The 230,686-nt window shown below is 43.2% G+C and carries 206 protein-coding genes, 1 tRNA gene and 4 pseudogenes (2 of these 211 only partly in view); 131 read left to right on the top strand and 80 right to left on the bottom strand.

The window, feature by feature from the left end; all coding sequences use genetic code 11:
- The 3 genes in view from DIU38_RS29235 to DIU38_RS29225 are tightly spaced (at most 31 nt apart) and all read left to right on the top strand, a layout consistent with a single transcriptional unit that may run on beyond the window.
- Positions 1-881 carry the end of a prolyl oligopeptidase family serine peptidase gene (locus DIU38_RS29235; protein ID WP_112652634.1) on the top strand. It extends 1,237 nt beyond the left edge of the window, so only the last 881 of its 2,118 coding nucleotides appear in the window; its start codon lies off the left edge, out of view; it ends in the stop codon at positions 879-881.
- A 31-nt stretch (positions 882-912) separates the two neighbouring features.
- Complete coding sequence (locus DIU38_RS29230) at positions 913-1,686, top strand: SGNH/GDSL hydrolase family protein (protein WP_112652633.1); 774 nt, start codon at positions 913-915, stop codon at positions 1,684-1,686.
- An 11-nt stretch (positions 1,687-1,697) separates the two neighbouring features.
- Positions 1,698-2,549, top strand: coding sequence for a hypothetical protein (locus tag DIU38_RS29225; protein WP_208057660.1), 852 nt, complete (start codon positions 1,698-1,700; stop codon positions 2,547-2,549).
- A gap of 40 nt (positions 2,550-2,589) precedes the next feature.
- On the opposite strand, the gene DIU38_RS29220 is transcribed toward DIU38_RS29225, so the two are convergent.
- The 7 genes from DIU38_RS29220 to pdhA form a co-directional block, all read right to left on the bottom strand.
- Positions 2,590-7,965: an Ig-like domain-containing protein gene (locus DIU38_RS29220; RefSeq protein ID WP_167516309.1), complete on the bottom strand. Its 5,376-nt coding sequence runs from the start codon at positions 7,963-7,965 to the stop codon at positions 2,590-2,592.
- Between the two features lie 349 nt (positions 7,966-8,314).
- A complete protein-coding gene (gene trpC, locus DIU38_RS29215; protein WP_090534816.1) occupies positions 8,315-9,097 on the bottom strand; it encodes an indole-3-glycerol phosphate synthase TrpC in 783 nt (260 codons plus the stop codon).
- Positions 9,098-9,637: 540 nt separating this feature from the next.
- The gene (locus tag DIU38_RS29210; protein WP_112652631.1) at positions 9,638-10,264 is read right to left on the bottom strand and encodes an anthranilate synthase component II; all 627 of its coding nucleotides are present in this window, start codon (positions 10,262-10,264) and stop codon (positions 9,638-9,640) included.
- Between the two features lie 80 nt (positions 10,265-10,344).
- Positions 10,345-11,754: an anthranilate synthase component I family protein gene (locus DIU38_RS29205; RefSeq protein ID WP_112652630.1), complete on the bottom strand. Its 1,410-nt coding sequence runs from the start codon at positions 11,752-11,754 to the stop codon at positions 10,345-10,347.
- 248 nt (positions 11,755-12,002) lie between these two features.
- Positions 12,003-12,428, bottom strand: a complete 426-nt coding sequence (locus tag DIU38_RS29200) for a cytochrome B (RefSeq protein ID WP_112652629.1) — start codon at positions 12,426-12,428, stop codon at positions 12,003-12,005.
- Positions 12,429-12,731: 303 nt separating this feature from the next.
- Positions 12,732-14,393, bottom strand: a complete 1,662-nt coding sequence (locus tag DIU38_RS29195) for a dihydrolipoamide acetyltransferase family protein (RefSeq protein WP_112658806.1) — start codon at positions 14,391-14,393, stop codon at positions 12,732-12,734.
- Between the two features lie 139 nt (positions 14,394-14,532).
- Positions 14,533-15,528, bottom strand: coding sequence for a pyruvate dehydrogenase (acetyl-transferring) E1 component subunit alpha (gene pdhA / locus DIU38_RS29190; protein WP_090534807.1), 996 nt, complete (start codon positions 15,526-15,528; stop codon positions 14,533-14,535).
- Positions 15,529-15,995: 467 nt separating this feature from the next.
- On the opposite strand from pdhA, the gene DIU38_RS29185 reads away from it, so the two are divergent.
- Positions 15,996-16,601, top strand: coding sequence for a C40 family peptidase (locus tag DIU38_RS29185; protein WP_112658808.1), 606 nt, complete (start codon positions 15,996-15,998; stop codon positions 16,599-16,601).
- 62 nt (positions 16,602-16,663) lie between these two features.
- Positions 16,664-17,806, top strand: a complete 1,143-nt coding sequence (locus tag DIU38_RS29180) for a CapA family protein (RefSeq protein WP_112658810.1) — start codon at positions 16,664-16,666, stop codon at positions 17,804-17,806.
- Between the two features lie 194 nt (positions 17,807-18,000).
- On the opposite strand, the gene DIU38_RS29175 is transcribed toward DIU38_RS29180, so the two are convergent.
- The gene (locus DIU38_RS29175) at positions 18,001-18,189 is read right to left on the bottom strand and encodes a hypothetical protein (RefSeq protein WP_090534854.1); all 189 of its coding nucleotides are present in this window, start codon (positions 18,187-18,189) and stop codon (positions 18,001-18,003) included.
- A gap of 94 nt (positions 18,190-18,283) precedes the next feature.
- On the opposite strand from DIU38_RS29175, the gene DIU38_RS29170 reads away from it, so the two are divergent.
- From DIU38_RS29170 to dinB, 3 genes are all read left to right on the top strand, one after another.
- Entirely contained in the window at positions 18,284-19,231 is a 948-nt protein-coding gene (locus DIU38_RS29170) for an SPFH domain-containing protein (protein WP_090534803.1), read from the top strand.
- Positions 19,232-19,256: 25 nt separating this feature from the next.
- Positions 19,257-19,814, top strand: a complete 558-nt coding sequence (locus tag DIU38_RS29165; protein WP_112658812.1) for a DUF922 domain-containing protein — start codon at positions 19,257-19,259, stop codon at positions 19,812-19,814.
- 417 nt (positions 19,815-20,231) lie between these two features.
- On the top strand, positions 20,232-21,350 hold the full coding sequence (dinB, locus tag DIU38_RS29160) for a DNA polymerase IV (RefSeq protein WP_112658860.1): 1,119 nt from the start codon (positions 20,232-20,234) through the stop codon (positions 21,348-21,350).
- Positions 21,351-21,520: 170 nt separating this feature from the next.
- On the opposite strand, the gene DIU38_RS29155 is transcribed toward dinB, so the two are convergent.
- Entirely contained in the window at positions 21,521-23,350 is a 1,830-nt protein-coding gene (locus DIU38_RS29155) for an FAD-dependent oxidoreductase (protein ID WP_112658814.1), read from the bottom strand.
- A 90-nt stretch (positions 23,351-23,440) separates the two neighbouring features.
- Here DIU38_RS29155 and DIU38_RS29150 point away from each other — a divergent pair, with 90 nt between their 5' ends.
- The 4 genes from DIU38_RS29150 to DIU38_RS34995 all read left to right on the top strand — a co-directional run bounded on the left by DIU38_RS29150 (position 23,441) and on the right by DIU38_RS34995 (position 26,093).
- Complete coding sequence (locus DIU38_RS29150; RefSeq protein ID WP_090532080.1) at positions 23,441-23,977, top strand: YfiT family bacillithiol transferase; 537 nt, start codon at positions 23,441-23,443, stop codon at positions 23,975-23,977.
- A 284-nt stretch (positions 23,978-24,261) separates the two neighbouring features.
- Positions 24,262-25,002 (top strand): hypothetical protein, encoded by a 741-nt coding sequence (locus DIU38_RS29145; protein ID WP_112658816.1) that lies wholly within the window; start codon positions 24,262-24,264, stop codon positions 25,000-25,002.
- A complete protein-coding gene (locus tag DIU38_RS29140) occupies positions 25,002-25,598 on the top strand; it encodes a hypothetical protein (RefSeq protein WP_112658818.1) in 597 nt (198 codons plus the stop codon). Before DIU38_RS29145 ends, DIU38_RS29140 begins: the two co-directional genes overlap by 1 nt.
- Before the next feature lie 192 nt (positions 25,599-25,790).
- The gene (locus tag DIU38_RS34995; protein WP_407716489.1) at positions 25,791-26,093 is read left to right on the top strand and encodes an arsenate reductase/protein-tyrosine-phosphatase family protein; all 303 of its coding nucleotides are present in this window, start codon (positions 25,791-25,793) and stop codon (positions 26,091-26,093) included.
- On the opposite strand, the gene DIU38_RS29130 is transcribed toward DIU38_RS34995, so the two are convergent.
- From DIU38_RS29130 to DIU38_RS29120, 3 genes are all read right to left on the bottom strand, one after another.
- A complete protein-coding gene (locus DIU38_RS29130; protein ID WP_112658822.1) occupies positions 26,070-27,161 on the bottom strand; it encodes an acyl-CoA dehydrogenase family protein in 1,092 nt (363 codons plus the stop codon). The two genes, DIU38_RS34995 and DIU38_RS29130, sit on opposite strands and share 24 nt — an antisense overlap.
- 323 nt (positions 27,162-27,484) lie before the next feature.
- The gene (pnuC, locus tag DIU38_RS29125; RefSeq protein ID WP_112658824.1) at positions 27,485-28,117 is read right to left on the bottom strand and encodes a nicotinamide riboside transporter PnuC; all 633 of its coding nucleotides are present in this window, start codon (positions 28,115-28,117) and stop codon (positions 27,485-27,487) included.
- A 54-nt stretch (positions 28,118-28,171) separates the two neighbouring features.
- Positions 28,172-30,625, bottom strand: a complete 2,454-nt coding sequence (locus DIU38_RS29120) for a TonB-dependent receptor (RefSeq protein WP_317131815.1) — start codon at positions 30,623-30,625, stop codon at positions 28,172-28,174.
- A 398-nt stretch (positions 30,626-31,023) separates the two neighbouring features.
- Here DIU38_RS29120 and DIU38_RS29115 point away from each other — a divergent pair, with 398 nt between their 5' ends.
- From DIU38_RS29115 to DIU38_RS29080, 8 genes are all read left to right on the top strand, one after another.
- A complete protein-coding gene (locus tag DIU38_RS29115; protein ID WP_112658826.1) occupies positions 31,024-31,473 on the top strand; it encodes a hypothetical protein in 450 nt (149 codons plus the stop codon).
- Positions 31,474-31,563: 90 nt separating this feature from the next.
- On the top strand, positions 31,564-33,309 hold the full coding sequence (aspS, locus tag DIU38_RS29110) for an aspartate--tRNA ligase (RefSeq protein WP_112658828.1): 1,746 nt from the start codon (positions 31,564-31,566) through the stop codon (positions 33,307-33,309).
- A 63-nt stretch (positions 33,310-33,372) separates the two neighbouring features.
- Positions 33,373-33,837 (top strand): FKBP-type peptidyl-prolyl cis-trans isomerase, encoded by a 465-nt coding sequence (locus tag DIU38_RS29105; protein WP_112658830.1) that lies wholly within the window; start codon positions 33,373-33,375, stop codon positions 33,835-33,837.
- Positions 33,838-33,916: 79 nt separating this feature from the next.
- A complete protein-coding gene (locus DIU38_RS29100; protein ID WP_112658832.1) occupies positions 33,917-34,372 on the top strand; it encodes an FKBP-type peptidyl-prolyl cis-trans isomerase in 456 nt (151 codons plus the stop codon).
- 207 nt (positions 34,373-34,579) lie between these two features.
- Positions 34,580-35,179: a tRNA-(ms[2]io[6]A)-hydroxylase gene (gene miaE / locus DIU38_RS29095; RefSeq protein WP_208057661.1), complete on the top strand. Its 600-nt coding sequence runs from the start codon at positions 34,580-34,582 to the stop codon at positions 35,177-35,179.
- A 376-nt stretch (positions 35,180-35,555) separates the two neighbouring features.
- Entirely contained in the window at positions 35,556-36,257 is a 702-nt protein-coding gene (locus DIU38_RS29090) for a LytR/AlgR family response regulator transcription factor (RefSeq protein WP_112658834.1), read from the top strand.
- Between the two features lie 81 nt (positions 36,258-36,338).
- Positions 36,339-37,280 carry an acyltransferase family protein gene (locus DIU38_RS29085; protein ID WP_112658836.1) on the top strand — a complete coding sequence of 314 codons (942 nt, stop codon included), beginning with the start codon at positions 36,339-36,341 and terminating at the stop codon, positions 37,278-37,280.
- A 326-nt stretch (positions 37,281-37,606) separates the two neighbouring features.
- Positions 37,607-39,433 (top strand): gliding motility-associated C-terminal domain-containing protein, encoded by a 1,827-nt coding sequence (locus tag DIU38_RS29080; protein WP_149354200.1) that lies wholly within the window; start codon positions 37,607-37,609, stop codon positions 39,431-39,433.
- Between the two features lie 69 nt (positions 39,434-39,502).
- On the opposite strand, the gene DIU38_RS29075 is transcribed toward DIU38_RS29080, so the two are convergent.
- Positions 39,503-41,113 carry an FAD-dependent oxidoreductase gene (locus DIU38_RS29075; RefSeq protein ID WP_112658840.1) on the bottom strand — a complete coding sequence of 537 codons (1,611 nt, stop codon included), beginning with the start codon at positions 41,111-41,113 and terminating at the stop codon, positions 39,503-39,505.
- Complete coding sequence (locus tag DIU38_RS29070) at positions 41,110-41,826, bottom strand: SAM-dependent methyltransferase (RefSeq protein WP_112658842.1); 717 nt, start codon at positions 41,824-41,826, stop codon at positions 41,110-41,112. The genes DIU38_RS29075 and DIU38_RS29070 overlap by 4 nt, the downstream gene beginning before the upstream one ends.
- A 54-nt stretch (positions 41,827-41,880) precedes the next feature.
- On the opposite strand from DIU38_RS29070, the gene DIU38_RS29065 reads away from it, so the two are divergent.
- The 6 genes from DIU38_RS29065 to DIU38_RS29045 all read left to right on the top strand — a co-directional run bounded on the left by DIU38_RS29065 (position 41,881) and on the right by DIU38_RS29045 (position 48,946).
- Complete coding sequence (locus DIU38_RS29065) at positions 41,881-42,597, top strand: hypothetical protein (RefSeq protein ID WP_112658844.1); 717 nt, start codon at positions 41,881-41,883, stop codon at positions 42,595-42,597.
- 440 nt (positions 42,598-43,037) lie between these two features.
- Positions 43,038-43,727 (top strand): glycoside hydrolase family 97 N-terminal domain-containing protein, encoded by a 690-nt coding sequence (locus tag DIU38_RS33645; RefSeq protein WP_208809205.1) that lies wholly within the window; start codon positions 43,038-43,040, stop codon positions 43,725-43,727.
- A gap of 115 nt (positions 43,728-43,842) precedes the next feature.
- Entirely contained in the window at positions 43,843-44,940 is a 1,098-nt protein-coding gene (locus tag DIU38_RS33640) for a glycoside hydrolase family 97 catalytic domain-containing protein (RefSeq protein ID WP_208809204.1), read from the top strand.
- An 18-nt stretch (positions 44,941-44,958) separates the two neighbouring features.
- Complete coding sequence (locus DIU38_RS29055) at positions 44,959-45,882, top strand: ROK family protein (protein WP_112658848.1); 924 nt, start codon at positions 44,959-44,961, stop codon at positions 45,880-45,882.
- Between the two features lie 13 nt (positions 45,883-45,895).
- A complete protein-coding gene (fucP, locus tag DIU38_RS29050) occupies positions 45,896-47,128 on the top strand; it encodes an L-fucose:H+ symporter permease (RefSeq protein WP_112658850.1) in 1,233 nt (410 codons plus the stop codon).
- Positions 47,129-47,293: 165 nt separating this feature from the next.
- Positions 47,294-48,946 (top strand): hypothetical protein, encoded by a 1,653-nt coding sequence (locus tag DIU38_RS29045; RefSeq protein WP_208057662.1) that lies wholly within the window; start codon positions 47,294-47,296, stop codon positions 48,944-48,946.
- A gap of 208 nt (positions 48,947-49,154) precedes the next feature.
- Here DIU38_RS29045 and DIU38_RS29040 read toward each other — a convergent pair whose 3' ends face one another.
- Positions 49,155-51,134 (bottom strand): alpha-ketoacid dehydrogenase subunit alpha/beta, encoded by a 1,980-nt coding sequence (locus tag DIU38_RS29040; protein WP_112658854.1) that lies wholly within the window; start codon positions 51,132-51,134, stop codon positions 49,155-49,157.
- Between the two features lie 59 nt (positions 51,135-51,193).
- Here DIU38_RS29040 and DIU38_RS29035 point away from each other — a divergent pair, with 59 nt between their 5' ends.
- Positions 51,194-52,081, top strand: a complete 888-nt coding sequence (locus DIU38_RS29035; protein ID WP_149354199.1) for a DUF4198 domain-containing protein — start codon at positions 51,194-51,196, stop codon at positions 52,079-52,081.
- Between the two features lie 69 nt (positions 52,082-52,150).
- Here the strand turns inward: DIU38_RS29035 and rsmA are convergent, their stop codons facing one another.
- Positions 52,151-52,930, bottom strand: a complete 780-nt coding sequence (gene rsmA, locus DIU38_RS29030) for a 16S rRNA (adenine(1518)-N(6)/adenine(1519)-N(6))-dimethyltransferase RsmA (protein WP_091167303.1) — start codon at positions 52,928-52,930, stop codon at positions 52,151-52,153.
- A 237-nt stretch (positions 52,931-53,167) separates the two neighbouring features.
- Between rsmA and pdxA the strand changes: the two genes are divergently transcribed.
- The 3 genes from pdxA (at position 53,168) to DIU38_RS29015 (ending at position 55,492) form a co-directional block, all read left to right on the top strand.
- Positions 53,168-54,223, top strand: coding sequence for a 4-hydroxythreonine-4-phosphate dehydrogenase PdxA (gene pdxA / locus DIU38_RS29025; protein ID WP_112658858.1), 1,056 nt, complete (start codon positions 53,168-53,170; stop codon positions 54,221-54,223).
- An 82-nt stretch (positions 54,224-54,305) separates the two neighbouring features.
- Positions 54,306-54,839: a DUF5009 domain-containing protein gene (locus DIU38_RS29020; protein WP_149354198.1), complete on the top strand. Its 534-nt coding sequence runs from the start codon at positions 54,306-54,308 to the stop codon at positions 54,837-54,839.
- Between the two features lie 20 nt (positions 54,840-54,859).
- Positions 54,860-55,492 carry a hypothetical protein gene (locus tag DIU38_RS29015; protein ID WP_149354197.1) on the top strand — a complete coding sequence of 211 codons (633 nt, stop codon included), beginning with the start codon at positions 54,860-54,862 and terminating at the stop codon, positions 55,490-55,492.
- A 6-nt stretch (positions 55,493-55,498) separates the two neighbouring features.
- On the opposite strand, the gene DIU38_RS29010 is transcribed toward DIU38_RS29015, so the two are convergent.
- A complete protein-coding gene (locus DIU38_RS29010; protein WP_091167295.1) occupies positions 55,499-55,843 on the bottom strand; it encodes a hypothetical protein in 345 nt (114 codons plus the stop codon).
- Positions 55,844-55,995: 152 nt separating this feature from the next.
- Between DIU38_RS29010 and DIU38_RS29005 the strand changes: the two genes are divergently transcribed.
- Positions 55,996-56,979, top strand: a complete 984-nt coding sequence (locus tag DIU38_RS29005; protein WP_090532123.1) for a pyruvate dehydrogenase complex E1 component subunit beta — start codon at positions 55,996-55,998, stop codon at positions 56,977-56,979.
- A 61-nt stretch (positions 56,980-57,040) separates the two neighbouring features.
- Here the strand turns inward: DIU38_RS29005 and DIU38_RS29000 are convergent, their stop codons facing one another.
- A complete protein-coding gene (locus DIU38_RS29000; protein ID WP_112658366.1) occupies positions 57,041-58,579 on the bottom strand; it encodes an IS1182 family transposase in 1,539 nt (512 codons plus the stop codon).
- Between the two features lie 247 nt (positions 58,580-58,826).
- Here DIU38_RS29000 and DIU38_RS28995 point away from each other — a divergent pair, with 247 nt between their 5' ends.
- Positions 58,827-59,315 (top strand): hypothetical protein, encoded by a 489-nt coding sequence (locus tag DIU38_RS28995; RefSeq protein WP_112653553.1) that lies wholly within the window; start codon positions 58,827-58,829, stop codon positions 59,313-59,315.
- A gap of 113 nt (positions 59,316-59,428) precedes the next feature.
- Here DIU38_RS28995 and DIU38_RS28990 read toward each other — a convergent pair whose 3' ends face one another.
- Complete coding sequence (locus tag DIU38_RS28990) at positions 59,429-60,085, bottom strand: metal-dependent transcriptional regulator (RefSeq protein WP_112653552.1); 657 nt, start codon at positions 60,083-60,085, stop codon at positions 59,429-59,431.
- 137 nt (positions 60,086-60,222) lie between these two features.
- Between DIU38_RS28990 and DIU38_RS28985 the strand changes: the two genes are divergently transcribed.
- Positions 60,223-60,660 (top strand): DUF5990 family protein, encoded by a 438-nt coding sequence (locus DIU38_RS28985; protein ID WP_112653551.1) that lies wholly within the window; start codon positions 60,223-60,225, stop codon positions 60,658-60,660.
- An 85-nt stretch (positions 60,661-60,745) separates the two neighbouring features.
- Here DIU38_RS28985 and DIU38_RS28980 read toward each other — a convergent pair whose 3' ends face one another.
- The 5 genes from DIU38_RS28980 to DIU38_RS28960 all read right to left on the bottom strand — a co-directional run bounded on the left by DIU38_RS28980 (position 60,746) and on the right by DIU38_RS28960 (position 65,456).
- On the bottom strand, positions 60,746-61,288 hold the full coding sequence (locus DIU38_RS28980; protein WP_208057663.1) for a hypothetical protein: 543 nt from the start codon (positions 61,286-61,288) through the stop codon (positions 60,746-60,748).
- Between the two features lie 376 nt (positions 61,289-61,664).
- On the bottom strand, positions 61,665-62,540 hold the full coding sequence (locus tag DIU38_RS28975; protein WP_112653550.1) for an OmpA/MotB family protein: 876 nt from the start codon (positions 62,538-62,540) through the stop codon (positions 61,665-61,667).
- A 251-nt stretch (positions 62,541-62,791) separates the two neighbouring features.
- Complete coding sequence (locus DIU38_RS28970; RefSeq protein WP_112653549.1) at positions 62,792-63,298, bottom strand: hypothetical protein; 507 nt, start codon at positions 63,296-63,298, stop codon at positions 62,792-62,794.
- A gap of 127 nt (positions 63,299-63,425) precedes the next feature.
- Complete coding sequence (locus tag DIU38_RS28965) at positions 63,426-65,174, bottom strand: S41 family peptidase (protein WP_112653548.1); 1,749 nt, start codon at positions 65,172-65,174, stop codon at positions 63,426-63,428.
- Between the two features lie 66 nt (positions 65,175-65,240).
- Positions 65,241-65,456 carry a hypothetical protein gene (locus DIU38_RS28960; protein WP_090532134.1) on the bottom strand — a complete coding sequence of 72 codons (216 nt, stop codon included), beginning with the start codon at positions 65,454-65,456 and terminating at the stop codon, positions 65,241-65,243.
- Between the two features lie 192 nt (positions 65,457-65,648).
- Between DIU38_RS28960 and DIU38_RS28955 the strand changes: the two genes are divergently transcribed.
- Positions 65,649-66,221: a porin family protein gene (locus DIU38_RS28955; protein WP_112653554.1), complete on the top strand. Its 573-nt coding sequence runs from the start codon at positions 65,649-65,651 to the stop codon at positions 66,219-66,221.
- Positions 66,222-66,336: 115 nt separating this feature from the next.
- Here DIU38_RS28955 and DIU38_RS28950 read toward each other — a convergent pair whose 3' ends face one another.
- The 3 genes from DIU38_RS28950 to DIU38_RS28940 all read right to left on the bottom strand — a co-directional run bounded on the left by DIU38_RS28950 (position 66,337) and on the right by DIU38_RS28940 (position 73,707).
- Complete coding sequence (locus DIU38_RS28950) at positions 66,337-69,375, bottom strand: FG-GAP-like repeat-containing protein (RefSeq protein WP_112653547.1); 3,039 nt, start codon at positions 69,373-69,375, stop codon at positions 66,337-66,339.
- 214 nt (positions 69,376-69,589) lie between these two features.
- Complete coding sequence (locus tag DIU38_RS28945) at positions 69,590-73,012, bottom strand: ThuA domain-containing protein (RefSeq protein WP_112656130.1); 3,423 nt, start codon at positions 73,010-73,012, stop codon at positions 69,590-69,592.
- A 583-nt stretch (positions 73,013-73,595) separates the two neighbouring features.
- A tRNA-Asp gene (locus DIU38_RS28940) sits at positions 73,596-73,707 on the bottom strand.
- A gap of 151 nt (positions 73,708-73,858) precedes the next feature.
- On the opposite strand from DIU38_RS28940, the gene DIU38_RS28935 reads away from it, so the two are divergent.
- On the top strand, positions 73,859-74,335 hold the full coding sequence (locus DIU38_RS28935) for an Lrp/AsnC ligand binding domain-containing protein (RefSeq protein WP_090532141.1): 477 nt from the start codon (positions 73,859-73,861) through the stop codon (positions 74,333-74,335).
- Positions 74,336-74,467: 132 nt separating this feature from the next.
- Here DIU38_RS28935 and DIU38_RS28930 read toward each other — a convergent pair whose 3' ends face one another.
- The gene (locus tag DIU38_RS28930) at positions 74,468-75,913 is read right to left on the bottom strand and encodes a glycoside hydrolase (protein ID WP_167516308.1); all 1,446 of its coding nucleotides are present in this window, start codon (positions 75,911-75,913) and stop codon (positions 74,468-74,470) included.
- A 411-nt stretch (positions 75,914-76,324) separates the two neighbouring features.
- Between DIU38_RS28930 and DIU38_RS28925 the strand changes: the two genes are divergently transcribed.
- From DIU38_RS28925 to DIU38_RS28880, 10 genes are all read left to right on the top strand, one after another.
- Positions 76,325-77,263, top strand: coding sequence for an FAD:protein FMN transferase (locus DIU38_RS28925; RefSeq protein ID WP_112656126.1), 939 nt, complete (start codon positions 76,325-76,327; stop codon positions 77,261-77,263).
- 185 nt (positions 77,264-77,448) lie between these two features.
- Entirely contained in the window at positions 77,449-77,790 is a 342-nt protein-coding gene (locus DIU38_RS28920) for a hypothetical protein (RefSeq protein WP_091167264.1), read from the top strand.
- Positions 77,780-78,688 carry a hypothetical protein gene (locus DIU38_RS28915; protein ID WP_143020747.1) on the top strand — a complete coding sequence of 303 codons (909 nt, stop codon included), beginning with the start codon at positions 77,780-77,782 and terminating at the stop codon, positions 78,686-78,688. The genes DIU38_RS28920 and DIU38_RS28915 overlap by 11 nt, the downstream gene beginning before the upstream one ends.
- A 9-nt stretch (positions 78,689-78,697) precedes the next feature.
- The gene (locus tag DIU38_RS28910; protein WP_112656124.1) at positions 78,698-79,381 is read left to right on the top strand and encodes a response regulator transcription factor; all 684 of its coding nucleotides are present in this window, start codon (positions 78,698-78,700) and stop codon (positions 79,379-79,381) included.
- 4 nt (positions 79,382-79,385) lie between these two features.
- Complete coding sequence (locus DIU38_RS28905) at positions 79,386-80,720, top strand: sensor histidine kinase (RefSeq protein WP_112656122.1); 1,335 nt, start codon at positions 79,386-79,388, stop codon at positions 80,718-80,720.
- Positions 80,721-80,976: 256 nt separating this feature from the next.
- Positions 80,977-81,657, top strand: coding sequence for an OmpA family protein (locus DIU38_RS28900; RefSeq protein WP_112656120.1), 681 nt, complete (start codon positions 80,977-80,979; stop codon positions 81,655-81,657).
- A 170-nt stretch (positions 81,658-81,827) separates the two neighbouring features.
- Positions 81,828-82,217 (top strand): HYC_CC_PP family protein, encoded by a 390-nt coding sequence (locus DIU38_RS28895; RefSeq protein ID WP_112656118.1) that lies wholly within the window; start codon positions 81,828-81,830, stop codon positions 82,215-82,217.
- A 69-nt stretch (positions 82,218-82,286) separates the two neighbouring features.
- Positions 82,287-82,787 (top strand): heavy-metal-associated domain-containing protein, encoded by a 501-nt coding sequence (locus DIU38_RS28890; RefSeq protein ID WP_112656116.1) that lies wholly within the window; start codon positions 82,287-82,289, stop codon positions 82,785-82,787.
- A 24-nt stretch (positions 82,788-82,811) separates the two neighbouring features.
- Complete coding sequence (locus DIU38_RS28885) at positions 82,812-83,612, top strand: hypothetical protein (protein ID WP_146750463.1); 801 nt, start codon at positions 82,812-82,814, stop codon at positions 83,610-83,612.
- A gap of 12 nt (positions 83,613-83,624) precedes the next feature.
- The gene (locus tag DIU38_RS28880; RefSeq protein WP_112656114.1) at positions 83,625-85,040 is read left to right on the top strand and encodes a hypothetical protein; all 1,416 of its coding nucleotides are present in this window, start codon (positions 83,625-83,627) and stop codon (positions 85,038-85,040) included.
- Between the two features lie 162 nt (positions 85,041-85,202).
- On the opposite strand, the gene DIU38_RS28875 is transcribed toward DIU38_RS28880, so the two are convergent.
- Positions 85,203-86,120 carry a hypothetical protein gene (locus tag DIU38_RS28875; RefSeq protein WP_112656112.1) on the bottom strand — a complete coding sequence of 306 codons (918 nt, stop codon included), beginning with the start codon at positions 86,118-86,120 and terminating at the stop codon, positions 85,203-85,205.
- Positions 86,121-86,457: 337 nt separating this feature from the next.
- Between DIU38_RS28875 and DIU38_RS28870 the strand changes: the two genes are divergently transcribed.
- On the top strand, positions 86,458-88,020 hold the full coding sequence (locus tag DIU38_RS28870) for a glycoside hydrolase family 10 protein (protein WP_112656110.1): 1,563 nt from the start codon (positions 86,458-86,460) through the stop codon (positions 88,018-88,020).
- A 153-nt stretch (positions 88,021-88,173) separates the two neighbouring features.
- Here the strand turns inward: DIU38_RS28870 and DIU38_RS28865 are convergent, their stop codons facing one another.
- The 3 genes from DIU38_RS28865 to DIU38_RS28855 form a co-directional block, all read right to left on the bottom strand.
- On the bottom strand, positions 88,174-88,962 hold the full coding sequence (locus DIU38_RS28865; RefSeq protein WP_112656108.1) for a hypothetical protein: 789 nt from the start codon (positions 88,960-88,962) through the stop codon (positions 88,174-88,176).
- Positions 88,963-89,071: 109 nt separating this feature from the next.
- Positions 89,072-89,578: a DUF4440 domain-containing protein gene (locus tag DIU38_RS28860; protein ID WP_112656106.1), complete on the bottom strand. Its 507-nt coding sequence runs from the start codon at positions 89,576-89,578 to the stop codon at positions 89,072-89,074.
- Between the two features lie 123 nt (positions 89,579-89,701).
- Positions 89,702-91,006, bottom strand: a complete 1,305-nt coding sequence (locus DIU38_RS28855; protein WP_112656104.1) for an amidohydrolase — start codon at positions 91,004-91,006, stop codon at positions 89,702-89,704.
- Positions 91,007-91,458: 452 nt separating this feature from the next.
- Between DIU38_RS28855 and DIU38_RS28850 the strand changes: the two genes are divergently transcribed.
- Positions 91,459-91,866 (top strand): DoxX family protein, encoded by a 408-nt coding sequence (locus DIU38_RS28850; protein ID WP_112656102.1) that lies wholly within the window; start codon positions 91,459-91,461, stop codon positions 91,864-91,866.
- 190 nt (positions 91,867-92,056) lie between these two features.
- Here DIU38_RS28850 and DIU38_RS28845 read toward each other — a convergent pair whose 3' ends face one another.
- From DIU38_RS28845 to DIU38_RS28835, 3 genes are read right to left on the bottom strand one after another with little or no spacing between them, the layout of a single operon-like run.
- Positions 92,057-92,962: a DUF1735 domain-containing protein gene (locus DIU38_RS28845; protein ID WP_112656100.1), complete on the bottom strand. Its 906-nt coding sequence runs from the start codon at positions 92,960-92,962 to the stop codon at positions 92,057-92,059.
- Between the two features lie 17 nt (positions 92,963-92,979).
- Complete coding sequence (locus tag DIU38_RS28840) at positions 92,980-94,437, bottom strand: SusD/RagB family nutrient-binding outer membrane lipoprotein (protein WP_112656098.1); 1,458 nt, start codon at positions 94,435-94,437, stop codon at positions 92,980-92,982.
- 20 nt (positions 94,438-94,457) lie between these two features.
- Positions 94,458-97,601, bottom strand: coding sequence for a SusC/RagA family TonB-linked outer membrane protein (locus DIU38_RS28835; RefSeq protein WP_167516307.1), 3,144 nt, complete (start codon positions 97,599-97,601; stop codon positions 94,458-94,460).
- Positions 97,602-97,829: 228 nt separating this feature from the next.
- Here DIU38_RS28835 and DIU38_RS28830 point away from each other — a divergent pair, with 228 nt between their 5' ends.
- From DIU38_RS28830 to DIU38_RS28820, 3 genes are all read left to right on the top strand, one after another.
- Positions 97,830-98,162 carry a PadR family transcriptional regulator gene (locus DIU38_RS28830; protein ID WP_112656094.1) on the top strand — a complete coding sequence of 111 codons (333 nt, stop codon included), beginning with the start codon at positions 97,830-97,832 and terminating at the stop codon, positions 98,160-98,162.
- Positions 98,163-98,187: 25 nt separating this feature from the next.
- Complete coding sequence (locus DIU38_RS28825; RefSeq protein ID WP_112656092.1) at positions 98,188-99,867, top strand: PspC domain-containing protein; 1,680 nt, start codon at positions 98,188-98,190, stop codon at positions 99,865-99,867.
- 536 nt (positions 99,868-100,403) lie between these two features.
- Entirely contained in the window at positions 100,404-102,851 is a 2,448-nt protein-coding gene (locus tag DIU38_RS28820; protein WP_112656088.1) for an outer membrane beta-barrel family protein, read from the top strand.
- Positions 102,852-102,987: 136 nt separating this feature from the next.
- On the opposite strand, the gene DIU38_RS28815 is transcribed toward DIU38_RS28820, so the two are convergent.
- Complete coding sequence (locus tag DIU38_RS28815; RefSeq protein WP_112658954.1) at positions 102,988-105,495, bottom strand: M14 metallopeptidase family protein; 2,508 nt, start codon at positions 105,493-105,495, stop codon at positions 102,988-102,990.
- A 236-nt stretch (positions 105,496-105,731) separates the two neighbouring features.
- Between DIU38_RS28815 and recQ the strand changes: the two genes are divergently transcribed.
- Together recQ and DIU38_RS28805 are read left to right on the top strand one after the other, a co-directional pair.
- On the top strand, positions 105,732-107,903 hold the full coding sequence (gene recQ / locus DIU38_RS28810; protein ID WP_112658952.1) for a DNA helicase RecQ: 2,172 nt from the start codon (positions 105,732-105,734) through the stop codon (positions 107,901-107,903).
- A 228-nt stretch (positions 107,904-108,131) separates the two neighbouring features.
- Positions 108,132-109,487: a UDP-N-acetylmuramoyl-tripeptide--D-alanyl-D-alanine ligase gene (locus tag DIU38_RS28805; RefSeq protein WP_208057664.1), complete on the top strand. Its 1,356-nt coding sequence runs from the start codon at positions 108,132-108,134 to the stop codon at positions 109,485-109,487.
- A gap of 5 nt (positions 109,488-109,492) precedes the next feature.
- Here the strand turns inward: DIU38_RS28805 and DIU38_RS28800 are convergent, their stop codons facing one another.
- On the bottom strand, positions 109,493-110,440 hold the full coding sequence (locus tag DIU38_RS28800; protein ID WP_112658950.1) for a hypothetical protein: 948 nt from the start codon (positions 110,438-110,440) through the stop codon (positions 109,493-109,495).
- Positions 110,441-110,633: 193 nt separating this feature from the next.
- Here DIU38_RS28800 and DIU38_RS34990 point away from each other — a divergent pair.
- Positions 110,634-110,702, top strand: a pseudogene (locus DIU38_RS34990) (hypothetical protein); the annotation flags it as partial.
- On the opposite strand, the gene DIU38_RS28790 reads toward DIU38_RS34990, so the two are convergent.
- From DIU38_RS28790 to DIU38_RS28775, 4 genes are all read right to left on the bottom strand, one after another.
- Entirely contained in the window at positions 110,681-113,041 is a 2,361-nt protein-coding gene (locus tag DIU38_RS28790; protein ID WP_146750372.1) for an ABC transporter permease, read from the bottom strand. The pseudogene DIU38_RS34990 and the gene DIU38_RS28790 sit on opposite strands and share 22 nt — an antisense overlap.
- A gap of 163 nt (positions 113,042-113,204) precedes the next feature.
- Positions 113,205-113,480: a hypothetical protein gene (locus tag DIU38_RS28785; RefSeq protein ID WP_112653340.1), complete on the bottom strand. Its 276-nt coding sequence runs from the start codon at positions 113,478-113,480 to the stop codon at positions 113,205-113,207.
- Between the two features lie 4 nt (positions 113,481-113,484).
- Positions 113,485-114,276, bottom strand: a complete 792-nt coding sequence (locus DIU38_RS28780; RefSeq protein ID WP_167516306.1) for an SDR family NAD(P)-dependent oxidoreductase — start codon at positions 114,274-114,276, stop codon at positions 113,485-113,487.
- Between the two features lie 2 nt (positions 114,277-114,278).
- On the bottom strand, positions 114,279-115,262 hold the full coding sequence (locus DIU38_RS28775) for an NAD-dependent epimerase/dehydratase family protein (RefSeq protein WP_112653342.1): 984 nt from the start codon (positions 115,260-115,262) through the stop codon (positions 114,279-114,281).
- Positions 115,263-115,395: 133 nt separating this feature from the next.
- Between DIU38_RS28775 and DIU38_RS28770 the strand changes: the two genes are divergently transcribed.
- The 4 genes from DIU38_RS28770 to DIU38_RS28755 all read left to right on the top strand — a co-directional run bounded on the left by DIU38_RS28770 (position 115,396) and on the right by DIU38_RS28755 (position 118,084).
- Entirely contained in the window at positions 115,396-115,758 is a 363-nt protein-coding gene (locus DIU38_RS28770) for a TM2 domain-containing protein (RefSeq protein WP_112653343.1), read from the top strand.
- A 32-nt stretch (positions 115,759-115,790) separates the two neighbouring features.
- Positions 115,791-116,888, top strand: a complete 1,098-nt coding sequence (locus tag DIU38_RS28765) for a Nif3-like dinuclear metal center hexameric protein (RefSeq protein ID WP_112653344.1) — start codon at positions 115,791-115,793, stop codon at positions 116,886-116,888.
- Entirely contained in the window at positions 116,888-117,631 is a 744-nt protein-coding gene (locus DIU38_RS28760) for a zinc ribbon domain-containing protein (RefSeq protein ID WP_090532210.1), read from the top strand. The genes DIU38_RS28765 and DIU38_RS28760 overlap by 1 nt, the downstream gene beginning before the upstream one ends.
- Before the next feature lie 81 nt (positions 117,632-117,712).
- Positions 117,713-118,084: a ribosomal maturation YjgA family protein gene (locus DIU38_RS28755; protein ID WP_112653390.1), complete on the top strand. Its 372-nt coding sequence runs from the start codon at positions 117,713-117,715 to the stop codon at positions 118,082-118,084.
- A 99-nt stretch (positions 118,085-118,183) separates the two neighbouring features.
- Here the strand turns inward: DIU38_RS28755 and DIU38_RS28750 are convergent, their stop codons facing one another.
- From DIU38_RS28750 to DIU38_RS28730, 5 genes are all read right to left on the bottom strand, one after another.
- A complete protein-coding gene (locus DIU38_RS28750; protein WP_112653345.1) occupies positions 118,184-119,254 on the bottom strand; it encodes a PA0069 family radical SAM protein in 1,071 nt (356 codons plus the stop codon).
- Between the two features lie 29 nt (positions 119,255-119,283).
- Entirely contained in the window at positions 119,284-119,925 is a 642-nt protein-coding gene (locus tag DIU38_RS28745; RefSeq protein WP_112653346.1) for a response regulator transcription factor, read from the bottom strand.
- A complete protein-coding gene (locus tag DIU38_RS28740; protein WP_112653347.1) occupies positions 119,891-120,721 on the bottom strand; it encodes a sensor histidine kinase in 831 nt (276 codons plus the stop codon). The genes DIU38_RS28745 and DIU38_RS28740 overlap by 35 nt, the downstream gene beginning before the upstream one ends.
- A 154-nt stretch (positions 120,722-120,875) precedes the next feature.
- Positions 120,876-121,340 (bottom strand): hypothetical protein, encoded by a 465-nt coding sequence (locus DIU38_RS28735; protein ID WP_149354196.1) that lies wholly within the window; start codon positions 121,338-121,340, stop codon positions 120,876-120,878.
- A gap of 47 nt (positions 121,341-121,387) precedes the next feature.
- A complete protein-coding gene (locus DIU38_RS28730; protein ID WP_112653349.1) occupies positions 121,388-121,759 on the bottom strand; it encodes a hypothetical protein in 372 nt (123 codons plus the stop codon).
- A gap of 150 nt (positions 121,760-121,909) precedes the next feature.
- Between DIU38_RS28730 and DIU38_RS28725 the strand changes: the two genes are divergently transcribed.
- Positions 121,910-122,995, top strand: coding sequence for a metallophosphoesterase (locus DIU38_RS28725; protein WP_112653350.1), 1,086 nt, complete (start codon positions 121,910-121,912; stop codon positions 122,993-122,995).
- Positions 122,996-123,044: 49 nt separating this feature from the next.
- Here DIU38_RS28725 and DIU38_RS28720 read toward each other — a convergent pair whose 3' ends face one another.
- The 3 genes from DIU38_RS28720 to rsfS form a co-directional block, all read right to left on the bottom strand.
- Positions 123,045-123,683 carry a LutC/YkgG family protein gene (locus DIU38_RS28720; RefSeq protein WP_091167171.1) on the bottom strand — a complete coding sequence of 213 codons (639 nt, stop codon included), beginning with the start codon at positions 123,681-123,683 and terminating at the stop codon, positions 123,045-123,047.
- Between the two features lie 56 nt (positions 123,684-123,739).
- Positions 123,740-125,851, bottom strand: a complete 2,112-nt coding sequence (ftsH, locus tag DIU38_RS28715) for an ATP-dependent zinc metalloprotease FtsH (RefSeq protein WP_112653351.1) — start codon at positions 125,849-125,851, stop codon at positions 123,740-123,742.
- Between the two features lie 90 nt (positions 125,852-125,941).
- Positions 125,942-126,316 carry a ribosome silencing factor gene (rsfS, locus tag DIU38_RS28710; RefSeq protein ID WP_091167167.1) on the bottom strand — a complete coding sequence of 125 codons (375 nt, stop codon included), beginning with the start codon at positions 126,314-126,316 and terminating at the stop codon, positions 125,942-125,944.
- 47 nt (positions 126,317-126,363) lie between these two features.
- Between rsfS and DIU38_RS28705 the strand changes: the two genes are divergently transcribed.
- The 4 genes from DIU38_RS28705 (at position 126,364) to pfkA (ending at position 130,514) form a co-directional block, all read left to right on the top strand.
- Positions 126,364-127,137 (top strand): biotin--[acetyl-CoA-carboxylase] ligase, encoded by a 774-nt coding sequence (locus DIU38_RS28705; protein WP_112653352.1) that lies wholly within the window; start codon positions 126,364-126,366, stop codon positions 127,135-127,137.
- A 16-nt stretch (positions 127,138-127,153) separates the two neighbouring features.
- On the top strand, positions 127,154-127,606 hold the full coding sequence (locus DIU38_RS28700) for a protein-disulfide reductase DsbD domain-containing protein (protein WP_091167161.1): 453 nt from the start codon (positions 127,154-127,156) through the stop codon (positions 127,604-127,606).
- Positions 127,607-127,629: 23 nt separating this feature from the next.
- Entirely contained in the window at positions 127,630-129,390 is a 1,761-nt protein-coding gene (locus DIU38_RS28695) for a protein-disulfide reductase DsbD family protein (protein ID WP_112653353.1), read from the top strand.
- Between the two features lie 146 nt (positions 129,391-129,536).
- Positions 129,537-130,514, top strand: a complete 978-nt coding sequence (gene pfkA, locus DIU38_RS28690; protein ID WP_112653354.1) for a 6-phosphofructokinase — start codon at positions 129,537-129,539, stop codon at positions 130,512-130,514.
- 55 nt (positions 130,515-130,569) lie between these two features.
- Here pfkA and DIU38_RS28685 read toward each other — a convergent pair whose 3' ends face one another.
- Together DIU38_RS28685 and DIU38_RS28680 are read right to left on the bottom strand one after the other, a co-directional pair.
- Positions 130,570-131,922, bottom strand: a complete 1,353-nt coding sequence (locus tag DIU38_RS28685) for a PAS domain S-box protein (protein WP_112683105.1) — start codon at positions 131,920-131,922, stop codon at positions 130,570-130,572.
- A 54-nt stretch (positions 131,923-131,976) separates the two neighbouring features.
- Entirely contained in the window at positions 131,977-132,513 is a 537-nt protein-coding gene (locus DIU38_RS28680) for a 5' nucleotidase, NT5C type (RefSeq protein WP_112653356.1), read from the bottom strand.
- Between the two features lie 231 nt (positions 132,514-132,744).
- Between DIU38_RS28680 and DIU38_RS28675 the strand changes: the two genes are divergently transcribed.
- The 8 genes from DIU38_RS28675 (at position 132,745) to trmD (ending at position 137,373) form a co-directional block, all read left to right on the top strand.
- Positions 132,745-133,269, top strand: coding sequence for a 30S ribosomal protein S16 (locus tag DIU38_RS28675; protein ID WP_112653357.1), 525 nt, complete (start codon positions 132,745-132,747; stop codon positions 133,267-133,269).
- 121 nt (positions 133,270-133,390) lie between these two features.
- Positions 133,391-133,918 carry a ribosome maturation factor RimM gene (gene rimM, locus DIU38_RS28670; protein ID WP_112653358.1) on the top strand — a complete coding sequence of 176 codons (528 nt, stop codon included), beginning with the start codon at positions 133,391-133,393 and terminating at the stop codon, positions 133,916-133,918.
- Between the two features lie 212 nt (positions 133,919-134,130).
- Positions 134,131-134,874, top strand: a complete 744-nt coding sequence (locus DIU38_RS28665) for a DUF3800 domain-containing protein (protein WP_112653359.1) — start codon at positions 134,131-134,133, stop codon at positions 134,872-134,874.
- Between the two features lie 247 nt (positions 134,875-135,121).
- Entirely contained in the window at positions 135,122-135,559 is a 438-nt protein-coding gene (locus tag DIU38_RS28660; RefSeq protein ID WP_112653360.1) for a hypothetical protein, read from the top strand.
- A complete protein-coding gene (locus DIU38_RS28655; RefSeq protein ID WP_090532259.1) occupies positions 135,556-135,756 on the top strand; it encodes a helix-turn-helix transcriptional regulator in 201 nt (66 codons plus the stop codon). The genes DIU38_RS28660 and DIU38_RS28655 overlap by 4 nt, the downstream gene beginning before the upstream one ends.
- Positions 135,757-135,772: 16 nt before the next feature.
- Positions 135,773-136,162, top strand: a complete 390-nt coding sequence (locus tag DIU38_RS28650; RefSeq protein ID WP_091167134.1) for a VOC family protein — start codon at positions 135,773-135,775, stop codon at positions 136,160-136,162.
- Between the two features lie 52 nt (positions 136,163-136,214).
- Complete coding sequence (locus DIU38_RS28645) at positions 136,215-136,586, top strand: VOC family protein (protein WP_112653361.1); 372 nt, start codon at positions 136,215-136,217, stop codon at positions 136,584-136,586.
- Positions 136,587-136,692: 106 nt separating this feature from the next.
- Positions 136,693-137,373, top strand: coding sequence for a tRNA (guanosine(37)-N1)-methyltransferase TrmD (gene trmD, locus DIU38_RS28640; RefSeq protein ID WP_091167128.1), 681 nt, complete (start codon positions 136,693-136,695; stop codon positions 137,371-137,373).
- Here the strand turns inward: trmD and DIU38_RS28635 are convergent.
- Positions 137,370-138,665 carry a hypothetical protein gene (locus DIU38_RS28635; RefSeq protein WP_112653362.1) on the bottom strand — a complete coding sequence of 432 codons (1,296 nt, stop codon included), beginning with the start codon at positions 138,663-138,665 and terminating at the stop codon, positions 137,370-137,372. The two genes, trmD and DIU38_RS28635, sit on opposite strands and share 4 nt — an antisense overlap.
- 152 nt (positions 138,666-138,817) lie before the next feature.
- On the opposite strand from DIU38_RS28635, the gene DIU38_RS28630 reads away from it, so the two are divergent.
- The 4 genes from DIU38_RS28630 (at position 138,818) to rplS (ending at position 141,156) form a co-directional block, all read left to right on the top strand.
- Positions 138,818-139,384 (top strand): RNA polymerase sigma factor, encoded by a 567-nt coding sequence (locus tag DIU38_RS28630; protein ID WP_112653363.1) that lies wholly within the window; start codon positions 138,818-138,820, stop codon positions 139,382-139,384.
- 44 nt (positions 139,385-139,428) lie between these two features.
- Positions 139,429-139,920 (top strand): hypothetical protein, encoded by a 492-nt coding sequence (locus DIU38_RS28625; RefSeq protein WP_112653364.1) that lies wholly within the window; start codon positions 139,429-139,431, stop codon positions 139,918-139,920.
- Positions 139,921-139,925: 5 nt separating this feature from the next.
- The gene (locus tag DIU38_RS28620) at positions 139,926-140,174 is read left to right on the top strand and encodes a hypothetical protein (protein WP_112653365.1); all 249 of its coding nucleotides are present in this window, start codon (positions 139,926-139,928) and stop codon (positions 140,172-140,174) included.
- Positions 140,175-140,808: 634 nt separating this feature from the next.
- The gene (gene rplS, locus DIU38_RS28615; RefSeq protein WP_090532282.1) at positions 140,809-141,156 is read left to right on the top strand and encodes a 50S ribosomal protein L19; all 348 of its coding nucleotides are present in this window, start codon (positions 140,809-140,811) and stop codon (positions 141,154-141,156) included.
- Positions 141,157-141,977: 821 nt separating this feature from the next.
- On the opposite strand, the pseudogene DIU38_RS28610 reads toward rplS, so the two are convergent.
- The 4 genes and pseudogenes from DIU38_RS28610 to DIU38_RS28595 all read right to left on the bottom strand — a co-directional run.
- Positions 141,978-142,631, bottom strand: a pseudogene (locus DIU38_RS28610) (phosphatidylserine decarboxylase family protein); the annotation flags it as partial.
- 26 nt (positions 142,632-142,657) lie between these two features.
- Positions 142,658-143,421, bottom strand: a pseudogene (locus DIU38_RS28605) (phosphatidate cytidylyltransferase).
- A gap of 38 nt (positions 143,422-143,459) precedes the next feature.
- Positions 143,460-143,672: a putative signal transducing protein gene (locus DIU38_RS28600; protein ID WP_091167115.1), complete on the bottom strand. Its 213-nt coding sequence runs from the start codon at positions 143,670-143,672 to the stop codon at positions 143,460-143,462.
- Positions 143,673-144,617 carry a CPBP family intramembrane glutamic endopeptidase gene (locus DIU38_RS28595; RefSeq protein ID WP_112653368.1) on the bottom strand — a complete coding sequence of 315 codons (945 nt, stop codon included), beginning with the start codon at positions 144,615-144,617 and terminating at the stop codon, positions 143,673-143,675. It abuts the gene before it with no gap.
- A 39-nt stretch (positions 144,618-144,656) separates the two neighbouring features.
- Between DIU38_RS28595 and dusB the strand changes: the two genes are divergently transcribed.
- A complete protein-coding gene (gene dusB, locus DIU38_RS28590; RefSeq protein WP_091167108.1) occupies positions 144,657-145,649 on the top strand; it encodes a tRNA dihydrouridine synthase DusB in 993 nt (330 codons plus the stop codon).
- Between the two features lie 45 nt (positions 145,650-145,694).
- Positions 145,695-146,081, top strand: a complete 387-nt coding sequence (apaG, locus tag DIU38_RS28585; protein WP_090532292.1) for a Co2+/Mg2+ efflux protein ApaG — start codon at positions 145,695-145,697, stop codon at positions 146,079-146,081.
- A 207-nt stretch (positions 146,082-146,288) separates the two neighbouring features.
- Here the strand turns inward: apaG and DIU38_RS28580 are convergent, their stop codons facing one another.
- The gene (locus DIU38_RS28580) at positions 146,289-146,996 is read right to left on the bottom strand and encodes a zinc metallopeptidase (protein WP_243770891.1); all 708 of its coding nucleotides are present in this window, start codon (positions 146,994-146,996) and stop codon (positions 146,289-146,291) included.
- 170 nt (positions 146,997-147,166) lie between these two features.
- Between DIU38_RS28580 and DIU38_RS28575 the strand changes: the two genes are divergently transcribed.
- The 7 genes from DIU38_RS28575 to bshC all read left to right on the top strand — a co-directional run bounded on the left by DIU38_RS28575 (position 147,167) and on the right by bshC (position 153,864).
- Complete coding sequence (locus tag DIU38_RS28575) at positions 147,167-148,309, top strand: NAD(P)/FAD-dependent oxidoreductase (protein ID WP_112653370.1); 1,143 nt, start codon at positions 147,167-147,169, stop codon at positions 148,307-148,309.
- A 420-nt stretch (positions 148,310-148,729) separates the two neighbouring features.
- The gene (gene rpmB / locus DIU38_RS28570; RefSeq protein ID WP_022830076.1) at positions 148,730-148,963 is read left to right on the top strand and encodes a 50S ribosomal protein L28; all 234 of its coding nucleotides are present in this window, start codon (positions 148,730-148,732) and stop codon (positions 148,961-148,963) included.
- An 82-nt stretch (positions 148,964-149,045) separates the two neighbouring features.
- Positions 149,046-149,228 (top strand): 50S ribosomal protein L33, encoded by a 183-nt coding sequence (gene rpmG / locus DIU38_RS28565; RefSeq protein ID WP_022830075.1) that lies wholly within the window; start codon positions 149,046-149,048, stop codon positions 149,226-149,228.
- An 83-nt stretch (positions 149,229-149,311) separates the two neighbouring features.
- Positions 149,312-149,476, top strand: coding sequence for a DUF4295 domain-containing protein (locus tag DIU38_RS28560; RefSeq protein ID WP_090532298.1), 165 nt, complete (start codon positions 149,312-149,314; stop codon positions 149,474-149,476).
- A 185-nt stretch (positions 149,477-149,661) separates the two neighbouring features.
- Positions 149,662-150,627: a signal recognition particle-docking protein FtsY gene (ftsY, locus tag DIU38_RS28555; RefSeq protein WP_112653371.1), complete on the top strand. Its 966-nt coding sequence runs from the start codon at positions 149,662-149,664 to the stop codon at positions 150,625-150,627.
- Positions 150,628-150,728: 101 nt separating this feature from the next.
- A complete protein-coding gene (gene rimO, locus DIU38_RS28550) occupies positions 150,729-152,066 on the top strand; it encodes a 30S ribosomal protein S12 methylthiotransferase RimO (protein WP_112653372.1) in 1,338 nt (445 codons plus the stop codon).
- Between the two features lie 181 nt (positions 152,067-152,247).
- Positions 152,248-153,864 carry a bacillithiol biosynthesis cysteine-adding enzyme BshC gene (gene bshC, locus DIU38_RS28545; protein WP_112653373.1) on the top strand — a complete coding sequence of 539 codons (1,617 nt, stop codon included), beginning with the start codon at positions 152,248-152,250 and terminating at the stop codon, positions 153,862-153,864.
- Positions 153,865-154,020: 156 nt separating this feature from the next.
- Here the strand turns inward: bshC and DIU38_RS28540 are convergent, their stop codons facing one another.
- From DIU38_RS28540 to DIU38_RS28505, 8 genes are all read right to left on the bottom strand, one after another.
- A complete protein-coding gene (locus DIU38_RS28540) occupies positions 154,021-154,728 on the bottom strand; it encodes a peptidoglycan DD-metalloendopeptidase family protein (protein WP_112653374.1) in 708 nt (235 codons plus the stop codon).
- 6 nt (positions 154,729-154,734) lie between these two features.
- A complete protein-coding gene (rbfA, locus tag DIU38_RS28535) occupies positions 154,735-155,115 on the bottom strand; it encodes a 30S ribosome-binding factor RbfA (protein WP_112653375.1) in 381 nt (126 codons plus the stop codon).
- 99 nt (positions 155,116-155,214) lie between these two features.
- Positions 155,215-155,580 carry a hypothetical protein gene (locus DIU38_RS28530; protein WP_112653391.1) on the bottom strand — a complete coding sequence of 122 codons (366 nt, stop codon included), beginning with the start codon at positions 155,578-155,580 and terminating at the stop codon, positions 155,215-155,217.
- Positions 155,581-155,595: 15 nt separating this feature from the next.
- Entirely contained in the window at positions 155,596-156,822 is a 1,227-nt protein-coding gene (locus DIU38_RS28525; protein WP_112653376.1) for an FtsX-like permease family protein, read from the bottom strand.
- A gap of 61 nt (positions 156,823-156,883) precedes the next feature.
- Complete coding sequence (locus tag DIU38_RS28520) at positions 156,884-157,522, bottom strand: MBL fold metallo-hydrolase (RefSeq protein WP_112653377.1); 639 nt, start codon at positions 157,520-157,522, stop codon at positions 156,884-156,886.
- 211 nt (positions 157,523-157,733) lie between these two features.
- Entirely contained in the window at positions 157,734-158,363 is a 630-nt protein-coding gene (locus DIU38_RS28515) for a SprT-like domain-containing protein (RefSeq protein WP_112653378.1), read from the bottom strand.
- Positions 158,364-158,545: 182 nt separating this feature from the next.
- Positions 158,546-159,763: a hypothetical protein gene (locus tag DIU38_RS28510; RefSeq protein ID WP_167516305.1), complete on the bottom strand. Its 1,218-nt coding sequence runs from the start codon at positions 159,761-159,763 to the stop codon at positions 158,546-158,548.
- Positions 159,756-162,158 carry a DUF2339 domain-containing protein gene (locus DIU38_RS28505; protein WP_112653380.1) on the bottom strand — a complete coding sequence of 801 codons (2,403 nt, stop codon included), beginning with the start codon at positions 162,156-162,158 and terminating at the stop codon, positions 159,756-159,758. Before DIU38_RS28505 ends, DIU38_RS28510 begins: the two co-directional genes overlap by 8 nt.
- 153 nt (positions 162,159-162,311) lie before the next feature.
- On the opposite strand from DIU38_RS28505, the gene DIU38_RS28500 reads away from it, so the two are divergent.
- The 16 genes from DIU38_RS28500 to DIU38_RS28425 all read left to right on the top strand — a co-directional run bounded on the left by DIU38_RS28500 (position 162,312) and on the right by DIU38_RS28425 (position 179,559).
- The gene (locus DIU38_RS28500; protein ID WP_112653381.1) at positions 162,312-164,696 is read left to right on the top strand and encodes an alpha-L-rhamnosidase-related protein; all 2,385 of its coding nucleotides are present in this window, start codon (positions 162,312-162,314) and stop codon (positions 164,694-164,696) included.
- A gap of 243 nt (positions 164,697-164,939) precedes the next feature.
- A complete protein-coding gene (locus DIU38_RS28495) occupies positions 164,940-165,695 on the top strand; it encodes an ROK family protein (protein WP_112653382.1) in 756 nt (251 codons plus the stop codon).
- Positions 165,696-165,733: 38 nt separating this feature from the next.
- A complete protein-coding gene (gene tkt / locus DIU38_RS28490; RefSeq protein ID WP_112653383.1) occupies positions 165,734-167,737 on the top strand; it encodes a transketolase in 2,004 nt (667 codons plus the stop codon).
- A gap of 104 nt (positions 167,738-167,841) precedes the next feature.
- Positions 167,842-168,549 carry a ribose 5-phosphate isomerase A gene (gene rpiA / locus DIU38_RS28485; RefSeq protein ID WP_091167076.1) on the top strand — a complete coding sequence of 236 codons (708 nt, stop codon included), beginning with the start codon at positions 167,842-167,844 and terminating at the stop codon, positions 168,547-168,549.
- Between the two features lie 269 nt (positions 168,550-168,818).
- On the top strand, positions 168,819-169,907 hold the full coding sequence (tal, locus tag DIU38_RS28480) for a transaldolase (RefSeq protein ID WP_112653384.1): 1,089 nt from the start codon (positions 168,819-168,821) through the stop codon (positions 169,905-169,907).
- Between the two features lie 101 nt (positions 169,908-170,008).
- Entirely contained in the window at positions 170,009-170,635 is a 627-nt protein-coding gene (locus DIU38_RS28475; protein WP_091167070.1) for an HAD family hydrolase, read from the top strand.
- On the top strand, positions 170,632-172,056 hold the full coding sequence (gene gndA, locus DIU38_RS28470; protein WP_112653385.1) for an NADP-dependent phosphogluconate dehydrogenase: 1,425 nt from the start codon (positions 170,632-170,634) through the stop codon (positions 172,054-172,056). The genes DIU38_RS28475 and gndA overlap by 4 nt, the downstream gene beginning before the upstream one ends.
- A 26-nt stretch (positions 172,057-172,082) precedes the next feature.
- Positions 172,083-173,597 (top strand): glucose-6-phosphate dehydrogenase, encoded by a 1,515-nt coding sequence (gene zwf / locus DIU38_RS28465; protein ID WP_090532336.1) that lies wholly within the window; start codon positions 172,083-172,085, stop codon positions 173,595-173,597.
- A 7-nt stretch (positions 173,598-173,604) separates the two neighbouring features.
- A complete protein-coding gene (pgl, locus tag DIU38_RS28460) occupies positions 173,605-174,336 on the top strand; it encodes a 6-phosphogluconolactonase (RefSeq protein WP_112653386.1) in 732 nt (243 codons plus the stop codon).
- Between the two features lie 389 nt (positions 174,337-174,725).
- Entirely contained in the window at positions 174,726-175,328 is a 603-nt protein-coding gene (locus DIU38_RS28455) for an outer membrane beta-barrel protein (RefSeq protein WP_091167061.1), read from the top strand.
- Between the two features lie 172 nt (positions 175,329-175,500).
- Entirely contained in the window at positions 175,501-176,949 is a 1,449-nt protein-coding gene (locus tag DIU38_RS28450) for a sigma-54-dependent transcriptional regulator (RefSeq protein ID WP_112653387.1), read from the top strand.
- A 1-nt stretch (position 176,950) separates the two neighbouring features.
- Positions 176,951-177,154, top strand: coding sequence for a hypothetical protein (locus DIU38_RS28445; protein ID WP_091167056.1), 204 nt, complete (start codon positions 176,951-176,953; stop codon positions 177,152-177,154).
- 78 nt (positions 177,155-177,232) lie between these two features.
- The gene (locus tag DIU38_RS28440; RefSeq protein ID WP_112653388.1) at positions 177,233-178,267 is read left to right on the top strand and encodes an AI-2E family transporter; all 1,035 of its coding nucleotides are present in this window, start codon (positions 177,233-177,235) and stop codon (positions 178,265-178,267) included.
- Positions 178,268-178,430: 163 nt separating this feature from the next.
- A complete protein-coding gene (locus DIU38_RS28435) occupies positions 178,431-178,697 on the top strand; it encodes a YtxH domain-containing protein (protein ID WP_090532345.1) in 267 nt (88 codons plus the stop codon).
- A 61-nt stretch (positions 178,698-178,758) separates the two neighbouring features.
- Positions 178,759-179,109: a phage holin family protein gene (locus DIU38_RS28430; protein WP_167516304.1), complete on the top strand. Its 351-nt coding sequence runs from the start codon at positions 178,759-178,761 to the stop codon at positions 179,107-179,109.
- A 3-nt stretch (positions 179,110-179,112) separates the two neighbouring features.
- Positions 179,113-179,559, top strand: coding sequence for a hypothetical protein (locus DIU38_RS28425; protein ID WP_091167049.1), 447 nt, complete (start codon positions 179,113-179,115; stop codon positions 179,557-179,559).
- 228 nt (positions 179,560-179,787) lie between these two features.
- On the opposite strand, the gene DIU38_RS34570 is transcribed toward DIU38_RS28425, so the two are convergent.
- Together DIU38_RS34570 and DIU38_RS34565 are read right to left on the bottom strand one after the other, a co-directional pair.
- On the bottom strand, positions 179,788-180,372 hold the full coding sequence (locus tag DIU38_RS34570; protein ID WP_149354120.1) for an ISAs1 family transposase: 585 nt from the start codon (positions 180,370-180,372) through the stop codon (positions 179,788-179,790).
- A 130-nt stretch (positions 180,373-180,502) separates the two neighbouring features.
- Positions 180,503-180,907, bottom strand: coding sequence for an ISAs1 family transposase (locus DIU38_RS34565; RefSeq protein ID WP_149354195.1), 405 nt, complete (start codon positions 180,905-180,907; stop codon positions 180,503-180,505).
- Between the two features lie 198 nt (positions 180,908-181,105).
- Between DIU38_RS34565 and trmB the strand changes: the two genes are divergently transcribed.
- Together trmB and DIU38_RS28405 are read left to right on the top strand one after the other, a co-directional pair.
- Entirely contained in the window at positions 181,106-181,765 is a 660-nt protein-coding gene (gene trmB / locus DIU38_RS28410) for a tRNA (guanosine(46)-N7)-methyltransferase TrmB (RefSeq protein ID WP_112658864.1), read from the top strand.
- Complete coding sequence (locus DIU38_RS28405; protein WP_112658866.1) at positions 181,765-182,097, top strand: MGMT family protein; 333 nt, start codon at positions 181,765-181,767, stop codon at positions 182,095-182,097. The genes trmB and DIU38_RS28405 overlap by 1 nt, the downstream gene beginning before the upstream one ends.
- A 218-nt stretch (positions 182,098-182,315) precedes the next feature.
- On the opposite strand, the gene DIU38_RS28400 is transcribed toward DIU38_RS28405, so the two are convergent.
- Both DIU38_RS28400 and DIU38_RS28395 read right to left on the bottom strand, forming a co-directional pair.
- The gene (locus DIU38_RS28400) at positions 182,316-182,675 is read right to left on the bottom strand and encodes a VOC family protein (RefSeq protein WP_112658868.1); all 360 of its coding nucleotides are present in this window, start codon (positions 182,673-182,675) and stop codon (positions 182,316-182,318) included.
- A 67-nt stretch (positions 182,676-182,742) separates the two neighbouring features.
- Entirely contained in the window at positions 182,743-183,120 is a 378-nt protein-coding gene (locus DIU38_RS28395; protein ID WP_112658870.1) for a VOC family protein, read from the bottom strand.
- A gap of 112 nt (positions 183,121-183,232) precedes the next feature.
- On the opposite strand from DIU38_RS28395, the gene DIU38_RS28390 reads away from it, so the two are divergent.
- From DIU38_RS28390 to DIU38_RS28355, 8 genes are all read left to right on the top strand, one after another.
- Complete coding sequence (locus tag DIU38_RS28390) at positions 183,233-183,580, top strand: carboxymuconolactone decarboxylase family protein (protein WP_090532360.1); 348 nt, start codon at positions 183,233-183,235, stop codon at positions 183,578-183,580.
- Positions 183,581-183,686: 106 nt separating this feature from the next.
- The gene (locus DIU38_RS28385) at positions 183,687-184,286 is read left to right on the top strand and encodes a biopolymer transporter ExbD (protein WP_112658872.1); all 600 of its coding nucleotides are present in this window, start codon (positions 183,687-183,689) and stop codon (positions 184,284-184,286) included.
- Positions 184,286-184,849: a DNA-3-methyladenine glycosylase I gene (locus DIU38_RS28380; protein WP_112658874.1), complete on the top strand. Its 564-nt coding sequence runs from the start codon at positions 184,286-184,288 to the stop codon at positions 184,847-184,849. Before DIU38_RS28385 ends, DIU38_RS28380 begins: the two co-directional genes overlap by 1 nt.
- Positions 184,850-185,007: 158 nt before the next feature.
- Entirely contained in the window at positions 185,008-187,815 is a 2,808-nt protein-coding gene (gene polA / locus DIU38_RS28375; protein WP_112658876.1) for a DNA polymerase I, read from the top strand.
- 183 nt (positions 187,816-187,998) lie between these two features.
- Positions 187,999-190,338 (top strand): TonB-dependent receptor, encoded by a 2,340-nt coding sequence (locus DIU38_RS28370; protein WP_208057666.1) that lies wholly within the window; start codon positions 187,999-188,001, stop codon positions 190,336-190,338.
- Positions 190,339-190,678: 340 nt separating this feature from the next.
- Positions 190,679-192,103, top strand: coding sequence for a glycogen synthase (locus DIU38_RS28365; RefSeq protein WP_112658878.1), 1,425 nt, complete (start codon positions 190,679-190,681; stop codon positions 192,101-192,103).
- Positions 192,100-193,362 carry a glucose-1-phosphate adenylyltransferase gene (locus DIU38_RS28360; RefSeq protein WP_090532368.1) on the top strand — a complete coding sequence of 421 codons (1,263 nt, stop codon included), beginning with the start codon at positions 192,100-192,102 and terminating at the stop codon, positions 193,360-193,362. The genes DIU38_RS28365 and DIU38_RS28360 overlap by 4 nt, the downstream gene beginning before the upstream one ends.
- A 72-nt stretch (positions 193,363-193,434) precedes the next feature.
- A complete protein-coding gene (locus DIU38_RS28355) occupies positions 193,435-193,620 on the top strand; it encodes a hypothetical protein (RefSeq protein ID WP_091167020.1) in 186 nt (61 codons plus the stop codon).
- A gap of 195 nt (positions 193,621-193,815) precedes the next feature.
- On the opposite strand, the gene DIU38_RS28350 is transcribed toward DIU38_RS28355, so the two are convergent.
- The 3 genes from DIU38_RS28350 to DIU38_RS28340 form a co-directional block, all read right to left on the bottom strand.
- On the bottom strand, positions 193,816-194,493 hold the full coding sequence (locus DIU38_RS28350) for a metal-dependent hydrolase (RefSeq protein ID WP_112658880.1): 678 nt from the start codon (positions 194,491-194,493) through the stop codon (positions 193,816-193,818).
- 259 nt (positions 194,494-194,752) lie between these two features.
- Positions 194,753-195,067 (bottom strand): YbaB/EbfC family nucleoid-associated protein, encoded by a 315-nt coding sequence (locus DIU38_RS28345; RefSeq protein ID WP_112658882.1) that lies wholly within the window; start codon positions 195,065-195,067, stop codon positions 194,753-194,755.
- Positions 195,068-195,190: 123 nt separating this feature from the next.
- Positions 195,191-196,402: a serine hydrolase domain-containing protein gene (locus DIU38_RS28340; RefSeq protein ID WP_112658884.1), complete on the bottom strand. Its 1,212-nt coding sequence runs from the start codon at positions 196,400-196,402 to the stop codon at positions 195,191-195,193.
- Between the two features lie 109 nt (positions 196,403-196,511).
- On the opposite strand from DIU38_RS28340, the gene DIU38_RS28335 reads away from it, so the two are divergent.
- The 6 genes from DIU38_RS28335 (at position 196,512) to feoB (ending at position 201,305) form a co-directional block, all read left to right on the top strand.
- Complete coding sequence (locus DIU38_RS28335; RefSeq protein WP_112658886.1) at positions 196,512-197,489, top strand: tetratricopeptide repeat protein; 978 nt, start codon at positions 196,512-196,514, stop codon at positions 197,487-197,489.
- A 123-nt stretch (positions 197,490-197,612) separates the two neighbouring features.
- Positions 197,613-197,993 (top strand): glycine cleavage system protein GcvH, encoded by a 381-nt coding sequence (gene gcvH, locus DIU38_RS28330; RefSeq protein ID WP_090532379.1) that lies wholly within the window; start codon positions 197,613-197,615, stop codon positions 197,991-197,993.
- Between the two features lies 1 nt (position 197,994).
- Positions 197,995-198,393: a VanZ family protein gene (locus DIU38_RS28325; protein ID WP_167516303.1), complete on the top strand. Its 399-nt coding sequence runs from the start codon at positions 197,995-197,997 to the stop codon at positions 198,391-198,393.
- Complete coding sequence (locus DIU38_RS33290; RefSeq protein ID WP_167516302.1) at positions 198,380-198,532, top strand: hypothetical protein; 153 nt, start codon at positions 198,380-198,382, stop codon at positions 198,530-198,532. Before DIU38_RS28325 ends, DIU38_RS33290 begins: the two co-directional genes overlap by 14 nt.
- A gap of 432 nt (positions 198,533-198,964) precedes the next feature.
- On the top strand, positions 198,965-199,180 hold the full coding sequence (locus DIU38_RS28320; protein ID WP_090532383.1) for a FeoA family protein: 216 nt from the start codon (positions 198,965-198,967) through the stop codon (positions 199,178-199,180).
- Positions 199,181-199,190: 10 nt separating this feature from the next.
- Positions 199,191-201,305, top strand: coding sequence for a ferrous iron transport protein B (gene feoB, locus DIU38_RS28315; protein WP_112658890.1), 2,115 nt, complete (start codon positions 199,191-199,193; stop codon positions 201,303-201,305).
- 142 nt (positions 201,306-201,447) lie between these two features.
- Here feoB and DIU38_RS28310 read toward each other — a convergent pair whose 3' ends face one another.
- Positions 201,448-202,365 (bottom strand): LysR substrate-binding domain-containing protein, encoded by a 918-nt coding sequence (locus DIU38_RS28310; RefSeq protein ID WP_112658892.1) that lies wholly within the window; start codon positions 202,363-202,365, stop codon positions 201,448-201,450.
- A 101-nt stretch (positions 202,366-202,466) separates the two neighbouring features.
- Between DIU38_RS28310 and DIU38_RS28305 the strand changes: the two genes are divergently transcribed.
- Both DIU38_RS28305 and DIU38_RS28300 read left to right on the top strand, forming a co-directional pair.
- Complete coding sequence (locus DIU38_RS28305; RefSeq protein ID WP_112658894.1) at positions 202,467-203,018, top strand: hypothetical protein; 552 nt, start codon at positions 202,467-202,469, stop codon at positions 203,016-203,018.
- The gene (locus tag DIU38_RS28300) at positions 203,018-204,010 is read left to right on the top strand and encodes an NADP-dependent oxidoreductase (protein WP_112658896.1); all 993 of its coding nucleotides are present in this window, start codon (positions 203,018-203,020) and stop codon (positions 204,008-204,010) included. Before DIU38_RS28305 ends, DIU38_RS28300 begins: the two co-directional genes overlap by 1 nt.
- Before the next feature lie 123 nt (positions 204,011-204,133).
- Here the strand turns inward: DIU38_RS28300 and DIU38_RS28295 are convergent, their stop codons facing one another.
- The gene (locus tag DIU38_RS28295; RefSeq protein WP_112658898.1) at positions 204,134-205,063 is read right to left on the bottom strand and encodes a TIGR01777 family oxidoreductase; all 930 of its coding nucleotides are present in this window, start codon (positions 205,061-205,063) and stop codon (positions 204,134-204,136) included.
- A 13-nt stretch (positions 205,064-205,076) separates the two neighbouring features.
- Entirely contained in the window at positions 205,077-205,883 is an 807-nt protein-coding gene (locus DIU38_RS28290) for a DCC1-like thiol-disulfide oxidoreductase family protein (RefSeq protein ID WP_112658900.1), read from the bottom strand.
- A gap of 382 nt (positions 205,884-206,265) precedes the next feature.
- On the opposite strand from DIU38_RS28290, the gene DIU38_RS28285 reads away from it, so the two are divergent.
- The 7 genes from DIU38_RS28285 to DIU38_RS34555 all read left to right on the top strand — a co-directional run bounded on the left by DIU38_RS28285 (position 206,266) and on the right by DIU38_RS34555 (position 212,725).
- On the top strand, positions 206,266-206,883 hold the full coding sequence (locus tag DIU38_RS28285) for a hypothetical protein (RefSeq protein WP_112658914.1): 618 nt from the start codon (positions 206,266-206,268) through the stop codon (positions 206,881-206,883).
- Positions 206,880-207,182, top strand: coding sequence for a winged helix-turn-helix domain-containing protein (locus DIU38_RS28280; RefSeq protein ID WP_090532394.1), 303 nt, complete (start codon positions 206,880-206,882; stop codon positions 207,180-207,182). Before DIU38_RS28285 ends, DIU38_RS28280 begins: the two co-directional genes overlap by 4 nt.
- Positions 207,183-207,233: 51 nt before the next feature.
- Entirely contained in the window at positions 207,234-209,741 is a 2,508-nt protein-coding gene (locus DIU38_RS28275) for an XrtN system VIT domain-containing protein (RefSeq protein WP_112658902.1), read from the top strand.
- The gene (xrtN, locus tag DIU38_RS28270; protein ID WP_112658904.1) at positions 209,722-211,077 is read left to right on the top strand and encodes an exosortase N; all 1,356 of its coding nucleotides are present in this window, start codon (positions 209,722-209,724) and stop codon (positions 211,075-211,077) included. Before DIU38_RS28275 ends, xrtN begins: the two co-directional genes overlap by 20 nt.
- A gap of 442 nt (positions 211,078-211,519) precedes the next feature.
- Entirely contained in the window at positions 211,520-211,939 is a 420-nt protein-coding gene (locus DIU38_RS28265) for a cobalamin B12-binding domain-containing protein (protein ID WP_091166978.1), read from the top strand.
- A gap of 5 nt (positions 211,940-211,944) precedes the next feature.
- A complete protein-coding gene (locus DIU38_RS34560) occupies positions 211,945-212,166 on the top strand; it encodes an enoyl-CoA hydratase/isomerase family protein (RefSeq protein ID WP_262714342.1) in 222 nt (73 codons plus the stop codon).
- A gap of 127 nt (positions 212,167-212,293) precedes the next feature.
- Positions 212,294-212,725, top strand: coding sequence for an enoyl-CoA hydratase-related protein (locus DIU38_RS34555; protein WP_317132413.1), 432 nt, complete (start codon positions 212,294-212,296; stop codon positions 212,723-212,725).
- Positions 212,726-212,916: 191 nt separating this feature from the next.
- Here DIU38_RS34555 and DIU38_RS34550 read toward each other — a convergent pair.
- A pseudogene (locus DIU38_RS34550) lies at positions 212,917-214,573 on the bottom strand (glutamine--tRNA ligase/YqeY domain fusion protein).
- A gap of 497 nt (positions 214,574-215,070) precedes the next feature.
- Here DIU38_RS34550 and acs point away from each other — a divergent pair.
- Complete coding sequence (gene acs, locus DIU38_RS28250) at positions 215,071-216,978, top strand: acetate--CoA ligase (RefSeq protein ID WP_149354194.1); 1,908 nt, start codon at positions 215,071-215,073, stop codon at positions 216,976-216,978.
- Positions 216,979-216,984: 6 nt separating this feature from the next.
- Here acs and DIU38_RS28245 read toward each other — a convergent pair whose 3' ends face one another.
- A complete protein-coding gene (locus DIU38_RS28245; protein ID WP_112658912.1) occupies positions 216,985-218,301 on the bottom strand; it encodes an amino acid permease in 1,317 nt (438 codons plus the stop codon).
- 402 nt (positions 218,302-218,703) lie between these two features.
- Here DIU38_RS28245 and DIU38_RS28240 point away from each other — a divergent pair, with 402 nt between their 5' ends.
- The 4 genes from DIU38_RS28240 (at position 218,704) to DIU38_RS28225 (ending at position 225,429) form a co-directional block, all read left to right on the top strand.
- Complete coding sequence (locus tag DIU38_RS28240; RefSeq protein ID WP_112653474.1) at positions 218,704-220,458, top strand: c-type cytochrome; 1,755 nt, start codon at positions 218,704-218,706, stop codon at positions 220,456-220,458.
- Positions 220,459-220,518: 60 nt separating this feature from the next.
- Positions 220,519-222,120 (top strand): tetratricopeptide repeat protein, encoded by a 1,602-nt coding sequence (locus DIU38_RS28235; protein ID WP_149354193.1) that lies wholly within the window; start codon positions 220,519-220,521, stop codon positions 222,118-222,120.
- 187 nt (positions 222,121-222,307) lie between these two features.
- The gene (locus DIU38_RS28230) at positions 222,308-223,906 is read left to right on the top strand and encodes a S8 family peptidase (protein ID WP_112653472.1); all 1,599 of its coding nucleotides are present in this window, start codon (positions 222,308-222,310) and stop codon (positions 223,904-223,906) included.
- A 14-nt stretch (positions 223,907-223,920) separates the two neighbouring features.
- Positions 223,921-225,429, top strand: a complete 1,509-nt coding sequence (locus DIU38_RS28225; protein WP_112653471.1) for a carboxylesterase/lipase family protein — start codon at positions 223,921-223,923, stop codon at positions 225,427-225,429.
- 120 nt (positions 225,430-225,549) lie between these two features.
- On the opposite strand, the gene DIU38_RS28220 is transcribed toward DIU38_RS28225, so the two are convergent.
- The 3 genes from DIU38_RS28220 to DIU38_RS28210 form a co-directional block, all read right to left on the bottom strand.
- On the bottom strand, positions 225,550-225,780 hold the full coding sequence (locus DIU38_RS28220) for a hypothetical protein (protein ID WP_208057668.1): 231 nt from the start codon (positions 225,778-225,780) through the stop codon (positions 225,550-225,552).
- 55 nt (positions 225,781-225,835) lie between these two features.
- Positions 225,836-226,771, bottom strand: a complete 936-nt coding sequence (locus tag DIU38_RS28215) for a DUF6268 family outer membrane beta-barrel protein (RefSeq protein WP_112653470.1) — start codon at positions 226,769-226,771, stop codon at positions 225,836-225,838.
- Positions 226,772-227,009: 238 nt separating this feature from the next.
- A complete protein-coding gene (locus tag DIU38_RS28210) occupies positions 227,010-228,176 on the bottom strand; it encodes a DegT/DnrJ/EryC1/StrS family aminotransferase (protein ID WP_112653017.1) in 1,167 nt (388 codons plus the stop codon).
- Positions 228,177-228,232: 56 nt separating this feature from the next.
- Here DIU38_RS28210 and DIU38_RS28205 point away from each other — a divergent pair, with 56 nt between their 5' ends.
- Positions 228,233-230,002 (top strand): FAD-binding protein, encoded by a 1,770-nt coding sequence (locus tag DIU38_RS28205; RefSeq protein ID WP_244311244.1) that lies wholly within the window; start codon positions 228,233-228,235, stop codon positions 230,000-230,002.
- On the top strand, positions 229,995-230,686 hold the 5' portion of the coding sequence (locus DIU38_RS28200) for a class I SAM-dependent methyltransferase (RefSeq protein ID WP_112653019.1). It continues 166 nt past the right edge of the window; only the first 692 of its 858 coding nucleotides appear in the window; its start codon is at positions 229,995-229,997; its stop codon lies off the right edge, out of view. Before DIU38_RS28205 ends, DIU38_RS28200 begins: the two co-directional genes overlap by 8 nt.

Below are 230,686 nucleotides of genomic sequence, written 5' to 3'. Positions count from 1 at the left end.
CGCCTACTATTTTTAAACTGGATATTGAAACCGGCGCCTCCACGGTCTATAAAAAATCGGGGGCAAAGTTTGACCCGGAGCAATATGAATCAAAACAGGTGTTTTATACCTCGAAGGATAAAACAAAGATCCCGATGATCATCACTTATAAAAAAGGGACGGTACTTAACGGGCAAAACCCAACCTTGCTGTATGCTTACGGAGGTTTTGGCGTTAGCTTAACCCCTGCTTTCAGTACATCAAACATCATATTGCTTGAGCATGGAGGTATTTACGCTGTGCCAAACCTGCGGGGTGGCGGCGAGTACGGCGAAACCTGGCACCGCAAAGGTATCAAGCTAAAAAAACAAAATGTGTTTGATGATTTTATTGCCGCGGCCGAATACCTTATCAAAAACAAATATACTTCCAAAGATTACCTTGCCGTTTCGGGCGGCTCAAACGGTGGCCTGCTTATCGGCGCTATGCTAACCCAGCGTCCCGACCTGTTTAAAGTGGCCTTCCCTGCCGTTGGTGTGCTGGATATGCTGAGGTATAATAAGTTTACCGCAGGTGCCGGCTGGAGCTATGATTATGGTACCGCCGAAGATTCGGAACAAATGTTTAAATATCTTTATAACTACTCACCATACCATGCCCTTAAACCGGGCGTTTACCCTGCTACCATGGTTACTACCGCCGATCATGACGACCGTGTAGTACCCGCCCATTCCTTTAAATTTGCGGCACGCCTGCAGGAATACCAGCAGGGTACTGCGCCAACACTTATCCGCATTGAAACCAATGCCGGCCACGGAGCAGGACAAAGTACAGCCCAGCTCATCAATGGCCAGGTTGATAAATGGGCTTTCATGTTCTGGAATATGGGGATAAAGTGGTAACGATTTTTTAATTTCAATACTCAATTTATAAATGAAAAAATACCTGTTAGCTGTTGTTCTGTTATTCGTTGCCTCGGCAATAACATTTGCGCAGCATAAAAAACCAAATTTAAACATTGTATTTATAGGCAACAGCATAACCCAGGGCGTGCAGCTGGCCAATCCGGCAACTGAAGCGCCGCCAGCCACGGCAGTGGCTTATCTGCAAAAACAAAAGAACCTGGACACAGTAAGTTTCAGTAACCAGGGCCATAGCGGCTACACTACGCTCGATTTTTTGCCAGGCACAGGTACTTTTGCGAGAGTTGAAGAAGCGGCTAACGCTTTTACAACTAAGAACGCGTTGCTGATATTTTCGATAAAACTTGGCACAAATGACAGTGCTATACACGGGCCGCATGGTGCTCCCGTATCACCCGAAGATTATCAAAAAAATTTAAAGACCATAGCTGATAAACTTTTAGCCGATTTTCCGAAAGCGGTTATCATTTTCCAGCACCCGTTATGGTATAGCCCTAACACCTATAATGGCGCAAAATATTTGCAGGAAGGGTTAAACAGGCTGCAAAGCTATGTGCCGATGATAGATGCGCTTGTAAAAGCATACGCAACTACAAATCCCAAACAGGTTTTTGTGGGCGATACCAAAGCGTTCGCCTACTTCGAAAAAAATCATTTAACTGATCTTATCCCCGAGAATGGTAAACAAGGTACTTTTTATCTTCACCCCAATAAAAAGGGGGCTGAAGCTTTAGGGCAGTTTTGGGGGATGGCTATCAATAAAATAATAAAGCGTTATTTTTAAATAAACAGGCGATGGGTTACATAGCACATATCAAGATCCGGATTTTTACGGTATCGATATGTTTATTCATTTGCTCGTGCAAACCATCTGTAAAACAGCCTGCCCAAACTGGTAGCAGCCATGCGGCAGTGCCCAAATTCAAAACCATTGCTTATACTGATACCGCTTTTAAAGTAATCCATGTTTTTGTTGCCCTTTGCGATAATAAATATCAGGGAATAGTACCTGTGCCGCCCGCAATTGGAAATGGTCAGAATCCCGAAACCAATTTATATTGGGGCAGCGATAACGGTGTGCGCACCTATTTTAAAAAAAGTAAAGACTGGCAATTGCTTAAAAAACAAAAAAGAAGCCCAATAATATTGGAAAGGCTCATCTTTCGGCATCGCACAAAAAAGGTTTATTTAGTAGCCGATGCCTGGGATGGCCAGGCTATTGAAAAAACTACCGAGGATTTTTTATTTAGTTGCGCGGGCCAATTAAAGGATACCATACATTATAACAGACGGGTTATAGGCATTAATGGCAATGCCCAATTGCTGGCTTATATTGGTCATGATGGGCTGATGGACTTCAAACTACCCAACGAATTTAAAAATGCAGATAGCAAAACCCGGGATTGCATCATTTTGGCCTGTATCAGCAAAAAATATTTTGGCGATTTTATTAGTAATGCCAAAGCTAATCCCCTGCTTTTAACAACCGGGCTCATGTGCCCCGAGGCATACACTCTTCATGATGCTATAACGGGCTATGTCAATAACGAATCGCAATCAAGCATTCGGAAGCGGGCAGTTGCGGCTTATGTAAAATATCAAAAATGCAGTATCAGGGCGGCTGAAAACTTATTGGTTAACAATTAAGCGTCGGTAACTCATTAAATTGTTTGTTAAGTTCATTCCATCACCTCAAAATCACTACATAGCCCGAAATAACAATGTTATTCATCTTTGTATTTACTATATAGTAGTAAGTACCGGATGGCAGCGGTTTGCCCTGGTAAGTGCCATCCCAGGGTTTAGGATAACCTACAGAATGAAATAAAAGTTGCCCATAGCGGTTGTAAACATCAACGGTAGAATTTTCATATGCTACAAGACCTTTAATTTCCCAAAAGTCATTTACCCCATCACCATTTGGTGTAAAGGTGTTACTAACGTTTATTACCGGCGAAACCTTAACTGCAACAGTGCTTTTGTTAACGCAGCCGTTTGACTTATCGGTGATTTTCAGTTGATAAATGATATCCTGATCACCTGTTACTACCGGGTTTTTAGCTGTAGCGTTGTCCAGACCTGTAGCCGGTGTCCATTCATAGGTTACGTTTTCGCTGCCTACTACCGGGTTTAAAGTAATGGTATGCCCTTTTAAAACATATCTTGTATCGCCGGCTGCATCTGCCTGCACTGTTGGCGGCGGAACAAAATTGATGGTGATATCATCAGTAGGCGTATGACAATTATCAGCCTGGGTTGCGGTAAGTATCAATTTAACCGAGCCTTTTGCAATATCTATTGGGTCGGGCTGAAAGCTTGGATTTAGTACGTTATCCGAAGGGATAAATCGCCCCAATCCCGATGCCGATGTCCATTTTACTGTAGTTCCGGAAAATACCTGTCCGCTCAGCGGCACCATTGGGCTCTGGATACAAACATTATCGATGCTTGGCGGTCCGGCATCGGCACCAGGATCTGGCGCAAACTTAAATGTGACTTCCTTTGATACAGGGCAAAAATCTTTCCCGGTTGACGTTAGGATTAAAGTAACTGATCCTGCAGCTCTATCCTCCTTCGATGGGAAATATTGTCCCCTGAGCTCATCCTGCTTAGAGAAACTGCCACTGGCACCGGGCCCTAAGCCCCAGATCCCGGTATTGGTTGTGCTATGTACCTCACCGGCAAGTTGAATGAATGGATCATTGATACATACGTTATGCGAAGGTCCGGCATCAACGATCGGAATCGGATTTACTTCAACTTGTACAGGGCTTGGTTCGCCCGGACATTCGTTTATGATCAAAAATAAATTATACGTGCCTGCATTGGCCGCAGTAGCTTTCGGAATGGTAGGGTTTTGTTCTTCCGACCTGTAATTATTAGGACCTGTCCATAAATATTTTGCGCCTGCAATGGTTCGAGTTAATAGTAAAATATCATTGCCCTCGCAAACAGGGCTGTTGCTGCGCCCTTCGGGCTGTAATGTCTGGGGCCTTACAGTTACCGTATATTTAACCGGAGTGCCTGGGCAGCCAAATGCTACAGGCGTTATGGTATAAGAAACCTGGATAGGGTTTGTTGTGGTATTAACCAGGGCTTCATTAATAGGGTTAGCGGTTTGATCGGTAACCGGGGCATTACTGATGCCGGTGACAGCAGGCCTGCTCCATAAAAATGTGGCCGTAGATATATTGGATGTTAAAGTAAGCCCCAGCGGGGTGTTGTTACACATAACAGACGACAGCGGCGGCGGATTGGTAATTACCGCTCCCGGGTTAACCGTCACCTTAAGCGGATACGGAACTCCCGCACAGTCGCTCGTTTTAAAATTAAACATATAGGTAACTTCAACAGGCGCATTGGTGGTATTGTAAAGCACCTCTTTTATGGTACGCGCGGCCTGCCCTGTTACAGCGGCATTACTGATGCCTGCAACAGCCTCCCTCCCCCATGTAAAGCTTGTTACCTGGGTGTTAAATTTAACTTCATAATTGGTGCTTGTACCATTGCAAACCGGATCAACGGGTCCACTTGTTACAAAAGGCGTAGCATTTACCTTCACCGTATAATTGAATACATCGCCCGGGCAACCATTTAAATAAGGTGTTATTTTATATGCCACGTCAACAGCCGCGCCGTTTGCATCGTTATTTAACAGTGTTTCGGTAATTGTGCTTGACGTTTGACCCGTTACCGGGGGGTTACTGATGCCGGCAACCGCGGGGCGGTCCCATGAAAAAGTCGTTCCTGGCTGATCTGCGGTGATCGCGTAATTTAGCGCGGTACCGCTGCATATGGGATCGCCTGTGGCGCTGCTTATTACCTGTGGGGCAGGTGTAACCGTTACCTCAACTTTAGTACGTTCACTAATACAGTCATTAACCTTAGTCTCCACATAATAAGTTCTGTTGATGGTTAACGGAGCTGTAGGAAAAGGGTTTCCCTGGTGTACAGGGGTTCCTCCGACGGGGACATTGTACCAGGTATAAGTACCCGTTGAGCCGCTTGCGGTGAGTATAGCAGATTGCCCTTCACAAACCGTCGCTGTGTTATTGGTGCCAACCGTAGGTGCTGCCGGAGGGGCTATAGCCTTAACCAAAACAGCGGTACGCGCACTGGTAATACCGCCCACTGTTGTCGCAACATAATAAGTAATATCGTTTAGTATTGGCGGGGTAGTAAATATCGGGCCAACTTTAAGAGGCGTTCCACCGGTAGCATCGCTATACCAGCGGTATGTTCCGCCCGGCGCTGTAGCTACAAGGTTAGTTGTACTGCCTGTACAAACAGATTTACCAGGGGCCGTTGGCGCGGCAGGCACCGGATTTATAGTTATGGTAACACTACTTGACTTTGAACCGCAAGGTCCCGCAGGATCATTAGATGTTAAAGTTAGTGTTGCAACTTTTTCTCCTGCGGCAGGGGTGTAAACAGCGTCCTTCTTTGTATCGTCGGAGAATGTACCCGCGCCGCCTGTCCATTTTACTGATGTAGCCCCCCCTCCAAAACTTCCGGCCAATTGTACAGGATCGCCCTGCTTCACGGTTTGATCCGGGCCTGCATCAACGATAACCCTATTATAAATGGTTATAGTGTTGGTAGCAATACTTTGCGGACAGCCGCTGCTTGCCGCTATGGTATTGGTTATGGTGTACGGCCCCCCGGCGTGGCTTCTCACCAGGTCAATCTCGCCGGTGCCGGGATTCTTAAATACGATATTACCGGTTGGTTCGCTGAAAACGCCGGCACTTGCCCCCGGCTGGAAAACCGGCAGCGGGTTTTTTACATCGTTACAGATAGGGGTATTATATGTAAAAGTAGCATCCGGTGTTGTTACTATGGAGATACTTTGGCTGGCCGTTCCCGGGCATGAGCCCCCATAGGTAAAAGTAATGGTATATTTTCCGGGAATACTTGCCGCCACATTGATCTCGCCTGTGGTGTTACTCAAAAAAACCAGCCCGGGTGTTGACGAAAAAGTACCTCCGGCCGGATTAAGAATAGCAGGCTTTACATTACTTCCCGATGTACATATCGTGCCCGAAGGATACCGGAACTGGGGGTCAATAACAGGTGTTATTGATACGGTGAAAGCGGTACGCGGACTAACACATGTGCCATTAACGGCCTCGGCATAAAAAGTTGTTTGTGCAAACAAAGGATCGGTAGTATAAGTGTTGCCGGTATGCACCGGTGTACCGCCTGTAGCACCAGTATACCATTGAATGGTTGCGCCCGAAGCCGGAACGCTTAAGCTGGCAGGGTCGCCCGGGCATACCGTTGCAGTACCGTTAACCGTTGGGGCGGCAGGCAGTGGGGTAACCTGTACGGTTACCGGGGTACGCTGGCTGCTGCAGCCATTAGCTATACTTTGTACATAATAAGTGGTATTTGCAGTTAGCTCGGGCGTAACATAGGTGTTGCCGGTTACTAACAGGTTACCGCCGGTGGCCTGGTCATACCATTCATAGTCATCGGGCGAGCCTGTTGCTGTAAGTGTGGCCGATGTACCGGCACATATTGCCGGAACCGGTTGCACGGCAGGCGCAGGGATCGGATCAAGAACAGTCACAGTAATTGCCGCCCTCTCGCTGATACATGTTCCTACCGTGGTTTGAACATAATAAGTTGTGGTGGCCGTTAAAGCGGGAGTTGTAAATGTATCGCCCGAAAATATAGAGTTACCGCCGGTGGCCGCGGTAAACCATTGAAAACTTCCGCCTTGTGCCGATGTTGCCGTTAACGAGGCTGTTGCCCCATTACAAATTACCGGCCCGTCGGGTACCACCGGTGCATCCGGGGCAGGGGTAACAGTAATTGTTATCGGGGTACGTTCGCTTGTGCAACCGCCGGTGGTATGCTCAACATAATAAGTTTTATTACTTGTTAAAGCCGGGGTTTGAAAAGTATTGCCGGTACCAACCGAACTGCCACCTGTGGCTGCTGTATACCAGTTATATGTGCCGGTAGGCGATGGATCGGCAGTTAAGGTAATACCGGTGCCATAACAGGCAGACGGTGACTGCGAAGGTGGCGCGGCCGGTATTTGCGTTACAGATACGGGCACCGCAATACGGTCGCTTGTGCAATCGCCTACCCGTGTTTGCACATAATAAGTTACCGCAGAGGTAAGCACCGGCGTTGTATAATCCGGACTTGAAATTAACGGCGTGCCTCCTGAAGGCACATCAAACCACTCAGCTACCCCCGAGGCATCAGCATGCAGCGTAATAGCCGATCCGGAACAAGTGCTGTAGCCACCGGCGGGAAGTACGGGAACTGCAGGTGGCGCATTGATCCGGGCAACTACAGGTATACCGGAGCTGGTACAACCTTTAATTACTGTAAAAAGATAATAAGTGGTATTTGCAAATAATGGGGGCGTTATATAGGTTGCATCGTTGCTCAATGGAGTTCCTGTTCCCGCGGAATTTGAATACCAGGCATAACTGTCGGCACCGGACGCTATTAACGTTGCGGGGCTACCATAACACACCGGATCTGCCTGAATGCCTGGTCGACCTGTTACATTAACAACAACCGAACTTCGTGTACTGGTACAACTTCCTATAGTGGTTTCCACATAAAAAATGGTGCCCTGGGTAATTGGGCCTGTTACATATGGGTTACCTGTAAACAGGAAATTGCCACCGGCATCATACCACTGGTAAGTTCCTCCGGGAGCCGTTGCTGTTAATGTTGCCGAAGTATTGGGGCAAACAACCTGATTGGCTACCGTAGGCGGATTTGGAGAAGCTACAGCGGTAATCGGAATACTGGCAACTTTTGGCTGGCAGCCCGGGGTTTTATCACTAACCGTTACAGTATACGTTCCGGCTTTGTTTACATCAATAGATGGCGTATTTTCACCGGTGTTCCAGATATAGGTAAATGGGCCTGTACCACCCGATAGGTTAGCAGTTAACGTTACATTCTTTCCCGAACATATTGTATTAGCTGTTGAGGATATGGTTACATTCAATGTACAAACTTGACTATACCCTGCTAATGAACAAATAACCAACAGGAATAGTACAAGCAACGGCTTATTAATGTTCTTCATAAGTCTCTTTATACTCAATAAATGTGGCTGCAAGCGGCTCATTTTAACAACTCCCCTTATTGAGCACAGTTTTAAGATTGGCAAACAATACTGTTATGTTATACCAATCCGGCAATGATGTGCGCCTTTTTACGTAAAATACTAAAAATAGGTTTGATAAAACGTCAACAAAATGAACAATGATACCCAGGTGAAATTATTTATTTTATAGGTTAAAAAAATACCCGGTTAGGAAAATAACCAGGTATAAAAGAGGCACGATAGTGTACCTCATACAATTACGGGATCTGCCGGTAAGCGTTTCACCCCCGGGCAGCGATGTAATAATACTTTAAAGATCCGGATTGGCTTATAACAAAGCCACAAAATCACGCATAGCCTGTCCCGGATCCTGCTGTTTCATGAAAGTTTCGCCAATAAGAAAACCATTGAAACCTTCCAGTTTAAGGTGCCTGATAGTTTCGGGATCGCTGATGGCGCTTTCCGAAATCTTCATAAACTCGGCGGGGATATGTTTAGCCAATTTGTAAGAGGTTTCAACCGACACGGTAAAATCGGCCAGGTTGCGGTTATTTACGCCAATGGCATCCAGGTTAGGGTTAATGCTGCGTTCCAGTTCTTCGAGGTTATGTACCTCAAGCAATACGTTAAGGCCTATACTTTTGGCAAGTTTGGCCAGGGTATCAATTTCGGCAGGTGTAAGTATAGCGGCTATGAGCAGGATAATATCGGCGCCTAATGACTTGGCCTCTATCACCTGGTACTCATCTATCATAAAATCCTTGCGCAATACAGGGATGCTGTTTACCGAACGCGCTTTCACCAGATCGGCTTTGCGGCCCATGAAGAAATTACGGTCGGTTAAAACCGAAAGTGCCGAAGCGCCGGCAGCGGCATAATCTGTTGTAACGGCGCTAACCCGCACTTTATCGTTAATAATACCTTTTGAAGGCGATTTACGCTTAAACTCGGCTATGATACCGGTACGTGAGGGATCGAGCAGAAATTCTTTGAATGAATAGGTTTCACGGTGAAAATGATCCGATTCTTCAAGTACGGTATATGATGTACGTTTTTTTGCCGAAGCAACTTCTCTTTTTTTGTTGGCAACTATTTTATCAAGTATCGTCATAGGATCGAAGCACTAATATTTATGTCATTGTGAGGCGCGAAGCAATTGGCCTTACCCAAATCCTCTGAAGGAAAGGACTTTAATGCTTTTAAAGTCTCCACTGCCAGGGAAGAATCAGAGGGGTTAATTGCTTCGTTACTTATAATGACATGATTGTGAGTTTTTGGTTATTAAGTGTATTTTTTAATTAATCTTTATAACATGTGCGTTGCCTGCGGCCCGGGCTTTTCGTTGCAAGTCCTCGCTTTTCCTGCCCCCCAATCCCAACCCGCGCTGTGGGCTTTTCACTGCAATCCCTAACGCGGCCACCGCGCACTATTCGGGGCTTCTGTGTTCCCTCGTTAGGGAATGTTATTTAAAGCGTCATTGCGAGGCACGAAGCAATCCCCTGTTGGCAGAGCCGTCCTGTATAGCTTGGGATTGCTTCGTGCCTCGCAATGACGCTTTGTACATATGATTTTCTGTCCTCGCAGGGTCCTCTGCGAGAGACCCTGCGGGGACGTTATATCAATTTTTCAAAGTTATCATTATTTCATAAAACTAAGCCTTAAGCCAGTTTTGCATCATTTCCTTACCATAATCGGTCAGGATTGATTCGGGGTGAAATTGTACGCCCCTTACATCGTATTGTTTATGCTTAAGCGCCATGATAGAATTATCGGCTTCATCAATAGCGGTAACCTGCAATGAATCGGGCAGGTCATTCCCGCTTACTACCCATGAGTGGTAACGCCCTACTTTAAAGCTATCGGGCAAACCGGCAAATAGTTCTTCATCGCCATTGGTCACTTTTATCGGCGTCGCGATACCGTGCATAGGCTGGTTAAGATTGTACAGGCTTCCGCCAAATACTTCGGCAATCGCCTGCTGACCAAGGCATACCCCAAATATGCTTTTGGTGGGTGCATACTTTGCTATAACATCCAGCAGCAAACCAGCCTCCGAAGGGATGCCCGGCCCTGGCGATAGGATGATCTTATCAAAAGCATCTACATCCTCAATAGCAAACTGATCATTTCTCCAAACCTCACATTCCAGGCCGAGCTCGTTAACCAAATGCACCAGGTTATAGGTAAAGGAATCGTAATTATCTATGATCAGAATGCTTCGCCCCCCCCGCCCCCTAAAGGGGGTGCTTGAAGAGGGTGTATTTATATTTTCGTTCATTGTTATATCTATCTTAAAAAATCTATCAAAATCTAATTTATCCGCTATAATTCCCCCTTTAGGGGGTTAGGGGGCGTTGCCTACAGCTCCTCCGCCAGTTCAAAAGCCCTTCTCAAAGCCGAGATCTTGGTATCAACCTCCCTTAGCTCACTTTCGGGGATCGACCCGGCGACTATGCCCGCGCCTGCCTGGTAATGCAACGTATTGTTCTTGCTCAAAAACGAGCGGATCATGATGGCATGGTTAAAATCTCCGTTAAAACCCAGGAAACCTATAGCACCGCTATAAAAGCTGCGTTTTATATTTTCGTTTTCATCGATGATCTCCATGGCACGGTATTTTGGAGCGCCGCTCAGCGTGCCCGCCGGGTAAGTATCAGCTACAACTTTAAAGGCCGATACACCGGGCTTCAGTTTTCCGCTTACGTGTGATACCAAATGGATCAGGTGCGAGTAATACTGAACCTCTTTAAATGCCTTCACGGTTACATTTTCACAATGACGGCTCAGGTCGTTACGGGCCAGGTCAACCAGCATTACGTGTTCTGCCGATTCTTTTGGGTCGTTCTCGAGGTTGCGGGCCAGCTCGGCATCGCGCTCATCATCACCGCTGCGTTTAAATGTTCCGGCTATCGGGAATATGTTAGCCACATTATTTTTTATGGTGATCTGCGCCTCGGGCGATGAGCCAAAGATCCTGAAATCGCCAAAATCAAAATAGAAGAGGTATGGTGACGGGTTGATAGAACGCAGGGCACGATAAACGTTAAACTCATCGCCCAGGAAAGTACGGGAGAAAGCCCTTGAAGGCACTATCTGGAAAACATCGCCCCGGTAAATGTGCTGCTTCATTTTCTCCACTATGGCAATGAACTCATCGCCGGTAAGGTTCGATTTTTCATCACCATTGCTTTTAAAGCTATACTCGGGGAAGTTTTTGTTTTTGATGAGGTATTCCAGTTTTTCGATACCGCCATTGGTTGGTGCACCTTCGGGCTGATTATGAAATATGTAAAGTTCATTTTTAAAGTGGTCGATAGCGATGATGTACCTGTAAATATGGTACTGCATCACCGGGATCTGGCGTGTAGCATCATCGCTTTGCTTTAGTTTAATGGTTTCATAATGTTCAACGGCCTCGTGGGTAAAGTAACCAAACAAGCCATTGGTGATCATTTTTAGCGGCAGCGAGTCGGTTTCAAAGCTACCGGTAAAATTGTTAAGCTGTTCAATCAAATCAAACGTACCAGCCTCATGTACTTCCTGGCTGCCATCGGGATATTGTTTTTTGAGGGTACCGTTATTGAGCACAATACCGCTGAGCGGTTCGCAGCAAATGTAGCTGGTGCTGTTTTCTCGGCTGTGATAATCGGAGCTTTCCAGCAGCAGTGAGTTAGGGAATACATCGCGCAGGCGAAGGTAAATGCTCACTGGTGTAGTGGTGTCGGCCAGCAGCTTTTTATAAGTTGTAGTAATTTTAAATGTGCTCATGTTTATTTTTCAAATATCTTAAAACAAAAAAACCCGGCGAATTGGGGTCGCCGGGTTTCCTATTTAGGTTCACAATTGATTAGGTTGTCTCTGATCAAAAAGCGCAAGCCGGCTGCCAATTTAATTGGTGCCACCAGCTGTTTTTATGTGTGTTTTTAATCATCGCGGTCACAAATTTATAAAGAAATTTGAATTGTCAAATTTTTTGTGAAATTATTTATTTGCTAAATCCTATTAGCTACGTAGAATTACTGTGGAATAAGCATAATACCTACCGAAATAAGTACAATCCCTATTAAATAGAAGATAGCGATGGCTTTATGCTTACCTTCGGGCAGTGCTGCTTTCTTTGATTTGCTGTGCCCGATAGTAATCAAAACAATGGCAATAAGCATAATTACCCAATGCTCAACCGTGAAATAGCGGGTAACAGGGTTTTTCATGGTCTCTTTGCTAAACTGCACCATCGGACTGATAAAAAACAGGATGATGCCCAGCAAAAATTGTGTATGTACCGAGATCATGGCAAACAGGTTAAGCTTACGGTTGCCCTCGCCATATGGTCTTTTACCCAACCAGCCCATAAGGGCACGTACAAGGGCCAGCAATACCAGTACAATAACAATGTACCTGAAACCGGAATGAAATTCCTTAAAAAAGCTATAAAGTGTCATACATCAAAATTTGCCGTGAATATACACATATAGGTCATTGAAGTCATTAGGTCATTGTGTCATTTTTTTGCAGACATAACTGCCGTTAATAAAAAAATGTCATTGCGAGGAGCGGCATGGGTAAAGAGCATCCGGGGCGACGTGGCAATCTCGTAGCCATACATATCGAACTGGCATTGGCTACGAGATTGCCACGCTACGCTCGCAATGACATTTTTTATAATTTATCCCATAAACAAAAAAAGCGATGAGCCTAAACCCATCGCTTTTCAAAATCCGAAATCGAAAATCCAATATCCGAAATTATATCAACAGCCTTACCGGCTCTTCTAATAATTGTTTTAATGTTTGCAGGAAGGCGGCAGCTGTAGCACCATCAACCACGCGGTGGTCGGCGCTCAGGGTAACCTTCATGATGTTGCCAGGGACTACCGCACCATTTTTAACAACCGGAACAGCCTGAATACCGCTTACAGCAAGGATACATGCGTTTGGTGTGTTAATGATGGCCGTAAACTCGTCAACGCCAAACATACCAAGGTTTGAAATGGTGAAGGTTGAACCCTCCATTTCGTTTGGCTGTAGTTTTTTAGATTTTGCTTTGCCTGCAAACTCTTTCACTTCAACCGATATGTGACTTAATGATTTACCATCGGCAAATTTGATAACCGGTACCAATAAACCTTCGTCAACAGCAACGGCAACGCCAACGTGAACGTGCTCGTTAGTGCGGATCTTATCACCCAGGAATGATGAGTTGATAGCAGGATGCTGCCTTAAGGCAACAGCGCAGGCTTTAACAACAAAATCATTAAATGAAATTTTAACCGGAGCGATCTCGTTCATACGGGTACGGGCCACAATAGCCTGATCCATATCAATGCTCATGGTCACATAGAAATGCGGAGCAGTAAACAAGCTTTCGCTTAAGCGGCGGCTGATAGCTTTACGCATTTGAGTAACCGGCCTTTCGCTGAATTTCTCTTCGCCCGTAAAGGTTGGCAATACGATAGGTGCTTTTGCAGCAGCAGCCGGAGCGGCAGCAGGTGCAGCTTCAGTAACAGGAGCCGCAGCCGGTTTGGCCGACGGTGTATATTCTTCCACATCCTTTTTGATGATGCGGCCGCCTTCAGCGCTGCCTTTTACATCATTAAGGTTGATACCTTTATCTTTAGCTATTTTACGTGCCAGCGGAGATGCTTTTACGCGGCTATCATCATCAGATGAGCTTTCAGTTGTGGCAGCAGTTGCAGAAGCAGTAGCTTCAGTTTTCGCTTCGGCGCCAGGTGCAGCTTCAGCAGCGGCGGGGGCCGAACCACCATCCTGCAATAACGGGGTGATGTCGGTACCTTCTTTACCTACTATGGCAATGATATCATTTACTTTAGCAGCTTCACCTTCTTTAACACCTATATATAACAAGGTACCGGCTTCGTAACCCACAACTTCCATGGTAGCCTTATCGGTTGCCACATCAGCCAGTGAATCATCTGCTTTTACTTTATCGCCAACTTTAAAGTTCCATTTTTCAATGGTACCTTCGGTCATGGTGTCGCTCAATAATGGCATGCGGATAACCGTAGCCGGAATGCTTGATAAATCAACCTTAGGTGCGGCTGGTGCCGGAGTAGCGGCAGGTGCTTTGTCGGCAGCGGGTGCCGCTTCCTTAACAGGCTCTGCGGCAGCGCCACTGCCAGCCTGGTCAAGTAAAGACTTATAATCTTCACCTTCTTTACCTAAAATGGCAATTACAGAATCAACCGGGGCGGCAGCACCTTCCTGTATACCTATATACAGCAATGTACCATCCTGGTACGATTCAAAATCCATGGTAGCTTTATCAGTTTCAATCTCGGCCAGTACATCGCCCGATTTAACCTTGTCGCCAACTTTTTTATGCCATTTCGCCAATACCCCTTCGGTCATGGTATCGCTCATTTTAGGCATTTTTACTACTTCGGCCATATATTAATAGTATTATAAATTCAGTATAAATATAGTTAGTTCTTATCGTGAAGTTTAAAGTCTGAAGTTTTTAGCCTGAAGTCTTTTTTTTTGACCGCAAAGACTATAGGCTTTCGACTTAGTACTTTCGACTTAAAACTTAGTCCCTTATATAAGGGTAATCTTCTTGAACGTAAACATCTGTATATAATTCAGATGCATCCGGCCATGGTGATTCTTCAGCAAACTTCACAGCTTCGTCAACAATAGCTTTGATCTTAGCGTCCATTTCGTCAAACCATGCTTCATCAGCATATTTTTCGGCAAGGATAGTTTGTTTGGTAGCCTCAAGAGGGTCTTTCGCTTTATAGCTTTCCAACTCCTCTTTAGTACGATACTTTTGCGGATCGGACATGGAGTGACCTTTATAGCGGTAAGTACGCATTTCAAGGAAGGTTGGGCCTTCGCCTGCACGCGCGCGCTGAACAGCTTCGTCCATTGCTACGTGTACCGCAGCAGGGTCCATACCATCAACCGGCGATGAAGGGATACCATAAGGCAGGCCTAATTTATAAATATCAGTCTGCGCGGTTGTACGCTCAACAGAAGTACCCATGGCATAACCATTGTTTTCGCAAACAAAAATTACAGGCAGTTTCCAAAGCGCAGCCATATTAAAGGTTTCGGTAAGCGCGCCCTGGCGTACGGCACCATCACCCATATAGGCAATGTTCACAAACTCGGTACCTTTATATTTTTCGGCAAAAGCAATCCCGGCACCCAGCGGTACCTGGCCGCCCACAATGCCGTGACCACCATAAAAATGTTTTTCTTTATCAAACATGTGCATAGAACCACCTTTACCTTTTGAGCATCCGGTAGCTTTACCATACATTTCGGCCATAATGGCGTTTGGAGTTACACCTTTAGCAAGTGCATGAGCATGATCACGATATGCGGTGATCATACTGTCTTCAGGTTTAATTACAGACATGGCTCCGGCCAAAACAGCCTCCTGCCCAATATATAAGTGGCAAAAGCCCCTGATCTTTTGTTGTCCGTATAACTGTCCTGTTTTTTCTTCGAACCTGCGCATCAATAGCATCTGTTCGTACCACATCAGGTAGGTGTCCTTGTTTATTTCGATTGAACTCATGTATTAAACAACCTTTTTGGAGTAAAGCGCAAATCTAATTATATCCTGCAAAATATCGAAACCTCAAGCAAATTGTTGCAAAATTTTATTTGGTGGCCTTAAAGTGTGTTTAAACACAACAAACCGGCTGTTTATAAGTTTGGCATGCCCCATTGGGTTAAAATAGAACTTAAAAAAACACACCAGGAGGCAATAAATTATCGTTTTGCGAAGTTTTAGAAGGGTTGTTTTTCGCAAAAGACTAAAAAAAGCCTTTAAATAATTACAACCAAATTACATTAATACACGTACAAAAGCCTGTTTATTAAAAGGATGTGTAATAAAAAGCACTTTTTTATATTTTTTGAAAAATAAGCTGCATTTATTTGCAATTTTAAAAAATATAAATAGTTTTGTAGAGCACGATAGACATAGTGTCTGATTTAATAAACAATTTGTTGTCCTAACTCAACAAACAAACTGATTAAATGAAGAAATTTGCCCTGGCTATTGCCTTACTTTTCAGCGTCGTAGCTTCACAAGCTCAAACCAAAAGTGCCCAAAGCACCAGTGATGATAACAAAGACGACCAAGAAAGTTTAGGTAAAGCATACTTTTCCCAAATTATGGGAGTTGCTTTATCTGCTACCTCAAACATGAAACTCTTTCACTTTGTTTACGATTGGATTGGTACCCCTTACCATTTTGGCGGAAGCTCAAGAAGAGGCATTGACTGCTCAGCCTTCACCAAAGAATTGTACAGCGAAGTTTTTAACCTCGATATAAAACGTAACTCACGCGATATTTTCAGCATGGTTAACCCTGTTGGTAAGGATGAGTTAAAAGAAGGCGATTTGGTTTTCTTTAAGATCCACAGCCGCAGCATTTCACATGTAGGTATTTATTTAGGTAATAATAAATTTGCTCATGCCTCGTCAAGGGGTGTAGCCATCAGTAGCCTTGACGATGCTTACTACAGCCGTTTCTTTTATAAAGGCGGCAGGTTGTTAGCTTCATTTAAGGATGAGTTTAAAGGCTCGGCATCGACGGGTAGCAACGATATGGGCGACGACGTAGACGAAAGCAAGAACTAAACGATTTTGAAATAAATAAACTAATTTGGTCCCTTCATCCTGATGAGGGGATTTTTTTTATAATGAAATTTTTATTGCTTACGGCAGCCTGCCTGGCGCTGTTTTTACAGGCGTGTAACCATCCGCCAAATAAAAAACAAATCCTGGCCCCTGCACCTAAACCCGATACTACCGCTACAACAACCGCAGCCGTTGTTCAGCCTGATTCATCTATATCCATTGCCGCTGTTGGCGATATGATGCTCGGAACATCGTACCCTAATAATTACACCCTCCCACCCGACAGTGCGAAAAACAGTTTTAATGTAATAGCCAACGAACTAAGAAACGCCGACGTAACCTTTGGCAATCTTGAAGGCAGTTTGCTTGACGGAGGGAACCCCGCCCATTATAAACTGCATCAACGAAGTAAGGCTTACCTTTTCAGGATGCCTACAGCCTATGCAGGCGTTTTTAAAGACGCCGGTTTTAACTTGCTAAGCCTGGCCAATAACCATATAGGCGATTTTGGCGATACAGGCCGGATGAGTACCACTCACGTGCTTGATAGCATAGGGATTAATTATGGCGGATTGCTTAGCCACCCCTCCACAGTGTTCGAACGTAACGGTGTTAAATATGGCTTTTGCGCTTTTGCCCCCAATGCCAATACCCTGCCTATTCTCGACCTAAAGAACGCAACCCGCATCATAAGCCAACTGAAACAGCAATGTGATATTCTCATTGTATCATTTCATGGTGGCGGCGAGGGTGTAGCTTATGAACATATTCCTTTTGCAATGGAATCATTCATCAGCGAAAAGCGTGGCGATGTAAATGCCTTTGCCCATAATGCTATTGATGCCGGTGCGGATATTGTATTGGGCAATGGCCCGCACGTGAGCCGCGCAATGGAGGTTTATAAAAACCGACTGATCGCTTACAGTCTCGGTAACTTTTGTACTTATAAATCAGTAAGCGTGGCAGGGGTTTGTGGTCTGGCGCCATTATTAAAAGTAAAGCTGAACAAAAAGGGGGAGTTTTTAAATGGGCACATCATATCCCTAAGGCAAGCGCATGATAAAGGGCTTGAGCTTGATTCTCTTAACCATGCTGCCATCCGGATCAGGGAACTTACAGAAGCTGATTTCCCAAATGCGGGATTACTTATATCCGACACCGGCGAGATCAGCCTCAATCCGGCTATTCAGAGCGAGAATTTATAAATAGATACCAGGGCAGGAATTAAACGCCGGATCTACTCACCCCGGCTTCACTACGCTCGTCACCCCTCTCTGCTGCGCAAAGAGGGGATTTTAATTTCTTCCACCCCTCTTTGCGGCACAGCCGGAGAGAGGGGTGGTCCAGCGAAGCGTAGACCGGGTGAGTAAACTATGCAATTTGCAGCTAATGTGCACATTTAAGCCGCTTCATCCTTAGTATTCCGCACCAGGCTGATACCCGTTGTAAAAAATATTAATGAGATAATACCTATAACCACCATGGTGGTTATTTGCGCGCTATGGTTTATGATAGCTACACCGGTATAAATAAGGCCAACTATACCAAGCACGCTCAATATAGCTCCAAAAGTTCGTTTTAAGTTCATGACAGGTGTGTTGTTTTTTATAAGCATTTTTTAAAAAACAAATAACACACCAATAATTAATGCTACTTTTATTTTAAACATAATAAACCAAACCATGCCCGAATCATTTGGATCATTGATAACAATCATCATTTTTGTTGTTATCCTTATTACTATTTTTACCTCGTTTGTGTCTGTAAAACAGGGCACTATAGTAGTTATCACCGTATTTGGCAAATACCGCCGCATCCTAACCCCGGGGCTTAATTTCAAGATCCCTTTTATCGAAAACATTTACTCCAAAATCTCTATCCAAAACCGCTCGGTTGAGCTGGAGTTCCAGGCGGTAACTTACGACCAGGCTAATGTGTATTTTAAGGCCATGCTGCTGTACTCGGTATTGGACCAGCAGGAAGAAACCATCAAAAACGTAGCTTTTAAATTTGTTGACGAACGTAACCTGATGCAGGCGCTTATCCGTACGGTTGAAGGCTCCATCCGTGCTTTTGTAGCCACCAAACGCCAGAGCGAGGTACTGATATTACGCCGCGATATTGTGGAACACGTAAAAGAGCAACTGGATGTGATACTGGAAGGCTGGGGCTACCACCTGCAGGACCTCCAGTTAAACGATATTACTTTTGACGATGTGATCATGAAATCAATGAGCCAGGTGGTGGCATCCAACAACCTGAAGGCCGCTGCCGAAAACGAAGGCCAGGCCCTGCTCATCACTAAAACCAAAGCCGCCGAGGCCGAGGGTAACGCCATCAAAATTTCGGCCCAGGCCGAGCGTGAGGCAGCTCAATTACGAGGCCAGGGTATTGCGCTGTTCCGCGAGGAAGTTGCCCGCGGTATGACTGTAGCCGCTAAAGAAATGGCCGAAGCCAACATGGATACCTCGGTGATTTTGTTCACCATGTGGACAGAATCCATCAAACACTTTTCCGAAAACTCAAAAGGGAATGTTATTTTCCTGGATGGCTCAACCGATCAGATGCAACATACGTTAAAAGAAATGATGGCCTTAAACCTTTTACATACCGACAACGTCAAAAAGTAAAAGTTTGAAACCGCCAGTTTTTTAAATGAAAAGAAATATAGTGAAAGTGATAGGCCCTGCGGCCATGTGTGTTTTAATGATGATCGCGCCTGCTTCGGCACAGTCATTTCACCAGCTAACTGCCAATGATTTTTGGGGAACGCCGCGGGCTAATGCCGGCGGCGTTGTAGCTTATACCAATTGCACCATCGATTACCGGTACCAGGCCCGACGCGAAGGCAGGGGTTACCGGCTTAATTTTAACATCAGGCTCATCCTTAACAACAATAAATCATGGCTTGATAAAAGCCGGGTTAATACGCCGCAGCAACTCAGCGAAATACTGAAACATGAGCAGGGCCATTACACCATTGCGTTTTTAGAGCAGCAGGAGCTGTTACGTATAGTAAGCAATACCCGTTTCAGCAATAATTACAACTACGAAGCCATGGCCATCTTTAACCGTATCGACGCCAAGTACAAACAGCTCAATGCCGATTATGATGAGGACACGGCTCACATGACCGACCGCAAGCAACAGCACAGCTGGGACGTGTATTTTCAGCAGAAGCTTAAGTTTTTGCCGGGGGATACGGAGAGTTGAACAATGTTTTTTAAGCTCCTTTCGCTGCCGCAAGCGTTCTCGCTTGTGGCCCGCGTTTAAGTCTGCAACTTGACAAACCGCCTGCATAACTCAGCATGATGCCAATCTTGCGCTTCGTTTGCAACGAGCGCTTAATATGGTTTGGCGATTGTATCGCCCGTGCGTTATAAACGCAAACCCAGTTACGCACTCGTTAAAAACGAGCGCGAGTTAATACGGAACACCGGAGTTGTGTACGTCTGGCACACTAAAAACTGTTTATTTGATTTCTACAAACCGTCTGCACCTCTGGTGCAACCTGTCAATCCCTTAACTTAATAACATCGCGCTTGCGGTAGCATTTGAGTTTAGCGACACTCAAACCTGCCACAACAATTGCAGCAAGCCAGCAACCCGCCTATATTTGCTTTCATCACCATGACGGAGCAATCACCAAATATTCACCGTAAAATTATCCATATTGATATGGATGCTTTTTACGCGTCGGTTGAGCAGCGGGATTTTCCGGAGTACCGGGGTAAACCGTTGGTAGTGGGCGGTTTGCCCGAAGGTCGGGGAGGTGTGGTGGCCACCGCCAGTTACGAGGCCAGGAAGTTTGGCATCCGGTCGGCCATGTCATCGAAAAAGGCACTACAGCTTTGTCCGCATGCATTATTTGTACGGCCAAGGTTTAATGTATACCGCGAGGTATCACAGCATATCCGGGAGATCTTTAGCCGTTATACCGACCTGATAGAACCGCTCTCTTTAGATGAAGCTTTCCTGGATGTAACCAACGACAAGCAAGACATCGGCTCGGCAATTGAAATAGCCAAACTCATTAAGCAGGCTATTAAAGACGAACTGCAACTTACCGCATCGGCAGGAGTGTCTATCAATAAATTTGTAGCCAAAATAGCATCTGATATTAATAAGCCAGATGGCCTAAAGTTTATCGGGCCATCAAGCATCGAAAACTTTATGGAGCAGCTGCCTGTCGAAAAATTCTTTGGTGTAGGTAAGGTGACCGCTCAAAAAATGAAACAGCTGGGCCTGCACACAGGGGCCGACCTGAAACGACTGGAGGAAAGTGACCTTGTAAAACACTTTGGCAAGGTTGGCAGGTTTTACTACCAGATAGTACGCGGGATTGACAACCGCGAAGTGCAACCCCATCGCGAAACTAAATCACTGGGTGCCGAAGATACTTTCGCCTATGACCTGACAACTCTTGAGGAAATGGAGGCTGAGCTTGATAAGATAGCGGTCACCGTTCATAACCGGCTGCTCAAATATGAACTCAAAGGTCGTACCATCACGCTCAAAGTAAAATACCACGATTTTAAACAGATCACCCGCAATCAATCCTTCCCCACACCGGTAAACGATCTGGAAACAATCAGCCATACGGCCAAACAATTGATGGCTGCCACGGGTGTTGATGATGTAAAAGTGCGGCTGTTGGGCATTTCGCTTTCAAACTTTGGCGAATTGCCGGTTAAGCAGCGGGATGATAAAGAGCTTGGGCCGGGAGATCAGTTGGAATTGGAGTTGTAAGTCACTCCCCAAGGCCGTTTCCTCACGGCTTATCGGCCGCTTTACTTAAATTCATGTCATTGCGAGGAGGAACGACGAAGCAATCGCATGCTGTGCATGGCCGCTCTGCTTCCGTGCGATTGCCACGCTATGCTCGCAATGACATGATTATTATCGTCAAATGATGATGCTTAATTCACCATCCTCCCCGCAACATCCACCGACCGTGCAAAAGGATTAAAAAACCTGTTGGCCAGTATAGCAAATTCAAGACGGGTTACCGGCCGTTTCATATCAAAAGCAGAACTGAATTTATATTGATCTTTCCAGGCCTTTTGCATGGCAATCTCCAAAGTATGCGGATCGGTTAGCGTAGTTTCGCTGATAAACGATAATAGGTTTCCTACCGTGAATACCGGGCCGGGCTTCTCTTTATTAAACCATAAAAAGCCCCGGGTATAAATCTCTTCCAGTGTTGGTTTGATTTCGGCTGTGGCAACTAAGGAATCAGGCTGAAATAACAAACGCGCGGTATTGCCATCTGCTTTTTGTACACCTTTTAGTAACCCTGAAGCACCTATCTGTTGCATGGCCCGGAAATACGGGTCGGCTGGTTTAATATCGGCAAAGGGCATGATCCAGGCTTTAAAATCCAGCAGTTCGCCCTGGATTATCCGTACATTTAAGTTTTGGGTGGTGGTTTTAAAAAAGGCGCAATAGGCTGCGGTTGCACCGGCACCCTGCCCAATAGCCATTTGTACCGAGGGGTACATGGTGCTGGCATTTACCAAATGCGTTACCGACATGGCTTTTTCCGTTACCAGTAAATTATCCAGATCTTTCAATACGATAGCTCCTAACGGCACTCCATAAGCAGGGAAAGGCGGGTAAATAACTTTCGGAGCATTGGCATCTGTATAATGCTGGCCCGGGGAAGCATCGCCAACGGCAATGGCTGTACGGTAAAGCTTTGATTCGCGGTCGTAAGGTTTGTACACATCATCCAGCACCATCCTCACCAAACCTTTCGCCGCGCGACCGGCTTCGCGCAAATATGGGAGATATGGCAAATGATCGGGTGTAGTAAAGCCTTCGTCCAACCCGAGGTTCTTATAGCCCAGTTCGGTTTGCAGATAGTAGATCAAACCTAAAGTATGCAAGCGTGCTTTGGCATAAAAAGCTTCCCGGTTTTCCGGCTTTAAATTATCAGGGGTAACAGGGAATTGGTTTCCGCATTCGGCCCATTTGATCATGTATTTATCGTTGGGCAGCTTGCCATCATTGAGCATTTGCTTAAGATCCTTTCCTTTTAGACAGGCGTAAGCAGAGGCATCATAGCCATCGGGCCTGGCAATCGTCTTATCTGCCGCGGCACCAAAATCTTTCAAAATAGCAATCCAGCTAAGGTCCTGCAACTGTGCCGATTCATTATCAGGCGCAAGGGCCTCGTTAGTTTGCTTTTTACCCTCAAAACCATAAACGTAGGTTTCGCCTGCTTTGGCGGCCACATCGCCGGTTTCGGTAGCATCAATAACTACTTTAGCTTTTACGGTAGCGGTTTTCCCGTCGAGGCTGATAGTTACATCCCAGCCGGTGCCATCTTTTTTAATAGCTGTAAATGGGGTATTTAGTTTTACAGTGAGGTTTTTTACCGTATCGGTTATTTTTTTGAGGATAGCGGCCCCGGTATATGGTTCAAATCTTAGCGTAGCATTGTAAGCCGTATCATAACCCGGGGTTTTGCTGTAAAAATCACGCACCCTGCGCCTGAACTCGTCCCAGATGCCTGTTGGTAAATTGCGGTTACCTTCAATTATACACATCCCGCCAGCCGTCATGCTGCCGCCAAGCCAGGGGCCTTGATCAACCAGCATGGTTTTTAGTTTGCTTCGTGCACCCTGTATGGCGGCGGATGTTCCGCTTGCACTTCCGCCTACAACTAATATATCGGTTTTAATGGTTTGCGCAAAGGATAGCGTACAGTTAAAAACTAAAAGTACCGCCAGTAACTTTTTTATCATTAGTTAAATTAACAATCTACAGAACGCTAAAATAGGTCAAAAGCTTGTGGTAGTATAAAATAATACCTAATTTAAATTTTTTTAACATTTATGATGACAGACGAACAAATGAAATACCCTATCGGGAAGTTTGCGCCCCCGGCTTCTTACACTACCGAAGATATGCGCGGCTGGATTGAAGATATTGCTACCCTGCCGGGGAAGCTGCGTCATGCAATTGCCGGCCTTAATTACCAGGAACTGGATACGCCATACCGCACCGGCGGCTGGACACTGCGCCAGGTGATTCACCATTTGGCCGATAGCCACATGAATTCCATTACCCGCTTTAAGCTTGCCCTCACTGAAAATAACCCAACTATAAAGCCATATGAAGAGGCCGACTGGGCGCTACTACCAGATTATCGCCTGCCGGTTGAGCCATCATTAAAAATGCTGGAAGGCATCCATCAGCATTTTGTAGCCCTGTTTGAAAGTTTCACCGAAAACGAATGGGCACGCACATTTGTTCACCCGGCCTCGGGCGAAACGATATCGCTGAAAAAAGGACTGGCCCTGTACGCATGGCATAGCAACCACCATTTGGCACATGTAACCGAAACGGTGAAGAAATTTGCGAAGGTTTGATTTGAGGTGAAAGGATAAAAGTAAAAGGCGAAAGGTGTGTTTTACAGGAATAAAGTTTATGTTCCCTCAGGGTCTCTCAAAGAGGACCCTGAGGCCCGCCGCCCTTTAAACATCTAACGGGATACCTGACCAGCGAATCTGCATGGCGTATACATCAGGATCCTCTGCGAGAGACCCTGATGGGACGTTAAGTAATTATAACAGGTCAATTACTTTTTATTACCAGCCTCTATGAGTAAAAAAGGCTCAAATAACATTTATTTTATAATTTCGTTCAACAAGATATGTATAGGTGTAAATTACAAATAGAGGGTAATAACAGAAAGTTATCCAATGAGGACGGGATCAACATAAAAGACCTCACCGAATTGCTGTCTAAACTTATAAGGTGTTTAGGGGATAAGGCGGCTACGTTTACACTTATAGATATTGAAAACTCATCGTACAGCCCGACCTTGGATACCGATGATGAAGTAGGTGTCGATAAGTTTAACGAGATACACGAAGCCGTTGGTGACAATAATTTCAAAAGGTTGCCCAAATACGAAAAAGATTACGCTATAGCACTGAATAAACTTCTTTTTGAAAAAGGATTGCATATCACCGTATCAAATACAAGGGACGAAAGAAAAATTAAATTAAGTAGCCTAACAAAAAAAGAAGATAAAAATTATTATTATTCTATAACAAGTATTACAGGGCAGGTACAGGCTCTATATGGCAAGGTAGAGGCAAACCCGCATGTATTTGTACGCACTTCTAACGGCTTTGAATACAGTATTTATGTAACACGAGAACAAGAATTACAACTAAGCAAGTTTTATAAGAATGCAAACATTCGATTTAGGATAAGAAGCAGAATAGAGATCGCCAATGGCGAAGCCACGCAATCTAACTTGCTTGATTTTACGCTATTAAATGATAAATTTTATAATACAGTACAAAACGTAAAAAAAGAATATGGTGATATTTTTGACCATATTGAAGATTCCGCACAATTGCTGCAAAACCTTAGAAATAATTAATGGCTACGAAGTCGATAACTAAACTTTATAACATTTTCGTCGATACAGGTGTATTTATAGATCGACTTCGAGTTGATTTGACCACAGCATCACCTGACGTTGAGAAACGTATAAATCAAACGAATATGTTTTTCGATCTTATAGACGAAATTCAACATAAGATAACTTTTCAAACTACTTCAATAAATGTCGCGGAGTTATTCCACTGCGGAAACAAACACAAAGAAACTGCATCAGCATTGGTTTCGGTATGCGGTGCTACTGACTTAGAAATAATAGCCTTTGACGCTGATGCCGCCGCTTATCATAACTCATGGTTGGAGAGGTATTTGGGCAACACTACGATAAAGGAACTAAAAGCATCTGTTAATTATCCAACTGGCGGTAATTTAGCCAATGTAGAGGACAGAATTAGAAAAGATATGTTAATCTGTTCTGTGGCAAAAATGTATAAAGCCGATATTGTGTTGACCAATGATAGCGGCTTTGCAACATTATGCAATAAAATAGAATTACCCGTTCATTGTTTTACCGGCGACCCAGCGGACTTTACCACAAGTCATGATGGTAAAAAAATATACGATTTTGCTAAATAAAAAACGGTAGGCTTTTGTACCTACCGTTTACAAAGTCAAAGGAGGCTCTATCCGTTGAGCTACAGTCCCAATTAGATATTTGCAGTTAGTGGGACTGGCAGGAATCGAACCCGCATCTCTGCCTAATTCTTAAATATTTTTACTAAAGCAAATATATGCTACAACACTCTCGTTTGTCAAGTGTGACGCAAAATTTATTTTATCTTTGTCCCAAGTTGTATATTCATTTGCAGTAAAAACCAGTGGCGCAGCCCGACAGCCGAGGCTTTATTCAGGAACCTTCCTTTGCACAAAGCTTCATCGGCAGGTACCAGTTATAAGGCGCGGGTAAGGGTGAATCAAAAAATGATTGACCGGGCTGATGTAATCTTCGTGATGGAGCAAAAGCATAAGGAAATATTGAAACAACGCTTCAGCATAACCGGCAAGCAGCTGATTGGTCTTCTAAGAAACGAGCTAAACGAATATCTTTTAATCAATCGATTCAAAGGTTAACAGCGAATGCTGACCTGCGGTATGCAGGTCCCGCCATACCTGGTTAATTTCCGTATCGGGGTTGGCGGCAGATAAACCACAGTAGGTATAAAGCCTATCCACACTTTCGCGCGAAACTTTGGCCAGCTTCCGGCTCATTAAACTTACTTCCTGCAAGCCGTTATTATCGGCCGACTCAAAGTTGTTCCATGAGTTATCAACAGCCCGGTAAAATTCGGCGCGGATCGCATTGAGTAAGATGGTTTGATCGGCCAATAATTGTTTAATGTATCCTTTTTGAGGGTTGGTTAAACGCGGATTTTTCATCCGTTCATCAAACGCCGGTCCGCAGAGGTCAAGAAAATGAACCGCCAGGCCCGAAAGGTTCGCTGCTAAAGTTGCTTCAGCTAATTGCAGAAAGGGGTAGCGGTATAAAGGTTCATTTACAACCGTATATTGCGGATCGATCTTAAAACAGCGGTTTTTATCAACATAAATGTCTTTTACTTCATAAGCATCACTCCCGGTGGCCATCATACCAACATATTTCCAGGCCGGGAAAACATGTACATCTTTTTTATCAAAAATAAAAGGTAATATCAGTGGCTCGCCCTCATCATTCAAAACGGTTTGCTCCTCATTTTTAATGATGCAATTTGCAGTGATATGGGTTGCATGATGCGCACCGCTGGCATATTTCCAGGTACCGTTGATGATATAGCCATCTCCGCTAATGGTAGCTGTACCTGTTGATGCGCCGCTACCTGCCAGGCATAATTGCGGATTGGTCATGACCTCTGCAGCTAAAGCCGGATCCAGGAATCCGCCAAACCAACCTGCACCTGCACAAAGGGTTACTACCCAGCCGAGGCTGCCATTGGCCCAGGCCAAACTTTCTTCCAGTCGTACCATTTGCGGCAACGCCAATTGCAGACCGGAATAAGCCTGCGGCACTAAAAATTTAAACCAACCCCGCTCATAAATAAGCTCCAGCTGGCCGGGCTGCAACTTGCCGGCCTGTTCGGCTGCAGGAGCATCTTTCCGGATGATATCAACCCATTCGGGTTTTAAATTTTTTGATGGATGCATTTTTTATTTAGCTTAAAGCTGAAAGCAAAAGGCTTAAAGCGTAACAGACAATACTCAATTTACCATCAGGATAACAAAAGATACTGACAGTATTTTGTCAGTGTTCAATTTTTGAAAAACGGGTGTTCAACGTTTCGGCCCCTTAAAAACACAAAGTGCTGATTACCAGAACCAAGGCGTTCAATTTGATTAAAATTGAATTTTAACCAATTCGTAAAGTATTGACTATCAATAATGTTTATTTTTCAAAAAACGCCGGGTGTTTACACTTTTTAAAATTGAACACCTGGTACAACCTGGCCATTGGACATTTTTCCTAACCTCTAATCTCCAACCACCAACCGCTCTGCCTCTACCTGTTTCTTCCACTCAAAATACCCCCATATCGCTATAATAAACAGGAAGATGGTGAGCATGGCAAACAGCGGCAATTTTTTATAAAACTGTAGCGGTACCGCGAAAAAGTTGGAAATGTTCAAAAAAATCCAATTCTCCATTTTACGGCGTGCCAGCAACCACATGCCTGCCCAGGCGGTAGAGGATACCAAAGCATCCCAGCCGGGCACGTTTGACGGTGTAAAATACTTAGCAGGTAGGTTTTTGATCATGTAATAAAATACCACCCAACCCACAATGCTGATCGCCAAACTTATTATCCATTCACTTTTGGTGGAGTAGGTAATTTTTACCGGAGGCTCGTTCCGTTTCTTTACCCAGTAGATCCAACCATAAACACTCATTACAATGTAATAACCGTAAAGTATCGATTCGGCATATAAATGAACTTCCATCAGCAGAAATATAGAGATGGCCGTACCCAATATTCCTGCCGGGTACAACAATATGTTATTTACGCGGGCCAGCAATACCTCGGTAACCCCCAGTGCAACGGCAAGCCATTGCAGCCAGGTGGTTTCCTTTATTTGTTCAATGAATAGGTCGAGCCAATGATTCATATCCTAATCCTCAATTCGTGAAATTCGATCCAATTCGTAAAAATTAGTGCTCATTTAAAATCCTAAACTTAACGAAGCCATAAAGTTTCGCGGCGCCTGCGGGAAGTAATAGTTGTAGTTAATTACATGCCCGCCTTCAATATCCGGGTAGGTAGCACCGTTATTTTCATACTTCTCGCTGAAGATATTATTAACCTGCAGACCAACAGTTATGTTTTTAACCGAGCGAACACTGAAGCTGTACCTCAACCTCACATCGCTCACAAAAAAGCTGTTCAGCAAACGGTTGGCGGCATAAGGATTAGCAGCATTATCAGGCGCAATGCCAAAACCTTCGGGATTACGGTTCATGGTATTATCCAGGTACTGCTTACCAACATATTTGCTGATAAAAGCAATTTCCCCGCCTTTAACAGGGCTGTAACTGATTACGCTTGAACCGGTGAATGACGGCGAATAGGCGATATCTGTTTTGGCAAATGTTTCCTCAACCAGCGAGCCATCATCATAATTAGAGAAAAACTGGTGATAGTTTTTAATCTTGTTAGTGCTGAGGGTTGCGGTAGCGCTCCAGTTTAACTGATCAGTGATTTTCACTTTTCCGCTGAATTCCAAACCCGCGCGGTAGCTGTCCTTTACGTTGGTACGCACCGGGCTACCTACATCATTCAATGACCCGGTTAATACCAACTGATTTTTATATAGCATGTAGAAACCATTCAACTCCCCACTAAAAACAGGTGAGCTGAAGCGGTAGCCGGCCTCAAAATCTTTCAGATTTTCGGATTTCGGCCGGTTTTGCGGAGGCGAGTCGACATAATCATCGCGGTTGGGCTCATGGTTGCCCACCGCAAAGGAGGCATACACATTACTGTGCTCATTAAACTGGTGAGTAACACCAGCTTTAGGATTAAAGAAATTTAACTGTGCTGTTTGCTGGGCATTGTTAAGGTTTTTGTCAATACCGAAGAACGAATAATTTATGTGGCGGTATTGCATGTCGGCATACAACAAAAATTTGTCTACATGCCATTCGGCGCGGCCAAAAATGTTAAAGTCCTTCTTTTTGGCATCATCCCGATAGTATTGATAGTTAGGACCAACGCCTATGCTTTCTTCGGCAGAAATAATATTACCATAATGCGCACCTTTATATTCGTTATAGGCGCCGCCAAGGTTGAAGTTCAGTTTGGTAGTAGGCTGATATTTTAAGGCATAAGTAACACCATAAAAATCATTATTAAGCCAAAGCCTGCGAACAAGATTAGTGGTTGAAATGGTATCGGTACCATAAATAACAGGTGATAAACCATAATTACTCACAGCATCACCTTTCCTGTACTCTTCGTAATAACCCTCGCCATGAGTATAATGCAGGGCCCCGCTGAACGACAGTTTATCCGAAAACTTTTTATCATATAGTAACTGGTAATGGTTTTGCAGGTAATCGTCAACCTGGTCTTTATAAAAGGCACCGTTACCCATATCTCCCAGTTCGTTATAAGTACGGTTATCCGGGCGGGTATCATCGCCTATTACATAATCGGCTACACCGTTCCAGGCCTGGTAAGTACGCTCATGGCCCGAGAACACGTTTAATCTTAAAGTACTGTTATCACCATAATAAGCACCGCTTACAAAAAAGGATTTTAACCGGGCTGATGCACGGGCGATATACCCGTCGGAACGGATACGCGATAACCTGCCGTCGATACTGAACCTGCCGCCAAGCAGACCAGTCCCTACGCTTACGGTGTTTTTTAGTGAACCGTATGAACCTGCCGAGTTATCGAGCTGAGCATAAGCGGTATCCCTGCGGGTAGCGGTTTGTACGTTGATACTACCACCAAAGGCACCTGCTCCATTGGTTGAGGTACCCACACCACGCTGGATTTGCAGGGTGTTGATAGATGATGCGAAATCGGGCAGATCGACAAAATATGCGCCCTGGCTTTCCGCGTCATTTAAAGGAATGCCGTTAACCGTTACGTTAATGCGCGATGCGTCTGACCCGCGGATGCGGATCCCCGTATAACCTATACCTGTACCTGCATCAGAGTTGATCACTACCGATGGCGTTTGGTTAAGCAGATAAGGCAAGTCCTGGCCAAAGTTGTTTTTTTCGAGATCTTTTTTACTGAGGTTAGTAAAAGCCGTCGGCGAGTTTTTGCCTGCGCGGGTAGCGGTTACAGTAACCTCATCAGCAGTAAATGTACTGCCGCCCAATAAAAAGTTGATTGATTGATTAGCAGCAAGCGTAACACTTTTGGTTAAAGGCTGATAGCCGATATAGCTTGCTTTAACGGTATAGTTGCCTTTTTTCAGATCGTTAAAACTATACTTACCTGCAGCGTCGGTAACGGTGCTTTGCTGAGGGTTTAAAATAGTAATAGTTGCGCCGGGCAATACTTCGCCGGATTGATTGGTCACTTTTCCTGAAATCGAAAGCTGGGCCGATGCCATAACAGGCAACAACAGGGCCATAACAGCCACAAATAAATTTTTCAAAATGTTGTAAAACAAAAATTGAGTTAAACCATCTGCGCGCCAGGGTAACGCGGCAGTACACTTAACTTATTTACCTTTATCCCTCCGCCGGCATTATCCGGATCAGGTGTGGGGGAAGTCGTGAGCCGGAAGTCGTTAGTCCAAAGTCGCTTTGACTTAAGGCTTAAAACTTAGTACTTATTGACTTACTCCCTGGGTATGATCTCAGCCCGTCTTTCAGTTTGGTAAAACAATCTGCAGTTTGTTTTGCAACCAAAGCAGGGCACCCCTTGAGAATTATTGAGGCAAAGATAGGTTTTGATTTCGGATTTTGGATGTGGAACTTCGGATTTATAGGATAAGATACTTATTTTCGATAAACCTTAATCACATTATAATAGTAAACAACCCCGGTAGTTATGAAATTTAGCCTGTTAAGTGATACTAATTGGGAAACGAGGGTTGATAAAGTTCTTCATACTCTTTCAGACTTTGGATATACAGAGTTTTTCGAAAAAAGAAATTATGGCACTTCTCTTAATGGGGTTGTAGTAGTTTTCATGTGCAGAGATCCGGAACTTAATTTCAAGCAACGAATCAGGCATTCAAAAAAAGAGAAATTGCTTTATATGGATATAATGCTTGATTACAATGAATTTATCAAGATAGAACACGACGAAAGAGAAAAAATAATCGCGGAACGTCTTGCTTCTGAAACAATTGCAATAATTGCCAAATACAAATTTGATGACTTTGATTTAGAGAGGTTTGCAGCAGATATCAAAAGATGGCTCAAAAGGATAAAGCTATTGAAAAAAAGAATGGGCTATCAAACACCAAAATATCCCGATCCTTTCAATAAAAATTAATGATGGCCTGTTCTTTTCTTACCTTTCTCCTTTTACCTTTCTCCTTTCGCCTCAAAAATGTACTTTTGCAGACTTTTATAAAACATTGTTATGCTTAGAACTCATACCTGCGGCGAATTAAATATCAGCCATTTAGGCCAAACCGTTACTTTATGCGGTTGGGTACAAAAATCGCGCGATTTGGGCGGTACCACTTTCATCGACGTGCGCGACCGTTATGGTTTAACCCAATTGATATTTAACACAGATACAGATGTTACCCTGCGTGAAAAAAGCCGCGGGCTCGGTCGTGAGTTTGTGATCAAAGTTACCGGTGATGTAATTGAACGGGCCAGCAAGAATACCAAAATCCCAACCGGCGAAATTGAAATTGCCGTTACTGATATTGAAGTGCTTAATGCCGCCAAGCTGCCGCCGTTCCTGATTGAGGACGAAACCGATGGCGGCGAGGAACTGCGTGCAAAATATCGCTACCTCGACCTGCGCCGTAACCCTATCCGCAACAACCTGGTGCTTCGCCACAAAATGGCGCAGGAAGTGCGTAAATATTTAGATAATCTTGATTTTATCGAGGTAGAAACCCCGGTACTGATCAAATCGACTCCAGAAGGCGCGCGTGACTTTGTGGTGCCAAGCCGCATGAACGCAGGTGAATTTTACGCCCTCCCGCAATCGCCCCAAACTTTTAAGCAATTATTGATGGTGAGCGGCTTTGACCGTTACTTCCAGATAGTAAAATGTTTCAGGGATGAGGACTTACGTGCCGACCGCCAGCCAGAGTTTACCCAGATCGACTGCGAGCTTTCGTTTGTGAGCCAGGAAGATATCCTGAATATTTTTGAAGGCCTTACACGTCACCTGTTCAAAACTGTAAAGGGTATTGATTTGGTTGAACTGCCGCGCATGTTGTATTCAGATGCTATGCGTTTATACGGATCTGACAAACCCGACCTGCGTTTTGGGATGGAGTTTGTTGAGCTGAATGATATTGTTAAAGGCAAAGGATTTAGCATTTTTGACAATGCAGAACTGGTTGTTGGCATCAACGCCAAAGGCTGCGCAGGTTATACCCGTAAACAGGTTGATGAGCTTACCGAGTGGTTAAAACGCCCGCAAATCGGTGTAACCGGCATGATATACTGCCGTTACAATGAGGATGGTACTCTGAAGTCATCAGTCGATAAATTCTATAATGAAGATGAGCTGACCAACTGGGCCGCTGCTTTCAATGCCGAAAAAGGCGATTTGATGCTGATCCTGGCCGGTGGTGCCGATAAAGTACGCAAACAACTGAATGAGCTACGTTTGGAAATGGGCAACCGTTTAGGCCTGCGCGATAAAAATACTTTTGCGCCGCTATGGGTTGTTGACTTCCCGTTGCTGGAATGGGACGAAGAAAGCGGCCGTTATCATGCCATGCACCATCCGTTCACTTCACCCAAACCAGAGGATATTGCCATGCTGGATACCGAACCGGGAGCTGTACGTGCCAATGCTTATGATTTGGTGATCAACGGTACCGAAATTGGTGGCGGCTCTATCCGGATCCACGACCGCGGCTTGCAATCATTGATGTTCAAGCACCTTGGTTTCTCGCCGGAGGAAGCACAAAAACAATTCGGCTTCCTGATGGATGCTTTTGAATATGGAGCACCTCCGCATGGTGGTATTGCTTTTGGTTTCGATCGTTTGGCATCGATATTTGCAGGTTTGGATTCAATTCGCGATGTGATCGCATTTCCTAAAAATAATTCGGGCCGCGATGTGATGATCGATTCACCATCAACCATTGCCGAAGCACAAATGACCGAGCTAAAAATAAAAACAACGGTTTAACTAACCCAAAACATACACTGAGCCTCCTTTATTGCAAAGGGGGCTTTTATTTGGACCTCCATCATGAAAAAATATGTTCTATTGCTAAGCGCGGTTATTATTACACTGATGATGTCATGTGATAATTCAGCGAAATTAAACCGGGCTAAACAAGCCAAAACAGATGATTCGCTGATACGCGTTTACCTGAAGGCCAACCCGCAGATCAAAGTGCAGAAACACCCCTCCGGTATTTATTACCAGGTTTTATCCGAAGGCAAGGGGAGAAACCCTAACGAAAATTCGTTGGTCACTGTAAATTATACCGCAGCATTGTTAAATGATATGGTAGTTGATAAAGCGAGCGGTTTTTCAAGCTCGTTAGACCGTTTGATCAAAGGCTGGCAAATAGGCATCCCATTGGTAAAAGAGGGCGGCACCATATTGCTCATTGTACCCTCGGGCCTTGCCTATGGCGCAAATGGCGTAGGCCGCATCCCCGAAAACTCGGTATTGGTGTTCACTGTAGATTTAACAGAATTTAACTAATCCTCCCAAAATAAGTTCAATTATTGTAGCGTTCTGTAGCTTTTACGCGTCAAACTAATCCAAACAGAACTATTAACTAATGAAGAAATTTCTATTATTCGTATTCGCCCCGTTAGTGATCCTAACCTCGTGCTCAAAAGACAAATTCGATGCCTCAAAACAGGCAGCCACGGATGATGCCGCAATTAAAGCTTATATCGGTACCGACACTGCTTTTCATGCTACTGCTGATGGCTCTGGTGTTTATTACAAGATAGTAACCCAGGGAACAGGTGCAAATCCAACCATTAACTCGACCGTTAAAGTAACCTATACCGGCAAACTATTGGATGGAACTACGTTTGACTCGGGCACCATTAACCAAAGCCTGCAGGGGCTTATCAAGGGTTGGCAATCGGGCCTGCCGTATGTAAAAACCGGCGGTCGGATTATTTTGGTGATTCCCTCAAGAGAAGGCTACGGCAACAGTGCGGCCGGAAGCATCCCCGCAAACTCGGTTTTGGTATTTACAATTGATCTGCTTAGTTTTAGTTGATTTAATTAATGATATAGAAAAACTTTGCTGTTATGGTTTTTACCGCCGGCATGATGTGCTAAACACGGCAACCGGTACTCATACCGAATCAAGCGCCAATAACGAAGGCTATCCCACAAAGATGGTCTTCTTTTTTTTATCTCCACGGTAAAAATACCTTTTACCTTTCGCCTTTAACCTTTCACCTCCAAAAACTATCTTTGTACTGTGAGTGAGAAAACCATCCTAAAACTGCAGTTGCCTACCGATCCGCTTTGGGTTAAAAACGTGGTAGAGAGCAATATTGAAGAAATTTTGACCGATCATGCTTTTTGTGAACAAAAGGCGGCCAGCAATGCCATTACCCTTATTGTTCAAAACCCAAACCTGAGTGAATTGGTACAGGAAATGGCCCTATTGGTGCAGGAAGAAATGGATCATTTTAAACGCGTACATGATATTATATTGGAACGCGGTTATATCCTCGGCCGCGAGCGGAAGGACAACTATGTGAACGAGCTCAGAAAATTTATTATCACCGGCGGTGGCCGCGAAGCCCAGCTAATTGACAGGCTGCTGTTTTCGGCCATGATAGAGGCCAGGAGCTGCGAACGCTTCAAAGTGCTGTCCGAAAATATTAATGATGAACAACTGGCCACTTTTTACCACGAACTAATGGTAAGCGAAGCAACCCACTACTCCATGTTTATTCGGCTGGCCAAAAAATACGCTGAAGAAATTGATGTTGAAGCCCGCTGGAAACAATTTCTGGAATATGAAGCCCAGGTAATTCAGAACTACGGTAAGGGTGAAACTATTCATGGGTAAGTTTTGAGTCAGATGTCGAAAGTCTGAAGTGTTGATCTGTATACTACCTTGCGAGTTAGAACTATAGACTTTTAACTTAAGACTGTTCATGGCCTTTCCGCTGTTTTTTTAAATACCCCCGGGCCAGTACAAATATGGCGTAAGCAAGCGCGAACCTGCTGCTATTGATATCAGAATTAATATTAATGAGCGCAATATTTCATTTTACTGCAAAAACCGGGTCTTTGGTGTACGGCAAAGAGATTACCAGCGTACCGGCATCGGCATAAGCAACACCAAACAGCGCCTGGAATATTTATATTCCGGCAAGCATTTGTTAAATATAAGCAGCCTGAATAATGAGTATATTGTTCAACTTACTTTACAAACTTAAATTATGGTGCTTAAATGTATCGCCATTGATGATGAACCGCTGGCCTTAAGGCTTGTAAACGAATATGTATCACGCTTCCCGGCATTGCAAATGGTTAATACTTTTGAAGATGCTATAACCGGCGCCGAATTTTTAAAAAACACCCCAATAGATCTTCTTTTTGTTGATATCAACATGCCCGATGTTACCGGCATTGACCTTGTGCGCTCTTTGCAGGCAAAACCCATGGTAATATTTACTACCGCCTATAAAAAGTTTGCGTATGAGGGTTTTGAACTGGAAGCGATTGATTATATTTTAAAACCGATAGATATTAAACGCTTTACCAAAGCCGTTGAAAAGGCCATTGATTACTACAAGTACAAAAACAAGCCCACCGACGACGAAGCTAAAGAAAGCCTGTATGTATACTCCGAATACCGCATGGTTAAAATAGACCTGGATACTATTGAATATATTGAAAGTATGGAGGATTATATCAAGATCCATATCACTAATGATAAAACCGTCCTTACGCTGATACCCATGAAAAAGATATTGGAGAAATTGCCCTCCGCCAAATTTCAGCGCATTCACCGCAGCTATATCGTACCTGTTAATAAGATCCGGTCTATCCAAAACCGTAAGGTGCGGCTTACAAATGTTGAGCTCCCGGTAAGCGAAAGCTATAATGATTTTGCACGCAACTGGTCAAAACAGAAGTAAAATGAGCGCAATTCTTTCAATCGGCTTATCAATAATATTAATCAATTGGCTTTAAGCTTTACGCATTTGGCTTTTATATAAATGACTTTAGCAAACAATAAAACAAGGCAACATATTCAGCAGGTTGATTATATCAGGGCAATAGCTTCATTGGCGGTAGCTTTGTTTCATCTTGGCGGCAAATCATTGCCCGGCTTACACTATGGCTGGCTGGGCGTGCAGATGTTTTTCCTGTTATCCGGTTTTATAATTTGCTGGGCTATTCCTGAAAATTATAGCTGGGCCTTATTCCCCAAATACATTTTAAAAAGAATAACACGAATTGAGCCCCCTTACATAGTCTCCATATTATTGACCATTTTGGCCGGGTATTTATTAAACGCAAATTATCGGCCTGCTATCAGTAACATATTAACCCACTTAGCTTATATCAACAATTTTATCGGTCGCCCGTATTTGAACCCCGTTTACTGGACGCTGGGGATTGAGTTTCAATATTACCTGTTCATCGGTGTTTTCTTTCCAATTATTATAAAAAAGTGGGGCGCCATCTCCCTGCCCCTGATTTGCCTCCTGCCTTTATTTATACCCGTGCCCGGATCAACACTGTTAAACGTTTTTCCGTTTTTTGCTCTTGGCATATTATATTACCTGTACCTAACAGGTAAAAGAGGGTTAACTGAAGTTTTGATATATGGTGTAGCTGTAAGCGCTTATGGTTTTTATAGTGCGGGGTGGCTTCCTATGGTTGCCGGCCTTCTGGCACTTGTCCTTTTAATACTGCCTTTAAAGCGCCACCCTGTTATTACGTTTTTTTCCAACATCTCTTTTTCGCTATACCTTACTCATGATGTTGTTGGGAGTAGTCTTGTAGCTTTTATGGGTATGCACCTGCCAAAAACATTTGGATTCAGGGCGTTTGAGTTTTTAACAGGCATTGCTGTGAGTATCAGTTTTGCTTACCTGTTTTATCGCATGGTGGAGCTGCCCTGTTTACGGCTATCCAAACGGATCAGGTACTGATTACCTGGTTATTTACAGGCGGTTTAAACTTTTTTCCAATCCTTTTTACATTCACCAATACAAAAGCGCTATTCATCGATACATTATTGATGAATGCCGGCTTTAGTCCCATATTTATATCATAAACCAATTATAACCCATAAATGGTTTATTAGTACCCCTTTTCATAATAGTTGCGATAGTAGCGTCTGCGTGTTAGTAGTTACATGCAGGCGCTTTTTTAAAAACAGTATTCCGTTGGAAGCAAAAAAGTTACTCCCCTAATCAGCTTTTTTCTCATTTTATTAGTTCGTAAAACAAACGCGCAAAGCCTCGGCGATCCTGTGGTGAGCATCACCTTTGGCTCGGGCAGTTCAACACATTCGGGTGCCTTGCCTGCCGATTCGGGCTCAACCAGTTATACATATAGCAGTGCCAATTTCCCCAGCGACGGCTCTTATACCATTGAAAACACTACCGCGGGTGCAGGCAATGTCTGGTGGTCGGCCACAGACCATACAGGCAATACAGGCGGCTATATGATGGTGGTAAATGCCAGCGTATCCAAAACCGATTATTTTTATAAGCGCGCCATTACCGGTTTATGTTCCAATACCACCTACCAGTTTTCGGCCTGGGTAGTGAATTTGTTAAGAAGCAATGATATCAGCCCGCCTAACATTACTTTCGCCATCGAAAAAACTGACGGAACAATTATTCAAAGCTTTAATACCGGCACCATTGCCCGCACAAGCAACAATTATCAATGGGTGCAGGAGTCGTTCAATTTTACACTACCGGCTGGTGTCGGCGATGTGGTGATCAAAATGATCAATAACAGCGCCGGCGGTGCCCCTGCCAATGACCTTGCCATTGATGATATTGTTTTCAGGCCTTATGGCCCTGTTATAGAGGCCAGCTTCAGCACTTCAAGCTCAGCCAATACAGCATCGGCCTGTTCAGATGTTCCGCAGACCTATACACTCAATACGACCATCCCCAGTGGCTATACCGTTTTATGGCAATACAAAAACGGCAGTGGGGCCTGGATGGACATTACCGGAGCAAACAGCACCAGTTCAAATTACCAGATAACATCGCCGTCAGTGGCTGGTACTTATTACTACCGGGCAGTAACGGCGCAGGCGGGTAATATTAATTCGGCACTTTGCCGGTCTGCATCAAATGTGCTAACACTTACGGTTGGCGCACCGCCTCAATCAACAGCAACGGCCAATACACCGGTTTGCGCAGGCACAACGTTAACGCTAAGTGCATCAACCGGGGTGAGTTATCAATGGACAGGGCCAAATGGTTTTACATCGGCCATTCAAAGCCCAACTATCGATAACGTTACTGCTGCAGCAGCGGGTACATACTCGGTTACGGTTAAATCATCCTCGGGATGCGAAGTCACAGCAACCGTGCCGGTTGTAGTGAACGCCCAACCTGTTGCTGCTGTTGATGCGGTTGAGCCAATTTGCGAGGGGAGTTCGGTTACATTAAACGCCAGCGGAGGCTTAACCTATTCATGGTTGCCGGCAACGGGCCTTTCAGATGCCAGTATCGCTAACCCGGTAGCCAGCCCAACAGATAATACACTTTATACTGTAACAGTAAGTAACGGCACTTGTACCTCGACAGCCACAGTACAAGTAGATGTTATAAAAAAGCCTATGGCCAATGCCGGGCCCAACAGGTACATTACTCAGGGCCAGTCAACAACACTTAACGGCAGCACCAAAGGAACCAACGTAAGCTATTACTGGACGCCGACCGATAACCTGAGCAGCAGCCTTGAACTTACGCCTACAGCTGCACCAATGGAAGATATCACCTACACCCTGCATGTGGTATCAAACTCAGGCTGCGGTGACGAAGCAACCGACCAGGTATTTGTACGTGTTTATAAAAAAGTAGTTATCCCCAATACTTTTACACCCAACGGTGATGGGGTTAATGATACCTGGGAGATAGAGGCGCTGAATACTTACCCAACCTCGACAACGCAGGTATTTAACCGTTATGGCGGCCTGGTGTTTAAAAGCACAGGCTATCCTGAAGCCTGGGATGGCAGATCTAACGGCCAGGGTATTCCGTCAGGAACATATTATTATGTGATAGATTTAAAGAATGGGAATGTAATGAGCGGCTGGGTGATGGTGGTTTATTAGTTCATGGTTGATGGTTCATAGTTCATGGCGAAAATACGCAGGCAGGAACAATTCGCAGGCAACCATGATCTATGAACCATGAACTATGATCGGCTTCACCCCCACTACATGCAGTAAATAATTATCCATCATATCAATATCCACCACATCATTTAAAAAACCGATATGCATATCCGGACGGGTGATGAGTGCTTTTTTTTGGTTTTCTTTAATGGCGAAAGCATCGAAAACGTGTTGATTTTTTGTCGAAGGCGGCAGGTAAAAAAAGTTGAGACTGGCCCCATAGTTTTGGGTTATCCATTTGGCGATGGTAAACAGGTCGAGCTCTTTGAGCTTGCCTAAACAGATGAGCGTAAAACCCGGTTTATTGCACCATTCATGCAGATCGGTTTCCACCTCCCGTTTTTCGTCGAACACTTTGAGATAAGGTAGCCTGTCGCCTGCTTTGATCTGGCTGGCATGACTTAAGTTAAGGTTTATGGTGCTGTCGCGATAGGAGATACCGGTTTGTGATACCCGTTTAAAAAACGCTTCGCGAAGGTTGGGTTTACTCCATACCCATTTTAAAACAACAGGCAGCAAATATTTCTTCAGTAAGTTAATGAACCAGTTACGCGACAGGATCATTTTAAAGATCCGGTCGGTAGTATTAAGGAGCTCTTTTGCTACCGGCATCCTTTCCTGCGCATAGCTATCTAACACCGATACCTTAAGCTGGTTATTAACCACACCTGCCAGTTTCCAGGCCAGGTTATAGGCGTCCTGCAAGCCGGTATTCATCCCCTGTCCGCCAACCGGCGAGTGGATATGCGCGGCGTCACCAATTAAAAAGCAGCGCTGCTGCCTGAATTTATCGGCCATGCGGTGATGCAGACGGTAGGTAGTGAACCAGTTGGTATGTTCAACAATGATCTGTTGTTGGGTTACATCCCGCAAATGAGGTAACACCTCGCCAATTTGAAGCTCATCTTTTTTATCAAATTCATCGGGCAGGTTACCTACCACACGATAGCTCCGTTCATCAGGCATAGGGAAAAAACCTGCAAAGCCTTTTTTTGAAAGGAGCAGGTTAACCTTATCGCCAAAGTCGGCCTCTATTTTTATATCGGCCAAATAAAATTGATGCTGGTAGGTATCCCCGTTAAAAGGAATATTCAGTTTTTTGCGCACAGTGCTATGGGCACCATCTGCCGCAACCAGCCAGTCGCAGGTAATGGTTTGTTCCTCGCCTTTTTGCAACCTGAGTATTACCTTATCTGAATTCTGGCTTAGTGACAGCAGCGATGTGTTCCAGTATACCGGGCAGCAGTTGAGGGTAATAAAATCCAGCAATAACCGCTCATTTTTACTCTGCGGGTACATCTGGATAAATGGAAAAGCCGTTTGCGTTTCGCCAACATTGGCAAGCGAAAGACTGGCAACCTCTTCACCGTCCTGATTAAACTGTACACCTGCTGCCCGTTTACCATCATTGAGCACTTTATCGATGACGCCCATCTGCCGGTAAATCTCCATAGACCGAGCCTGAACTGCAAGCGCCTTTGAATGTGTGGTTGGTCCCTGCTTGCTATCAACAATTACCGGCTGCACACCATAGCGCAAAAGCTGAGCGGCCATCATCAAACCCGATGGACCGGCGCCTACTATTACAACCGGGGTATGCTGCTGGCTTATGGTCATTTATTACCGTGATAGAGTAAAAAGATGGTTGGGCGCTTGTGCAGGTCAGGCACTTTCTTTTGCCATTCGGCAATGGTTTTAGTTTGCACAAACTCGGTTGCGGAGGTCAGGTCGCAGGCTATGCAAAGCTTGGTTTTGGGATTGCCTGTTTTCAGGATCTCCTCAAGCATGGGGTTATTGCGAAAAGGTGTTTCGATAAATAGCTGGGTTTGATCAAGCTTTATGGCTGTGCTTTCCAACTCTTTGATCTTTTTAGCACGAAGCACCTTATCAATAGGCAAATAGCCGTGAAATGCAAAGCTTTGTCCGCTGAAGCCTGAAGCCATCAGCGCCAGCAAAATAGAACTTGGGCCAACCAGGGGTACAACCTTAATGCCCATGCGGTGGGCTTTATCCACAATCTCGGCACCGGGATCAGCAACACCGGGACAGCCGGCTTCGCTCATCAAACCCACATCATTACCTGCTTGCAGGCCTTTAAAGAAGTCAGCCTTACCCATGTCGCGGTTATGCTTGCCATAATCATGGATCAAAAGCTCGCTTTGCGGGGTTTTCAAGCCGGCCTCTTTTAAAAAGCGACGGGCGGTTTTTTCATTCTCCACAATGTACTCCTTGATACTGTTTATGGTACCAGTAAGGTATGGTGTAAATGATTTTGCAGCCGCGTCATCGGCCAGCGGTACGGGAATTAAATAAAGGGTTCCATAGGGCATATTGCAAAGTTGGTGTTTTTTGTTTAATTTAAGCTATCAAAAGGAGGCTGAAAAATGAAGCAATTAGGCGCAAACTGGTTTATAGAAGGTCATATTGATTTTGAACACAAAAAATATATCCTGTTAAGTTACCTGCAGGAAATTAATAGTCACTTTGATAACGGCCGGTTATATCCCAATCTGGCCGACCTGATATTCCATTACAACAATCTGGTCGATTTTAAAAAGAATAAATCGTTGTTACAGCAGGCTTTTCCGCAACGCTTAACACAGGCAGATATCGACGCAGTAAAGCTTACCTATCAAAAGATCATTATGGATGATCAAAGCATGCAGGAGATAGAGCAGATCATTACCTATGCCTTAGGCAAAATGGACCCGGCTATAAAAACTGGCAGGGATATTTATGATTTTGTAGAAAGCCATGTGAATATTGATCCGGTAGGCATCACCCCTTTAATGCCTTATAACGGCTATTTTTCGTTACAGAACGGCAGGGAACGAACCAACCGGATCTACGAGTACCAGATCACTATTTTTGAAGGCAAGGATGATAAATACCGCGGCATTAACGTAGCTTTTGTTGATGCCTACGAGCAAAGTATCACCAATACCCCCGAAAGCATTAAACTGCGTCTTATAAACAGGAACAAGTTTATGCCCAATCCTGCGGTTTATTATGTACACAGCGATATTACTTTTCCGCTTGAGCAAACACTGCTGCCGGTGGCCAAAAGAAGCCTGGTGAAGTATATTTCGAATGCTGCGTAATTGCTTATCAAATTTTTTTTATTCAGGAAGCAAGTGTAGTGTTGTTGCCCATTACTTTTCCCTATCGGGCAAAGATAAAAGTCGGGCAGTTAACGCCGCTACAGCAGCTTAAGCATTTGCAACGTTGAAGAGCTTATGGCAAGCCCGGCCATTTAAAATGAGCATTTGATAAGCTGGACGAAAGGGGAAGCATGCCCTTGGCCGAAAATTCAACCGTGACAGTTGCCAATGGGCGGTTAAAAGTGGCCGGTTCAATTGGTACATGCTCGCACATGTCAGGCTCTCACTTTTTTAGCTCCTATTTATCTAGCCTTGCCAATCTGTAATATACTATCTCGCAGGAAGATCCGAATCCTCTTTGTAATTATTGCTGCTAATTGCTTTTTATATGATTATAAATCATGAAATTATTTGTCTTATCTGGATAAATACTGTCTGACATGAAAAAAAACGCAATAATATTGATTACCGGTTTGTGGTTAAGCTGCTTTATCAGTGTGGTTCGGGGACAGGGAATAAAAGATTCTGTACTTAGCCTTCGGTCGCCTGATAAAAATATAACATTCAGGTTCCGTCAAAAAGTTGAGGCCGGGAAGCGTACGATGCACTATAGCGTGGATTATAAAAACAAACCGGTAATTCTGGAGTCAGTCCTCGATCTGCAACTGGATAATGATCTTTCAGAAAAAGCAATGGCATTGAAGGTCGATCAGCATAAAAACTGGTGCGAAAACCTGTTGATCACGGGCGTTTATTCCTCCCGGCATGATACCACATGGGCACCAGTTACCGGAGAGCGGGCTATGATTAGTGATCATTACAACGCAATGAATATTACGCTGGTAAAGGATGACAATCCCATTTATGTGATGCAGGTTCAGGTAAGGGTTTATAACGAGGGGGTAGCATTCCGGTATTATTTCCCCGAAAACCCTAAAGGAACCTACTACAACATCAGGGCCGAAAATACCGAGTTTCACCTGCCTGAAGGCACCCAAGCCTGGTTTGCCAATTGGGCACAAGCGCCATATTACAAACTGCCGCTAAAAAACTGGCCCGGCGAAAGCGAAAGGCCATTAACCATCGAATTGCCTAACGGCCTTTTTGCAGCGCTGGGGAAGCACAACTAATTGATTATGCACGCACCAAATTTAAGCTGAGTGCCGATAAACCATCCACCCTGGTAACCTCTATGTTTGGCGGGCGCAGCTCATATCGCCGGTAGGCACACCATGGCGGGCAATCATGATAGCTGAAAAACCGGGCGACCTGATTGAACATAATTACATGATGTTGAATCTTAATGAGCCATCGGCAATAGCCAATACTAATTGGATTAAACCCGGTAAGATCATGCGGGTAATGGACATGACAACAAATGATGCAAAAACCAATATTGATTTCGCGGTAAAGCATAACCTGCAATATATTCTGTTTGATTGGAAATGGTACGGACCGGCATTTAGCTTCAGCTCGGATGCTACCAAGGTTGCTATACCTGATTTTGACCTCCCCGGTATAATCAAATATGGCAAGGATAAGGGTGTTGGTGTTTGGTTATATGTTAATCAGCAGGCTTTATTAGCTCAAAGTGACAGTTTATTTGCTGTTTATCATAAATGGGGTGTAAAAGGCGTAAAATTTGGTTTCGTACAGCAAGGCTCTCACCGCTGGACAACCTGGGTGGAAAAAGCAATTCAGCAGGCGGCCGCTGCCCAGATCATGGTAAACATTCATGACGACTGGCGGCCAACCGGCGAGCAACGTACCTGGCCAAACCTGATGTCGGCCGAAGGGATCCGTGGTAACGAGGAAATGCCCGATGCCACGCACAATACCGTGCTGCCTTTTACGCGGTATATTGCCGGAGCAGCCGATTATACCATCTGTTATTTTAATAAACGTATTAAAACTACCCATGCCCATCAATTGGCGCTGGCCGCAATTTATTACAGCCCGCTGCAAACGCTGTATTGGTATGATAAGCCTTCGGCGGAGCATAATGAGCCCGAACTGGAATTTTGGAACAAGATCCCAACCACATGGGACGAAACGAAAATAGTGCAGGGAACACCCGGTGAATACATTTCTACAGCCCGCAGGAGCAGAAAAGATTGGTTTGTAGGCACTATCACCAACAATGATGCACGTGAAATCAAACTTGACCTAAGTTTTTTAGAGCCCGGTAAAAAGTATAAAGCGGCTATTTACAGCGATGACCCATCGGTGAATACTGAGACGCACGTTAGGGTCAGCAGTAAAACTGTTAATAGTAAAACAGTATTAAAATTTGCCCTGCTGCCATCAGGCGGCGAGGCGGTGTACCTTACTCCGGAAAAATAATCCATATATATATCATACATGAGCCAACAGCGTAAAAATAATTATGTAATCAGTGCAGATATCGGCGGTACGCATATTACAGCAGCGGTCATTGATCTGGAAAAAAAGATGATCATTGAAGATACCCGTACCCGGTTAACTGTGGACTCCCATGGAACGGCAACTGAAATACTTAAAACTTGGGCGGAAGCATTAACACAGGCTTATGAAAAATTCGGATCTCCGGCTCAGCAGGTTGCCCTGGCCATGCCTGGCCCATTTGATTATGAAAATGGGATTTCACTGATCAAAGACTTGCATAAGTATGAGGCCATTTATGGTTTAAATATTAAGTTATACCTGTCGGAAGAGCTCGGGATAGATGCTGCAGATATCCTGTTCCGAAATGACGCCGAAGCATTTTTACAAGGGGAAGTTGTGGCAGGAGCAGGCACCGGCTCCCGTAAGGTTCTTGGGCTTACGCTGGGCACAGGGTTTGGTTCAGCTTTGTGCGTTGATGGTATTGTGAAAGATTTAAACCTGGGCGGCGAACCTTATAAAGATAGCATTGCAGATGATTACTTCTCTACAAGATGGTTCTTACGGCGATATCATGAAACAACCGGGCTGTCCACTACCGGAGTGAGCTCGCTGATATCAATGTCCAAACACAGCGCTGTGGTCCGGAACATCTTTGATGAGTTTACGGTCAACCTGTCTTTATTCCTCCGGGATATTATCCAAACTGAAGGTCCTGATGTAATTGTTATTGGTGGCAATATTGCAAAAGCATCGGGCATGTTTCTGGATGAACTTACCAGCAGGTTAACAGCATATGATGAAAGTTTAAAAATTAAATTAGCTTTATTGGGAGAAGACGCGGCGCTGATGGGTGCTGCTGCGGCTTTTGATAGCAGGCGAGGACTTAATATCTTATTTAACGCCAATCATCCGGGTAATTAATTTTAACAACAATATGACCAATAAACCAGCTTTTACCGAGAAAAAATTCATCGTAACCTTTGTGTTTGTAACCTCGCTATTTTTAATGTGGGGCTTACTGCATTCCATGACCGATGTACTGAACAAGCATTTTCAAAATGTGCTTAATCTCTCCAAATCCCAATCCGGCTTAATTCAGTTCTCCGTTTTTGGAGCGTATTTTATTATGAGTATCCCCGCAGGATATTTTCTAAAGAAGTTTGGTTATAAACCGGGCGTAATCCTGGGCCTGATTTTATTTGCCCTGGGTTTATTTCTTTTCGTCCCTGCAGCCAATGCAGCCTCATTTACTTTTTTCAGGATAGCCTTATTTATTATGGGCTGCGGTATGGCTACTTTAGAAACTGTTGCGCATCCCTTTGCAGCCGCCCTGGGCGATCAGCGCCGGAGCGACCAGCGTGTAAACTTCGCGCAAACTTTTAACGCGGTGGGTACCATGATCGGTCCGGCCATTGGTTCATATTTCCTTTTAGGTTCGGACACGGTACATTCAACCGATCTTACTTCCGTAAAAACGCTGTATGTAGCTATCGGCTGTGTGATTATATTTATAGCGGTTGCTTTTATGTTTTTAAAAATTCCGGTTTTAACAGATCCGCATGCAGAAACTTCGGCCATCGATCCTGATGCGGTTAACGTAGATGTGGAACCATCAAAAAAACTATATCAGCATTCGCATTTTGTATGGGCAGTGGTGGCACAGTTTTTTAACGTGGCGGCACAGGCCGGCACCTGGGCATATTTTATCAACTACGGTGTGGATATTATGCATTTCAGTAATGAAAAGGCCGGTTACTTTATGATTATTTTTATGGGGATGATGGCGCTGGGACGTATTGTGGGCACCTCGTTAATGACTTATATCGCGCCCAATAAATTATTGGCGGCATTTGCCTGCGGCAGCATCTTAATGTGCCTGATAGTTGTACAGAGCCTGGGCTGGACATCATACATCGCCCTGCTGATGATCAACTTCTTTTTTAGCATTATGTTCCCCACCATTTTTAGCTTGGGGATCAAAAACCTGGGCAGTCATACACAACAGGCTTCATCTTTTATAGCGATGGGGGTAGTAGGCGGCGCGGTATTTCCAATGATAATGGGGCAGATAGCCAATCACAGTGTGGCTCACGCTTATTACCTTCCGATCATCTGCTACGCGGTGATCTTTTTATTCGGCGCTAAATTTTATAAAGTTAAACACTAATGAAAAGCCCGCAGAATTATATCAACCCTCATATTACCTGCCCACCATACTATCACACTCAATAATGTAACGATAACAGCCGAGCCGGTAAATCAGGGTTTTAATAAATAATGGTGTTTTAATCTGCCGGCAAGCGCCGATGTTAAATTGTATTGAATTAGAATTATGAAAAGGTATTGTCTTTATTTTATTTTTTTAAGCTCGCTGATGTTGCCGGATCTGCCGGTAGCAAAAGCTGCTGTTTGGCAATGGTCGGTGCCGGTTAAGCCTGCTGGTACCAAGCGGGATCCGTCAAGGGCTTTTTTATGGATATCGCCGAATTGTAAGCAAGTGAAGGCCGTCATATTCGCCCAAAACAATATGGAGGAGCAATCCATATTGGAAGATCCTCAATTCAGAGGGGAGATGGGCAAGGTGGGTATTGCGGAGATCTGGGTTAGCCCGGCTTTCAATCTTAAGTTTTTATTTAACGAAGGCGCCGGAGATCAGTTTAACGCGTTGATCAATGACCTCGCTGATATTTCAGGCTATAGCGAATTGAAAACAACGCCGGTGATCCCTATCGGGCATTCGGCAGCGGCAAGCGCGCCTTATTATTTGGGTGTCTGGAACCCTTCGCGTACGCTTGCTTGCATCTCGGTAAGCGGGCAATGGCCATATGTAAGAAACGTTTTTGCTCCCGATATCTGGAGTAAAGATCAAAGCCTGGACTATGTCCCTTGTTTGGAAACAATGGGCGAATACGAAGCTGCAAACACCTGGAGCGATGAGGGATTAAAAGAAAGACAGGAACATCCGCTGCTACCGTTGAGTATGCTATGCAACCCGGCGCAGGGGCATTTCGCTGCCTCACCTGAAAAAACCGGTTACCTGGCCTTCTACATTAAAAAAGCCATGCAGTACCGCTTGCCAAAAAGTGTACCGCCGGGTACTGTTCCGAAATTGATTGATATCGATCCGACAAAAACCGGCTGGCTGGTTGATAAATGGCGCTATAATGAATTGCCCGCCGCAGGTGCAGCACCTGTAGGAAGGTATAAGGGCGATGCTTCAAAAGCCTTTTGGTATTTTGATGAAGAAACAGCTCGCGCAACAATAACCTACCAGGCAAAACATCGCAATCAAAAACCACAGTTAATAGGTTATATACAGCATGGCAGGATGGTTGAACAGCGTAATACGCACCAGCAGGTAAACCTGAAATTTGAACCTGAGGCCGATGGCATCACTTTTAAACTCCATACTGCATTTTATGATACGGTACCCGGGGGCAGTCCCCGCTTACCTGTTTGGGCTGGCATGCCGGTTGGTTCCGCTATAGGGCATGCTGCCGGGAATATTCCTATTGCCATTAACCGCATTACAGGCCCGGTTATTAAGTTAAATGATTCCACTTTCAGATTGAGCCCGCAGGCCGGTTTTTGGGAAAATCCGCATAGTTATGAGTTGTGGTTTGCTGCTACCCATCCTGGAGATGCGGATTATAAACCGACCGTACAGCAATCACAGATGCTTGTGCCGCCACACAATACAGCGGGGAAGGAGCAGCATATTACATTTTTACCGGTCCCCAACCAAAAGGCACATGCAAAGGGAATAAAATTGGATGCCAGCTCAGATGCACAGGTGCCTGTAGGGTTTTATGTATTAGAAGGCCCGGCGGAGCTATCAGGCAATACATTAAATATTACTGCTATTCCGCCGAGAAGCCGTTTCCCGGTAAAGGTTACGGTAGTGGCCTGGCAATATGGCAATAGCAGTGAGCCTAAACTGCAAACAGCAATACCCGTAGAACAATCTTTTTTTATTGAAAAATAATTGAAACACTTTAAATATTAACCGTAGTTATGCTTCTTCTAAAAACTCAATGCGGTTAACTTAAACCCAAAGGCAACGGGATAAGCAGTACAGTCTTTCATTATACCCAAAATTGATAGCTGGGAATCAGTTGAAGTCAATATTTAACCGTGCTGCTCAGCGCGACATGAAACTCTAAAGGAATAGAAGTATAGTTCGAAGGCCCTGCTTAATAAGCCAGCAGCCGTTCCATGCTTTCTTCCAATCTTGCCTTGGCTAAAAACTGATCTTCCAAGGCTTTGTTCATCGGGATAGCTGTATCGAGGCTACCGCAGCGCATTACAGGAGCATCAAGATATTTAAAGCAATGTTCGGCCAAATGGGCGGCAATTTCGGCGCCGAAACCGTTGGTGAGCGTATCTTCATGCAAAATCAGCACCCGGCCCGTTTTCTTAACACTGGTTTCCACCGCTTCGTGATCCCAGGGTTGCAGACTGCGCAGATCGATGATCTCTATGGATTGATCGGGATGTTTGTCTGCATACTCCAATGCCCAGTGTACACCAAGGCCGAATGTAATTATACTGGCCTTTTCGCCTTGCTTAATCACATTAGCCTTGCCTATCTCTATCATTACATCATTATCAGGCACATCGGCGCTGATACTGCGGTATAGGTATTTGTGTTCGAAATAAATTACCGGGTTAGGATCGTCAATAGCGGCAAGCAGCAAAGCTTTGGCATCTGCCGGAAAAGCCGGGTAAACCACTTTTAAGCCGGGAGTTTTGGTAAACCAGGCTTCATTGCTTTGCGAATGGAATGGGCCTGCCCCGGTACCTGCACCCGCGGGCATCCGTATTACCACATCAACGCCCTGCCCCCAGCGATAATGCGTTTTTGCCAGGTTGTTAATAACCTGGTTAAAGCCGCAGGTAACAAAATCGGCAAACTGCATTTCAACAACGGCCTTATACCCATTAAGCGCAAGCCCCATGCCTGCACCAACAATTGCTGATTCGCAAATGGGGGTGTTACGTACACGGGCCTTACCAAACTCCTCAACAAAGCCCTGGGTAATCTTAAATGCGCCGCCGTATTCAGCAATGTCCTGCCCCATGATCACCAGGTTGGGGTGTTTGCGCATAGCTTGTTTGAGCCCATCGCTAATGGCATCTATATATCGCTTACTGGTAACCGGCGATGATTTTGGCTGTACAGCAGGAAAGCTGTAAGGCTTGTACATATCCTGCACTTCGGTGGCCACTTCCGGTATAATATCTGTTTCGGCATAAGCCTTTTCAATTTCGGTTTCAATAAGGGCGGCGAACTCCTTACGGATAACAGAGATCATGTCTTTAAACAAAACCCCTTCGGTAATCAGGTACTTTTCAAAGTTTGTGACCGGGTCCTTTCCTGCCCACCACTCAAATAAATTAGTGGGAACATATTTGGTGCCTGATGCTTCTTCATGGCCGCGCATCCTGAAGGTCATACATTCCAGCAAAATGGGGCGCGGATTTTCGCGAATAGCTTTATTAAGTGAAGTTATGGTGTTATAAACTTCAAGCAGGTTATTGCCGTCAATACGGCGGCCTTCAATACCGTAGCCTACGGCTTTATCAACCAGTTCGCGGCAATTATATTGTTCGCTGGTTGGGGTTGAAAGGGCATAGCCATTATTTTCGATCAGAAATATTACCGGCAGTTTCCAAACAGAGGCTATGTTAAGTGCTTCGTGAAAATCCCCTTCACTGGTAGCACCCTCTCCGGTAAAAACAAGGGTTGATTTTTTTTTACCCGATAATAAATCCGCTAAGGCAATGCCATCAGCCAGTGCAAGCTGCGGACCAAGATGGGAGATCATCCCGATGATCTTATACTCCTGGGTGCCGAAGTGGAAGGAGCGGTCGCGCCCTTTGGTAAAGCCCGAGGGTTTGCCCTGCCATTGCGCCATTAACCGCGACAGGGGAATATTTCTCGATGTAAAAACACCGAGGTTGCGGTGCATAGGCAAAATATATTCGTCGGCATTCATAGCAAGGGCGCTGCCAACTGCTATGGCTTCCTGGCCAATACCCGAAAACCATTTGCCAATGCGGCCCTGCCTCAGCAGGATAAGCATCTTCTCTTCAACCATGCGCGGAAACAGCAATTTTTTATAAAATGCCAGCAAAGTATCATTATCGAGGTTTTTCCTGTCAAAAATCATAACGTAAAACTACTGAAGTTTTTAAAACTTTGTATGTTTGGTGATACTATCCAAAAACTATGAAGCGCACCTCTATTTTCATCATTATATTACTGCTCATGATAGGCTTTGCGGCCAGTTCGCAGGATTTTTTCTTATTGCCACATAATTTTTACGTTCACAAAGGCGATAAGCTTAACCTGCATTTGTTGAGCGGCAACGAGTTTAAACCCGAAAATGAATTTAAACTTGCCACAGCAAAGGCAACTAAATTTTTGCTGTATGAAGGCTCAAAGAAAACGGACCTTTCAAAAGTCAGTAACTCTGCCGATAGCAGTCTGCTTGTCTATGAGCTGCAAAACTCCGGGCTTGCACTTTTTGAACTGGTAAGGGATGATGAAACAGAATCGGAAAGGAATAAATTTATCAGGGCGCTTGAAAGTGAAGGCCTCGATAAAATGGCCGAAGAAGCCCGGGCCAGCAGCCAGCAATACTTTGTTGAAAAGTATCACCAGTCAAGCAAAACCCTTATTTCTGTTGATAAAGCTAACGGGAAGGACTTTGATAAACCCCTGGGTGAGGAATATGAAATTGTAATACAGCAAAATCCCTATAAATCAAGCTATGGCGATGATGTTACCGCCCAGGTGCTTTTTAGAGGTAAACCTATGAAGGATGCTGTGGTAATGCAATATGTACGCACTTTGAACGGCACCATCGTTCCGCAAAAATTATTGAGCGACAGCAATGGCCTGGTATTTTTTAAACTGAGCCGGGAGGGGTATATATGGTTAGCTCAACCCATGTTGAACCATCGCAGGATAAAAAAGCCGACTATGAGAATTGGAGTACTACTTTCACCTTTGCCTTTAGCAATACCGATGACGTACCAAATTCATACAGAGAGTTTGGATTTGGGAATAAGCATTGATTTTTTAGCGGCAGCTGCTGGTTTAGTAGCGGGTTAAAAATATGGAGACGTCATTGTAAGTCTTCCCTTTTTGGGGGAGATTTAGAGGGCGCAAAACGTTAATTACCTACCTGCTCGCTGAAACCGCGTTAGTAAGTTTTACAAAATCCTCTACGCTCAATCTTTCCGCACGCAGATCGAGGACAGGTTCATCAGTCAATTTTTCTTTATTAATGAGTGACGATATGGCGTTGCGCAGGGTTTTGCGGCGCTGATTAAAACCCGCTTTTACTATCTGCCAAAATAGCTTCTCGTCGCAATCAAGTGTTTGTTTATCGTTGCGTGTAAGCCTAATCACTGCCGAAAGCACCTTGGGCGGAGGATTAAATACACCGGCCTTCACCGTAAACAGGTATTCCACTTTATAGTAGGCTTGTAAAAACACGCTAAGTATACCATATTCCTTGCTGCCTGGTTTGGCGGCACAACGTTCAGCAACCTCTTTCTGGAACATGCCCACTACCTCAACCACCTGCTGGCGGTTGTCAAGCACCTTAAAAAGTATTTGCGATGAGATGTTATAGGGAAAATTACCGATAATGGCAAAGTTTTCGGGAAAAATGCTTTTAAAATCAAGCTCCAGAAAATCGGCATTGATAAGGCGGGTACCTAATTGCGGGTATTTTTTTTTCAGAAAATCGTACGATTCAGTATCAATATCAATGAGTGATGTTTCGTACTCGCTTTTTTGCAGCAGGAAATCAGACAGTACACCCATGCCCGGCCCCACCTCAAGCACATGGCCGAAACGCCCTTCGGGTTTCAGGCTGTCAACTATCTTTGCTGCTATGTTTTTATCAGTAAGAAAATGTTGCCCTAAATGTTTTTTTGCCCTTACCAATGTCATTATTAATCAAATATTTGAGCAAATTAAATCATATTTGTGCTTTTATCAGGAACTATAAGCTTAAAATCTTTTATTTGCAGGTGTAAAGATAGGTTAAAGGCGAAAGGTTAAAGGTAAAAGGTTTGCTTTAAGTACTGAGCTTTTATAAACCATTAGTAATCATCACTGTTAAAATTCTGTATAATCATTGGGCAATCGGTGAAATCACGAACTAAACGGTGAAATCAACATATAAAAATGAGCGATAAATTGAAAATTGGGATCAGCATTGGCGATGTAAACGGCATCGGTTTAGAGATAATTATTAAAACTTTGGCCGATAGTAAGATTTATGATTATTGTACGCCTATTGTTTACGGGCATACCAAAGTGGCTTCGTTCCACCGCCGTGCAACCCAGGTTAATGAGCTTAATTTTTTGGTGATCAATGATCCTTCACAAACTCATTTTCGCAAACCCAACATGATCAACTGTTGGGAGGAAGATGTAAAGATTGATATAGGGCAGGTTACGGAAGCAGGGGGCAAGTACGCTTTTAAATCATTGGAGCGCGCTGTTTATGACCTGAAGGAAGGTTATATAGATGCCCTGGTAACGGCTCCTATTAACAAGGATAATATACAGAACGATAAATTCCACTTTCCCGGCCATACCGAATATTTACAGCAATACGATGGTGCTGCCGAATCGCTGATGTTTTTAGTGAGCGATACTTTACGTGTTGGCGTGGTTACAGGTCATATCCCGGTATCAAAAATTGCCGAAAGTATTACCGCCGAAAAAATATTGGCCAAACTGAAGCTAATGAACACAAGTCTGCAAAATGATTTCTGGGTGCGCAAACCAAAAATTGCGGTATTGGGGCTTAACCCGCATGCCGGCGATAACGGCCTTATCGGCAGCGAGGAAAAAGATATCATTATGCCTGCTATTGAAGAAGCCCGCTCAAACAATATCCTGGCATTTGGCCCGTACTCGGCCGATGGCTTTTTTGCCAATGGCACTTACCTCCAGTTTGATGCTGTACTGGCCATGTACCACGACCAGGGCCTGATCCCTTTTAAACAAATTGCCTTTGAAACGGGTGTTAATTTTACAGCCGGGTTAAGCTTTGTACGCACTTCGCCCGATCACGGAACTGCGTATGATATAGCAGGAAAAAACCAGGCTTCTGAGATCTCCTTCCGCGAAGCGCTGTTTACAGCTATCCACATTGTAAAGAACCGCAAGGAAGGGCTGGAACTTAATGAAAATCCACTTTTATTCAGCAAGCTAAGCCGCGACAGAGATTAAAAAAGCCTTGTAATAGTAATGTTTCAATTTAATTACCGTTAAATTAAAACATTTACGCTGCTTGTTGCATTTACATGACTGAATGAATAATTTTCTTAGCCGCATACGTTCAATAGATGCATTCCGCGCTGTAACAATGTTCCTCATGATATTTGTGAATGACCTGGATGGCATTCCGAATACCCCAACATGGCTTAAACACGCGGGCTCAAATGTTGATGCGCTGGGTTTGGCCGATACTATTTTTCCCGCGTTTTTATTTATAGTCGGGCTTTCAATTCCCTTTGCTTTTCAAAACAGGTTAAAGCAGGGCGACAATTTCAAGCTACTATCACGAATAGTGAGCCGCTCGTTCGCGCTCATTTTTATAGGTTTTTTTCATGCTAACATGGAAACCTATAATGAAGCTACCACCCTGTTACCCAAGCCCGTTTGGGAAAGCCTGGTAACATTCAGTTTCTTCTTTATTTTTTTAGATTACGGCAAGGACACGTCACCAACTAAACGCTATATGTTGCAGGGCTTCGGTATATTGTTACTTGCAGGCATGGCAGCCCTCTATCGTACCAGCGACCCGGACATACCTGGCTTCACTTTACCTGGTGGGGTATTTTAGGCCTGATAGGATGGTCATACATGCTTTGTGCGCTTATCTACTACTATTCCGACGGGCATTTGTGGGTGCAGCTGGCGGCCTGGATGTTCTTCATTTTCTTTAACCTGGATGTGCACTTCGGCTTTCTTGATTTTATCGACAAGCTGCAGGGCTATATCTGGATTGCCGGCAACGGCGCCATGCAATCGTTCACCATGGCAGGGGTATTTATTTCGGTATTGTACATGCGCCTCAAGGCCAATAACGAAATGAAGATGCTTTGGGTGGCCATGATCCTGATTGCAATAATTTTGTTTAACCTGGGCTTTATAGTGCGCTATTTTAGTGGCGGCATCTCTAAAGAACGCGATACCCCTTCATGGGTGCTCATTTGTACCGGCATTAGTTTGGTGGTATACGCCTTTTTTATTTTCCTGGTTGATGTTAAAAATAAATACAACTGGTTTAAGGTGATAGAACCCGCCGGCACCAACACTTTTACCTGTTACATAGTGCCCTTCCTGTTTTATCCCATATATGAAATGAGCAGGATAGGCTACCCCGAATACCTGAGCCAGGGCACCGGGGGCCTCATAAAATGCATTGTATTTGCTTTTGTAATGGTATGGCTCACGGGATTGCTGGATAAGATCAATATCCGGATCAAGATATAAACAAAGCTACTTTGTTTGATATGTTCTGATAACATTACCGGTTTGCGGATCTATGATAACAGCGGTATCGCACCAGTTAAATAATACAAATTCGTTTTGCTTATTGACAAGTGCTCCTATAAAGGGGCAGAAATCGCCGTTGTGATAGAGCGGTACATCTTTTATCTGCCATAAAAAATCGCCGGTTCTGCTAAAGGCAAAAACATTACGACGATCACGAACATTGTTGGGTATTTTCAATGTAACAACTAAAATACCATCAACTTCAAAAATTTCCTCGATTGGATATTCAAAATCGATGCTATTATCCTCGGAAAACGTTATTTGATTGCCATTTTTAGAATAAGCCATTGTTAATTTTTGAATTAAATGGACACTATCAGTTTTTTTTCGATTTAAAATGTAAAATATATGTATTAAAAATCAAACCAATACCACGGTTAATTGCATTTAACACATTAGTGTTTATATTTGCGTTCGCAAAAAAACATCATTTTACTATAATGAGAGAAATACAATTCAGAGAAGCGCTAAGAGAGGCCATGGTCGAAGAAATGCGCAGCGACGAGAATATATACCTAATGGGTGAAGAGGTTGCCGAATATAACGGCGCGTACAAGGTAAGCCAGGGAATGCTGGACGAATTTGGCGCAAAGCGTGTTATAGATACGCCCATCTCTGAATTGGGTTTTGCCGGTATCGGTATTGGCTCGGCAATGAACGGCTTACGCCCCATCATCGAGTTCATGACTTTCAACTTTTCACTGGTAGCTATCGACCAGATCATCAATGGCGCTGCCAAAATGATGTCAATGAGCGGCGGCCAGTTTTCGGTGCCGATTGTTTTCCGCGGCCCTACCGGTAATGCAGGTATGCTTAGCTCACAGCACAGCCAGTGTTTTGAAAACTGGTATGCTAACTGCCCTGGCTTAAAAGTGGTTGTACCATCAAACCCATACGATGCTAAAGGTTTATTAAAATCAGCTATCCTTGATCCCGATCCGGTTATTTTTATGGAGTCGGAGTTAATGTATGGCGATAAAGGTGAAGTGCCTGAAGAAACTTACTATATCCCATTGGGTAAAGCAAAAGTAGTTAAAGAAGGTACTGATGTTACTTTAGTTGGCTTTGGCAAGATCATGAAAGTGGTTATCGCTGCTGCTGCCGAACTTGAAAAAGAAGGTATCCACGCTGAGGTGATCGACCTGCGTACTGTACGCCCTATCGATTATGCTACAGTTATTGAATCGGTAAAGAAAACAAACCGCCTGGTAATTATTGAAGAAAGCTGGCCGTTAGGTTCAATTGCTACCGAGGTTGCTTTCAAAGTTCAAAAAGATGCGTTCGATTACCTTGACGCTCCTATCCTGCGTATCATGGGCGGTGACGTTCCGCTTCCTTACGCTCCAACTTTGATCCAGGAGTACCTGCCAAACCCTGAAAGGGTGATCAAAGCGGTTAAAGAAGTGATGTACGTTACCAAGTAATCGTTTTAATATAAAATATGTAAAGAGCCCGATACATTTTGTGGCCGTTGCGCAACAGGGCTTAAAATGGCTGAATAATTAAATTGCAAAGCAAATGATTATTCGGCCATTTGCTTTTATAGTCAATGCTGAAAGCAGTTAGTATGTTTGCTATCTTCAATAAACAGGCCGATAATGTATTGATTACGGCATCAGAATGGTTTCCCGGTAGCTTTCTTTTTCTTCTTCTGATTTTTGCAGGTATACCATTGACAAGTTTTTTAAGGTTATATGCAATGGCGGCCATGATCATACATTTATTGGCCAATTCGAGCCCTTTTGTGTTTACCTGTTTCATGCCTGTAAAATTGATCAGGGTGCCCAGTACCGGTTCTACCGTACTTTGTCTTACTTTCCTGGCCTTGCTCCCTTGTCGGGTTTGCATGCGTTCATGCATTTCTATATAAAGGTCTTTAGCTACGGAATCCTTAAACACTTTAAAGCCTTGCAGATTAGCGCAGGTGCTTTTAAGCGGACAGTCCCTGCAATCTTTAACACTGGTACGATATATCTTATGGGTATTATCGTTCTCTGCTTTTTTGAAGTTGTGAAAAGTAAGGTATTTGCCTTCAGGACAAACATACCGGTCTTGCTCCCCGTCATAACTGAAGCCCTGCCGGCTTTCCCTGCTTTGACATCCTGGCCTGTTAGGTATGAAGCCTTTAATATGATTACCAGCTAAAAACAGAAGCGCCGCTTCACCGCTATAACCTGTATCGGCAAGCACATCTTCTATTTCCATGCCATTATCTTTAAGGTTTCCGGCGACATGGGTAAGGATCTCAGGTAGGCATGGTGCATCTCCTTTATCTGCATGGAAGGCCTGGATGTGTGTAATAACGTGGTTTTGTGTATCTACGCTTACATGAGCCGAATAGTTCAGCCGTGTTGTTTTTCCGGGTTTCACCGATAACCGGGCATCAGGGTCTGATGGGCTGTAACGCTTGCTGTTCGCTTTCTTATCAACTTTAGCATTCTTTCTCGGCTTAGGCTTAGTGTTTTCATCCGGTATGTCCCCAGCCGGGGCTTCATCATTATGATCGTCCAATTGCTTGCCATAAGTTGCCGCATCATTCATGATCTCGCGTTCTACCAAACTTGACATAGCTGCATTGGCTTTGACAAATGCGCTATCGATAGCCTGTCTTTTACCTGCTACCAAACCTGCATCAATACACTTTTTCAGAACCTGTTTAAAGACAGCTGTAAACTCCTCTTCTCCGTAAAGCTGGCGTGTGCGGCTTAATGTCGAATGCCAGGGAAGTTCTTCATCCAGATCATATCCTATAAAATAGAGGATATCCATGCGCATACGTGAGGTAGCAATAATGCGCCTATCGCTATTCAGGTTCTCTAAATAACCAACAAGCATTAGTTTGAAAAACACAACCGGGTCAATGCTCTTTTGACCCTCTGTACCATAATATTTGCTGGTCGTATCATAAACAAAGTTCAGATCGAGTATACTTTTCAAACGCCTGTAGAAGTTATCTGCTGGAACGTAGTCTGAAAGCTGAAACCGGATAAAGAGCTTTTCCTGATAATCTTTTTTGCCTTGCATATCCTTAATATACAAAACAAATATCTGATTGTCAAATGTTTATAAAAAAACTAACCCAATCGAACTTTATTCGACTGGGTTAGTTGAAAACCTCAGTTTAGTTGCGCAACGGCCACGAGAATACCGGGCTCTTTATTTTTTGAAACTTTATTTTAGCTGCCCGCTTTGCCACATTTCAATCATCTTAATGGCTATTATTGGGGGATTTGTAAAAAATGCCTACTTTTAAAAATTAACATTTTTGAACATGCGATACACCTACTTTAAAGCATTTAAACCCTTATTTTTTATTGTATCGGCGCTGGTATTCACTGGCAATGTTGCCTCGGCACAAACCCAGGCGGCAACTTCGGCCGCGGCTCCGGTAACCGGGGTACAAACCTTTATTGATAAGTTTTTTAAAGAATACGACAAGCAAGGCACGGCCCGTGCAGTGATTGATATTTTTAAAAGCAACAAGCAGATGGATTCAACCCGGCTTACCGGGATTATTGTCAAAATAGATTCCATGCGAAGTGTAATAGGCAAATATCTCGGCAAGGACCTGATCATGCAACGCAAGGCTTCAAACAGCCTGGTACTGTACAGCTATCTGCTTAAACACGAAGGCCAACCGGCCCGCATGACGTTTATGTTTTACAAACCCAAAAATGAATGGGAGATCTACCGCCTCTACTTTGATGTAGACGTTGACGGTGAACTTGCCGAATCATCAAGAGTAACGGGGAAACCTTAGTTTGAGCTGAAAGCCGAAGGCAGAAAGCTAAAAGCTTTTTAACTTACAGATTAGCTTTAAGCATTCTGCTCTTTTTCTCCAAAGCTTTAAGCCTTCGGCTTTCTGCTTTAAGCTTAATCTACTAATATATTCTCGCCAAACTTTTGCGAAACCGTGGTATCCCCGCGGCTTTCAATTTTTATCACCAGCGAATTGTCGTACTTAATTTTTTCAATCAACTGAATTTTTGTGCCTATCCCTATGTTCAGCCGTTGAAGGTATTGCAAAAATGAACTGCTGGTGTCACGCACGGCGGCAACATGGCTTTGGGCACCAGGTTTAAGCTCAGAAAGGCTTACGGAATAGGATTTAGGCACTTTACCGTTCGCCTTTGGTATAGGGTCACCATGCGGGTCATATTCGGGAAAGCCCAGGAATTTATCCAGCCTGTCGGCAAGGGTGGCATCGTTAATGTGTTCCAGTTCTTCGGCAATATCGTGGATCTCATCCCAGTGATAGCCTAATTTCTCCAGTAAAAAAACTTCCCAGAGTCGATGGCGGCGTACAATTAATGTAGCATCCTTTAAGCCCTGCTGGGTTAACCTTACACCATTCTTTTTATCATATTCTATCAATTGTTTTTCGGTAAGCTTACGGATCATATCTACCACCGAGGCTGGGTTATTGCTGAGTGATTCGGCAATAGCGGTGGGCGTTATTTTAAAATCCTTTCCTTGTAATGCAAGGCGATAAATAGCTTTTAAATAGTTTTCTTCCGAAAGCGTATACATCAGTAATCAATTTGATAAAATACAAACATAAGCAAAAGTAAAGCGCTTATTACATCATGAACGTTAGGTAGTGCCTCAGCTTAAAAGAAAATACTCCGGATAAAACTTTTGAAGATTGGTTTGTATTATAATTGTATATGGATATTCAACTTTGTATTCTTCTTCAAAATCCTCCGGTGGGGGTAGATTTCGGAATTCAAAAGGGTAGCGGAACCGGATATGAAACCATTCAGACACAACGATCCGATGGGCTGGATATCCAATTTAATCTGACGATTCAATTAAAAAGCGATCCGCAGAAGATTAATGAACCTCGATTTTCAGGACCGTTTGTACAGGGAAAGCCTGTAAGTCAGTTTATTTATATTGACGTTGGTGAATATGCAGGCCAAGTGGGAGGCTGGAGCCGCAGGGTTAAAATTCCACTTTCCGGAGTAACCTGGGATATGATAACCCAGCTTAGCCATCATCAAACTGCATTCCTTATAACGAGCTTTCCGGGAACAGCAAAAGACGGCAGTCCCATTTGTGCTACGGTCAAACCATTTGAAGGCTGGAAGGTAAATATGCCTTAAACTGAGCCTCAATGAACTTATAGATATGCCTTAGAAACAAAATAGACCCCCTTTTCAGGAAGCCTATGCTATATAATAATGTTTATTAGTGATGTCCGTGACCACCGCCGTGACCATGTCCGCCGTCACCACCGTGACCGCCACCATGACCATGATCACCGCCACCGTGCCATCCGCCTCTGTTTGGGTTACCGCCATGCCATCCGCGGTCGCCGCCGCGCCAGTGATTGGCATATCTTACATCACGGCTGTTGCGGATGATCACCTGATCATGACGGCCGCGATAGCCTGAATAATGGTCCCTGTAGTACGCGTTGCGTATCCATGGGTTACGCTCATTTACCACAACTTTATATCCATTGTAAACATTATAGTTACGATACCTTACAGGTAAATACCTGCGGTGTACCCATACGTTGTTTTCATAGTAAATATAATTATGGGTTGGCACATCGTAGTAAGCATCAATATCAGGCATGTAATAGTAGTCAACATGATCATAGCCTACAGGGCCCCAATCGGGCTGACTACCTATGTTGATCCCTAAACCAATACTAACCTGTGCAGAAGCTATTTTTGCAGAGAAGCAGCTTAACAAAATAACTGCCGATAAAATCATCTTTTTCATAACGCGTGTAATAAGTTATATTTATATGACTATGGTTAAAGCCCTTGGTTTAACCTGTCTTAATATCTGTTGCTCCATTTATTCAAAACAAATGCCATTGTAATGGCAACCTTAGTGTAATGAAGCAAGCTCAATTAATTGTAACACAGCAAATGTTAGTTATTTTCCGTCTTAATTAAATGAGCAATATTCCAAATTAAAAAAACTGTTTTTTGTTATCATTCGGTTAATAATTATATGGTAAATAAAAGCTTTCCGGGATTCCCGGAGCCCTGCTTTAGCCATTGCAATACTGTATGCAAAAACATACGAAAATAGCTGCATAAAAAAAGCCACCCTAACCGGGTGGCTTGAAATATTGATAGCTAAACTACAATTATTGTTTAGGCGGCGCGGGCTGATCGGCCGGTGCTTTGCCTATCAGGTCCATAAACTGATCCAATTTTGGTGTTATGATAATTTGCGTACGCCTGTTTTGTGCTTTACCACTCGGGGTTGAGTTATCCGCGATAGGATTATACTCACCGCGGCCACCGGCAGTTAAACGTTTAGGATCAACCTGGTAAGTGGTTTGCAGGGCCTGCACTACTGATGAGGCACGTAAAGCACTTAAATCCCAGTTGTTACGGATATTTTTCTGCGAAATAGGAACATTATCTGTGTTACCTTCAATCAGCACGTCATAATTGCTATAGTCCATAATGATCTTGGCTATCTTGCTTAAAGTTGCACCCGCCTTATCAGATATTTCATAACTACCCGATTTATACAGCATGTTATCAGATAATGAAATGTAAACCACTCCTTTCAAAACCTTTACATCAACATCCTGGGTTTCCTGCGGAGTTAATGAGCGGGTAAGGTTGTTGGTCAACACCATGTTAAGCGAATCGCTTTTGTTTTTAGCGTTAACCAGTTGTTGTATGTAGCGGTTTGAAGCATTGATCTCATCAACCAGCTTTGATATGTTCACATTGCCCTGACTGCTTGAGTTTAAACATTTGTTCAAAGCATCCTGCAAAGCGGTTACATTTGTTTTTTGCTGCTCAATTTGCTCTTCAAGGCTTTTGTTACGGCTACGTGCTACGGCAAGGGCCTGTTCGCTGGTTTGGTATTTAATGCTCAGGTCTTTGGTACTGTTTTGCAATTGGGTGTAATTAGCATCCAGCTCTTTGTATTTTTTGCTGCTTACACAGCTTTGGCCTAATACTGCTGTTACAAGCAGCGCCAAAATGGATATTCGGTATTTCATGGTGTAATTTGATTTAAATCGTTTAACAATAAATCGGTTAACTAAGTAACGAATATAATGTTTGTTTATAGCTAAACCTAAGTAAACAAACTATAAAAGTTAACCCAAATGTGACATAAACGGGCAACTTTTGTGCCGAAGGCCAACTATGCCCCTAAGGGAAGATATAAGGGGAATTGCAAGAAAAAAGGACTGTCCTTTTTAGGGGACAGTCCTTCATAAAAACAATCAAAAATATAGCTATGCAAACTTTAATCGCGGTGGCCATTGCCGTGTTTGTCATGACCATCATGACCGCGCTTATTCCCGTTTGATTTGTATTTTACGTCAACCCTGCGCACGGTTTTACGTTCAACCCAATGGTTACGGTATTTTTCATCGTGGCTATCACGAATTACAACCTGATCATGACGGCCTTTGTATGAAGCATATTTACGTTTGTAAACATCGTTCCTAATCCAAGGGGTGCGCTCGTTAACTACTACCTTGTAGCTGCGATATACATCATAGTTACCAAAACGTGGCGGCAACATAGCCCCATGAACCCAAACATTATTATCAAAATAAACATACTGGTGGGCATTGATATCGTAATAAGAATCAATATCGGGCAGGTAATAATAATCTACATGGTCATAACCTACGGGGCCCCAGGCAGGTTGGCTACCGATATTAATATTTAAGCTTATTTGGGCGCTGGCTATTTTTACAGTTAAGCTGCTTAATAAAATAGCAGCTGTTAAAATTATCTTTTTCATGTTGTGTTATTGTTTTGTTTGTAGGTATGACAATAACCGTGCATAAAAGTTTAACCCGTTACATGTTGCAACGGGTAACTAATTGGATACAATGTATATTTTGAATTGAAACAGACTGGTGTTCAGCTTATTCGTCGTCGCTATCTTTATCGGCTGCTTTTTTAGCGGCCATGGCCAATACAGGTTTTCCGATAACTTTATAGAAGCCTTCGCCTTTTAGTATTGATACCAGCTGGGCCTTGTCCTGCATCGTTTTTACGCTCTGCGCAAGTTCCTTATCGTATTTAAAGTTGGTTTCGTAACGGCCTTTTTCGTAGTAATAGCGTGATGCTATTTCGTTTTCCAGTACTTGTTTTATTTCGTCCTTGTGTTGAATGAGGTCATTCTTTTTGCTGGCAATAAGTTTGGTTTTCAAGCCTTCATACTCGGCCTGGATATCGTTGAACTGTTTATCCTTTGTGGCTTCAACTTTTAAGGAGGTTAACAATTTTTCGGATGCGGTGGTGTAGCTATAGTTTTTATCGGCCAGGTATTTTATAAAGTCATTGTATTCACCGTCAGATAGCGTAAACGAACGGGCATCGGCAATTTTAGCGTGCTTATCGTGGTAAACTGTGGCATAATCAAATATCAGCAGTTTGCCCACCAATGCCTGGGTAACATTAGCAAATTTTTCCTGTTTAATAAACAGGTCTGGGTAAATGCCGCTGCCGTCATAAACAGAACGGCCGTTCTTTGTTTTAAATTCATGGATCAGCGAATCGGCAACTTTTACCACACTGCCATCATCCTTACGGTGGGTATAATCCAGCTCCTGGATACAACGGCCCGAAGGCACATAGTATTTGGCAATGGTAATTTTTACCAGGCTATTGTATGGTAAATTGAAAGTTTGCTGTACCAGGCCTTTGCCATAACTGCGCTGCCCGATGATCACCGCGCGGTCGAGGTCCTGCAGAGCGCCGGCAACAATTTCACTTGCCGATGCCGAATGGCTGTTTACCAATACCACCAAAGGCAAATCAGGTTCGAGCGGTGCGCTGATGGTGCTGTAAGTAAAGTTCTTTTCCTTTATCTTCCCTTTTTGCGATACGATCTCCACATCTTTCTGCACAAAAAGGTTCACTATTTTTACGGCTTCCTGTAAAATACCGCCGCCGTTTGAGCGAAGATCAAGAATGATACCGCTGGGATTTTTCTTTTTTAGCTCCACGAGGGCATTGGTAACTTCGGCAGCCGAATTTTCAAGAAACTTATCCAGTTTAATGTATCCCATGTTGCCATCAACCATGCCAAAGTACGATACATTGGGCTGTTTGATCTCGTCACGAACCAGGTTCTTTTCAAATGGCTGAGGTGTATTATCCCGTTTGATGAACAGTTTTATGGCCGCACCCTTTGAGCCTTTCAGCAGTTGGCTCACCTGGTCATTATTCTTGCCGTTAAGGTCAACATCGTTTATCTTCAGGAGCTGATCGCCGGGGTGTACATCTCCTTTTTGGGCCGGGAAGCCCGCAAACACTTCCGATACAAATACTTTACCGTTACGCAAAAAAATACTGGCGCCAATGCCGCCATACTGGGTACTTACGTAATGCAGCTTATAATCTTCAATTTCCGATTCGGGCACAAACTCGGTATAAGGATCAAGGCCATCGAGCATGGCATCAACGCCGGTTTTTACCAGCTTGGCCGAATTGATATCATCAACATAATTGATATTAACCTCTTTATAAACAGAGGCAAAAACATCAAGGTTCTTAGAGATCTGGAACAGGTCGTCATTAAAACCCACTATACCCGCGGCCAGCAAGGCAATACCTGCAAATAAGCCTGCTCTTTTGTATTCTTTTTTGAACACTAAACCCTGTTTCATCATTTATCCTCGAAAAAAATAAAAATACAAAAAAGCTATCCAGTTTGTATAACCGCAGTGTCTATTTTACAGTCGGTTGGTATCAATATTCACGAGGGCCTTTTTTAGGGTAAAAACCACATATTTACGATCGCGGTTTACCAGGTCCATCAGTTTGGTAATCAAGCTTTCTTCCTGTCCTTCGCTGTATTTTAACTGCTCGTCTGTAAGGTGGTTGTATTTACGTTGAATCTTAATTTTTACGCGTTCCCAATCCTTGTTGGTAATACTGATTTCAGCCATGTTCAATTTATTTTCAGCAAAAATATAAAAAATACCAAGTTGCTACTGCTAATTGTTTGGCTCGTGTATTGATAATACGTAATACGGCTCAAATATGGGCCGGGTTATAACCAAAGTAAATTAATAGCGTAGGGCCGTATACAATTTAAAGGATAACGTGCGTTTATGGCTTTACATTTAACATCTAAAATCATGAAAAAGTATCTATTAAGTGCAGTATTGCTGATAGCTGTAAGCATCAGTGCAAAAGCACAATTTTCTTTAGGCGTAAAAGGAGGTGTCAATTTTTCAAAAATTGGCTCCGATAATTTTAACGACAAAAACCTGACTGGCTACCAGGCTGGTTTATTTGCCCGCGTAGGCAACGGCGTTTACTTACAGCCAGAGCTTTACCTGAGCGGCACCGGCGGTAAATTTGAATCAAATGATAATAATACCGCATTTAGTGGCAAGGTAAGGTTCACTAACCTGAATGTGCCATTATTGGTAGGTAAGTCATTCGGCCAAAAAGATCTGAACTTCCGCATTATGGCAGGTCCTATTTATACTTACACGCTTGATCAAAGCACCAGCGTAAGTAATAACGTAGGTAATGCATTCAATAATTTTAACAAAAGCAATATTGGTTTCCAGGCCGGGGCCGGTGTTGATATAGGTTCAATCACTGCCGATTTGCGTTACGAAGGCGGCTTAACCAAAGTGAGCGACAGTTTTGCTAAACGCCAAAACCTTTGGGCACTGAGTGTGGGCTTTAAGATTTTTTAAGTTGATAATGTCCGCGAGGACATGTTGATTAATATAAAACAGGGCTGTCATAAATCATGAACAGCCCTGTTTTATATCTAGTTAAAAGTAATTACCTATGATTAGGTTGTAATCTCTATCTAATGATAGTAACATACCCACTAAAAGGTTGGATTTTATTATCCAGTTTAACAATATAATAATAGGTTGATACCGGCAATAATTTTCCTTTATAAGTCCCGTCCCAGGGTTTACCATATCCTTTTGTATCATATACCGCCTGCCCATAACGGGTGAAAATCCTCACAGAACAATTAGGATAGTTGGATAAAGCAGGAATGCTCCAAAAATCATTTATTCCATCGCCATTTGGGCTAAATGTATTGGGTATAGTAACATTTAGAAGTTGTACCGTTATTTTAATTGGGCTACTTGTTACCGGTATGCTACAGGCATCGGTGCTGGTAATTATGCAAGTTATTTCATCATTGTTTTTTAATTGGTTGGTGTTAAATATATAACTGTTGCCATTTGGAGCATTTATGTCGTTTACCTGCCATTGGTAGTTGCTTACCATACTTGCATTTGATGACGTAGCTACAAAACTAACCAGGGCGCCTTCATAAATGTTATTTTCGGAAGCACTTATTGAAACCGTTAATGAAGGACCCGAGTTGCCAATTATGTCTGCTGAAATGACGTTTGATGTTGCATAGGCGTTAACGAGACAGGGGCTGCTGGTATTGATTATATCGCAGCTCACTTTGTCGTTATTGCTGAGTGTTTTAGTGGTAAAAGTGGGTAATCCATTTCCTGCCGGTATGCCATTAACTTTCCACTGGTAAATTACATTGCCGCCTGCAGGAGTTGGCACCGCTGCGAAGCTGATAGATGTACCGCTGCATACCGGGGTTTGAACGGACGACGTAATAACCACTGATGGGGTTTTATAAGGCAAAAAGATTATGTTGGTTATATTATTTGAACTGGCTGATAATGTGCAGGAGCCAACTTCAGTGATAGTACAGGCGAAAACATCCGTAGCTGTAGCCGAAGTTATTGTGAGTACCGGACTGTTTGTTCCTGTATTTACGCCATTTATCTGCCATTGATAATTTATTGTGCCGCCCGACGTATGTGTTGGAGTTGCGGTAAAGTTAATGGATGTCCCCTCGCATACAGGACTATTATCGACGACTATAGTTACTGCTGGACTAACCGGCAAAATAACGGTTAGTTGCTGTGACACAGTGGCGGCATTGTGCAAGTCGTCACCGCTTTGATTTGCCGTAATAATAGTGGATCCGGGGCCTGTAATATGGATTAGTCCCTGGGCATTTATGGTAGCGACGGCAGGATTGCTGGTGGTATACATTACAGGTATTGTAGCATTGCTCCTGCTAACATTGGCATTGAAGTCGGCGGTACAGGTAGTTTTGTTTGCAAACGGAGGGAAAGCGAGCAAGAGGTTCTCCTTAATCGTAAAAGTTTCAGGAACCGGAGTTGCCGGGTCATAATTATCATTGCGATTTTGCGAAGCAGTTATTACCGTTACACCCGGAGCAATAACATGGATCAAGCCGTTTGCATCTACATAAGCAACAGCGGGATTACTGCTTGTATAGATAATAGGAGTTTCAGTATTTGTACTTGTTGCGCCCGGATGCAGAATATTATCATTATCGATATTCATTGTTTCGGGAGGCGGGAAAGTAATTATTGACGGCAGTTTTTGGCTATTTGCCGACAATATCGACACGGTGCTGCCTGCGTTGTTTCCAACAATAAGATCGGGCCTGCCGTTTCCATCTATGTCACCCATAACAGCGCTTCTTGGATAATTACCAGTCGCAAAATCCAATTTGTTATTAAAATTAATACTGCCCGACGAACTGCTGTTTATAAGTACCGATATCGAATTATCAACCTGGTTGGTTACGGCAAGGTCTGGTTTACCATCTCCATTGATATCTCCGGCGCAGATACTAAAAGGGTTTTGGCCTGTAGAAAAATCCTGTCTGCTTACAAAAGAAACTGAACCTGCCGAGCTATTGTTTTTCCATACTGAAACACTTCCAGGCAAATTATTATCAGCAACTGCAATATCCGGTTTTAAATCTCCATCAAAATCTAAAACTACCACACTTTCAGCCCCTCCGCCACTTGATGGCACACTGTAGTCAATTTTCGCATCAAAATTGATGGTGCTGCCGGCAGAGGTATTTTTAAATACCGAGACAAAACCGTCCTGACTGGCCACAATAAGATCTGCTTTGCCATCTAAATTTACGTCGGTAGCGCTGATCCCTCTGGAATTGGTTAATGAAGGAAAATCCCTTTCTGCTAAAAAAGAAATCGGGCCATTTGGCGGCGTTGAATTAGTGTATATCGAAATGTACGATGGATAACTATACTCGTTGGTAACTGCCAGATCAGGTTTACCATCCCCATTAAAATCAGCAATCGCGATAGCGTAGGGACTTTGCCCTGTATTAAATGTAACAGCATTATCAAAATTTATCTGATTATTAGCAGACGTATTTTTGAATATAGAAATAGTGTTGTTACCAAAGTTTGCAACTACAGCATCTGGTTTACCATCCCCATCTAAATCATCAACAGCTAAGCCATTTGAATAATTATTTACTGCTTTTTGAGTAGCGAGTGTGAAGACTGGTACACCCAGCTGGCTGTTATTCTTTAAAAACGAAACATTATTGCCGCCACTGTTAACGCATACAATATCGGCCTTACCGTCTCCGTCCAAATCCTTTATGGCAAGACCATAAGGGTAATTACCCGATTGAAAATCAATCTTTCCGTTTAATGAACTGGCGGTAAAAGGTGTACTATTAAACGTTATAATAAAAGGCTGTTTGGAGTAACAGGTAAGTCTATTATTGGTAACAGTAATGGGCTGACAAGTTGCACCTTTGGGAGCGCTAACAGTTAAATGTGTATTACTTGCCGATATAATATTTGCCTTTACCGGTCCAAAATAAACCGTATTACCGGAAGCATTTGCATTAAAGTTGGCGCCATCGAGATTAACAATTGTACCAACAGGACCGCTTGAAGGGGAAAATGCATTTATAGCCGGAGCCTGGCCATTGGCGTTAACTGATATAAGTAGCAGAAATGATAATAAAAAGGCACCGATCCGTTGTAATATCATAAGAAGTGCAAGGTTCAAGTTCAAAATTTGCACTAAGATATAATATTAAAAACGATCCGAAACCATCTTAATAATGCCGACGCATTAACAACAAAATCAAAAAACCGTATCATTTATTTTATGATACGGTTTTTTGATTTTGTAGATCTAAATAAAATTATGCCAGCGAATAGTATGATAATCTCGTAACTCCCCCCGCCATAACACGTGAAAGCTACTTCGCACTAAACACAACTGATGTTACCCCTGCTGTCATAGCGGCTTTACTTGTCGGTTTGTATATAAAGAACAGCTTATGCATTTTACCGTCAGTTACCGGCGTAAGTACCAGGTGAACAGCGCCGCCTTTAGCATCCTTAGCAGGCACAGGCATACTTCCTTTACCTGCAAGGGCTCCTGTTTCCGAATCGAGCCTTAATTCAAAATTAAGCGGAGCAGTAGGTGGTGCTTGCCAGAAATTGGTTAGGTTAATGGAGCGTACGCCTGTTAAATCGATATTCTCCAATGCAAACCAACCGTCGGTAGCCGGATAGATCATCAGGTTAATGCCATTGTATTTAAAGGCGGTAAACCCGTTGAATTTTTCGGTGCCTTTAAACTGGTAAGTACTGCTGTTTAACGATACAATGCTGCTACCTGTTAATTTCTTAATATCGTTACCGCCATTATCAGTGTATTTGGCCGATAACACTAAGGCTGCCGACTGCTGTTTTTCAGGCGGAGCAGGCATAATAGTGCCAGATGCAGCTAACGAAGGTTTCTGATTGCTGTTATCGAGCGAAAGCACCCAGTTAATGATCTGATCAAGGTCGCCCTGCTTAATGTTTGGATGGGCAGACATAGCTGTTTCACCCCAAACACCGGCACCACCTTTAATTACCTTTTGGGTGAGTTTGGCCATGGCATTAGGATCTTTTTTGTATCTGGCCGCAACCTGAACAAATGACGGGCCTATTGATTTACCGTCTTCCTTATGGCAGCTTTTGCAATCCATAGTTAACATGAGTGTTTTACCGCGGTTTTCGGGTTCGCCTTGCTCATGCTGCGTGGCTGATTGTGCTTTATCGAAGCCTTCGATATAATCAAGCCCAACATAAATACGTTTTGGATCTATCGCTTTGGTGTCAGGTCCATCGGTTACGTTAACCGCATATTTGAACGGCACGCCAGGCAGGTAGAACGATTTATTACCACCACTGATATTGATGCTAACAGTTGGTTGTTCGTTACCTGCGTAAACACTAACCGGCGCACTTTTGCTTGCTGCACCTTTATCGTCTTTTGCTTCAACAGTAATTTTGTAATCGCCAACTGTTGTGTAAGTATAGCTAAGCGATGGGGTGGTTGTTTCTTTAGTTACACCATTACCCAGGTTCCAGGTGTAAGAAATATTATCTTTTTCCGGATCAGCGGCTTTGGCAGTCAACTTAACAGTAAAAGGCAGTACGCCAGATGTTTTATCAGCTTTAAAAGATGAAATTTCGGGAGGACGGTTGCCTGAAATATAGTCAATACGGAACAGGCCAGCATCCGGGTTATGTGAAAACCAACCGCTGCCGTACTCCAAACCATAAAGCCTGCCATCTGGGCCAACTTCCATATCAATCATGGAGTTTACCTTCAATTTAGGGAAGAAAGGTTCCATCTTATCAAAATCACCTTCTGGAGTTAGCGTGATGGCCTTTATCCAACCGCGCATCCAATCGTATGCTAAAAACTTACCGTTGTAATAATCAGGCAGGCGGGTTTCTTCCGGGAACATATCTGTATAATAAACCGGACCAGCCATAGCGTTACGACCGCCGGTACCAACCTGCGGAAAATCTGCCGATGGGCCATAAGGATACCAGATAAATGCAGGTTGCGCCGGCGGCAGATCGGTTAAACCTGTGTTATTACGCGAGTTATTAACCGGGTGCTTAGGATCAAACGCCGGGCCCGATTTGCCTGTGGCATAATCATAAAGGTGGTACGGTTTGTTATCGCCTACAAAATATGGCCAGCCAAAGTTACCCGCTTTTTTAGCCTGGTTAACCTCGTCGTATCCCATGGGGCCACGGTTGTCAAGGCTGTCATTGTGCGCATCCGGACCCACTTCGCCCCAGTACAGGTAGCCGTTTTTCTGATCTACCGAAATCCGGTATGGGTTCCTGTCGCCCATTACATAAATCTCCGGGCGGGTTTTTGGCGTACCTTTCGGGAACAGGTTGCCTTCGGGGATTTCATATGTGCCGTCATCTTTAAGGTTGATACGCATAATTTTACCGCGAAGGTCATTGGTATTACCAGCCGAGCGGCGGGCATCAAACTGCAGGTGACCCGGCCTGTCATCAAGCGGTGCATAACCGCTGCTTACGTACTTCTGTCCTTTTTCGTCAAACGGAGTTGAGTTATCTCCGGCCGAGAAGAACAGGGTTTTATCAGGCCCAGGACCGAATGCTATCGAGCCACCTGTGTGGCAGCAGATATCACGCTGGGCTTTCACCTCCAAAATAACCTTCTCCGTTTTTTTATCCAGGGTATCGTTTTTAAACGTAAACCTCGAAAGGCGGTTTACCGAACTATCGGCAGGACTATAATAAATATAAATCCAGTTGTTTTTTTCAAACTCAGGGTCTTTAGCCAGTCCAAGCATCCCTTCTTCGGCATTTACATTGGGCACATGGGCTTTCCAATACACATCAAAAAAACCAACCTGTTTCACCTTCTGCGTATCGTGCTTGTACAGCATGATCTCGCCGCGGCGCTGGATCACCATAATATCTAGGTTCGGCAATATGGTCATCTCGGTTGGCTCAAAAAATTCGCCGGTTGATAATTGTGTCTTTTTAAAGCGATCCTCATCGGGTGGCAGTTGGGTTTTAGCCTTGCTGTAATCCAATTCCTTATTTTCGCCTATGGCATATTTAATACCGGCAAGCAGCATTTTCAGGTAGCCTGTTTCTTTATAACTTTCGTCGGTATGGCCCATAGCTGTATAAAACGCACGCCCCCCGTCAAAATCATGATACCAGGTGGCAGGGTGGTTGCCCATACGCTTCCCTCCTTTGTAACTGTTTTCATCAAGGGTAATGAGTACATGTACATCTGTGGCTAATGGCTTGCGGAAACTGTAAAACTCATCGGTACGTTTCCATACTTTAGGCAGATCTTTAGTTGCATCATTGTTGGCGTCAACTATATTATAAGTACCGGGCTGTACATTCGGGTTTTTATCATGGATACCCGGGTGGTCATAAAACCAGGCGCCAACCAGGCGACCATACCACCCCCAGTCATATTCTGTATCGGCGGCAGCATGAATGCCTACATAACCGCCCCCCGCTTGGATATAACGTTCAAAGGCCGCTTCCTGCCTGTAATCAAGTACATCGGCAGTAGTGCTTAAGAAAATAACAGTTGAATACTTTTTGAGGGTATCCTCGTTAAACATTGCCGAGTTTTTTGTAGTGTCTACCTCAAAGCCATTTTCGGCGCCAAGCTTTTTGATAGCGGCTATACCTGCATTGATGGATACATGGTGAAAGCCCATTGTTTTTGAAAAGATAAGCACGCGCGGTTTATTGGGGCGTGTTTTGTTACAGGATAAGTAAATGCAGCTGAATGCCACAAGAACCATCAGGACGATTTTTTTCATATCGACTTAATTGCAGATTGGGTTAATTGGTGTTCGGATCGGTTTCAGGACTCAAGGCAGCAATATACCACAATCGATTGCAATAAATTGCTGCCTACCAAATTTATAACTAAATCTTTACGAAACAATATGCAATGTGTAAAAATGACACATTATTTTTACTGTAATTCTGACGGTTTTTGCTATGCCCGGTCATGTACAGAAAAGTTATTTCTTTTCCTGCTTTTGTCGGCAGGTGCCCGTGAAGATATCAGGATGATGTTATGCGAATTGGCTTAAGCTGATTACAATATTTTGGAGAATGCAAAATAAAAAAGCTGTAAAAACAGCAAAGCCCCTGATGGGCAGGGGCCTTTACTAACCAATTATAAACCTAAATTATGAGAAGAGCTGTAGGAGAAGGAGTCGAACCTTCACGGAGTGGTTATTTTTATTGCTAAAAGTTTCCCAATTTCTCCGCCACCGCGACAAGGAGGTGTGTCTGCCAAAAATTTCACCATCCTACAGTATTGTAAGTCTTAAGTCGTTAGTCTGAAGTTCTAAGTCTTTTGACTTAAGACTTCTGACTTTGTACTTAAACTTGCTGTTGGGGAAGGATTCGAACCTTCACAGAGTGGTTAGCCCGCTTCGGGTTTTCCATGATCTCCGCCACCGGGACAAGGAGGTGTGTCTGCCAAAAATTTCACCACCCAACATTGTTTTTACTTTAAAGAACATTAAGCATTTCCCTTTTGCTTGATACAAATTTAATAGGACTATCTATTTCTTGCAAATATTTCAACAAAAATATTTTATTTTTAATCGAATTTTAATTAAACTTGTATTTCAATATAGATATTCAAATTTATGTCCCACAGAAAAGCTCAAAATTTAGAAATTGATAATCTTGACATCCAGATTTTATCAATATTAATGAAAAATGCTACCACTCCATACACCGAGATAGCTAAAGAGTTGATTGTTTCTGGCGGAACCATACACGTGCGGATGAAAAAGTTAGAGGAGATGGGTGTAATAAAAGGGGCCAGCCTTGAGGTAGATCCGCAAAAGTTAGGATATGACATCACTGCATTCCTGGGTATTTACCTCGAAAAAGGATCACAGTATAATGAAGCTGTAAAGCAATTAAAAACAATTAAAGAAATTGTCGAGTTGCATTACACTACCGGCGAATGGAGCATTTTTGCTAAAATTGTATGTCATGATACCACTCACCTGCGTGAAGTTTTGAACGAGCAGATCCAGGGTGTAAGAGGCATTCAACGTACCGAAACCTTCATTTCGCTTGAAGAAAGTATCAGGAGGCAAATAACGCTGGAATAAATTTTTACTCAAATTATTGAAACGCCTACAGCCTGGTTTTTACCGGGCTATAGGCGTTTGTTTTATGAAAACCTCAAATTGATTACCCAAAAACGGACTATTGAGCGTTAAAAGGGAAAATTCATGACCCGATTACCATGTCACCCTTACTGTAGTGAAAGATTTTCCGGCATAATCAACATCATAATAATTTTGATTCACATTATCCTGGCTCCAAATCAACGCGTTATTTTCCGTTGCACTGGTCCTGTAAATCCTTATAGTACTTATATTGCCGCCAAAGTACAGCCTAACCCTGTTTTGGGGATCAGTATTCCAGTTAACTACATTAATATCGGCCTTGTTTGAGGTTGTAAAAGCGCTTACGTTATCCGCTCCAAAGTTCGTTATGCCGGTTAAGGTTGTAGGAATATAATTTTCGTTAAGCAGGTTAGCCGTATATTGTTGAAAAACGTAGTAATTTTTCTTTCGTACCGCCGGCGCTCCCCAGGGAGTATACAGCAGCCCGCCAAAATTAGTTTCAGGATTACCCCATTCAAAATACAGCCAGCCTTTGGCTCCGCCCCTAAAGGCATCATGAAATTTATTAACAAGGTCAAGGGCAGCCGTTAATTCATCCGGTGTAGTTCCCATACCAAAGCCAGCATGCCACTCCGTCATATACAGGCCCTTTGCACCCGCTGATGAAGAGGCTGATGAAAAGTTAGCAGCAGAACTATTGAAATATTGATGAGTGGTGAAAAGACTTACGTTCCCCGAGGCATTAAGCCCCGAAACATATGATCCGGTATGGGTTACATCAATACAATCCGGAGATGCAAAAACAGGTACAGAGATACTCAATGACTGTAATTTAGTTTTAAGCCATCCGGCAGTGCTTGTATATACACTTTGGGCTTGCGCTGTGGTAAACTCCGCCGATTCATAGGCTATACCCGAAGACGGATAATCGGGCTCATTCATTAAGCTCAAATAATTAACAGTTATTCCATTGTCTTTTAGATTTTTAATATGAGCATACAAAAATTCGCCGAACTCGCTATAAGCATTGGTTACACTGGCATTAAGCGTTCCTCCATTATTAACGCTATTGTTAGTTTTCAAATATTTAGGCGGAGATAATACAATAGCCCAAACTTTAATAGCCGGATTTGTAAGCTGCGCTTTTTTTAACGCTGTTATCTGGTCAACCAGGTTAGAATTGCCGGTAAAATTAAATTTAGAAAAATCGGTGTTATTCGGGTCTGTGTTATCATTCACATCCTCCACCCCATCAGCTCTAAGTACAATTTTAAAAACATTTACATTAAGGTCATGCCAAAGCCAGTTGCTTGCATCAGTAAAATTAGTTATCCCGTTTACCAGGTGCCCACTATAAAAATAGCAGCCCGCCCCTATAAGGTCAATCTTCTGGAGGGGGCTTCCTATTCCTACAGTTATGCTTCCCCCGCTTTGAACGGAATTTATAACTGGCTGATTCACTCGTTGCTGTGCAGGAGGCACAGCATTTTTACGACAGGACAAAACAGCGCAAGCCAGTGTCACAGCTATTGCTGAAAGGATTTGATTCTTTCTCATAAACTTTTCTTTGATTGATAATTGGTCCGTAATTTTCGATAATAAAACAAGCTGATAAATGGACATAATCAGGTTTTATATGGACTATATTACTTTCAGGATATTCAACACTATATCCTGCTGAAAATTTATAAAAGTAGAGGAAAAAAGATATTTTATTTCGATGTTGCTTCAACACTGCCCTCTAAAGTTAGCGCTTCTGCCCGCTTTAACTCTTTTTATCATTTAAGTGTTAAAAAATGTCAAAATCAGTTAATTATATTAATTAAAAAGCCTTTTTCATCTCAATTTCATAAAGCGCCGCTACTTTAGTTTTTGTAAAGGAGTGATGTAGCGTAATTGATCAAACTCGCGTAAGGTAATTTACGGTGCATTGTGTGTTCATTTTTAGATACTTAAAAGATTATTATTATGCTGGCTATAAAAACTTTAACCGATAATTTAACAGTCTACAAACGCAACATACGTTTAATGGGCGATAAATTTGAGATTAGTGTAGTGGGCAATAACCCCCTGCTGGCCGATGAGCAAATTGACATTGCCATTGATGAAATTAACAGGGTTGAAAAATTGCTTTCGGCTTTTAGCGATGACAGCAGCATCAACCACATAAACCGTAATGCCGGTGCTGCCCCGGTTAAAGCCGATGGTGAAACATTCAGGCTAATTAACAGGGCACTGCAAATATCAGAACTTACTTACGGCGCTTTTGATATTACCTACCTGGCTGATAACGCGTTTAACGAAACCACAGCCGAAAACAATTTGGTAAAAACCGCCAAACGTACGCTTCCACTGGCCAGCTACAAAAACATAGTGCTTGATGCTGTAAAACAAACTGTTTTTCTGAAAGAAAAAGGGATGCGCATAGGTTTTGGCGCAAACGGCAAAGGCTACGCCGCCGACAGGGCCAAATATGTATTGCAAATGAACGGTGTGAGCAGCGGCGTGATCAATTTTGGCGGTGACCTGCTTGCATGGGGCTTACAGCCAAACCTGCAGCCCTGGACTGTTGCCGATGCCGACATTAGCCAGCTAAACCAACCCTTTGCTGATTTGGAGATCAGTAATCTTGCTTTTGCAACATCGGTTAATGCCGAAAAATATGCAAGTATCAGCAATAAGAAATTCACCAACGTATTTAACCCTAAAAAAGGTTTTCCGGTTAGCGGTATTACAAGCGTAAGCATCCTTAGCCCTACTGCCGAATTTGCCGACGCTTTGGCCACACCGATACTCACCATAGGTGTTAACGCCGGCTTATACATGATCAATCAGCTTAACCAGGTGGCCTGCGTTATTATTGATGATCAAAACCGGGTTTATCCGTCAAAAGACATCGCGCTCTGACTTTCAAACATTAAAGTACACTCATAAACCTTTCATCATAATTGTGATCTGGATAATTCATTTGCATCGGCATTTTTACAAGTGCTCCTGCAAATGAATTGTTATTTGTTGTACCTTTCTCATTTTGGTGTAAACATTTAAATTGTCCTTTATTTGAGCCTTATTTTTACCTTTTCTTCCCCTCAATGATAAAGTGGTTTGCGTATATTGTCCTGTTATTGATATTTGCAACACGTATATCATTTGCCAATGCCCTTACAAAAAACATTGATGCACTTGCTCATGCCGGTAACAAAAAACCGGGTGCGTTGTCGTATACTTTATTAGCGGCTGATACTACTACCAAAACCAAAAAGCAACTGGAGGATGAAAAGAAAAAAATCAAAGAAATAGCCAAAGCAAAGCGGCAGGCTAAGCCGGCTACCGTTGACGAAGATGCCGTACCGCCTAAGCCCAAACCAAAAAGGCAGCGCCGCCCCGAAGGCATGGAGCGCCCGCCCGAAATACCGAGGAGAAATGGCAGTTAAACCGGTTAAACAATTTACCATATTGATGAAATACCTTTGCTTACTTTTTTTTATGGCTGCAAGCGGTACCGTATTTGGTGCGGATACTGATTTGCGCCTTTTTGCCGGTAAGCACCCCTTAGTAGCCGATTCTGATACCATTATTCGTAAGCGGTCAATTTCGGCCGGGGTAAGTTATGGCAGCGACGTGCTGTTTTTTGGTCGTACCGGCCCGGTAAAATATCCTTTTGTTACTGCCGATCTGATTTATAATACCAAGTCGGGTATCTTTTTATATGGCTCGGCCTTTAAAGTTTTGGGTTATGCCCCTGTTGATGAGGTTGATTTGGGCGGAGGGTATTTTTACAAATTTTCGAAAGCCTTTTCCGGCTCAGCAAGTTATACGCGGTTCTTTTTTGCCAGGGATGCAGCGCAGGTTATCAAGTCGGCCTCCTCAAATGATATCAATTTTAAAAACTCATACGATTGGCATTACCTGAAAACAAGTGCCGTGCTGGATTATCTTTTCGGCAAATCGAACGACATTTTTTTAACGATAAGCAATTCAAAATACTGGGAAAGCAGCTGGAGCATTTTTGACGACCAGGATTTTCTTTCCTTTAACCCTTCCTTTAATTTCATCCTGGGCACGCAGAATTTTGTTCAGCGCTATTCACTTGATCATCATTTCAGGGACGAGGCCGCCAATATTTCTATACAATATGACCCGCGTTATGCGAGCCGTAACCGCCGGTTCAACATGCTTAATTACAGCTTCAAAATCCCGGTGGCTTATAACCGGCCGCATTATACGTTTGAATTTTCGTACAAATATTCTATTCCAGTTAACGTAGAAGGAGTATTGCTTAACCGGCGCGAGTCATTTTATAATTTAACTTTTTACTACGTTTTTTATTAGTCATAATACATGAATGTTTTAATAATAGAAGACGAGACAGCACTTGCCCACGAACTTGAAATTTTTCTTTCAAACTATAACTATATCTGCGAGGTTTGTTTTGACGGCACTTCGGCATCCGAAAAAATTGCCACAAACCTGTATGATTTTATATTGATAGACCTGGGCCTGCCCGATTATGACGGCCTTGATCTGCTCAGGGAATCAAAAAAGACTAATTCGGAGGCGGCATGTATTATACTCACCGCCCGCGCAGAGATCAACGACCGGATCAAAGGCCTCGACCTTGGCGCCGACGATTATCTGCCTAAGCCTTTTTCGTTGCTTGAGCTGCAAAGCCGTATGCAGGCCATCATCAGGCGTAAGTTTGGTGTTAAAAATAACATTGTTGAACTGGGTGGTTTCCTGATCGACCTTACCGCACGTACTATATCCTATTATAACAGCGTTGTTAATACCATTACCAAAAAAGAATTTGACCTCATAGCCTATTTAATTTTACATAAAAACCGTACGCTTACCCGCATGCAGCTGAGCGAGCATATTTGGGGCAGCGTGGTGAATAATGACTATGACAGCAATTATATTGACGCGCATATTAAAAATATCCGTAAAAAATTAAATGCCTATGCCCCGCCCGACTGGCTGGAAACGGTACGTGGTTTGGGTTATAAAATAAAGATCAACGTCTGAGTATTTGAAATTAGGAACAAAACTTACCCTTTTTAACGCCATCTCCAAACTGGTTATCGTGATACTGTTTGTATTGCTTGTTCCTGTATTGATCAAAAATATCAGCCGTAATTATGTCGACAGCAAGCTTATCAAACAAAAAAACAAGCTGCTGCAAATTGTAAAAAGCAAGGGCATTGAAACCTACATCGAAAACGGCGAAGGCTACGGCAGCTACCTCCCGCTTAAGGAAGAATATATCAGCCTGGACGAAGTTGATCCCGATTATTTCCTGGATACTATAAAAAGAGGCAAGCGGCTTTTTAGTGAAGGGGATACTTTAGAGTATCGCATACTAAGCCACACCTTTAAGGTTAAGAACAAAAATTACCTGCTGGAAATTGGCAAAAGTGTAGATACTTTGGATGAAACCAGCGTCCCGCTGCAAAACATAGCTTTCCAGGTATTGCTGGGAATGATCTTGTTGACCGTATTAGCCGACCAGGTATATTCAACCTATGTACTTAAGCCTTTACGGCTTATTATTAAAACCAAGCTTGTAGGGCAAAAATTCCCTAATTTTCATACCTACCGGCAGGTACGTACTACCACATCAGATTTTCAGCATTTGGATATCAGTATCCATAACATGATCGAAACCATTGCGGATAAATTTCATAAAGAGCGGGAGTTTATTTCCAACGCATCGCATGAGCTTATGACACCAATCTCTATTCTTCAGTCAAAAATCGAGAATATGTTTGAGGAGGAGGATATCAACGATGAGCTTAAAGGCAGGTTATTGGAGATGCAAAAGATCCTGAACCGGTTGAAGAGCATTACGAAAACGCTGCTGCTCATTTCACAGATAGAGAACGAACAGTTTTTAAAAGAAGACAAGGTATCTGTATCCGAACTGTTGCAGGAGGTTTATGACGAGATCTCCATTCGTCTGCAGGATAAAAACATCAGCTATGAAATGTTGATGCCTGACAACTGGCATTTTGTCAACATCAATAAATTTTTACTCTTTAACCTGTTTTTTAACCTTATCAACAATGCCATTAAATACAATCATGAAGGCGGAAGCATTAAGGTAACAGGCATTGCTGTAAATGACAAATATTTGATCAGTATAGCTGATACTGGCATCGGTATAGATGAAGACGCCATCCCGCTGATCTTTAACCGCTTTAAAAAATTCAGACAGTCATTACAACAAGATAGCTTTGGATTGGGCCTGCCTATTGTAAAATCAATAGCGGCCTTTCATGATATTGAAATCAATGTAATTTCTGAAAAAGATAAAGGGAGCACCTTTAAACTTATTTTCCCGGCCACGTTGATAGTAATTTCTTAAACTTCAAAAAAGCATGCCAAATTGTACTGTAGCAAAAATTTTACTACTGCTTTGTACTAAAAATCGGGCAGTGGTGTAAAAATCAATAATCCTGCATTCTTTACTCCACTGAAATTAACTTTACTTATCATTAAAAAAATGTTGCTATGATTTATGGAGGGTGTTCTTTTAAAGGAAGCAGTCTATAATACTGCCATCAGGTTTTTTTGGCATCTGCTTTGTAAAAAGTACGGTATAACATAATTATACAAGTACGATGAGAACGCTTAAATTAAAAGTAGCCACCCTTGGTATAGCATTAGCTACAGCAGGCATATTAGGCTCAGGATGTAATTCACTTACAAAAACACAAAAAGGTGCTGCTATTGGCGCGGGTGCCGGTGGTACAGTAGGTGCTTTTATTGGTAAAGCTGCCGGTAATACCGCTTTAGGTGCTATTATAGGTGGTGCTGTAGGTGGCACCGCTGGTGCTTTTATCGGTCGTAATATGGACAGGCAAGCTGCCGAAATTAAACAAACAGTGCCGGGTGCCACAGTAACCCGCGAAGGTGAAGGCATTTTGGTTAAATTTGATTCAGGTATTTTATTTGACACCAATAAATCAGATTTGAAACCCGCTGCGGAAACTAACCTGCAAAACCTGGCTGCCTCATTACAGAAAAACCCTGAAACTAATATCACCATCATTGGCCATACCGATAATACCGGATCTGACAGTTATAATCAAACACTTTCAGTAAAGAGGGCGGATGCTGTGAAATCATATTTAGTTGCTGGTAATGTAGCCTCATCACGTATGACAGTGACCGGCAAGGGCGAAAGCGAACCAATTGCCGATAATACCACTGCCGATGGCCGCGCACAAAACCGCAGGGTTGAGATCACCATTGTGGCAAACGAAAAAATGAAGGAGCAGGCAAAACAGGCTGCCCAGTAATACAGCGTAATAATAAGATCAGTTAATAGTTTAAAGAGAAAGTCCCTGGCGCAAAGCCGGGGCTTTTTGGTATATGCCAAAATCACTATTTGCACATTTGTTAAACAATGTGTTATCCCAACTGATAAAAACATTTTGTAATCAACAAGTTAATCACCTACTTTTGCAGTATGGTAAAAAGATCAGGAGCGATATTACTCACTATGCTGTACACAGTTACGGTATTGGGCTTTGCTCTTAATTTCCATATTTGCGGCGACTATGTAGCATCTGTAAAAATTGATGCCCCGGCGGTTAACTGCAAAATGGACCAAAAAGGCGGCAAAATGAAATGCTGCAAGGATAAACAGGTTGAAGTAAAAGTAAAAGACGCTCACCAGGGCGAATCAACTTCGTTTTTAGCAAAGATATTTGGCTTTGAACTGCCAAGCTGGTCGTTCGATAGCCTATTTCCGGCCTTACCATCTTCCTCTTCCGGCAAATTTTATGATCGCGGCCCTCCCAATCCATCGGTTCAGGGCATCGCCACATTTGTCCGCAACTGTATCTTCCGCATTTGATCTGTTAATTGTTAAACCCGGTAAACCTTATCAGCAGTTTATTCTCTAACAATTAATTACACGATCAACATGAAAACTTTAAAAATATTCATCATCATATTTGCGCTTTCTGTAACAGCAGCTAAAGCTCAATTCACCAAAGCCGAACTCCAGGTTAGCGGCCTTACCTGCGCCCTTTGCGCCAAATCAACCGAAAAAGCATTACGCACACTGCCGTTTATTGGCGAAATCAAAACTGATCTGATCCGTAACACTTACCTCATTACCTTTAAAAATGACGTTCCGGTAAATTTTGAGCAGATCAGCAAAAAGGTTCAGGGTTCTGGATTTTCGGTTAACAGTTTAAAAGCCACTTATAATTTTGCCAATACCAAAGTTGCCGAGAATGCATTTAACTACGGGGGCGATACTTACCGCCTGCTTAACGCTGCCGATAAATCATTCACCGGCGATGTGAGCTTTACCGTGGTTGACAATGGTTTCGCACCCAAATCGGTATCAAAAAAATACCTTGGCCAGGTTACGGATACCGCCCCTGCAAGCGGCCGCGTTTATCATTTAGCTATCTAAGTTCTTCATTTAACATCATTTTTTATGAAGAGGATATTATTGGCTGTTTGCCTTATGGCAATGGCACGCCCTGTATTGGCGCAGGAACTGTATGTAAATACAGAACCTGCCAGCAATATGGCAACCGGCTCATTGGGCATTCGCGTGGAAAACCAGGGATATTTTAAGCCATCGTACAAAAACCGTAGTACTATTGAAGCCATGTATGGCGTTAGCCGGCATTTGATGGTGCATGGCTCGGTTTACATGTCTGATTATTATAATTCGAGCCAGCACTTTGAAGGTGGCAGCGTGTACGCCAAGTACCGGTTCCTATCTATCGATACCGTTCAAAAGCATTTCAGGGGCGCATTTTTTGCCAAGCTATCAAGTATTAACAATCCTATAGTGAACCGGGAGATCACTTTAGAAGGTGATAACAGCGGTGCACAGGGCGGTGTGGTTTTCACCCAGCTACTGCATAAGCTGGCGCTTTCAGGTTCGGCAAGCTATTTGCGGGCGTTTAATAACAGCGGTAACTATGAAATTTCAACCAATAGAGTACGTAATGCCGCTGCTTATACCTTATCTGGCGGCTATTTGCTTTTGCCACGTAATTATCGCGACTACAAGCAGGTAAATTTAAACTTGTATTGTGAACTGCTGGGCAAAACCAACCCAGGGCATAGCGAAAGTTATCTGGATGTTGCACCCGCTTTGCAACTGATCTTTAACAGTACCTGCCGGCTTGATTTCTCGTACCGTACACCTATCTATAATGATATGCAACGGAATACTAAAAACATGTACCTCATCAGGCTGGAGTACAACTTTTTTAATCTTTAACCCTACACTACTATGAAAGCGTATATTGTGTTCGTCGCCCTAAACCTGGCTGCTGTGGGCGCATCTGCCCAACACCATCACGATATGAAGATGAGTGATACCACAAAAAAGAATATGCGCATGAACAGCACCAAACCCATGGTTATGGATGGTATGGATATGGACAATATGAAAATGGATACGCCCATGCACCATATGATGATGACGAGCCAGTTCTCGCGCGATCTCCCCATGAACCGCGACGGTTCGGGTACCTCATGGGTGCCTGATGAAACTCCACTGTATGCCTACATGATCCATGGCAAAAAATGGATGAGCATGGTACATGGTAGCTTTTTTGCGCGCTATAACAACCAGGACCTGTTTAATTCGGGTAAAAGGGGTGGCAGTAACAGGATTGATGTCCCCAATTGGCTTATGTTCATGGCTCAGCGAAAAGTAAGCAATAATGGGCTGTTCTCCATTAATACCATGTTCTCGTTCGATCCCTTTTTGGTGGGCAACGGCGGTTATCCCCTGCTGTATCAAACCGGCGAATCATACAAAGGACAAAAATTGGTCGACAAACAGCACCCGCATGATCTCTTTGCTGAGTTGAGTATAGCATATACCCAGCGCGTGGCTAAGGATGCTGATCTCTATCTGTCCTTCGGTTACCCGGGAGAGCCGGCTTTAGGTCCGCCGGTGTTTATGCACCGCCTTTCGGCCATCAATGACCCCGATGCGCCGCTTGGTCATCATTATCAGGATGCTACGCATATCACTTTTGGTGTCGCAACATTGGGCTTCCGTATCAAAAATGTAAAGCTGGAAGGATCCATATTTACCGGCCGTGAGCCGGATGAGCACCGCTATGATTTTGATAAAATGCGATTTGATTCATACTCGGCACGTTTATCCTATAATCCATCCAAAGAGTGGGCCCTGCAGGTATCAGACGGATGGATCCACAGCGCGGAAGAATCTGAGCCGGGGCAAAACGTCAACAGGTTCACTGCATCAGCCATCCATACCAAAATGTTAAGCAAAAACAGTTATGTAGCAACTACACTGGTTTACGGACAAAACCATTATTCGGACAATCATAAAACGCAGCCGTCTGTTTTATTGGAGAATACTTTACAGCTCAACAAAACCGCTGTTTATGGCCGATATGAATTTGTGCAAAAAGACGCCGAAGAACTGGACATGCACGATGCCTACCCGCTTAACCCCAACTTCAATATCAATGCTTTAACCCTGGGAGCAAACCGTATTTTAAGCAGCTTCAAAAACACCAATGTTACCGGCGGTGTACAGGCTACGCTCAATGTTTCACCATCGGCGTTAAAGCCGCTTTACGGTAGCGCACCTATTGGTTTTGAAGTTTATTTAAAGGATAAGCCCGGCATTGATGAAAATGTAATGATCACTAATTTTTCGAATTAAGTCGAATTACACGAATTAGAAATAATACATAATTACGCCATCATTGCAATAACGTTTCATTGGGACATCAAACACAAAGAAGCCCGGTTTGCATAGCACAAACCGGGCTTCTTATTTTCTATTAGTGAAATTCGACTTAATTCGAAAAATTAGTGCCAATGATTATTTAAGTGTAATACCTGTTTTACCCATAGTACCACCATCAGCATAAAGCATAATGGTATAAGTGCCTTTCTGGAATGGCAGGGTTGGGTTTATCCAGTCGATGGTGTATTGTGTGCCATCATCCTTAAAATCAATTGATGTTTTGTAGGTGTACTGCAGGTCCTGGCCATCGGCGCTGAAAGTTCCGGAATCAGGAGCTGTGATCAGGTTTCCGGTTGGATCAATCACGCGTACATAAATATCATGCATAGTTTTTGTAGCCAAAGTATTGCTGGCCACTGTGAAGTTGATCTTCAGTTTTTTGGCTGGGTTTGCACGGGTTACGTCAACCTCTTTTCCGCTGCCTTTTATTTTATAGGCCACCACATCTGAAGTTGCCAGCTTGAGCGCCTGGGCTACTTTCACCTTAGCACCAAGATCCTCATTTTGTTTGGATAGCGTATCCACCTTTTTGGCAACTGTTGCCAGATTGGTTTTTAAAGTATCCCTTTCGGTGGTGAGCGATGTGTTCTGTTTTTTGAGCTCGTCAATGTCGGCAGTATACTTGGTTACAAAATAACGGAGTTGTTTTACATCTTCCTGTACTTTGGCAAGTTCTTGTGCGGTAAGTTTACCTTTGGCCAGTTTAGCCCTCAAAACTTTAATGGTAGATTTTAACGAGTCGTTTTTGGCGGTTAGTGCCGCGGTCATTTTGGCTTTGCCTGCAGTGACTTGTTCAACCTGCGATTCAAGACTGTCGAGCTCGGTTTGCAGTCTTGTTTGCTCATCATGCTGATAAACTATTTTTTTATCGGAGTTGTTTTTTTGCAGGTACAGATACACATCGGTACCCAATAAAGCAAGCACTACTACAATAAGAAAATAAATGACGTTTGAGTTTTTCTTAGGTTGTTGTTGCCCAGATTGGTTTTCCATAGCAATTAAATGTTAAGTTTTAGCATAGTTAAGCAAGTGGTATAACAAAAGCTTAGCTATAGTGTTTAGTTTTTAACGAAATATCAACTGTTAATTGATGTAAAGCGCTTTCCTGCAAGTATATACAGATGCGTTTATCCTTAATGGTTAACATATTGAACGTTAAAACACTAAAAATATGATTTTTTAAAAAATTATTACATCAATTGTTTTAGGCGTTGAGCTAAAATAACTACAAAATGTTTAAAACACAATAAGGCTTCAATTTTTATACTTCATAATAAACCTGCTACGTTATGAGTTTATATCTTTGCAACTTTCAATTTAATTCTATTTGATGCATATATACCAACGGTTCATACTCCTGATTATAATCCTGTTTACAAGTTTAACAGTCAATGCGCAACCTGCCGATCTTGTACCGGCACCGGTTGATGTAAAAATGCAGCCCAAACGCGAATTCAGGGGGGTATGGATAGCCACCGTGGTTAACATCGACTGGCCAACCAACTCCAAATCGCCTTCAGAAAAGCAGAAACAAGAGCTTATCGATATACTAAATTCGCACCAGGAAACCGGGATCAATGCGGTTATGCTTCAGGTGCGGCCCGCTGCCGACGCATTTTATGCCAAAAGCCGTGAGCCTTGGTCGAAATATTTAACCGGTAAACAGGGCCAGGCCCCAAGCCCCAACTATGACCCGCTTGAATTTGCCATCACCGAAGCACATAAACGCGGCATGGAACTGCACGCCTGGTTTAACCCTTACCGCGCTACTTTTGACGGCAACTTTGCAGCGCTTAGTCCGCAGCATATTACTAAAATAAAGCCTGAATGGTTCTTTACCTACGGCGGTATTAAAACTTTTAACCCCGGCCTGCCCGAAGTGCGCGATTATATTGTACAGGTGATACTGGATGTTGTAGATAATTACGACATAGACGGCGTACACATGGACGATTATTTTTATCCCTATCCAATTGCAGGTCAAAAAATAAACGACGAGGAAACATTTAGAAAGTACGGCGAAGGTTACGATAATATTAAAGACTGGCGCCGCCACAATGTGGACCTGCTGATACATATGATTGCCGACAGCGTTCATGCGCATGATCCTAACATCAAATTCGGAGTAAGTCCTTTTGGCATCTGGGCTAATAAAGCGCAAAATGAGGAAGGTTCCGAAACCAATGGCGGCTCCTCATATTATGAAAACTATGCCGATACCCGCAAGTGGGTAAAAGAAGGCTGGATAGATTATATCAATCCGCAGCTTTACTGGCAGATAGGCAACCGTGCCGCCGATTTTCAAAAGCTGCTCGACTGGTGGGGCGACAATACTTATGGCAGGCATTTGTATGTAGGCCAGGCGGCCTACCGCATCAACGAGCGCAAAGTTCAGGCTTTCAGAAACCCGGCTCAGCTACCTCAGCAAATAGAACTTATTCGCAACAACCCAAGGGTTCAGGGCAGTGTTTACTTTAGTTCCAATTCGCTCACCAGCAACCCGCTTGGCTTTACCGACTCACTCCGCGACAATTATTACCAATACCCTGCACTGCCGCCGGTAATGCTATGGCGCGATTCGATACCGCCTAACGCCCCTCAACAGGTTACGGCCAAAGCCGTAGGTAGAAGTGTAGCAGTAAGGTGGCTTACTCCAACTTTAGCTAAAGACGAAGAGCCGGTTTACGGCTATGTGATCTACCGCTTTAACGATGGTGAAAAGATAGACATCGACAATCCTAAAAACATTCTCAAAATCAAATATGATCCCACGCTGGGGTATGATGATAATACTGTTATTAAGGGTAAAACTTATCTTTATGTAGTCACAGCATTAGATAGGATGAAGAATGAGAGTGAAAGGTCTCCAACGATAGCCGTCACAGTTCCGTAATACTTTAATATCCCGTTGTCATTTCAAAACGAGGACCGGGTGAGAAATCTTATGCACTATATCAAGCGGCTATCCAAGGCGTTTAAGCCGGGTATATAAGATTTCTTTCGCCCCGATGTTCAGCCCCTCTCTGCTCAATCGCAATGACACAACTTATAACTCAATCAATCCCTTTTCCTTCAGTTTATTGAGGTAGATATCGATCTCACTATCGCCCATGCCAAAAATACTTTCATTTTTCCAAAAGGCGTGGTAAATGGCCGTTTTGGTTTTAGCGCCACCATTATAAATATCCAGTAGTTTTTGTTCGATATAGCTCAACCCATCAGCATTGGTTTGCATCCGTTTAAGGTGCGCCTGTAGTGCGGGCTTAAGCAGCGGGAGGCCGCCCCAAAAGGTATTTTCGTTTAGCCATTTTTCTAACCCGGCGAGGTCATTATTAACATATAGCCTCCAGGCATCGGCGGCCAGGCCGAGCTCCCATTCGTTCAGGCGTTCGCGGGCATCATACAATTCTTCAAATTGTTCGCCGGTTAATTCGCCCAGGCCTTTCTTATTATCAAACTGAACACAATCTGCCAGGCAAATGAGGTAAATGGCCGGGGCCGACATATCGGTTTTCAGCGAAAGCATTTCCAATACGCCCAGCAGGTTTACCTGGCAATGCAAATCAAATTCAAACCACAGGTTAATCTCGGTATACCGGCTGTTTAGTTTGCCCAGTTCATCTATTACTTTATGCTGATATTCATCTGCCGGGGCACCGAATGTTGTCCCAATCCAATCGCGGCGCCCACTCCAGAAACTTCCTGAAAGGATATTTTCCTGTAAAGGGCCTTCAGAAAACACCTCGCGCCAAACCATAACATCGCCGTCGAGCCCGGTTTGATCAAAACCATCTAACGCGGCATCGCCATTTAATATATGTAGGATAGCGTTCATAGAAGCTAAGTTATAAATAAAACCAAGGGCTTTTCTAAAGGGAAGTTTGTCAATCTTAATTTTAAATTCAGATTGCAAAAGTAGGCGGCATATGGTACAGACTGGTGTTTTACATGCCGTTGCGCGGTACCCAGGCCTGGCTTTTAATGAGCCATTTACCGCTCACTATCCTTAATACGAACGAAAAGGCCCCCTGTTCTTCAAAATGCTCGCCGTTCACAAGGCCGGTATATTCAACAGGAGCTATGAGGTAAACTATTTCGTCGGTTTGCTGAAAAGTTTTGATACGCTGCAAATCGACTTTAAAATCCCTGATCTTAAAATCCTTAACCGCTTTTTGTACCGAATTTATCCACTGTACACCAGCCAGTTGCCCGTTCCACGAAAAAGGAGGCTGTTCATCGGCTACTACGGCATTAGGAGCGTAAAGATCAGATACCGCTTCGATACTGAAAGTGCCGGAAGCTTTTATTACCGTTTCAACAACCTGGCGTACCTCGGGCTTTAATTTAGCTACCGTATCGGCAGGCAGCATCATTTTTGCCGAAGCTGCAATACCAGGCAAACTGCTCATAAACATGCACAGGCATAAAAGGGGTAGTAAATGCTTTTTCATGATCTTAACAATTTCACACTATGCTATTAAAGCCGTTCAATATACGAATAAGCCGTTGTAAAAATACTTTTTGATCGCTATTGTTTCAGCTAAATTAAAAAGAGCTATAGGGTACTGAGTAACTTATTTCTTGTTGTTCATGTAATCAATGGTCATATTACACAAGGCTTTTACACCTAAACTAAAGCCGCTTTCATCAATATAAAAATCGGGCGTATGGTGCGATGGTGCTTTCAACGGATCGCCTCCCTTTGGCATACCGCCCAAAAATATGAACAAGCCCGGTACCTTTTCCTGGTAAAAGCTAAAATCTTCGGCACCGGTTACTGGGGGGCGCAACAGCACATTAGCGGCACCGGCAGTTTGCTGCAGGCTCGGCAGCATTTTCTGGGTAAGCCCTGGGTCGTTATAGGTAACCGGATAGTGGTTACTGTACGGAATCTTTACCGTAGCTGCAGCTCCCTGCGCTTCGGCAGTTTTGGTGGCTATTTCTGTTACCCGCGCAATCAGTAATTTTTCGTCGGCAGGGGTAAAGGAGCGGAGGGTACCCAGCATTTCAACCGATTCGGGGATGATGTTTGAGCGGTTACCGCCTTTTATAGCACCTATAGTTACCACCGCCGGGTTTTCGGTTATATTGATATTGCGGCTTACTATAGTTTGTAGGTTATTGATGATCTGTGCTGATGTTACAATCGGATCAACGCTCGACCATGGATAAGCCCCGTGGGCCGACCGCCCTTTTACGATGATCTGCATATCATTAACCCCAGCCATGGTACCACCCGGCCGGTAGGTAATTTTGCCAACTTCCGTTTGCGAATTAATGTGCAGCCCGAAAACCACATCTACTTTGGGGTTTTCCAGTACACCTTCCTTTACCATTTGCTCTGCCCCGCCTTTTTGACCGGGTTCAACGCCCTCTTCGGCGGGTTGAAAAATGAATTTTACGGTTCCGTGCAAGTCTGCTTTCATTGACGATAGCACCTGCGCAACCGCCATTAGTATGGCCATGTGCGAATCGTGCCCACAGGCATGCATCACGCCAACCTCCTGTCCGTTATAAGTAGTTTTCACTTTAGACGCAAACGGCACAGGTGTACGCTCAATAACCGGCAACCCGTCCATGTCTGCCCTCAAAGCCACAACCGGGCCCGGATGCCCGCCTTTCAATACCCCAACCACACCGGTGGTGGCTATGCCGGTTGTTACCTCAATACCTAATGATTGTAGATGTTTAGCAATAATGGCCGATGTGCGTACCTCATGGTTGCCCAGTTCGGGATGTTCATGAAAATCACGCCGCCAGGTTATTACCTGTTCCTGCAGGGCATCGGCTTTGGTATTTACCTGTGTACGTAAGGCATTTTTTTGAGCTATAGCTTGCAGCGAACACACACATAGTGATAAAATAAGGCTTGCTTTCATACGGGTTGTTTGGAGATAGTAATATAAGCACAATAGTTTAAATATGGTAGATTGGGGAGTACTGGCTATGAGCCCCAATAAAAAAGGTAAGCAAGCGTGGTTCTTTTCTTGAGATGACAGAGCTGTTAACTTAGGGCTGCAGGGGGTTAACAGGGTTAACACAATTTCGATTATAAGAACACAAATAATTGAAAATAAACTATTTAATAAACATGCAGGGTTACCTAAATCATCGACAAACTGGAGCCGGGTGGCCATCAACTTAAGTAAGAAAAAGCGCATAATCGCGTGGTCTCACATAGAAGTCGTCGGGGGAACTATGTTTGGCAGCGGTGTGAGGATTGACGCCCCATCGTTATTCTATCGCGTGCCCAAAGGAGGAATTAGTCTTATTGTAATACCTTCCAACATTTTTATTACCTTAAGCCCTCACATCAACAAAATATCTTTAAATGGCACTTTTAGGCAATTTAGGCAATTACAAAAACTTGGGGTTACTGATCATCCGGATCGGTCTTGGTATTATGTTCATTTATCATGGCTATCCCAAACTAATGGGAGGCACCGAAAGCTGGAAACACCTTGGCGACTCGATGAAATATGTCGGCATCCATTTTTGGCCGATGGTTTGGGGATTACTTGCTGCAGTTACAGAATGTTTTGGCGGTTTCCTCCTTATCATCGGGCTGGCTTTCAGGCCGGTTTGTATCCTGCTGTTTATTAACCTTGTGGTAGCCGCGTTAATGCACCTGGACACCGGAGGCGGGCTGGGCGATGCAGCACATGCCATTGAAGACGCTGTTATGTTTGCCGGTTTAATATTTATTGGGCCAGGGAAATATAGCGTGGATAAAAAATAATTACATTAATTTAATATTAAAATACCCGAATCCCTATCAACATTTGACATCACTTTCGCCTTAAAAAGCAAACAAATTTGGATGCATAGTTTTTGCAACCTCATATTGAAAGCAAAAGTAAAAGCCGATATCTATTAGAGCAAAACAGGTCACCGATCGGCGACCTGTTTATTAATCTCATTAAATAATTTTATTTATAGTAAGTATCCTGAAGCGATCTATCTGTTCCGTTATCATTATTATGAACCTTAAACTTGAAAATAAATTTCTGAGCTATAGGATCAACAGATACTATTTCGGCAGGCGAACTGATCGATATTTTTGCTCCGGCCAAAGTTCCATCAGCCAAAGCAGCTGCGTCATCAGCATTTATCGCTACTGCGAAGTTAGAATAAGTACCCGCATTCTGCGTAAATGTAACTTCATAGCGTAATCCCAGGTATCCGGAAGCAACTTCAAATTGAGTTGGAGTAACCGGAGACAAAGTGGCCGACTGTCCTTTGGAATCAGTTGTTGGAGTTCCTGTGCCTGAACTGTTATTATAACGTAAATAATCCCATTTATAAACGCCGGCAAAGTGGTTACCAATTACGTGATAATAATGGATACCGAAGTTACCGCTGATAGTAGTTCCTGAAGCATCTTTTATTACAATTGGAAGCATGTAACTTAAAGACGGATCTAACTTATTTTTATAAATAGTAACCGAAACAATTTTTGTGCGGGTACCTTTTGCTATAGTTACAGAGACATCGGTAAACACAAAAGCGTTTGCAGGCATAGCAACATAAGAAACGCTGTTATCAATTTTCGCGTAAGCTGCAATAACCGAGTTATCAACTGCCAAAGTTACTTTCGTATCAGTTGTCGGGATTGACGGCGACGCAATATTAACTGCAAACTGCCTAACAATAGTATCACCCGCTTCTGTGAACGCATCTTTACTAAAATTTGTCAAACCGCTTATCGGTAATTCGGCAATAGGTTTTGATGCCCCAAAGTCTACGTACCTGTCATCTTTAAGGCACGAGCTAAGTAATGTTACACCCGCCAACAGGATAAGGCCCGTTAGCTTCGAATATATAAACTTTTTCATATCTATCTCGTTTTAAATTATTTAGCCCAGAAAATCTTTGATTTGAATGGGTCAATGGTTCCTTCTTTACCTACGTTATCGGCGTTTTGCTGATACTCAGAAGTTGGATAAAACACCCTGGTTGGTAAACCTGTACCAATTGCTTTTGAATCAATTGATCTTGGTACAGCAGGATAGCCTGTTCTTCTGATCTCGTTATAAGCTTCAAGACTTCCGTAACCGGTTAATGAAATCCATTTTTGAGTAATGATAGCCTGAAGTTTATTAGTGCTCGCCGCCCAGCTTACATTAGCAATTGGCTGATTGTAGTAAGTTTTGGCATCATCCGCACTAAGGCCTAAAGCAACAAACGATGCTGTTATACCGCTTTCGTACAGAGTTTGCGCATTACCCGTAATAGTTCCGTTCACTACAGCTTCAGCCTGAAGGAAGTACGACTCGGCTGATGACATCAGGATGCCATCCTGTGTAGCTGATTTCAACAAGCCCGGGCCGATAGCGCTTGTACCCGCATTCGGAACAGCAGAATCATCACCAAATATGATACCAACACGTTTGATTTTCTTCGGATCATTGGCTATTGCAGCATAAAACGCCCTGGCTCTTAGTGTATCATTAGTAGCAGTTAATATACCTAATTCGTATGCATTGGCACGATAATATGCGTTGTTACCGGTTGGGTTACCATTCTGATCAAAACCAAAGCTTCTCCAGAATGGGCTTTGCTGGCCACCTACCGCGTCGCTATTGGCATAACCAGGTTGCGTAGCGGCTTTCACACTTGCGTTAAGATAGTTAGCATCACCCGAAGCTGGTAATGTAGCAGTTAGTTTACCGCGAACAGCCAAACGTAATTTTAAAGTGTTGGCAAACAATTTCCATTTAGCCATATCGCCTTTAAATACGATGTCTGAAACATCAGGGCTGGTAGCTGAAGCGTTACCGTCAATTAATGCGATAGCTGCATCGATTTGTTTAATCAGGTCGGCATAAATATCAGCACCTTTATCATATTTGGGGAACAGCGTTTTTGACGAGTTAAATGCCTCTGTGTAAGGAACATTGTTATAATTATCAACCAGCTGTTCAAAATCATACGCTTTCATGATTTTGGCAATCGCCCTGAATTTTGCAAATGAAGCATCAGCAGAAATAGTTTCCAGCGTGTTAAAGTTGGTTAAGTTTGCATATAGCGGGGCAAATACCTGATAGTTATCAGTAGTGAACTGGTATTGCTGCAACTGCGGGCTCGGCACATAGTTACCGCTTGGTGATAACTGACCTGCCCAAACGCCGTAGTGAGGGTAATTGATATTAACGATATCCGACGCTACTTTAAGTGCACCGGCCAAAGTAAATTGCGGAGTGGTGACCGACGGCGTGTTCGGGTTCACCGAAAGTTCTAAGAAGTCCTTCTTACAACCGGATAAACCGATAGTAACCAGACCTGCCATTATATAAAAATATTTTTTCATCTCTTTATCTTTTAAACTAATTAAAACGTTACGTGAAGATCAGCACCGTAAACACGGGTTGCAGGCGTTTGCGAAGCACTGTTTGTACCAACATCGTTACCAACAGAGTTACTGAACTCAGGATCGCCCCAAGGGTTGCTTTTCGGAGTCCATAACGCCAGGTTACGACCGGTTAATGCAAAGCTTAAACCTTTGATGAATCCTGTTGTACGGATAAATTTAGTTAAGTCAAAATTAAGTGCGATTTCACGGATTTTCCAGAATGCAGCGCTCGATACCCTTGGGCCGTTTGCGGTGTTATAAGCAGAACTTTGCCAGAAACCATAGTTACCATCGGCAACAGTGACATTGGTATTTGGAGTGTAAACACCCGGCGAAGTTTGGATAACCGAATTAGGATAAACAAAACGTGAACGGCCCGCTTCGGTTGAAATTTGTGATGAACCACCAAAGTTTAAGGTTGAACCAACACCGTTGTAGATGATGTAACCGCCGCGGAACTCACCAACACCCGATAAGGTTACGATATCGTAACTAACCTGGGCATTAACACCAAGGATGTATTTAGGCGTTGTACGGCCAAAGTTTCTTTGAGTAGGATCAACCGATGGCAAACCGGTAGTACCGCTTACAATTACACGGCCCTGAGGATCACGCAACAGATCTGAACCTTTGTAAACCGGGAAAGGCTGCCCCACCACTGCAAAAACGTTGTTATTAATTTGTAACGAGTTGATACCTGGCAATAACGATATAACTTTCGAATCGTTAATTGATAAGTTACCACCTAAACGTAAACCAACTTTGTTTTTAGCTTTGGTTAACACATCGGCGGTTAATTCAAATTCACCACCCTTTGACTCAATTTCACCAGCATTCAATAATACTTGCTGATAACCTGTAGCCGCAGAGGTACTAACTTTAAGGGTTTGATTTTTACTATTTTGTTTGTAATATGTGGCTTTTGCACTGATGCGGCCGTCAAAGAATGAAGCCTCAGCACCAAACTCAATCTCGTTGATCGACTCTGGTTTCAAACCGTAGTTATAGTGAATTGAACCTGCAGTTAAAGCACCTAACGAACCATAAGGGAAACCAGAGGTAACGCTGTAGGTATCAGTTAAGTTGTAAGGATCAATTGAGATGTTACCCACGCGGCTAACCTCGCCGTATAATTTTAAGTAGCTTAAAACTTTGTTATTTTTCAGGAAGTCGAGGGCATCAGTGGGGATGAACGACACTTTACCTGATGGATAGTAAAACGACCTGTTTGCAGTACTTAAACGAGAATCACGCTCATTCCTTACGGTACCTTCAAGGAACAGGTAATTTTTGTAGCTTAAGTTTAAAGCCGCATAATATGCAACCTGGCGAATTTTTTGCTCACCCTCTGAAGCTGAGGCAATGCCACCGATTGTGTTAATATTATAAAAGTCTTTGATCAACAGGTTATTGCTACCTGTGCTCATCGCTTTACGGTATTTTTGAGTAATGGTATTACCTAAAAGTAAGTTAACACCAAGGTCGTTATTGAAAAATTTATGATGGATAGTCACTATCGCATCTCCTTGTAACCTCGCATAGCCATCGCCATTGGCGGTACCGTCACCGTATTGGTAGTAATCATTTACCTGGCCCGGGGCTTTACCTGTAGTAAAAGTACTTTGTACACTACCTGCACCCAGCGGATCGCTGATGCTGTAAGGCGTAAAGTTTACCTCGCGGCGGGTGTATTTCTCCTGGTCGATACCAAAGTTATGTGAAACCCTGTAGTTCAGATCAACCCATTTGTTCACGGTGTATGACAAGGTTAAGTTTGACAAGAACACATCCCTTTGTTTGTTGATCCTTGAATTGTCAGTGATCCAGTATGGGTTGATGGCGTAAGCATCATAAAAATCGCTTGGATTTGAGAAGGTACCATTGTTTGAATCCCTGAAATCTTTAATATTCAGGAATGATGGCCACTGGATAAGGTTGGTGAACAACAGCGAACCATTGTAGCCTGTACCGTAAGTGCTGATATCTGTACGGGTGTATTCAACCGAGAAATCGGCTTTGAAGTTTCCGTAACTTTTAGCGCCACGCACACTCACCGACGTACGGTTGTTTTTATCGCTTGGCACTACACCTTTTTGGTAAGCGTTCTGAGCAGAGAAATAAAATGAGCTTTTGGAATCGCCCTGAGAGAAGCTAATGTTGTTTTGTTCAACAATACCTGTGTTGAAGAAAGCTTTGATAGGATTTTTTTTCTGAGCAGAGTATGGAACCATCAATACCGGACCATTAGGGCCGCCTGCAGGGTAACCTACCTGCACCATGTGACCGTCATACAGCGGACCATATTGCTGGTTTTCATAAGGAGTGTACAGCGAGAAACCGGTGATAGGATCAACATAAGGAGCGCCTTCACCGCCGTAGATACCGTATTGGTTTTGTAGTTTAGGGAAATAACCAACGTCCTGAAGCTGGAACGAATTGCTGTAAGTAATTACAGGCTTGGCATCCGTACCTCTTTTAGTAGTGATGATCATCGCACCGTTGGCTGCCTCCGAACCATAAAGCGCGGCCGCACCGGCACCTTTAAGGATGTTAATGTCGGCGATGTCGTTCGGGTTGATTGATGATAATGATCCGCCCGGGATTGGCACACCATCAACAACGATAAGCGCGGTGTTGTTACCCAGGGCCGACCTGTTACCACGTAAGGTAATCCTCACCTGAGGGTCGATACTGTTATCAATGGTTGATACCGCCAAACCGGCAACTTTTGCAGTTAAACCGTTGGCAACGTTAACAACGTTTGATTGGGTAAGTTCTTTACCACCAATTTTAGTTGATGAGTAACCGGTTTCTCTTGCAGCCTTTTTAATGCCCAAAGCACCAGTTACAACTACCTCTCCCAGCTGTTTAGCTGAGGGTTCAAGAACTGCATTAACAATTGATGAAGTTCCAACCGCCTTGTCAAGTGACGTGTAACCAACGAATGAAAATGTGAGCGTTGAATTTGCCGGTACGCTGAGAGAGAATTTACCGGCTGCACTGGTTTGGGTACCTATGGTTGTACCCTTAATCTTTACTGTTACTCCCGGAATGGGTAGGCCGTCGTCTTTGGCCGTAACCGTACCAGTAACTGTACGGTTTTGCGCGAATACTTGCGTCATAGACAACACAAGTAAGCACAAACTTACGAGTAGAAGTTTTTTCATTTCGTTAATAATAAGATCAGTTAATAGTTAATTAATCATAAAAGTAATGTTACGTTATCAAAAAGTCAAGTAATTTCTTTTAAAACGTCATTTTTTTTTCAAAAAACCAAGTTTCAGCTAAAAGAATAATAATTATAGTACTATGTATTGCATAATACAATCTAAAACATATATCTTTGTATTATGATCGTCGAAAACACCCAAACCCAAATGAGGAAAGGCATACTGGAGTATTGCATCCTCTCCATCATAGCTAAGGGCGAAACATATGCATCAGACATAATTGCTGAACTTAAAAAAGCCCAACTGCTTGTAGTTGAGGGTACTCTGTATCCTCTTTTAACCCGTTTAAAAAATAACGGACTGCTCACCTATAACTGGGTGGAGTCAATTTCCGGGCCACCCCGAAAGTACTATGTGCTCTCGGACGAAGGCCGTGCCGTACTTGAACAATTAGATAAAACCTGGCAGGAGCTGATATTTGCTGTTCAAACAGCTATCGGCGATAGAAAATAGAAAAACCTACAAACTCACTATAATCATGAACAAAACAATTATCATAAATATAAACGGCATGGTTTTTCACATTGAAGAAGATGCCTACGAAGTGCTGAAGAACTATATGACGGATGTAAAGCGTCATTTTTCAACTTCGGCCGATAGCCTGGAGATCACAACCGACATTGAAAACCGCATTGCCGAAATGTTTAACGAAATCCTTGCCCGCGATGCCAAACAAGTTATTGTTGAGGCAGATGTTAAGGAAGTTACTGAACAAATGGGCAGCGTACAGGATTTTGAAACTGCCGAAACCGACGCCAAAACTGCAGGTGGCAATCCGTTTGAGTACAATACCGAACGCCGCAGGCTTTTCCGCGACCCGGACGATCACCTGATCAGCGGCGTATGCGCCGGTATTGCCAATTATTTTGACATTAACCCGGCCTGGGTAAGGCTGGCCTTCGCTATCCTGGTACCTTTTGCCGCCATGGGCCTTATTATATATATTATACTATGGATGGCTGTCCCGAAAGCCATTACCCGCGCCGACCGTATGGCTATGAAAGGCGAAAAGCAGGACTTGAAGGGTTTTAAAAAGAACTTTGAAGAAGAGTTGAGTACCGTACGCGAAAACCTTCAAAACTTTAAACATGAAGCCAAACCGTTCATCTACCAGGTGCGCGACCTGATCAGCGATATTTTTGAACACCTTGCAGCCTTTTTAAGAGGTACCGGCAGTTTACTTGGCAAACTATTGGCTGCAGCTGTTTTATTGGCCTGCCTTGGCATGACCATAGCACTCATCGTTTCGCTTGTCGCTTTATTTGCGGCTGGTAATATGGGCATCTATAACCTGTTTCCGTTCAACATCACTAATCACCAGGCCAACGGCATTTTTATGGCGAGCGGCTTTTTAGTACTAACTATACCTTTATTAGCCATTATTTTATCAACCATAGGCTTCCTGTTTAAAAAAGCTTCATTTAACCGTTCAATTGGTACAACCTTGTTATGTATCTGGTTAGCTTCATTAGGTGCGGTTTCATATTATGGCGTAAAAACGGCGGCCGGTTTCCGCGAGGGCGGTAAATTTACGCAAACAGTTAAACTTAAGCCAACTACAAACAACACGTATTACCTACAGCTGAATGACACCAAGTATTTAAGCAATGAGGATAGCACCCGCCTTAAAATAAATGAACGCTTTAAAGGCATGATCATTTTAGATGATGATTTTAATGGCGATGATATGCCAAACCGCAATGTTAACATCGATATTGAAAAGAGCGATGTGCCGCAACCTGTACTGGTAGAGACTTTCAGTGCCCGCGGCAGCAATCTTGAAGAAGCCTTGATCAACGCCCGCAGCGCTTCCTATCGTTTTGAGCAAAAAGATTCGGTATTAAATTTCGATCGCCACCTGGAAATGCCTAAAGGCTTTTTATGGCGCGGGCAGGAATTACATCTAACCCTAAAAGTACCGCTTAACGCTAAGATCATTATTGATCAAAAACTCGATCGCAACATCAACTTTAATATATATGACTGCAAAAGCGATGGTGATGGCATTACCACAGCCACCTATATCATGACTGCCAATGGGTTAGAATGTAAAGTTGACCCAGTGAAGGCGGCCAAATTTAAAGCCGATAGTTTAAAGGCTCTCAGACAGGAACAGGATACTTTGCAGGCAAGCCCCGATACTGCAAAAGCACAATAAAAGCACCATCCTATGAAAAGCATTTTTAAATATATAAGCCTGCTAATTTTTAGCGGGCTTATTATTCCTTTTTACTTCCTGTTGCAAACAGGAGGCAAATCGCTTTTAAACAGCAGGATAAGCAATCGGGAGGCAACCATCCCCTGCCAAAATGGAATGCCAATTACCTTCCGGATTATTAAGGATATGGCAAAAAATTTAATGCCCGCATTAAAAAGTGAAAATAATCTGTAACCAACACCCCTGTTTTTGCATCTTACTATAAAAAGCAACACAATTACCATTTCCGGGTAATCCGGCAACATAAATTTAATAATCGTTAAAAAATGGCCTAAAAGCCAGGTGGGATTGTTTTGCTAAAAATTTAAATCAAAAGCATGAATACTATGAAAACAATCGCCTATATCTCATAATTACTAAACCCTAAAAAACCGGAAAAAGCACGCCGGAAACTAAAAACACTTATTTACAAATTTTTAAAAAGGAGCAATCCTTTAACGGCATTGTATTGCCCTTACTTTTAAACCGAACTAAAAATGAAAGCTATCATACACAACATATTTTATACACTGCTGCTTGTTGCTATCAGTTGCAGTGTATCCTTTGCCCAGCAGGCCGCGCCTGCCGCCAAGGTATCCGGGGCCTTAGTTAACGAGCAGGGCAAACCACTTGATTATGCGACTGTAAGCCTTTTACGCGCCTCCGATTCAACTGTGGTTAAAGGAGCATTAAGTAACGATGCCGGTGTTTATGTTTTTGACAACATAAAAGCGGGCAACTATATTATTAAAGCCACTGTTGTTGGCTATCAAAAAGCTGTAAGCAAAAGCTTCACCGTGCCTGCAAATACACCGCATGTTACAGCTCCTGCTTTGAACCTGCATACAGGCAGTACCGAATTAAAGGGAGTAACTATTACTGCTACCAAACCGCTCATTGAACGTAAAATTGACCGTACGGTAATGAACGTTGAAAACAGCGTACTGGCAGCGGGCAACACAGCCATGGAAATTTTAGAACGTGCACCGGGCGTTACTGTTGATAAGGATGACAACATCAGCCTGAAAGGCAAACAGGGCGTAACTGTCATGATCAATGACAAGCTAACCTATCTTACAGCAGCGCAGCTGGCTACTTTACTGCGTTCAACTGATGGCAATACCATTAAATCTATCGAGATCATTACCAACCCATCGGCAAAATATGATGCGGCAGGCAACTCAGGGATCATCAACATCAAATTAAAAAAGAATACACAATCGGGCACAAACGGCAGTATCACTGTAGGTGGTGCCAAAAGTAAATACTGGCGCGATAACAGCAGCCTAAACCTTAATCACAAACAAGGCAATCTCAATGTATTTACCTCATTAAGCAGGGGTGATAACAAACGCGGCCATGATATTGGCATTGACCGTATCATTACTGATTCGCTTGGCAATAAAACTTATTTCAACCAAAAATCAAGCCTGCCAAGCATCAACCATTACAATAACTATCGTTTAGGTGCCGATTATGACCTAACCCCAAAACATACTATCGGTTTTGTAGTAAGTGGTTATTCAAACAGCGAAAAAGACTTGAATGATAACCGCACAATTATCGGCAAACAATTTGGCGTGCCCGATTCTTCGTTGCACACTACATCAGATATCAGGCAAACCTATAAAAACTTCGCCCTTAACCTTAACGACAGGCTTAAGCTTGATACCAGCGGCCAGGAGCTGAGCATTGATTTGGATTATTCGAAATTCAAAAACAACTCCAATGCCATGTACAATACCGATTATTTTTTACCTGATGGAAGTATACAGCATGAACCACAAATGCTGCGTAACCAAACCCCGTCAACCATAAGCATCTATACCGGTAAAGCCGATTATACCAAACCGCTTACCAAAACCATCAAACTGGAAGCTGGGGTAAAATTCAGCAGCGTTAAAACTGATAATGACCTGCAAGCGCAGATCTTCAGCAACGGTGCTTATATTAATGATACTACACGTACCAACCGGTTTATTTACACCGAAAAAATCAACGCCGGATATTTGAACCTGAACAAACAGTTCAAAAAATTCTCGGTACAATTAGGCTTACGTGCCGAGCAAACCCGGTCTACAGGTAACCTGATTGGCAGTACACCTGTTAAGAGGAGCTATTTAAACCTGTTCCCAAGCGTATTTATTAACCAAACCATTAATGATAAAAACGAGGTAAGCTTTTCGTACAGCCGCCGTATTGATCGTCCGGGTTATGACGACTTGAACCCTTTTGTTTATTACCTTGATCCTTACACTTATTCGCAAGGTAACGCGTTCCTGAACCCGCAATACACTCAAAATTTTGAGCTTAATTACACTTATAATAAAACCATCAACGTAAGCCTCGGTTACAGTCACACAACCGATGCTATTACCGAGCTGATATTAACCGAGGGCAAGCGCTCATTTGAAACACATCAAAACCTGCAAACCCAAACCGGTTACAATATCAACATCAACACGCCATTCACTATTACCAAATGGTGGGAAGGCAATGTTAACGCAACCGCGTTTTACCTGGGCTTTAAGTCGGATACCCTTGCCGGTCAAAAGTTCAATGATGGGCAATGGGCTTTCCAAGGCCGTACAACACAAACATTCAAGTTTGCAGGCTACCGCTTTGAAGTAACCGGCGATTACCAATCATCATTAACCTACGGCATTTACAAGATCAGGCCGCGCTACTCGGTAGATATGGGTGTCAGTAAATCGTTCATGGAAAAGAAATTCAACATCAAAGCTTCATGCGATGACATCTTCAACATTCGCCGCAATGATTTGAGCAGCCAGGTGGTGAACAATAACTTTGTTATCAAACAAAAAAATGATACCCGGGTAATGCGCCTTACTTTTACTTATAACTTTGGTAACAGTTCTATCAAAATGCGTCAGCACCGCAGCGGCGCCGATGATGAAAAAGGAAGGGTAAAGGGGAATAATTAACCCCCCAGCCCCCTGAAGGGGGAGCTTTTGATTAGCATGGCTATAAGTTAAAATTAAAGGGCTTGTTTCCATTTTGGAAACAAGCCCTTTAATTTTAAAGCGATGTAGCTGCTCCTCCTTTAGGGGGCTGGGGGGCTTACTGTCCCACCATAAACACGGCATTACTGAACAGCAGTTTACCATTTTCCCAGAAGCTGCGGAACAATGGGTCATCAACCATATAAACTACCGAACCGCGGCCCATGGGTTGCACGCCAAGCAGCAAACCGTTATTAATCTTCTTTTTTGATTCCTGGCCAACAAAGCCCGATACATAACCGTCTTTTTTAATGGTACCTACATTCCAGCCGTCATCGCCCGAAAAAAGATCGTAGATATCATCATTCAACTTTAATGAATAGTAGTAATCCGGTAAACCGAAGCCAAGCGGATGGGTATTGTCAAGGTTCAGTTTATAAATAGCGCCTGGAATAGACTCGCTAAGCGCTAACCGGTCGCGGTCTCCATATAACTTAACTGTTTTATCCTTGTCCTTTTCTTTGTCTTTATCTTCTTTTTTCTCTTCCTTATGCTTAATCAGGAAGCCTTTTTTATCAACCAGTAACGATACGGCATTATCCACAGCTATCAGCTTACCTCCGTCACGGATCCAGTTTTGCAATTTCTCTGAAGGGAAATCTTCATAACGACCATCGGGGCAAATCACCACATCAAACTCGCCCAGTTTTGTGCGACCTAAGTCCTGATACCTTATTAAAGTGACCGGATATCCAATTTGCGCCTCAAACAAATGCCAAACCTCGCCCATAGCTTCCGAATTAACACCATCGCCGGCAATCAACGCTATTTTAGGTTGATGGATATACCTTACCGCGTCCGAACCGATATCCGATCCTTTATCAACAAAGCCTGTTGAAATGGGGGTGATCTCCTGACTAAGTGATGCAGCGGTTTGAGTAACCACCTGGTCAAAAGCAGCCAGATCATTGCCTGCGCGGGTAACAATTAATGAACCTGCTGTAAATTGCTTGCCCCCTGCTTCAAAAGGCTTCTCGGCATAACGCACTTTAATCTTCTTTTTTAGCAAAGCAGCCAAAAACTTCACATCATTAACAGATTGCCACGCCGATACATATGCGTAAGCATGTGTATTTACCAGAGGCTTAGGCTCGGCCACGCTCCATTCGGTACTGGCAGGTTTAAATGATTCCTTCAATCCGTAAGCTTTCAATCCATAAGCATACGGAAGCGACCATGCCGTGATATCATATGTATTCGAGTCCGGGATAAAGGTTTTGGGCTCCAAAAGCACATGCAGTAATACTGCTTTAGGCTGATAGGCATTAACTACCAGGTCGTTTGCGCCAACATTATATTGCTCCGTTTTTTGGGTAACATAGTTAAAGCCGGTAACGGTTTTATTAGCTAAGCCAAAACCATACTGGATGCCGTTGCGGCCCAGCATTTTTGCCAACGCGTTAATTTTATTATTGTTATCGTTTTTAATAACATAGGTTTTGTAATCGCCCGGGGGATTGGCCCGACTGTTGTCAAAAAACTTTTTATACTCATCCAAAAGCTTTTGAGTATTTAACGCGGCTATTTCAAGTGTGCTTAAACTGGTTGAGTGGTGATGGGCCACGCGCTGCACCAAAGTAAGGGTATCACCGCTGCGGGTAACCACAGCCAAACCGGCACTGATACCACCTTGCTCATACGTCATGCCGATAGAGCCATTGTATAAAGGATAAGTATCGCCGTATGACGGGTAAAGCAGATCGAACTCGTATTTTGTAAAATACATCCAACCGTTCTGGTCAAAGTACTTGGCATTGTTTTTACCAATAGTGATCTGGAACTGGCGTTGCCATTGGGTAATATCTTTATGGTAAGGCTCGGCAGCAGGGGCAAAGTAATAGGGTGCGTTGTAACCCTGCTCATGGTAGTCAACATGAACCTGCGGCAGCCATTGGTTGTATAAGCCTACGCGGGCCTGGGTTTCTTTTTGCTGCTGCCAGGCCCAATCGCGGTTAAGGTCAAAATAAAAATGGTTTACCCTGCCACCCGGCCATGGTTCAACGTGCTCGCGCGATGTTGGGCTGGGATCTGGCGCAGCGCCAACTACCGAATTATAAAAATTAACATAGCGGTCGCGCCCATCGGGGTTTAAACATGGATCGATAACAACAACCATATTTTTAAGCCAGGCTTTAGTAGCAGCATTTGCCGGATCAACCATGTCAAACAAAGTCCACATCGAAGCTTCACTTGATGCAGGCTCGTTACCGTGTACATTATAGCTTAGCCAGGTAACAACAGGCATGGCAGTGCTGCCGCCACCGCTTTCTATCCCGGCCAGTTTAAGGTTATTATGACGGATCTCTTCCAGCCTGCCAATATTTTCATCAGAAGCGATGAACATCGCCAGTAAAGGCCGGCCCTCGTTGGTAGTACCAAACTGCTGTAGTTTTACATTTTTTGAAACCGTCGCAACGTATCTAAAATATTCAGCGATACGATAATGTGGAGTAAAATGCTCACCCAGTTTATAACCCAGGAACTCCTGCGGCGATTGGATCTTTTGCGCAAAGGCCGGGCAAAAAAAACTTACAAATACAAAAAGGAGTAAATGTTTTTTTATCATAAATAAATAATAGATATATAGGAGAAAAGAGATAAGCTAATATGCAGAAAAATATTGGCAAATTGTTAGATGTGCAAATTTCAGATGTGCAGATATGTAAATGATTAGAAAATACACTGAATTTATTTATAAAAACACAAAATAAATAGGATGCGCATTATCTAAAATTTGCACATCTGAAATCCGCATATTTATAATCTGAAATCTGCACATTTGCATATCTGCAATCAACAAACATGACACCTATCCAGGCCCTGCAAAAATACTTTGGTTATAGTACCTTCAGGCATGAGCAGGAAGCTATTATTCAAAATATACTCAAAGGGCAGGATGTAATGGCGCTGATGCCTACAGGTGGCGGCAAATCATTGTGCTACCAATTACCTGCGGTATTGCTCGATGGCTTGACCATTGTGATATCACCGCTTATTGCCCTGATGAAGGATCAGGTTGACAGCCTGAACGTTAATGGCATCCCGGCAGCATTCCTCAATTCATCCTTAAATCCCGAGGAAACACGGGTTTTGGTGAATAGATTAAGGAATAACGAAATCAAATTGCTTTATCTCGCCCCCGAACGCTTGTTCAGTGCCGAGAGCAAAGAGAATAAAGAAAGTAAGCTTATTCCCTTTTTAAAAACGCTGAAGGTAGCCCAGATAGCTATTGACGAGGCGCATTGTATCTCATCATGGGGGCATGATTTCAGGCCTGAATATTTAATGCTTGCGGGACTCAAGGAGGAATTTCCTTCTGTACCGGTTATTGCACTTACGGCTACTGCGGATAAGCTTACACAAAAAGATATTCTTGAAAAGCTCAACCTTCATAAGCCGGCAATATTTGTATCCTCATTTAACAGGGCAAATATTACTTACCGCGTAGCGCCTAAAAAGAACAGCTTTAAACAGCTCATCGCCTTTTTAAATGAACATAAGGATGAGTCGGGGATTATTTATTGCCTATCCCGCAAATCTACCGAAGCATTGGCCGAAGATTTAAAAGATGAAGGGTTTGCTGCCGAGGCTTATCACGCCGGTCTTAGTAATGAAGTTAAAGCCCGTAACCAGGAAGCCTTTTTACGCGATGACCTGAAGATCATTGTGGCAACCATCGCTTTCGGCATGGGCATCAATAAATCAAACGTGCGTTATGTAGTGCATGTTGATCTGCCTAAAAACATTGAAGGCTATTATCAGGAAACCGGCAGGGCAGGGCGCGATGGCTTACCATCCGAAGCTTTATTACTTTACTCGCCCGGCGATGCGATGAAGCTGCAGGGTTTTGCAAAGGTTGAAGGCAATGAGCAGCAAAGCCGCATTATGCTTAATAAGCTTAATGATATGGTGAAATATTGCCAGCTGTTATCGTGCCGCAGGCAATACCTGATGAAATATTTCGACGAGGATTTTCCGGCAAAATGCGGCTCATGTGATGTTTGCCTTACCGAGTATAAACGTTTTGATGGCACACTGATCGCTCAAAAAGCATTATCGGCCGTAGCCCGGTTAAATGAGCGCTTCGGTGCTAACTATGTGATTGATTTTCTGCGCGGGTCAAAAAGTGATAAGATCCGCGAGGAACATAAACAACTCAAAACCTATGGCATCGGCGCGGATATCAGCAAGGCCGACTGGCAGCACCACATCCGCGAGCTGGTAACCATGGGCTACCTGCAAACTGCGGGCGATGAGTACCCTGTTTTAAAGCTTACCGCGCAAAGTACAGATGTATTAAAAGGCGGGCAAAAGGTTGAGTTTATTGAGATAGAAAAGGTAGAAGAGGTTCATCATGAGGAAAGCCTACCTCATGAAGTTCCGTTATTCAACCGGTTAAGAGAAGTTAGGCGGGGTATTGCCGAAAATGAAAATGTACCAGCATACGTTATTGTATCCGATGCCACACTGCAAGAGATGGCCACCTACCTGCCGCAAAGTTTGGATGAATTGCGAATGATTTCGGGTTTTGGCGATGTTAAACTTGCACGCTATGGCAGGGAATTATTACAGCCGGTAAAAGAATATTGCGTAGAAAAAGGCCTCGGCTCTAAAATAAAGCAAAAATCGCCTAAGCGGGAGCGAAAGGCTAAATCACCGGGAAAAGCCAAACCTTCGTCGCGAAGCAGTGATACTAAAGCCGAAACGTTTAATCTATATCGTTCTGGAAAAACCATTGCCGAAATAGCCGCTGAACGTGGTTTTACCACATCTACTATCGAAACACACCTGAGTTATTATGTACAAAACGGCGATCTGGATATTACCGAAATTGTTCCGCAGAAAAAGATAGCCGTTATTACTGATGCTGTTGAAAGTTACGGAGCAGAAAAGCTGTCACCATTAAAAGAGGTTTTAGGCGACGATTACAGCTACGGCGAAATCAGGGCCGTGATAGACTGGATGAAGAGGTAGGAATAATTTTTGTTAGCGATAAAGGGAGATAAAAAAGTGCGGCCCTTGTGTGATTCCCCTCTTGAGAGGGGCGGAGGGGTGTGTTTCTGCTTTGACAAGTCTAACGCAGAAACACACCCCAGCCCTCGCTCAGTCCTCCGCGCCCCCTCTCAAGAGGGGATTTAAAAATGTTCAATCACAAACTTGTTTAAATGACATATTTTTGAATTGTATTTTGTTTTAATAATCATGATCACAACAACCCAACTATACGATATATACCTCAAACACCCCGTAATCAGCACCGACACCCGAAAAATAGCACCGGACAGTCTGTTCTTTGCGCTTAAAGGCGATAAGTTTGATGCCAACACTTTTGCGCAAAAAGCAGTTGAGGCCGGTGCAGCTTACGCGGTGATTGACAATCCCGAATACCAACTGGGCGAGCAGTATTTATTGGTTGAGGATGTTTTAACCACATTGCAGGATTTGGCGCGTCATCATCGCCGCCAGCTTGGCATCCCGGTTATTGGGCTTACCGGCACTAACGGCAAAACCACTACTAAGGAGTTGATCAACGCTGTGTTATCGCAGCATTTCAAAACTCAGGCTACACAGGGAAATTTAAACAATCATATAGGTGTACCTCTTACCATACTAACAATTGACGCCACTCATGAAGTGGCCGTTATTGAAATGGGGGCTAATCACCAAAAAGAGATCGAGTTACTGTGCAGTATTGCCCAACCATCTCACGGTTTAATTACCAATGTTGGGAAGGCGCATTTAGAAGGCTTTGGCGGAGTTGAAGGAGTAAAAAAGGGCAAAGGAGAATTGTATGATTATTTTGCCCCCCTGCCCCCTAAAGGGGGAGTAAGTAAAACAGATGTCGCTGTTTTTGTCAATAGTGATGATGCTGTTTTAATGGAAATGGCTGCAGCCCGTCGTTTGCCTCATGTAGAGTATTACGGAACCGATGCTATTGATAACCTCATTAGTGGTGAACTGTTGGAAAACTCTCCCTTACTTACCCTGGAGTGGACCAACAATAAAACCGGCGACAGCTATAAAGTTAAAACACAGCTAACCGGTACTTATAACCTGCCTAATATTTTAGTGGCGATATGCATCGGCACCTATCTCGGTTTATCTGCAAATGAGATTAACGCCGGAATTGAAGGTTATCAGCCTAAAAACAACCGTTCGCAAATTGTACAAACGGCCACCAATACCCTCATTTGCGATTATTACAATGCCAACCCAAGCAGTATGTTTGTTGCCATTGAAAATGTGGGTAAAATTGAAGCAAAAAGAAAAGTGCTTATTTTGGGGGATATGTTTGAAATGGGCCCGGAAGCAGCGGTTGAACATGCATCTGTTATCCGCAAAGCGATGGATACCGCTGTTGATGAACGCATCTTTATCGGAAAGGATTTTTTGGGGGCTTCGCAGTCCATGGATCATGGACCATGGGCCATGGGCAAGTTTTATGAAACTGCCGAAGATGCCATTGCTGCTTTGAAAGCACAGCCTATTACCAATTCAACTATCCTGATCAAAGGATCAAGAGGAATGGCTTTAGAGCGGTTGGTGGAATTGTTTTAAACTAATCACTTAATCTTTATCGACTCTACTGTTTTTTTAAACTTAACAAGGTAATTGCTTGTATTGCTGTAAGCACTTCCCATAAAAAGAAGACTGGAATTTTCACCTACCAATGCTACCTGGTACATTACACCAGCCGTTCCGTTAAGTGTTGTTTTAGTATTTAAAACAAAGGCAGTATAATTACCTATTTTGGTTTTGCTTATTGTTTTATTGTCAAGCTTGATACCCCTTTTTTCGTATCGCCAAAGCATATCATTGGCAAACTCATTCGCTTTCTCTTCCGTAACTTTAGGGAGTGACGTAATGATAAAAGAATTGGCCAGCGAGTTGTTCACATCAGCTTTACCATTTTCATTATACATAAACACATTTGAAGCGGTCATAGCATATTGAAAATTGGTGATGGAATGATCAAATTCAAAATTAGCCAATTCCAGCGGATCTGATTTCAATTCCTTGTCATAGTAAACTGATCTCAAGATATCTAATAACTCCTTTTTCCCATGTCCGTCTGCTGTTTTACAAACGCCCGCAATCATGGTAACAAATGTTTCGTCACCAAAAACTAACATCACTTTTGTTTCGCCGGGATATTTGGAAGGTCCATCGCCAAAAATGCCGTCAAACTGATTTAATTTAATGCCTTTTACAACATCAATTTTTGCCCCTTTGGCTTCAATTGCTTCCCTCGTAAAACGAGTCTTGGTATTATTAAAATTTGCAGCAGTTGATTCAACAACTTGTATATACAACTTATCATTTTTTTGATAGCGGGCCAACTCTTTTATATACTGATAATCTTTAGGTATCTGCATATAAACCTTAGTTCCGGTTATTCTTACAAGCTTACCGGACTTAACTGTATGTATTTGATTGGGAAATTCACTCTCGTTTTGAGCAAATGAATAAAGTGCAAAAAGGGTAAGGATCAGGCTAAAGAATATTTTCATAAAAACGCCATGTTGGAATAGCGCTTTAAAATTAAAGCAAAATATCAAGAGCAAAAAATATTTAATAAGTGGAGTGATCAACAGTCTAAAGGATCAACAGGGATGGCTTTGGAGCGGTTGGTGGAATTGTTTTAAGTTTTCAAAGTAAAGACGCATCACATGCGTCTCCCATGAGGACAAGTAAGCAATTAATGTGCAGAACCTGTATTCGGGAGACGCATGTGATGCGTCTTTACATTATTACTCTCTCCGCAAACTATCAACCGGGTTAGCCAGCGCGGCTTTAACCGATTGAAAACTGATAGTGATAAAAGCGATCAATACCGCAATCACAGCAGCTAATACAAAGGCTGTCCAGCTTATGCCAACTCGGTAAGCAAATGCATCAAGCCAGTGGCTCATAGCCAGCCAGGCAATCGGGAAAGCCACAACTATAGCAATAAGCACCAGCTTAATAAAATCTTTTGCTAACAGGGCAACAACATTTGTTACGGTAGCACCCAAAACTTTCCGCACACCAATTTCGCGGGTACGTACCTGAGCGGTGTAAGCTGCCAAACCAAGCAGGCCAAGGCAGGAGATTAAAATAGCTATCCCCGCAAAATAGTTAAACAATGTACCTTCCCGCTGTTCGCCCTGGTAAAGTTTGTTGAATATTTCATCCAGGAAAGTGTAACCAAACGGAAACTGGCCATTGTATTGTTTAAACTCTTTTTCGGCAGCTACTATGGCTTTTGGCGCACCATCGCCGGTTGTTTTAATATACAGTGAAGCATACGTATCCGGGGCGTAGAAAAATACCATCGGACCAATTTTTTCACGCATACTTGCAAAGTGAAAATCCTTTACCACGCCTATAATAGTTCCTTCAGTTTTACGCAACCTGAAACGTTTGCCTATCGGGTCTTTCATACCTAACTCCTTAATTGCAGCCTCATTCAGGATATAATGAGCCGAATCACTCACCGAGCCATCAAAACCGCGACCTGCAGCCATTTTTATCTTGAAAAAAGAAATAAAATCTTTATCAATTCCCTGTGGATGTACAATAAACGTTTGACCGGTGGCTTTACCATCCCAATCGTTATCGCCGGAAATACCACCATTATTAACAATATTGCCGCTTGAACGCGTTACGGCTTCAACCCCCGGTTGTTTCAAAAGTTCGGCTTTAACAGCATCATAATGATCTTTCATATCGCGCATCCAAAAAGCAAACACATGACTTTTATCATAGCCTAAATTTTTAGACCGGATGTAATTAAGCTGGCTGGTGATCACAATGGTACTGATGATCAATATTACTGAAAAGGTAAACTGCACCACTACCAGGATCTTACGGAAAAGCACATCTCCAATACCATTGGATATTTTACCCTTAAGTGCTTTTAATGGTTCAAAAGATGAAAGCAGTAGCGCCGGGTAAATACTGGACAATACAAGTGTAGCAGTGATGGTACCCGCAATAACCAACCAGATATGGTAGTTGGAAAGATTAAATACCAGTTGCTTACCCGCAATTTCATTAAATACAGGAATTACGTTATAAATTACCAACACTGCTAAAACCGACGAAAGGATAAACAGCAAAGCTGTTTCTACTACAAACTGCATAAACAATTGTGTTTTTGCCGCGCCGATGATCTTTCGCATGCTTATTTCCTTGGCGCGCAGCATGGCCCGCGCGGTTGAAAGGTTAACATAGTTGATACAGGCAATCACTAATATTACTAAGGCGATAATGATAAAGATATGTACAGTGCTGATCCCCCGGTCGGTACCATCAGCATTATAAAGATGCATTTTAGTTGCGGGCAGCAAGAGGTAATCGGCATCGGTATCTTCAGGCTTCCGTTTCAGATGAACTTTATTCAAATCGGCCGATAGCTTTTTTAAAGAAGTACCCGGCTTCAACAACAAATAGGTTTCATAAGCGTAATTGCTGAAATCATGGTTCAGATCAACCTTATTGTTGGTAAACATATATTTGATATGATAGCTCATAGGCATGATCATATCGTAATTAATGCTTGAGTTAAGCGGGAAATCATTAATAACGCCCGATACAGTAAAATTCTCTTTATTATCGGCCACAATAACTTTTCCTAAAGCATCGTCATTACCGAAATATTTTTTTGCCGTTCTTTTTGTGATCACTACCGAATTATCGCTGGTAAAAGGCTTTGCCTTGTTACCTTCAATCAGCGGAAAATCAAAAACAGTAAACAGGGAGGGATCAGCAAAGCCTACCGCCTGCTCGTTAAAAATTTTATCCTGGTATTTAAATAATGAGAAAAACCAGTTATTGGTTATGCGCACCTGATCTTGCACAACGGGCAGTTCCTGTTTAGCCAACGGCCCCATCGGTGCTACTGTTGTTTGCCAAATCTGCTTGCTGGCCCCCGTACCGCCAAAAAGCTCTACGCGGTAAATATTTGATGCGTTTTTATGAAAGCTATCAAAGCTAAATTCGTCCTGCACCCAAAGCAGGATCAGGATCCCAATGGCGAGGCCTACAGTTAACCCGGCAATATTGATCACCGAATAAAACTTATTGCGGACAAGGTTCCGCCAGGCGGTTTTGATATAGTTTTTCAGCATAATAATATCGGCTTTATCAGGCAACACCTAATCAAAATGATGCCAATATTATAAATTTCTAACTATCAGTAGTTTACAAAACTTCGCAATATACTATCGTTCGGATACGGACAGCGGGTGTTCATTTATGTTACGGGGATGATGTGGATTTGCTTTCACCTCTTCAACCTTCCAAAACCGGGGTTATGATATTATGGTTCACCAGGATCCGCATCAGCATCTCAACTGAAAAATCGCGGGTAATATCAATGCTGATATAATCCCTGTCGCCGGTCTTAACCTCACAAGCATCTCGGTCAAAATACAATACCAACCCGCGCATACTGCCCGAAATAATAACAATGCGTTCGTTGTTAATAAGCTTAAAGCTATTGCGGGTACGCTTAAAAAAGCTGCACAGGTTTTTAATATGCCGATAGGTAAGTAATGAAATGATCATGCTGTCAGCTTTTAATAATGGTGGCCAGTCGCTGCCTTATAATGATTTCTTTAACACCGGCAGGCAGCAAACTGTTTAATAAAACAAGCATCCGGTTTATCATACCGGGGATGATCTCTTTTTTTCCTCTCAGCAAGCCATCCACCGCTATACGTGCTACGTACCCGGGCTCCATAATGGTTGCCTTTGATATGCCTCTAAGCTTATTATTCATCACCAGCAGCTCGGGCTTGGTGTTGATCCCACCGGGGCTAAGCAAGCTGATCTTCACATTTGAGCCATGAAGTTCCTGCTGCAAACATTTGGTAAAATACCTGATAAATGATTTGGTAGCACCGTAAACCTGCTTTTTAGGCACCACAAACAAGCCGCCCAAGCTCCCCACATTCAATATATAAGAGGTAGCAGAGACATCGGCCTGGGCCAGGAACAAGCGTGTAAGCAGTACAGGTGTAATCACGTTCAGTTCAATTTGCTTTTTATAAAACCCAATGTTCAAATCTTCAAACCACGACCAGTTACCTAAACCCGCATTATTGATGAGCAGGTGGGCCGTAATTTGCTCATCACTAAGATAATTAAAAATTGCAGGGTAACTTTCGGCAAGTGTTAAATCAATTTCCAAATAATTCACTTTAACCTCAAAGTTTTTACGGATAAAGGATGCAAGCTCAGGCAATCCGGTAGCTGGCAATGATACCAGTACCAGATTTATTCGCCGCGACGCCAGTTCAATGGCAAACGATTTGCCCAACCCTTCGCTGGCGCCGGTTATGATGGAGGTTTGGTTGGTCATGTTCATTCTTGTTTAAGGTAATTAATTGTTTTATGCATCCCTTCAGTAAAGGAGGTTATCCGGTAACCAAGTTGCATTATGGCTTTATTACTGCTGTATTTTTGATCGTACTTTAAGCGCTCTGCAAACTCGGGTAAAAAGAAAGGGCGCAGCCCGGTAAGCTGTGATTTAAGCTTTTCAAAATGGCTATAAAATTCAATAGCCTTTAACGGCAGATGAATGAGACGATGTTGCTTACCTGATACCTGATGTACTGTTTTGAAAAAATCATTAAAACTAATATCCTCTCCGCCTAAAATATAGCGTTCGCCGCTGGTTCCATTATTCATAGCCGCCAAATGCCCCTCAACCACATCGGTTAAAAAAGCATAATTGGCTACCTGTTCGCCGTTGCCGGGAATAAAATGCCATTTGCCGCGTAAATAGGCCAAAACCATTTTACCCACTGTATTACTTTCGGTAACAGGCCCTTCGCCATATACGCGTGATGGATTTACTGTAACGATGTATATCCCTCCCTGCTTTGCAAAGTTTTGCACTTCCAATTCTGCCAGGTATTTGGTACGCTCGTAAGCAATGGGAAAACCTGCTATCCGCGGGTCGTTTTCACTCATGGGGTGTTTAACCGTTGGCCCCCAAACACCGCAGGTTGATGTGTAAACTATTTTCTGTACACCGGCACCTGCTGCAACTTCAAGTACGTTACGGGTACCAACAACATTGGTTTCATGGTAATCATCGGGGTTACGGCACCACATTTTGGCCAGGGCGGCGGTATGATAAACCTGCTGGCAACCCTGCATAGCCCTGCCCAGGCTTTGGCGATAAAGGATATTGCCTGTAACCGGTTCGATGTTTTTATGCTTTATTAAATACGGGTGATCGGTATTGCGGCATAAGGCTTTAACATCATAGCCCTGCATAGCCAGCGATAACGTGAGCTGCCTGCCAATAAACCCTGTTGCCCCGGTTACTAAAACTTTCATACAGGTATTACAACCTCACTATTGTTTACCCCTATGTATGGAAAAGAATTTTTAAATCATTTTTTAACCTATAGTTTTAATGCGGTAAATATTTAAATTTGGCTTATTACTATAACAAAAGCCTTTACCAAACATGAGCTCACTACAAGACCCATATAATACTTTTGCCGGTTTTTCGCCCGAGGAGTTGGGCTTTTTACAACACGCAACACCCGATTTAACCGAAAATCAAAAGAAATATTTCTACATGGTTTACAGCAACAAGCGCAAAAACTCGCAGGATATATTGTTATTTACCTTGCTTGGGTTTGTTGGCTTTGCAGGTATCCAGCGTTTTGTATTGGGACAGATTGGCATGGGGATCCTGTATTTTTTTACAGGCGGGCTTTGTGTTATTGGTACTATTGTGGATCTGATCAACAATAAGTCGATAACTTTGGAGTATAATAAGAATATGGCTTATGAAAGCTACCAAATGGCTAAAATGAGCAGCTAAACCAAGCCATTATTTATCTCTAAAAAAACTTAATGAAACTATCTGCCTTAACCGCTTACCTTGAAAGCCTCGCACCGCTCAACTATCAGGAAGATTATGATAATTCTGGCCTGATAGTTGGCAACCCGGAGCAGGAGGTAAGCCATGCCCTGATCTCGCTTGACTGTACCGAAGCTGTGGTTGATGAGGCCATCGCTACCGGCTGCCAGGTGATCATATCGCACCACCCTATCGTTTTCAAGGGATTGAAAAAATTCAATGGCAAAACCTATGTGGAACGGGTGGTTGAAAAAGCTATCCGTAAAGGTATTGCTATATACGCTATTCACACCAATTTGGATAGCATCATGACCGGCGTTAACGCCCGTATTTGTGAAACTTTAGGTTTAAAAAACAGCCGAATACTGCTGCCCAAACATAACCTGATCAAAAAACTGGTTACTTACGTTCCGCTAAACCATGCCGACACTGTGCGTGATGCTTTGTTTGCGGCAGGAGCGGGCACCATAGGCAATTACAGCGAGGTTAGTTTTAATGCAGAGGGAACAGGGACATTTAAAGGCAATGATGCCGCAACCCCTTATGTGGGCGAAATTGGCAAACGCCACAAGGAAGATGAGATCCGCATTGAAACGGTATATCCGGCCAATTTGGAGAGCAAGATCCTGATGGCGCTGATCCTGGCCCATCCGTATGAAGAAGTTGCCTATGATCTTTACAATTTAACCAATCAGCACCAGCAGGTAGGCTCGGGCATGATAGGCGAGTTGGAACTGCCGCTTAATGAAGAAAGTTTCCTGTTTCATGTAAAGGATAAGATGCGCACGCATGTGATACGGCATACCAAACTATTGGGCAAACACGTTAAAAAAGTAGCTGTGTGCGGCGGTTCGGGAGGCTTTTTGCTAAAGCATGCCATAGCCGCAGGAGCCGACGTTTTTATAACTGCCGATTACAAGTATCACGAGTTTTTTGATGCCGAAGGAAAGATAGTTATTGCAGATATCGGACACTTTGAGAGTGAACAATTTACGCAGCAATTATTGTATGAAATAATTAGAAAAAAATTCCCTATCTTTGCCGTCCGTTTAACAGAAGTAAATACAAACCCCGTCAAATATTTTATTTAATGGAACAAACCGTAGAACAAAAGCTTAAAGCTTTATACGAACTACAAACTATCCACACCAAGATTGACAGGATCCGCCAGGTAAGGGGCGAATTGCCAATGGAAGTTGCCGACCTTGAGGACGACGTTGCAGGCCTTGAAACCCGCATCCAAAAGATCAAAGGTGAACTTGACGATGTGGAAGATGACATAGTTACCCGTAAAAACCTGATCAAAGAAGCTCAGGCGAACATCAAAAAATACGAAGGCCAGCTTAACGAGGTTAAAAACAACCGCGAATATGATGCAATCTCAAAAGAAATTGAGATCCAGGGCTTAGATATACAGGTGAGCGAAAAGAAGATCCGTGAATACGGCTTCGAAATCACCAACAAAACCCAGGTTTACGAAAAAGCATTGGCTGATCTGGAAGCCCGCCAGGCCGACCTTGACGCCAAGAAAGAAGAATTAGGCACCATTACTGCCGAAACTGAAAAAGAAGAAACCGAGTTGAATGCCCAGGCTGCAAAAGCTATGGACAACATCGAAGAGCGTTTATTAACTGCTTACACCCGTTTACGTCAAAACGCAAAAAACGGCCTTGCAGTTGTAACTATCCAACGTGATTCATGCTCTGGTTGCTTTAACCAGATCCCTCCTCAGCGCCAGTCAGACATCCGTCAGCGTAAAAAGATCATCGTTTGCGAACATTGCGGGCGTATCTTGGTTGACGAGCAAATGGCTTTGGAAGCTGAAGAAGCATAAGCAACCATTTATAAAGTTAAATATATCAAAGGCGCCCAATGGGTGCCTTTTTTGTTGCTTTATTTAGCCGATATTTATCTCATGCCTAAAACCCGGATAACCTATTTGATATTAACAATAGCAACCATTATCCTCGGTTTGCTATCCCGTCACTTTAAATTTATCCCTTTGTTTATCGGCGATATTTTGTGGGCCATTATGGTTTACTTTATTATGCGGTTTATTTTTATCAGCAAGACTGTCAAGTTTAATGTTATTGCGGCTTTGCTGTTTTGCTTCGCGATAGAGTTTAGTCAGCTTTATAAAGCGCCATGGATAGATGACATCAGGCACACACTGTTTGGCAGGCTCGTTTTAGGTGAGGGCTTTTTGTGGAGCGATTTGTTGTGTTATGTTATTGGGGTGGGGATAGGTGTTGGGATTGAAAAGCTTTTATTCACACGGAGCCGATAGCCGTGGAAGCTTTAAACCTTATTTGACTATTAACTTTAAACCACTTACGTTCTAAACTGTTTATACAAGATTGTAAAAGAGCGTCGAAAGAAATTCCTCTTAAAACATACTCGTCTGCTTCCCTTTCCTCGGCACAAATAAACTATAGTCATATTCGGGCATTTGCCTATCGCCCATAAAGCGTTTGCAAGCCATTTTAAACATCTGGTGAATGGATTCGGCTACCTTGCCCTCGCCGCTCATCCTGCGGCCGTAATCGCTGTCATTTAGTTTACCATCATGCGTCGCGCGGATCATATTCAGTACCTTTTCGGCGCGGTCTGGAAAAGCTTTGTAAATCCAGTCGCTGAAAATCTCGGCTATGCTGCCGTTGAGCCTCACCATGGTAAAACCGGCGGCTAAAGCGCCTCTGTCGGCGGCGGCTTTAATGATATTAGGCACTTCATTACTGTTTAACCCGGGAATGATCGGCGCTGCCATTACCCGTACCGGGATGCCTTTTTCCGAAAGCTTTTGAACTACCGCCAAACGGCCTGTTGCTGTTACAGTGCGCGGCTCAAGTTTCTGCCTCAGTTGCTCATTAAGGGAGGTGATAGATATGTTTACATGTACCAGGTTCAGCCTGGCCATATCTGTAAGCAAATCGATATCCCGCAGTATCACGTTGTTTTTAGTGATGATACTAACCGGATTTTTATACTTCCAGAAAACCTCGAGCAGGGCCTGGGTAATACCGAGTTTACGTTCAACAGGCTGATAACAATCCGTATTGCCCGATAGCATGATGCAAACGGGCTTATAATTTTTTTTGTTGAAATATTGCTCAAGCAGCTGGGGGGCATTGGGTTTAATAATGATCTTGCGCTCAAAATCGAGCCCGGCACTAAAACCGTAGTATTCATGACTGTTACGGGCATAACAGTAAATGCAGCCATGCTCGCAACCCTGATAGGGGTTTATGGAGTACATATGGCTCAAATCAGGACTGTTGGATTCGCTTACTATTTTTTTTGGTGTTTCTTCAAAAAGCTGCGTGTTGGAATTTTCAAGCAAAGGCTCGTCAATACCCTCGATATGATCAAGTACATACTTGTTTTTCAGAAACTTATTGTGCGTATTTACCTGTGCACCCCGCCCCTTAAAAAAGTCCGGATTTTCCTCATGTGACATTGAACAAATTTGCTAAATTTATTAGCAAATTACAATTCAATCAGTTTATTTTTTATGCTATACAAAACCAGCCCTACGCGGCTTTTAATCTGGAGTTTTTCAAAAAGCTGGTCGCGGTAGCTATCAACGGTGCGCACGCTGATGTTCATGGCTTCGGCAATTTCTTTATAAGTAAGTTCGGTACCGGTAAGACGAAGGAATTCTATTTCGCGCGGATTAAGCTTAATGTTCTCTAACTTGCTGTTAAAGTTAGTGATCAGGTGGCGGGTTACAAATTCGGGATAGTAAAGCTCTCCCTGCGAAACCTTCAAAAGGGCCTCTTCAACTTCGTAAGGCTCCGAATCTTTGAGGAGATAGCCTTTAACACCCATTTTTACCATGATTAGCACCTTTTCGGCATCTTCGAACATGGATAAAATAATAATCCTGACACCGGGATGTTTGGCCCGCAGCACCTGTGCAGCTTCAACCCCATCCATAACCGGCATGCTGATATCCAGCAATACAATATCCGGAACAGTGCCATTGTTTATGGTATTTATCAGTTCCTGCCCGTTTGCGGCCTCAAATAGTATGTTGTATCTTTTAAAATTAGAGACAAGAGCAGCCATACCGCTCCTGAAGAGTTTATGATCATCAACTAAGGCTATTTGAATGGGTTCCTTTAGCATAAATTTGTTGTACCAGGGGATTGAACGACAATTTTATCTGGCAACCCTTACCAGGCGAGCTGGCAATAATTACGTCCGCGCCTACTAAAGCTGCCCTGTTTTCAATGTTTCGCAATCCCGAACCGCCCTTATTATCAACCTTTTCGGCATTGAAACCAGCACCATCATCTTCGATGAGCAAATTAAACATTTGTGCAGTATAATACAAACCGATTTTAAGGTTAGCTGCCTTAGCGTATTTCAGAGTATTATTTACCGCTTCCTGGAAGATCCGGAATATCACCAGTTCGCGCTGCTCTCCTAAACTATATACATCACCTTCAACCTCAAAAATAACATTGATGATACCACTGCGGGTTAAACGTTCGGTTTCGGTTTCGAGGGTTTTTATAAGTCCCTGCGAACTGATATGCTCAAAGCTCATGCTTTTTGAAAGGTGCCTCAAATCATTAATGGTTTGCGAAACCAGTTCGCGGTTCTCATTTACACGGGCTTTTTTTTCGTCATCAAGGCTATTGTTAAGCAGGCCCAGGTTCAATTTTACAAATGACAAAACCTGTGTGATATTATCATGAATTTCGCGGCTGATATCATTAAGTGTTTGCTCCTGAATCTCTATCTGCGTTTTAAGCATTTCCTGCTTAAATGACGCCTTTAGGTTTTCGCGCTCAAGCAGGTTTTTGTTCTGCTTTTTTTGGTACATGAGCATAAAGCTAACCATGAACACCCCTAACAGAAGCAATAAAGCAGTACCCGCTATTATTATGAGGATAAATTGTTCTTCCTGAAAAAGCATATAAAGGAAAATGAAAATAGGCCGTATAGCATTAATGAGTTAAGATCTAACAATGTCATTGCTATCAGATAAAAATGATAATTGTTTTTATACACCATGAAGCTGAAACAAGAGTAATAAAATGTCATTGCCAAATAATAGAAAAAAATCCCCGTTATCGCCAAAAACGGGGGTGTGATATTAATTCTATGTATTCGTCATTATCATCATTCAATAATCTATAGTAATAATCACAAACAAGCCAAAGGCCAAATATATTCTGCATAACTATCGCGATAGTTGCTCTATGCCAGAAACCCTGAATGAGAAATATATCAATAAGTGTTAACCCAACAATACCCCCCGCAGCTATATATACAAACTTTTTTCGTTTTGTCCGATCATCAAATGACATGATGAACATTGTATAACAAATAAACTCCAGTATGTCATTGAAGTTATTACACCAAGCATTGGTATGGTTAATAATAAGCAGTTGAAAAATAGCCGGATAATTATAAAATACCCCAAAAGCTAAGAAAGGCAAAAACCATTTAAAATTTTTGTCAAGCGACTTATATGTGAATATACAGCATATAAAAGCCACTACAAACATCACATAATAAAGGGAATCAAGCATGAACGCTAAAATAATATATAATAGCATTCATGCAGCTTACAAATTTATCAGGATTGACATGTTGGCGGGCAATCCTTGCTTGATTTTAAAGCAGCTAACCCACTTACCGCCAGGCTTGCCACATCATCACTCTGTATAGCATCTATATGCTGATCCACACCTTTCCCTGCCACTGTACCAACTATGGCAACCGATGTTTGATGCGGTGCATCTTTATGATCCGCATCATGCACTCCAAAATGTATCCTCACTCCAGTAGCTTCCGGCGGCAGATTATTAATAAACTCCTTCAGTTTGTCTATCGGGAGCCATGTCGATTCGGTATCATTAACCTCATGATGTTTGTCAATAACCGCTTTTCGGGTTTGCTTATAGCGGGCTACCATTTCCCTGGCTGTTTTTAAGTCAATAGGTTCCATATAATTTAGGGTGTCTTTAAATCAGGACTAATCTAACTAATTATAATAAAACAACCTATCCGTTATTTCACTGTATTACATCCCGTTTAAACACGGTAAAAGTAACTGTCAACTTACAACACAATACACTATATCATACGTTAAAAAGTCATGCGCAAGTTTTTACAAAAACTGTTAACTAAGCCGGTTGCCCGGTTGGCCGACAGGCTCTCATCACGACCGGATAAGAAGCGGGTTAACAGATCAATGAACCGGTTATACAAAAGCCTGCTAACCGGGTCGGGTAAAAAAGGCCTTATAATACCTTTCGATGCAGAAAAAGGTAAATTCATTATCTTTTCTGATCAACACAAGGGCGCCCGTGATGATATGGACATTTTCGCCCTCGCCGAGAAGAACTACCTTACAGCACTTGATTATTACTACAGCCAACAATTTTTCTACATCAATCTTGGCGACAGCGAGGAGCTTTGGGAAAACTTATTCATTACCATAAAAAAGCACAACAAAGCCACATTTGAAAGCGAAAAACGGTTCATACAACGTAAAGAATTCATGAAAATATTTGGCAATCATGATCTGTTTTGGGACAATGACCCTTTAGCGGCAGTTGGATTAAAGCAAATTTATGATGAAGTAATTAAGATCTATGAAGGAGCTGTACTACAAACAACAGTTAATGGTAAACCACTAAATATATTCATGACGCATGGCCACCAAGGCGATTTGCAAAGCGATGGCAACTGGTTCAGTAAATGGTTTGTATCCAACATATGGGCACCTTTCCAGGCATATCTGAAGGTAAATATCAATACGCCGGCAAATAATGACCTGCTCAAAACAGATCATAACCGTATTATGTACGAATGGAGCCAGAGGCAAAAAAGCACGCTGCTTATAACAGGACACACCCATCAACCGGTATTCAGGTCATTAACTCACCTCGAAAGACTGTATAATGACATTGTTAAAGCAAGAAAATCAGGTAATGATGAGCTGGCCGATGAGTTAAATAAACAGATTGTAAACAGGCAGATAAAAGGCGATGTTGTTCCTGATTTCAGCACCTGTAATCCAAGCTATTTCAACAGTGGCTGTTGCTGCTACGACGACGGCGATATAACAGGCATCGAAATATCGGGAGGCCAGATCCGGTTAATTAAATGGGAATACAATAACCTAAACCAAAGCGAAAGAATAATACTCGAGGAATGCAGTTTGGAAGAGCTGTTTTGAGAAGGAGGTGAAAGGATAAAGGGTCAGCGAAATCAAAAAAAATCAACGGTCACCCTTCCAGCATAAAAACAAAAAGCTCTTTAGGGCCGTGGGCGCCTAATACCAGTGTTTTCTCAATGTCAGCGGTACGGCTTGGGCCGGTTACCGTGCTGATCATGGATGGCAGTTGGTTGCCATATTTGGTTTTGATGAGTTTAAAACCATCTTTCAAGTCCATAACCATTTGCGAAGTATAAGCCAGTACAATATGCACCGATGGATAGATGCTTAACCTGCGGCCGGCCATATTACCGTTTGAAAGCAGGATGCTGCCGTTACGGGCAATCAAAGCCTCGCAAAGGGTAAAACCAACTTCGGCTTGTTCAAAGTCTTTATCGGTTTCGTAGTGCGGGTATTCAAACTGGTTCAGGATCTCCTGCAACTTAGGTTCCCAGCAGTAAATTTTGTGCCATTTACGTTCTTCGGCAAGGGTAAGCAGGTTTTCAATAAATTGCAGTTCATCCTCGCAAAAAACAAACTGGCCTGCTACGTTGGTAAACTGTTCGGCGAAGACCACCTCGGGCATTTCATCCGTTGCAGGATAAAGGGGCTGGTCTTCCAGCTGAGGGTATGGATTATCCCTTTTCTCCAAAAGTGCTTTTCTGATTTTTTTAAGCAGTTTTTCTTTTGATGTAGTGATATCCCTCATGGCTAAAAAAGAAAAGCCACCAGCTTTGCCGGTGGCTTTGTATTATAATTTAAAAATTAAAGTTTCGGATCTTCGCTGTCTATTCTTGAAAGTTCAGGATTAGTCAGCGAGTCTGGAATAGCATTGTTATCCACATCCGGATTTAACGCGGCTTCACCGTTTACAAACTTATCGTAAGTTGTACGTTCGTCAAACGGACGCTTACCCAAAATTTCTTCCAGATCACTTTGGAACAACACTTCTTTTTCCAGTAACTTCTGAGCTATTTTTTCGAGGCCATCACGTTTGGCATTCAGCAAGTCTTTGGTTTTTTGATAAACCACATCAACCAGCTTTCGTACTTCAGCGTCAATCATTTCTGCAGTAGTATCAGAATATGGCTTGTTAAACTGGTACTCGCCCTGCGGATCATAGAATGATACATTCCCAACACTATCGTTCATACCATAAATTTTGGTCATGGCATAAGCAAGTTTAGTGATACGCTCCAAATCGCTCAGTGCACCGGTAGAAATTTTACCGAAAACGATATCCTCGGCAACACGACCGCCCATAGATACACTCATTTCGTCAAGCAATTGCTCGGTAGTGTACAAAAACTGCTCTTTTGGCAGATATTGAGCATAACCTAACGCAGCGACACCACGAGGCACAATTGATACCTTAACCAAAGGATCGGCATGTTCAAGGAACCAGCCTGCAATAGCGTGACCAGCTTCGTGGTAAGCAACAATCCGTTTTTCTTCCGGAGAGATGATTTTGTTTTTCTTCTCTAAACCACCAATAACACGGTCGATAGCATCCTGAAAATCGGTCATATCAACCGCCTCTTTGTTTTTACGGGCAGCAATCAGCGCAGCTTCGTTACAAACGTTAGCAATTTCAGCGCCCGCGAAACCTGGGGTTTGTGCCGATAATTTCTTGGCATCAACACCATCAGATAATTTAATTGGTTTCAGGTGAACTTTGAAAATTTGCTCACGACCAATCAAATCTGGTTTATCGATAGATACCTGCCTGTCGAAACGTCCCGGACGCAATAATGCTGAATCCAGTACATCCGGGCGGTTGGTAGCAGCTAAGATAATAATGCCTGAATCGGTACCGAAACCATCCATTTCAACCAGTAATTGGTTCAGGGTGTTTTCGCGCTCATCATTACCACCTACAATATTGTTTTTACCACGGGCACGGCCGATAGCATCAATTTCATCAATAAATATAATACAAGGAGCTTTGTCTTTAGCCTGGCGGAACAGATCACGTACGCGTGATGCACCCACACCTACAAACATCTCCACGAAATCAGAACCTGACAGAGAGAAGAAAGGTACCTGCGCCTCGCCTGCAACGGCTTTGGCCAATAAGGTTTTACCGGTACCCGGCGAGCCTACCAACAGCGCGCCTTTAGGGATTTTACCACCCAAGTTAGTATATTTCTTAGGGTTTTTAAGGAAATCAACAATTTCCATTACTTCCTGTTTGGCTTCTTCCAAACCGGCAACATCATTAAACGTAACGGTTACCTGGGCTTCTTTATCAAACAGGGTAGCTTTTGATTTACCTATGTTAAAGATCTGGCCGCCCGGACCACCGCCCGAACCACCGCTCATCCTGCGCATGATAAAGATCCACACGCCGGCAAACAATATCACCATGATAACACCTTGTACCAGCCAGTTTGATAACAGGCTTTCATGCCCCTGTTCAAATTGTAAAGATACTTTTTGATCATCAGGCACATCTTTTTGAGCATCGGCAATAGACTTTTTCAGGCTTTCATATGAGGCATCTGTAAAAGTAAACTGCGGACCGCTGTTGGTACTGGTATTAAAAAAGTTTTTTTCTTTAGAGGTGTTATTAACAAAATATGGTTTTGACAAACTTTGCTGCTTAATATAAACATCGGCCATTACCAGGTCACCGCTTTTATAAGCTACAATTTTTTGAACATCATTTGTACGAAGCATGTTTGCCTCAAATTCCTGGAAAGTAACCGGTTTGCCCGATCCGCCGTTTAACAAGGCCGGAATCAGTAAAAAGGCCAAAATAACAATACCATATAGCCACATGATATTGAACTTGGGCGGTTTTGCTGAGGGCTTCTTGTTCACAATTTTACGGATAGGTCTTGGATTTTCTGATTTAGAATCTTTAATATCTTTCATTTCTTTTAACGAGCTCAAACTTACAATCTATAATTTAAATTTTACGCGGTAACAGTAAGACTATGCGTTGAGCCTTTTTGTGACGGATGTTTATGCACTTTTATAATATTTAATATCTGCATCGCCCCACAAATCTTCCACTCCATAAAACTCACGTTTATCGGTCCTGAACACATGGATCACAACATCCACATAATCAAGCAGTATCCACTCGCCATGCTCAATTCCCTCTTTGCGCCAGGGCTCGGCTTGGGTGGCTTTGAAAATTTCATCCTCAATGCTATTTGCTATAGCTTTTACCTGTGTCGACGAATCAGCATGACAGATCACGAAATAATCTGCTACTGAACTGAATATATTACGAAGGTCTAACCTAATAATATCGTTGCCTTTTTTTTCCTGGATACCATGTATTGCCAGCTCTGAAATATAGGCAGATTCACTTAACACTTTGTTTTTTACCATCAAAAAGAATTAGTTTTGAACGTTTTTGAGTATAAAATTATTACACTTTGCAAAATAACATATTTTCAGGATTATTTGTTGGTCAAAATTTAGTAACAATTAAACAAGTTGACTCAACAAATAGTTTTCTTAAAAATCTACTGTCAAATTCCAAGCCAGTACCCGAAGGTACGGTCATTATGGCAGAAGAGCAATACGCCGGCCGGGGCCAGCAACAAAATACCTGGCATAGCGAACCCGGAAAAAACCTTACATTCAGCCTTTTATTAAAACCCCGTTTTTTACCCGTTGATGCCCAGTTTGATTTAAACCGTGCGGTAAGTTTAGGGGTGTATGACGCCCTGCATCTATTATTAGGTGATGAGCTAAAAATAAAATGGCCTAATGACATTTACTATGCCGACAGGAAACTGGGTGGCATGCTCATCGAAAATACTATACAGGGCGGGCAGCTCAAAGACTCGGTTATTGGCATTGGTTTAAATATAAACCAGGAAAATTTTCCACCCGGCGCCTCAAATGCCACCTCTGTAAAACAAATCTTACAAAAGGATTATGATTTAACACTGTTATTATCGGAAATTTGCAAAAAGCTTGAGGTATACTATCTCAAACTGAAAGCCGGGCAAATTGATTTTGTAAGGAATACCTACTTAAGCCGACTATACTGGTTAAACGAGATTAAAAGTTTTGAGTCAAACGGCAGGGTATTCAATGGCATTGTAAAAAATGTACTGCCAAGCGGCTTATTGCTTATTGAAGATACTAACGGGCAACAAATGGAGTTTAACCTCAAAGAATTGAAATTTTTTAATAAATAATAACCGTAACAAACAAATGAAGAAACTATTGGTATTGGTAACCGCGCTTATCATCAGCGTTGGCGCTTACGCTCAGATCGAATCGCCGGTGAGGTGGTCATACGCGGCAAAAAAGGTAAATGACAAAGAAGCTGTTGTATTTTTAAAAGCAACCATACAAAACGGCTGGCACATTTATTCACAAACCGTAAAAGACGGCGGCCCAATAAAAACTTCATTTGATTTTACCCCATCAAAATTATATGCTGCCGTTGGCAAAACTACTGAGCCTACCCCGGTAACCAAGTATGAAAAATCATTCAGCATGAATGTTAGCTACTTTGAAAAAGAAGTTGTTTTTAGCCAAAAAATCAGTTTAAAATCACCCAAAGCAACAGCAGTTACAGGCAAACTAACCTACATGACCTGTAACGATATGAAATGCCTGCCGCCAGAAGATGTTGATTTCACTATCCCTTTAGGTAAATAATTCAACACACCTTAACAGTAGTCATGAAATTATTAAATAAAGGTGCTTACTTGCGCGCCGGGCTTATCACATTAATTACCCTGATTGTCCTTAATATAGCCGGTGCAAACCCGGCTTATGCTGTGCAAAAAAAAGCGACCGATACTTCTGTGTCAGCTGCCGATGTTACATTTACAGATATTCCTACCGCAGCAGATAGCATAGCTATCAGGAAAAAGCAAGCCGATTCGGTAAAAAAGGCAGAAGCGGCAAAGGCATCAAAAGCGCCTGCTGCCGCTTCAAAAACAGCAGAAAAACCAAAATCACTTTGGCAAATTTTTATTGAAGGGTTACTTGGCGGTTTCACTGCAGTAATTTTGCCTTGTATTTATCCTTTACTGCCTTTAACGGTAAGCTTTTTTACCAAGAAAAGCGGCAGCAAGAGCAAAGCTGTCATGCAATCGCTTATCTACGGGGTATCAATCATTGTAATTTACGTTACGTTAGGCTTGCTGATCTCAATCATTTTTGGCTCGGATGCACTTAACGAACTGGCAACGAACGGTATATTTAATATTTTCTTCTTTTTGCTGCTCATTGTATTTGGTATTTCCTTTTTGGGCGCATTTGAAATTACACTACCAAGTTCGCTGGCTAATAAGCTGGATGCAAATTCGGATAAAGGCGGTCTTGCAGGTATCTTCTTTATGGCTTCAACATTGGTTGTTGTTTCGTTTTCCTGTACAGGCCCTATTATAGGAACATTGCTGGTTGATGCAGCCTCAAAAGGTGATCGCCTTGGCCCGGCAATGGGTATGTTCGGCTTTTCTCTGGCTTTAGCACTGCCTTTTACCATATTCGCTTTATTCCCTTCAGCACTGAAAACCCTGCCTAAATCAGGCGGATGGCTTAACAGCGTTAAAGTTGTATTGGGTTTCCTTGAACTGGCATTTGCTTTGAAGTTTTTATCAAATGTGGATCTAGCTTATCACTGGAACTGGTTTGACCGGGAAATATTTTTATCGCTTTGGATAGCCATTGGCTTACTGATCGGGCTTTACCTGATTGGCAAGATCAAATTTTCGCATGACAGCGATGTTAAATATCTAAGTATCCCGCGTACATTCCTGGCTATAATTACTTTCGCGTTTGTTATTTACATGATACCGGGATTGTGGGGTGCGCCATTAAAATCAATAAGCGCGTTTTTACCTCCGGAGGCTACCCAGGATTTTAACCTGTCAGCTATTCCTGATGGTTCTGGTTCGTCGTCGGCAGCAGCTCCATCGGCTGCTATACCTGCAAGTATTGGCGAACGTAAATATGCCTCCAACTATACCCGTATCAAAACCAAAGGGCTGGATGCATGGTATGATTATGACCAGGCTTTACAGGTATCAAAGGCCCTGCATAAACCGATACTCATTGACTTTACTGGCTTTAACTGTGTTAACTGCCGTAAAATGGAAGCCAACGTATGGTCAGATCCACAGGTGTTTAGCCGCATTAAAAATGATTTTGTGCTGCTGCAGCTGGTAGTTGATGACAAAGCAGAATTGCCTGCGGCGGAACACTTTGTATCAGATTACAGCGGTAAAAAGATCACAACACTTGGCGGTAAATGGAGCAACCTGGAGGCGCAGCGCTTCAACTCCAATTCGCAACCGTTATATGTCATGCTTGATAGTGACGGCAACCTGCTAAAAGATGCGTCGGGGGCCGAAATCCCTACCTCACCTGCAAATTATGACATAGCCAGCTACCTTAAATTTTTGGATAGCGGCGTAGCGGCTTACAAAAAATAGGGATCGGGTTTAAAAAATAAGTGTAAATTCGCGCAAAATTCAAATTTTGTGCTTTATTGGTTAGGCGCGGCGTTTGAATAACGAACAATATTTACAACCCTAATTAGTTATGAATAGGTTAGCCTGTTTATAACCAAAACAAAAAAATGACTCAGATCAAAAATATCGGCGTTTTTACTTCGGGTGGTGATGCCCCCGGAATGAACGCTGCCATAAGGGCGGTTGTACGTGCCGCCATGTATTACGGAATTGAAGTCACTGGGATCCGCCGTGGTTACGACGGCATGGGCAAAGGTGATTTTTTTACCATGAACCGTAAATCCGTTTCAAACATTATCCAGCGTGGTGGTACAATCCTTAAAACTGCAAGATGTGATGAGTTCAGAACACCCGAAGGTCGTAAGGCAGCATATGAGCACCTGGTAAAAAATAAAGTTGACGCATTGGTAGCCATTGGCGGCGATGGTACTTTTACCGGCGCTAAAGTTTTTGGCAGCGAGTATGATATTCCGGTGGTTGGTTTACCAGGTACAATTGACAATGACCTTGTAGGCACCGATTTTACCATTGGTTACGATACCGCCATTAATACTGTTGTTGACGCCGTTGACAAGATCAGGGATACTGCAGAATCGCACGACCGTTTATTTATTGTTGAAGTAATGGGCCGCGACTCGGGCCTTATCGCTTTACGTACAGGTATTGCTACCGGTGCCGAGGCTATCCTGATCCCCGAAAGCAAAACCGGGCTCGAAGGTTTGTTAAACCGTCTTGAATTTGGCCGTAAAGATAAAACATCGCGTATAGTAATTGTTGCCGAGGGTGAAGATGCGGGCGGCGCGTTTGAAGTGGGCAGGTTAGTGCAGGAAAAGTTCCCTACTTATGATACCCGGATCTCTATTTTAGGTCACATACAACGCGGCGGAGCACCAAGCTGTATGGACAGGGTATTGGCAAGCCGTGTCGGCGCTGCCGCAGTTGAAGCTTTGAGAGACGGGCACCGCAACGAAATGATAGGCCTCATCAATGGTGAAATTGCTTATACCCCATTTGAGCATGCTATTAAACACCACCAGGGCATCGATCCAAACATGATCAAACTGGTTGAAATGCTTTCTATGTAATTTAAGCTAAAACGATAAATAAAAACAGCCCCGCCTTAATCAAGCCGGGGCTGTTTTATTTGGCAATGGTGCTGTCAACAACAAGCCTTATCGCTGTATCAATTTCGGCACTCACGGTAAACAGGTGCGCTATGATCTCCTTGTTTTCGGGGTTAAAGAAATCTTCATGGTCCATTAAGCTTATAAGCCCCAGCATGCTTGCCACCGGCCGGCGCAGCTCGTGCGAGCTTAAAGAAGCAACATTTCTTAAACGATCGTTCTGGCTCACGAGTTCTTTCTGTATTTTGAGCCTTTCGGTAATATCATGACCAAAACAACCTGCACCTATTATATCGCCTGCAGCGGTATAAATAGGATTAAAATTAACTTCATAATACAAACGCTGCCCATTTACCGGATCGATGCTTTCACTGATAATATCATACCGTTCTCCGCTTAAAGCACGGTTATAATAAACAGTCCAATCGTTAATTAATTGCTTGCCAAAGCCCTTATGTTTATAGGAGTATTCACCTTTAAAAGGTTTTTGGCCTGTTAAATGAGTCACTTGGTCAACATAGGCCTGGTTCATGTACAAATAACGCAACTCCTTATCAACCGACCAGATATGGTCACGGGTATTATTGATCAATGCTTCAAGGCTGTCTTTCATATGCAAAGCCTCTTCCCGCATTTGCATTTGAGATGTAATGTCCCTGCCTATACCCTGTATTTCAACTACCACTCCGTTATCGTCGGCGATGGATACAAACTCCCATTCGGTATCATGCAGGTTCCCATTTTTAGCAGGCTTTTTGTGAGCGAGCCTGACGATCTTGCCGGGATTATTAATACATTCCACAAAAGCCTCCTGGCACAGCTGCGCATCTTCCGGAATGGTTGTTTTGGAAAAGTGATGACCTATTATGTCAGCCTCATCATAACCGAAGGTTTTAAAAAACCTGCGGTTAGCAAAGCTAAATCTGCCATTGGTATCTATCCTCACCAGGAAATTGGTTTGCGAATCAATAAGCGAATTGAGAAACTGCTCGCTCAGCCCGGGTTTGATAAAAGGGATCGGGGTACGTACACCTTCCAGGGCAGAGGTAATGTTACTTAATATGATTTTATGACCGGTGAGCCCATCAGTAGCAAGTGTCCGTTTTTCGGTTAGCTGCTTTTGGCCGGCCTCCAGGTGATAAGTTATTTGGATCGACTCGTTCATAGCAAGCCCTTCAGTAAGTTGCTTTACACCGGCAAACGTTTCGGGCTTTACCAATCCAATCAAAAAATCAACATTTTGACGAAGGTGATCAGCGCCTACTTCAAAAAGGCTGTAAAAGCTTTCACTTACAAACAGGTATTTCTGTTCATCGATATCAAAAACAATTGTACAATTTCCGGTTGCAGCCGGGTTTGGGTTAAACATATAAAAAAGCTGTGAATACTTAAAGATATGGCTATTTACATGATAAACAAACAACTACAATAATTTCGCTGCAACTTCCTTCCAGGTATTTACCCGCTCATAGTCGGTAAGCAGCATGTTATGCGTTGAGGTATACAGGATCTTCCGGCCATTAAACGTGGCGAAGTTTTTGATCCGGTCATCTATCATGATATCCACGTCCAAAATCTTGTGCCCGCAAAAAATAATGTTTGTCCACGAAATAAATGGAAAATGTTCTTCCAGCCATTCCTGTTTATCCTCCAGCGAGTATTTGAACTCCATGGCGGCCGAGGCTATGTATACATCGTATTTTTCGTGCAGGGCTTTCACTACTTCCTGTGCATCCGGCATTACCGGGATATCCCTGAAAAAACCCCGTTCATTAATATAAACCCTTAGGGTTTCGCTTAAATGCGGCGGCAGGATCTCCCTAAACTCCTTACCCTCCATATTGCCCAGGCTTATTTCTTCACCATGCCTTTCTTTATACATACTGATGAATTTGCCAATGGTATCGGCAATAACTTCATCCATATCAATAGCTACCCGTATTTTTCTGTTGATGCTCATGGCGGGTAAGTTCCGATTTTTTTAAATTATTGCAATGTTAAGTTTAAAAAACAGCTAAATAAACCGAATCAAGTCCTGCAAAAACAACCATTCACCAGTCAACCCAATCAGCCATTCACTTCAACCATAAATAATTAATTATCAACCATTTTTAATTATGATAAAAATTAATACCTTTGCATCCCCGCAGAAAGAACTCCGGGGATAATGTTGAATACATAAAAATTTACAATGGCAACTAAGATCAGACTACAAAGACACGGTAAAAAAGGCAAACCTTTTTATTATATCGTAGTAGCAGACTCACGCGCTCCACGTGATGGACGCTTCATTGAGCGTTTAGGTTCATACAACCCAAACACCAACCCCGCAACTATTGACATTAATTTCGACAAAACTTTAGATTGGGTTAACAACGGTGCCCAGCCTACCGATACTTGTCGTGCTATCCTTTCATACAAAGGTGTGCTGTACAAAAAACACTTACAAGGCGGTGTTAAAAAAGGAGCTTTAACCGAAGAGCAGGTAGAAACCAAATTTGCTGAATGGCTTGACCAGAAAGAAGGCAAAATCACTGGTAAAAAAACCAGCCTTAACGTTGCTAAAGACGAAGCCCGCAAAGCCGCTTTAGCTGCTGAAGCTAAAAAGAGCGAAGAAAAAGCTGCTGCTATTGCTGCTAAAAACGCTCCTGTTGCCGAAGAAGAAGCTCCTGCAGAAGATGCAGCACCAGAAGCTGAAGCTGAAAGCGCAGAATAATTTTGAAGAGAGCGTACAGACGCAGGAAAAGTAATTTATCTTGAATCTATACGTTTGATTTCTTAAATCCGGATAATGGCGAGGCAAACAGCTTCGCCATTATTGTTTAATTATATTTTAAATGAAAACCGAAGAGCATTTCAGGATAGGCAGCGTACTAAAAACCAAAGGCTTAAAAGGCGAGCTGCAGATTTATGTTGATTTTGATGGCATTGAAAACATTAAGTTCGATGCGGTATTTATTGATATCGCGGGCAAAATGATCCCTTATTTCGTATCATCAATAAAGTACCTGCAAAAAAACAACGCCTACTTAAACCTGGAAGATGTTGATACCATTGAAAAAGCATCAACCCTGGTAAAGCGGGATATCTACCTGCCCGCTAAGCTAAAGCCAAAAAAGAAAAAGAGCGAGTTTACCCTGAATGACGTGGAAGGCTTTATCGCTATAGATGAAACCCACGGTGAACTGGGCGAAATATTATCGGTGCAGGAATATCCGCAGCAATTGATAGCTACAGTTCAATACAAAAATAAAGAAGTACTTTTTCCCCTTAACTTAGAGATCATTAAAGGTATTGATGTTGAAGGCGGTGAGATTTACATTGACCTGCCCGAAGGGTTGCTGGATATTTATTTGGAAGGCTAAGTTTGAGATTCAAGACTTTTAGATTAAAGAAATAAGATCCCCCCATGCCCGTGTCCTCACGGGCATTTTTTATTTGGCTTGATATCAAAAAATATTTTGTCAAATATATTAAGACGCTTCAATACCTTTACTAATATGAAATATGGTGATTATACATTCATTTATTACAAATTACCTACATTTATCAAATCCTAAATAATGTAGTTATCATAATGAAATTTCTTTTGTTAATTGATGAAAGTGGAAACTATGATTTAAATGTTCACAGTCACGACGACAATTATCTTGCTATTTGCGGAGTGTTGACCTCATCTAATTCTTACAGAAAAATAGACAATGATTTAAAAGATTTTAAAAAGGATTTTGTAGGAAATAAAGACCTCGTTCTACATTCAAGGGATATTCGTAATAAATCGGGCGATTTTTCTTTTCTGCAAGACGACTTTACAAACAAGAAGTTTCTAACCCGCTTAAGCAATATAATTGAGAAAACGCAATATCGAATAATCTGCCCCGTAATAGACAAGGGAGAATTAAGAAATAGTAGGCGGGATGACCTTGGCAATGTATATCATTTAGCAGTTACTTTTTTACTTGAGAGGGTAAGATACGTATTGCAAGAATTTAGAAACATCGAAAAACAATTGACAATAGTTATTGAAAGCAGAAACCCCAAAGAAGATAAACGTCTAAAAAAACATATAGAAGGAACGATTAGCTATGGAACAATGTTTGTCAATGCAAAAGATTTCGACGATTTAAATATTAAAATCTTTTTCAACACAAAAAAAGACAATATAAATGGCTTGCAATTTGCCGATTTATTTGCATACCCTATATTAAGGCATGTAATTTATCCACAACAAGAAAATTTTGCTTACAACCTTTTATTAGAAAAGATTCACAAAAAACATGGAAAAGTAGACGGTGCAGGAATCAAAATTTTTCCTAAATAATAAAGGGGCTAACCAAAGCCCCAGTCGGATGCGAAATGCCCTCCAATAGAAAGTTTATCTTTCAAAACCCACATAAATATACGCTGATTTCACTGAAATGTTTATATGATTTGTAAATAGTTATTAACTTTTCAACAACGCAGGCTTTTTTTCTCTATTTATAAAAAGCTCACCATAAAAATCACTGCAATTATACTTGACTTTTTGTAAAGTTTATTTTACTTTTGGAAAACCAAACTTTACAATCATGAAATCACGTTTTCTATTCCCACACTGGTTCAGGTATCTGGGGCTTGCGCTGTTCCTGATCCATATTCCCATCGTAATGTTTAAAAAAGAAATGGGCTTTAGCATGAATGAAGAGACCGTGAGCGACGACCTGTTTAACAGCCATCATATCTTTTTCATGACTACCACACTGCTCATGTCCATAGGTTTATTCTTTATCGCTTTCGCAAAAGAACGCATTGAAGACGAACAGATCTTTAAACTCCGGCTCGACTCATTGCAATGGGCCATTTATGTAAATTATATACTTTTGGTTGTGAGTTTAATATTAAGTAAAGACACCGAACATATTTTGTTTTTAAATTTATTGGTACCGCTTGTGTTTTTCATTGTGCGTTTCAGGTGGAAAATTTTTCAGAACAACCGTCTCATCAATAAGGAAGAGGGGCAGGCATGAAAAATAACATCAGGGTTGAGCGGGCCATCAAAAACATAACCCAGGCCGAACTTGCAGAGCTTATCGGGGTGTCGCGGCAAACCATCAACACTATTGAGAGCAACCGGTATGTGCCATCCACCGTGCTGGCTTTAAAAATAGCCCGCGTATTTGGCAAACCTGTTGAGGATATTTTTTCGTTAGACGAAGAGGATTAATTAAACCAATATAACCATGGCAACAAAACCAAGCTTCGCACCGCAGTTAGCCATTCCGCATGGTGTAACCGATATCAGTTTTTACATTAAAGCTTTGGGCGCGGTAGAACTCAGGCGTTTTAGTAATGATGATGGCAGCATCCACGTATCGGAGCTTTCGATAGATGGCACCATTTTTCATTTACATGAGGAAACCGAACGAACGGCTGTACTTTGCCCCGATACCACAAAGGCTACCACTGTAACCATCGGTGTTTTTGTTGATGATGTGCATGCTGTGATGGAAGCTGCGAGGCAGGCAGGCGCAACAATAGCTTCGGAAGTAACAGACTGGGACTATGGTTACCGCCAGGGTGACTTTATTGACCCTTTCGGGCACCGCTGGATGATTGAGAAGGTGATATAGTTGATATAGAAGCAAGCAACAAGAATCAAGAGACAAGATAAAAAGCACCATTATGGCAAAGCAACCCACCTACGGCAACGGCAAAATATGTTATATCGAGATTCCAGCTACTGATATCAGCATATCCTCAAAGTTTTTTGAAACTGTTTTCGGCTGGCACATCCGTACGGATAATCACGGCTCCGCCTCGTTTGATGACGGCGTAGGAGAAGTAAGCGGCATGTGGGTAACCGGTCGCGAACCGATGGGCAAAGCAGGGTTACTGATCTCCATTATGGTTGATGATGCAGAAGCAACACTTAAACTGATAGAGGCCAATCGGGGTATCATTGTTCAACCCATTGGTAAGGATTTCCCGGAAATTACCGCACATTTTACTGACCCGGCGGGTAATTTATGGGGAATTTATCAGCATAGAGGATAGCCTAAAGAAGCAAGATTGCAAGACTCAGAATCAAGACAATTTCGGAGAGAGGACATTTTTCAGTAATCTTGCATCCTGATTCTTTTATCCTGAGTCTGAAGAAAATATGCGTTTCGATATCATCTCTGTATTGCCCGGTTTGCTTGAAAGCCCTTTTGCACATTCTATTTTGCAGCGTGCGCAGAAAAAGGGGATTTCTGAAATTGTTGTTCATAACCTGAGGGATTATGCCACCAATAAGCAAAAAAGCGTGGATGATTATCCTTACGGTGGCGGCAGCGGTATGGTGATGACCATTCCACCTTTTGCGGCATGTATTGAAAAACTAAAATCAGAGCGTGATTATGACGAGATCATCTTCATGTCGCCCGATGGCGAAACCCTCAATCAGGCTATCGCTAACCAGCTTTCCATCAAAAAAAACATTATTATCCTTTGCGGCCATTATAAAGGTATTGATCAACGCATCCGCGACATTTATGTAACCCGCGAGATCTCTATAGGCGATTACGTACTTTCGGGCGGGGAACTGCCTGCCGCCGTATTGGTTGATGCCGTGGTAAGACTTATCCCCGGTGTATTGAGCGACGAAACATCCGCACTGTCTGATTCATTCCAGGACGACCTGCTGGATGCCCCTGTTTATACCCGTCCGGCCGACTGGAACGGGCACAAGGTCCCCGAAATACTTTTAGGAGGCAACACACCCGAAATAGAAAAATGGCGCCACGAGCAGGCATTAGAGCGTACAAAAGCACGACGGCCGGATTTGTTGGATAAAGATTAAACAACCGTTTCTTTAAACTTAAGGCTCATTTTTGGAAGTTTATCAATAGTACAGGCTATCCAAAAAAGCAGTATCGGCACCACAACATCCAATTGCCTCACGTAAGCACTTGCAAAGCCGCTAAGCAAAAAGTAAACCGTAAAAAGCAGCATTGTTAGTTTAACCGGATAGATGATCTGCTTTCGGTTAATTACACTTATGACTAAACATATAATGGAAGCCCACAAAAGCAAGGATCCTGTAATAATGTTGCTTATTGTTTGAGTAACCTGGTAGGTATATGAATAAGGAAAATCAAAAAGCATTCGCGCGATGTTGTAGAAGTAATTTTTTACAAATTTTTTAGGTGCGGATTTAATATTCCTGATTGCCGCTTTTTTAAAAAGTTCATCCTGCTCAACACCTTGATGCGCCATGATAAAAGATATCTCTTTGGCATGATTTGCTTGCAGCAGCGAATCGCCTTCGGTTGATTTAAACGGCATCGGGAGTATTGAGTTAGACAGATAGGGAACCTTCCAGTCGCCATATTCAAAATCATAGGGCGAACTCATCCAGTACAAACTCATCCCTCCGGAATTTCCCCAGTAAAAAATCTTTCCGGTAAGGTGTTGGGTATAGGAAAGATAGGGCACTGTGGTAAGCAAGGCTATAGCGAAGATATATACCGCATTAATACAAGATGTTCTTATCACCTTTATGATACTTAACAGCAAACAGATAATCAAACAAAGCAATATTACATAACCGAAAATGATTTTGGTTAAGGCCAGGAAACCAATCAAAAAACCTGAAAGTACAAGGTATACTGTTTTATGTTTCACATAATACAAGGTGATGCTGTATACAATACTTACTATTAAAAATGAAGTAAAAACCTCGGTATAAATTGCGGGTAAAAACTGGTAAAGATTAATATAAAATGCCCATATAACAGCAAATAGCATCGCCAGTTTTTCCCTAACCACATAACGCAGGGCCTGATTAAAAAACACTACCGACAGGTAAAAGAAAAGCGCGTTTAATAAGGGATACCAAATCATTGGCAAATGCAACGCGGCGCAAGGCATGAGTACAACAGGATAACCCGGACCACTCCATAAATTAATATCAGGCGCGGGGGGCGAATAAAAACCATGAATTAAGTTAGATGCAAAACCTACGTACCTGGGCTCATCGCCATACAACACAGGATATTTAAATTTCAATACACGATAAACGTAATAAACAAGGAACGGTGAAAACAGGAAATAGGGGTTTTGCTTTACATTAAAACGCATATGGTATGGCATATATCAATGATACCAATTTATAGCCTATCTCCGGATATAATTATTCAAAATTCAACGCTTTGTTAAAACATAGCGGTATATTAACAATGCTCTTTTCCTTAAATTAGATTGCAACCAAATAATGCTTATTGCATTATAGTGGCGTTGCAGCTATGAACCCTAACCACACCGAAGCCCAGCTTATTGAACAATGCCGAACCAGCCCGGCTGCTTTCGGGCAGGTGTTCGATCGTTGGTATAAACCGGTATTCGGCTACATTATGCGTCGCTGTGGAGATTACGACCTGGCAAGGGACATCGCAGCCGAAACTTTCCTAAAAGCTTTTTTGAAGATAGGTTCATTTAAATGGAGGGGGATAGGCCTGTCGTCATGGCTTTACCGCATTGCCACCAATGAGCTTAATCAGTATTACCGCAGCAGTAAATACAAACCGGAATCGTTACAGCAACTGCTGGAAAACCCGCAGATGGAAAAGCTGCTGCATGACCATGCCGGCAACGAGCGCGAGATGATGGAGCAGGAACTGAAAGCTTACAATGATTACAACCAGATCCGCCAAAACCTGCTTAAGCTTGATATTAAATACCAGGAAGTTATTTCCTTAAGATATTTTGAACAGAAAACAAATACCGAGATCAGCGAGATCCTGGATAAAAATGAAGGCACCGTAAAATCATTGCTTTCGCGCGGGCTGGAGAAATTAAGAAACATGCTTTAAGCACTGCAACCAAAACCAATTAATGCATTATAAGGGTAATTAACATGAAAGATCAGGACGAATTTTTAAAGCAAATGGAAAATTTAAAAGTACCCGATGTAAACCCATCCCAACACCAGGACATGGTGAAAATGGCCATCATGAACGCCGGGCGTTCGGCAGCCCTGGGATTATGGCTGGTGATAGTGCCCTGCTACTTTTTGCTGTGCGTATTCATGTATTATCACTTCCACATTAATGCAAACTGGTTTAGTGCTATGTTCAGTGTGATGGTACAGCTGGAAAAGGTGCCCTATATCGATTATGTCGGCCCGCTGGTATTGTTCATACTTCCTGTTGTATGCATTGTTATCAACCTGCTTTCTATTATTCATGTACAGGTTCGGCCAATAGATCCCGACAGGCGCAAAGTAAAAGAGCTCAATATCAGTATCAGGTTAAAACTGTGGAACATTGTATTGATCCTCATCAGCCTTGCCATTGTGTTCGCGTTCATCAATTTCGCCATGACAGAAAACATATCCATCAAAAATTAACCATCATGAAATTAAACTGGTTTACCCGCAAAGGGATCATCTACCTGCCTGTATCCATTATTGGCTGGATCATACTGATCATTGCACTTGCTTATACTGTTTTTACGTTTATTGATATCGATAAACGCTCGCATTCGGTGAGTGATACGCTCATTAATTTTGTCTTCAACCTGCTTTTAATCGGGCTGGTGTATACGTTAATCGCCTACTTTACTGAGAAGAAGCCGGCGCCGGATCTCATAAAAAATAAATGATGGCTTTAAGAAATGGCCGAAGGTTCAGAGTGCCTCAACAATCTCAAGACTTTTACGCTGAATACAAGAAATACAATCGGATAAACGATTATTAACCCAGCGGAAGAAAGCGTTCTGAAAGAACTAACAACATGACTAACAATAAAAATCGTATTAATAATTATTGAGCAAACCCATCCAGCCGGATTGAGTGCATGGTATGTATTAGTCATTTGCCGATAGTAAATATACTGCGTTGCGATACCAAGTAGCATCAAACTTAGGACTATCCAATCATAAGTATTTCCAAAATGGTTTCGTTCCAATTGGTCAAAGGTGATTAAAACAATTCCACATGCGATAATTGTGGGTATAAGATTAATAAAGAATAGCCACCTGGCAATATTAGTGGCTCTTGCAGTATTTGAATCAATTGAATTGTACATGCTTGGCTTGGTTAGCATCGGCAATTTAATAAAACCGATGTTTAATTTTGCACCAAACACCCTCTTGTCATTGACAGGAACCACAACCTACTGTTAATAAAAAAACTAAATGTGGAAATTTTTAAATTTGGCTTTCTTTTATTGAAAATAATCCCTATACTTGCAATCCGATTTTTACGGGCTAAAAATCGCATTAAGAGCTTAAAATCATGGATTTAGTAAAATTTGTTGAAGAGCAATCAGTAGAAAAAAAGCAGCTTCCATCCTTCAAAGCTGGTGATACTGTAAGTGTTCACTATAAAATCAGAGAAGGAAATAAAGAACGCGTTCAGGTTTACCAAGGTGTTGTTATTCAGCGTAACAGCGTTGGTGTAAGCGAAACTTTTACTGTGCGTAAAGTATCAAATGGCATTGGCGTTGAGCGTATCTTCCCTGTTAACTCTCCAAACATCGACAAAATCGAAGTTAACAGCGTTGGTAAAGTTCGTCGTTCTAAACTGTACTACCTGCGTGCCCTTACTGGTAAAGCAGCTCGTATCAAATCAAAACGCGTTTAATTTATCCAACCGCTTAGCGGTATATAAAAAATTAAAAGGCCTTTCTGAAGTAATTTCGGTAAGGCCTTTTGCTATGTGATGGTTTTTGAAAAACCGTCCTCTTAATCTATTGATTTTCAAATACGAAGGCAAAGGCAAGCTATCAAAGTAAACTACCGCGGGTTTGTAACCCGTGGTGAACCATGGCTTAAGCTTTCAGCTTAAGATGCCACTGAAGCTGAAAGCTTCAATCATGCCGAATCATGGGTTACGCTTTCCCTAAACCCGCGACAGTGTTTTTAATTCCAATAAATAAAATTGCCATTTCGAGTGAGCAGGGAAGGATTCGCAACGGGGCGAAAAAGGAACCTAATACACCTTGCTAAGCCACTGTAAACGTTAAAGCATGGTGTAGAAGATTTCTCCTCACACCATTACTTTACCCTCCGCCTGTTCGTCGAAATGACAACAGGTTTTGCTTGTGTAGATTTCATAGCACAAGCAGCTATCCGGGCACAAAAAAAGCAGATGGATAACCCAACTGCTTTTTTAATATAAAATTCTAATTATTCGCTATCCGCTTCCTTTGCCGCATCACCACTATCAACTTTTTTAGCTTTTGATGCTGTTTTTTTCTTAACAGGTTTCTCTGCGGCGCTTTCTTCCACTGCCGGATTTTCAGCTGCCTCAGGATAATCAACTACCAATGACGGAGCAGGAGTAATGCTGTTCATAGTAGGTGTTTCCTCTACCAAAACAGCTGGTTCAACAGGTGCTGCAGGCGGCTCGGGAACAACAATGGCATCAGGTTTCGCAGCTTCTTTTAAAGGCTCAGCGTCAACCAGCTCGGCTAAAATGGTACGACCGCCTTTTACTACATCGCCAATATTTACCAGGATCTTAGTGCCCAGCGGCAGGAAAACATCCACTCTCGAGCCAAACTTAATAAAACCGAACTGTTGGCCCTGCTCAACAATATCCCCTTGTTTAACATACCAAACTATGCGGCGGGCCAGTGCACCGGCTATCTGCCTGAACAATACAGTTACCCCTTTGCTGTTTTCAATAGCTATTGTAGTACGCTCATTCTCGGTTGATGATTTAGGATGCCAGGCCACCAGGTATTTACCTTTATGATATTTAAAATAACTTACCACACCTGCAATAGGGTTACGGTTCACGTGCACATTAACCGGCGACATGAAAACCGATAATTGAATACGTTTATCTTTTAAAAATTCGGTTTCTTCAGTTTCTTCAATCACTACAACCTTGCCATCGGCAGGGCAAAGGATAGTATTTTCGGCGGTTTCAATATCAAAGAATGGACTGCGGAAAAACTGCAGGATGATCAAAAATAAAGCACCCGAAAAAATGTAAACTATCCATTTTAGGGTATGCGCGGTGGGCATATAAAACTGGATGAGCGCATTTAAAACAAAAATGAACAGGATAGTAATAGCGAGTGAGGTATAGCCTTCTTTATGTATGGTCATTATTTATTGTGTTTAATACAAAACTACTAATTTGAAATTAAGTACAGGTATGCATATACAATTGGCGCGGCCATCAGCAGGCCGTCAAACCTATCAAGAAGGCCGCCATGGCCTGGTAATATGCCCCCCGAATCTTTTACGTTGAGGCTGCGCTTGAACATGGATTCAACCAGATCACCCATGGTGCCAAAGTTTGAGATGATAAGCGACATAATGATCCAGTCGAAACAATTGTATTCTGTATAAAAACGGCTCAAAATATATGCCGCCAAAGCGCAGATCAGTATGCCCCGATAAAGCCTTCCCATGATTTTTTAGGCGAGTGCCTTTCGAATAACTTGTTACGGCCAAATTTGCTGCCCACCAGGTAAGCCCCGGTATCATTGCTCCACAGCATAATTAAAAAGCCAAGCGGCATGTGAAAGTTAAAAACACCATCGCCACGGGTAAAAGCCATCGCATGAAAAAACATGAACGGCACAACAGCCATCAGCAAACCCAAATAAGTGAAGCCAATATTAGTGAATGGCGCGGTAGATTTTTTATATAACTCGCCTATCGGAATAAAGCTAAGCAGTATGGGTAGCAGTATAATGTATTTATATGCCGGGAAATAGCAGTTAGCCGCAAAAAAGAAGAACATGATTACGCCGGCAAGTGCCCCGGTAAAAAGCTCGGGCTGCATACCGCCCTGTTTAACCAGTTTGTAAAATTCCAAAAGGCAAAACAGACTCAATAACAGGTAAAAAACACTAAATACATATGGGCCTAATAAATTAGACCCAATCATTACGATAATAAAAAATAAGCCAGTGATGGCGCGTTGTTTCATATATTAATTTGATTGAGGATCATGATCTCAATAGCCTTACTAAAATCCTCCTGGTGAATATAAACCTCTATTTCGCCAAAGTTGCGGTGCGATGAATCCTGTTTATTCAGCAAAACGGTATCAATATGATTCCCGGTAAGCATTTGCTTAACAATTTCTGATTGGTAAAAATTAGTTGAAGTAAAAATTTTGACCCAGTTTTTTTCCATTTAACTCAACAGCGGGCTTTTTCCTTTAGCAGTATTTCTGTACATAAAAAGCAAAATTAAAATAATTATCAGGCTTAAAGCATAGCTCTGGTAATTAAATACGTGCTGATCATTAGGATCAAGGGTAATGCGCTTTTGCGAATACAGGTACAGGATCACCACCTGGGTGGCATTGTTTAAAAAATGCGCCCAAACGCTTGTCCAGATGCTGCCGCTCCACATTACAAAATAGCCAAAAAACACGCCCAGCGCCACACGCGGTAAAAAGGTAAAAAACTCCATATGGAAAGCACTGAAAAGGATAGCCGTGATCCAGATAGCTGCATGCGGATTTCCTGTCCACCGGATCATGATGGTTTGTAAGCATCCCCTGAATAAAAACTCTTCGGCGATGGCAGTTAATAGTCCAACTACTAAAACCGCAAAAAGCATGTCGGATATGGTCTTCATTTGAAGCATGGCTTCTGTAGCCTTCTGGGCCTGTGCTTCCATGGCACGTAACGCATCTTCCAGGCTTTTTAACGAGGCCGGCAAAGCCAGTTTCTGGTTAACATTTACCAGCACTTCCATCACCGGCGATGAACAGATCATGATAGATAGTATTAGTAGTAACAGCACTGGTGGAAATTTGGGGCTAACCTTTAAATAATCTACAGGTTCCTTTACTATAAAGCGTGCAAAAATTACAGGGGCAAGATATAAGGGCAAGGTAGTACTGATAATTTGCAGTGTCCATAAAGCGGCACCAACATGCGGGTTTCGGGTATTAAAAGTAAACGTATCAGTAAGCGTTTGTGACCCAAATATCACCCCGATAATTCCGGCAGCTATTAAACCGCACACAATCAGCATCCCTATAGTTAGCGCAATCAGTATTATAAATTGTAAAAACGGCGTTATTTGACTTCCCTGTGGCTGAGGGCTTTGATATGAGGCTTTTATCATTCGATGTAAAATTCGTAATTTTGCAGGCTAAAGATAAGGATGTCTGTACAAATAGGAAATATTGATTTAGGTGAGTTCCCGCTGCTGCTGGCGCCGATGGAGGATGTGAGTGATCCACCCTTCCGTTATGTGTGCAAGCAAAACGGCGCGGATATGATGTATACAGAGTTTATTTCAAGCGAAGGCCTGATCCGCGATGCGGCAAAAAGCAGGCAAAAGCTGGATATTTTTGAATACGAAAGGCCTATCGGCATCCAGATCTTCGGCAGTGATATTGACCACATGCGCGAAGCTACTGAAATAGCTACGCTGGCCAATCCCGATTTAATGGATATTAATTATGGCTGCCCGGTAAAACAGGTGGCCTGCCGCGGTGCCGGCGCAAGCCTTTTGCAGGATATTGATAAAATGGTTGCCATGACCAAAGCGGTTGTTGAGGCCACACATTTACCGGTAACCGTAAAAACCCGCCTTGGCTGGGACGATAACACCAAAAATGTTTATGAGGTTGCCGAACGCCTGCAGGATGTGGGGATCAAGGCACTTACCATACACGGCCGTACCCGCTCGCAGATGTATAAAGGCGAAGCCGATTGGTCGTTGATCAGGGATATCAAAAAAAATCCGCGGATAAAAATCCCCATTTTCGGCAATGGCGACATCGATTCGCCCGAAAAGGCTGCCGCATGGCGTATGGAATATGAGGTTGACGGCATGATGATCGGTCGTGCGGCGATTGGTTATCCATGGATTTTCCGCGAAATAAAGCACTTTTTTAAAACCGGCGAATACCTGGATAAGCCAACAATTGCCGAACGTGTGGCAGCTTGCCGTGCCCATTTATACAAATCAATAGAGTGGAAAGGCCCTAAAACGGGCATTTTTGAGATGCGCAGGCATTACTCTAACTACTTTAAAGGGATAGATCATTTCAAAGAGTTTAGGATGCGGTTTGTTACCGCCCCTGATCTTGAAGCAGTTGACCAGATTTTGGCCGAGATCGAAGAAAAATATGCCATCGAAATGGCTTAATATTTGCTCCCTTTCCATATATTTGAAATAAACGATACTTGTCACATGGTTACCACTATAACTGAGGGTGTTAAGGTTTCCATCGAAACCATATATCAGCCGGAGTATTCAAACCCGGCAAACGATCATTTTATGTTTGCCTACAAGGTAAGCATCGAAAATATGACCAACTACGCCATCAGGTTGATGAGCCGTCACTGGTATATATTTGACTCAAACGGTGCAAAGCGCGAAGTGGAGGGCGAAGGTGTAGTAGGCCAGCAGCCTGTTATTGAGCCGGGCCATACCCATGAGTATGTATCAGGCTGCAACCTTAAAACCGACATGGGCAACATGAAAGGCGAATACCACATGATCCGCCTGTTGGATAACGCCAACTTCAATGTACAAATCCCTGAGTTTTATCTGATAGCGCCATACAGGTTGAATTGAGAGTCAAGACGGCAAGATTCAAGAAACAATTAAAGAAGCAAGAAGTTAAGATTCAAGAAGCAAGACAAACAATGTAAAAATAGAAAGGCCCTAACTGAATAATCGGTTAGGGCTTTTCATTTGACATCAACGCAAAAGACTTCTTTTTCTTGTCTCTTGCCTCTTGATTTCTTGCCTCCTGGCTCTTGACTTCTCGCCTCTTGAAGCTTAATTCCTCCTGTTAAACAAAAACGAAGCATAGTAAACCAACGTAGCCAAAGCGCTCAACGCGGCAACTACATAGGTCATGGCAGCCCACCAGAGGGCATCTTTTGCCATTTCATGTTCTTGTCCGGTTTGTACCACAGCATAATTGTTATCCAGCCACGCCAACGCCCGGCGACTTGCATCAAACTCAACCGGCAGGGTTATAAAGCTAAAAAATGTAACCAGTGCAAGCGCGACAACACCAACTGCCAAAACATAAGGGCTACCCGAAAAAAATAACAGCACAATGCCGATGAACAAAGTCCACTGGGTAATAGTTGATGCCACGTTGATAACGGGCACCATAGCCGATCTGAAACTTAACCAGCCATAAGCTTCGGCGTGTTGTACGGCGTGGCCGCATTCATGTGCGGCGACAGCGGCAGCGGCAATGCTGCGGCTGTAAAAAACATCGGTGCTCAGGTTCACTGTTTTTGTTTCGGGGTTATAATGATCCGTAAGCTGTCCTTCAACACAAATTACCTGTACATCAAAAATACCATGGGCGCGCAGCATCTTCACGGCTACTTCCTGTCCCGACAAGCCAGACATTAAGCCAATTTCAGAATACTGCTTAATTTTACTCCTGAACCGCCATTGTACAATAAAGCTTACCAGGGCAACAATAATCATCAGGAACCAAGCCGAGTTCGGCGCGATGTATCCCATAATTAATGATATGTGATTCATATAATTGATAAATATTAAGTTAAAACTAAGTAGGTTGAAACCTTACAAACGTTACAGCGCTTGTTCAAAAACTATTCCGCTTTAAGCAAAAAGTTTAAAAGCATTAGGTTACCTCAAAGTTTTTGCTTCCCGAATAGCTATTTTTGAACATGTTGGAGCCATCATTTTCATACTGGGAGCGTACAGCCTTTACCGATAACGCCGATGTTATCATTATTGGCAGCGGACTTGTTGGCCTTAGTGCCGCCCTTCAGTTAAAAAAACAGCAATCAACCTTAAAAGTTTTAGTGTTGGAGCGCGGCTTCCTACCGTCAGGCGCCAGTACTAAAAACGCTGGTTTTGCCTGTTTTGGTACAGTTTCGGAGCAAATTGAAGCAATAAATCATTCATCAGAAACAGAGGCCATGCACGTGGTAGCTTACAAGTGGAAAGGACTGCAACGATTAAGGGAAAATTTAGGTGACGCTAACATCGATTATTATCAATATGGCGGGAATGAACTGTTCATGGATCATGAGGAAAGCCATGCACGTGAGTGTATTGATCAAATAGACCACCTTAACAAATTACTACAACATGCTATAGGCCATGCTGACATTTATTCAGTAGCCGATGAAAAAATTGCAGGTTTTGGCTTCAATAAAGTGAAGCATATCATATACAACCCTTTTGAAGGGCAGATCCATACCGGCAAAATGATGCGTGCTCTTTTATATAAAGCATACCAACTTGGCGTATTGGTACTTAATAATTGCAGTATTTCCGTTATCGGGCAGGAAGATCAGCACATCAGGCTAAGCACCTCGCAAGGTATTTTTAAAGCGGGCAAAGTAATCCTGGCTACCAATGCTTTTGCAAGCCAGCTATATCCTCAACTTGATGTAGTGCCCGGCCGCGGACAGGTAATGGTTACCAAGCCGGTTTCCGGTTTAAAACTTAAAGGCACTTATCATTTTAACCAGGGTTATTACTACTTCCGCAATATTGATGGGCGGGTATTGTTTGGCGGCGGCCGCAACCTCAATTATAAAGCTGAAGAAACCTGGGATTTTGGCCATACCGATGAAGTTAAACAGCAATTGATAAGCTATCTGAACGAGGTGATCCTCCCCGGCCAAAATGTAGAGATTGATTATTGGTGGAGCGGCATCATGGGTTTCGGGCAGGAGATCAGCCCGATAGTAAAACAAGTGCAGCCTAATATTTTTTGCGCTGTGAGATGCAATGGTATGGGCGTTGCCATGGGGAGTTTGGTAGGTGAGGAAGTGGCAGAGTTGTTACTTAATTCGTAAGTGATTGATTTTCAAAACCCGGCAATTGTGATGTAAAAACGGCCTCTCCACCACCACATTGGGCCCATAGCGTACAGAATCCCTGAGCGGAGACAAGGCAGGAAGCCCGGACCGAAGGCAACTCGCTATAATCGTTGATTAAAATTATTTGCCGATTTTGTGTGAACCCGATTTGATGAAATTAAAAGAATTCATCGAATTTGCTTAGCATTCTGTTAATTGATCAAATTCCATCAATTCGGGTTCAGACAACAGTAAGCACAGCTAAGAATAACCTGTTATTAGATAAATAGATAAGCGCCTGGCACTGCAGCAAATCTTTTTTGAAAATTTTTCAAATCACTGTTGAATATTTGATTTAAAAGTCTGATATTTGCAAACTCTTTTTGGATAAAGGGTTGATAATTAAAAATATTTGTCATGTCAAGAATTTGTGATCTAACAGGAAAAGGATCTATCGTAGGTAACAACGTTTCAAACTCAAACGTTAAAACAAAACGCAGGTTTCATCCTAACTTGAAACTTAAAAAGTTTTATATTCCTGAAGAAGATAAATGGATTACCTTAAAGGTATCTACTTCTGCTGTAAAAACTATCAGCAAAAACGGTATTACCGCCTGCATCAATAAATTTGTTAAAAAAGGCTACATTTAGTAGTTGGCTTTCAAGTTTAGCAGTATAATAAAATTGAAAAATTACGTAAGCCGTGAGGTGACACGTACAACATAAAAAGAAAATGGCAAAAAAAGGCAACAGGGTTCAGGTGATTTTAGAGTGCACCGAACACAAAACAAGCGGTATGCCAGGCATGTCTCGCTATATCACCACTAAGAACAAAAAAAACACAACTGAAAGATTAGAGTTGAAAAAATTCAACCCTGTTTTGAGGAAAGTAACCGTTCACAAAGAGATTAAATAATTAGTTGACCGGATTGATTGGCTCATTAAGTTTTAATTTGATATAGCCAACTCAATAATTCACTAAATCAATAATTAAACAACATGGCAAAGAAAGTAGTTGCAACGCTGAAAGTAGCAGGTAAAGGCAAAGAATATTCAAAAGTGATCACCATGAATAAATCACCTAAAACTGGTGCTTATTCATTCAAAGAGCAAATTGTCCCTAACGATTTAGTTAAGGATGCAATTGCAGGTAAAACTATATAATCACTCTTTGATTAAAATATTGAAGCCGTCTTGTTTTAACGAGAGGGCTTTTTTTGTTGAATGTTGTCTGAATCAGAATTTACAGAATTAATAAATTGACAGAATGCTGTTTGAATTAATATCTGATATTTCTGAAAACATATTTAAATTCAGAAAATTCTATAATTCTGAAAATTCTGATCACCATGGGATTATTTGATTTTTTTAAGAAAAAGGAAAACACGCAGCAGGAACAGCAGGCGCTTGATACCGGTTTGGAAAAAACCAAGGATAACTTTTTTTCAAAGATCACCAAAGCCATCGCCGGTAAATCAACCGTTGATGATGATGTGTTGGATGAGCTGGAAGAGATCCTGGTTACATCCGACGTTGGCGTAAGCACCACGCTCAAGATCATTGACAGGATCCAGGCCCGTGTTGCCCGCGATAAATACGTAAGCACCAACGAGCTGAACGCCCTGTTAAAAGATGAAATTCAGCAACTGCTTGCCGAAAACAACAGTAACGACTTCCGTAATTTTGAATATGGCGATTATAAGCCATACGTAATTATGGTAGTCGGCGTTAACGGCGTAGGTAAAACCACTACTATAGGCAAGCTGGCCCATAAACTAAAGCAGGCCGGCAACCAGGTTGTTTTAGGTGCTGCCGATACCTTTCGCGCAGCCGCGGTTGACCAGATTAAACTTTGGGGCGAACGTGTTGGTGTAAAAGTTGTTGCCCAGGCTATGGGCTCCGATCCGGCTTCGGTTGCTTATGATACCCTTCGTTCGGCTGTGGCCAATGGCGATGATGTGGCTATTATAGATACTGCCGGCCGTTTGCACAACAAAGTTGGCCTGATGAACGAGCTAACCAAAATCAAGAACGTGATGCAAAAGGTGATCCCCGGTGCTCCGCACGAGATACTGCTGGTACTGGACGCCTCAACCGGGCAAAACGCCATTGAGCAATGCAAGCAGTTTACCGAAGCTACCAACGTAAACGCGCTGGCGCTAACCAAATTGGATGGTACAGCTAAAGGTGGTGTGGTTATAGGAATATCAGATCAGTTTAAGATTCCGGTTAAATATATAGGTGTTGGCGAGGGAATGGATCACCTGCAGCTGTTTGACAGGCAGGCGTTTGTAGATAGCTTATTTAAGCAATAACAGCCCCACCCAACCCTCTCCGGTAGGGAGGGCTAAATGAACTTGAAAGCCTCCCCTACCGGGGGAGATTTAGAGGGGCTTCCCTCAATGATTAGTGTGTTATGAAGACAAAAGAAATTTCCCATCCATCAGTTAAACAGGCCAAACCCCGTGTAAACGTGGTTACGTTAGGTTGCTCAAAAAATATTTACGATTCGGAGATATTAATGGGCCAACTGAAGGGCAACCAGTTTGATGTGGTGCATGAGGCCGAGAAGGTAGGCAAAAATGATATTATAGTAATTAATACCTGTGGCTTTATTGATAATGCCAAGCAGGAGTCGATAGATACTATTCTGCAATACAGCGAACTTAAGGAGCAGGGCAAAGTAGGCAAGGTGATTGTTACCGGCTGCCTGAGCGAACGCTATAAACCCGAACTTGAAGCTGAGATCACCAATGTTGATGCCTACTTCGGCACCAATGACCTGCAAAATTTATTAGCTACTGTAGGCGCAAACTATAAACACGAGTTGATAGGCGAGCGTTTATTAACCACACCTTCGCACTTTGCTTACTTTAAAATTGCTGAGGGCTGTAACCGCCCATGTTCATTTTGTGCTATTCCGCTGATGCGTGGCAAGCACCTGAGCTCACCTATTGAGCAGCTAGTTGAGGATGCTAAGAAATTGGCTAAAAACGGAACAAAAGAACTGATCCTGATTGCACAGGATTTAACCTATTATGGTCTTGATCTTTATGGCAAACGTAACCTTGATGAATTACTTCGTCGCTTATCTGACGTAAATGGTATTGAATGGATCAGGCTGCAATACGCTTACCCATCAGGCTTCCCGATGGAGATCCTGGATGTGATGAACGAGCGTGAAAATATTTGCAAATACATGGATATGCCTTTGCAGCACATCACCGATAACATGCTGAAATCAATGCGCCGCGGTATTACCAAGCAAAAAACCATTGATATTGTAAACGAGATCCGCGATCGTGTACCGGGCATTGCTATGCGTACTACGTTAATCACCGGTTACCCGGGCGAAACCCAGCAGGATTTTGAAGAGATGGCACAATGGGTTGAGGATACCAAGTTCGACCGTTTGGGCTGTTTCACCTATTCGCACGAGGAAAAGACCCATGCTCATACTTTGGTTGATGATGTACCTGAAGAAGTAAAACAGGAGCGTGCCGATGCCATCATGGAAATCCAGCAGGGCATCTCGTTCGATAAGAACCAGGAGAAGATTGGCAATACCTATAAAGTGCTGATTGACAAAAAGGATGGCGGCTATTTTGTTGGCCGTACAGAATTTGATTCGCCCGAGGTTGATAACGAAGTTTTGATTGATGCCAGCATTGATTATGCTACCGTTGGCAGCTTTGTTAACGTAAAGATAGACAGCGCCGAAGACTTTGACCTTTATGGACAAATTGTAAAATAATGTTAATTTGCGGTCGGCTGTAAAGCGATTTGCGATTTATAATCTAATTTCGACATCAGCATTTAATTTTATTTGCTGATGTTTTGTTTTAGGCCAAATCCGGAATCGAACATCTCAAACGGCGAAGCCTTCTTGAACACCATAGAAAGCAAGTCAAAAAGTGAAAAATCCGAAATGAAAAATGGACGCATCCTGTATAAGTTATAAAGACACCGGTTTTTTTTCAAGCACAGTTGCCGAATACATCGACAATAAACCCGAACTACGCCCTTTTTATGGTTACCGTCCGGATATGGCCGGTTTTGCCGAATTTCTGAAAAACAAAAAGGTAGTTGCTGACCGCGAAGTGCTGGTACGTGTTTTAACTAAGCAATATGAGTGTTTAGGCAAAGAGCCGGGTAAATTATGTACTTATTCAACTGCCCTTACAGCCCAAAACCTGGAGCTGTTAAAGCAGGACAATACCTATACCATTACAACCGGCCACCAGTTGAATATCTTCGCCGGACCTTTATATTTCCTTTATAAAATTGCAACGGCCATTAAACTGGCGCAGCAGTTAAAAGCCGCCCATCCCGATAAAAATTTTGTTCCTGTTTACTGGATGGCCAGCGAAGACCACGACTTTGCCGAGATTAACTATACCAACATTGGCGGTAAAAAAGTACACTGGTGGTATGAGGCTTCGGGAGCCACAGGTCGTATCGACCCGGTGAGCATGCGCCAGGCACTTAACCAATACAAAGGCGTTTTAGGCATGGAAGGTCACGCTACTGACCTTGCCGAAATTGTTGAAACTGCCTATACCAAATTTGATAAACTTGCTGATGCTACCAGATATCTTGTTAATTCACTTTTCGGACAATATGGTTTAGTTATCATCGATGCCGATGACCATGAGTTTAAAAAAGAGTTCGCGTCTGTTATGGAGCAGGACATCATCGGTCAGCACAGTTTTAAAAACATTACCGAAACTAACCAAAAGCTGCATGAGCTTGGTGTACACATCCAGGTTAACCCACGCGAGATCAATTTCTTTTACCTGAAAGATCAGCTTCGCGAGCGGATAGTTTTCGAAAATGACAGCTATCATGTGCTCAATACCGAAATCAGGTTTACTGAAGCCGAACTAAAAAAGGAAATCGCTGAATACCCGGAGCGCTTTAGCCCTAATGTGGTGATGCGCCCGCTATACCAGGAATGCATTTTACCAAACATCGCCTACATCGGTGGTGGTGCAGAGGTAGTTTACTGGCTCGAGTTGAAATCCAATTTTGATCATTATAAAATTGATTTCCCTATCCTCATCCTTCGCAACTCGGCTTTGGTGATCAAAAAAGAACAGGCCGCCAAGGTTGAACGTATGAACCTTGACGCTATAGACCTGTTTAAACAAAGCGATGCCCTGCAAACCTATTGGATCAAAAAGCACAGCGGCCATAACCTGAGCATTGCCGAAGAATGGCGCGAAATGGAAAACCTTTTTGAGAAAATAAAACTCCGCGCATACAAAATCGATCCTACACTTTCACCATCAGCTGCGGCTGTACAGGCCCGCCTTAAAAAGGCCATGGATAACCTTGAAAAGAAGCTGATCCGTGCCGAAAAAAGAAATTACAGTGTACGGTTGGAGCAGCTAACCGCTGTCAAAGCCGAGCTCTTCCCTAAAGACAGCCTGCAGGAGCGTTCTGAAAACTTCGGCCTCATGTATGTAAAATGGGGGCAAACTTTTATTGATGAGCTTATCCGCCTGTTTGAACCGCTTGATTTTAAGTTTACGGTATTAACGGAAAAATGACAGCAGGAAGCAAAAGTTATCCCAGCCCCTTTTTAGCGCAAGTCTTGTGTGGGGATATAAGCGTGGATGACTTGTGCTTTTCCGAATGTATCGTCCTAAAAAGGTTTACCAGCCGCGGGGTTGTGGGGAAGACGCAATTATGCGTCTCTACGGGGCCTACCCTACATTCACCGCCCTCGGAAACCTCAATATCAAGCCGGGGTCAGGTATATTCTTCTGCCAGATCTCTTTTTCTGAAAACTTAGCTACACCGGGATAATCGCCCTGTTTACCTTCCATATCAAACATCAGCTGGAAATGCAAATGCGGTGGCCAATGGCCGTTTTCATCGGCATTGCCAATGGTTGCTATTTGGCTGTTTTTAGACACAGGCATATCTTTAAAAAGCCCTTTCAGGCTTTTGCGGCTTAAATGCCCGTACAGGCTATAAAGTGTTAAGCCATCAAGGTCGTGTTGTAAAATAATGGTTGGGCCGTAATCGCCAATGGTATTATTATCCTGGTAACTGTGTACAATGCCATCAAGAGGGGCATATACCGGCGTTCCGGCATCGCTCCAGATATCGACGCCCAAATGCAGGCGCCGGGGCTCATCATCTGTGTCAAAATGACTGCTAAAAGCATAAATGGTACGGTGTTCCATATACCCGCCAATACCGTAACGGCAATTGTTGTCATGCAGCTTTTCGTTTACTAACTGGCTAAACATCCACGGCTTGTTAATAACCTCAGCCGTCAATTCCTTATTGGCGGCGGTAAGGTCAAAATGATAAAGGCGGTCATGATCTGCATCAAAATCAACCACTTTGCCAATGGCTTCGGAATGATTGTTAACGTAATTAGCAAACAGCGTGTGCCGGTCCATCAGTGGTTATAAGTTTTCTTCGGTATCGGGCTGGCGTTCCTCTTTACTGATCTTATCAAAGATCTTGTCCATACGCTCAACGTATTCGCTGGTATCATCAACAAAAAACTCAAGCTGCGGAATGATCCTTACCTGGTCTTTGATGCGGGCGCCCAGTTTGTACCTGATTTCCGAAGCGTGCGATTTGATGGTATGCAAAGCGGTTTGCACATTAGGATTGCCCAAAAAGCTTAAAAATATACGGGCTATGGCCAAATCGGGCGTTACACGTACCTTGGTTATGGTTACCAGTGTATTAGGCAAATAATTCATGCCTTCGCGCTGAAAAATAGCTGCAAGGTCTTCCTGTATTACTCCGGCAAATTTTTGCTGACGTTTTGATTCCATGGGTTGTTAGTTACGCCGATAAGGCAGATGAGTGTTTAATGCTTAATGCAAAAGCCTAAGTTATTGTTTTAGGCTTTTATTAACAATGGCAGCAGGGGGTTAATTACATACGTCCTGCGGGATCTCTTTGGTTATTTTTACTACTTTTTTTACAACGAGGGTACTGTCATATTCAGACCCGCGGCCAGCATCGCCCGATTTTGATTTGATTCCTTCAACTTCCACGTAAACCGGTTCGTAGGGTTTTTCGAAATTGAGTTGGGAATACTGAAGCTCCAACTGAGCCGAACTGTCAACAGCCCAAAACTCCTGGCCGCTATCGCAATCTTTAAATGATTTAATTTCGGGCCCCGCGCTGTACAAGCCTTTATAAAGCGTAACCCCGTCTTTTTTATGGGCATCATTATTACATGCGTAAACAGCAATAACAACAAGCAGCAAAACAAAAATTTTGATATACCTCATACCCATTTAACAAATTTACAAATCCTGTTTGATTTCATCCAATCCTTTAATACTTAAACGGGCACTGATGCCGGCAGCTATTACCGAAATGCCGCCAACGGTTAGCAGTACCAGGCCAAAATCCTTAATTTTAAGGTCGATAGGATACGAGTCTAACACCGACATTTTGGCCCCCATTTTTATCCATCCGTAATGCTGCTGCAGCAGGCAAAAAATGGTGCCCAGCGTTATGCCGATAATACAGCCAATAGCGGTGATCATCATTCCCTCAAAAAAGAAAATCCCCTGGATCATATTTTTATTGGCGCCCAGCCCGCTTAAAATGGCTATGTCCTTGCGCTTATCAATAACCAGCATGGTTAACGAGCCAATGATATTAAATATTGCGATGATAAGCACAAAGGTAAGGATCATATAAACCGCCCAGCTTTCGTAATTAAGGGTTTTGTAAAGTTCGCTGTTTTGTTCCTTGCGGTTTTTTACTGTAAAATCATTCCCTATTTTATCCTGGATGTCTTTTTGCATGGCATCGATATTGGTGCCGCGCTTAAAATTAAGCTGTAGTGAAGAAACATTTACCGGCTGGTCAAGCAGGTCGCGGGCAAACTCAATGGGGGTTACAGCTATATCATCAAATTCCTGCTGTATGGCAAACACTCCTGATGGGTTAATGCTGCGTACAACAAATTCATTTAAAGGATTAGCCGAATTTTCCGCACCGCGCCGCGGTGAATAGATCTGCATGGGCGAAAGCTCGTCATGAACATTAATACCTAAGCTCCCCTGTATGGTAGCGCCAATAACAGCAAAATTTTGATCGCCGCTTTTAAGCGTGAATGAGCCGCTGGCTATGGTACTATCGAGCTGGCTGTTTTTCAAAAAATCATCGCTCACGCCCATTACGGTACCTAAAAATGGTTTATCTCCATATTTAATCAGGGCTTTTTCCTGCAATACTTCGGTAAATGAAAACACGCGCGCATCTTTATGCAGGGAAGCAAAGTAAGGTGTATTGGGATTGAAGGTTTTGCCAAGCTTAGCTTCTATCTTTATTTCGGGCGTAAAGTTGCTGTATAACGAAAGGATAACTTTTTCAAAACCATTGAACACCGAAAGAATGATAAGCAATGCCGCGCTGCCAATGAGCACCCCCAACATGGATATACCCGAAATAATATTGATAGCATGCATTTTTTTGCCCGAGAACAGGTAACGCTTTGCTATGTAAATGGAGGTGTTCAATTGTGTGGGAATTATGCGTTCAGGTTTGCTTATGCTCAGTAAAACGTCACTATGATGTTAACTAAGTTAAAAACGGATTGTTTTGTTTTTCGTAGCCGATGGTTGTTTCGGGGCCGTGGCCAGGATAAACGGTAACATCATCGGGCAGGGTAAACAGCTTGGTTTCGATATTATCTATAAGCTGAGTAAAGTTACCGCCGGGTAAATCTGTACGGCCGATACTATTCCTGAACAGTACGTCGCCCCCTATCAGGATCTTAGCCTCTTTATCATAAAAACACAAGTGAGCAGGCGAATGGCCGGGTGCAAATATTAAATGCAGCGTAGTGTTGCCAAAGTGAATGGTGCCGGTTTCGGGCAAAAATTCATCAGGCATAGGTGATACATCGTAACGGAAGCCCATAGATGGCGCATAAGCTACCACAGCAGCCAATACTTCCGACTCGCCAACGTGGAAACGGGGCTTAAGGCCATACTGTTCGAATACAAATTTATTGCCCAGCACATGATCGATATGGCAATGGGTGTTGAGCAGCATAACAGGCTTGAGGTTATTGTTTTTGATAAAGCCAACCACGGTGTTTTGCTCTGGTGCAGTATACATGCCCGGATCGATGATCACGCATTCGCCGGTTTCATCATACAAAATATAAGTGTTTTCCTGGTAAGGGTTATTTACAAATGATATAACTTTTGCCATGCGGTAAAAGTACGGAATAAATTGATTGGGTGTTGGTAGATGAAAAAGAGGTGAGTGAATAACCGTCATTCTGTCCCATCAGGGTCTCTCGTTAGAGGACCCTGATGTTCCCACTGTCAGCCTTGATAATCTTATGAAAAAAGACGTACCTGCTTGGCAAAGACATCGGGGATTGCTTGGTACCTACAGTAATGACGATTGTTATATAGTACTACGCCGCCGTAGCCCCTTCAATCAACTCCACCTCCGCTACCGGGCTAAACAGATAGATCCGCTTAGTAGCTACTTCGGTACATTTAAAGCGCTTACGCAGCTTTTCGTCTTTGCGGAACACCCTGCCGTCCTTTAGCTTAAACAATGCCTTAAGCGGGATCTTTTCTACCGTTAAAATTGCTTCGGATGTTTTGGGAGGATCATACTTGCGCAGCGAGCGGTACAGGTTCAAATCTGAGCAGCTTGACGCCGCCGGGTTATCCAGGTAGTTTACGATAGCCTTCTTAACATCTGCCGGGAAAATCTCTTTTTCAAAAAATGGCTGCATCATTTTTTTGAAATTGTTTTTCCATTCTGTTCCGTGGGGTTTGGCTTTTTGCTTATGCTCGTTCCAGGTATGCAGGTGTGCAAACTCGTGCACTGTAGTTACCAGGAAAGCGTAGGGGTTAAGGTCGTAATTAACCGAGATACGGTGACCTTTGCCGCTATAAGGTGAACGGTAATCGCCAAATTTACTGTTACGGTTGCGCGAAATTTTAAATTCACACTTGAAGTAGTCAATCCACCGGGCAATGAGCGGGGCCGCTTCTGCCGGTAGATATTTTTCTAAAACTTTTACTTTATCCAATTTTTACCTCAATGCAAATGTAAGAATTTGTGGTTGATAGTCCATAAACCATGGTCGATGGTTTGTAAAACTTTGATTTACTCTCTAAGTTTCTGATGACGGTTATTTGCTCTAAAGTATAAGTTTGCCGGGATGGGCAAGCCTCTACATCCAATCTCATCCTAAATTAAAGGGTGTAAATTTTATCTTTCCTCCTCTTTTTTCTTCACCTCCCTGGTCATCTTCAAAGTCAACAACAACAACAACCCTAACGAAACAATAATAGCTACCCAAATCAATCCGGTGTAATCTTTCCCGGCAGGTTTTACTGCCACTGCATAGCCGGTATTTTTAACAACAGCCTCGTGTTTAATAACCGGGGCGTTCCATCCAACACTATCAGCAAAAAACTTAAGATCATATTCCGGTACCTGAGCCGAAGGATCACCGACCAGGAACTGGTAGCTTTGCTTGGCTTCAAGGTAGCTGATCAAATATTCGTCAGATTGAAACGCTTTGATCTCGCCGATGCTCAGCGGCTGATTATCGCCGTTGCTTATCTCTATTAACAGGTGGTTGGCTTTTGCAGCAATTAACAGATCAGTTGTTTTATCTGATGACAGTTCGGCTTCGCTCAAGAGCTCCCTGCCATTGTTTACAAACTGGTAAACGGTAACACTCCGTTTATAATACCTCGGCGCTCTGATATTCAGGTGCAACTTATTTATCTGGTAATTATCGTTCAGCTTAATGTCGATAAAGGTGGTTTTATTACTATCGGCACGGATGATGTTTAAAGGCGCAACAAGCGTGTAACTTTGCGCTGTCGATGCGTACTCAGTATAAATGCCGGCCTCCAAAAACTTAACCGGGTTTTTGTTTTTATCGTTTACCTGGATTTTTAAATAGCGATAATTACTCGCCGGGAAGGATAACGATTGCAGGTAGGTGCCTTCACTGTTTTGTACAGCTTCCTGCAAGGTGATCTCTTCCTGGATGGCAAACCACTGTTTCAGATCATCGCTGCCCAGCAGGTTCACTTTACGTTTTACGGCTGTGTTTTGCAGCCTGATCCAAAGGCGGTCGAGTACCAGCCCGGTTTTATTTTCTATGATAAAAACAGTACTGGTATCGGTCTTGGGCGTGTTGCTGATCTCCGGGAAAACAACAAAACTTTTCTGGCTTTTTTGCGGGAGACTACCCGCCTGGATGTAAGGCACAAAGTTGCCTTTCGCGTCTGCAATGCGAATGTCCGACAGATCGGGTTTGGCTTTCGCTACCAAACCGGGTTGTAGGCCAATACGGTAAAAACCGGTGCTGTCAATCTTGTGCAGCGCGGCTTTATATTTAAATTTTTTTTGTGCCGATGCGGATAATATGACTCCGCAAAGCAGCAGCGTTGAAAGCGTTAGCTTATTCATTTTTTTTAGCCTCATCATCGGCAATAGTTTTTTTAGCTGTTCGCTGGTACATAAATGCCACAATAAGCAATAGTACTCCCAAACAAAAGAAAGCAGCTATTTTACCCCAAACCGGGATGTTTTTAATATCAAACAAAAATAATTTTAATAAAGTAAGCGAGAACAGCGTTAACGAAGCCACCCGCATTACCCGCAATCTATACCTCATGCCCAGCCACATCAGCGCAAAGGAAAGCAATCCCCATAATACGGGTAAGCCGGTTTTCACATACACGGTTTCTATTTGATCGATAGAATTGGCTTTACTAAAAAATATCAGGTTACTCATCAGGCTTACTTCAAAGCTTAAAAACAATACCACTCCCGCGCTTAATACCCAGGTAAATACTTTTTTCAAACTTTCATTCAAGCTTTGCTGACACAGGCGGATCACCCTGTAAAACAACAAACCGATAAATACAGCACCTATCCAATGTGCCATAAAATGGCTTGTTGACGGCTTCTTAGTTTCGAGCATTAAATGTTGCAGCGAATAATATTGTGGTGTAAGTAATAGATAAACAATTAGGCAGATGAACAGTATCACAAATTTTGTGTAGTTGCTAAAATTGATAACCTGTATTTTGGGCGATGACGTATAGTAGATAAATACAAACACAGGCGTATACACCATCGCATATAAAATATTAAGGTTGGTATCCGGGTAGTGGTTCAGGAACTGGTGATTAATTTCCAGCAGACCGCTTAAAAATAAAAGCACAAGCGCGGCTACCCCGAAAAGCTGCTCAGTAAAAATATTGGTGTGCTGCAGCTTGGTTGAGTCCTTTTTAACCAATGCCGAAAGCAAAAATGAACTCGCAGCAGCAAATAGCGTAGTGATGAAACCCTTATTGGCAATTATGGTCAAACTCAAACTGTAGTTACCATACGTTTGGAACAGATCCATTAACAAGCTCAGCAACATGGCTATCCATAAAAACACAGCTGTATATTTCATGAGCTGGATGCCCGAGCGCAGGTATAGCCAATAAAGCAGCACCGTTTCTGAAGCCCAGAAAATGGTGATGTTATTGCCGTGCAACTGAATAGGGGCAGCCAGCGAAATAAACGTGAGTGTAATGCCGATAAGCAGGTACAATATATTGGTATCCACCTTACGATTGCGGAACAGGACGTATGAAAGCACCAGGTTTACCACAGCCAGGCAAATACAAAACAAGCCGCGGTATTGCTCATCATGCATCATGGTTAACAGGTACAGGCCGGTAGCAAAATATAACCCGGTATTAAGAAGCAAGATGCTGAAATCGGAAGCAATGAATTTTTTGTTTTCGCGTACGTTGTTGGCTATGTTGATAACAAAGTAAAGCGCGTAAAAAATGCTGGCATAAATAAAGCCGAAATGGTAGGTGGGAGGTGTAAGTGTATACAGCACCGTTGAAAAAACAATTACCGTAAAACCAAACGAAACAATGTTAAGCACCCTCCATGCTTTATAGTACGCAATGATGAGCAGCCCGGTATTTAATATCAGCAGATAAATAAACAGGCCGTTATAGTTGGCGCTTCCGTTGCTCACCATAAACGGACTGGCAAACCCGCCAACCAAAGCAATTACGGCCAGTTCCTGCTTATCATATAATAAGGAAAGCAGCACCGCAAAAACGGTAATCACAATTAAAATGATGAACGCCGTGGTTTGGTTAAACAGGTGAAACTGCTGAAATGCCAATGTTATGGTAAAATAAAACACGGCCAATCCGCCGCCTACCAGCACCGAGCTAAAGGCCTTATAACTATTACGCAGCGCATGTGCAACAGCAATTAAAATACCACCGCAAACAATGCCTATACCCACGCGGCCTACTAAGCCTATCCAATCGTTATCGATAGCATATTTTACAAAGAAGCCAATGGCCAGCACCAGGATGGCTATGCCTATTTTATTGATGAGATTTTCGCCGATGAATTTTTCCAGGTCGGGATGGCGCTCAAAGAATGAAAGCCTTGGTTCAACCGGTTTTGTAGGCCCAAAATCGCGTGTTTTTATCGGGCGATTGATAATTGATTGGCTGTCTTCAATAACTTCCGGCTGCCTTTCAATTTTAGGAGGCGTGATAGGATCTGGTTTTATCTCCGCTTCAACATGTGCTTTCGGTTTTTCAACAGGGGGTTGTGGTATAACAGGCGCAGGAGGCGAAACGCTTGCAGGTGCCCGTTCTTCTGCTTTTTTGACATCTTCAGCACCCGGCCGGGTTATCTTAAGCTGTTCAATAATACCTTTTAATTCAAATATTCTAAATTCAAGTTCTTTGATCTTATTGTTTAAACTGCCCTTGTGGTTCAGCATTATTATAATGATCACCACTAATAAAAAGACGGCTAATACATCCATAGTTTTAGGTTTGTAAAAAATAAAGATAACGGAATTATGAAATATTCCACTATCAGGCCTGCCCGTCAATAGGCATATTGCATATAAATTAAAGCTTTAATTGTAATTTAGCTGTGCAGGCAAATACCGATCACCTATAAACCACCCTATTTCATGAAGACATCTTTTAAACGTTACTTTTTTTTGTGTTTTCTTTTTATTACAGCATCCACCTATGCGCAAACCATCAGTCCGGCGCTTTTAAAACACCAGTGGAAAGCATCGTGGATCACTGTTCCACAGGAATCATTAAAAGAATATGGCGTTTATTACTTCAGGAAAAGCATTGAACTTTCAGCTAAGCCTGCTTCCTTCGTCGTTCATATATCGGCAGATAATCGTTATAAACTATACGTTAACCAAACTTTGGTTTCGTTAGGCCCCGCCCGCGGAGATACCTATTACTGGAATTATGAAACGGTTGATCTGGCGCCATATCTTCAGCCGGGCAAAAACCTCATTGCCGCTGTAGTTTGGAATGATGGCGATTATCGCCCCGAAGCGCAGATCTCGCTGCAAACAGGTTTCATTATGCAGGGCGATACGCCCAATGAAGAAATCATCAATACCAATAAAACCTGGAAAGGCATCCGCGATAAATCTTTTCAGCCTATCACCGGTATAGGCTGGCATCCTTATTACGTTGCGGGGCCGGGCGAACGGGTGGATCTAAACCAATCGGTAAAAGATTGGAATACCGCCGGACTTGATGACAGTAACTGGAAAAACGCTGTGCGTATTGACAATGGAAACCCCAAAGGCGTAACCAATGCTTTTGGCTGGATGCTGGTGCCATCGTCAATTCCTGCTATGGAAATGACCAATCAAAGGATTCCGGTTTTAAGAAAGGCGGATGGCATAACTGTTCCACCCTCATTCCCGGCAAGCAAAACTGTGGTCACTATCCCGGCTAATACTTCGGCTACCCTGATACTCGACCAAACGTATCTTACTAACGCGTTTTTAACACTCAATTTTAGCAAGGGAAAAAATGCAGGTATCGGCATTAGCTATACCGAATCGTTGTTTAAAGCGCTTACCGGCCCGGAGGGTACTGTTAAAGGCAACCGGAATGATGTTGATGGAAAAATCTTTGTCGGCCGGCGGGATAGTATCATCTCCGATGGAGCTACCGGTAACTCGTTCACTACTTTAACATGGCGCACATTCAGGTACATCGAAGTGAAAATAACCACCAAAGATGAACCATTAATTATCGATGATATTTACGGAACGTTTACCGGGTATCCGTTTAAAATGAATGCCAAACTGGAAACTTCCAACCCCGAAATGCAGCAGATGCTGGATATTGGCTGGCGCACCGCCCGCCTTTGCGCCGGTGAAACCTATACCGACTGCCCTTACTATGAACAGCTGCAATATGTTGGCGATACCCGCATCCAGGCGCTGGTATCTTTTTATAATAGCGGCGATGACCGCCTGGTGCGCAACGCCATCAACCAGATGGATCATTCCCGCCTGGCCGAAGGGATCACGCTAAGCCGTCACCCTTCGTTCTCACCGCAAATCATTTCCACTTTTTCGTTGTGGTATATCGGGATGCTGCATGATTACTGGATGTACCGGCCCGATAGTTTATTTATTAAAGACAAGCTGCCAGGCATGCGCGATGTGCTCAACTTTTTCAGCAAATATCAGCAAGCCGATGGCTCCTTAAAAGATACACCCTACTGGACATTTGTTGACTGGGTTAATGACAAAGGCTGGGATTTTGGCCAGGCCCCTAAAAGCGCCAAAGGCACTTCGGCTATATTAGATTTGCAGTTGATGTGGGCCTATCGGCAGGCCGCCGAAATAGAAGCAAAAATGGGAATGCCCGCGTTTGCTACAATGTACAAGGCCAAAGCAGCGCAATTAAAAACCGCTATCCAAAGTAAATACTGGGATTCTGGCAAAAAACTTTATGCCGATACCGAGGATAAACAACTATTTTCTCAGCATACCAACTCCATAGCTGTATTAGCGGGTATGGTAAATAGCGCGACCGCACATGATATCAGCCTAAAATTATTGAATGATAGTACGCTCACCAAATGCACCATCTACTTTAAATACTACCTGCATCAGGCCATGGTTAAGGGTGGTTTGGGCGATGATTACTTAAACTGGCTCAACATCTGGCGGGATAATATCAAAATGGGCTTAACCACCTGGGCCGAAATCTCCGACCTGGATCACAACCGTTCCGATTGTCATGCCTGGGGTGCAAGTCCAAACATTGAATTTTACCGTACCATTTTAGGTGTGGATACGTATGCGCCGGGTTTCAGCAAAATAAAAATTGAGCCGCATTTGGGCCAGATCAGAAATATCAACGGTGAAGTGCCCCACCCTAACGGAAAAGTTTATGCCAAATACGTGTTCGATAAAGGAAAATGGAGTATTAACATAGTGCTCCCCAAAAACACATCAGGCATTTTTGTGTGGAAAGGGAAAACTTTTACACTTAAAACAGGTAATAACAGTTTAAGCATTTGAGAAAAATAACCGGGGGTATTTACATTTTACCTTAATTGCACTGATTTTGCCACGCATAAGTAAAATACTTTTAAAAATTGACTCGTTAAATAAAAGCAACGCTAACTTTACCTTTGTTGCTTCAATGGGATAAATTGATTTTATCGCATTATTTAACAATTTGATATTATTAAAATGTGATATTTATGCGCTGGGAACTAAGGGTTTCACCAAATTGCTAACCAGCTAAATAAATTACGCTAAATGAAAAAAACACCATCCCAACTAAGGGTTCTCTCAATCGATATCGGTGGATCACACATTAAAGCCACTATCCTGAATAAAAAAGGGGATTTAAAAATGGAGTACGACAAGATACCTACCCCCGCTCCTGCAAATCCCGAAAACGTTATAAAAGCTATCAACACCCTTGTGAAGGATTTTCCGGCATATGATAAAATATCGGTCGGTTTTCCGGGTTATGTAAAAAACGGAGTTGTTAAAACCGCGCCAAATCTTGGTACCGAATACTGGACCGACGTTGATTTAAGCAAAAAACTGGAAAAAGCATTAGGCAAACCAACACAGGTGGTAAACGATGCCGATATGCAGGGCCTTGGCGTAGTTGCCGGGAAAGGTCTTGAAATGGTGATAACCCTGGGCACAGGTTTTGGTACTGCTTTGTTAATGGATGGTCATTTATTGCCCCACTTTGAGCTGGCGCACCTTCCGATAAAAGAAGGTATTACCTATGATAACTATATCGGCGAGAAGGCTTTGGAGAAAGAAGGCAAAGAGAAATGGAACAAACGCATGAAAAAGGTTTTCAAAATATTGAAAACTGTATTCAATTACGATACTTTATACATTGGCGGCGGCAATTCAGATGAGCTTACCTTTAAGCTCGACAAAAATATGAAGATAGTTACCAATGCCGATGGTATCAAAGGCGGCGCGAGGCTTTGGCTCAGTGAGGACGAAAGTAAAACCAAGCGCAAAATTGCAACACCTACCGAGTAAATTAAAAACTAACACTAACTACAATACCTGATAACAAAATGGAAAACCAACAAGACATAGAAAAATTGGCGATTGATACCGTAAGGGTATTGGCAGCCGATGCTGTGCAAAAAGCAAACTCAGGCCACCCTGGTACAGCTATGGCGCTGGCACCAATGGGCCACGTTTTATGGACAAAGTTTTTAAATTACAACCCTAAAAACCCTGATTGGGCAAACCGCGACAGGTTTATCCTTTCGGCGGGCCACGCTTGTATTTTACAGTACAACTTTTTATATTTAATGGGCTATGATCTTTCGTTAGATGACATTAAACAGTTTCGCCAGCTAAACAGCAAAACGGCCGGTCACCCTGAATATGGTTTGGCTCCGGGCATTGAAGTAACTACCGGTCCGCTGGGACAGGGCTTTGCCAATGCTGTGGGCTTTGCCATTGCTCAAAAACACCTGGCTGCCCGTTACAACAAACCTGGTTTTGAGCTGTTCAACTACAATATTTACACCATCTGCAGCGATGGCGACTTGATGGAGGGTGTAACTTCAGAAGCGGCATCATTGGCTGGTCACCTGCAATTGGGTAACCTGATCTATTTATATGATGACAACCACATCTCTATTGAAGGCAGCACCGATATTGCTTTTAACGAGGATGTAAGCGCCCGTTTTCGCGCATACGGCTGGCACGTGCAGGACCTTACTGACGTAAACGATACCCACGCGCTTGAGCTGGCTTTGATCAATGCCAAAGCCGAAACTCAGAAACCATCATTTATCCGCGTTCGCTCGCTGATTGCCTATGGTAGCCCTAATAAATCGGGCACTGCAGGTTCACATGGTTCACCGCTTGGCGCCGACGAAATTAAACTGGTAAAACAGTTCTTCGGTTTTGATCCTGAAAAATCATTCAACGTACCCGACGAGGTGCTGGATTACTATCACAAAAAAGGTGCACGCGGCGCTGCAGTTGAAGAAAAATGGAACAAATTATTTGCAGATTATAAAGCAAAATTTCCTGAATTAGCCGCCGAATACGAAGCTGCCGCGAAAGGCGAACTACCTGCAGGCTGGAAAGATAAATTGCCTGTATTTAAAGGTTCCGACCCTAAAATGGCAACCCGCCAGGCCTCAGGCAAAGTATTAAACGCTATTGCGCCGGCATTGCCAAACCTTATTGGCGGCGCGGCCGACCTTGCCCCATCAACCGAAACTAACCTGAAAGAGTACGATTCGTTTACATCAGAAAACCGTGCAGGACGCAACTTCCACTTCGGAATCCGTGAGCATGCCATGGGTTCTGCATTAAACGGTATGGCTTTAACCAAAGGTGTGTTGCCGTTTGGTGCTACCTTCCTGATGTTCTCTGAATATATGCGCCCGCCAATCCGCCTGGCGGCCATCATGAAAATAAACCCGATTTTTGTTTATACGCATGATAGTATTGGTTTGGGCGAGGATGGTACTACTCACCAGCCTATTGAGCAATTGGCTTCTTTACGTTCGATCCCAAACTTAACCGTGATCCGCCCGGCTGATGCCAACGAAAGCGCGCATGCATGGCGTGTTGCCATCGAGAAAAAAGGCGGCCCAACTGTGCTGATCTTCACCCGCCAGGGCCTACCTATCCTTGACCAGGATAAATATGGCAAAGCCGAAAACCTGGAAAAAGGTGCTTATATCCTTTCAGAAGGCAGCAAAGGCCCGGATCTGATCCTGATCGCTACCGGATCTGAAGTAGCCTTAATTATGCAGGCACAGGAAAAACTGGAAGCTGAAGGCATTTCAACCCGCGTGGTAAGTATGCCATCATGGGAATTGTTTGAAAAACAGGATGCGGCTTACAAAGAATCAGTATTCCCTAAAGCAAGTAAAAAACGTTTGGCGGTTGAAATGGCATCACCAATGGGCTGGCACAAATATATCACTGACGAAGGCGATATGCTGGGCATGACCACCTTTGGTGAATCGGCCCCTGCCGAAGACCTTTACAAACACTTCGGCTTTACTGTTGATAACGTTGTAAAAAAAGCGAAAGCTCTGTTATAGATTTGAGATATTAGATGTGAGATTTGAGATTGGGAAAAGCTTCGACGCTGATCCTATATCTTAATCTCACGTCTCAAATCTCATATCTCACATCTAACAAAAAAATGAACTGGAACAGCAACCTGATAAATAACCTGGAGTGGGCCGATAAGATTATCAATATCGAAGGCAAACAAAAGGTAGCTGCCGAAATAGCGGCAAAAGTTAAGGATGGCGATATTATAGGTGTTGGCTCGGGTTCAACATCATACCTGGCTTTGGTGGCCATTGCCCAAAGGGTAAAAGATGAAAAGCTGAATGTAAAAGCTATCCCCACTTCTGTGGAGCTTTCTATGTTTTGCAGTAAACTGGGCCTGCCAATAACAACGCTGTATGAACATAAACCCGATTGGCTTTTTGACGGAGCAGATGAGGTTGACCCCGACAAAAGCCTGATCAAAGGGCGCGGCGGGGCTATGTTTAAAGAGAAGTTGCTCATCAGCTCAAGTGAAGTAAGTTATATTATAGTTGATGAGTCGAAAATGGTTGATAAATTAGGCTCGAAATTTCCGGTACCTATCGAGGTTTTCCCACAGGCATTGCCTTATGTGGAAAAGGAGCTGAAAAGTTTAGGGGCCACCGAAATAGCTATCCGTCCGGCAAAAGGTAAGGATGGGCCAATAATTTCAGAAAATGGCAACCTTGTATTGGATTGCAAATTCGATGAAATTGGTAAAAGTTTTGAAAGGGATATTAAATCGATAACAGGGGTAATTGAAAGCGGGCTTTTTATCGGCTTTGATGTGAATATTATCATGGCCTCGAACAGTTAGATTTAGCCTTAAGTTCGACTTCTTTAGTCCGAAATCTTAAAGAAAATGAGACTTTTGATTTGCTAATTCTAATTTAAGACTAAAAACCGGCATTTACTGCTAAAAACTGCAGACTTAACCCGGAAATGTTAACAAAGTATTATATAAATCTTACAATTACTGACATTCTTATTAAGAACTTTACATAATAGACCGATTTGGTAGCAATTTTTACTACCTTCATCGCGCTTTTAACAAAATAATTAACAAACACAAAAACAAACCCTATTATGGCAACTAATAACGTAGCGCAGATACATGGTTTTGGTCAGAGTATCTGGCTTGATTTTATTGACCGTGAGATCATTTCTTCAGGAAAACTTAAACAATTAATTGACGTTGACGGCGTACGCGGCGTTACTTCAAACCCTGCAATTTTTGAAAAGGCTATCAGCAGCAGTTCTGATTACGATGCTGATATCGCTGCACTTAAATCTGAAAGCGATAACGAAAAGCTGTTTTTTGAAATAGCTGTTAAAGATATCCAGGCTGCTGCCGACCTGTTTAAAGGTGTTTACGAAGAATCAAACAAAGTTGATGGTTACGTAAGCCTTGAAGTTTCTCCGTTCCTGGCTTTAGATACCGAAGGTACTGCTAAACAAGCCGAAGAGCTTTGGAAAAAAGTTGACCGCGAAAACGTAATGATCAAAATCCCTGGTACTAAACCGGGTTTGGCTGCTATTCAGCAATCAATTGCAAAAGGTATCAACATCAATGTTACCCTGCTGTTTGGTTTAGAGCGTTATGAAGAAGTAACCGAAGCTTACATTGCCGGTTTGGAAGAGCATTTAGCTGCAGGTCATAAAATCGACCACATTGCGTCAGTAGCCAGCTTCTTCCTGAGCCGTATCGACGTTATTGTGGACCCGATCATTGAAGCAAAAGGCGAAAAAGAGCTGTATGGTGAGGTCGCAATCGCATCAGCTAAAAAAGCATACGAAATTTATAAAAGGGTATTCAGCAGTGAAAGGTGGAAAAAACTTGCCGAGCAAGGTGCACAACCACAGCGTTTATTATGGGCAAGTACAGGCAGCAAAAACCCTGCATTTAAAGATACCAAATATGTTGAGGCATTAATTGGCCCGGACACGGTTGATACCGTTCCTCTGGAAACTGTTGACGCTTTCCGTGATCACGGTGTTGCTGCCAACACTTTAGAAACCGGTTTAGATAAAGCTACCGAGATCTTAGCCAAACTACCTTCTTTAGGTATCGACCTTGCTGCTGTAACCCAGCAACTGGAAGACGAAGGTATCGAGAAATTCAACAAGCCATTTGAAAAGTTGTTGAACGCCATCGAAACACAAAAGAATAAGTAATAAGTTCGAAGTCTTAAGTCGAAAGCGATGAGTTCGAAGTCGGGGTAATTATTTTGACTTCGGACTTAATACTAAAGACTTACGACTAAAAAAATACATCTATGGAAGTTGCTGATCTGAAGATCCTTTTTTTTGACGTGGGCGGCATTTTGCTGTCGAACGGATGGGGGCATGAGGCGCGCGAAGAAGCGGCCAAACGTTTTAACCTTGATTACGAAGAAGTTAACGCGCTGCATAATTTCATTTTTAACGTATATGAAATTGGCAGTATCACGCTCGACGAATACCTTGATACGGTGATATTTAACCACCCGCGGGATTTTGTACGCGAAGATTTTAAGGATTTCATCTATTCTACATCTGTGGAATTGCCTATGCTGCAATTCCTGAAAGATTGGAAAAAAGATTGTGGCTTCCGCATTATATCAGTGAACAACGAGGGTAAGGAGCTAAACGATTATAGGGTACGTAAGTTTAAGCTGCATGAGTGTTTTGATGCCTTTGTATCGTCATGCGAAGTAAAAATGCGTAAACCTGATCCGGGTATCTGGCAGTTAGCCATGGGTATAGCCCAGGTATCGCCTCAGCAATGCGTTTATTTCGACGACAGGAAAATGTTTGTCGATACCGCGCAAAAATTAGGCATCCGTTCTTTTCAGCACACCAGCCTCGAAAACACTAAGAAAATTTTAGAAACTCTTAAAAAAGAAAACCTCAAAACAACATGAGCGCAACAGAAAATAAATACGCCTTTGGTATGATAGGCCTGGGTGTTATGGGTCGCAGCCTGCTGCTGAACATGGCCGATCATGGCTTCGCGGTGGCCGGGCACGATAAAGATACCGGTAAAGTAGATTCATTGAACCAGGAAGCTGGTGACAGGGCTGCCAAAGGCTTTGCCGATGTTAAAGAATTTATACAGAGCCTTACCACACCAAGGGCTATCATGATGTTAGTGCCTGCCGGTAAAATTGTTGACGCTGTAATTGAGGAATTAACCCCTTTATTGGAAAAAGGCGATATCCTGATTGATGGCGGTAACTCGCACTTTACTGATACAAACCGTCGTGTTGAGGAACTGGAGGCTAAAGGCCTGCATTTCTTTGGCATGGGTGTATCAGGCGGTGAAGAAGGTGCCCGTCGTGGCCCAAGCATGATGCCGGGTGGCGATAAGGATGCTTATGCTGTCATGAAACCTATTTTTGAAGCCATTGCTGCTAAAGTTAACGGCGAACCGTGTGTTACTTACATTGGCCCTGGCGCATCAGGTCACTTTGTTAAAATGGTTCACAACGGCATCGAGTACGGTATCATGCAGGTAATTGCCGAAACTTATGAGATCCTTAAAAAAGGCTTAAAGTTAGGTAACGACGAAATTGGCGATCTGTTCACTAAATGGAACGAAGGCCGTTTAAAGTCATTCCTGTTAGATATCACCAAAGATATTTTCAAATACAAAGCACCTGGAACCGATCATTTATTGTTAGATGATATTAAAGACGAAGCGAAAGCTAAAGGTACAGGTAAATGGACGTCGCAGGTGGCTATGGATTTGGTAACCCCAATCCCAACCATCGATACATCGGTATCTATGCGCGACCTGTCTAAATACAAATCACTGCGCGAAAAAGCTTCTGCCCTTTATAACGACCCTATTGAGCTTAAAGGCGATAAAGAAGAGTTACTGGTTGCTTTAGAGCAGGCTTTCTATTTTACCAGCATCCTTACTTATGCACAGGGTATGCACCTGCTTACCAAAGCATCTGAAGAGTATAAATATGACCTTCATTTGGGCGAAATTGCCAAGATCTGGAGAGGCGGCTGTATCATCCGTTCAGAATTTTTGAATGACATTTACAATGCTTACAATAAAGATCAGGCACTGCCTCACCTTTTGCTTGACAGTGATATACAGGCATTGGTTGCCGGTACCTTACCAGGCATCAGGAAAGTATTATCGGCTACTATTGCTGCCGGTGTTGCTGCTCCCGGTTATGCTTCAGCATTGAGCTATTTTGATGCTTTCCGCAGCGAAAGAATGCCTTCAAACCTTACCCAGGCCCAGCGTGATTATTTTGGCGCGCACACTTATGAGCTGATTGGTAAAGAAGGCACTTTCCATACACAATGGGCTCCGGCAAACGACTAATTGACGCTATTAATTAAAACAAAACAATGAGCACAACAGCTAAATCAGACCCTACCATATTTATCATTTTTGGTGGAACGGGAGATTTGAACTCCCGGAAAATTGCGCCGGCCCTATATAATCTATTTTTAGATGGATGGATGCCCAAACAATTTTCCATTATTGGTACCGGTCGTACCAAGCTAACCGACGAGCAGTTCAGAGAAAACCTATATAAAGATATCAACCAGTTTTCGCGCAGCGGTAAAACGGATGATAAACAATGGGCCGAATTTGTAAAAAACGTTTATTACCAGGTATCTGACGCTACTGATTTTGAAACATACAAAGAATTTGGCAAACGCATTGAGAAACACAACGCCGAGTGGAAAACTAAGGCAAACGTGTTGTTTTACCTTGCGGTAGCGCCTAATTTCTTCCCGATCATTGCCTCAAACATATCAAAAGCTAAATTGGCCGATGATAAAAAACGTGTAAGGATCATCATTGAGAAACCATTTGGACACGACCTGGAAACTGCAAAAGATCTGAACCAGTTATTGAAAAGCATTTTTGATGAATGCCAGATCTATCGTATCGATCATTACCTGGGTAAAGAAACTGTTCAAAATATCATGGCTTTCCGTTTTGCCAACTCCATTATGGAGCCGCTATGGAACCGTAACCACATTGAACACGTACAGATCTCCGTTACCGAGCAATTAGGCGTTGAAGAACGCGGCGATTATTACGATGGTTCGGGCGCTATGCGTGATATGATCCAAAACCACCTGCTGCAATTGCTTTGCCACGTTGCTATGGAGCCGCCTATCAGCTTTAGTGCCGATGAAGTGCGCGACCGTAAAGTTGACGTGCTGAAAGCAATGCGCAAATTTACCGCCGAAGATGTTCGTAATTCGACCGTTAGAGGCCAATACGGCAGCGGATGGATGAAAGGTAAAGAAGTACCGGGATACCGCGAAGAACCAAAAGTTAATCCGGAATCAAATACCGAAACTTTTGCAGCAATTAAGTTCTTCATCGACAACTGGCGCTGGCAAGGTGTACCATTCTACTTGCGTACAGGTAAAAGAATGCACCAGTCATCATCAGTTATCACCATCCAGTTTAAGGATGTCCCTCACCAGATTTTCCCGGCCGAAGCTACCGAAAGCTGGCAGCAAAACAGGTTGATCATCAGCATTCAGCCAGAGATGAGCATCCGTTTGCAGGTGCAGGCTAAACGCCCCGGTATTGATATGGTATTAAACGCCGTTGATATGGTGTTTGACTATAAAGGTACTTATACCAACCAGGCACCTGAAGCTTACGAAACACTAATCCTGGATACCATGATGGGCGATCAAACCCTGTTTATGCGTGGTGACCAGGTTGAGGCAGCATGGGAACTGGTAATGCCGATACTAAACACATGGCAAAATAAAAAGAGCCTTAACTTCCCTAATTATTCGGCCGATTCATGGGGCCCTGAAGCTGCAGAAGCTTTAATTGCCCGTGATGGCTATAACTGGTTTACTTTACCTGTAAACGGTAAAAAATAAAAAGCTGATGAAACTGAATATCTATAACACGGAAGGTGAAGTTTTAACCGGGCTGGCCGATCATTTTGTTACACTGGCTACCGAAGCCATTAACAAAAACGGGAAGTTCAGTGTGGCGCTTTCGGGCGGCAGCTCACCTAAAAAGCTATACGAACTATTAGCTTCAACAACATACGCCGACCAGGTGAATTGGGAAAAGGTTTTCTTCTTTTTTGGCGATGAGCGCAACGTGCCACATGACCATAAGGACAGCAACTACCTAATGGCAAAAAAAGCGTTGTTTGAGCCATTGATGATCAGTCCGGCGCAGATTTTTCCGGTTGAGACATCGTTTGGCCCTGCCGAAGCTGCAGCCAAATACTGGGAAGTGATCTCAGCGTTTTTTGATGATACCGAGGCAAGCTTTGACCTCGTGCTGTTAGGCTTGGGCGATAACTCGCACACCGCATCATTATTCCCTTATACGCCGGTGTTGCACGACCGTGTGCCTGGTGTAAAAGAAGTATGGCTTGAAGATCAGCAGGTATGGCGCATTACCCTCAACGCACCGCTTATTAATGATGCTGCCCATATTGCGTTTTTAGTTTACGGAGCAGGTAAGGCCGAAGCTGTAAAACACATCCTGGAAGATGATGAGGATATTGAGCTTTATCCGGCACAGCTTATTGATTCCATATCCGGCGAAGTAGAATGGTTTCTCGACGAACCTGCTGCTGCCGATTTGGAGAATAAAGAATAATATCTGCTATTATTTTAGCAACTAAAGGGCTTGGGCGTTTGCTTAAGCCCTTTTTTTTTGAGCAGTTCAATAATGATTACCGGATGTAAATTGCAAACTAAATTCACAGGATTTTTTCGGCATTTACTCGTTTCGCCCAATTTCACGCAGAATTCATCATTTTTCGGGTCAAAGGCACATGTTAAGCTAACGTTAATTTTGACAGAAAAACAGCAATTACAAGTCCATTTTACACTCACCTGACTAAAATACCCATAGGGTCAAAAAATAAATTACTATTAATCAATCGATTAAATATTCATGACTTTTGGATGAAAAATCGCATCTGATTTGTGTTGTTAATTTGCTGTGTGTTTAAAACAACATATATCAAAAACACAACAATAGTTATGAAAAATTTATTCAAAGTTTCAGCATTAGCCCTTGCATTTGCAGGCTTAGCATTTGGTGCAAAAGCACAAACATCTACACCTACCACCACTACTACAACATCAACTACAACTAAAAGCGGCATCCGTTACAGCATCGGTGTTGACGCAGGCATTCCTCTTAGCAATTTCAAAGATAACTACAAGTGGAATTTAGGCGGTTCGGTACAGGCTGATATCCCGGTTCTTTCAAACCAGTTATTTGTTACTGTTAACGCAGGCTATAACAACGTATTCGGTAAAAAAGATATTGGCGGTGTACAAGGCCTTGACGCACCTGATTTTCATTTAATCCCGGTTAAAGCAGGTTTGAAATACTTCCCTATCAGCAATTTTTATGTTCAGGGCGAAGCCGGTGCTGCATTCCTGTTAAACAAATCTGACGTTGGCGCTAATAAATCAACTGCATTTGTTTATGCTCCGCAAGTTGGTGTTCAGTTCCCGGTAAGTGCAAGCAGCTTTATTGATGCTGGTATCCGCTATGAAGCAACTACCAAATATGCAACAGGTGTTGATCAAAGCAAAGTTAACTTTATAGGTTTACGTGTAGCGTACGGCTTTTAATATATGGCCCTACAAATACCTTGATATAAAAAGGGGAGCTCATTCGGCTCCCCTTTTTTATTATGTTTTTTTAGTTGATATGAACCTTTATAATTAAATAAATCGTATAAATTAGCACATTGTTTGTATTTTGACACGTAATATTACATTTACCGCACAATAATTGCTGAATATGAAAAGGATCCTCATCATTGATGATGAAGTTAATGTGGCGTTATTGCTATCGAAGTTTTTGACGCGGAATGGGTTTGACGTTAGTACGGCATCAAGCGGTACCGGGGGGATGGAAGCGTTGAAAAATGGTGAATATCAACTTGTACTATGTGATTTCAGGCTCGAAGATACCGACGGCCGTGAAATGCTCCGCAATATTAAAATCCAATATCCAAAAACAGGGGTTATCATCATCACCGGCTATTCAGATATTAAAATGGCGGTTGAGCTTATAAAAATGGGGGCCTATGATTATATCACCAAGCCGCTGTATCCCGATGAAATATTAAATACTATTAATAAGGCCCTTGAGACACACCATGCCCTGGTTGAAATTGACGAGGAGCCACAGGCCACTATTTTACCTGAGAAAGCTAAAGCTAACCCTGTAAAAAAAACCGTTTTTGCAGCCGAATTTGTAACTGGCACCAGCCGCGCGTCAAAAGAGCTTGCCCGGCAGATAGAACTGGTGGCGCCAACAAACTACAGTGTTATTATTTTAGGCGAAAGCGGTACCGGAAAAGAATCCGTAGCGAAAAGTATTCACCTCAACAGTCCGCGGCATAACCAGCCTTTTATAGCTATGGATTGCGGTTCTTTAACCAAGGAGCTCGCGGCAAGTGAATTTTTTGGCCACGAAAAGGGTTCATTTACCGGCGCTTTATATACTAAAATAGGCCACTTTGAAATGGCTAACGGAGGCACTTTATTTTTAGATGAAGTGGGCAACCTTTCGTACGAGATCCAGGCTGCTTTACTTCGTACCGTACAGGAACGTAAAGTTAAAAGAATAGGCAGTACTAAAGAGATAGATCTTGATGTACGCATTATCATAGCCACCAATGAGAACCTACAGGAAGGGATTCAGAAAGGCCGCTTCCGCGAAGATCTTTATCATCGCTTTAACGAGTTTAGCATTTACATGCCGCCATTACGTGAGCGCGGCCATGATATTATATTACTGGCCGAACATTTTTTAAAAATAGCCAACCAGGAGCTCGGGCGCAACGTTGAATCCTTCTCACAGGAGGTTGTAGATTGCTTTATGAACTACCGCTGGCCGGGCAATATCCGCGAGCTTAAAAACGTGATCCGCCGTGCAGCACTTTTGGCCGAGGGCAATGAGATCACGCTTAAAGCATTGCCGCTTGAAATGTCGACCTATAAATTATCATACGAAACGGCTAATCATTATACGCAACATCATCATACCACATCGCATACAGAAGAAGCGCCCGAGGCTAAAGAACCCCGTCATGACCTTAAAAATGCCGCGCTCGAGGCCGAGTATGAAACAATTATAAGGGTGTTAAGGGAAGTTAATTTCAACAAAACCAAAGCTGCCGAAATCCTGAATATCGACCGCAAAACCCTTTATAATAAAATGAAGGCCATTAACCTTAAGTAAAATGGGGGCTCATGAAGAAAAAGACGATGCCGAGACCCTGCGTAAACTAAGGCACGACATAAAAAATCAATTATCAAACATTCACCTGGCGCTTGAGCAATTACGGTATGAAATACCCAATCCAACATCAGACTGTTTGTTTTACATGGATACCATAGAAATAAGTTCAATCCGAATCAATACCCTGCTTAACGATACCAACTAAAGGCGTTGCAATTAATGATTGAAACGCTAAAACTTTTTGGCGTTTTTTTGTTTAAGCAAGTATCAATCAACAGCCTACATGTCAGTCTTCAATTATAAGCAGCGCAACAATATTATCCTGGCGAGTATCATTATACTTGGCTGTTTCTTATTATATGCGCTCAGCAGCTTGTTTAGCTCAATCCTTGGCGCAGTGGTATTGTTCACCATTTTTCGTCCCCTTTATATTAATCTTGCCGAAAACAAAGGATGGAACCGCTCGCTGGTGGCCCTGCTTATTATTTTTATATCGCTTATTGTGATTGTGATCCCCTTCTTAACACTAAGCATAATGGTTGTGGGCAAAATTTCAAGCATCAACCTTAAAGATCTTCCTATTGACCAGTGGATTTCAAAAATTGATGCATTTGCCGGCGCAAACCTTAATCAACCTCATTTTGCCGAAGAGACATTGCAAAAATTAGGCACTTTTGCCACCGGTCTCTTCCCGTCTATACTGGGCAGCGCGGCCAACACCATATTGACCCTGCTGGTATTGTATATTATACTATATTTCATGTTTACACAAATACGTGAATTTGAGGCCGGGTTATTGAAATATGCGCCATTCAGGGAGCAGCATGCATTGAAATTTGCCAATGCCCTGCGCGATTCTACCTATTCAAACGTTTTAGGCCAGGGAATTATAGCACTTACACAGGGAATACTACTGGCCAACGGATTTTGGATATTTGGCATTCCCGACCCGATTTTTTGGGGGGTTATCGCTATCTTTATTTCGTTTTTACCTGTGGTAGGTGCACCAACGCTATGTATCCCGGCAAGCATTGTATTGTTTGCTCAGGGGCACAACTGGCAGGGGGTAGCATTACTGGCTTATGGTTTATTGTTCATTGGCAATATTGATAACTTTTTGCGCATGATCATTAACAAGCGTGTTGCCAACACACACCCTATTATTTCAATAATAGGCGTTTTTATAGGCCTGCCCCTTTTCGGGATCCTGGGCCTGGTGTTTGGCCCGGTACTGCTATCCTATTTCCTGCTGCTGATGGAAATTTATGAAACAAACCGCATGGCGGCCGACAGGCTTGAACGGATAAACAGCGTATAAAATATATCGTACAGCCCTGAATAGTTTTGTGAACACAGGGTAAAATTTATTTGACTGATAAAAGTTAATTTATACTTAAATAAAAATAATTGTGCCAAATGCACATATTTGGCAGGATATTTACACGTAACTAATAAAATGTTCAACTTTTAATTATATTACAATGAATGATAACTCAAAAGTAGTTGTTGCATTGCTTGCCGGTTTAGCAGCAGGGGCAGCGTTAGGTATTTTGTTTGCACCCGATAAAGGCAATGAAACCCGCGACAAGCTTACCGAATCATTAAAAAACCTTGGAGAGTCGATAAAAGATACTGCCGCTGCCGAAATTGACAACCTGGTTGGCTTAAAAGACAAAGTTGTTGAAAACATCAAGTCGAAAATTAAAGGTGCCGAAGAAGAATACCAGGACGACCTGGAGCACGCATAAGCATGTATAACACCAATCCCGGATGCGGATAAAACAACATCCGGGATATATAACCTTACTCATGGAAGATAAAAAAGAGACTCAACCGCCAGTACCCCCAATAGTTGATCAGTTAAAGGAATATGCCGAAACCCGGTTTAAGCTTTTAAAATACGAAGCTATTGAAGGTGGTACCTCCATATTAGCAAGCATCATTGCTGATCTGGTGACTGTAATAAGCATGGTACTGGCTTTTCTTTTTGCAAGTGTTACCTTAGGCTTTTTTCTTGCCGATATTTTACACTCTTACTGGATGGGTTTTGGATGTATTGCCGTGCTATACTTTTTGATAGCCATGTTTATCAAGATATTTAAACGACACCTTGAAAGGCCGCTTATCAACATCTTTATTCAAAAAATATTTAAAAGATAAACCATGGATCTCCATATCACCAACATCAGCGATCTGCAAGCCGAAATATTCAGGTTAAAAACACTTGAAAAACAGCAATCGGTGGCTTTGAAAGCGCGCGTTAACAGCCCTTCTGCTTTATTTTCAACTGTGCTTACGCTGTTCCCGCGTTCAAATGATACCGATGGTGTAAAAAATACCAGTTTTTTTCATCCCGATATCCTCAACCTCATCTCCAGGTTCGTGATTCCGCTTACCTTGAATAAAACGCTTTTTAAACACTCCAACTTTTTGGTAAAAACACTGGTTGGCCTGGTATCACAAAAAGCTTCAAACTATGTTAATGAAGATACCGTGAGCAGCATTTGGGACAAAGCAAAAACGCTTTTCGCCAAATTCACCAAAAAGAAAGATGACGTAGCATATAAACCTACGCCATATGTTAAGCCTGTGGGCGGGGCTGTTGTATAATAATTTTTACACGATTTTTTCGAATTGAGACGAATTTCACGAATTAGAAAGTTTAACCTTTGAACTTCGTGTAATTCGATTAGTTGCTGCTCAATCTACAAATCAATTCATGTTAAAAATTCCCACACGAATTTTGCTAATTATTCGAATTTCTCAAACCTGCTATACAGATCCATTAAACCAATTCGTGCAATTCGATTTAATTGCGCTGCAACCAGGGCCGACGCATTAGAAATTTTTGTTAGCTATAAGTGTTAGGAGAAACTTGTGATTCCACCCAGCCATTTTTCTTTTGGCCTTTATGCTGGCTTTGCTGGTTTTGTCAGCCTTTAGAATATTTAAAGCTATCTTTCTGACTACAGCAAGATTTTGTGCAGCCTGACTATTTCGTGTGGTATTATAATCTTCGGCAAAACCAACATCCAGTTGCCAGTGCAACTGGTTTTCTATTCCCCAATGTGTGCGGATGGCTTTGTTAAAATAGGCAGCGTCTGCCTGAAGGCTGGAGATGTAATAACGATTTTGTGTAGTACGGCTGTCCCCAATTATGCGTTCGGAGGTGATTTTGATAATACTCTTTATTCCTTTCCAATTTTCCTTTTCGTCAATCCAGTTAAGTTCATGTATGACCTTGCAGGTTCTGATCTCAGACCGCCCGTGCCCTTTATCCAGATGCTGGCTGTAACTGTCTTCCCTGAAGTTAAACTGGTTGGTTACCTGGTCATAAAACGTTTCATGGTTTTGCTTCAGGGCCAGGATATAATCCCCCTGACTTTCGATAATCTTTTCAGCGATTGCTTTTTGGGTGCCCATCGCATCGATGCTGACTACTGCCCCTTAATGTTCAATAAAGATAGTAATGCCGGGATGGCACTAATCTCATTACTCTTGTCAGCCACCTTTTGTTGCCCAAGTACCAACTGATTACGGCCTGACCAGGCACTTACCAAATGTAATGCCCCAATCCCTGATGCTTGCAGGCGCTATTGCAGACGCTCTTTCCATCGATAGCAATCAGTTCCCTTTCGCCAGATGTACCTGTTGTTTGAAGGCTCTGGCCAAGTTCCGCCGTCCAGGCGCGGAAACAGCGTTCAAAAACATCCGCATCGATCATCATAAAAACGCGATTGATCGTATCATGACTCGGTATGCCATTTTCAAGCGGTAGCAACTGTTTTAAAAAGTCTTCTTTTTCCTTGCCAAACTCCTCCATTTCGCACCAGCTTTCCGCACCGCATACAACCGCCAATACCGATAGGATTATTACTTCCAGTAAATTATGTTTCTTATTATTGCCCGTGCGCGGATCGGGTATCCATCTGAAATGATCTTGGAGTGAGGTTGTCATATTCTTTTTACAAAGAAAAAACTCTAAAAGGCTTTACCCCCCCCCGAACATTTAAACTTATTCCCTCTTTACCAACATTTTGTTGGTAACACTACTCATTTTTACCGTTTCTTATACGTCAGCCCTGGCGCTGCAACAAGCAAATCATTCATGTTAAAATAATTTCAATATTTTTGCGCTTTATTTTAAAAACGTAAAGTGGGAAAAGATAAGTTAAGGCGTTTTGCCGAGGTTGAAACCTTTAGTAATGTATTGCAATTAGATGCCGGCAAACCCTTTAAGGGACAATGGGGTTCTGAGTTTTTCAAAAATGACAATCCTGTAGTGCTTGAGCTTGCATGCGGCAAAGGCGAATATACAGTGAACCTCGCGCGGATGTTCCCCAATAAAAACTTCATTGGTATCGACTACAAAGGCAACCGCATTTGGCGCGGCGCCAAAACTGCCATCGAAGATAGTGTGCCTAATATTGCTTTTTTACGCATCCAGATCGAAAACCTGCTTGATTATTTTGCCCCCGGCGAGGTTGATGAAATCTGGATCACCTTCCCCGACCCGCAGCCGCAATTAAGCCGAGAGAAAAAGCGATTGACTTCACCACGGTTCTTAGATAAATATATCATCGTCTTAAAACCAGGTGGCTGTGTTAACCTTAAAACAGATAACGACGGACTGCACGCTTATACCGCAGAAAAAATTGACGAGCTGAAGTTGAATCTGTACATTAAAACTGAAGATCTATACAATTCGGTATATGCGGACGAGGTACTTTCTATTAAAACCTACTACGAGAAAAAATATTTAAAGGATAACAAAAACATTAACTACCTTAAGTTTTCATTTCCTGAAAACGCCTGATGGAGGACATTAATTTTTTTGAAAAAGTTTACCAGGTAGCCCGACTCATTCCGCCGGGACGGGTGACCTCATATGGTGCTATTGCAGCCTATCTTGGTACCAAAGGCTCATCGCGCATGGTAGGCTGGGCCATGCAGGCAGCGGGCAATGCCAAACCAGCAGTTCCGGCTCACCGGGTGGTAAATCGTCAGGGCTTACTAACGGCAAAAGCTCATTTCGGCGGCAACCGCATGGCTGCAATGCTGGAAAGTGAAGGCATAAAAGTAGTTGACGATCAAGTGCAGGATTTTAAAACAGTTTTTTGGGACCCTATGGTAGAGCTGGCGTTGTAATCTCCCGCTAAACTCATTTAACCATATCATTGCGAGGAGCGAGCCGGATAGTGCGTGAGCGCGACGTGGCAATCTCGTAGCCAATGCATAAAAGTCATGTATAGACCAACCTAAACGGACTAGATGCCGCGCTACGCTCGCAATGGCATTTTTTCTATTTTAAAATATAGATAATTTCATCATCCTAACACTTGTTGGCTCCAGCAGCAATTATTAGTTTACTCTGTAAACTGCAGCAACTCCATCCTGTTTCCAAATGGATCAATAAATGAAAACCGCGTGCGATCCGGAAGAACAGGTTCTTCCCAAAACTCAACGCCATAGCTTTCCAGGTGCCGGCGGGCTTCTGCAATATCGGCAACCTCAAAGGCCGTATGCCGCGATGTTCGCGGTAAAGCATCTTCGGTACTTAAATGAAGCTGGATATCTGATATCTGAAACCAATAGCCTTTTGAATTAAAGGCCGGTCGTTCTATCCGCTGTAACCCCACAACGTCGGTATAAAAAATTCTTGCTTCTTCCAGCCGTTCTAACGGAACACAAATCTGGATATGGTCGGCGCGTTTAAAGTTGATCATAAGCCCCTCTAAATCCCCCTAAAGAAGGCGATTTTAATTAAATTATTAATTTCTATGATAACCCCGGTTATTCATGCTCGGCAAAAGTAAGCACATAACCGTTATTATCTTTTATGGAGAATTCGGTAGCACCATAAAAAGTAGTTTCGAGGCCTTTTAGTACGGTTACCTTATCCTTTATCTCTTCGAAAAAAGTACGGATATTTTTCAGGTTGATGTACAACAGTAATGAGCCGCCATCGGTACGGCTTATCTCGGGCAGATCATCGCCCAGGCTGCTAAAGGTTTGGAACATCATGGTAACGCTTCCGTTAGTCATCATAGCCCAAACAAGATCGGGCCCGGTTTCGGGAACACTCATTGCCACTTTAAAACCAAGCAGTTCATAAAAGCTGATGGTTGCATTAATATCGTTTACAAAAATGTTAGGTGATAAACTTTCCATAATTAGTGTGTAAAGAATTTGGTTAACGCCATAAAAATAACGATCCAATCTTTTAAATGCTAAATATTTTAGCTTAATTAGCTTAAATTTTTATTAACAAACACAACACCCCGTGGGAAAACTTGTAGAAGAATTTGACGCCTATCGCTCTAAAATGAACGACAGGATCATGGAAACCGCCAATACCAATATTAAACGCTTTTTTGCACTCGATACCACCAGCTATGCCGAAGGCGCACTGGATGTTAAAACCAAAGAAATGCTCGGCCTGGTTGCCAGCATGGTTTTACGCTGCGACGATTGCATTAAATACCACCTCGGCAAATGCCACGAAGCGGGCGTTAATCACGATGAAATGAACGAGATTTTTATGATAGCCAATTTGGTTGGAGGCTCAATAGTTATTCCACATTATCGCAGAGCGGTAGAATACTGGGATGAATTAAACGAAGTGAAATAAGTACGTGACATCGTCGTTATAACGAGTGAAGCGCGTTCTGTTTAGCATTATAGGCTTCGCTCCTTGTAACTTCGTTGTTTAATCCTTTACTTAACCTTTTCACGTCATGTATAAACCTAATTCCCGCAGAGAGCATTTTGATGTAGATATGTTTCCGATGTTCAATTTATTACTGATCGTTCTATCGTTTCTCATGCTGAGTGGTCGTCCGGCAACACGTTATCCTATTTTGATCAATCTGCCGGTTGGATCATGCTTTAACACCAGCGATCCTGAGGGGAATTACGCCACAATTCTCATCGGGCAGAAAAAATTAATGCTCAAACTTGAGGATGCCGATATACGAGAGACTGCTTTAAAACAAATGGGAAGCAAGCACAATATGACATTCACCCCGGCAGATGCAACTAAATTTGGAGAAACGGATGTGATAGGAACGCCACTGCCCCAAATGAAAAAATATATTTCGGGCTATTATAACGCTTCAGATTATTATGCTCAACAAGGGTTGTCACTCATTGAATTAAGCGAGTGGATAATTGAATCGCGCAAAGCAACATGGAAACAACACAATACCCGCACACGCATTGTTCTTATGGCCGATGCTGAAACCCCATACCCGGAGATCAAGAAAGTGATAGACATGTTAGGTCAGCAAAAAATCAACAAATTTTCAATCATTTATTCTTACCTAAGACAAATATAATGAGCAATCAAACCAACAACCTAACCCGCTGCTCCTGGGCAGGCACCGACGAATTATATATCAAATATCACGATGAAGAATGGGGCAAAGAAGTTCATGATGATCATACCTTATTTGAATTTCTGATATTAGAATCTGCACAGGCCGGGCTTAGCTGGATAACTATATTGCGCCGCCGCGAAGGCTACCGTAAGGCATTTGCCAATTTTGATGTGCAAAAAGTAGCAGCTTTTACCGATGAAGATGTTGAGCGCTTAATGCATGACGAGGGTATCATCCGCAACAGGCTCAAAATATTAGCCGCTATGAACAATGCTAAACTGTTCATCGGCATACAAAAAGAATTTGGCTCGTTTGATAAATACCTGTATAGCTTTATGCCCGATGGAAAACCTATCGTAAATCATTCGCATAAAATACCGGCTACCAGCCCCGAATCTGACGCTATCAGTAAGGATATGAAAAAACGGGGTTTTAAGTTTTTCGGTAGCACCATCTGTTATGCTCACATGCAGGCTACCGGTATGGTAAATGATCACATTCCTGATTGCAGCTTCAAATAAAACAAACACGAATTTTCCCGAATGTGATCGAATTACACAAATTGATAATGAAATTAAAACCATGCAATTCATTAAAAATCGTGTTCTTTGCATAAACACCAGCATCAAAAATTTCGAGTCAATTAGCTTAAATTCGTGCAATTAGTGTCAATGATATTATGAAAAAACTATTTCTTTTGGATGGCATGGCCCTTATTTACCGGGCGCATTTTGCTTTAAGTAAAACACCACGGTTTACCTCAAACGGGCTAAACACCTCGGCAATGATGGGATTTACCAACACCCTGCTGGATGTTTTGAAAAAGGAGGCCCCCACCCACATGGCCGTGGTTTTTGATACCGAAGCACCAACCGAACGACATACCGATTTTGAAGGCTACAAAGCCCACCGCGAAGCCATGCCCGAAGATTTGGCAAAAGCTTTACCTTATGTAATAAAAATTATCCTGGGCTTTAACATCCCCGTTATTACTTCAGATGGCTACGAGGCCGACGATATCATCGGTACCCTTGCAAAAAAAGCCGAGCAAAAGGGCTACACTGTTTATTGTATGACTCCCGATAAGGATTTTGGCCAATTGGTATCAGATAATATTTTCATTTACAAACCGGCCCGCATGGGCAACGAGATGGAAATACAAGGAGTGAAAGAGATATTGGCGAAATGGGAAATTGAGCGAGTTGACCAGGTGATAGATATTTTAGGGCTATGGGGCGATGCGGTAGACGGCATTCCGGGCATTCCGGGCATCGGCGAAAAAACGGCCAAAGCCCTTATTAAACAATATGGCTCAATGGAAAATATCTTTGAGCATAGCCATGAGCTTAAAGGAAAGCAGCGCGAAAACGTTGAACAGTTTAAAGAGCAGGGCCTGATGTCGAAAAAACTGGCTACCATATTGCTAAATGTACCTGTTGAACTGGATGAAGAAGGCCTCGAAGTATGCGCTCCAAGTAAGGAACTATTAGAGCCGCTTTTTGCCGAATTAGAGTTCCGTACTTTAGGCAAGCGTGTATTTGGTGATGATTTCAGTATTACTGAAATGAAACCGGCCGGAACCCAGATCGATCTTTTTGGCAATCCAACGGCAACTGGTCGTACCACCATGACAGTTGATGTGGAAGATATTCGTGAGGACCTGATCATCGCTGCCAAAAATATTAACAATACGCCGCATGAGTATCATTTGGCCGACACTGTTGAAAAACGGGCCGAACTGATCAAAATATTAGCACAGCAGCCAACCATTTGCTTTGATACCGAAACCACCGGTACCGATCCTAATCATTGCGAACTGGTAGGCCTGTCGTTTTCTGTTAAACCAGGACAGGGCTGGTATGTACCCGTCCCTGCCGACCAGGCGGGAGCAAAAAGCATTGTTACCGAATTTAAAGCAGTGCTTGAAAATGAAAATATCGGCAAAATAGGGCAAAACATTAAGTTTGATATCCTGATGCTCAAATGGTACAACATCGAAGTGAAAGGAACTCTGTTTGATACCATGCTGGCCCATTACATCCTTGATCCGGATACCCGCCACAATATGGATATCCTGTCGGAAAATTACCTGGGCTATAAACCTGTTTCCATAACCGAACTTATTGGCCCCAAAGGCAAAAACCAGGGCAATATGCGCGATGTGGATTTTGAAAAAATAAAAGAATACGCCGCCGAGGATGCGGATATCACCCTGCAGCTAAAAGATATTTTTGAGCCTAAACTAAAAGAGGTTGAAGGCGAAAAACTGGTGAATGAAATAGAGCACCCGCTTATTTATGTACTGGCCGATATGGAGTACGAAGGTGTGAAAATAGACCATGATACCCTGCGTGAGTTTAGCAAGCAACTGGAAACCGACATTGCCCAATATGAAAAAACGGTTTATGAAAAAGCGGGCGTAAAATTTAACATTGCATCGCCAAAACAACTGGGTGAAGTATTGTTCGAGAAACTGATGCTTGACCCTAAAGCCAAAAAAACCAAAACCGGCCAGTATCAAACCGGAGAAGACGTATTGCTTTCATTAGCTGCCAAGAGCGATATTGTGCGTGATATCCTTGATTTCCGCCAGCTGCAAAAATTAAAATCGACTTATGTTGACGCGCTGCCGCAGATGGTAAACCCTAAAACAGGCAGGGTACATACATCATACAACCAGGCTGTTGCCGCAACAGGCCGATTAAGTAGCGTTAACCCCAACCTGCAAAATATCCCTATCCGTACCGAGCGCGGCCGCGAGGTAAGGAAAGCTTTTATTCCGAGAGATAGCAACCATACCATCGTCTCTGCGGATTATTCGCAGATAGAGCTGCGCATCATTGCCGAGATCAGTAAGGACCCTAACATGATGCAGGCCTTTATCAATAACCACGATATCCACACGGCAACAGCTGCCAACGTTTACGGCATCGGGCTTGACGAGGTAACCAGCGATCAGCGCCGCAATGCAAAAGCTGTTAACTTCGGCATTATTTACGGCCAGTCGGCCTTTGGCTTATCACAAAGCCTGGGGATTCCGCGTAAAGAGGCTGCCGAGATCATCGAGCAATATTTTGTGCAGTTTGCCGGCATTAAACAATACATGAGCGATACGATGAACTTCGCCCGCGAAAATGGCTACGTGTGTACGCTGATGGGCCGCCGCCGCTATTTGCGCGATATCAATTCGGCCAATGCAACCGTTCGCGGTTTTGCCGAGCGAAATGCTATCAATGCGCCTATACAAGGCTCGGCTGCAGATATGATCAAGATAGCCATGATCAATATCCACAAAGAACTTAAGGCACAAAAGCTGGATGCCCGCATGACCATGCAGGTACATGACGAGTTGGTGTTTGACGTTCCGAATCATGAAGTAGAGATCGTGAAACCGATCATTATGCATCACATGAAAAACGCTATCAAAACCGAGGTACCCATCATGGTTGAAATCGGCACTGGTTTGAACTGGCTTGAAGCGCACTAAGTCCTCAGACTTTAATGGGGATATCGGCCTTGTTTATCCCCATTTTATTTGCCCGCACATTTTACTGATAAAACTATGAAAGCAAAAATCGCTTTAATATATTAAGCTCCATGACAAACCATTACAACGGAGGCACCGGTGAATAAAGCGTTACTTAAACTTAGCATAATATATCTGTGTGCTTTGTTTACATATTCATCATCAAATGCCCAAACAGCTGTTATTAAAGGGACTGTTACCAACGGGCTTTCAAACATACCACTTCCGGGAGTTTCTGTAATGGTTATTAATCAATCATCCATCGGTACAATCACCGATTCACTCGGCAACTATAAGATTGTCTTAAAACCGGGAAATTTTGGCTTATCGTTTTCAAAAATCGGTTTTAAAAGCAAATCCTCGTTAGATATCCAGGTAAATAACGTTAAGGCTACTATTGTGGATATAGCACTTGATGAGGAGGTAGCCAGCCTTAATGAGGTAAAAATTACGGCAAGCAGCCGCCTCAACAAAACGCTTGAAAGCCCGGTATCATTACGTAGCATCGGCGTATCCGAAATTAAGCGAAACCCTGGCGGCAATCGTGATATCTCAAAAGTTATCCAGTCGTTACCCGGTGTTTCGGCGCCGGTAAGTTTCCGTAATGATATTATTATAAGAGGGGGAGCGCCTAACGAAAACCGATTTTACCTCGACGGTGTAGAAATTCCTAACATCAACCACTTTGCCACACAGGGCTCATCCGGCGGACCAGTTGGCCTCATCAACGTAGATTTTGTGAAAGAGGTTAATTTTTATTCGGGGGCTTTTCCCTCAAATCGAGGCAATGCTTTAAGTTCTGTATTTGAGTTCAACCAAAAAAATGGCCGGTCGGATAGAATGGGGGCCACCCTTACCATCGGCTCGAGCGATTTTGGTGCTACTATTGAAGGTCCGCTGGGTTCAAAAACTACCTATCTGGCATCGTACCGTTACTCATACCTGCAAGGTTTATTTAAATTACTTAAACTGCCTTTTTTACCATCATACCAAGATTTTCAGTTTAAGGTTAAAACCAAATTAGACAACAAAAACGAGCTTACACTCATCGGCCTTGGCGCGCTCGATAAGTTTAAGCTCAACTTCGGCACCGATCCAACCGAAGAAAACCAGTACATTTTGGCAACAATCCCAACCAACGATCAGAAAAACTATTCAGTTGGTGCGGTTTATAAACACTTTGGGCAACATGGCTTTTCACAGGTGGTGATTAGTCGCAGTTATTTGGATAACGGAGCGCAAAAATTCAGGAATAATGACGAGAGTTTGGGCCAAACGCTCAATTACCGGTCGGCCGAGGCAGAGAACAAATTCAGGTTTGAGCATACCGAACAGGCGGGCAATTATCGTGTAAACTTCGGTACCGGCGAAGAAACGGCGTCTTACAGCACCAATACGTTTAACTTGCTGCCCTTCGGCAACCATATTTACCAATCAAAGATTAATTTTTTTAAGTATAACCTGTTTGGCCAAATCAGCCGAATATTTTTTGACAATAAGCTATCACTCTCATTCGGTGCCAGGGCCGATGCCAACAACTATTCAAGCCGGATGAACAACCTGCTAAAAACCTTTTCGCCGCGCTTTTCTGCCTCCTATAACTTTACCGATCAGTTTAGCATCAATTTTAATACTGGTATTTATTACCAGTTGCCGGCCTATACTGTTATGGGCTATCGGGATAGCACTAATCGTTTGGTAAACCGGGATGTAAATTATATTGAAAACAAACAGCTGGTATTAGGCTTTGAGTATAATACGCTTAAAAACACCCGCTTTACGGTTGAAGGTTTTTATAAACATTACAAACATTATCCTGTTATTCGTCAATTGAATGATTCCATCTCGCTGGCTAATCTTGGTGCCGACTTTGGTGTTATTGGTAACGATGCGGTTGTTGGCGAAAGCAACGGCCGTAGTTATGGCGTGGAGTTTTTCGCACAGCAAAAGCTAAACAAAGGTTTTTATGGCATTTTCGCGCTCACACTTTTCAAAAGTGAGTTTCAGAACAAAAATGGCAACTATGTGCAATCATCCTGGAACAGTCGATATATTTTAAGCATGACCGCCGGCAAAATCCTTAAACGCAACTGGGAAATAGGTGCTAAATTCAGGTTTACAGGTGGCAGTCCGTACACGCCTTATGATCAGCAGCTATCGTCACTTAAAACAAATTACAGTACTTATCCGCAGGGAATTTTCAATTACACGCAATTGAACGGCCGGGTTTTAGATCCTTTTTACCAGCTTGACGCCCGGGTTGATAAAAAGTACTATTTTAAACATTACACGTTCAACGTTTACTTCGACATTCAAAATTTAACAGCTCATACCTATAAGGAACAACCGGTTGTAGTTGCGGTGAAAGATGCTTCAGGAAACCTTCAGGATCAGCCAGGCGACCCGTCGCACATTCAAACCAAATTGCTTAACCGCAAAGGCGGGAATGTGCAGCCAACACTTGGGGTTATTTTTGAGTTTTGATCAATTTAAAAAACTTCGCTCTCAAGGGTAAGCGCGGGGAAGAGCAAAGGCGGGGCTGTGTTTCTGTGTTAAAAAAACAAAGCATAGACACTCCGTTCCTCAGCTCTCAAGAGGGCAATCGCACTTTCCTGCACTTTTATCCTTAGTGTACCGGGTATAGCAATAATTCGTAAGCGCAGGTACTTTCTCAATCCTTCCTTTTCCCTATCATTTTTACAACTATAACATCTTAACGATAATAAAATTTCAGCGGTTTTTATCTAAATTTTCCAAAACTATATTAATTCTCATAGGTTTCTCTTTTGGTAATCTTTGCTTAAATTGAGCCAATAAAACCTGAATGAAAATATACCATTTGAGTGCCGAATGCTATCCCGTTGCTAAAGTTGGCGGGCTTGCCGATGTTGTTGGCGCATTGCCTAAGTACCAGAACCTTGCAGGTTTGCAGGCTGCGGTTGTTATGCCTTTTTACGATCGTAAGTTTACCCAGGAAAACGACTTTGAAATTGTGTTTGCTGCTGCAACCTTACTCGGTAATCGCCGACTTTTCTTCGAGATACTGAAAGAGAAAACGAATAAACTCGGTTTTGAACTTTATTTAGTAAAAATCCCGGGCTTGCTCGACAGGGAAAATATCTACAGTTACCCTGATGAGCGCGACCAGTTCATGGCTTTTCAATTGGCATTTTTAGATTGGATCAGTTATTCACAGCAAACGCCTGATTTGATCCATTGTCATGACCACCACGCCGGGTTAGTCCCGTTCTTACTTTATCATTCCAAGCTATATACAAGGCTGGCCAATACCCCAACCATATTTACCATACACAACGGCCAGTACCACGGCGCTTTCGGCTGGGACAGGCTATCCTTATTACCTGAAATTGACCTGACCAAAACAGGCTTGCTTGACTGGGCCGGCGGGATCAATCCACTGGCAGCTGCGGTTAAATGCAGCTGGCGTTATACGACGGTGTCCCCAACTTATTTGGAGGAGCTTACTTATAACTCCAATGGTTTGGAGTACCTGTTTTACATTGAACGGGCAAAGGGCTACGGTATCATGAACGGCATCGACACCGAGGTTTGGAACCCGCAAACCGACCCAATGATCCCAACCAAATTTTCGGCTAAAACATTGGCTAAAGGCAAAAGGGCTAATAAAGAAGCTATTTGCAAACGTTTTGAGCTCGATCCCGAAAAACCATTGTTTACTTTTATCGGCCGCCTGGTTGTTGAAAAAGGCGCAGATCTGTTGCCTGCCGCTATTGAACGCAGCCTGCTCGAAAACGAAGGCGAAGTTAACTTTGTAATATTAGGAGCCGGCGATAAAGAAAACGAACTTGCCTTGCTTCAGCTTAAAAATAAATATCCTGAGCATTGCAATGTATTTATAGGTTATGACGAGTCATTGGCGCACCTGATTTATGCCGGCGCCGATTTTCTGCTGATGCCATCGCGGGTGGAGCCCTGCGGCCTTAATCAGCTTTATGCACTGCGTTACGGCACCATGCCAATTGTACGTACTACTGGTGGATTGAAAGATTCTGTTATTGATTTTGGCGATGAGGGAGGCTACGGGATCCGCTTTGTACAAGCCAGCGTGCAGGATATTTGCCACTCAGTTTTCAGGGCAAAACAACTTTACCAGGATAGCGCAAAAATGCAGCAGCTACGCAAACAAATGATGGCCCTTGATTTTTCATGGGCACGCTCAACACAACAATACACTGAACTATACGAAAGCTTAAAACTAACTTTATGACATCCAAAGTAATCTCCATTGTGCTCGGTGGCGGCCAGGGCAGCCGTTTATCACCGCTTACCGCAACGCGGTCAAAGCCGGCAGTTCCAATTGCGGGTAAATATCGTTTGGTGGATATTCCCATTTCAAACTGTTTGCACTCGGGTATTACGCGTATTTATGTGTTGACGCAGTTTAACTCGGCATCCTTAAACAAGCACATCAAAAACACTTATCATTTCAGCAGCTTTAGCGATGCTTTTGTTGATATTCTTGCGGCAGAGCAAACGCCGTCAAGCGTAGCCTGGTTTCAGGGTACGGCCGATGCTGTTAGGCAAAGCCTACACCATTTGGCGGTGCATGAGTTTGAGTATGTGCTGATCCTTTCGGGCGATCAACTATACCAGATGGATTTTGAAGATATGATCAACCATCATATCGAAACCAATGCCGAAATTTCGATAGCTACCATCCCTGTTGATGCAGCTGACGTTCCGGGCTTCGGGATCCTGAAAACTGACGAAAACAACATGATCACCTCATTTATCGAAAAACCCAAAAGCAATTTCGAAAGCTGGGCGTCAGAGGTTAGTCCGGAGATGGAGGCTGAAGGCCGCGTATACCTGGCGTCAATGGGTATCTACATCTTTAATCGCAAATTGTTATATGAATTGCTTGAAGGCAACGAGCGTACCGACTTTGGTAAAGAGATCATCCCACAATCAATTGAAGGCCATCGCGTAGCCAGCTATCAATACGAAGGCTACTGGACAGATATTGGTACTATCCCTTCATTTTTTGAGGCCAACCTGGGTTTAACTGATAATATCCCCAAGTTTAACCTGTTTGATAAAAACCCGATCTATACCCGTGCGCGCATGTTGCCGCCGTCAAAAATATCAGGCACGCTGATGGAAAAATCTATTGTTGCCGACGGTTGTATTATCAATGCCAAACAGATCATCCATTCTATAATAGGGATCCGCACCCGCATTGGTGTTAATACCATTATCGAAAACTGTTATGTAATGGGCAGCGACAATTATCAAACTCTTGAGGAGATTGCCGAATGCAAAGAAAGCGGTTCGCCAATTATGGGCATCGGCGATAATTGCCATATTCAAAACGCCATTATTGATAAAAATACATACATCGGCAACAATGTAACCATTAACTGCGGCGAGAAGCTTGAAGACGGCGATTACGGCACCCATACCGTGCAGGACGGTATTGTGGTAGTTAAGAAGCGCGCTATAATACCAAGCGGCACGGTTATTTAATTAAAAAATAAAAAAAACAAACCATAGTTAATTTGTTATAGATAGAACTAACCATCTAAAACATAATCAACTATGAAAAAGGCACTATGTATGATCGCTTTAGCAGCGATCTCGTTCAGCAGCGTTTTCGCTCATGGTACAATGGTTCGCCCGTCAAAAGGCATTATGCAAACTGATACAACCAAGAAGAAGAAAACGAGGAAAATGAAAAAAGATACCATCATGAAAAAAGACACTATGAAGATGAAAAGGAAATAAGTCTTTAGTCGGAAGCCGGAACTTTTAAGCCCGGTGGTATCAAACGCAAACAGCCCCGGCAAAATGCCGGGGCTGTTTGCGTTATTTAGATCGTCATGCTGAACTTGTTTCAGCACCCCACATGCCAAGTTTACGCCCCGCAAGGTGCGCTTGTCTTGTGGGTTCCCGAAACAAGTTCGGGATGACGGATATTTTTTACAACTCAATAGTTTCGCCAATAGCCGGCAACTTTAAATTCAACCCTGCTTTGATAAACTTCTCGGTTACTTCATCTTTATCAATCTTGATAACCGGGAATGAGTCATAATGAATGCCGATGATGTTTTTACAATTGATGAACGCTGATGCTTTAATGGCATCATCCGCACCCATAGTGTAATTATCACCGATAGGCAGAAATGCCCAGTCGAGATTTTCATCGGCCAGGAGTTTCATATCATAGGTAAGCGCAGTATCGCCTGCAAAATAAATAACCTTTCCTTCGGCATAAATTAAAAAACCGGCAGGATTACCGCCTGGTGAGCCATCGGGCAAAGTGCTTGAATGTACCGCGTTTACCATCTTAACCCTTCCAAAATCAAAGTTAAAACCGCCCCCTATGTTCATGCCATGCACATTTTCAATGCCTTTAGTACCAAGCCATCCGGCAATTTCGGCAATGCAAATTACCTTTGCACCACTGCTCTTGGCAATTTCCAGTAAATCGGCCACATGGTCGCCATGCCCGTGCGATACCAGGATATAATCGGGCGTCAAGCTGTGGATATCAATATCTTTTGCCAGCGGGTTAGGGCTTATAAACGGATCGAAAAGCAGTTTCTTTCCACCAGCTACAATCTCAAGGGCCGACTGGCCATAATAAGTAGTTTTCATAGAATGTTATTTTATGATCTGATCAAAAGTAAACAGTTATGTCAACGATTTGATTTAGTGGCAAAAAAGTTACACATAGTGTTTAAACAGATAGTGCTGTGAAACCCTTAAAATGTAAAAAGCGATAAAGAAAGAAAAGCGTCATTGCGAGGTACGAAGCAATCACAAACTATACAGATCGGCCCTGCTAATCGGGGATTGCTTCGTACCTTATAATGACGCTTTAATATCTTTAAATACCTACTTAAGCGAATCGGGTTTATTTACCAAACATATTACCCAGGCCTCCTAAGCCGCCAAACATGCTTTGGGTCATGGCAGCCATTTCGCTTTGGCTGATGTTTTCGGCTTGTTCAAGTGCCTTGTTTACCGCAACAACCAACAACTCTTCCAGTTCTTCTTTATCGGCATCGGCTAAAAAATCAGGATCGATCTGTACCGATTGGACCACTTTATTGGCATTAGCGTTCACAACTATTTTGCCGCCTTCGGCTGTGCCTGATACACTGATGGCATCAAGGCGTTTTTTCATTTCGCCAGCCTTTTGCTGGGCTTCCATTAATTTATCAAACATGATTTTTTAGTTTTTAGTAAGTGGTTAATTAGGTGAATGGTTGGAATACAGATAGAGGAAAAATGATCAATCGGTTTATTAAAACCACTCACCCAATAACTTCAATCAACCATTCCAAAAAAATTAATCATCACTGGTATCGCCATTTCCATTGTATGCACTTTTACGTACAATAGGCATGCCAGCCGCTTTAAACAAGTCATCGAGCTTTAATAAACTCCCGTTGGCCAGGTTGGTAAGCAATACTATGGTAATGTCGTGTTTCATATCCCGCAGGTAAATATGCCTGAACCCATGCCACCAGCCGGTATGATAAATTACCTCCTCGCCCGGTGCTGTAAATGTACGCCAGCCGTAGCCGTAGTTGAAATGTCCGTGCACCATCGGGTTGCGTGGCACGTAGGCCGAATCAAGCGTAGCTGGTTTTAATAACAACCCCGCGCGCAAAGCACGATCAAAAAGGAACAGGTCACCAACCGTGCTGTAAATGCCTTTATCCCCTACGGGGCCGTCCAAAAAGTTCTGCACTACTGAATAACGCCACTGGCCGCGGTCATGCCCCACCACATCAACCGGGATTTTATTATAAACCGCTTTTGAGTAAACATGGGTATGTGCCATACTGGCTGGTTTAAACACGTTTTCCTGCATAAATTGGGCATAGCTCATTCCGCTCACTTTTTCAATGATGGAACCAAGCACCATAAAGTTGGAGTTGTTATACAGGAAACGCTTATTGGGCTCGTTGAAGCGCGTTGGCTTATAATCGGCAATCATTTTCATAGCCTCGGCATTGGTAAGTCCTTTGCGCTGGTTCAGGTGATTTTTCCGGTAAATATCGTCGATAAAATATACATAATTCATCATACCCGAGCGGTGGGTAAGTAACAAGCGAATGGTTACACCATCATAGGGAAAATCAGGAAAAAACTTTTTAACGTCATCGTCAAGCTTCAATTTGCCGCGCTCCATCAACTGTAAAATAGCTGTTGAAGTCATAGTTTTAGTTACCGAAGCCAGTTCAAACTGCGAGCCTATTTTCAGACTGTCGCGATGCAGGTAGTCGGCCCAGCCAATGGCTTTTTCATAAACTATTTTGCCTTTTTTTGCCACCAGCACGTTACCGTTAAAACCGCGGGTACGATGCAGCTCCTGCATTACGGCATCTATCTTTTTATCAGCATTTTTAGGATTGTAGGCCAGCAACGCGGTGGTATCAAGCGGCCTGGCGGCAACCTGCGACTGCGATTGGTCTTTATTTTTATTTTTGGATGAACAGGCTAACAGTAACAGGGGGGCAGCAAACACTACCAGGCTTTTGTACACTAATCTCATAAATCAATTTATCTCACACTAAACGAATGCGAAAATTAGAAATTATACAGCAGGTATTGATTAAAGTTTTAAAATTTTCTGTTAGTTAGCACAATTAGTATGTTTAAGTATGGTTTTGTTGAAAAAAGGCTTGTTTATTATAGCCTTCGTGCTTAGCACAGGGGTGGCACTTGCTCAAAATACGGATGTCAATAGTATTATTAAGGAGGGCATCAGGCTTAACAGCGAAAAAAATTATTCGGCCGCTATTGAAAAATACAAAGAGGCACTTGCCGCCGAGCCAGATAATGCGCAGGCCAACTACCAGCTGGCCTTCAGCCTCAATGCATCGGGCAGGGGTACGGAAGCAATACCTTATCTTAACAAAGTGATAAAAACAGGCGGCGATCTAACAGGGCCTGCTTATGAATTAATGGGCAGCATTTATGATACTGCTCATCAGCCGCAACAGGCCATCGACGCTTATAAAGAGGGGATCAAATTAAAGCCCGGTTATCAGCCGCTGTATTTTAACCTGGGGATAGCCTATTTCCGCGCGCAAAAATATGCCGATGCCGAGCTGTCTGCCATTGAAGCCATTAAACTTGATCCTAAACATGCTAATAGCCAACGCTTATACGGGCTGGTAACTTTCCACCAAAACAAAAGGGTACCGGCATTGATGGGCCTGTGCAGCTTCCTGCTGCTCGACCCGGAAGGCCCGCGCGCCGACGAAGCTTATACCAACCTGCAAAGTTTACTAAAAGGCGGCGACCTGAAAGCAGCTAAAGCAGATCCGGAAACCCTGTTACTAAATAAAACCCTAAGCACCGCCGTTTCGGTTTCTGGCGGTCAGCTGGAAACCCAGTTGAAAAACATTTTTACGGCGGTTGGCAAACTTGGCGAAAAGCCGGGCAGGCAAACCTTCTTTTGGAATTACTATGCAGCTTTTTTTTATAAGATGTCACAATCTCAAAGCTTTTCAACGGCGGTTAAATTAATTAGTTTAAGCGCCGATAAAACAACAGGAGCAAAGTGGCTGCAAAACAACGCAGACCAACGGAAGGCCCTGGAGGATTGGATGGCATCTGCCGAAAGAAAGTTTTAATTACAAATTTATCAACGATAAATCATTGCTATGCCATATAGAAAATGATGATTTTATAATTTACATATCAATAATTGCGAAAGCCAAAGTTTTACTATTTTTGAGCACACAAAATTTAACGACATGAATTTTCCGGCTGAATTAAAATACACCAAAGACCACGAGTGGATTAAGGTTGAAGGCAATGTAGCTACCGTAGGCATCACCGAATTTGCTCAAAGCGAACTGGGCGACATTGTGTATGTTGATATTACTTCATTAGGTAAAGAGGTTGCTAAAGACGAAGTTTTTGGCACCGTTGAAGCAGTAAAAACAGTATCAGACCTGTTTATGCCTGTTGCCGGCACCGTAACCGAAGTTAACCCGGCATTAAATAACCAACCCGAACTGGTTAACACCGACCCATATGGCGAAGGCTGGATGGTAAAGATCACTGTAGCTGATGCTGCCGATGCTGACTCACTTTTATCTGCCGGCGATTATAAAACGGTTATCGGCGTATAAGATGAAGCTGTTTTTAAAATATCATGGGCCCGCTATTTTGTGGGCCTTATTTGTTTTAATTATTTGCTCCATACATCTTGATTCTGTTGATAAATCCCCGATGTTTTTTGAGGGTTTTGATAAGCTAACCCACTGCGGTTTATTTTTCACCCTCATTGTACTGGTTTGTTTTGGCGTTATCAGGCAACAAAAACCACGACAGATTACGTATACAAGGGCATTCGTGATATGGGCAGCCAGCGTATTTTTCGGGGCGCTTATTGAAGTGCTGCAGGCATCTGTTTTCACCTGGCGCAGCGGCGACTGGAACGATCTTTTTTGCGATGTACTTGGAGCTTGTATGGGGATTTTTAGTGTAATGCTAACTGTTGAGGCAATTGGAAAAAATGAAAAAAAATAAACTGGTCATTTTATTGGGCGCGCTGCTCTTAACGGCAGGTTCATCATGCGGCATTTTCCACAAGGGTTGCGGCTGTCCGCATTTCGGGAAAATTAAATCTGCCGATTCCAGATGTGCAGATGTGCAAATGATGGCTTAGCCAGGTAAATCTATATCAGCAAAGCACATTTACTATTCAATTTGCGGGTGTTCAATTTTTAAAAGTGTAAACACTTGCAATTATTTTCAAAAAAAAACTACTGATAATCAGCCACTTAATTTTAATGACTATTAGCAAAGCACCCAACATGAACACATCATCATTGATAATCAGCGACTTGCATTTTTTAGAAATTAAACGTTGAACACCCCCTTTTTAAAAATTGAACACTGACATAATCGTGTCAGTGAAGGCACCCAATATATGCTTTGCCGATCCGGAATCTGCACATCTAAATCCTCCCAACTGCATCTCGAATTGTCATTTACAAATCAAAAATCACCTGCACATTTAAAATCTGCACATCATAGCAAATCTTATTTGGATTTAATATAAATAAGCTTACATTTGCTACGTTTTATATTATAAATGATGAAGCTGTCACAACTGGAAATAGGCGAAACTGGTATTGTAAAGGAATTTACCGATCTTGAAATGTCAGTAAAACTGATGGAGATGGGCTGTTTACCCGGCGAAGAGGTCCGCATTTCGCGTATCGCCCCTCTTGGCGATCCTATTGCCATCAGCGTATCTGGCTACCAGCTTAGTTTACGCAGGTTTGAAGCGTCCACCATCATTTTGCAGTAGTTTGTAAGCGTTGAAAACCAATATAAGAGTTGCACTTGTAGGAAATCCAAATACCGGTAAATCAACTCTCTTTAATATATTAACCGGGTTAAATCAAAAAATCGGGAACTTTCCGGGGGTTACTGTTGATAAAAAAACAGGCTTTTGCCAACTGCCTGACGGCCGCACGGCCGAAATAATTGACCTTCCAGGTACTTACAGCATCTATCCCAAAAGTAAAGACGAATCCATCGTATTTTCGGTACTGGCCGATAAATCAAAAGGCATGGTGCCCGATCTGGTTGTGGTGATCCTCGACGCATCCAATTTAAAACGCAACCTGCTGCTTTATACCCAGGTTGCAGACCTCAAGATCCCCGTAGTGGTAGCGCTCAACATGGTAGATGTGTCGGACAAGGCGGGCATCAAAATCAATATTGATCTTTTTGCCCAAAAACTGGGCGTTCCGGTAGTCCCTATTTCTGCCAGGAAAAATACAGGCATTGACAAGCTTAAAAGCACCATTGCTTTTGCCAACAGCGTGCCGCTGCAGCAGGATACTATTGATATTGAAAGCATCGCCCCGGGCATCATAGCGCAAATAAAAGGGGAGATGCAGGTTGAAAATCCATATATAGCCTTGCAACTTGCCCACCAGCACGAAACGCTAAGCTACCTTTCAGCAGCCGAGAGCGACCGGATTGAACAACTGGAGCAGGAGCATTCTTTCCACTCGCAAAAGGCGCAGGCTACAGAAACCATCGCCCGTTACAACTTCATCAACGACCTGCTTTACGATACGGTTAAAAAAGCTGAAACGGCGCACGACGAAACCATAAGCAACAAGATAGATAAGATCCTTACCCATAAAGTATTTGGCTTTGTGATCTTCTTCGCCATCTTACTGTTCATATTCCAGGCTATCTTTTCATGGTCGGCCTACCCGATGTCGCTCATCGAAGACCTGTTTATCTGGCTGCAGGCAGGCGCCGCTAAAATACTGCCTGCCGGTCCGCTGAGTAGTTTGATCATTGATGGTGTGCTCGCCGGCCTCAGCGGAGTATTGGTATTTATCCCGCAGATCGCCATCCTCTTCGCGCTCATCTCCATTTTGGAAGATACCGGCTACATGTCGCGCGTTACTTTTATGATGGACAAGGTGATGCGCAAGGTAGGGCTTAACGGCAAATCGGTAGTACCCCTTATCGGCGGTTTCGCCTGCGCTGTGCCTTCTATCATGAGTACCCGTACCATCGAAAACTGGAAAGACAGGATGATCACCATCATGGTTACCCCATTAGTAGCCTGCTCTGCCCGCCTGCCTGTTTATACCCTGCTGATTGCGTTGGTAGTACCCAACCGCAACGTTTGGTGGATCTTTAACCTGCAGGGGCTGGCGCTTACAGCCATGTATGTGCTTAGTATCTTTTCGGCCGTTATTGTGGCTTTTGTGATGAAGTTTATCCTCAAAGCCCGCGAACGCGGCTATTTTATTATGGAACTGCCCGTGTACCGCATGCCAAGGTGGAAAAACGTGATCTTTACCATGTATGACCGTTCAAAAACGTTCGTACTGCAGGCCGGTAAAGTGATCATTGCTGTTTCGGTAATCCTGTGGGTAATGAAATCATATGGCCCCGGCGACAGGTTTGCGCAGATAGATAAACAATACGCCCAGCCTCAATATACCAAAACCATGACGCCCGATAGCCTCAGCAAAGTTATCGCATCCGAAAAACTGGAAAACTCATACGCCGGCGTATTTGGCCATGTTATTGAACCCGTTATTAAACCCCTTGGCTTCGATTGGAAGATAGGTATAGCCCTCATCAGCTCCTTTGCTGCCCGCGAGGTATTTGTAGGCACCATGGCCACCATTTACAGCGTGGAGGGCGATGCCGATAAGATGCAATCGGTTCAGCAAAAAATGCACGAGGCTAAAAATCCGCAAACCGGAGAGCCGGTGTTTACCTTAGCGGTTGCTTTCTCCCTCATGATGTTTTATGCCTTCGCCATGCAATGTGCCAGTACGGTAGCTGTTGTTTATCGCGAAACCAAAGACTGGCGCTGGCCCGCTGCCCAGTTTGCCTATATGACAGCGCTGGCTTATACGGCATCATTTATTGTGTATCACTGGCTGAAGTAAGGCGTAGTTTAGGAATCATAGCTGATGGTTCATAGCTTGTTTGTCCGTGTAAACAAAATTGTTGTTCTCCGTACTTGAATTTAATTTTATTTAGTTTGAAACTATAGGGATCACTATAAGTTCTAATTCAAAAACTGTAAATCTACAAATCACCCACATGATAATCCATTGCATAACTTGCAATACCTTGTGCCAGCGCTAATGCCGAACGTTTGTGGTAGGCGTTCCTGGGCCAGGCAATCGTTGCTTCCCTTGTCATCCCTGCACCGATAATCTTGATGACTTTGAGACCGGGATGGTTAAAAGCTGAAGAGCCCATGAGCACCGTAGCCCACCTGCCCGTGTCAACCAGTTGCAGGAGCATATGGATGTCATTAACTTCCATTTTTACATTGGGCGTTACCTGCTGTTTTTGCAATACGCTATCGAGGTAATTACGGATACTGTAACCGGCGGAAGGCAATAATAAAGGGATTTCGCTGAGCTGCCTGAGATTTACCTGTTTCTTTTGAGCCAATGGATGATCTGAATGAACGATAAGCGCGAGACAAGATGAAAAGATCCTTTCCGATTGGATGGTAGCCGATTGTTGCTCAGGCATAAATGACAACATCATATCCAGTTTACCCTGTTCCAGCTGCGTGAGCAGGTCCTGCGTTGTACCAAAACCGATTTGCAACTTGATGTTGGGGTATTTGGCACTGAAATCCAACACAGCCTTGGTAAGCAAATTGGTAAGCCCGTAGGTGGTGCCAACGGTAAGGGTACCGCTTTGCAGGTTCATCAGGTCTTTAAGCATATCGCGCCCTTCTTCGGCATCCCTCACGGTTTTTTGCGCATAAGGCAAAAAGGACTTACCCGCTTCTGTTAGGCGTACGCGCTTGGCTACACGATCAAACAACGGTAGCTGCAATTCGTCTTCCAGTTGTTTAATTTGTTGCGAAAGCGTGCTTTGGGTAATGAATACTGCCGCTGCGGCGTCGGTAAAGTTTTGTAATTCGGCAGCTTTTATAAAATATTTCAATTGGCGAAGTTCCATGACCGAAGATAAACAATTCATGTTTTGTAATCGCTTTTATCAATGAACTACATCGAAAAAATGAGTTTAGACGATTAAGTTTTATCGCTGACCTTTGATTTAACAAAACAAAACACAAGATCATGGAAATTCAACAAACTCCCGAAAACGCTTTGTCTCACTCTGTAGTAAAAGCTACCATCAACGCACCCATTGAAAAAGTAAACATTGCCGACTGGCTCTTCAATTTGCCGGATGCAGAATATCAAAAATGCTCTGTTAATCACATTGCAGCCGGCTTTACCCGTACCTATGATGGCGAGCCAATGTCTATCAACGTGGAAATGATAGGCGATGCTATGGTAATACAGCACTATGTGGCAACAGAATATCGCCCGGATTATTGTCGTATGCTATCAGTGTCTGACGTGTTTGGTAAAAGCGGCCGCAGCACCGTACAGGTACTTTGGGAGCTCAAAGCTACCGCTATTGATGCAGATACCTGCGAATACACCAACGAGATCCATGCCACTGCCACACCTGAGTTTTTAGCTTTTATTAAAGAACACGGCGTTACATTAGCACAAGCCGCCGCCAGCCGCCAGGCCGCTTCAGATCTTCACAATCATGAAGAAACACCGCTTTTCGCCAAAAGCATCGAACTAAAAGCACTCACCGGAAAATACGGCATCTAATGAACAGCAAATTGATCAGGTTGGCTTCCCTGCCAATAGGAATACCGCAGGTGGCCAACTTTCATTTCGGTTTTGAAGAGTTGGCCACTATTAAAACGGGGGAACTACTACTCAAAACTTTGTACATCTCTGTTGACCCCTATCTTCGGGCTAAAATGGCAGGAGGCCACAAGCCGCCGCTTGTTGCCGGTGACATAGTGTATTCACGCGCGGTGGCGGAGGTTGTGGACTCTGCCCGCCCGGAATTCAAACCGGGTGACAAAGTGCTTGGTTTCATGGAATGGCGCGATCACCTGATTCACAATGGTGAAGGGCTGACAGTATTAAACGCAAACGGCCTTCCTTTAAGCAGTTATCTCAGCATCCTGGGCTCAACAGGCCTTTCAGCCTATTTCGCGTTAACGGATATCGGCAAACCTAAACCCGGCGAAACATTAGTGGTTTCCGGCGCAGCCGGGGCCGTGGGTAGCATTGCAGGGCAAATAGGTAAATTAATGGGCTGCCGGGTAATCGGCATTGCCGGAAGTGACGAAAAAGTTGAATGGATGAAATCGCAGTTGGGTTTCGACGAAGGGGTTAACTACAAAGCCACTCCCGATATTGAGGCCGCAATAGCCCGACTTTGTCCCGGTGGTGTAGATATCTATTTTGATAATGTAGGCGGCATTATTTCAGATGCTGTGATCAACCGGATGAATGATTATGGACGCGTAGTGGTTTGTGGTTCCATAGCCAGCTATAATGATACGGAAACCGAGATGGGCCCCCGGTTGCTGCCTCTGGTGGTGTACAAAAAACTGTTGATACAGGGTTTTCTTATTGCTGATTATAAAACCCGCTTTGCCGAAGGTATTGGCAGGTTGCAACAATGGGTAGCAGCGGGTCAATTACAATACATCGAAACAATTATGGATGGCTTTGACAAACTCCCCGAAGCTTTTATTGGTTTATTCCAGGGCAAAAATGAAGGGAAAATGATCGTGAAGGTATAAAAACCATCCTCCTGATAACAAATAGTAGAAGCCAGACTTACGAAGTTTGAAAACTGCGTAAGTCTTCACCGGCTCGGGGGTGTTCCGATTGTTACTCAATGAAATATGAGGTATTTGAGGCCTTTACCCTCTTATACTCAAAATATCATGCACCGCATACTCCGCTTTTTCAAATTGAAATATAAACCCGCTATCCAATAAGCGTTTGGGCATTACCCACCGGCTTTTTAAAATCAACTCTGTTTCGGTACCAATTACCATGGCGCCAATTTCCAGCAGCCATTGCGGGGCTGGTAATCCGACACGGGCACCATAAGCCTCGCGGGTGATATGCATCATATCGGTGTTTTTTGTGCTTTCGGGCGCAGTGCAGTTAAATATACCATTTAATTCGGGGTGGTCTAACAGCCATTGGGTGCTCCGGGCTACATCATGCTCATGCACCCAGGCTATGTATTGCTGCCCATCGCCTTGTTTGCCGCCGAGGCCAAACCTCACCAGGTTAAGCAACCGCGGAAAAACACTGTCGCTTCGGCCTAACACAATGCCCATGCGCAGGGCAATTTTGCGGGTGTTGGGTGTATCTGTTTTGAAGAAAGTGCTTTCCCAAATGTTGCAAACATCAATAGAAAAACCATAACCGATTTCACCGGTTTCCTCATCCTGCGGACGGTCTTGGGCATGGCGATAAATGGTGGCAGAAGTTACATTAATCCAAACCTTTGGCGGGTTTTCCATCTTATGGATCACCCTGCCTAATAGTTCGGTAGGTACAACCCTTGAACGGATGATCTCCCGCTTGTTCTTTTCAGTGTAGCGGCAGTTTACATTTTTACCGCAGAGGTTGATCAGCATATCGGCGCCGGCAAGGTGTACTGTCCAGCCTGCTTCGTTTTCGCCGTCCCAAACTGCGGTATGCACATTGCCATCTACCGGTTTTTGCTTCCGGGCGAGGATAATCACCTCATCTGCCAAATCGCGGTAGTATTTGGCCAGCACGGTACCGAGATAACCGTTGCCGCCGGCCAGTACGATTTTTTTATAAGCTTTCATGATCAGTTAAGGTTTAAAATAAGTAATAATAAACGATACGATAAGTTACCCAGGTAACGGTGAGTACCCAGCCAAGCCCAAGCAATTTTGTACGGCGGATGTGTTCAAGGAGCATTAATCCCGCTACCGCCATAAAATACAGGGTGTAAATCAGCGGACCGAGTTGAAAAAAATGATTTATAACCAACCCGATCAGCAGTAATAAGCTGCCTGCAAAAGAGATAGTCATCATGTTGCCGAGGTAAGTCCACAGGTTGCGGCGGTCAAAGCTACATATTGCAGCTCCCTGGAAAAGGATCTGGCCGCCGCAGATCAGGTACTCACGGTATGGATTGCCAAAAGGAACAATCCCCGTAAGCAACTGTGCGTAAGCGGTAAGGATAAACCCTGTACAAAACCAGGTGAACAGCAAATACAATAAACGATAATGCAGCTTAAACGTAGGCTGGTATTCGAAGCCGGTTTCGGTAGCAGGGATAATTACCCTCCTGTTGTATGATATAAAAGCATAAACCTTGCTCATGAGCCAGATGAATGGTTTAAAAGCAAATAAGGGAGTAAATACAGGCCAGGTATTGGCAATTATTTTGCAAAGGCTTTTAACGCCGTAGGTAACCTCGCCGCTTTTCAGGTTAATTAAGGCTATTTCATTAACAGCCCGTTGCCTGTCATAAACAGGGCACGTACCTGCATGTGCTTCCTGGTATGCAGCGCGGCCGGTAGGATCAAGCATCCCTGTTTTTACAAAGGCACCGGTATAAGCACGGCACATCGGGCATTCTGCATCAAACAGGATCATGTGGTTTTTGAGCGTTTTCATAACTTTCAGTGTTTTCTGAAACAAATATACAATATATTTTAAACTTTCAATAAATACTGAAAATTAAAGTTAAATCCTTGGACACTTAGTATCTTGAAGAAAGCCTTTAAACGAATTGTCATTTCGACCGAACGGAACTGGGCTGAGCAGCGGGGGTGAAGGAGAAATCTTGTACGCCACGCACAGGAACCAATAGCAGGCGTTAAATGATGTATAAGATTTCTCCTCACCCCCAAACACATCCCCTAACGGTTCGTCGAAATGACATGAAGTTTTGATTAGTAACATGTATGCGCATAAGTTTCTTTTATTTACTAAAAAGTTTCCTGCCCTCTTGCAAAATCAAATCTTATATTTAACTTTGAACAACAAAGTACTTTTGATGAAAGAACAAGATATTCATGCAGAGTTAAGTTCCATCCGCGACCTGATGGAGCGTTCGGCCAAGTTTATTTCGCTTAGCGGCCTTTCGGGTGTGATGGCAGGCATCTATGCCTTCGCCGGCGCCGGCATAGGATACAGTTTGCTGCAGGGCGAGTATACTACCCTCAGGGAGGGCCATACTTACAACGAAGAATTGCTGATCATAAAATTATTTATCGTGGCAATTGCGGTGCTTGTATTGTCTATTGGCACGGGGATCTGGTTATCGGTACGCAAGGCTAAAAGAAATGGTCAGCCATTTTGGAGCGCCGGCAGCAAACGCCTGCTCATTAATATGGCAATCCCACTGGTAAGCGGCGGTTTATTTACTATTATACTTGTTTATCGCGGTTATTATGGTGTTGTGGCGCCTGCTACATTGATATTTTATGGCATGTCATTAGTTGCAGGCAGCCATTATACATATTCGGGGATTAGAAGCTTGGGGATATTGGAGATTTTATTAGGTTTGCTGTGTGCTGTAATGCCGGATTACGGCTTAATTTTCTGGAGTGTGGGTTTTGGTCTGCTCCACATTATTTATGGTACTGTAATGCATTTTAGATACGATAAGTGAAGATATCATTAGATCAGTTTGATAAAGCCTTTGAAAACCGCATTCGCCTGCAAATCATGAGCGTATTGGTTGCCAATGAAAGTTACGACTTTAACTCGCTTAAAGAATTGCTTAACCTTACCGACGGTAACCTGGCATCGCACCTGAAAGCGCTGGAGAAGGAAGAATACATCCAGGTGGAGAAAACTTTCATCGGCCGCAAACCCAATACCCGCTACCTGGCATCCGAAAAAGGCCGGGCTGCCTTCAAATTACACCTCCTTGCCCTCGAAAATTTGATCAAACAACAAAAAATGTAATTTTTTTTATTCATAAACTTTGAATTACAAAGTACTTTTAATTTATAAAACATGAAAAACCTTAAAGCAATTCTATTTAAAGATAGCACCGTTAAACTTGGCCTAATCCTAATCACTATATCTGCCGGGCTCTTCTTTATGGAGGGGTCCGGCCTTTTTGAACTCACCGAAGGAACTGCTTTCGGCGCCTTTTGCTTCAATTATTCCGCCTCACTTGTGTTTTTCTTTGTGGTGATATATAAAGGATTCAGGCGCTTACATTATTGGGTGCTCCTCCTGGCGCTTTGGTTCATCAGCGCGTTTGCACTTAACCTGAGCATCCCTATTTTCAACACTTCGGTTACCTGGCTGTCGGTTGTTATTTGTATCTCCACAATCGGCATTATACTTTCCGTATTTATGAATGAGTTCAGTTCAAAAATGAAACACGTGGTGACATTTTTCCTGGGGATGGCTTTCCTGCTTTTTATTTACTACAGCGTATACCTTACTTCTATGTACCTCATCGGTATTTTTGCCGCTATCGCGTTGGGCTTGTCTTTGCATGTTTTTGTGCCGATGGGTTTGACTATAGTAACGTTTATCACCATTAAAAGAACAATAAAGGGCAGCGGCTCTTTAAAAATGGCATTGGGGGCAGGCTTACTGGTTCCGGTTGTGGCATGCAGTATTTTTATATGGCAATGGAAAAGCATCAATAACCAGGTTAACCTTGCTATTAATCATAATACCTTATCTGAAGGCAAACTGCCGACCTGGGTGGTGATCAGTCAAAATATCCCTAAAACCGCTATAGCGCAACGGATCATCAAAGCGGGCATCGTGTATAAAACTGCCAACCTTAGTGATAGCTGGTTTTGGGGTGATTGGAATAAAGCCTCATTTGATGAACCAATGCAGCATGATCCTTTTATAGTGATAGCAAGCCTGTTTGGAGGCGACTTAAACCTTGACGAAAAGGAGCGGATAAAAATATTGGAAGCCATGTATGATTCACGGCACCAGGCACAGGAACGGCTTTGGAGCGGCGATAAGCTAAAAACTGCCAACGTGATCACCAATGTTAAAATCTTTCCTGAATACCGCTTAGCTTATACCGAAAAAACACTAATCGTGCATAACACCGAAAAAGGAGGAGTACGGGCCTGGGCGGGCAAACAAGAAGCCATTTATACATTCCACGTTCCAGAAGGTTCGGTTGTTAGTTCTTTATCATTATGGATAGACGGTAAAGAACAGCAATCAAGATTAACCACTAAAGGTAAAGCCGAATCGGCTTATCGAGAGATTGTGGGTGTTGAACAGCATGACCCATCGGTAATTCACTGGCAGGAGGGAAATACGATAACAGCACGAATTTTTCCATGTACTCCCGAAGAAAACCGCAAATTCAGGGTGGGGATCACCAGTCCGCTGCGCAAGCAAAACGATATGCTTACCTATGAAAGCAGTTATTTCGATGGCCCATCACCCGAAGGCGCAACCGAAGCCATCCAGGTATCTTTTTCGAAGAAACCTGAAAGCATCAACATGCCAAACTTTGACGAGATCAGCGAGGGCGTTTATACTGCCGACCGGCCTTATCAACCGGATGAGCAGATCACGTTTAAAGCCCCGCCGCTTGCCGATATGCCGTTCGCATTTGCAGGTAAAGGCTATCAGCTGAAAGATTATGTGCCTCAAACCACAAACTTTAACCCGGAAGCCGTCTACCTCGACCTTAATGCAAGCTGGTCGGCCAGCGAACTGGACGAGCTTTGGCCGGCCATCAAAACCAAAAAAGTTTACTATTACGATGGCAAGCTGGAAACATTAACTGAAGATAACCTCGGAAGCGTTTGCAGCAGGATGGGCAAACTCAACTTCAGTATGTTCCCGGTTAATGAGATCAAACACCCCGAAAGTTCATTGCTGATTACCAAATGCGCCGAAACCTCTCCTAACCTGCGCGATCTTGACGAATCGGAGTTTGGCAAAGCGTTAACCAGCTATCTGCCGGGTGCAAAACAATTGCAGTTATACAATATCGGCACCAACCTAACGCCTTATTTAAAGGCATTGAAAGAGATGCGGGTATTTACTTATAATGAGGGTGATATGGCAATGCTGCAAAGCAGGCTTGCTAAAAATGAATTTATCCGTTCGCAGGAAGATTCAACCCATGTTGTACTTGCCCAATCGGGTTTAGTTATTGAACAAACGGCCGATACGTTGAAAACAGGTAACGCTCCTGACCACCTGCTGCGCCTATTTGCTTATAATGATATTATGAAAAAGATTGGTCCGCAGTATTTTGATAAAACTTATGTGCAGCCGGATGTTATCGAGGAGGCTAACCAGGCTTTTATCGCCTCTCCCGTTTCAAGCCTCATCGTACTGGAAACTCAAAAGGATTATGAGCGCTTTGGCATTGATGAAAATAAAAACAGTCTTCAAAACGCGTCTGCCAAATCATCAGGTGCGGTGCCTGAGCCCGGTGAGTGGTTGTTGATCCTGGTTGTAATAGCGGTGATAAATTACTTAGTATATAAGAGCAAGCATGTTCAGCCGGAGCTATAATTTGCAGGAGTATATCTCATTTAAATTAACCGGCAGCAGGCTAATCATCAGTAGTTGCTGGTTAATATACATTGGCATTGCAGCGAGGTTAGGTATCATTTATTTTAAGTGGGATGCCAATACAGTGCTTGGCCTGGCGCTGCTGCCTTATATCTGCAAGGTAAAGCGTGGGGGCCTTTCATTAAGGCACCTCGTCCCGGCCATTGTTTTTGCAACAGTTGCCATTTATTTTCCGGTTAAAACAAATTTGTTCCTGGCCTTGCTGTTTTCTGCACTGCTTTTCTTTGAGAACTTAAAAGGAAAAATAAGCCTGGTATTGTTCCTGTTGTTATTGCTCATTTCACCCGCGTTCGAATATGTCAGTAATACATTCAGCTTTCCTTTAAGGATCTGGCTCAGTGAAGTAGCAGCCTCTCTGTTTGCATCTATGGGAATGGAAGCCAGCGCAGCAGGCAACATCATCCGGCTTAAAGGTTTCGAATTTTCTGTGGACCAGGCATGCGCAGGTTTGCATATGCTTGCCACCTCGTTCATGATATGCCTGTTTATAATAGCTCACTATCAGCGGCAGGCGGCAAAGCAACTGCACCTGGTGTGGATCTTGTTTTTGTTGGTGTTTACTTTTGCGCTCAACATCCTGTGCAACCTTTGCCGTATCCTGCTGCTGGTTTTTTTTAAAATACCGGCGGGTACAACGATGCATGACCTGACCGGGATTATCTGCCTGCTCATTTACGTGGTATTGCCTTTATTGTTTCTTTCTTCTTTCGTATTGAAACGAACCGAAAAACCATACATCGATCCGCGGTTTTATAAAACCATCAGGCTGGCGCCGGATGAACTGCGCTTTCCGCTGATACACCTTGCTTTGGCCGTTGCGTTGATTGTAATAACTATGAACATCAAATCGATAGATGACCTGAAGGACAAAAGCGTAAGTAACGTATCCTTACCCGGTTATAAAAAATCGGTATTGGAAAGCGGGGTAATTAAATTTGAAAACACCGGTGCGCTGGTGTATGTTAAACCATCGCCATTCTATTGCCCTGAGCACGACCCAATGATTTGCTGGCAGGGGAGCGGCTATGTTTTCAGTACGATAAAAAAGGAAGTAATTGCCGGTCGGCAGGTTTATTTAGGAGTGCTTACCAAGGCAAAGGATAAGATTTATGCTGCCTGGTGGTTTGATAATGGTAACATGAAATCAATCAATGAGTTTGAATGGCGATGGGCAGCAGCAAAAGGAGCCAAGCCGTTTTACCTGGTAAACGTTAACGCAGCTACAGAAGCCACATTGTTAGAGGCCGTGAAGAATTTGCCGGCTATTAAACAATGATACTTACCACCTTTCCGAATAACGATCGGGGAAATTTCCGGAAAGAACCATGATGAAGTACGAAATATATTTTAGAGATGATGCGCGAAGGGCCGCGTTAGTGATAGGAGCGGATACCGGCCTTGTGGCTAATGCCGGTGCAGTATGAGCGTATAGCACGGGCCGCAGGCAACGCCCATATTTATAAATCGATCAAAAAACTAACTTAAGATCAAGCCATTATCAATAAACTGTTTAAAAATGAAAAAAATTGCTGGGACGCATAATTGCGTCTCCCTAAGGACAAGCCGATTTCAAAAGCACCTCAGCTGCCGTAAATTGCAAGTGTGAGATGCAATTATGCGTCTCTACATTCAAAAACTATCGTTTTAAACCGCCTATAATAAACACAAACAACTTCCATAATTTTCTTATTACTTTTACAAAAACCAATAGGTTATTCATGAGTAATACCTTTAACCGACCAATCCGTGTTTTAGTTGCCAAAGTAGGGCTCGATGGCCATGACCGCGGCGCGCGCATTATTGCCACTTCGCTGCGCGATGCAGGTATGGAAGTTATTTATACCGGGCTACGCCAAACCCCCGAAATGGTGGTAAACACTGCCCTGCAGGAGGATGTGGACGCCATTGGCATTTCTATACTTTCGGGTGCGCACATGACGGTATTTCCGCGCATCATTAATCTCATTAAAGAGAAAAAAATGGATGATGTTTTGGTTACCGGCGGTGGTATTATTCCGCATGAAGATATGCTTGAGCTGCAAAAGCTGGGTGTTGGCGAGCTTTTTCCGCCCGGCACCAGCACGCAGGATATTGTAAAATATATAACCGGTTGGGTACATGAACACCGCAATTTCTAATACCTATGGAATTTCAAAATTTGCTGATTACAAACAAGGGCCGCGTTCAACAAATCACTATTAACCGCGAAAGCAAACTGAACGCTCTTAATAAAGATACCCTGGCCGAACTGCATAGCGCTTTTACTGAAGCTTTCCAAAATCCGGAGGTAGGTGGTATCATCATTACCGGAGCCGGACCAAAAGCATTTGTTGCCGGGCTGATATCAGTGAGTTTGCAGCGCTGAATATTGAAGGAGGTGCACAGCTTTCGCGTACAGGCCACACCGAAGTATTTGATTTAATAGCCAATGGAAGCAAACCGGTAATAGCGGCAGTAAATGGCTTTGCTTTGGCGGTGGGCTCGAACTGGCCATGGCCTGCCACATCCGCATAGCATCTGACAATGCTAAAATGGGCCTGCCTGAAGTAACTTTAGGGCTGATCCCCGGTTATGGGGGTACACAGCGCCTTACCCAACTGGTTGGCAAAGGCAAAGCGATGGAAATGATCCTGACCGCCGATATGATCACCGCGGGCGATGCCCTGCAATATGGCCTGGTTACCCACGTAGTTAACCCCGAAGAACTATTAACTAAAGCCGAAGAAATCCTGAATAAAATATTATCCCGTGCCCCTTTAGCCCTTGCGGCAGCTATCCGCAGTATCAATGCCGCTTATACCGATGGTATTAATGGCTATGAAACTGAAATAACCGAGTTTGGCAAATGCTTCGGCACAAATGATTTTAAAGAAGGCGTAGCAGCCTTTATGGAAAAACGGAAGGCTGAGTTTAAAGGGGAATAACTTTGTTGTAAAAGCTAAAAGCTGAATGCAGAAAGTAAACTGTAAAAGACAAAAAGCGTAGGCTTGTGCGATTCCCTCCCCTGGGAGGGTGTAGGGAGGGGTTTCGTCGCCAAGTGTTGATTTTGCAAGGTGCCTAACCCCTCCCTGCCACCACGCAACGCCAACGCACCCCTCCCTCGGGAGGGGTGCGATTACTTTTTACCCCAGCCGTCTTTCAATGTAACGGTGCGGTTAAACACCAGTTTATCCTGAGTCGAGTTTTTATCTAAAGTAAAATAACCTTTTCGCATAAACTGAACCGGCTTGCCTAACTCGGTATTAACTAAATCTGGTTCAATGTATACGGTTGATAATACATGCAGGCTGTTAGGGTTGATATAATCTTTAAAGTCGCCATCCTCATTTGAAGGATCTTCAACCTGGAATAAACGGTCGTATAACCTCACCTCGGCAGTTTTGGCGTGTTCAACACTCACCCAGTGGATAGTGCCTTTTACATTAATGCCGCTGGTATCATGGCCTGATTTTGATTCGGGCAGGTAGCTGCAATGAATTTCGGTGATGTTACCATCAGCATCTTTAACAATGCTTTCGCCTTTAATGATATAAGCGTTTTTTAAGCGAACCATCAGCCCGATACCCAGGCGGAAGAATTTTTTAGGCGCAACCTCCATAAAATCCTCACGCTCTATCCACAACTCACGGCCGAAAGGGATATCCCTGCCGCCGTCACCGCCTTCAACTTCGGGGTTGTTTTCGCCGTGCATTATTTCGGTTTCGCCTTCGGGATAATTATCCAGGATCAGCTTAACCGGATCAAGCACAGCCATACGGCGCCACGCGGTTTTGTTCAGGTCCTCGCGGATACAGAACTCCAGCAAACCAACATCTATCATGTTTTCGCGTTTGGCAACGCCAATACGCTCGCAAAATTCACGTATTGAAGCAGGGGTATAACCACGGCGGCGTAAACCGCTGATGGTAGGCATACGCGGATCGTCCCAGCCATCAACGTAGTTTTCGTTAACCAGTTGCAGCAATTTGCGCTTGCTCATTACCGTATAGTTCAGGTTTAATCGGGCAAACTCGTATTGTTTTGACGGGAAAATATTCAGTTTTTCAATAAACCAATCGTACAATGGACGGTGAGGTACAAACTCCAACGTACAGATAGAGTGCGTGATCTCTTCTATAGCATCCGATTGCCCGTGAGCAAATCATACATGGGGTAAATACACCATTTATCGCCTGTACGATGGTGATGAGCGTGTTTAATACGGTACATCAACGGGTCGCGCAGGTGCATGTTGGGCGATGCCAGGTCAACCTTGGCACGCAGTACTTTCGCGCCGTCGGGTATTTGCCATCTTTCATATCGGCAAACAGCTGCAGGTTTTCCTCTACTGAGCGACTGCGGTATTGGTTTGGCGTGCCTGGTTCGGTAGGTGTACCTTTCTGAGCGGCTATTTCTTCGGCTGTGCTGTCATCAACATAGGCCAGGTTATTTTTGATCAGTTCAACGGCAAAGGCATACAGCTGATCGAAATAATCAGAAGCATAAAGCTCATTGGCCCAATCAAAGCCAAGCCATTTTACATCTTCCTTAATACTGTCAACATATTCAACATCCTCCTTAACGGGGTTGGTATCGTCAAAACGCAGGTTGGTAAGGCCATTGTATTTTTTTGCCAAACCAAAGTTAAGGCAAATTGACTTGGCATGACCAATATGCAGGTAACCATTAGGTTCGGGCGGGAAACGGGTAAGTACACGGTTGTCGTTTTTACCGGCAGCCAAATCTTCTTCAACAATTTCCTCTATAAAGTTCAGTGATCTTTCTTCGCTCATAAATTAGTATAGCAATATGGGCAAAAGTAACAAAATTTTAGGCGGCTGTGCGCATTATCATAGCATATTCGGTTGTGTATTATTAGCCAATCAAAACAGGAAGCCATGCCGGATTTATCGGTGCCCCACATGCCGTGTATCCAATGCAAGGAGATGGCCCTCCCAATCGGGTTTATAATATTGGGCGTTGCCTGCGGCCCGGGCTATCCGTTGCAAGTCCTCGCTTGGCCCCTACGCTCCCTCTCGTTCGCTGCGGGCTTTCCACTCCAATCCCTAACGCCGCCTGCGCACCCGGCCGGGAACAACAACAAACGGAGCCAACAATTAGTCCAATAATTACTTTTTAAAATATTTTAAAAAGATAGAATTTTAATATATACATCACACATAAATTATTAAATTACGCCCACCATTTAAACCAGCATGAAACTGGCGCGGGGCAACAAAAAACAAACAATTTAAACCCGGAACAGCTTCATCAACCAAACAACCAACCGATGAAAATTACATCATTTGAAGAGTACAAAAAAGTTTACCAGCAAAGTGTTGAGCAGCCCGAGCAGTTTTGGGCCGGCATTGCCGATAATTTTTTATGGCAAAAAAAGTGGGACACCGTACTGGACTGGAACTTTAAGGAGCCGAAGATCAAATGGTTCCAGGGTGCAAAACTCAATATTACCGAAAACTGTCTCGACCGTCACCTCGAAACTCTTGGCGATAAACCGGCCATCGTCTGGGAGCCTAACGACCCGGAAGAAGACCACCGGATATTAACATACCGCCAGTTACATGATAAGGTTTGCCAGTTTGCCAACGTGCTTAAAAACAACGGTGCAAAAAAAGGTGACCGTGTTTGTATCTATATGCCCATGATCCCCGAGCTGGCTATTGCTGTTTTGGCTTGCGCGCGCATCGGTGCCATCCATTCGGTAGTGTTTGGTGGTTTTTCTGCACAGTCCATTGCCGATAGGATCAATGATGCCGAGTGCAGCATCGTGATCACCTGCGATGGCGGCAAGCGCGGCAACAAGGAAATACCGCTTAAAACTGTGATTGATGATGCTTTGGTACAATGCCGTTCGGTTAAAAAAGTGATTGTGCTTACCCGCAGCCGCACGCCGGTATCCATGATCAAAGGCCGCGATGTTTGGTGGGAAGATGAGATCAAAAAGGTGGAAACACAAGGTAACCCAAGCTGCCCTGCGGAAGTGATGGATGCTGAAGATATGCTCTTCATCCTGTACACATCTGGCTCAACGGGTAAACCCAAAGGGGTGGTACATACCTGCGGCGGCTATATGGTTTATACAGGTTATACTTTTGCCAACGTATTCCAGTACAACCAGGGCGAGGTATATTTCTGTACTGCCGATATCGGCTGGATCACCGGTCACTCTTATATCGTATATGGCCCGCTTTCGCAGGGGGCTACCACGCTGATGTTCGAAGGGATCCCAACTTATCCTGATTGTGGCCGTTTCTGGGAGATTGTGGATAAATTCAAAGTAAACATATTATATACCGCGCCAACGGCCATCCGCTCGTTAATGAGCTTTGGTTTGGATAACGTAAATAACAAAGACCTGAGCTCGCTTAAAAAATTAGGCTCGGTAGGCGAACCTATCAATGAGGAAGCATGGCATTGGTTTGATGACAATATCGGCAAAAACCGCTGCCCGATTGTTGACACCTGGTGGCAAACCGAAAATGGCGGTATCATGATTTCTCCTATCGCCGGCATTACCCCTACCAAACCGGGTTATGCTACCTTGCCGTTACCCGGCGTACAACCCGTTTTGGTTGACGAAAACGGTAAAGTGATTGAAGGCAACGGTGTAAGCGGCAACCTGTGTATCAAATTTCCATGGCCGGGCATGCTGCGCACTACGTATGGTGATCATGAGCGCTGCCGCACCACTTACTTCGCCACTTACGAAAACATGTATTTCACCGGAGATGGCTGTCTGCGCGATGAGGATGGCTATTACCGCATTACCGGTCGCGTGGATGACGTATTGAACGTATCAGGTCACCGTATAGGCACTGCCGAAGTGGAGAATGCCATCAACATGCATAGCAGCGTAGTTGAATCGGCAGTGGTTGGTTATCCGCACGATATTAAAGGCCAGGGTGTTTATGCCTATGTGGTGAGCCCTGATAAGCATGGCGATGAGGACATTACCCGCAAGGATATCATCATGACGGTATCACGTATCATTGGCCCGATAGCCAAACCTGATAAGATCCAGTTTGTAACCGGCTTGCCAAAAACCCGTTCGGGCAAGATCATGCGCCGCATTTTGCGCAAGATAGCCGAGGGGGATACCTCAAACCTGGGCGATACCAGTACTTTGCTTGATCCGGCAGTAGTTGACGAGATCAAGGCAGGGCCTTATAATATTTAAGAAAAACTAATTCGCATTTTTGGTAAATGCGGCCCAAACATAAAACGGGATCCCGGCCATCAGCAGTAAAAAGCCGTAATATACAGCCTCCTGCCCGGCTCCCGCAATAGCCCAAAGCGCATAGGCAAAAGCCAGCATAGCCAGTGCTATAGCTCCGGCCCAGCCCCCTGCCTTTGGGCTTTTTCGTACCCGGATAACCAGGTAAGCCGCTGCCGATAACAAATAGGGGATCAAAACGCTCAACAGCGAAAGCAGCAGCAGGAATTTAAATTGTGTTACCAGGCCTTTGGTGTAATTCATGGTCATAAACAGCGATACCATAATACTGCTGATGATAATACCCATATAAGGTACACCCTTTTTATTAGTGCGGCTGAATATCGGCGGGAAAAGTTGATCTTTTGAAATGGCATAAGGCACTTGTCCTTGTAGCAATGTCCACCCGTTCAGTGAACCGAAAGCGGCGATGGCAATACCGGCGCTAACCCAGTAGCGGGCGCTGCTGCCGTAGATGACCACCGCGGTATCGGCATAAGGGGTAAGTGATTTTTGCAGCTGCGCCGCCGGGATAATGCCGATCACACTTACACTCCCCAGTATATAGATAAAGGTGGTAATAAGCAGTCCCAGCATAGTTGCCCTGGCCACTGTTTTTTCGGGATTGGCCACGCTGCCAGATGGTACGGTGGCGCTTTCAATACCAATAAACGCAAACATAGTCATGGTAGCGGTTGCCTGCAGGGCGCTGACTATGCCTGTCCCGCTGGCGTTAAAAGGTTTAAAGTTTACCGCCTTAATGAAAAACAAACCGCCGATAGCTACCAGCAGCAGTGGTAACACCTTTAAAATGGTGGTAACCAATTGCAGCTTGCCGCCGGTAACAACGCCCAACGTATTGATATAAGCTAATAACCAGATAGAACATAAACCGGTAATCACAGCAATAACACTGCTGCTTCCCAATATTGGAAAAAAGGTACTTAAGGCGCTCACAAACGAGATAGTTATAGCCGCGTTGGCACAGGCCACAGCAAGGTAATATCCCCAGGCCACTAAAAATCCAATGAAATCGCCCAGCCCGTCGCGGGTGTAGGCATACGGTCCGCCGGTAGCATGGGGCAGCAGCTTGCTCAGGTTGCTGAAAACCCGGGCTAAAAAGAACGAGCCTATTGCCGAAAACACCCAGCCCAGCAAACCAATACTCCCGAACGAAGCCATAGCCGCGGGCATCAGGAAAATACCTGCACCAATCATATTACCAATCACCAGCGAGGTGCTGGTCCACAGGCCTAATTTGTTTTTTTCGGGATGTGTTTCGGGCATGGATCTTTTGTTTTGTTGAAAAGATAGGACTTTTTGGGATAATATGATATCCTTAGAAGCTGTTTAAGAATGAAGAATATTAATTGCCGTTGGTTTTAACCAACGGATTAAGAGCCGAAAACTCCTGGCTTTAGCCTAATTATGCAAGCGGATTTGGGCTGAAGCCCTCTTGTTGTGAATGCTTTATTCCGTTGGTTAAAACCAACGGCAATGTAGTTTTATTTACCTGTAAACGATATTCGTCAAATTTAAACAGTTTCTTACATCCGGCCTATGTTATAATATTTAGCCTCTCTGCCAATAAAAATAAATCTTCCTAAACATTTACCTTCAAAATCGCTTTTATAGCAGGGCATTGCCGTTTAATACCAATCCTGCATTTAGATAACCTGTTCGTCTCAAATGAAAAGCAAAAAAACTATGACCGGCGTGATGCTGGTGCTGTGTGCGCTGTTGATTATCAGTTTTAAAAATATAGGCCATAACACTGTACCACCTACTAAGGATACTACCACCAATGGCGGCTTACTCCTGCCCGGCAAGTTTAAAGCGGTTGTGGTGGTGGATAGTTTGGAAGGTCGTGCACGTCACATCGCGGTGAATACCAATGGCGATGTTTATGTAAAACTCCGCTTCCCCGATTCTATCGGCGGCAACGTTGCCCTGCGTGATACTAACGGCGACGGCCGGGCAGACATCATTAAAAAGTTTGCCAATTACGAAGACAAAGGCCCCTATGGCACAGGCATGAGGGTACATAAGGGCTACCTGTACTTTAGCTCGGAAGCAAATGTTTATCGAACCAAATTAAATCCGCAAACATTGGTACCCGATGCCCCGCTCGAATTGATTTTGCATGATGCTACCGCCCCGCATGAACATGATGCTAAACCCCTGGCCTTTGATAATGCCGAACATATGTACGTGGCGTTCGGAGCACCCTCAAACGCCTGCCAGGAGCAAAACAGGGTGCCCGGTTCAAAAGGGATCAAGGGCTGCCCGCTGCTGAAACAATACGGGGGTATCTGGCAGTTTGATGAGGCCAAACCTAACCAGGTACAGGCTGATGGGATCCGCTATGCTACCGGCATGCGCAGCGTTGTTGCTATGGACTGGAATACTGCCGATAATTGCCTGTATGTGGTGGCCCACGGTCGCGACGACCTGCGCCTGCAGTTCCCTAAAATATTCAGCGCCTGGCAAAGCGCGGTGCTGCCCGCCGAAGAATTTATAAAAGTAAAAAAGGGCACTGATGTAGGCTGGCCCTACTACTATTATGATCCCATTAAAAAGAAAAAACTTCTGAACCCCGAATATGGCGGCGATGGCATAAAAGCCGGCAACGGTGCTAAATACACCCAGCCTATCATGGCTTTCCCGGCGCACTGGGCCCCCAACGACCTGTTTTTTTACACCGGCGATCAGTTCCCGGCAAGGTATAAAAACGGGGCTTTTATTGCCTTTCATGGTTCAACCAACAGGTCGCCTTACCCGCAGGCCGGCTTTTTTGTATGCTTTGTACCCTTTAAAAACGGCAAACCTTTTGGGCAATGGGAAATTTTTGCCGATGGTTTTACCGGCAAAAACACGGTGGTAAGCGTGAGTGACGCGGCTTACCGGCCAATGGGGCTGGCCATGGGGCCCGATGGTTCCTTATACATCAGCGAAACAGAGGAAGGAAAGATCTGGAAAATTTCCTACACGGGTAACAAAGCGGGGTTTGGCAAGGCCGAACTTGCCAAAATGGAGCTCCGTAAAAAACTACCGGGTTTCAGGTTGCCCGATGTCTTAAAGAGCGATCTGCAAACCGGCATGCTCAAAGGTGGCGCTAAAATTTACAATACCTATTGCGCCAACTGTCACCAAAAAAATGGCCGCGGCGATGGTAATATGATCCCGCCGCTTAGCGGATCGGAATGGGTAACCGGCGGTAAGTTTATGGAAAAAGACCTCGCTATAAGGGTACTGCTTAATGGCCTCGATGGCCCTATCAAGGTGAAAAACAGGCCTTACAACAGCGCCATGCCCAAGCACAATTTTTTAAGTGATGCTGATATCGCGGCGGTACTTACCTATATCCGCAATAATTTCGGCAATAACAGCAGCCTGGTTACCGCGGCTGAAGTAAAAAAGGTAAGGGCCGAACCGGGTAAATAGGATTAAGCCGGGAACCCATTTCCATTTTTTAATATTAAGCGGATATGCTATTTTTATGGCATGACCTTATCCTGCAAATCAATTGTTTTTTGGCTCTTTATTTTAGGCCCTTTAACCACCTGTGCTTTAGTACCGGCGGATACTTCCAGAAAAAAAATTTCTGTACCAATAACCGCACCTGGTTACCAGATCAGCGACTATGCATCCTATTTAAAAGAGGCTATCACCTGTTTCAGGCAAGACAGCATTGATAAAGGAATGATGCTGCTATCCAAAAGCATTAAAAACATCACTTTACAAAAAGATGTAACACGGATCATGCCCTATCAGGGCTATGAAGTTTTCAGCCTTGTTAATGATATTGCCGACAATAGCCATCTTTCGCCTGCGGAAAAACAACTGGGGAAAGATTTTTTTAAACTGGTATTCACATCACAGCCCGGCGATAAAAATGCCGATAAAATTTTAGACGGCTTTTTAAAAAATGCCCCTAATACCGTTTTTGCTAAACGATTAAAATTACTTACCGCGTCATTTAAAGGAAAATCGGCTGTGGGCACTGAATTGAACCGGTTGCTAAAAGACAGTCCGGAATTGATTTCGGCCAACACAATGAAAGCAGAAATGCTGTTTGATGAACATAAATACCGGGAATGTATAACGTATTGTGATCAAATATTGGCGGTATGGCCACAGTATGCCCATGCATACCAGATGCGGGCTAAGTGCTATTATAATCTTGATGAGCTTGACAAGGCGATAACTGATTACAACCAGGCCATTAAATTTTTTCCGGGCTATTTTGTACTTTATTATGACCGGGCCGACTGCCTGATCGACCTTGAAAAATATAAGGAAGCAGCAACTGATCTGCGATTGACGTTACAGTTAAAGCCCAATTATAGTTGGACTTACTACAACCTCACCAGGTGCTACAGAAATATGGATATGCCTGATAGCGCCCTTTATTTTATCAATCAGCATATCAACCAAAATGCCGACGATGGTGATGGTTATAACCTGAAAGGCGATATCTATTGCGACAGAAACGAATATGAAACAGCAATCAGTCTTTACACGCAGGCCATCAACCTGGAACCCGACCGACGGACTTTTTATGTTGATCGCGGCGACGCTTATTATTACGCAGATAAATTGGATGATGCCATAAAAGATCTCCAAAAAGCTATCAGCATTGATAAATCATATCCTTTTCCATACGACAGGATAGGTGATTGCTACTATCAGAAAAAGCAATATGAAACAGCCATAACTTATCATCAGAAAGCAGTAAAGGCCGACCCGACCTATAAATACGCCTATGTAGGGCTCAATTTAAGTTATACGCAATCGGGTAACTACCTGGAAGCTATTGATGCCGCCAAAAAAGCAATAGGTATTGACAGCACTTATGCCAATGCCCTGGGTAACCTGGGGTGGTCATGTTATTGCGCTGGTAAGTTTGATGACTGTATAAAATATTCTTACAAGGCGCTGAAATACCAGGATGACGCCACTTACGCCATGTTTAATATAGCGCTTGCCACACTTGCAAAAGGCGAAACAGGCAAAGCGAAACAATTATATATAGATTTTATAAAAACCTGTAAAGAAAAGAACTATGAGATAAGGGATGGTGCTACCGACGATTTACGGAACTGATCAGGAAAAAGGTTTATGTAGAAGAATCAAAATTTATAATTGAACATATTTTTGAGCAAAAAGTAGAGTGATCGGAAAAATATTTTTTCCTGAAAACGTGTTAAAATCACCAAACCCGCACATTTTTTAAACAATTAAAAACCTACTTTAGAGTTTTTGTACTTATAAACTATTACTGAAAGTATTAATGATAAACAATTTTCCGCTTAAAAAGCTTGTGCTGGTAGCCGGGCTTTGCTTACCTGTATTCACTTATGCGCAGGAAGCTCCAAAAACTAAACCTAACTGGCAAAACCTTGATCTTAAAACCGATTCTGTATTTGGGATCAGTACCGAAAAAGCATACAACGAACTGTTAAAAGGCAAAAAACACGTTACCGTGCTGGTAGCCGTAATTGATGGGGGTATTGATGTTGAGCACGAAGACCTTAAAAAGGTGATCTGGAACAATCCGAAAGAAACCGCCGCGAATAAAAAGGACGATGATAAAAACGGTTACGCCGATGATGTGCATGGCTGGGATTTTATAGGATCGGCCAAGGGAGATGTACATTATGATAACCTGGAGCTAACTCGCCTTGTACGGATCAACAACACCCGCTTTGCCAATGTTGACAGTACCAAGCTTACCGGGAAAGACCTTGCCGATTTTAAAGCATACAGCGCTATGAAAGCCGATATGGATAAGCAGGTTGCCAAAGCTCAACAAACCTATACGGTGATCAATAAATTCAATACCCTGCTTGATGGGGTACTGGCGAAGCTGGGCAACCAAAACCCAAGCCTTGATGATATCACCAAATTTGAGCCTAAAGATAATGGCGAGGCCTATGTTAAACGTGTACTGGTAAGCGCCCTGCCTTCGTTTAAAAATGTAGCCGAGTTCAGAGAGAAAGAGGTAAACGGCGGCTTAACCCACTTTAAAGAGCAGTTGGATTACCACCTCAACCTTAATTTCAATTCGAGGGATACCGTGGGCGATAATTATAACAATGCTAATGAGCGTTTTTATGGCAATAATGACGTAACCGGCCCGGATGCTGATCATGGCACCCACGTTGCCGGGATCATTGGCGCGATACGGGATAACAATCTTGGTGTTATGGGTGTGGCCAATGATGTAGCTATCATGTCGGTACGTACAGTACCTACCGGCGATGAACGCGATAAGGATGTAGCAAACGCCATTCGTTATGCTGCGGCTAACGGCGCTAAGGTGATCAACATGAGCTTCGGCAAAAGTTACTCGTACAATAAAAAAGCAGTTGATGATGCGGTAAAATTTGCGTTAAACAAGGATGTGTTGCTGGTACATGCTGCGGGTAATGACAACAATAACACCGAAGTTGAACTGAACGTCCCTAACCGTATTTATGAAGATAAAAGCGGCGTAGCCGGTGCCTGGATAGAAGTTGGCGCGTCGGGCCCTAAAGACGATGAAACGCTGAAAGCATCTTTCTCCAATTATGGCAAAACCAGTGTTGATGTGTTTGCACCGGGTGTGGCCATCAATTCAACCACACCAAAATCAGCCTATGCCGAGCATGATGGTACCAGTATGGCGGCACCGGTTGTAACCGGCCTGGCGGCACTCATCCGTTCATATTATCCAAAATTAACGGCTGTACAGGTTAAGGAGATCATCATGAAATCGGTAGTGAAAATATCACATAATGTAGAGATTAAAGATGGGGAGACAAAAAAAGAAGTTCCGTTTACCGATCTTTGTGTAACCGGCGGCGTGGTTAATGCTTATAACGCGCTTCAGCTGGCTGCCACTTATTAAGATCAAACCATTTTATGAAAAATATCCTCCGCCTGATTCCGGTTTACACGTTTTTACTGGGCATATTTTTAGGTTTTACCACCTCTGCCCAAACAGTTGTAACCAAGGTATCAGGTGGTTGGATAAAAGGTATCGAAGAAGGGCCAACCCTGGTGTTTAAAGGCATCCCGTATGCTAAACCACCGGTTGGCCCTCTGCGTTTTATGCCTCCCCAGCCTATGACTTCATGGAAAGATACGCTTTCATGCGAAAAATTTGGAAGCCCGGCATCGCAGGGTGGCGGCACAGGCGGACTAAAAGGCAGCGAAGATTGTCTCACATTGAACGTTTATACACCAACAACAGCAAGGGATGCTAAGCTTCCGGTGCTGGTATGGGTACATGGCGGCTCGCTTACAGGCGGCTCGGGTATGGGGATGAACGGCCACGCTTTTGCCGACGATGACAGCGTTGTTACCGTTACCATTAATTATCGCCTTGGTGTTTTCGGCTTTATGTATTTGGGCGATGTAAACAAAGCTTATCAATCATCCGGAAATAATGGCCTGCTCGATCTGATCATGGCGCTGAAATGGATCAGGCAAAATATTGCGGCTATGGGCGGCGATGCTTCGAAGGTTACCGTCATGGGCGAATCGGCGGGGGCTAAACTCACCAGTGCCCTGTTGGCAACGCCGCAATCCAAAGGCTATTTCAACCAGCAGATTTTAGAAAGCGGCGCCGTGCAATGCATCCGGGATTCTGTTACCGCTAAAGGCATCAGGCAGCGGTTAATGACCGAGCTGGGTGTTAGCAAACCTGCCGACCTTGTCAAAATCTCCGCCGAAAAACTTATTGCAGCACAGGCAAAGATCAGCAATGGGGCACAGGGCACCAACTATTTTGGCCCGGTGATAGATGGCGCGGTGATTTCGCAGGATCCATATCAATATATCCTCAAAAACAGAAATGATAAAGTACGCTTCCTGATCGGTACCAATAAGTTTGAAAGTAAAATGTTTATGAATTTTGATAAACGCCTCAACCACCCCGACAGCACGGTGCTATATGGTTGGTTTGGTGATAATTACCGTTATATTTTATCAAACTTTGAAAGCGAGGCTAAAAATGGCAATGCAGATAGCGCTGCCATAAAAGTACTTACCCAATACATGTACCAGATGCACAGCTACCGGCTGGCTAACACATTAGCGCAGGCAGGCAGCCACGTTTGGATGTACCGTTTTGATTACAAGCGCGATGGTACCGGTGCAACCCATGCCGATGAATTAGGCTATGTTTGGTTTTTACCCAAACAAAACAATTTTAACGATACAGAACTAAAACTGGCTAACCAAATACACCAAACCTGGATAAACTTTATAAAAGGCAAAGCCCCGGGCCAGGTTAATGATAAGCAATGGCCTCATTTTGTAGCCGGCGAAAATAATATCATGGTTTTTGATACCGTTTCGGGACCAACGCAGCTTAACGATATTTACAACGACAGGGCCCATCCTTCTTCCTGCTTTGTACTGAAATAATTGTCTTGACTGTTCATAGTTTATTAAGTCCAGGTAATTGAAAAACGTGCAGGTTACGCTAAACCTACACGTTTAACAAATGAAACGGCATACAAGCATTATAATCCGGGCGGTGTGTGTTTATTCGAGCAGCTGGCATTTGTAGCCATAATCTTTAAGGATGCCCACGACCGATTGCGGTGAAACATCCGGGCCCTCTATCCTCAATACTTTATCACAATCTTCCAGGTCAAAATTTACACTGCTATTGGTAATGCGTTTTTGAAGCAGGCCCACCAATTTTGCTGCCTGCGCCGGATCCTCAACATTTGTTTTAAAAACCTCGACCATTGAATTAATAGCTGTTCCCATTGCTGCGGTTGATTAATGTTATACATTGAGAAGAAATACCTGCACCTGCTCCGGGTTAAAACCGGTAGCTGATCCCTGATTCGACGGTAAAGCCGGTCTTTTTTAACTCGGCCAGGTGAACGCGTTTGTTCAGGTCGTTAAATGGAGCCCAGTTAACTTTTTGATCTTTGTTGTACAAGTCAAGCTGTTGCACAAAATTGTAACCACCGCTTATTTGTACCGAAAAGTTTTTAGCCAGCTGGTAATTATAAAAAAGCGTGTTTTTATACTGCTGTACCTGTAAATAATTTGACCCTGTTTTTTTTGACAACCGGTATGAGCCCCCGCCAATGCCAAAGTCGCTGCTGAAACCAATGATACTTTTATCATTGAGCTGGTACTTTAATTTTTCGGAAACGGGCAGGGTGCCGCTAAGGCTTAGTTTTTCGCTGATCTGCCATTCTATCCCGATAACCGGCAGCAGTATCGTACCAAAAAACTGCCGTGAATAACCCGCACCAACAGCGTAGGAAAAGGTTTTAGACTTACGGATCTTGAGCATGACAAAGCCTGAATATAGCATGTCTTCGCCCGAAACATCTTTCAGGTCGGATGATAAGGTAGGGATTGCTGATACCAGCAGCGCGTACTTTGCAGAAAACGATTTTTGAAAAGTGATGGGTACCGAAATAGAATAAAAATCAGTACCGCCGAATGATTTTCCTGTTCCGGATAAGGAAAGCCCGCTGTAACTAACGCCGGCAAGTAAAAAATCAAGCTTTCCGTCCCTGAAATTATTTATCAGCGGTACGTTGACCGAAGCATTCACTTGCCTGATGTTCATGTTTTTATTTTTAACGGTAAACGGCGAGTAGGAGTAACCGGCATCAAATGATCCGATTTTGGGTTTAAATACTGAATCGGCATTGGTTGCCGTTTTTTGCTGGGCGCCTGCAGTAAATTTAAACGAAATTAAAAAGATAACAAGATAGATCAGGAATGTTGCTTTCATAGCATTTGTGTTGTTAAGACGATTATTAAAATTTGTCTCTTAAACACGGCTGAAGCATTTTACCCTCATTGCTGTTGATGATATTTTTTTAAAAGTGGATTTGGATGGGTGGGGGTGGGATAGTTCGGGCTATTTTTTATTAATAAACGGATATCTTTCGGCCAGGGATATGGTTAAGCAATTGAAGCCCAGTTACGGAAAACGTTAAAGCACCACAACCTGTCAGCATAAGAAGAGATCAGTGCGAAAAATTGATTATTAGTTGTATTAGTTTATTACGGTCTTTTGCGCTCATAGCGGGATATACTGGTAAATAAACAAGATTGTCTAATGCTAATTCTTCGGGTTTGGGAACGCCGCCCGCCCCGCTCAACTTGATTAAGCTTGATGCTTTTTGCGAAGCATCAAAACCGTTATTACGCAAGTGTTTGATCAGTGCATCCGGATTATGGGTTTCAACAGGCATCACCCAGTAAGAATGCCTCTTGTTCTCAAAACCAATTTTATAATTATCAGGGATCTTTGATAAAATATCTTTGGCTAATTGGATCCTTTTAATAACACTATTTTGATCAAAGTTAGCAAGCTTTTTTCGGAGCAGCCTTTGATTTGGTGTGGAAGGCTGATGCCGGATCTGTCTAAAAATATCGTTGCCGGGGAAGCCCTTTGTAAAGCCACCTAATACCTGTTCAAAGTCTTTCCCCAAAGCCATTACTAAATTATAAAACCCGGTATAAATACTTTTATTGGTGAGCAGCTTTACAAACAGCACTTTAAAAAGCTTTTTAAAATAGCCTGCAGTACTTTGTTGATGGTAGCGCCTATTTTGTGCAACAACCTCAGCGTACAAAGCCGGATCTTTTATTTTGATCATCGCCCCGCTAATAGCTGTATTGGTTTTAATAAAGCCAAAGCTAAACATCACTACGTCCGATGCGGGATTCCCGCTATATAAATTACCGGCATATGCTTGTGCGCAATCCTCAAATATAATGAGGTTATGCTTTTTTGCTATGGCAACTATCGCTTCAATTTCCATGATACCGCCAAAAAGGTGAGTGATCAATATAGCTTTGGTTGCAGGTGTAATTGCTGCTTCCACCTGGGCCGGGGACATATTTAAGGTATACTTATTAACCGGGATAGGAACAAGCGTTAATTCGTGCCAGTTAATTATGGCAAACATATCCGGGATATTGATATCGGTAACAATCATCTCGAAGCCCGGCGGAAAATTCAAAGCATTTAATACCAGATCGATTCCAGTTCTCACCGAGAGGCAAACCATTTCGTTAGCGCATTGATCAACATCCGGCCCTGGTGAGCGAAAGCGATCAGTAAGGCAATAATAAGCGCCTTCAACCAAATTCTTATAGCTGATATATAATTTACCTCTGGGTATCATGTTACATTTATATAAGCGGCTATAATTATAATTGAAAGTAATGATATATTAGCGTATTGCCAAGACCATCCATGCGCCTGAAACAAAAGCTACCTGTAACCTATCTGCTATTTACTTTTAACGGCCGCTTATCAAAAGGGGCTTTTTGGCTGGCTTCCCTGTTTTACTGGTGCACTTTTTACGTGTTGTACAACTTTTTATTGTTTGCTGGCGAAGGTGCTACGTTTATCCTATATCCTTTATTATTCTGGATCATTATAGCTACTTCTATTAAGCGCCTGCATGATCAGGGCTATTCAGGCTATTGGCTGTTTACTGTTTTAATACCCGTGCTTGGGCCGTTATGGTTATTCTGGCGGTTAGGTTTAAAAAAAGGGGATTATACGACAAACCAATATGGTTCGGTACCCGGGTCGGCGCCCGATTATTTGAAAAATGATGAAGGTAAAGAGATCCCCCATCTTAAAACCGATGAGCGTATTATTGACGATGTAACCCGGCTGAACCCCGTATTGGTTAGTAAAATTGCGCGTCCAACTTCGGTCGAAGAAATCTGCGAAATTGTTAAAAACGCTACCGGTGCTATCTCCGTAGGCGGTGGCCGTTTCAGCATGGGTGGACAAACAGCAAGCCCGCATAGTCTGCATATTGATATGCGCGGAATGAACAAAGTACTGGAGTTTTCAGCAGCAGATAAACTCATCAAAGTACAGACGGGTATCCGCTGGTGCGATATTCAGCAATATATTGATGAGTATGACCTGAGCATCAAGGTCATGCAAACCTATGCCAATTTCACGGTAGGTGGCGCATTGAGTGTTAATGCCCATGGGCGATATATGGGCATGGGGCCGGTTGTTTTATCAGTACGGTCAATTGATGTTGTGTTAGCCGATGGCTCGTTAGTGCATGCTACTAAAACAGCAAACCCGGAAGTATTCTTTGGCGCAATTGGCGGTTATAATGGCATTGGCGTTATCGTTCAGGCTGAACTCGAGTTAGCCGATAACCTGGCCATTAAACGAATTGATAAAAAAATGAAAGTTGAAGAATATAAAAATTACTTCTTCAAAACCATACGCGATAATTCACAGGTAGTTTTCCATAACGGCGATATCTACCCGCCAAAATACACGCGTTTAAGAGCTGTAAGCTGGATAGAAACCACCGAAAAGCCGACAGTTAAAACCCGGCTGATGCCACTGAAAGAATCTTATCCGCTGGAGCGGTATTTCCTGTGGGCGTTTACAGAAAGACCATTAGGCAAGCCTTACCGGGAGTTTATAATTGACCCTTTACTGTTTAGGGGCAAAAAGATCCACTGGCGCAACTACGAAGCCGGTTATGATGTTGCCGAACTGGAGCCCAAATCACGAATCAACAGCACTTATGTATTATTGGAATATTTTGTTCCTGTTCAGCGCTTTGAGGAATTTGAACAAGCCATGGCCGAAATATTTATCCGTTTTAATGTTAACGTGCTTAATGTATCCATCAGACATGCCAAAGCCGATCCGGGCACTTACCTGGCATGGGCACGGGAAGAGGTATTTGCTTTTGTGGTTTATTACAAGCAACGCACAGATCCGGCATCTAAACATGCTGTTGCTGTATGGACCCGTGAGCTGGCTGACGCCGTAATTACTGTAAACGGTGCTTATTATTTACCTTATCAGGTACATCCAACCGCGGCACAGTTTCATAAAGCATATCCTAACGCGCAAAAGTTATTCGACTTGAAAACCAAGCTTGATCCTGACTATAAATTCAGGAACATTTTTTGGGACACCTATTATCAACCATTAAAACCAAAAAGCAATGGCTAATACATCCGAATTTAAAGCAGTATTTAACGATACCAAATGGAGCGACGATTTTTACCGCTTTTTGCAGGTGATATTTCATTTGTACCCCGAGGATAAATTCCATCAATTAATAAAAGAAGAAACTGCCCTCGGCAAAACCGATGAGGAGATCTATAAATCAGTTCAAGGCAAATTGAAAGGTATTAAGCCATTCTTATCAGAACTGACTTATGCCTTGCCAGCGCTTAAAAAGCAAAAAAAAGAAATAGTCAGGCAAACACTGGGGCTATTGGGCGATGTTAAACAGATCTCCGGTTATGCCGAGATCGGTTCTACTGGTCGTTATATTAGCCAGCTAAGAAAAGAAATCAAGGTCACCGGCCCAATATATCTTATTAATGATCTCGCGCCAACCAATTCGCCGGGAGACATTATGGAGCGGGGGCAGCTGGGCAAGTTGGGCAATTTTGTGGATATTAATGGCTATAACCCTATCAGTAGTTTAACTATTCCTGATGCAAGCCTGGACGTGGTTACGTGCTATATTGGTTTACACCATTGCCCGGTAGCAAAGCTGAATGGGTTTGTGGAATCGATAAACCGAATCCTACGGCCCGGCGGCTCGTTTGTTATCCGCGATCATAATGTTAAAACGCCAGAAATGGCCACCTTTGTTTCTTTGGTGCATACGGTATTTAATGTGGG

Source organism: Mucilaginibacter metallidurans (genome assembly GCF_003286435.2).
Lineage (GTDB): Bacteria > Bacteroidota > Bacteroidia > Sphingobacteriales > Sphingobacteriaceae > Mucilaginibacter > Mucilaginibacter gossypii.
Note: the sequence above shows the minus strand (reverse complement) of the source record. Positions and strands in the feature narration are given on the sequence as shown.

Excerpts from the sequence above, each read along its gene's own strand:
- DIU38_RS29230 (WP_112652633.1), top strand. The coding sequence starts at position 913 with ATGAAAAAATACCTGTTAGCTGTTGTTCTGTTATTCGTTGCCTCGGCA.
- DIU38_RS29225 (WP_208057660.1), top strand. The coding sequence starts at position 1,698 with ATGGGTTACATAGCACATATCAAGATCCGGATTTTTACGGTATCGATA.
- DIU38_RS29220 (WP_167516309.1), bottom strand. The coding sequence starts at position 7,965 with ATGAAGAACATTAATAAGCCGTTGCTTGTACTATTCCTGTTGGTTATT.
- trpC (WP_090534816.1), bottom strand. The coding sequence starts at position 9,097 with ATGACGATACTTGATAAAATAGTTGCCAACAAAAAAAGAGAAGTTGCT.
- DIU38_RS29210 (WP_112652631.1), bottom strand. The coding sequence starts at position 10,264 with ATGAACGAAAATATAAATACACCCTCTTCAAGCACCCCCTTTAGGGGG.
- DIU38_RS29205 (WP_112652630.1), bottom strand. The coding sequence starts at position 11,754 with ATGAGCACATTTAAAATTACTACAACTTATAAAAAGCTGCTGGCCGAC.
- DIU38_RS29200 (WP_112652629.1), bottom strand. The coding sequence starts at position 12,428 with ATGACACTTTATAGCTTTTTTAAGGAATTTCATTCCGGTTTCAGGTAC.
- DIU38_RS29195 (WP_112658806.1), bottom strand. The coding sequence starts at position 14,393 with ATGGCCGAAGTAGTAAAAATGCCTAAAATGAGCGATACCATGACCGAA.
- pdhA (WP_090534807.1), bottom strand. The coding sequence starts at position 15,528 with ATGAGTTCAATCGAAATAAACAAGGACACCTACCTGATGTGGTACGAA.
- DIU38_RS29185 (WP_112658808.1), top strand. The coding sequence starts at position 15,996 with ATGAAGAAATTTGCCCTGGCTATTGCCTTACTTTTCAGCGTCGTAGCT.
- DIU38_RS29180 (WP_112658810.1), top strand. The coding sequence starts at position 16,664 with ATGAAATTTTTATTGCTTACGGCAGCCTGCCTGGCGCTGTTTTTACAG.
- DIU38_RS29175 (WP_090534854.1), bottom strand. The coding sequence starts at position 18,189 with ATGAACTTAAAACGAACTTTTGGAGCTATATTGAGCGTGCTTGGTATA.
- DIU38_RS29170 (WP_090534803.1), top strand. The coding sequence starts at position 18,284 with ATGCCCGAATCATTTGGATCATTGATAACAATCATCATTTTTGTTGTT.
- DIU38_RS29165 (WP_112658812.1), top strand. The coding sequence starts at position 19,257 with ATGAAAAGAAATATAGTGAAAGTGATAGGCCCTGCGGCCATGTGTGTT.
- dinB (WP_112658860.1), top strand. The coding sequence starts at position 20,232 with ATGACGGAGCAATCACCAAATATTCACCGTAAAATTATCCATATTGAT.
- DIU38_RS29155 (WP_112658814.1), bottom strand. The coding sequence starts at position 23,350 with ATGATAAAAAAGTTACTGGCGGTACTTTTAGTTTTTAACTGTACGCTA.
- DIU38_RS29150 (WP_090532080.1), top strand. The coding sequence starts at position 23,441 with ATGATGACAGACGAACAAATGAAATACCCTATCGGGAAGTTTGCGCCC.
- DIU38_RS29145 (WP_112658816.1), top strand. The coding sequence starts at position 24,262 with ATGTATAGGTGTAAATTACAAATAGAGGGTAATAACAGAAAGTTATCC.
- DIU38_RS29140 (WP_112658818.1), top strand. The coding sequence starts at position 25,002 with ATGGCTACGAAGTCGATAACTAAACTTTATAACATTTTCGTCGATACA.
- DIU38_RS29130 (WP_112658822.1), bottom strand. The coding sequence starts at position 27,161 with ATGCATCCATCAAAAAATTTAAAACCCGAATGGGTTGATATCATCCGG.
- pnuC (WP_112658824.1), bottom strand. The coding sequence starts at position 28,117 with ATGAATCATTGGCTCGACCTATTCATTGAACAAATAAAGGAAACCACC.
- DIU38_RS29115 (WP_112658826.1), top strand. The coding sequence starts at position 31,024 with ATGAAATTTAGCCTGTTAAGTGATACTAATTGGGAAACGAGGGTTGAT.
- aspS (WP_112658828.1), top strand. The coding sequence starts at position 31,564 with ATGCTTAGAACTCATACCTGCGGCGAATTAAATATCAGCCATTTAGGC.
- DIU38_RS29105 (WP_112658830.1), top strand. The coding sequence starts at position 33,373 with ATGAAAAAATATGTTCTATTGCTAAGCGCGGTTATTATTACACTGATG.
- DIU38_RS29100 (WP_112658832.1), top strand. The coding sequence starts at position 33,917 with ATGAAGAAATTTCTATTATTCGTATTCGCCCCGTTAGTGATCCTAACC.
- DIU38_RS29090 (WP_112658834.1), top strand. The coding sequence starts at position 35,556 with ATGGTGCTTAAATGTATCGCCATTGATGATGAACCGCTGGCCTTAAGG.
- DIU38_RS29085 (WP_112658836.1), top strand. The coding sequence starts at position 36,339 with ATGACTTTAGCAAACAATAAAACAAGGCAACATATTCAGCAGGTTGAT.
- DIU38_RS29075 (WP_112658840.1), bottom strand. The coding sequence starts at position 41,113 with ATGACCATAAGCCAGCAGCATACCCCGGTTGTAATAGTAGGCGCCGGT.
- DIU38_RS29070 (WP_112658842.1), bottom strand. The coding sequence starts at position 41,826 with ATGCCCTATGGAACCCTTTATTTAATTCCCGTACCGCTGGCCGATGAC.
- DIU38_RS29065 (WP_112658844.1), top strand. The coding sequence starts at position 41,881 with ATGAAGCAATTAGGCGCAAACTGGTTTATAGAAGGTCATATTGATTTT.
- DIU38_RS33645 (WP_208809205.1), top strand. The coding sequence starts at position 43,038 with ATGAAAAAAAACGCAATAATATTGATTACCGGTTTGTGGTTAAGCTGC.
- DIU38_RS33640 (WP_208809204.1), top strand. The coding sequence starts at position 43,843 with ATGATAGCTGAAAAACCGGGCGACCTGATTGAACATAATTACATGATG.
- DIU38_RS29055 (WP_112658848.1), top strand. The coding sequence starts at position 44,959 with ATGAGCCAACAGCGTAAAAATAATTATGTAATCAGTGCAGATATCGGC.
- fucP (WP_112658850.1), top strand. The coding sequence starts at position 45,896 with ATGACCAATAAACCAGCTTTTACCGAGAAAAAATTCATCGTAACCTTT.
- DIU38_RS29045 (WP_208057662.1), top strand. The coding sequence starts at position 47,294 with ATGAAAAGGTATTGTCTTTATTTTATTTTTTTAAGCTCGCTGATGTTG.
- DIU38_RS29040 (WP_112658854.1), bottom strand. The coding sequence starts at position 51,134 with ATGATTTTTGACAGGAAAAACCTCGATAATGATACTTTGCTGGCATTT.
- DIU38_RS29035 (WP_149354199.1), top strand. The coding sequence starts at position 51,194 with ATGAAGCGCACCTCTATTTTCATCATTATATTACTGCTCATGATAGGC.
- rsmA (WP_091167303.1), bottom strand. The coding sequence starts at position 52,930 with ATGACATTGGTAAGGGCAAAAAAACATTTAGGGCAACATTTTCTTACT.
- pdxA (WP_112658858.1), top strand. The coding sequence starts at position 53,168 with ATGAGCGATAAATTGAAAATTGGGATCAGCATTGGCGATGTAAACGGC.
- DIU38_RS29020 (WP_149354198.1), top strand. The coding sequence starts at position 54,306 with ATGAATAATTTTCTTAGCCGCATACGTTCAATAGATGCATTCCGCGCT.
- DIU38_RS29015 (WP_149354197.1), top strand. The coding sequence starts at position 54,860 with ATGCTTTGTGCGCTTATCTACTACTATTCCGACGGGCATTTGTGGGTG.
- DIU38_RS29010 (WP_091167295.1), bottom strand. The coding sequence starts at position 55,843 with ATGGCTTATTCTAAAAATGGCAATCAAATAACGTTTTCCGAGGATAAT.
- DIU38_RS29005 (WP_090532123.1), top strand. The coding sequence starts at position 55,996 with ATGAGAGAAATACAATTCAGAGAAGCGCTAAGAGAGGCCATGGTCGAA.
- DIU38_RS29000 (WP_112658366.1), bottom strand. The coding sequence starts at position 58,579 with ATGCAAGGCAAAAAAGATTATCAGGAAAAGCTCTTTATCCGGTTTCAG.
- DIU38_RS28995 (WP_112653553.1), top strand. The coding sequence starts at position 58,827 with ATGCGATACACCTACTTTAAAGCATTTAAACCCTTATTTTTTATTGTA.
- DIU38_RS28990 (WP_112653552.1), bottom strand. The coding sequence starts at position 60,085 with ATGTATACGCTTTCGGAAGAAAACTATTTAAAAGCTATTTATCGCCTT.
- DIU38_RS28985 (WP_112653551.1), top strand. The coding sequence starts at position 60,223 with ATGGATATTCAACTTTGTATTCTTCTTCAAAATCCTCCGGTGGGGGTA.
- DIU38_RS28980 (WP_208057663.1), bottom strand. The coding sequence starts at position 61,288 with ATGAAAAAGATGATTTTATCGGCAGTTATTTTGTTAAGCTGCTTCTCT.
- DIU38_RS28975 (WP_112653550.1), bottom strand. The coding sequence starts at position 62,540 with ATGAAATACCGAATATCCATTTTGGCGCTGCTTGTAACAGCAGTATTA.
- DIU38_RS28970 (WP_112653549.1), bottom strand. The coding sequence starts at position 63,298 with ATGAAAAAGATAATTTTAACAGCTGCTATTTTATTAAGCAGCTTAACT.
- DIU38_RS28965 (WP_112653548.1), bottom strand. The coding sequence starts at position 65,174 with ATGAAACAGGGTTTAGTGTTCAAAAAAGAATACAAAAGAGCAGGCTTA.
- DIU38_RS28960 (WP_090532134.1), bottom strand. The coding sequence starts at position 65,456 with ATGGCTGAAATCAGTATTACCAACAAGGATTGGGAACGCGTAAAAATT.
- DIU38_RS28955 (WP_112653554.1), top strand. The coding sequence starts at position 65,649 with ATGAAAAAGTATCTATTAAGTGCAGTATTGCTGATAGCTGTAAGCATC.
- DIU38_RS28950 (WP_112653547.1), bottom strand. The coding sequence starts at position 69,375 with ATGATATTACAACGGATCGGTGCCTTTTTATTATCATTTCTGCTACTT.
- DIU38_RS28945 (WP_112656130.1), bottom strand. The coding sequence starts at position 73,012 with ATGAAAAAAATCGTCCTGATGGTTCTTGTGGCATTCAGCTGCATTTAC.
- DIU38_RS28935 (WP_090532141.1), top strand. The coding sequence starts at position 73,859 with ATGTCCCACAGAAAAGCTCAAAATTTAGAAATTGATAATCTTGACATC.
- DIU38_RS28930 (WP_167516308.1), bottom strand. The coding sequence starts at position 75,913 with ATGAGAAAGAATCAAATCCTTTCAGCAATAGCTGTGACACTGGCTTGC.
- DIU38_RS28925 (WP_112656126.1), top strand. The coding sequence starts at position 76,325 with ATGCTGGCTATAAAAACTTTAACCGATAATTTAACAGTCTACAAACGC.
- DIU38_RS28920 (WP_091167264.1), top strand. The coding sequence starts at position 77,449 with ATGATAAAGTGGTTTGCGTATATTGTCCTGTTATTGATATTTGCAACA.
- DIU38_RS28915 (WP_143020747.1), top strand. The coding sequence starts at position 77,780 with ATGGCAGTTAAACCGGTTAAACAATTTACCATATTGATGAAATACCTT.
- DIU38_RS28910 (WP_112656124.1), top strand. The coding sequence starts at position 78,698 with ATGAATGTTTTAATAATAGAAGACGAGACAGCACTTGCCCACGAACTT.
- DIU38_RS28900 (WP_112656120.1), top strand. The coding sequence starts at position 80,977 with ATGAGAACGCTTAAATTAAAAGTAGCCACCCTTGGTATAGCATTAGCT.
- DIU38_RS28895 (WP_112656118.1), top strand. The coding sequence starts at position 81,828 with ATGGTAAAAAGATCAGGAGCGATATTACTCACTATGCTGTACACAGTT.
- DIU38_RS28890 (WP_112656116.1), top strand. The coding sequence starts at position 82,287 with ATGAAAACTTTAAAAATATTCATCATCATATTTGCGCTTTCTGTAACA.
- DIU38_RS28885 (WP_146750463.1), top strand. The coding sequence starts at position 82,812 with ATGAAGAGGATATTATTGGCTGTTTGCCTTATGGCAATGGCACGCCCT.
- DIU38_RS28880 (WP_112656114.1), top strand. The coding sequence starts at position 83,625 with ATGAAAGCGTATATTGTGTTCGTCGCCCTAAACCTGGCTGCTGTGGGC.
- DIU38_RS28875 (WP_112656112.1), bottom strand. The coding sequence starts at position 86,120 with ATGGAAAACCAATCTGGGCAACAACAACCTAAGAAAAACTCAAACGTC.
- DIU38_RS28870 (WP_112656110.1), top strand. The coding sequence starts at position 86,458 with ATGCATATATACCAACGGTTCATACTCCTGATTATAATCCTGTTTACA.
- DIU38_RS28865 (WP_112656108.1), bottom strand. The coding sequence starts at position 88,962 with ATGAACGCTATCCTACATATATTAAATGGCGATGCCGCGTTAGATGGT.
- DIU38_RS28860 (WP_112656106.1), bottom strand. The coding sequence starts at position 89,578 with ATGAAAAAGCATTTACTACCCCTTTTATGCCTGTGCATGTTTATGAGC.
- DIU38_RS28855 (WP_112656104.1), bottom strand. The coding sequence starts at position 91,006 with ATGAAAGCAAGCCTTATTTTATCACTATGTGTGTGTTCGCTGCAAGCT.
- DIU38_RS28850 (WP_112656102.1), top strand. The coding sequence starts at position 91,459 with ATGGCACTTTTAGGCAATTTAGGCAATTACAAAAACTTGGGGTTACTG.
- DIU38_RS28845 (WP_112656100.1), bottom strand. The coding sequence starts at position 92,962 with ATGAAAAAGTTTATATATTCGAAGCTAACGGGCCTTATCCTGTTGGCG.
- DIU38_RS28840 (WP_112656098.1), bottom strand. The coding sequence starts at position 94,437 with ATGAAAAAATATTTTTATATAATGGCAGGTCTGGTTACTATCGGTTTA.
- DIU38_RS28835 (WP_167516307.1), bottom strand. The coding sequence starts at position 97,601 with ATGACGCAAGTATTCGCGCAAAACCGTACAGTTACTGGTACGGTTACG.
- DIU38_RS28830 (WP_112656094.1), top strand. The coding sequence starts at position 97,830 with ATGATCGTCGAAAACACCCAAACCCAAATGAGGAAAGGCATACTGGAG.
- DIU38_RS28825 (WP_112656092.1), top strand. The coding sequence starts at position 98,188 with ATGAACAAAACAATTATCATAAATATAAACGGCATGGTTTTTCACATT.
- DIU38_RS28820 (WP_112656088.1), top strand. The coding sequence starts at position 100,404 with ATGAAAGCTATCATACACAACATATTTTATACACTGCTGCTTGTTGCT.
- DIU38_RS28815 (WP_112658954.1), bottom strand. The coding sequence starts at position 105,495 with ATGATAAAAAAACATTTACTCCTTTTTGTATTTGTAAGTTTTTTTTGC.
- recQ (WP_112658952.1), top strand. The coding sequence starts at position 105,732 with ATGACACCTATCCAGGCCCTGCAAAAATACTTTGGTTATAGTACCTTC.
- DIU38_RS28805 (WP_208057664.1), top strand. The coding sequence starts at position 108,132 with ATGATCACAACAACCCAACTATACGATATATACCTCAAACACCCCGTA.
- DIU38_RS28800 (WP_112658950.1), bottom strand. The coding sequence starts at position 110,440 with ATGAAAATATTCTTTAGCCTGATCCTTACCCTTTTTGCACTTTATTCA.
- DIU38_RS28790 (WP_146750372.1), bottom strand. The coding sequence starts at position 113,041 with ATGCTGAAAAACTATATCAAAACCGCCTGGCGGAACCTTGTCCGCAAT.
- DIU38_RS28785 (WP_112653340.1), bottom strand. The coding sequence starts at position 113,480 with ATGATCATTTCATTACTTACCTATCGGCATATTAAAAACCTGTGCAGC.
- DIU38_RS28780 (WP_167516306.1), bottom strand. The coding sequence starts at position 114,276 with ATGACCAACCAAACCTCCATCATAACCGGCGCCAGCGAAGGGTTGGGC.
- DIU38_RS28775 (WP_112653342.1), bottom strand. The coding sequence starts at position 115,262 with ATGAAAGTTTTAGTAACCGGGGCAACAGGGTTTATTGGCAGGCAGCTC.
- DIU38_RS28770 (WP_112653343.1), top strand. The coding sequence starts at position 115,396 with ATGAGCTCACTACAAGACCCATATAATACTTTTGCCGGTTTTTCGCCC.
- DIU38_RS28765 (WP_112653344.1), top strand. The coding sequence starts at position 115,791 with ATGAAACTATCTGCCTTAACCGCTTACCTTGAAAGCCTCGCACCGCTC.
- DIU38_RS28760 (WP_090532210.1), top strand. The coding sequence starts at position 116,888 with ATGGAACAAACCGTAGAACAAAAGCTTAAAGCTTTATACGAACTACAA.
- DIU38_RS28755 (WP_112653390.1), top strand. The coding sequence starts at position 117,713 with ATGCCTAAAACCCGGATAACCTATTTGATATTAACAATAGCAACCATT.
- DIU38_RS28750 (WP_112653345.1), bottom strand. The coding sequence starts at position 119,254 with ATGTCACATGAGGAAAATCCGGACTTTTTTAAGGGGCGGGGTGCACAG.
- DIU38_RS28745 (WP_112653346.1), bottom strand. The coding sequence starts at position 119,925 with ATGCTAAAGGAACCCATTCAAATAGCCTTAGTTGATGATCATAAACTC.
- DIU38_RS28740 (WP_112653347.1), bottom strand. The coding sequence starts at position 120,721 with ATGCTTTTTCAGGAAGAACAATTTATCCTCATAATAATAGCGGGTACT.
- DIU38_RS28735 (WP_149354196.1), bottom strand. The coding sequence starts at position 121,340 with ATGCTTGATTCCCTTTATTATGTGATGTTTGTAGTGGCTTTTATATGC.
- DIU38_RS28730 (WP_112653349.1), bottom strand. The coding sequence starts at position 121,759 with ATGGAACCTATTGACTTAAAAACAGCCAGGGAAATGGTAGCCCGCTAT.
- DIU38_RS28725 (WP_112653350.1), top strand. The coding sequence starts at position 121,910 with ATGCGCAAGTTTTTACAAAAACTGTTAACTAAGCCGGTTGCCCGGTTG.
- DIU38_RS28720 (WP_091167171.1), bottom strand. The coding sequence starts at position 123,683 with ATGAGGGATATCACTACATCAAAAGAAAAACTGCTTAAAAAAATCAGA.
- ftsH (WP_112653351.1), bottom strand. The coding sequence starts at position 125,851 with ATGAAAGATATTAAAGATTCTAAATCAGAAAATCCAAGACCTATCCGT.
- rsfS (WP_091167167.1), bottom strand. The coding sequence starts at position 126,316 with ATGGTAAAAAACAAAGTGTTAAGTGAATCTGCCTATATTTCAGAGCTG.
- DIU38_RS28700 (WP_091167161.1), top strand. The coding sequence starts at position 127,154 with ATGAAGAAACTATTGGTATTGGTAACCGCGCTTATCATCAGCGTTGGC.
- DIU38_RS28695 (WP_112653353.1), top strand. The coding sequence starts at position 127,630 with ATGAAATTATTAAATAAAGGTGCTTACTTGCGCGCCGGGCTTATCACA.
- pfkA (WP_112653354.1), top strand. The coding sequence starts at position 129,537 with ATGACTCAGATCAAAAATATCGGCGTTTTTACTTCGGGTGGTGATGCC.
- DIU38_RS28685 (WP_112683105.1), bottom strand. The coding sequence starts at position 131,922 with ATGTTTAACCCAAACCCGGCTGCAACCGGAAATTGTACAATTGTTTTT.
- DIU38_RS28680 (WP_112653356.1), bottom strand. The coding sequence starts at position 132,513 with ATGAGCATCAACAGAAAAATACGGGTAGCTATTGATATGGATGAAGTT.
- DIU38_RS28675 (WP_112653357.1), top strand. The coding sequence starts at position 132,745 with ATGGCAACTAAGATCAGACTACAAAGACACGGTAAAAAAGGCAAACCT.
- rimM (WP_112653358.1), top strand. The coding sequence starts at position 133,391 with ATGAAAACCGAAGAGCATTTCAGGATAGGCAGCGTACTAAAAACCAAA.
- DIU38_RS28665 (WP_112653359.1), top strand. The coding sequence starts at position 134,131 with ATGAAATTTCTTTTGTTAATTGATGAAAGTGGAAACTATGATTTAAAT.
- DIU38_RS28660 (WP_112653360.1), top strand. The coding sequence starts at position 135,122 with ATGAAATCACGTTTTCTATTCCCACACTGGTTCAGGTATCTGGGGCTT.
- DIU38_RS28655 (WP_090532259.1), top strand. The coding sequence starts at position 135,556 with ATGAAAAATAACATCAGGGTTGAGCGGGCCATCAAAAACATAACCCAG.
- DIU38_RS28650 (WP_091167134.1), top strand. The coding sequence starts at position 135,773 with ATGGCAACAAAACCAAGCTTCGCACCGCAGTTAGCCATTCCGCATGGT.
- DIU38_RS28645 (WP_112653361.1), top strand. The coding sequence starts at position 136,215 with ATGGCAAAGCAACCCACCTACGGCAACGGCAAAATATGTTATATCGAG.
- trmD (WP_091167128.1), top strand. The coding sequence starts at position 136,693 with ATGCGTTTCGATATCATCTCTGTATTGCCCGGTTTGCTTGAAAGCCCT.
- DIU38_RS28635 (WP_112653362.1), bottom strand. The coding sequence starts at position 138,665 with ATGCCATACCATATGCGTTTTAATGTAAAGCAAAACCCCTATTTCCTG.
- DIU38_RS28630 (WP_112653363.1), top strand. The coding sequence starts at position 138,818 with ATGAACCCTAACCACACCGAAGCCCAGCTTATTGAACAATGCCGAACC.
- DIU38_RS28625 (WP_112653364.1), top strand. The coding sequence starts at position 139,429 with ATGAAAGATCAGGACGAATTTTTAAAGCAAATGGAAAATTTAAAAGTA.
- DIU38_RS28620 (WP_112653365.1), top strand. The coding sequence starts at position 139,926 with ATGAAATTAAACTGGTTTACCCGCAAAGGGATCATCTACCTGCCTGTA.
- rplS (WP_090532282.1), top strand. The coding sequence starts at position 140,809 with ATGGATTTAGTAAAATTTGTTGAAGAGCAATCAGTAGAAAAAAAGCAG.
- DIU38_RS28600 (WP_091167115.1), bottom strand. The coding sequence starts at position 143,672 with ATGGAAAAAAACTGGGTCAAAATTTTTACTTCAACTAATTTTTACCAA.
- DIU38_RS28595 (WP_112653368.1), bottom strand. The coding sequence starts at position 144,617 with ATGATAAAAGCCTCATATCAAAGCCCTCAGCCACAGGGAAGTCAAATA.
- dusB (WP_091167108.1), top strand. The coding sequence starts at position 144,657 with ATGTCTGTACAAATAGGAAATATTGATTTAGGTGAGTTCCCGCTGCTG.
- apaG (WP_090532292.1), top strand. The coding sequence starts at position 145,695 with ATGGTTACCACTATAACTGAGGGTGTTAAGGTTTCCATCGAAACCATA.
- DIU38_RS28580 (WP_243770891.1), bottom strand. The coding sequence starts at position 146,996 with ATGGGATACATCGCGCCGAACTCGGCTTGGTTCCTGATGATTATTGTT.
- DIU38_RS28575 (WP_112653370.1), top strand. The coding sequence starts at position 147,167 with ATGTTGGAGCCATCATTTTCATACTGGGAGCGTACAGCCTTTACCGAT.
- rpmB (WP_022830076.1), top strand. The coding sequence starts at position 148,730 with ATGTCAAGAATTTGTGATCTAACAGGAAAAGGATCTATCGTAGGTAAC.
- rpmG (WP_022830075.1), top strand. The coding sequence starts at position 149,046 with ATGGCAAAAAAAGGCAACAGGGTTCAGGTGATTTTAGAGTGCACCGAA.
- DIU38_RS28560 (WP_090532298.1), top strand. The coding sequence starts at position 149,312 with ATGGCAAAGAAAGTAGTTGCAACGCTGAAAGTAGCAGGTAAAGGCAAA.
- ftsY (WP_112653371.1), top strand. The coding sequence starts at position 149,662 with ATGGGATTATTTGATTTTTTTAAGAAAAAGGAAAACACGCAGCAGGAA.
- rimO (WP_112653372.1), top strand. The coding sequence starts at position 150,729 with ATGAAGACAAAAGAAATTTCCCATCCATCAGTTAAACAGGCCAAACCC.
- bshC (WP_112653373.1), top strand. The coding sequence starts at position 152,248 with ATGGACGCATCCTGTATAAGTTATAAAGACACCGGTTTTTTTTCAAGC.
- DIU38_RS28540 (WP_112653374.1), bottom strand. The coding sequence starts at position 154,728 with ATGGACCGGCACACGCTGTTTGCTAATTACGTTAACAATCATTCCGAA.
- rbfA (WP_112653375.1), bottom strand. The coding sequence starts at position 155,115 with ATGGAATCAAAACGTCAGCAAAAATTTGCCGGAGTAATACAGGAAGAC.
- DIU38_RS28530 (WP_112653391.1), bottom strand. The coding sequence starts at position 155,580 with ATGAGGTATATCAAAATTTTTGTTTTGCTGCTTGTTGTTATTGCTGTT.
- DIU38_RS28520 (WP_112653377.1), bottom strand. The coding sequence starts at position 157,522 with ATGGCAAAAGTTATATCATTTGTAAATAACCCTTACCAGGAAAACACT.
- DIU38_RS28510 (WP_167516305.1), bottom strand. The coding sequence starts at position 159,763 with ATGAATAAGCTAACGCTTTCAACGCTGCTGCTTTGCGGAGTCATATTA.
- DIU38_RS28505 (WP_112653380.1), bottom strand. The coding sequence starts at position 162,158 with ATGGATGTATTAGCCGTCTTTTTATTAGTGGTGATCATTATAATAATG.
- DIU38_RS28500 (WP_112653381.1), top strand. The coding sequence starts at position 162,312 with ATGAAGACATCTTTTAAACGTTACTTTTTTTTGTGTTTTCTTTTTATT.
- DIU38_RS28495 (WP_112653382.1), top strand. The coding sequence starts at position 164,940 with ATGAAAAAAACACCATCCCAACTAAGGGTTCTCTCAATCGATATCGGT.
- tkt (WP_112653383.1), top strand. The coding sequence starts at position 165,734 with ATGGAAAACCAACAAGACATAGAAAAATTGGCGATTGATACCGTAAGG.
- rpiA (WP_091167076.1), top strand. The coding sequence starts at position 167,842 with ATGAACTGGAACAGCAACCTGATAAATAACCTGGAGTGGGCCGATAAG.
- tal (WP_112653384.1), top strand. The coding sequence starts at position 168,819 with ATGGCAACTAATAACGTAGCGCAGATACATGGTTTTGGTCAGAGTATC.
- DIU38_RS28475 (WP_091167070.1), top strand. The coding sequence starts at position 170,009 with ATGGAAGTTGCTGATCTGAAGATCCTTTTTTTTGACGTGGGCGGCATT.
- gndA (WP_112653385.1), top strand. The coding sequence starts at position 170,632 with ATGAGCGCAACAGAAAATAAATACGCCTTTGGTATGATAGGCCTGGGT.
- zwf (WP_090532336.1), top strand. The coding sequence starts at position 172,083 with ATGAGCACAACAGCTAAATCAGACCCTACCATATTTATCATTTTTGGT.
- pgl (WP_112653386.1), top strand. The coding sequence starts at position 173,605 with ATGAAACTGAATATCTATAACACGGAAGGTGAAGTTTTAACCGGGCTG.
- DIU38_RS28455 (WP_091167061.1), top strand. The coding sequence starts at position 174,726 with ATGAAAAATTTATTCAAAGTTTCAGCATTAGCCCTTGCATTTGCAGGC.
- DIU38_RS28450 (WP_112653387.1), top strand. The coding sequence starts at position 175,501 with ATGAAAAGGATCCTCATCATTGATGATGAAGTTAATGTGGCGTTATTG.
- DIU38_RS28445 (WP_091167056.1), top strand. The coding sequence starts at position 176,951 with ATGGGGGCTCATGAAGAAAAAGACGATGCCGAGACCCTGCGTAAACTA.
- DIU38_RS28440 (WP_112653388.1), top strand. The coding sequence starts at position 177,233 with ATGTCAGTCTTCAATTATAAGCAGCGCAACAATATTATCCTGGCGAGT.
- DIU38_RS28435 (WP_090532345.1), top strand. The coding sequence starts at position 178,431 with ATGAATGATAACTCAAAAGTAGTTGTTGCATTGCTTGCCGGTTTAGCA.
- DIU38_RS28430 (WP_167516304.1), top strand. The coding sequence starts at position 178,759 with ATGGAAGATAAAAAAGAGACTCAACCGCCAGTACCCCCAATAGTTGAT.
- DIU38_RS28425 (WP_091167049.1), top strand. The coding sequence starts at position 179,113 with ATGGATCTCCATATCACCAACATCAGCGATCTGCAAGCCGAAATATTC.
- DIU38_RS34570 (WP_149354120.1), bottom strand. The coding sequence starts at position 180,372 with ATGGGCACCCAAAAAGCAATCGCTGAAAAGATTATCGAAAGTCAGGGG.
- DIU38_RS34565 (WP_149354195.1), bottom strand. The coding sequence starts at position 180,907 with ATGACAACCTCACTCCAAGATCATTTCAGATGGATACCCGATCCGCGC.
- DIU38_RS28405 (WP_112658866.1), top strand. The coding sequence starts at position 181,765 with ATGGAGGACATTAATTTTTTTGAAAAAGTTTACCAGGTAGCCCGACTC.
- DIU38_RS28400 (WP_112658868.1), bottom strand. The coding sequence starts at position 182,675 with ATGATCAACTTTAAACGCGCCGACCATATCCAGATTTGTGTTCCGTTA.
- DIU38_RS28395 (WP_112658870.1), bottom strand. The coding sequence starts at position 183,120 with ATGGAAAGTTTATCACCTAACATTTTTGTAAACGATATTAATGCAACC.
- DIU38_RS28385 (WP_112658872.1), top strand. The coding sequence starts at position 183,687 with ATGTATAAACCTAATTCCCGCAGAGAGCATTTTGATGTAGATATGTTT.
- DIU38_RS28380 (WP_112658874.1), top strand. The coding sequence starts at position 184,286 with ATGAGCAATCAAACCAACAACCTAACCCGCTGCTCCTGGGCAGGCACC.
- polA (WP_112658876.1), top strand. The coding sequence starts at position 185,008 with ATGAAAAAACTATTTCTTTTGGATGGCATGGCCCTTATTTACCGGGCG.
- DIU38_RS28365 (WP_112658878.1), top strand. The coding sequence starts at position 190,679 with ATGAAAATATACCATTTGAGTGCCGAATGCTATCCCGTTGCTAAAGTT.
- DIU38_RS28360 (WP_090532368.1), top strand. The coding sequence starts at position 192,100 with ATGACATCCAAAGTAATCTCCATTGTGCTCGGTGGCGGCCAGGGCAGC.
- DIU38_RS28355 (WP_091167020.1), top strand. The coding sequence starts at position 193,435 with ATGAAAAAGGCACTATGTATGATCGCTTTAGCAGCGATCTCGTTCAGC.
- DIU38_RS28350 (WP_112658880.1), bottom strand. The coding sequence starts at position 194,493 with ATGAAAACTACTTATTATGGCCAGTCGGCCCTTGAGATTGTAGCTGGT.
- DIU38_RS28345 (WP_112658882.1), bottom strand. The coding sequence starts at position 195,067 with ATGTTTGATAAATTAATGGAAGCCCAGCAAAAGGCTGGCGAAATGAAA.
- DIU38_RS28340 (WP_112658884.1), bottom strand. The coding sequence starts at position 196,402 with ATGAGATTAGTGTACAAAAGCCTGGTAGTGTTTGCTGCCCCCCTGTTA.
- DIU38_RS28335 (WP_112658886.1), top strand. The coding sequence starts at position 196,512 with ATGGTTTTGTTGAAAAAAGGCTTGTTTATTATAGCCTTCGTGCTTAGC.
- gcvH (WP_090532379.1), top strand. The coding sequence starts at position 197,613 with ATGAATTTTCCGGCTGAATTAAAATACACCAAAGACCACGAGTGGATT.
- DIU38_RS28325 (WP_167516303.1), top strand. The coding sequence starts at position 197,995 with ATGAAGCTGTTTTTAAAATATCATGGGCCCGCTATTTTGTGGGCCTTA.
- DIU38_RS33290 (WP_167516302.1), top strand. The coding sequence starts at position 198,380 with ATGAAAAAAAATAAACTGGTCATTTTATTGGGCGCGCTGCTCTTAACG.
- DIU38_RS28320 (WP_090532383.1), top strand. The coding sequence starts at position 198,965 with ATGAAGCTGTCACAACTGGAAATAGGCGAAACTGGTATTGTAAAGGAA.
- DIU38_RS28310 (WP_112658892.1), bottom strand. The coding sequence starts at position 202,365 with ATGAATTGTTTATCTTCGGTCATGGAACTTCGCCAATTGAAATATTTT.
- DIU38_RS28305 (WP_112658894.1), top strand. The coding sequence starts at position 202,467 with ATGGAAATTCAACAAACTCCCGAAAACGCTTTGTCTCACTCTGTAGTA.
- DIU38_RS28300 (WP_112658896.1), top strand. The coding sequence starts at position 203,018 with ATGAACAGCAAATTGATCAGGTTGGCTTCCCTGCCAATAGGAATACCG.
- DIU38_RS28295 (WP_112658898.1), bottom strand. The coding sequence starts at position 205,063 with ATGAAAGCTTATAAAAAAATCGTACTGGCCGGCGGCAACGGTTATCTC.
- DIU38_RS28290 (WP_112658900.1), bottom strand. The coding sequence starts at position 205,883 with ATGAAAACGCTCAAAAACCACATGATCCTGTTTGATGCAGAATGCCCG.
- DIU38_RS28285 (WP_112658914.1), top strand. The coding sequence starts at position 206,266 with ATGAAAGAACAAGATATTCATGCAGAGTTAAGTTCCATCCGCGACCTG.
- DIU38_RS28275 (WP_112658902.1), top strand. The coding sequence starts at position 207,234 with ATGAAAAACCTTAAAGCAATTCTATTTAAAGATAGCACCGTTAAACTT.
- xrtN (WP_112658904.1), top strand. The coding sequence starts at position 209,722 with ATGTTCAGCCGGAGCTATAATTTGCAGGAGTATATCTCATTTAAATTA.
- DIU38_RS28265 (WP_091166978.1), top strand. The coding sequence starts at position 211,520 with ATGAGTAATACCTTTAACCGACCAATCCGTGTTTTAGTTGCCAAAGTA.
- DIU38_RS34560 (WP_262714342.1), top strand. The coding sequence starts at position 211,945 with ATGGAATTTCAAAATTTGCTGATTACAAACAAGGGCCGCGTTCAACAA.
- DIU38_RS34555 (WP_317132413.1), top strand. The coding sequence starts at position 212,294 with ATGGCCTGCCACATCCGCATAGCATCTGACAATGCTAAAATGGGCCTG.
- acs (WP_149354194.1), top strand. The coding sequence starts at position 215,071 with ATGAAAATTACATCATTTGAAGAGTACAAAAAAGTTTACCAGCAAAGT.
- DIU38_RS28245 (WP_112658912.1), bottom strand. The coding sequence starts at position 218,301 with ATGCCCGAAACACATCCCGAAAAAAACAAATTAGGCCTGTGGACCAGC.
- DIU38_RS28240 (WP_112653474.1), top strand. The coding sequence starts at position 218,704 with ATGAAAAGCAAAAAAACTATGACCGGCGTGATGCTGGTGCTGTGTGCG.
- DIU38_RS28235 (WP_149354193.1), top strand. The coding sequence starts at position 220,519 with ATGACCTTATCCTGCAAATCAATTGTTTTTTGGCTCTTTATTTTAGGC.
- DIU38_RS28230 (WP_112653472.1), top strand. The coding sequence starts at position 222,308 with ATGATAAACAATTTTCCGCTTAAAAAGCTTGTGCTGGTAGCCGGGCTT.
- DIU38_RS28225 (WP_112653471.1), top strand. The coding sequence starts at position 223,921 with ATGAAAAATATCCTCCGCCTGATTCCGGTTTACACGTTTTTACTGGGC.
- DIU38_RS28220 (WP_208057668.1), bottom strand. The coding sequence starts at position 225,780 with ATGGGAACAGCTATTAATTCAATGGTCGAGGTTTTTAAAACAAATGTT.
- DIU38_RS28215 (WP_112653470.1), bottom strand. The coding sequence starts at position 226,771 with ATGAAAGCAACATTCCTGATCTATCTTGTTATCTTTTTAATTTCGTTT.
- DIU38_RS28210 (WP_112653017.1), bottom strand. The coding sequence starts at position 228,176 with ATGATACCCAGAGGTAAATTATATATCAGCTATAAGAATTTGGTTGAA.